This is a genomic window from Enterococcus sp. FDAARGOS_375 (assembly GCF_002393265.1).
Lineage (GTDB): Bacteria > Bacillota > Bacilli > Lactobacillales > Enterococcaceae > Enterococcus_D > Enterococcus_D innesii.
The window spans coordinates 2,467,501-2,698,186 of the sequence record NZ_CP023515.1 but is presented as its reverse complement, the minus strand read 5'-3'; the positions used below and the strand labels follow the sequence as shown (position 1 = coordinate 2,698,186).

Annotated in this window: 223 protein-coding genes, 1 tRNA gene, 1 pseudogene and 2 riboswitches (1 of these 227 cut by a window edge); of the genes and pseudogenes, 45 read left to right on the top strand and 180 right to left on the bottom strand. The window is 41.7% G+C overall.

Annotated features, from left to right (window positions below):
- Together CO692_RS14180 and CO692_RS14175 are read right to left on the bottom strand one after the other, a co-directional pair.
- Positions 1-1,955: the 5' portion of an AAA family ATPase gene (locus CO692_RS14180; RefSeq protein ID WP_096742512.1), read on the bottom strand. It extends 1,174 nt beyond the left edge of the window; 1,955 of the gene's 3,129 nt are visible here — the first part of the coding sequence; it begins with the start codon at positions 1,953-1,955; the stop codon falls past the left edge of the window.
- 2 nt (positions 1,956-1,957) lie between these two features.
- On the bottom strand, positions 1,958-3,079 hold the full coding sequence (locus CO692_RS14175) for an exonuclease SbcCD subunit D (RefSeq protein WP_096742511.1): 1,122 nt from the start codon (positions 3,077-3,079) through the stop codon (positions 1,958-1,960).
- 255 nt (positions 3,080-3,334) lie between these two features.
- On the opposite strand from CO692_RS14175, the gene anmK reads away from it, so the two are divergent.
- The 3 genes from anmK to CO692_RS14160 all read left to right on the top strand — a co-directional run bounded on the left by anmK (position 3,335) and on the right by CO692_RS14160 (position 7,021).
- Entirely contained in the window at positions 3,335-4,495 is a 1,161-nt protein-coding gene (gene anmK / locus CO692_RS14170; protein ID WP_096742510.1) for an anhydro-N-acetylmuramic acid kinase AnmK, read from the top strand.
- A 21-nt stretch (positions 4,496-4,516) separates the two neighbouring features.
- Entirely contained in the window at positions 4,517-5,812 is a 1,296-nt protein-coding gene (locus CO692_RS14165; protein ID WP_096742509.1) for a PTS sugar transporter subunit IIC, read from the top strand.
- Between the two features lie 117 nt (positions 5,813-5,929).
- Positions 5,930-7,021 carry a DUF871 domain-containing protein gene (locus CO692_RS14160; RefSeq protein ID WP_096742508.1) on the top strand — a complete coding sequence of 364 codons (1,092 nt, stop codon included), beginning with the start codon at positions 5,930-5,932 and terminating at the stop codon, positions 7,019-7,021.
- A gap of 53 nt (positions 7,022-7,074) precedes the next feature.
- On the opposite strand, the gene CO692_RS14155 is transcribed toward CO692_RS14160, so the two are convergent.
- Complete coding sequence (locus CO692_RS14155; protein WP_005229679.1) at positions 7,075-7,710, bottom strand: lysophospholipid acyltransferase family protein; 636 nt, start codon at positions 7,708-7,710, stop codon at positions 7,075-7,077.
- A gap of 137 nt (positions 7,711-7,847) precedes the next feature.
- Here CO692_RS14155 and CO692_RS14150 point away from each other — a divergent pair, with 137 nt between their 5' ends.
- Together CO692_RS14150 and CO692_RS14145 are read left to right on the top strand one after the other, a co-directional pair.
- On the top strand, positions 7,848-8,582 hold the full coding sequence (locus CO692_RS14150) for a tRNA1(Val) (adenine(37)-N6)-methyltransferase (protein WP_077452528.1): 735 nt from the start codon (positions 7,848-7,850) through the stop codon (positions 8,580-8,582).
- Entirely contained in the window at positions 8,572-8,850 is a 279-nt protein-coding gene (locus CO692_RS14145) for a GIY-YIG nuclease family protein (protein WP_077452529.1), read from the top strand. Before CO692_RS14150 ends, CO692_RS14145 begins: the two co-directional genes overlap by 11 nt.
- Before the next feature lie 82 nt (positions 8,851-8,932).
- Here the strand turns inward: CO692_RS14145 and CO692_RS14140 are convergent, their stop codons facing one another.
- Complete coding sequence (locus CO692_RS14140) at positions 8,933-9,625, bottom strand: hypothetical protein (protein ID WP_081119131.1); 693 nt, start codon at positions 9,623-9,625, stop codon at positions 8,933-8,935.
- Positions 9,626-9,856: 231 nt separating this feature from the next.
- A riboswitch (Fluoride riboswitch) is annotated at positions 9,857-9,929 on the top strand.
- Between the two features lie 90 nt (positions 9,930-10,019).
- Between CO692_RS14140 and CO692_RS14130 the strand changes: the two genes are divergently transcribed.
- A complete protein-coding gene (locus CO692_RS14130; RefSeq protein WP_086292718.1) occupies positions 10,020-11,231 on the top strand; it encodes a chloride channel protein in 1,212 nt (403 codons plus the stop codon).
- Between the two features lie 62 nt (positions 11,232-11,293).
- Here the strand turns inward: CO692_RS14130 and efp are convergent, their stop codons facing one another.
- The 17 genes from efp to parE form a co-directional block, all read right to left on the bottom strand.
- Positions 11,294-11,854 (bottom strand): elongation factor P, encoded by a 561-nt coding sequence (efp, locus tag CO692_RS14125; protein WP_005229668.1) that lies wholly within the window; start codon positions 11,852-11,854, stop codon positions 11,294-11,296.
- A gap of 74 nt (positions 11,855-11,928) precedes the next feature.
- Positions 11,929-12,867: a cation diffusion facilitator family transporter gene (locus CO692_RS14120; protein WP_086293416.1), complete on the bottom strand. Its 939-nt coding sequence runs from the start codon at positions 12,865-12,867 to the stop codon at positions 11,929-11,931.
- Between the two features lie 104 nt (positions 12,868-12,971).
- Positions 12,972-13,541, bottom strand: a complete 570-nt coding sequence (locus tag CO692_RS14115) for a DUF2179 domain-containing protein (protein WP_005236782.1) — start codon at positions 13,539-13,541, stop codon at positions 12,972-12,974.
- 349 nt (positions 13,542-13,890) lie between these two features.
- Positions 13,891-14,652 (bottom strand): hypothetical protein, encoded by a 762-nt coding sequence (locus tag CO692_RS14110; protein WP_096742507.1) that lies wholly within the window; start codon positions 14,650-14,652, stop codon positions 13,891-13,893.
- An 81-nt stretch (positions 14,653-14,733) separates the two neighbouring features.
- On the bottom strand, positions 14,734-17,187 hold the full coding sequence (locus tag CO692_RS14105; protein WP_096742506.1) for a glycogen/starch/alpha-glucan phosphorylase: 2,454 nt from the start codon (positions 17,185-17,187) through the stop codon (positions 14,734-14,736).
- A 117-nt stretch (positions 17,188-17,304) separates the two neighbouring features.
- Positions 17,305-18,738, bottom strand: coding sequence for a glycogen synthase GlgA (gene glgA / locus CO692_RS14100; RefSeq protein ID WP_086292724.1), 1,434 nt, complete (start codon positions 18,736-18,738; stop codon positions 17,305-17,307).
- Positions 18,735-19,886 carry a glucose-1-phosphate adenylyltransferase subunit GlgD gene (gene glgD / locus CO692_RS14095; protein WP_077452536.1) on the bottom strand — a complete coding sequence of 384 codons (1,152 nt, stop codon included), beginning with the start codon at positions 19,884-19,886 and terminating at the stop codon, positions 18,735-18,737. Before glgD ends, glgA begins: the two co-directional genes overlap by 4 nt.
- Positions 19,876-21,018 (bottom strand): glucose-1-phosphate adenylyltransferase, encoded by a 1,143-nt coding sequence (locus tag CO692_RS14090; RefSeq protein WP_016610807.1) that lies wholly within the window; start codon positions 21,016-21,018, stop codon positions 19,876-19,878. The genes glgD and CO692_RS14090 overlap by 11 nt, the downstream gene beginning before the upstream one ends.
- Before the next feature lie 31 nt (positions 21,019-21,049).
- Positions 21,050-22,969 carry a 1,4-alpha-glucan branching protein GlgB gene (gene glgB, locus CO692_RS14085; protein ID WP_096742505.1) on the bottom strand — a complete coding sequence of 640 codons (1,920 nt, stop codon included), beginning with the start codon at positions 22,967-22,969 and terminating at the stop codon, positions 21,050-21,052.
- A gap of 203 nt (positions 22,970-23,172) precedes the next feature.
- Positions 23,173-23,580: a hypothetical protein gene (locus tag CO692_RS14080; protein ID WP_077452679.1), complete on the bottom strand. Its 408-nt coding sequence runs from the start codon at positions 23,578-23,580 to the stop codon at positions 23,173-23,175.
- A gap of 94 nt (positions 23,581-23,674) precedes the next feature.
- Positions 23,675-24,121: a hypothetical protein gene (locus CO692_RS14075; protein WP_081119138.1), complete on the bottom strand. Its 447-nt coding sequence runs from the start codon at positions 24,119-24,121 to the stop codon at positions 23,675-23,677.
- 196 nt (positions 24,122-24,317) lie between these two features.
- The gene (locus CO692_RS14070) at positions 24,318-25,127 is read right to left on the bottom strand and encodes a DUF1803 domain-containing protein (protein WP_096742504.1); all 810 of its coding nucleotides are present in this window, start codon (positions 25,125-25,127) and stop codon (positions 24,318-24,320) included.
- Between the two features lie 88 nt (positions 25,128-25,215).
- On the bottom strand, positions 25,216-26,145 hold the full coding sequence (locus tag CO692_RS14065) for a manganese-dependent inorganic pyrophosphatase (protein ID WP_081119140.1): 930 nt from the start codon (positions 26,143-26,145) through the stop codon (positions 25,216-25,218).
- 94 nt (positions 26,146-26,239) lie between these two features.
- Entirely contained in the window at positions 26,240-26,995 is a 756-nt protein-coding gene (gene pflA, locus CO692_RS14060; RefSeq protein ID WP_010749400.1) for a pyruvate formate-lyase-activating protein, read from the bottom strand.
- A gap of 104 nt (positions 26,996-27,099) precedes the next feature.
- Positions 27,100-29,328 (bottom strand): formate C-acetyltransferase, encoded by a 2,229-nt coding sequence (gene pflB, locus CO692_RS14055; protein WP_096742503.1) that lies wholly within the window; start codon positions 29,326-29,328, stop codon positions 27,100-27,102.
- A 269-nt stretch (positions 29,329-29,597) separates the two neighbouring features.
- Complete coding sequence (gene parC / locus CO692_RS14050) at positions 29,598-32,060, bottom strand: DNA topoisomerase IV subunit A (RefSeq protein WP_096742502.1); 2,463 nt, start codon at positions 32,058-32,060, stop codon at positions 29,598-29,600.
- An 11-nt stretch (positions 32,061-32,071) separates the two neighbouring features.
- Complete coding sequence (parE, locus tag CO692_RS14045) at positions 32,072-34,099, bottom strand: DNA topoisomerase IV subunit B (RefSeq protein ID WP_096742501.1); 2,028 nt, start codon at positions 34,097-34,099, stop codon at positions 32,072-32,074.
- Positions 34,100-34,383: 284 nt separating this feature from the next.
- Here parE and plsY point away from each other — a divergent pair, with 284 nt between their 5' ends.
- Positions 34,384-35,022, top strand: coding sequence for a glycerol-3-phosphate 1-O-acyltransferase PlsY (gene plsY, locus CO692_RS14040; protein WP_074535152.1), 639 nt, complete (start codon positions 34,384-34,386; stop codon positions 35,020-35,022).
- Positions 35,023-35,073: 51 nt separating this feature from the next.
- On the opposite strand, the gene CO692_RS14035 is transcribed toward plsY, so the two are convergent.
- The 15 genes from CO692_RS14035 to CO692_RS13965 form a co-directional block, all read right to left on the bottom strand.
- A complete protein-coding gene (locus CO692_RS14035; RefSeq protein WP_077452544.1) occupies positions 35,074-35,949 on the bottom strand; it encodes an aldose 1-epimerase family protein in 876 nt (291 codons plus the stop codon).
- An 11-nt stretch (positions 35,950-35,960) separates the two neighbouring features.
- A complete protein-coding gene (gene codY / locus CO692_RS14030; protein WP_096742500.1) occupies positions 35,961-36,752 on the bottom strand; it encodes a GTP-sensing pleiotropic transcriptional regulator CodY in 792 nt (263 codons plus the stop codon).
- A 13-nt stretch (positions 36,753-36,765) separates the two neighbouring features.
- A complete protein-coding gene (gene hslU / locus CO692_RS14025) occupies positions 36,766-38,163 on the bottom strand; it encodes an ATP-dependent protease ATPase subunit HslU (RefSeq protein ID WP_005236820.1) in 1,398 nt (465 codons plus the stop codon).
- 14 nt (positions 38,164-38,177) lie between these two features.
- Entirely contained in the window at positions 38,178-38,720 is a 543-nt protein-coding gene (gene hslV / locus CO692_RS14020; protein WP_005229630.1) for an ATP-dependent protease subunit HslV, read from the bottom strand.
- Positions 38,721-38,742: 22 nt separating this feature from the next.
- The gene (gene xerC, locus CO692_RS14015; RefSeq protein ID WP_077452546.1) at positions 38,743-39,681 is read right to left on the bottom strand and encodes a tyrosine recombinase XerC; all 939 of its coding nucleotides are present in this window, start codon (positions 39,679-39,681) and stop codon (positions 38,743-38,745) included.
- 195 nt (positions 39,682-39,876) lie between these two features.
- Positions 39,877-41,313 (bottom strand): flotillin family protein, encoded by a 1,437-nt coding sequence (locus CO692_RS14010; protein ID WP_077452547.1) that lies wholly within the window; start codon positions 41,311-41,313, stop codon positions 39,877-39,879.
- 13 nt (positions 41,314-41,326) lie between these two features.
- On the bottom strand, positions 41,327-41,752 hold the full coding sequence (locus CO692_RS14005; protein WP_077452548.1) for a hypothetical protein: 426 nt from the start codon (positions 41,750-41,752) through the stop codon (positions 41,327-41,329).
- Positions 41,753-41,871: 119 nt separating this feature from the next.
- On the bottom strand, positions 41,872-43,173 hold the full coding sequence (trmFO, locus tag CO692_RS14000; protein WP_081119147.1) for an FADH(2)-oxidizing methylenetetrahydrofolate--tRNA-(uracil(54)-C(5))-methyltransferase TrmFO: 1,302 nt from the start codon (positions 43,171-43,173) through the stop codon (positions 41,872-41,874).
- A 152-nt stretch (positions 43,174-43,325) separates the two neighbouring features.
- On the bottom strand, positions 43,326-45,404 hold the full coding sequence (gene topA, locus CO692_RS13995) for a type I DNA topoisomerase (RefSeq protein ID WP_081119148.1): 2,079 nt from the start codon (positions 45,402-45,404) through the stop codon (positions 43,326-43,328).
- 142 nt (positions 45,405-45,546) lie between these two features.
- Complete coding sequence (dprA, locus tag CO692_RS13990) at positions 45,547-46,425, bottom strand: DNA-processing protein DprA (protein ID WP_096742499.1); 879 nt, start codon at positions 46,423-46,425, stop codon at positions 45,547-45,549.
- A 68-nt stretch (positions 46,426-46,493) separates the two neighbouring features.
- Positions 46,494-47,258 (bottom strand): ribonuclease HII, encoded by a 765-nt coding sequence (locus CO692_RS13985; protein WP_096742498.1) that lies wholly within the window; start codon positions 47,256-47,258, stop codon positions 46,494-46,496.
- Positions 47,242-48,108, bottom strand: a complete 867-nt coding sequence (ylqF, locus tag CO692_RS13980) for a ribosome biogenesis GTPase YlqF (protein ID WP_016613223.1) — start codon at positions 48,106-48,108, stop codon at positions 47,242-47,244. The genes CO692_RS13985 and ylqF overlap by 17 nt, the downstream gene beginning before the upstream one ends.
- Before the next feature lie 422 nt (positions 48,109-48,530).
- Entirely contained in the window at positions 48,531-49,436 is a 906-nt protein-coding gene (locus CO692_RS13975) for a class C sortase (RefSeq protein WP_096742497.1), read from the bottom strand.
- A gap of 22 nt (positions 49,437-49,458) precedes the next feature.
- Positions 49,459-51,327 carry a SpaH/EbpB family LPXTG-anchored major pilin gene (locus tag CO692_RS13970; RefSeq protein WP_096742496.1) on the bottom strand — a complete coding sequence of 623 codons (1,869 nt, stop codon included), beginning with the start codon at positions 51,325-51,327 and terminating at the stop codon, positions 49,459-49,461.
- Between the two features lie 52 nt (positions 51,328-51,379).
- Positions 51,380-54,955 (bottom strand): SpaA isopeptide-forming pilin-related protein, encoded by a 3,576-nt coding sequence (locus CO692_RS13965; protein WP_096742495.1) that lies wholly within the window; start codon positions 54,953-54,955, stop codon positions 51,380-51,382.
- 335 nt (positions 54,956-55,290) lie between these two features.
- Here CO692_RS13965 and CO692_RS13960 point away from each other — a divergent pair, with 335 nt between their 5' ends.
- On the top strand, positions 55,291-56,775 hold the full coding sequence (locus tag CO692_RS13960) for a helix-turn-helix domain-containing protein (protein WP_096742494.1): 1,485 nt from the start codon (positions 55,291-55,293) through the stop codon (positions 56,773-56,775).
- A gap of 134 nt (positions 56,776-56,909) precedes the next feature.
- On the opposite strand, the gene lepB is transcribed toward CO692_RS13960, so the two are convergent.
- The 7 genes from lepB to CO692_RS13925 form a co-directional block, all read right to left on the bottom strand.
- On the bottom strand, positions 56,910-57,458 hold the full coding sequence (gene lepB, locus CO692_RS13955; RefSeq protein ID WP_086292763.1) for a signal peptidase I: 549 nt from the start codon (positions 57,456-57,458) through the stop codon (positions 56,910-56,912).
- Positions 57,459-57,490: 32 nt separating this feature from the next.
- The gene (locus CO692_RS13950; protein WP_096742493.1) at positions 57,491-58,921 is read right to left on the bottom strand and encodes a S41 family peptidase; all 1,431 of its coding nucleotides are present in this window, start codon (positions 58,919-58,921) and stop codon (positions 57,491-57,493) included.
- A 75-nt stretch (positions 58,922-58,996) separates the two neighbouring features.
- Positions 58,997-59,218 (bottom strand): YozE family protein, encoded by a 222-nt coding sequence (locus CO692_RS13945; RefSeq protein WP_081119156.1) that lies wholly within the window; start codon positions 59,216-59,218, stop codon positions 58,997-58,999.
- Positions 59,211-59,732, bottom strand: a complete 522-nt coding sequence (gene msrA / locus CO692_RS13940; protein ID WP_081119157.1) for a peptide-methionine (S)-S-oxide reductase MsrA — start codon at positions 59,730-59,732, stop codon at positions 59,211-59,213. Before msrA ends, CO692_RS13945 begins: the two co-directional genes overlap by 8 nt.
- Positions 59,732-60,382, bottom strand: coding sequence for a YpmS family protein (locus CO692_RS13935; protein WP_096742492.1), 651 nt, complete (start codon positions 60,380-60,382; stop codon positions 59,732-59,734). The genes msrA and CO692_RS13935 overlap by 1 nt, the downstream gene beginning before the upstream one ends.
- Positions 60,379-61,365, bottom strand: a complete 987-nt coding sequence (locus CO692_RS13930; protein ID WP_096742491.1) for an SGNH/GDSL hydrolase family protein — start codon at positions 61,363-61,365, stop codon at positions 60,379-60,381. The genes CO692_RS13935 and CO692_RS13930 overlap by 4 nt, the downstream gene beginning before the upstream one ends.
- Before the next feature lie 210 nt (positions 61,366-61,575).
- Positions 61,576-62,418 (bottom strand): DegV family protein, encoded by an 843-nt coding sequence (locus CO692_RS13925; protein ID WP_144771571.1) that lies wholly within the window; start codon positions 62,416-62,418, stop codon positions 61,576-61,578.
- Positions 62,419-62,544: 126 nt separating this feature from the next.
- On the opposite strand from CO692_RS13925, the gene trhA reads away from it, so the two are divergent.
- Positions 62,545-63,198: a PAQR family membrane homeostasis protein TrhA gene (gene trhA, locus CO692_RS13920; RefSeq protein ID WP_086292773.1), complete on the top strand. Its 654-nt coding sequence runs from the start codon at positions 62,545-62,547 to the stop codon at positions 63,196-63,198.
- 61 nt (positions 63,199-63,259) lie between these two features.
- Here the strand turns inward: trhA and CO692_RS13915 are convergent, their stop codons facing one another.
- From CO692_RS13915 to CO692_RS13850, 14 genes are all read right to left on the bottom strand, one after another.
- Positions 63,260-63,748, bottom strand: coding sequence for a dihydrofolate reductase (locus CO692_RS13915; RefSeq protein ID WP_096742489.1), 489 nt, complete (start codon positions 63,746-63,748; stop codon positions 63,260-63,262).
- 5 nt (positions 63,749-63,753) lie between these two features.
- Positions 63,754-64,500, bottom strand: a complete 747-nt coding sequence (locus CO692_RS13910; RefSeq protein WP_096742488.1) for a hypothetical protein — start codon at positions 64,498-64,500, stop codon at positions 63,754-63,756.
- A gap of 43 nt (positions 64,501-64,543) precedes the next feature.
- Positions 64,544-65,491 carry a thymidylate synthase gene (locus CO692_RS13905; RefSeq protein WP_096742487.1) on the bottom strand — a complete coding sequence of 316 codons (948 nt, stop codon included), beginning with the start codon at positions 65,489-65,491 and terminating at the stop codon, positions 64,544-64,546.
- A 17-nt stretch (positions 65,492-65,508) separates the two neighbouring features.
- Complete coding sequence (locus CO692_RS13900; RefSeq protein ID WP_096742486.1) at positions 65,509-67,416, bottom strand: ABC-F family ATP-binding cassette domain-containing protein; 1,908 nt, start codon at positions 67,414-67,416, stop codon at positions 65,509-65,511.
- A gap of 202 nt (positions 67,417-67,618) precedes the next feature.
- Positions 67,619-69,655, bottom strand: coding sequence for a cation:proton antiporter (locus tag CO692_RS13895; protein ID WP_096742485.1), 2,037 nt, complete (start codon positions 69,653-69,655; stop codon positions 67,619-67,621).
- 3 nt (positions 69,656-69,658) lie between these two features.
- On the bottom strand, positions 69,659-69,940 hold the full coding sequence (locus CO692_RS13890) for a hypothetical protein (RefSeq protein WP_008379625.1): 282 nt from the start codon (positions 69,938-69,940) through the stop codon (positions 69,659-69,661).
- A gap of 190 nt (positions 69,941-70,130) precedes the next feature.
- Complete coding sequence (locus CO692_RS13885) at positions 70,131-72,251, bottom strand: peptidoglycan D,D-transpeptidase FtsI family protein (RefSeq protein ID WP_096742484.1); 2,121 nt, start codon at positions 72,249-72,251, stop codon at positions 70,131-70,133.
- Positions 72,252-72,562: 311 nt separating this feature from the next.
- The gene (locus CO692_RS13880; RefSeq protein WP_096742483.1) at positions 72,563-73,591 is read right to left on the bottom strand and encodes an LCP family protein; all 1,029 of its coding nucleotides are present in this window, start codon (positions 73,589-73,591) and stop codon (positions 72,563-72,565) included.
- Positions 73,592-73,764: 173 nt separating this feature from the next.
- The gene (locus CO692_RS13875; protein ID WP_096742482.1) at positions 73,765-74,574 is read right to left on the bottom strand and encodes an ABC transporter permease; all 810 of its coding nucleotides are present in this window, start codon (positions 74,572-74,574) and stop codon (positions 73,765-73,767) included.
- A gap of 45 nt (positions 74,575-74,619) precedes the next feature.
- Complete coding sequence (locus tag CO692_RS13870) at positions 74,620-75,675, bottom strand: ABC transporter ATP-binding protein (RefSeq protein WP_096742481.1); 1,056 nt, start codon at positions 75,673-75,675, stop codon at positions 74,620-74,622.
- 168 nt (positions 75,676-75,843) lie between these two features.
- Positions 75,844-76,245: a glycerol-3-phosphate cytidylyltransferase gene (gene tagD, locus CO692_RS13865; protein WP_086292789.1), complete on the bottom strand. Its 402-nt coding sequence runs from the start codon at positions 76,243-76,245 to the stop codon at positions 75,844-75,846.
- A 109-nt stretch (positions 76,246-76,354) separates the two neighbouring features.
- A complete protein-coding gene (locus CO692_RS13860; RefSeq protein ID WP_005229578.1) occupies positions 76,355-76,555 on the bottom strand; it encodes a cold-shock protein in 201 nt (66 codons plus the stop codon).
- 144 nt (positions 76,556-76,699) lie between these two features.
- The gene (locus CO692_RS13855; protein WP_081119170.1) at positions 76,700-77,305 is read right to left on the bottom strand and encodes a superoxide dismutase; all 606 of its coding nucleotides are present in this window, start codon (positions 77,303-77,305) and stop codon (positions 76,700-76,702) included.
- 76 nt (positions 77,306-77,381) lie between these two features.
- Positions 77,382-77,825, bottom strand: coding sequence for a GtrA family protein (locus CO692_RS13850; RefSeq protein WP_034878673.1), 444 nt, complete (start codon positions 77,823-77,825; stop codon positions 77,382-77,384).
- Between the two features lie 132 nt (positions 77,826-77,957).
- Here CO692_RS13850 and CO692_RS13845 point away from each other — a divergent pair, with 132 nt between their 5' ends.
- Both CO692_RS13845 and CO692_RS13840 read left to right on the top strand, forming a co-directional pair.
- A complete protein-coding gene (locus CO692_RS13845; RefSeq protein ID WP_077452571.1) occupies positions 77,958-78,767 on the top strand; it encodes a DUF1189 domain-containing protein in 810 nt (269 codons plus the stop codon).
- Between the two features lie 26 nt (positions 78,768-78,793).
- Positions 78,794-79,789, top strand: a complete 996-nt coding sequence (locus CO692_RS13840; protein WP_096742875.1) for a phosphoglycerate dehydrogenase — start codon at positions 78,794-78,796, stop codon at positions 79,787-79,789.
- Between the two features lie 64 nt (positions 79,790-79,853).
- On the opposite strand, the gene CO692_RS13835 is transcribed toward CO692_RS13840, so the two are convergent.
- The 17 genes from CO692_RS13835 to CO692_RS13755 form a co-directional block, all read right to left on the bottom strand.
- A complete protein-coding gene (locus CO692_RS13835) occupies positions 79,854-80,798 on the bottom strand; it encodes a glycosyltransferase family 2 protein (protein WP_170924078.1) in 945 nt (314 codons plus the stop codon).
- A gap of 58 nt (positions 80,799-80,856) precedes the next feature.
- Positions 80,857-81,156: a HesB/YadR/YfhF family protein gene (locus CO692_RS13830; protein WP_081119174.1), complete on the bottom strand. Its 300-nt coding sequence runs from the start codon at positions 81,154-81,156 to the stop codon at positions 80,857-80,859.
- An 11-nt stretch (positions 81,157-81,167) separates the two neighbouring features.
- On the bottom strand, positions 81,168-81,833 hold the full coding sequence (locus tag CO692_RS13825; RefSeq protein ID WP_005229566.1) for a potassium channel family protein: 666 nt from the start codon (positions 81,831-81,833) through the stop codon (positions 81,168-81,170).
- Between the two features lie 86 nt (positions 81,834-81,919).
- A complete protein-coding gene (locus CO692_RS13820) occupies positions 81,920-82,549 on the bottom strand; it encodes a response regulator transcription factor (protein WP_096742480.1) in 630 nt (209 codons plus the stop codon).
- A 3-nt stretch (positions 82,550-82,552) separates the two neighbouring features.
- A complete protein-coding gene (locus CO692_RS13815; protein ID WP_077452577.1) occupies positions 82,553-83,620 on the bottom strand; it encodes a sensor histidine kinase in 1,068 nt (355 codons plus the stop codon).
- On the bottom strand, positions 83,617-84,348 hold the full coding sequence (gene liaF, locus CO692_RS13810) for a cell wall-active antibiotics response protein LiaF (RefSeq protein ID WP_005229558.1): 732 nt from the start codon (positions 84,346-84,348) through the stop codon (positions 83,617-83,619). Before liaF ends, CO692_RS13815 begins: the two co-directional genes overlap by 4 nt.
- A gap of 152 nt (positions 84,349-84,500) precedes the next feature.
- Positions 84,501-84,980: a transcription elongation factor GreA gene (gene greA, locus CO692_RS13805; RefSeq protein ID WP_005229556.1), complete on the bottom strand. Its 480-nt coding sequence runs from the start codon at positions 84,978-84,980 to the stop codon at positions 84,501-84,503.
- Positions 84,981-85,095: 115 nt separating this feature from the next.
- Complete coding sequence (gene mltG / locus CO692_RS13800) at positions 85,096-86,436, bottom strand: endolytic transglycosylase MltG (RefSeq protein WP_096742479.1); 1,341 nt, start codon at positions 86,434-86,436, stop codon at positions 85,096-85,098.
- 106 nt (positions 86,437-86,542) lie between these two features.
- Positions 86,543-89,239 carry a CDP-glycerol glycerophosphotransferase family protein gene (locus CO692_RS13795; protein ID WP_096742478.1) on the bottom strand — a complete coding sequence of 899 codons (2,697 nt, stop codon included), beginning with the start codon at positions 89,237-89,239 and terminating at the stop codon, positions 86,543-86,545.
- A 29-nt stretch (positions 89,240-89,268) separates the two neighbouring features.
- On the bottom strand, positions 89,269-90,465 hold the full coding sequence (locus CO692_RS13790) for a CDP-glycerol glycerophosphotransferase family protein (RefSeq protein WP_226818151.1): 1,197 nt from the start codon (positions 90,463-90,465) through the stop codon (positions 89,269-89,271).
- On the bottom strand, positions 90,440-91,189 hold the full coding sequence (locus CO692_RS13785; RefSeq protein WP_170924076.1) for a WecB/TagA/CpsF family glycosyltransferase: 750 nt from the start codon (positions 91,187-91,189) through the stop codon (positions 90,440-90,442). The genes CO692_RS13790 and CO692_RS13785 overlap by 26 nt, the downstream gene beginning before the upstream one ends.
- Positions 91,179-92,396 (bottom strand): CDP-glycerol glycerophosphotransferase family protein, encoded by a 1,218-nt coding sequence (locus CO692_RS13780; RefSeq protein ID WP_096742477.1) that lies wholly within the window; start codon positions 92,394-92,396, stop codon positions 91,179-91,181. Before CO692_RS13780 ends, CO692_RS13785 begins: the two co-directional genes overlap by 11 nt.
- A 28-nt stretch (positions 92,397-92,424) precedes the next feature.
- Positions 92,425-94,128, bottom strand: coding sequence for a hypothetical protein (locus CO692_RS13775; protein ID WP_096742476.1), 1,704 nt, complete (start codon positions 94,126-94,128; stop codon positions 92,425-92,427).
- A 179-nt stretch (positions 94,129-94,307) separates the two neighbouring features.
- The gene (gene asnS / locus CO692_RS13770; RefSeq protein WP_096742475.1) at positions 94,308-95,606 is read right to left on the bottom strand and encodes an asparagine--tRNA ligase; all 1,299 of its coding nucleotides are present in this window, start codon (positions 95,604-95,606) and stop codon (positions 94,308-94,310) included.
- A 43-nt stretch (positions 95,607-95,649) separates the two neighbouring features.
- Entirely contained in the window at positions 95,650-96,843 is a 1,194-nt protein-coding gene (locus tag CO692_RS13765; protein ID WP_086292799.1) for a pyridoxal phosphate-dependent aminotransferase, read from the bottom strand.
- 50 nt (positions 96,844-96,893) lie between these two features.
- Positions 96,894-97,394: a DUF5590 domain-containing protein gene (locus CO692_RS13760; RefSeq protein ID WP_086292801.1), complete on the bottom strand. Its 501-nt coding sequence runs from the start codon at positions 97,392-97,394 to the stop codon at positions 96,894-96,896.
- Positions 97,395-97,442: 48 nt separating this feature from the next.
- Positions 97,443-100,199, bottom strand: a complete 2,757-nt coding sequence (locus CO692_RS13755; RefSeq protein WP_096742474.1) for a helicase C-terminal domain-containing protein — start codon at positions 100,197-100,199, stop codon at positions 97,443-97,445.
- Between the two features lie 212 nt (positions 100,200-100,411).
- Here CO692_RS13755 and CO692_RS13750 point away from each other — a divergent pair, with 212 nt between their 5' ends.
- Positions 100,412-101,182 (top strand): SDR family oxidoreductase, encoded by a 771-nt coding sequence (locus CO692_RS13750; protein ID WP_077452593.1) that lies wholly within the window; start codon positions 100,412-100,414, stop codon positions 101,180-101,182.
- Between the two features lie 98 nt (positions 101,183-101,280).
- Here CO692_RS13750 and CO692_RS13745 read toward each other — a convergent pair whose 3' ends face one another.
- From CO692_RS13745 to CO692_RS13725, 5 genes are all read right to left on the bottom strand, one after another.
- Positions 101,281-101,913 carry a YfbR-like 5'-deoxynucleotidase gene (locus CO692_RS13745; RefSeq protein ID WP_086292805.1) on the bottom strand — a complete coding sequence of 211 codons (633 nt, stop codon included), beginning with the start codon at positions 101,911-101,913 and terminating at the stop codon, positions 101,281-101,283.
- A 109-nt stretch (positions 101,914-102,022) separates the two neighbouring features.
- Complete coding sequence (locus CO692_RS13740) at positions 102,023-102,223, bottom strand: cold-shock protein (RefSeq protein ID WP_003126918.1); 201 nt, start codon at positions 102,221-102,223, stop codon at positions 102,023-102,025.
- Positions 102,224-102,501: 278 nt separating this feature from the next.
- Positions 102,502-103,626 carry a hypothetical protein gene (locus CO692_RS13735; protein ID WP_096742473.1) on the bottom strand — a complete coding sequence of 375 codons (1,125 nt, stop codon included), beginning with the start codon at positions 103,624-103,626 and terminating at the stop codon, positions 102,502-102,504.
- A gap of 107 nt (positions 103,627-103,733) precedes the next feature.
- Positions 103,734-104,429: a ThuA domain-containing protein gene (locus tag CO692_RS13730; RefSeq protein ID WP_096742472.1), complete on the bottom strand. Its 696-nt coding sequence runs from the start codon at positions 104,427-104,429 to the stop codon at positions 103,734-103,736.
- Positions 104,430-104,525: 96 nt separating this feature from the next.
- The gene (locus CO692_RS13725) at positions 104,526-105,458 is read right to left on the bottom strand and encodes a PEP phosphonomutase (RefSeq protein ID WP_086292811.1); all 933 of its coding nucleotides are present in this window, start codon (positions 105,456-105,458) and stop codon (positions 104,526-104,528) included.
- A 69-nt stretch (positions 105,459-105,527) separates the two neighbouring features.
- Here CO692_RS13725 and CO692_RS13720 point away from each other — a divergent pair.
- Both CO692_RS13720 and CO692_RS13715 read left to right on the top strand, forming a co-directional pair.
- A tRNA-Arg gene (locus tag CO692_RS13720) sits at positions 105,528-105,599 on the top strand.
- A gap of 190 nt (positions 105,600-105,789) precedes the next feature.
- A complete protein-coding gene (locus tag CO692_RS13715; protein ID WP_096742471.1) occupies positions 105,790-106,230 on the top strand; it encodes a hypothetical protein in 441 nt (146 codons plus the stop codon).
- 36 nt (positions 106,231-106,266) lie between these two features.
- On the opposite strand, the gene CO692_RS13710 is transcribed toward CO692_RS13715, so the two are convergent.
- From CO692_RS13710 to CO692_RS13665, 10 genes are all read right to left on the bottom strand, one after another.
- Positions 106,267-107,127, bottom strand: a complete 861-nt coding sequence (locus CO692_RS13710) for an N-acetylmuramoyl-L-alanine amidase (RefSeq protein WP_264291235.1) — start codon at positions 107,125-107,127, stop codon at positions 106,267-106,269.
- A 125-nt stretch (positions 107,128-107,252) separates the two neighbouring features.
- The gene (locus CO692_RS13705) at positions 107,253-107,558 is read right to left on the bottom strand and encodes a hypothetical protein (RefSeq protein WP_226818149.1); all 306 of its coding nucleotides are present in this window, start codon (positions 107,556-107,558) and stop codon (positions 107,253-107,255) included.
- A gap of 1 nt (position 107,559) precedes the next feature.
- Positions 107,560-107,871 carry a hypothetical protein gene (locus CO692_RS13700; RefSeq protein ID WP_096742468.1) on the bottom strand — a complete coding sequence of 104 codons (312 nt, stop codon included), beginning with the start codon at positions 107,869-107,871 and terminating at the stop codon, positions 107,560-107,562.
- Between the two features lie 4 nt (positions 107,872-107,875).
- A complete protein-coding gene (locus CO692_RS13695; RefSeq protein ID WP_096742467.1) occupies positions 107,876-108,235 on the bottom strand; it encodes a hypothetical protein in 360 nt (119 codons plus the stop codon).
- Between the two features lie 70 nt (positions 108,236-108,305).
- Positions 108,306-109,454, bottom strand: a complete 1,149-nt coding sequence (locus CO692_RS13690) for a hypothetical protein (RefSeq protein WP_096742466.1) — start codon at positions 109,452-109,454, stop codon at positions 108,306-108,308.
- Positions 109,455-110,390 (bottom strand): DUF1351 domain-containing protein, encoded by a 936-nt coding sequence (locus CO692_RS13685; RefSeq protein ID WP_096742465.1) that lies wholly within the window; start codon positions 110,388-110,390, stop codon positions 109,455-109,457.
- Complete coding sequence (locus tag CO692_RS13680; RefSeq protein WP_096742464.1) at positions 110,387-111,115, bottom strand: ERF family protein; 729 nt, start codon at positions 111,113-111,115, stop codon at positions 110,387-110,389. Before CO692_RS13680 ends, CO692_RS13685 begins: the two co-directional genes overlap by 4 nt.
- Positions 111,116-111,352, bottom strand: coding sequence for a hypothetical protein (locus CO692_RS13675; RefSeq protein WP_096742463.1), 237 nt, complete (start codon positions 111,350-111,352; stop codon positions 111,116-111,118).
- 144 nt (positions 111,353-111,496) lie between these two features.
- The gene (locus CO692_RS13670; RefSeq protein WP_096742462.1) at positions 111,497-111,679 is read right to left on the bottom strand and encodes a hypothetical protein; all 183 of its coding nucleotides are present in this window, start codon (positions 111,677-111,679) and stop codon (positions 111,497-111,499) included.
- 115 nt (positions 111,680-111,794) lie between these two features.
- Positions 111,795-112,226 carry a hypothetical protein gene (locus CO692_RS13665; RefSeq protein WP_096742461.1) on the bottom strand — a complete coding sequence of 144 codons (432 nt, stop codon included), beginning with the start codon at positions 112,224-112,226 and terminating at the stop codon, positions 111,795-111,797.
- 47 nt (positions 112,227-112,273) lie between these two features.
- Between CO692_RS13665 and CO692_RS13660 the strand changes: the two genes are divergently transcribed.
- Entirely contained in the window at positions 112,274-112,645 is a 372-nt protein-coding gene (locus tag CO692_RS13660) for a hypothetical protein (protein WP_096742460.1), read from the top strand.
- Between the two features lie 105 nt (positions 112,646-112,750).
- On the opposite strand, the gene CO692_RS13655 is transcribed toward CO692_RS13660, so the two are convergent.
- The 3 genes from CO692_RS13655 to CO692_RS13645 all read right to left on the bottom strand — a co-directional run bounded on the left by CO692_RS13655 (position 112,751) and on the right by CO692_RS13645 (position 114,085).
- Positions 112,751-113,443 (bottom strand): Rha family transcriptional regulator, encoded by a 693-nt coding sequence (locus CO692_RS13655; RefSeq protein ID WP_096742459.1) that lies wholly within the window; start codon positions 113,441-113,443, stop codon positions 112,751-112,753.
- 14 nt (positions 113,444-113,457) lie between these two features.
- Entirely contained in the window at positions 113,458-113,778 is a 321-nt protein-coding gene (locus tag CO692_RS13650; protein WP_096742458.1) for a DUF771 domain-containing protein, read from the bottom strand.
- Between the two features lie 97 nt (positions 113,779-113,875).
- Positions 113,876-114,085: a helix-turn-helix transcriptional regulator gene (locus CO692_RS13645; protein WP_081116257.1), complete on the bottom strand. Its 210-nt coding sequence runs from the start codon at positions 114,083-114,085 to the stop codon at positions 113,876-113,878.
- A gap of 126 nt (positions 114,086-114,211) precedes the next feature.
- Here CO692_RS13645 and CO692_RS13640 point away from each other — a divergent pair, with 126 nt between their 5' ends.
- The 3 genes from CO692_RS13640 (at position 114,212) to CO692_RS13630 (ending at position 116,245) form a co-directional block, all read left to right on the top strand.
- Positions 114,212-114,538: a helix-turn-helix domain-containing protein gene (locus tag CO692_RS13640; RefSeq protein ID WP_081116258.1), complete on the top strand. Its 327-nt coding sequence runs from the start codon at positions 114,212-114,214 to the stop codon at positions 114,536-114,538.
- 17 nt (positions 114,539-114,555) lie between these two features.
- On the top strand, positions 114,556-115,023 hold the full coding sequence (locus tag CO692_RS13635; RefSeq protein ID WP_096742457.1) for an ImmA/IrrE family metallo-endopeptidase: 468 nt from the start codon (positions 114,556-114,558) through the stop codon (positions 115,021-115,023).
- A 100-nt stretch (positions 115,024-115,123) separates the two neighbouring features.
- Entirely contained in the window at positions 115,124-116,245 is a 1,122-nt protein-coding gene (locus CO692_RS13630) for a tyrosine-type recombinase/integrase (protein ID WP_096742456.1), read from the top strand.
- 202 nt (positions 116,246-116,447) lie between these two features.
- Here the strand turns inward: CO692_RS13630 and eis are convergent, their stop codons facing one another.
- The 11 genes from eis to sfsA all read right to left on the bottom strand — a co-directional run bounded on the left by eis (position 116,448) and on the right by sfsA (position 126,781).
- A complete protein-coding gene (eis, locus tag CO692_RS13625) occupies positions 116,448-117,629 on the bottom strand; it encodes an enhanced intracellular survival protein Eis (protein WP_096742455.1) in 1,182 nt (393 codons plus the stop codon).
- A 60-nt stretch (positions 117,630-117,689) separates the two neighbouring features.
- Positions 117,690-118,103, bottom strand: coding sequence for a DUF3284 domain-containing protein (locus CO692_RS13620; RefSeq protein WP_086292815.1), 414 nt, complete (start codon positions 118,101-118,103; stop codon positions 117,690-117,692).
- Positions 118,103-118,288 (bottom strand): DUF3188 domain-containing protein, encoded by a 186-nt coding sequence (locus CO692_RS13615; protein WP_010749336.1) that lies wholly within the window; start codon positions 118,286-118,288, stop codon positions 118,103-118,105. Before CO692_RS13615 ends, CO692_RS13620 begins: the two co-directional genes overlap by 1 nt.
- Positions 118,289-118,330: 42 nt before the next feature.
- Positions 118,331-118,552: a hypothetical protein gene (locus CO692_RS13610; RefSeq protein ID WP_081118753.1), complete on the bottom strand. Its 222-nt coding sequence runs from the start codon at positions 118,550-118,552 to the stop codon at positions 118,331-118,333.
- A gap of 87 nt (positions 118,553-118,639) precedes the next feature.
- A complete protein-coding gene (locus CO692_RS13605) occupies positions 118,640-120,055 on the bottom strand; it encodes a PTS sugar transporter subunit IIC (protein WP_371179804.1) in 1,416 nt (471 codons plus the stop codon).
- Positions 120,056-120,157: 102 nt separating this feature from the next.
- Complete coding sequence (locus tag CO692_RS13600; protein WP_005229473.1) at positions 120,158-120,475, bottom strand: PTS lactose/cellobiose transporter subunit IIA; 318 nt, start codon at positions 120,473-120,475, stop codon at positions 120,158-120,160.
- Positions 120,476-120,513: 38 nt separating this feature from the next.
- Entirely contained in the window at positions 120,514-120,831 is a 318-nt protein-coding gene (locus CO692_RS13595) for a PTS sugar transporter subunit IIB (RefSeq protein ID WP_005229471.1), read from the bottom strand.
- Between the two features lie 134 nt (positions 120,832-120,965).
- Positions 120,966-123,680 carry a sigma 54-interacting transcriptional regulator gene (locus CO692_RS13590; protein WP_096742454.1) on the bottom strand — a complete coding sequence of 905 codons (2,715 nt, stop codon included), beginning with the start codon at positions 123,678-123,680 and terminating at the stop codon, positions 120,966-120,968.
- Positions 123,681-123,746: 66 nt separating this feature from the next.
- Positions 123,747-125,021 (bottom strand): DEAD/DEAH box helicase, encoded by a 1,275-nt coding sequence (locus tag CO692_RS13585; RefSeq protein ID WP_086338054.1) that lies wholly within the window; start codon positions 125,019-125,021, stop codon positions 123,747-123,749.
- A gap of 14 nt (positions 125,022-125,035) precedes the next feature.
- The gene (locus tag CO692_RS13580; RefSeq protein ID WP_096742453.1) at positions 125,036-126,037 is read right to left on the bottom strand and encodes a Gfo/Idh/MocA family protein; all 1,002 of its coding nucleotides are present in this window, start codon (positions 126,035-126,037) and stop codon (positions 125,036-125,038) included.
- Between the two features lie 18 nt (positions 126,038-126,055).
- Complete coding sequence (gene sfsA, locus CO692_RS13575; protein WP_096742452.1) at positions 126,056-126,781, bottom strand: DNA/RNA nuclease SfsA; 726 nt, start codon at positions 126,779-126,781, stop codon at positions 126,056-126,058.
- Positions 126,782-126,963: 182 nt separating this feature from the next.
- Between sfsA and CO692_RS13570 the strand changes: the two genes are divergently transcribed.
- From CO692_RS13570 to CO692_RS13565, 3 genes are all read left to right on the top strand, one after another.
- Positions 126,964-127,308, top strand: a complete 345-nt coding sequence (locus CO692_RS13570) for a DUF4828 domain-containing protein (protein WP_077452604.1) — start codon at positions 126,964-126,966, stop codon at positions 127,306-127,308.
- Between the two features lie 214 nt (positions 127,309-127,522).
- Positions 127,523-127,687, top strand: a complete 165-nt coding sequence (locus CO692_RS17740) for a hypothetical protein (RefSeq protein ID WP_170920150.1) — start codon at positions 127,523-127,525, stop codon at positions 127,685-127,687.
- 238 nt (positions 127,688-127,925) lie between these two features.
- Positions 127,926-129,260 (top strand): serine hydrolase, encoded by a 1,335-nt coding sequence (locus CO692_RS13565; RefSeq protein ID WP_081118758.1) that lies wholly within the window; start codon positions 127,926-127,928, stop codon positions 129,258-129,260.
- A gap of 57 nt (positions 129,261-129,317) precedes the next feature.
- On the opposite strand, the gene CO692_RS13560 is transcribed toward CO692_RS13565, so the two are convergent.
- Positions 129,318-129,830 (bottom strand): GyrI-like domain-containing protein, encoded by a 513-nt coding sequence (locus tag CO692_RS13560; RefSeq protein ID WP_008381124.1) that lies wholly within the window; start codon positions 129,828-129,830, stop codon positions 129,318-129,320.
- A gap of 124 nt (positions 129,831-129,954) precedes the next feature.
- On the opposite strand from CO692_RS13560, the gene CO692_RS13555 reads away from it, so the two are divergent.
- Positions 129,955-131,154 carry a YdcF family protein gene (locus tag CO692_RS13555; protein ID WP_096742451.1) on the top strand — a complete coding sequence of 400 codons (1,200 nt, stop codon included), beginning with the start codon at positions 129,955-129,957 and terminating at the stop codon, positions 131,152-131,154.
- Between the two features lie 48 nt (positions 131,155-131,202).
- On the opposite strand, the gene CO692_RS13550 is transcribed toward CO692_RS13555, so the two are convergent.
- The gene (locus tag CO692_RS13550; RefSeq protein WP_077452608.1) at positions 131,203-131,712 is read right to left on the bottom strand and encodes an HD domain-containing protein; all 510 of its coding nucleotides are present in this window, start codon (positions 131,710-131,712) and stop codon (positions 131,203-131,205) included.
- Positions 131,713-131,836: 124 nt separating this feature from the next.
- Entirely contained in the window at positions 131,837-132,598 is a 762-nt protein-coding gene (locus tag CO692_RS13545; RefSeq protein ID WP_096742450.1) for a TrmH family RNA methyltransferase, read from the bottom strand.
- A gap of 95 nt (positions 132,599-132,693) precedes the next feature.
- On the opposite strand from CO692_RS13545, the gene CO692_RS13540 reads away from it, so the two are divergent.
- The 3 genes from CO692_RS13540 (at position 132,694) to CO692_RS13530 (ending at position 135,074) form a co-directional block, all read left to right on the top strand.
- The gene (locus CO692_RS13540; protein WP_005236969.1) at positions 132,694-132,972 is read left to right on the top strand and encodes an acylphosphatase; all 279 of its coding nucleotides are present in this window, start codon (positions 132,694-132,696) and stop codon (positions 132,970-132,972) included.
- Between the two features lie 124 nt (positions 132,973-133,096).
- Positions 133,097-134,026 (top strand): membrane protein insertase YidC, encoded by a 930-nt coding sequence (yidC, locus tag CO692_RS13535; RefSeq protein ID WP_096742449.1) that lies wholly within the window; start codon positions 133,097-133,099, stop codon positions 134,024-134,026.
- A gap of 106 nt (positions 134,027-134,132) precedes the next feature.
- Complete coding sequence (locus CO692_RS13530) at positions 134,133-135,074, top strand: AEC family transporter (RefSeq protein ID WP_077452611.1); 942 nt, start codon at positions 134,133-134,135, stop codon at positions 135,072-135,074.
- A 283-nt stretch (positions 135,075-135,357) separates the two neighbouring features.
- On the opposite strand, the gene CO692_RS13525 is transcribed toward CO692_RS13530, so the two are convergent.
- From CO692_RS13525 to rpsB, 9 genes are all read right to left on the bottom strand, one after another.
- The gene (locus CO692_RS13525; RefSeq protein ID WP_096742448.1) at positions 135,358-139,707 is read right to left on the bottom strand and encodes a PolC-type DNA polymerase III; all 4,350 of its coding nucleotides are present in this window, start codon (positions 139,705-139,707) and stop codon (positions 135,358-135,360) included.
- Between the two features lie 108 nt (positions 139,708-139,815).
- A complete protein-coding gene (locus CO692_RS13520) occupies positions 139,816-141,525 on the bottom strand; it encodes a proline--tRNA ligase (RefSeq protein ID WP_081118764.1) in 1,710 nt (569 codons plus the stop codon).
- Between the two features lie 69 nt (positions 141,526-141,594).
- Entirely contained in the window at positions 141,595-142,863 is a 1,269-nt protein-coding gene (rseP, locus tag CO692_RS13515) for an RIP metalloprotease RseP (RefSeq protein ID WP_081118765.1), read from the bottom strand.
- A gap of 149 nt (positions 142,864-143,012) precedes the next feature.
- On the bottom strand, positions 143,013-143,819 hold the full coding sequence (locus CO692_RS13510; protein WP_077452615.1) for a phosphatidate cytidylyltransferase: 807 nt from the start codon (positions 143,817-143,819) through the stop codon (positions 143,013-143,015).
- On the bottom strand, positions 143,816-144,616 hold the full coding sequence (locus CO692_RS13505) for an isoprenyl transferase (RefSeq protein ID WP_096742447.1): 801 nt from the start codon (positions 144,614-144,616) through the stop codon (positions 143,816-143,818). Before CO692_RS13505 ends, CO692_RS13510 begins: the two co-directional genes overlap by 4 nt.
- A gap of 190 nt (positions 144,617-144,806) precedes the next feature.
- Positions 144,807-145,364: a ribosome recycling factor gene (gene frr, locus CO692_RS13500; RefSeq protein ID WP_077452616.1), complete on the bottom strand. Its 558-nt coding sequence runs from the start codon at positions 145,362-145,364 to the stop codon at positions 144,807-144,809.
- A gap of 1 nt (position 145,365) precedes the next feature.
- Positions 145,366-146,088 (bottom strand): UMP kinase, encoded by a 723-nt coding sequence (gene pyrH, locus CO692_RS13495; RefSeq protein ID WP_005229433.1) that lies wholly within the window; start codon positions 146,086-146,088, stop codon positions 145,366-145,368.
- Between the two features lie 147 nt (positions 146,089-146,235).
- A complete protein-coding gene (gene tsf, locus CO692_RS13490; RefSeq protein ID WP_005229432.1) occupies positions 146,236-147,117 on the bottom strand; it encodes a translation elongation factor Ts in 882 nt (293 codons plus the stop codon).
- A gap of 110 nt (positions 147,118-147,227) precedes the next feature.
- Positions 147,228-148,016 (bottom strand): 30S ribosomal protein S2, encoded by a 789-nt coding sequence (rpsB, locus tag CO692_RS13485; protein WP_005229426.1) that lies wholly within the window; start codon positions 148,014-148,016, stop codon positions 147,228-147,230.
- Between the two features lie 302 nt (positions 148,017-148,318).
- Here rpsB and CO692_RS13480 point away from each other — a divergent pair, with 302 nt between their 5' ends.
- The gene (locus CO692_RS13480; RefSeq protein WP_096742446.1) at positions 148,319-148,789 is read left to right on the top strand and encodes an arginine repressor; all 471 of its coding nucleotides are present in this window, start codon (positions 148,319-148,321) and stop codon (positions 148,787-148,789) included.
- 83 nt (positions 148,790-148,872) lie between these two features.
- On the opposite strand, the gene argS is transcribed toward CO692_RS13480, so the two are convergent.
- From argS to CO692_RS13430, 10 genes are all read right to left on the bottom strand, one after another.
- Positions 148,873-150,564 carry an arginine--tRNA ligase gene (argS, locus tag CO692_RS13475; protein ID WP_096742445.1) on the bottom strand — a complete coding sequence of 564 codons (1,692 nt, stop codon included), beginning with the start codon at positions 150,562-150,564 and terminating at the stop codon, positions 148,873-148,875.
- Between the two features lie 400 nt (positions 150,565-150,964).
- The gene (argF, locus tag CO692_RS13470) at positions 150,965-151,978 is read right to left on the bottom strand and encodes an ornithine carbamoyltransferase (RefSeq protein ID WP_077452618.1); all 1,014 of its coding nucleotides are present in this window, start codon (positions 151,976-151,978) and stop codon (positions 150,965-150,967) included.
- Between the two features lie 135 nt (positions 151,979-152,113).
- Complete coding sequence (gene tsaD / locus CO692_RS13465; RefSeq protein WP_096742444.1) at positions 152,114-153,133, bottom strand: tRNA (adenosine(37)-N6)-threonylcarbamoyltransferase complex transferase subunit TsaD; 1,020 nt, start codon at positions 153,131-153,133, stop codon at positions 152,114-152,116.
- Complete coding sequence (rimI, locus tag CO692_RS13460) at positions 153,126-153,599, bottom strand: ribosomal protein S18-alanine N-acetyltransferase (RefSeq protein ID WP_081118768.1); 474 nt, start codon at positions 153,597-153,599, stop codon at positions 153,126-153,128. The genes tsaD and rimI (CO692_RS13460) overlap by 8 nt, the downstream gene beginning before the upstream one ends.
- Positions 153,592-154,134 carry a ribosomal protein S18-alanine N-acetyltransferase gene (gene rimI / locus CO692_RS13455; protein WP_096742443.1) on the bottom strand — a complete coding sequence of 181 codons (543 nt, stop codon included), beginning with the start codon at positions 154,132-154,134 and terminating at the stop codon, positions 153,592-153,594. Before rimI (CO692_RS13455) ends, rimI (CO692_RS13460) begins: the two co-directional genes overlap by 8 nt.
- A complete protein-coding gene (gene tsaB, locus CO692_RS13450; RefSeq protein WP_096742442.1) occupies positions 154,118-154,843 on the bottom strand; it encodes a tRNA (adenosine(37)-N6)-threonylcarbamoyltransferase complex dimerization subunit type 1 TsaB in 726 nt (241 codons plus the stop codon). Before tsaB ends, rimI (CO692_RS13455) begins: the two co-directional genes overlap by 17 nt.
- A gap of 263 nt (positions 154,844-155,106) precedes the next feature.
- Positions 155,107-156,087: a LacI family DNA-binding transcriptional regulator gene (locus tag CO692_RS13445; RefSeq protein ID WP_081118770.1), complete on the bottom strand. Its 981-nt coding sequence runs from the start codon at positions 156,085-156,087 to the stop codon at positions 155,107-155,109.
- Positions 156,088-156,119: 32 nt separating this feature from the next.
- On the bottom strand, positions 156,120-157,604 hold the full coding sequence (gene galT, locus CO692_RS13440; RefSeq protein WP_096742441.1) for a UDP-glucose--hexose-1-phosphate uridylyltransferase: 1,485 nt from the start codon (positions 157,602-157,604) through the stop codon (positions 156,120-156,122).
- Positions 157,605-157,607: 3 nt separating this feature from the next.
- Positions 157,608-158,606, bottom strand: coding sequence for a UDP-glucose 4-epimerase GalE (gene galE, locus CO692_RS13435; protein ID WP_096742440.1), 999 nt, complete (start codon positions 158,604-158,606; stop codon positions 157,608-157,610).
- A 41-nt stretch (positions 158,607-158,647) separates the two neighbouring features.
- Entirely contained in the window at positions 158,648-159,805 is a 1,158-nt protein-coding gene (locus tag CO692_RS13430) for a galactokinase (protein ID WP_096742439.1), read from the bottom strand.
- Positions 159,806-159,955: 150 nt separating this feature from the next.
- Between CO692_RS13430 and CO692_RS13425 the strand changes: the two genes are divergently transcribed.
- Positions 159,956-160,123: a DUF3042 family protein gene (locus CO692_RS13425; RefSeq protein WP_017144401.1), complete on the top strand. Its 168-nt coding sequence runs from the start codon at positions 159,956-159,958 to the stop codon at positions 160,121-160,123.
- Positions 160,124-160,178: 55 nt separating this feature from the next.
- Here CO692_RS13425 and CO692_RS13420 read toward each other — a convergent pair whose 3' ends face one another.
- The 9 genes from CO692_RS13420 to CO692_RS13380 all read right to left on the bottom strand — a co-directional run bounded on the left by CO692_RS13420 (position 160,179) and on the right by CO692_RS13380 (position 166,439).
- Positions 160,179-160,535: a DUF488 domain-containing protein gene (locus CO692_RS13420; RefSeq protein ID WP_096742438.1), complete on the bottom strand. Its 357-nt coding sequence runs from the start codon at positions 160,533-160,535 to the stop codon at positions 160,179-160,181.
- A gap of 151 nt (positions 160,536-160,686) precedes the next feature.
- Complete coding sequence (locus CO692_RS13415) at positions 160,687-161,088, bottom strand: rhodanese-like domain-containing protein (protein WP_096742437.1); 402 nt, start codon at positions 161,086-161,088, stop codon at positions 160,687-160,689.
- Between the two features lie 83 nt (positions 161,089-161,171).
- Complete coding sequence (locus tag CO692_RS13410; protein WP_005229395.1) at positions 161,172-162,143, bottom strand: ROK family glucokinase; 972 nt, start codon at positions 162,141-162,143, stop codon at positions 161,172-161,174.
- Positions 162,143-162,352, bottom strand: a complete 210-nt coding sequence (locus CO692_RS13405) for a YqgQ family protein (RefSeq protein WP_005229394.1) — start codon at positions 162,350-162,352, stop codon at positions 162,143-162,145. The genes CO692_RS13410 and CO692_RS13405 overlap by 1 nt, the downstream gene beginning before the upstream one ends.
- A 30-nt stretch (positions 162,353-162,382) precedes the next feature.
- Positions 162,383-163,051, bottom strand: a complete 669-nt coding sequence (locus tag CO692_RS13400) for a rhomboid family intramembrane serine protease (protein ID WP_096742436.1) — start codon at positions 163,049-163,051, stop codon at positions 162,383-162,385.
- Between the two features lie 12 nt (positions 163,052-163,063).
- Entirely contained in the window at positions 163,064-163,603 is a 540-nt protein-coding gene (locus tag CO692_RS13395) for a 5-formyltetrahydrofolate cyclo-ligase (RefSeq protein WP_096742435.1), read from the bottom strand.
- A 90-nt stretch (positions 163,604-163,693) separates the two neighbouring features.
- Complete coding sequence (locus CO692_RS13390; RefSeq protein WP_096742434.1) at positions 163,694-164,671, bottom strand: FecCD family ABC transporter permease; 978 nt, start codon at positions 164,669-164,671, stop codon at positions 163,694-163,696.
- Positions 164,671-165,651 (bottom strand): FecCD family ABC transporter permease, encoded by a 981-nt coding sequence (locus CO692_RS13385; protein WP_096742433.1) that lies wholly within the window; start codon positions 165,649-165,651, stop codon positions 164,671-164,673. Before CO692_RS13385 ends, CO692_RS13390 begins: the two co-directional genes overlap by 1 nt.
- The gene (locus CO692_RS13380) at positions 165,648-166,439 is read right to left on the bottom strand and encodes an ABC transporter ATP-binding protein (protein ID WP_096742432.1); all 792 of its coding nucleotides are present in this window, start codon (positions 166,437-166,439) and stop codon (positions 165,648-165,650) included. The genes CO692_RS13385 and CO692_RS13380 overlap by 4 nt, the downstream gene beginning before the upstream one ends.
- Before the next feature lie 202 nt (positions 166,440-166,641).
- Here CO692_RS13380 and CO692_RS13375 point away from each other — a divergent pair, with 202 nt between their 5' ends.
- The 7 genes from CO692_RS13375 to CO692_RS13345 all read left to right on the top strand — a co-directional run bounded on the left by CO692_RS13375 (position 166,642) and on the right by CO692_RS13345 (position 171,467).
- Positions 166,642-167,601, top strand: a complete 960-nt coding sequence (locus tag CO692_RS13375; protein WP_096742431.1) for an ABC transporter substrate-binding protein — start codon at positions 166,642-166,644, stop codon at positions 167,599-167,601.
- Between the two features lie 137 nt (positions 167,602-167,738).
- A complete protein-coding gene (rpmG, locus tag CO692_RS13370) occupies positions 167,739-167,888 on the top strand; it encodes a 50S ribosomal protein L33 (RefSeq protein WP_005229384.1) in 150 nt (49 codons plus the stop codon).
- Positions 167,889-168,217: 329 nt separating this feature from the next.
- Positions 168,218-168,469, top strand: coding sequence for a hypothetical protein (locus tag CO692_RS17965; protein ID WP_074933086.1), 252 nt, complete (start codon positions 168,218-168,220; stop codon positions 168,467-168,469).
- 70 nt (positions 168,470-168,539) lie between these two features.
- Positions 168,540-168,950, top strand: coding sequence for a FosX/FosE/FosI family fosfomycin resistance hydrolase (fosX, locus tag CO692_RS13360; protein ID WP_096742430.1), 411 nt, complete (start codon positions 168,540-168,542; stop codon positions 168,948-168,950).
- 64 nt (positions 168,951-169,014) lie between these two features.
- A complete protein-coding gene (locus CO692_RS13355; protein ID WP_077452634.1) occupies positions 169,015-169,401 on the top strand; it encodes a VOC family protein in 387 nt (128 codons plus the stop codon).
- Between the two features lie 253 nt (positions 169,402-169,654).
- On the top strand, positions 169,655-171,049 hold the full coding sequence (locus tag CO692_RS13350) for a Y-family DNA polymerase (protein ID WP_077452635.1): 1,395 nt from the start codon (positions 169,655-169,657) through the stop codon (positions 171,047-171,049).
- Positions 171,050-171,191: 142 nt separating this feature from the next.
- A complete protein-coding gene (locus tag CO692_RS13345; protein ID WP_074933093.1) occupies positions 171,192-171,467 on the top strand; it encodes a hypothetical protein in 276 nt (91 codons plus the stop codon).
- A gap of 33 nt (positions 171,468-171,500) precedes the next feature.
- On the opposite strand, the gene CO692_RS13340 is transcribed toward CO692_RS13345, so the two are convergent.
- The 4 genes from CO692_RS13340 to CO692_RS13325 all read right to left on the bottom strand — a co-directional run bounded on the left by CO692_RS13340 (position 171,501) and on the right by CO692_RS13325 (position 173,954).
- Complete coding sequence (locus CO692_RS13340; RefSeq protein ID WP_008381061.1) at positions 171,501-171,959, bottom strand: hypothetical protein; 459 nt, start codon at positions 171,957-171,959, stop codon at positions 171,501-171,503.
- Between the two features lie 67 nt (positions 171,960-172,026).
- Positions 172,027-172,395 (bottom strand): thioesterase family protein, encoded by a 369-nt coding sequence (locus tag CO692_RS13335; protein WP_077452636.1) that lies wholly within the window; start codon positions 172,393-172,395, stop codon positions 172,027-172,029.
- A 7-nt stretch (positions 172,396-172,402) separates the two neighbouring features.
- Positions 172,403-173,617 carry a CCA tRNA nucleotidyltransferase gene (locus tag CO692_RS13330; protein WP_096742429.1) on the bottom strand — a complete coding sequence of 405 codons (1,215 nt, stop codon included), beginning with the start codon at positions 173,615-173,617 and terminating at the stop codon, positions 172,403-172,405.
- Positions 173,604-173,954 carry a nucleotide pyrophosphohydrolase gene (locus CO692_RS13325; RefSeq protein ID WP_016621021.1) on the bottom strand — a complete coding sequence of 117 codons (351 nt, stop codon included), beginning with the start codon at positions 173,952-173,954 and terminating at the stop codon, positions 173,604-173,606. Before CO692_RS13325 ends, CO692_RS13330 begins: the two co-directional genes overlap by 14 nt.
- Before the next feature lie 136 nt (positions 173,955-174,090).
- Between CO692_RS13325 and CO692_RS13320 the strand changes: the two genes are divergently transcribed.
- Positions 174,091-174,996, top strand: a complete 906-nt coding sequence (locus CO692_RS13320; RefSeq protein ID WP_010749295.1) for a YitT family protein — start codon at positions 174,091-174,093, stop codon at positions 174,994-174,996.
- 45 nt (positions 174,997-175,041) lie between these two features.
- Here CO692_RS13320 and CO692_RS13315 read toward each other — a convergent pair whose 3' ends face one another.
- The 15 genes from CO692_RS13315 to CO692_RS13245 form a co-directional block, all read right to left on the bottom strand.
- Positions 175,042-175,599: a YpiB family protein gene (locus CO692_RS13315; protein ID WP_077452638.1), complete on the bottom strand. Its 558-nt coding sequence runs from the start codon at positions 175,597-175,599 to the stop codon at positions 175,042-175,044.
- 9 nt (positions 175,600-175,608) lie between these two features.
- A complete protein-coding gene (locus CO692_RS13310; RefSeq protein WP_086292866.1) occupies positions 175,609-176,868 on the bottom strand; it encodes a tetratricopeptide repeat protein in 1,260 nt (419 codons plus the stop codon).
- Complete coding sequence (locus tag CO692_RS13305; protein WP_096742428.1) at positions 176,869-177,918, bottom strand: hypothetical protein; 1,050 nt, start codon at positions 177,916-177,918, stop codon at positions 176,869-176,871.
- A 168-nt stretch (positions 177,919-178,086) separates the two neighbouring features.
- Positions 178,087-179,340: a threonine ammonia-lyase IlvA gene (gene ilvA, locus CO692_RS13300; RefSeq protein ID WP_264291234.1), complete on the bottom strand. Its 1,254-nt coding sequence runs from the start codon at positions 179,338-179,340 to the stop codon at positions 178,087-178,089.
- An 11-nt stretch (positions 179,341-179,351) separates the two neighbouring features.
- Positions 179,352-180,341, bottom strand: coding sequence for a ketol-acid reductoisomerase (gene ilvC / locus CO692_RS13295; protein ID WP_077452642.1), 990 nt, complete (start codon positions 180,339-180,341; stop codon positions 179,352-179,354).
- Between the two features lie 50 nt (positions 180,342-180,391).
- Positions 180,392-180,868, bottom strand: a complete 477-nt coding sequence (ilvN, locus tag CO692_RS13290; RefSeq protein WP_077452643.1) for an acetolactate synthase small subunit — start codon at positions 180,866-180,868, stop codon at positions 180,392-180,394.
- Between the two features lie 4 nt (positions 180,869-180,872).
- Positions 180,873-182,573, bottom strand: coding sequence for a biosynthetic-type acetolactate synthase large subunit (gene ilvB, locus CO692_RS13285; protein WP_096742426.1), 1,701 nt, complete (start codon positions 182,571-182,573; stop codon positions 180,873-180,875).
- Between the two features lie 2 nt (positions 182,574-182,575).
- On the bottom strand, positions 182,576-184,264 hold the full coding sequence (gene ilvD, locus CO692_RS13280) for a dihydroxy-acid dehydratase (RefSeq protein ID WP_096742425.1): 1,689 nt from the start codon (positions 184,262-184,264) through the stop codon (positions 182,576-182,578).
- A gap of 568 nt (positions 184,265-184,832) precedes the next feature.
- Positions 184,833-185,108: an HU family DNA-binding protein gene (locus tag CO692_RS13275; protein WP_003126821.1), complete on the bottom strand. Its 276-nt coding sequence runs from the start codon at positions 185,106-185,108 to the stop codon at positions 184,833-184,835.
- 234 nt (positions 185,109-185,342) lie between these two features.
- Positions 185,343-186,653 (bottom strand): ribosome biogenesis GTPase Der, encoded by a 1,311-nt coding sequence (der, locus tag CO692_RS13270; protein WP_005237082.1) that lies wholly within the window; start codon positions 186,651-186,653, stop codon positions 185,343-185,345.
- Positions 186,654-186,816: 163 nt separating this feature from the next.
- Positions 186,817-188,031 carry a 30S ribosomal protein S1 gene (gene rpsA / locus CO692_RS13265; RefSeq protein ID WP_005229333.1) on the bottom strand — a complete coding sequence of 405 codons (1,215 nt, stop codon included), beginning with the start codon at positions 188,029-188,031 and terminating at the stop codon, positions 186,817-186,819.
- A 212-nt stretch (positions 188,032-188,243) separates the two neighbouring features.
- Positions 188,244-188,915 carry a (d)CMP kinase gene (gene cmk / locus CO692_RS13260; RefSeq protein WP_096742424.1) on the bottom strand — a complete coding sequence of 224 codons (672 nt, stop codon included), beginning with the start codon at positions 188,913-188,915 and terminating at the stop codon, positions 188,244-188,246.
- A gap of 105 nt (positions 188,916-189,020) precedes the next feature.
- Positions 189,021-189,647 (bottom strand): SAG1386/EF1546 family surface-associated protein, encoded by a 627-nt coding sequence (locus CO692_RS13255; protein ID WP_096742423.1) that lies wholly within the window; start codon positions 189,645-189,647, stop codon positions 189,021-189,023.
- Between the two features lie 72 nt (positions 189,648-189,719).
- Positions 189,720-191,102, bottom strand: a complete 1,383-nt coding sequence (locus tag CO692_RS13250) for a RecQ family ATP-dependent DNA helicase (protein WP_096742422.1) — start codon at positions 191,100-191,102, stop codon at positions 189,720-189,722.
- Positions 191,096-192,091: a helix-turn-helix domain-containing protein gene (locus CO692_RS13245; RefSeq protein WP_096742421.1), complete on the bottom strand. Its 996-nt coding sequence runs from the start codon at positions 192,089-192,091 to the stop codon at positions 191,096-191,098. Before CO692_RS13245 ends, CO692_RS13250 begins: the two co-directional genes overlap by 7 nt.
- Before the next feature lie 26 nt (positions 192,092-192,117).
- On the opposite strand from CO692_RS13245, the gene CO692_RS13240 reads away from it, so the two are divergent.
- On the top strand, positions 192,118-192,333 hold the full coding sequence (locus CO692_RS13240) for a ferredoxin (RefSeq protein ID WP_005229322.1): 216 nt from the start codon (positions 192,118-192,120) through the stop codon (positions 192,331-192,333).
- Between the two features lie 59 nt (positions 192,334-192,392).
- Here CO692_RS13240 and CO692_RS13235 read toward each other — a convergent pair whose 3' ends face one another.
- The 14 genes from CO692_RS13235 to tuf all read right to left on the bottom strand — a co-directional run bounded on the left by CO692_RS13235 (position 192,393) and on the right by tuf (position 206,464).
- The gene (locus tag CO692_RS13235) at positions 192,393-192,986 is read right to left on the bottom strand and encodes an ECF transporter S component (protein ID WP_010749232.1); all 594 of its coding nucleotides are present in this window, start codon (positions 192,984-192,986) and stop codon (positions 192,393-192,395) included.
- Between the two features lie 150 nt (positions 192,987-193,136).
- Positions 193,137-193,261, bottom strand: a riboswitch (FMN riboswitch).
- Between the two features lie 79 nt (positions 193,262-193,340).
- Positions 193,341-194,057, bottom strand: a complete 717-nt coding sequence (locus CO692_RS13230; protein ID WP_096742420.1) for a pseudouridine synthase — start codon at positions 194,055-194,057, stop codon at positions 193,341-193,343.
- A 2-nt stretch (positions 194,058-194,059) separates the two neighbouring features.
- On the bottom strand, positions 194,060-194,644 hold the full coding sequence (gene scpB, locus CO692_RS13225) for an SMC-Scp complex subunit ScpB (protein WP_005229316.1): 585 nt from the start codon (positions 194,642-194,644) through the stop codon (positions 194,060-194,062).
- The gene (locus CO692_RS13220) at positions 194,637-195,386 is read right to left on the bottom strand and encodes a segregation/condensation protein A (RefSeq protein WP_096742419.1); all 750 of its coding nucleotides are present in this window, start codon (positions 195,384-195,386) and stop codon (positions 194,637-194,639) included. Before CO692_RS13220 ends, scpB begins: the two co-directional genes overlap by 8 nt.
- 14 nt (positions 195,387-195,400) lie before the next feature.
- A complete protein-coding gene (gene xerD, locus CO692_RS13215) occupies positions 195,401-196,291 on the bottom strand; it encodes a site-specific tyrosine recombinase XerD (protein WP_096742418.1) in 891 nt (296 codons plus the stop codon).
- Positions 196,292-196,524: 233 nt separating this feature from the next.
- Complete coding sequence (locus CO692_RS13210; protein ID WP_005237105.1) at positions 196,525-196,977, bottom strand: Fur family transcriptional regulator; 453 nt, start codon at positions 196,975-196,977, stop codon at positions 196,525-196,527.
- A 109-nt stretch (positions 196,978-197,086) separates the two neighbouring features.
- Complete coding sequence (locus CO692_RS13205) at positions 197,087-197,950, bottom strand: S1 RNA-binding domain-containing protein (protein WP_096742417.1); 864 nt, start codon at positions 197,948-197,950, stop codon at positions 197,087-197,089.
- Positions 197,951-197,984: 34 nt separating this feature from the next.
- Positions 197,985-198,302, bottom strand: coding sequence for an AzlD domain-containing protein (locus tag CO692_RS13200; RefSeq protein WP_096742416.1), 318 nt, complete (start codon positions 198,300-198,302; stop codon positions 197,985-197,987).
- Positions 198,295-199,002, bottom strand: coding sequence for an AzlC family ABC transporter permease (locus CO692_RS13195; protein WP_096742415.1), 708 nt, complete (start codon positions 199,000-199,002; stop codon positions 198,295-198,297). The genes CO692_RS13200 and CO692_RS13195 overlap by 8 nt, the downstream gene beginning before the upstream one ends.
- Positions 199,003-199,121: 119 nt before the next feature.
- On the bottom strand, positions 199,122-200,999 hold the full coding sequence (locus tag CO692_RS13190) for a cell division site-positioning protein MapZ family protein (RefSeq protein WP_096742414.1): 1,878 nt from the start codon (positions 200,997-200,999) through the stop codon (positions 199,122-199,124).
- A 309-nt stretch (positions 201,000-201,308) separates the two neighbouring features.
- Positions 201,309-202,415, bottom strand: coding sequence for an RNA polymerase sigma factor RpoD (rpoD, locus tag CO692_RS13185; protein ID WP_005229298.1), 1,107 nt, complete (start codon positions 202,413-202,415; stop codon positions 201,309-201,311).
- Between the two features lie 23 nt (positions 202,416-202,438).
- Positions 202,439-204,274 carry a DNA primase gene (gene dnaG, locus CO692_RS13180; RefSeq protein ID WP_096742413.1) on the bottom strand — a complete coding sequence of 612 codons (1,836 nt, stop codon included), beginning with the start codon at positions 204,272-204,274 and terminating at the stop codon, positions 202,439-202,441.
- A gap of 157 nt (positions 204,275-204,431) precedes the next feature.
- Complete coding sequence (locus CO692_RS13175; protein ID WP_096742412.1) at positions 204,432-205,061, bottom strand: lysozyme family protein; 630 nt, start codon at positions 205,059-205,061, stop codon at positions 204,432-204,434.
- Between the two features lie 215 nt (positions 205,062-205,276).
- A complete protein-coding gene (gene tuf, locus CO692_RS13170) occupies positions 205,277-206,464 on the bottom strand; it encodes an elongation factor Tu (RefSeq protein WP_005237121.1) in 1,188 nt (395 codons plus the stop codon).
- A gap of 246 nt (positions 206,465-206,710) precedes the next feature.
- Here tuf and CO692_RS13165 point away from each other — a divergent pair, with 246 nt between their 5' ends.
- Complete coding sequence (locus tag CO692_RS13165; protein WP_081118796.1) at positions 206,711-207,070, top strand: YxeA family protein; 360 nt, start codon at positions 206,711-206,713, stop codon at positions 207,068-207,070.
- Between the two features lie 125 nt (positions 207,071-207,195).
- On the opposite strand, the gene CO692_RS13160 is transcribed toward CO692_RS13165, so the two are convergent.
- Positions 207,196-208,200 carry a nucleoid-associated protein gene (locus CO692_RS13160; protein ID WP_096742411.1) on the bottom strand — a complete coding sequence of 335 codons (1,005 nt, stop codon included), beginning with the start codon at positions 208,198-208,200 and terminating at the stop codon, positions 207,196-207,198.
- A gap of 162 nt (positions 208,201-208,362) precedes the next feature.
- On the opposite strand from CO692_RS13160, the gene CO692_RS13155 reads away from it, so the two are divergent.
- The 3 genes from CO692_RS13155 to CO692_RS13145 all read left to right on the top strand — a co-directional run bounded on the left by CO692_RS13155 (position 208,363) and on the right by CO692_RS13145 (position 210,340).
- Positions 208,363-209,208 carry an aldo/keto reductase gene (locus CO692_RS13155; protein WP_005229282.1) on the top strand — a complete coding sequence of 282 codons (846 nt, stop codon included), beginning with the start codon at positions 208,363-208,365 and terminating at the stop codon, positions 209,206-209,208.
- A 25-nt stretch (positions 209,209-209,233) separates the two neighbouring features.
- Positions 209,234-209,515: a hypothetical protein gene (locus CO692_RS13150; protein WP_096742410.1), complete on the top strand. Its 282-nt coding sequence runs from the start codon at positions 209,234-209,236 to the stop codon at positions 209,513-209,515.
- A gap of 114 nt (positions 209,516-209,629) precedes the next feature.
- On the top strand, positions 209,630-210,340 hold the full coding sequence (locus tag CO692_RS13145) for a hypothetical protein (protein WP_096742409.1): 711 nt from the start codon (positions 209,630-209,632) through the stop codon (positions 210,338-210,340).
- A gap of 38 nt (positions 210,341-210,378) precedes the next feature.
- Here CO692_RS13145 and CO692_RS13140 read toward each other — a convergent pair whose 3' ends face one another.
- Complete coding sequence (locus tag CO692_RS13140) at positions 210,379-212,853, bottom strand: hydroxymethylglutaryl-CoA reductase, degradative (RefSeq protein WP_096742408.1); 2,475 nt, start codon at positions 212,851-212,853, stop codon at positions 210,379-210,381.
- Positions 212,854-213,045: 192 nt separating this feature from the next.
- On the opposite strand from CO692_RS13140, the gene CO692_RS13135 reads away from it, so the two are divergent.
- The 4 genes from CO692_RS13135 (at position 213,046) to CO692_RS13115 (ending at position 217,439) form a co-directional block, all read left to right on the top strand.
- On the top strand, positions 213,046-214,206 hold the full coding sequence (locus CO692_RS13135) for a hydroxymethylglutaryl-CoA synthase (protein WP_096742407.1): 1,161 nt from the start codon (positions 213,046-213,048) through the stop codon (positions 214,204-214,206).
- Between the two features lie 499 nt (positions 214,207-214,705).
- A complete protein-coding gene (locus tag CO692_RS13125) occupies positions 214,706-215,683 on the top strand; it encodes an ABC transporter substrate-binding protein (RefSeq protein WP_060792353.1) in 978 nt (325 codons plus the stop codon).
- Positions 215,684-215,712: 29 nt separating this feature from the next.
- Positions 215,713-216,633 (top strand): ABC transporter permease, encoded by a 921-nt coding sequence (locus CO692_RS13120; RefSeq protein ID WP_005229245.1) that lies wholly within the window; start codon positions 215,713-215,715, stop codon positions 216,631-216,633.
- Positions 216,633-217,439: an ABC transporter ATP-binding protein gene (locus CO692_RS13115; protein ID WP_005237149.1), complete on the top strand. Its 807-nt coding sequence runs from the start codon at positions 216,633-216,635 to the stop codon at positions 217,437-217,439. Before CO692_RS13120 ends, CO692_RS13115 begins: the two co-directional genes overlap by 1 nt.
- A gap of 76 nt (positions 217,440-217,515) precedes the next feature.
- Here the strand turns inward: CO692_RS13115 and CO692_RS13110 are convergent, their stop codons facing one another.
- The 10 genes from CO692_RS13110 to arcA all read right to left on the bottom strand — a co-directional run bounded on the left by CO692_RS13110 (position 217,516) and on the right by arcA (position 227,647).
- Positions 217,516-218,160, bottom strand: a complete 645-nt coding sequence (locus CO692_RS13110) for a V-type ATP synthase subunit D (RefSeq protein ID WP_005229243.1) — start codon at positions 218,158-218,160, stop codon at positions 217,516-217,518.
- Entirely contained in the window at positions 218,160-219,548 is a 1,389-nt protein-coding gene (locus CO692_RS13105; RefSeq protein ID WP_005237151.1) for a V-type ATP synthase subunit B, read from the bottom strand. Before CO692_RS13105 ends, CO692_RS13110 begins: the two co-directional genes overlap by 1 nt.
- Positions 219,548-221,323 carry a V-type ATP synthase subunit A gene (locus CO692_RS13100; protein ID WP_081118803.1) on the bottom strand — a complete coding sequence of 592 codons (1,776 nt, stop codon included), beginning with the start codon at positions 221,321-221,323 and terminating at the stop codon, positions 219,548-219,550. The genes CO692_RS13105 and CO692_RS13100 overlap by 1 nt, the downstream gene beginning before the upstream one ends.
- Positions 221,324-221,354: 31 nt before the next feature.
- Positions 221,355-221,669, bottom strand: a complete 315-nt coding sequence (locus tag CO692_RS13095) for a V-type ATP synthase subunit F (RefSeq protein WP_005229240.1) — start codon at positions 221,667-221,669, stop codon at positions 221,355-221,357.
- A complete protein-coding gene (locus tag CO692_RS13090) occupies positions 221,662-222,663 on the bottom strand; it encodes a V-type ATP synthase subunit C (protein WP_086292902.1) in 1,002 nt (333 codons plus the stop codon). The genes CO692_RS13095 and CO692_RS13090 overlap by 8 nt, the downstream gene beginning before the upstream one ends.
- A gap of 14 nt (positions 222,664-222,677) precedes the next feature.
- A complete protein-coding gene (locus CO692_RS13085) occupies positions 222,678-223,268 on the bottom strand; it encodes a V-type ATP synthase subunit E (protein WP_086292904.1) in 591 nt (196 codons plus the stop codon).
- 15 nt (positions 223,269-223,283) lie between these two features.
- Positions 223,284-223,757, bottom strand: coding sequence for a V-type ATP synthase subunit K (locus tag CO692_RS13080; protein ID WP_005237160.1), 474 nt, complete (start codon positions 223,755-223,757; stop codon positions 223,284-223,286).
- The gene (locus CO692_RS13075) at positions 223,741-225,732 is read right to left on the bottom strand and encodes a V-type ATP synthase subunit I (RefSeq protein WP_096742405.1); all 1,992 of its coding nucleotides are present in this window, start codon (positions 225,730-225,732) and stop codon (positions 223,741-223,743) included. Before CO692_RS13075 ends, CO692_RS13080 begins: the two co-directional genes overlap by 17 nt.
- Positions 225,733-226,044, bottom strand: a complete 312-nt coding sequence (locus CO692_RS13070; RefSeq protein WP_077452671.1) for a hypothetical protein — start codon at positions 226,042-226,044, stop codon at positions 225,733-225,735. It lies immediately after the preceding gene.
- Between the two features lie 385 nt (positions 226,045-226,429).
- Positions 226,430-227,647: an arginine deiminase gene (gene arcA, locus CO692_RS13065; RefSeq protein WP_096742404.1), complete on the bottom strand. Its 1,218-nt coding sequence runs from the start codon at positions 227,645-227,647 to the stop codon at positions 226,430-226,432.
- Between the two features lie 432 nt (positions 227,648-228,079).
- Here arcA and CO692_RS13060 point away from each other — a divergent pair, with 432 nt between their 5' ends.
- Positions 228,080-230,077, top strand: coding sequence for a beta-galactosidase (locus CO692_RS13060; protein ID WP_096742403.1), 1,998 nt, complete (start codon positions 228,080-228,082; stop codon positions 230,075-230,077).
- A gap of 65 nt (positions 230,078-230,142) precedes the next feature.
- Here the strand turns inward: CO692_RS13060 and CO692_RS13055 are convergent.
- Positions 230,143-230,584: pseudogene (locus CO692_RS13055) on the bottom strand (HIT family protein).
- Between the last annotated feature and the right edge of the window lie 102 nt (positions 230,585-230,686).

Here is a 230,686-nt window from a genome sequence, read left to right as displayed (position 1 = left end):
TTGAATGTTGCTAGCTGCTCATTTACTGCCTGATGTTTCTTCTGCGCTTCTTCATAAGAAGCGGCTTTTTGTTGATTAAACGATTGACGTTTCTTTAGTTCCGCTACCGTCGTTTCCTCGGTAATCGCCTCTTGGTTTTCTATCGGCTGCAAGGCAGCAAATGCCTGTTGAACTGCAGTCCAAGCTAATTCCACTTGCATCTGCGCAGCAGCACTGGTGGCTTGCCATTCGCTGATTCGCAATGTGGCTTGCTCCTGCAGCGTTTGATTTGCCGATACTTGCTGTTGGATCTTCGTCAATTTTTCTTGTGTTTGCTCAAGTCTTTGCTCACTGGCAATGATGTCTTCGATGCGATAGGTCGTGTGCTCCTGTGTATTCGGATGATCCAAGGATCCGCAAACCGGACAGGGTTCATTTTCTTCCAGTAAAAGGCGAAGCCGAGCAATTTGCATTCGAGCATTTTGACTGGTTTCTTGTTTTAGCGTTTTTTGCAGCTCCAGCAAGGATGCTGTCAATTGCTGTTGTTCAAGGACTAACTCCGAATGAATTTGTTGCTGTTCCCCTGCTTTTTGCTCGGCTTCATGAAACAGCATTTTTGCCTGCTGCCATTTTTCTACATGAGCCTGCGTTTCTACCAATTTCACCGCTTCTGCTTGAAACCCTCGCAAGGTGTCGATTTCTTCTGCAAGATGCTGTGCTTGCGTTTTGGCACTTGCTTGCGCTTGATTTATTTTCGTTAACTCGATGGTCTGTTGTTGTGCGGCTTTTTCAAGCTGCGCCACTTCCTCTTGCTGGGCTTGTGTGCGCTGTGCTAGCGGGATCTGCTGCTGGATTCGTTGAACTTTTTGACTAGCAGCTTCCTGTTTTTTCTTGATGCCGTCAATCAACGATCGTTGGTCTTGCCAGCTTATTTGTTGCTGCTGAATTTCTTGCAGTTGCTGCTTTGTTTCGTTGATTTGCTGAGCAGCTTGCTGTGCTTCTTTCACTCGTTCTTCTTTTTGCTGCATGATTTCTTGATGTTCAAGTGCCCACACCAACTGGTTCAACTGGGCTTTTTTCTGAGCGATCTCGGTTTTTTTAGCATGCAACTCTCGGGCTTTTTCTTGTAGACCTTGCCTTTCGATCCGCGCATTTTCGATTTCTTTTGCACGGTAAAAAGCCTCTTGCGCAGCTTTCATTTCTTGCATTGTCTGGTCTTTTCTCTGCAATAACTGCTGAAGTTGAATCTGTTGTTTTTCTAAATCTTGCCCCCACAAAGTCAGACATTCCGCAACCGTTAAAACTTCCTGCTCTTCTTCCCATTCAAAACGCTCCATGATCTGCGAAGCGACTAGTTGCTGATGTTCAAGCTTTCTGCTTTGCGCTTTGACTTGTTCTTTTAGCCATTCATTAAATTGCTGGTACATTTCCGTACCAAATAGATTTCGCAAAACTCGTTCTTTCTCATTACTGCTAGCAATCAGAAAATTACGAAATTCTCCTTGCGGCAACATCATGATTTGAAAAAACTGTTTGGCATCCAGTTGCAGCAGATCCTTGATAAACGCATCAACCTCTGTCCGTTTACTGATCTGCTTTTTCTCTTTGCCATCTGCGTCAAAAATCGTCAATTGAACTTTTGCCGTTTGGTTGGTGACCCCGTCACCACGTTTTTTTGCTAACGTTTGTTCCGGTTTCCGTTGGATCTGGTAGGTAAAACGCTGATGTTCAAAAGTAAACGTGACGCTGGTCTCTTCGGTTGGTGAAGCAAACATCGAACGCATTTCTTTGCCTGAGCGCAGATTCCCCGATGTTTCACCAAATAAGGCAAATGTCATGCCATCGAAAATCGTCGTTTTTCCTGCACCCGTTTTGCCGCTGATCAAAAACAAACCGCCAGCTTGCAGCTGACTGAAATCCAATTTTTCATCGATGAATGGCCCAAAATTTTTCATTTGTAAAGACTTTGGTTGCATGACTATTCCCTCTTTTCCACGACAAATGCTTCATTTAACCCTTGTTCGATCCAATTGGTTTGTGAATCGAGCAATGAATCTCCCGTCATCTCTTGAAAGAAATGACTGATCAAGGCCTGCGGGTCGGTTTCTCGTGTCGTTAGCTGTCTTTTTTTCGTCTGTTCTCGACCATTCAACCGTTCGACAGACAAAATAAATGGATAGATCTTTCGCAACTGATTCATCATATTTGGGATCACAGCACGATCCGTCAGTAGAAAATGCCAAAACGCCTCACGATCCAGCTCACGGTAAAAAACCGGATCGATCAACTCCTCAAAGGAGGCTGTCAGTTGCTGGATATCCCTTTTTGGTGTCAGGGGAATAAATTCATTTGTGTCTTTTACAGTATCAACAAGATAGATCCCTTTTTGGTTCGTCCGTTCAGAAAGAGAAAATTTCAGCGGTGAGCCGCTGTAGCCGATTTTCGGATGTTTCAGAGCCGTATTGGCATGTAAATGGCCTAAAACCACCCGATCAAAAGGTGCAAAAGCGGTGGTCGGCACACTGTCCAATCCGCCAACTTGAATTTTCGTTTCAGAATCCGTTTGGCTAGCGCCCGCCACAAAAAAATGGGTCACTAACACTTGTTTTTTTGACGAATCAAAGTGCTTGGTCATCTCCTCAATCACTCTTTGGACACTATCTGAAATTTTCATTAACGGTTCGTCAAAAAATATCCGGGCCTCGATCGGTTCGAAATAAGGCAGTAAAAAGAATTGTGTATCGTCAAACTCAACCGGTTGTATACTTTGTTCGATGCTGGTGGACAGATAAAAACGTGTTTGTTGAAACCACTGACTGCCGGTTTCTAGCCGCGTTGGGCTATCATGGTTTCCTGAGATAGCCAATAATGGCAGTTCATTCGTTAAATTGATTTCAGCGATTTTTTCATTTAGTAATTTGACTGCATCAACAGCAGGAACAGAACGATCATAAAGATCACCTGCAATGACGATGGCATCGACCTTTTCTGTTCTTGCTAGCGCTATGATTTGATCAATGATTGCTCGTTGGTCTTCCAGCAGATCATAGCCATGTAGTTTTTTTCCGATGTGCCAATCAGCTGTATGTATAAAGCGCATTTCTTCACCTTCTTAAAAAATATCCTTCCAATCATTATACCACTTTCCCTGATAGTTAGACATCTCTCTTCCAGCGAAATTTCATTTACCACCCATTTTTGATAAAAATAGCGAACACCTAACATCATTACGTTGAAATGTTTTTCCAATTATAAATTTATATCTTGAAATATAATTACACTTCATTTACAATGAGTGTGAAATCGAATTCAACAATCGTTTTCATCACTATTTTATAAAGAAAGGAGAAACGCTATGCTTGCAATAGGACTCATGTCAGGAACCAGTTTGGATGGGATCGACGCTGCTTTAGTAAAAATCAATGGCTGCGGCACCGAAACTGCTGTACAGCTGATGGAAATGGTCACACTACCCATTGGTGAAGAATTGAAGGAACAAATAAAAACTGCTTGTGATCCGGTGGAATCAAATGTTCCCCTCATCTGCCAATTAAATACTGAATTAGGGTATCAATTTTTGAAAGCGTGTCAAATCCTCTGCCAAAAAGCTGGTATTGAAGAAAAAAGCATTGATTTTGTTGCCAGCCACGGACAAACGATCTGGCACTCCCCCGATGCTGATCCAGCGAAAAACAGCACCTTGCAAATTGGCGAACCTTCGATTATCGCTTATGGCTTACAAACGAAAGTCGTTGCCGATTTTCGAGTGATGGATATGGCTGCTGGTGGTCAAGGCGCCCCTCTTGTTCCTTATACAGACTATCTGCTCTATCAATCAGACACCAAAAATCGTTTGCTGCAAAATATTGGCGGCATCGGCAATGTTACTGTACTACCAAAAAGTGGCGGCTTAAACGAGCTGTATGCCTTTGATACAGGTCCAGGGAATATGGTCATCGATGAATTAATGGTTCAGCTATTCGGTCAGCCTTATGATGCGTTTGGTGAAACAGCCCGAGCGGGAGCAATTATACCCACCTTGCAAAAGGAATTAAGAACTCATTTTTATTTGTCCCAGCAACCGCCGAAAAGCACCGGGCGTGAGCTTTTTGGAAAACAATTCGTGCAGCAGTTATTGACCAAGTATCCCGAGGCAGCACCTGAAGACTTGGTGAGGACTTTAACCGATTTCACCGCTTTTTCCATCGCTGACAGTTACCAACGGTTCATTTTTCCTCAGTTGGGAACAAACGATATGGAAGTGATTCTCTCGGGCGGCGGTGCCCATAATCATCTGCTGATTGAGCTGATCCAAGGCTATTTACCCGAATCAGTAGCCGTTGTAACACAAGATGACATTGGCGGTTCGAACGATGCCAAAGAAGCGGTGGCTTTTGCCATCTTAGGAAATGAAACCCTTCACAGCCGTGTCAATAATGCCCCTGCAGCAACCGGGGCAGCCCAAGGCGTGATTTTAGGAAAAATCATTCCGAATCCATGGGAAGCAAAAATGTGAAACACCTTAGGAGGATAAACCATGTTAGATAAATTCACTCAATTCATCGAGCGCCATTTGGCAGGACCAATGGAAAAACTTGGCAGCCAGCGTCACTTGCGGGCGGTTCGTGACGGGATCGTCTCAACCTTGCCATTGATCATCGTCAGTTCGTTCTTTATGATTTTAGCCTTTCCACCGCTGCCTCAAAGTTGGGGCATCTATCAATTCTTGTCTAGCAATGCCACAACGATCTTATTGCCTTATCGAATGACGATGTACATTATGAGCTTGTATGCGGCATTTGGGATCGGATTCAGTCTTTCTCGCTCTTATAAGCTTGATGGTCTTTCTGGTGGGATCCTAGCTACGACCGCCTTCTTACTGACCTTCACCCCTGTCAATATCCCAGCAGAAGCCTTGGATGCTGCTGGAACGGTCGGCTTTGTCTTGCCAATGGCCAATTTAGGGAGTGCTGGTATGTTCGTGGCGATCATCACCTCGATTCTTGCCGTTGAAATCTATCGGTTAACGGACAAATCGAAATTTAAAATCACGATGCCAGAACAAGTCCCACCTGCAGTCGCTCGCTCTTTCGAAGCCTTGACCCCTACCTTAGTCATTATTTTAGGAATGGGTGCGATCACTTACTATATCGGCTTTGACTGGCACACGATCGTGGCAAAAGTCGTCGATCCTTTAGTCAGTGCCGCAGACACCTTGCCAAGCGTGCTTTTGATCACCTTCTTGACGACCTTCTTCTGGTCATTCGGGATCCATGGTGCTTCTATCGTTGGTTCACTGGCTCGTCCATTATGGTTGCAGTTATTGGAAGGAAATACGACTGCGCTTGCTTCAGGAGATATGATTCCCAATATCGCAGCCGAACCATTTTATCAATGGTTCATCTGGATTGGTGGGGCGGGTTCAACGATTGGTTTGGCTATCTTGTTAGCGTTTCGCACCAAATCGGAATTCGGTTCAAAACTAGGAAAAACAGCCTTGATTCCAGCTATTTTCAACATCAACGAACCACTGATTTTCGGTACACCGATCGTTTTGAACCCAATCTTGATCCCACCTTTCATCATTGCACCACTGATCAATGGCGTCATTGCGTGGGTCGCTACCTCAGCTGGTTTAGTCAATGCAGTTACGGTCAATGCCCCTTGGACATTGCCTGGACCCATTGGCGCTTTCTTAGCGACTGGCGGCGATTGGCGTGCGATCGTGCTGAATGTTCTTTTGATTCTTTTATCGATCCTGATCTATTACCCATTCGTAAAAATCTACGACAAAAACGAGTTGGAAAAAGAAAATCAACCAGTCGCACAATAATGTGTAAATAACGGTCGTACGAAGCACCCACCAAGACAAACAGAAGAAGCCTTCCTCACCAGCTTTTTCCAATGCCAAGAGGTGCTTCGTGCGGTTTTTTAGAAAGAAGGAAAACCATTGAAACGAGAAATTGGCCTTTCGATTTACCCCGACCATAGCGATCCTTTACTGGATCAAGACTATTTAAAAAAAGCTGCTGCCCTTGGTTACTCTCGCTTATTTATGAGTATGCTGGAAGTCAGTGAAGGCAAAGAGACCGTCAGAAAAAAATTCTCTTCGATTATCGGCTTTGCCAAGAACCTTGGCTTTGAAACGATAGTAGATATTTCGCCTGCTGTTTTCAGTGATCTGGCGATCTCTTATGACGATCTTAGCTTCTTTGCAGAATTAGGTGCGGACGGTATCCGCTTGGATCAAGGATTTGATGGCAATAAAGAAGCCCAGCTGACCTTTAATCCATTTGGCTTGGCGATTGAATTGAATATGAGTAATGATGTGAACTATTTAGAAAATATCCTTTCTTATCAAGCCAATGAACCTTTTTTATATGGCTGCCACAATTTTTATCCCCAACGAGGCACAGGCTTAACGGATGCTTTTTTCCGCAGCTGCAGCCAACGTTTTAAAAAATACGGGTTGAAAACAGCCGCCTTCATCACTAGTCAATCAGCCAAAATCGGCCCTTGGGAAGTCAATGATGGCTTGCCAACCTTAGAATCTTGTCGAGATTTACCATTGGCGCTGCAAGGGAAACTGCTTTTTGCTTCTGGGTTGATCGATACGGTGATTATTGGCAATGCCTATGCGTCGGATGCAGAGCTGAAAGCTCTGGCGGCGATCGATCGTTACAAGCTGACCTTTGGCGTTCTCGTAGACGCAGACGCCAGCGAAATCGAACGAAGAATATTAGCCGAAACCAATCATTTTCGTCGTGGTGACAGTAATGCGTTAGTCGCTCGTTCCACACAGTCACGGGTGAAGTACCGTCCCATCGAAAACCTCCCTCATACAAACCAAGAACCTTTTGCCTATGGGGACATCGTTATCGGCAATGATACCTTTGGTCAGTACAAAAACGAATTGCAGATCGTTTTGACCCCTCACCAAGACGCCCGAAAAAACAAAGTCGGCGCTATTCCCAAAGAGGAGTTGCCTTTGTTGGAATATTTGAAACCATGGACCAAATTTGCTTTCGAATTGTTGGACTAAATCGTTAGAAAAAAGCCGCTGATCACAAAAGGATCAGCGGCTTTTCTTGCGTATTAATCTTCTCTTTTGGACTCATCGATTTGATAAACAAATGACGGATCGATCGCTTGATCCAGTGTGTCAAATGCACCTTGGATGCGCCGTTCCACTTCCGCCAAGCCCTCTTTGTCCATCTTTTTGATGTCACTGATGTCAATGGGCTCCCCAAAGCGGACAGTCACTCGCTTGCGTTTAAATAAATCCTTTAACGTCAGCGGTCCTTGATAAACAGAGGGAACGATCTTGACTTTGGCCATTTTTGCGATCAACGCCATGCCACCTTTTAAAGCCGTTGCATGTCTGGTACCACTTGGAAACATGATCAAGCTAAGATCGGTTTCCTTCAAGATTTTGACTGGCGTCTTTACCGCACTCGGTCCCGGTTTGTCCCGTTTGACTGGAAAAGCATTGGCATGGATCAAAATGAACCGTAAAATCGGGTTTTTGAACAGCTCTTCTTTCGCCATAAAACTAAATTTCTTTGGCCGAGCAGCCACTGCTAGGTACAATGGATCCCACCAGGTTCGGTGAGGAGCCACTAAAATATAGTTTTCATTTTTAGGTAAAACCTCTTTGTTTTGATAACGAGCATTGCCGTTGATCAAAAATAATACTACGCGAACCACACCGCGCATAAAGCGAAAAAACATACTCATTTTCCTTTCTATTTCTCTCCTATTCAAGTATGCAAAAAAACGGTTTAAATGACAAGCATTTTTTAGCGTTTCCCATTATTCTTAATCGTAGTATAATACATTGAAATGAATTTAGAACAGGAGTATGCTTCATGTTGCAACCGAACGAACGCATCGACCAATTGTATGCCGATGACATCAAGATCATTCAAAGTTCCGAAGTTTTTTCTTTTTCATTAGATGCTGTCTTATTAGCAAATTACGCTAGAGTGCCAAAAAGAGGTGTGATCGTTGACCTTTGTGCAGGGAATGGTGCAGTCGGTTTATTTATCAGCAAAAAAACGACCGCTCATATTTATCAGGTCGAATTACAGGAACGCTTAGCGGATATGGCGCAGCGCAGTATCGAATTAAACGACTTGCAAGACCAGCTGACGGTCTATCCTATGGACTTGAAGGACCTCTTTCAAAAAATCAAACCTGATTCCGTCGATCTTTTGGTCTGCAATCCGCCTTATTTTAAAAATGTACCGACGGCGATCAAAAACCCGAATCCCTATTTAGCGATCGCACGGCACGAGATCACCACAACTTTAGATGAAGTGATCCAAACCGCAAGCAAAGCATTAAAAATGAACGGACGGTTTGCGATGGTTCATCGACCGGATCGCTTTCTTGATATTTTGGACCATATGCGTGCCCATCGAATCGCCCCAAAACGCGTCCGCTTCGTCTATCCGAAAGTAGGCAAAGAGGCAAATATTTTATTGATTGAAGGAATCAAGGATGGTAAGGCGGATGGCTTTAAAATTGATTCCCCTCTCATTACCTATGATGAAACAGGTGCCTATAGTTCAGAAGTGAAGGCGATGCTCTATGGCTGCTGAGAATCATTATTTTTATGTCTTGCGTTGCAACGATCAGTCCTTCTACGGTGGTTATACCACAGATTTGAGTCGCCGCTTATTAGAGCACAACAAAGGGATCGGGGCAAAATATACCCGTCCTGCTAGTCGCAGACCTGTGCAAATGATTCATGCAGAAAGCTTTTCCACTCGCAGTGAAGCCACTCAAGCAGAAGCCGCCTTCAAAAAATTGCCTCGCAAAAAGAAAGAGGACTACCTAATCAGTCATAGGAAAAGCAATGTTATCTGACCAAGCCAAAAAACTACCTGCGCAAGGAAGATTCCTGCTTGAGGAAACTTCCTTGCGTGACTTAGGTAGTTTTCTTTTATGGTTATTCATTCCTATTCGGTAACGCCCATTGGGTTTGACTTTTCCCGAATTCTTTCGGGATCACAGAATCAACGGATTGATACTCGAGGGTTTCTTGGGTCTTTGGAATCGTAATTGCCGTTAAATAGTTGTTGGTTTCGGAATAGAATCCAATTGTTTCAAAGGAAGGATCCGTCAAATGGTATTGAACCCCCTGCAGTTTAGCAGTTGTTTCCTCTTCCACAAATGTCGGTTGATAGCGAGCATAGTAAATCTGGGCGCCCATTTTAAAATATACGGAGTTATGCGCAGAACCAAGATATTCAATCTCCCGTTCCACCGGTATTGCTTGATAGATCCCTAAAGTTTCAATCGCTTCATTGCTTTGGATGCGCTGATAAATTGCTGTAGTATCAGATTCGTAATATTTATAGCCTAGAAACATTTTTTCGCGGTCTCGGATATTCGGTGTGATCAGCGCATTATACGTTTTGAATTCACCATACATTTGATCACCAATAAAAAAACCTAATAGACACGTAACGACTATGCCGCCAAGCAATAGCGTCACTTTCGGGTTGCGGTTTTCTCGATAAAGCAGAACCATCAGGAACCCTAATAACGCAATCAAACCAACCACCATGAGAATTGGTAGGATCACATAGTAAAAACGCTCACTTTGCAGCCATTTTTCGCTCGTCATAAATGCAATCATTTTTTCTTCCCCTTCGATTCCTCCCTGCCCACTGTTTTTCCCTTGGTCAAACAGTAGAAGGATCGTCCTTTCATCCCTTTTCTTGTCAGTGACTCTTACGACGCACAATTCACATGTAAATTCTTATGAAATTAATTTTACCATAAGTATGTATAAAAGATAAGTATTCGTTGGATTGCTTTTCACGACCAGCATCCATTGACAAAAGGAGGGTTTTATCAGATAATATTAATGCTAATCGGGAATGAATGTCTCCCTCAGTTCTTACTGAAACCGCAATTTTGCTAATGACTTCTACCACTTTTTTTAGTGTGTAGTAGTCATTTTTTATTTTCACTCGTTCATCATAGTTGCAAGAGCATTATTCCTATTTTTTTAAAGGATCGTGATAGAAATGAAGAAACAAAAAACAACGTATTTTGAACTGGTTGCAATAGGATTGCTCAGTCTGGTGATTGGGGTGCTTGCTGGAGCCGTCGATACTTTCTTTGGTAAAATCCTACTTTCCTTAAGTGCCTTTCGTGAAAGTCATTTTTTGCCCTTGATTCTCTTTTTACCAATTATCGGTATTTGCTTTACTTTCCTGTTCCAAAAGTATGGTGACCGAAGTCCTCAAGGAATGAATTTAGTGTTTTTAGTCGGATATGAAGAAGAAAAAGACATTCCGTTGCGCTTGATCCCATTTGTGATGGTGGGAACCTGGCTAACGCATTTATTTGGAGGAAGTGCCGGCAGAGAAGGGGTGGCAGTTCAATTAGGAGCCACCATTGCCAACCGTTTAGGAAAATGGCTGCGACTAGAAAAGTATGCCAGCACCCTGATCATGATTGGGATGGCTGCGGGATTTGCTGGTTTATTTGAAACCCCGATCGCTGCGACGTTCTTCGCACTGGAGGTACTTGTCATCGGTAAATTCAGTCATCATGCACTCTTACCGACTTTGCTGGCTGCTTTCACCGCTAGTACGACTTCTCAATTGTTAGGATTAGAAAAGTTTAGTTTTGCTTTGTCACCGTCCCCTGATTTGACTTTGGCTGTTTTTCTGAAATTACTTTTGATTGGCTTACTATTTGGTATTGTTGGCGGCAGTTTTGCGGGATTATTAGAAACGATGAAACGGATCATGAAACGGCGGTTTCCTCATCCTCTCTGGCGTATCGGCATCGGTTCACTCGTACTGGTTTTACTTTTTGTCCTTTTGTACCATGGTCGTTATTCAGGTTTAGGAACGAATTTGATCAGCGCCAGTTTTGCTGATCAACCCATTTATTCTTATGACTGGCTGTTTAAGTTGGTGTTAACCGTACTGACCATCAGTATTGGTTTTTTGGGTGGAGAAGTTACCCCTTTGTTTGCGATTGGCGCCTCTTTGGGCGTCGTGCTGGCACCACTCTTTGGACTGCCTATCGAACTGGTGGCAGCCCTAGGCTATGCCAGTGTCTTTGGCAGTGCTACTAGCACTTTATTTGCACCAATCTTTATCGGTGGGGAAGTTTTTGGTTTTGAAAATCTGCCCTTGTTTGTGATCGTCTGCTCCGTCGCCTACTTTGTCAGCAACTCCTATAGTATCTATCCCTTACAAAAGTCATTGGCAGATGGGAAATGATGTACTTTTGATCCCTCATCCAGAGCAAAAGAAAAAACCGCGAACAAATCGCGGTTTTTTTCTTATTTCGCACGTTTCAAGTAGGTACCTTCAGCTGTATTGATTTCTAGCATTTCGCCTTCTTCAACAAAGTCAGGAACATTGACAACTAAGCCCGTTTCCATCGTTGCTGGCTTGCCTGAACCAGTCACAGTCGCCCCTTTGATTGATGGCTGTGTTTCAACGACTTTCAAGATCACACTTGATGGTAATTGCACGCCGATTACTTCGCTGCCGAAGAATTGGATTTTTACTTCCATATTTTCAAGAATGAATTTCATTTCTTCTTCGACCACTTCAACTGGAATTTCGTATTGTTCATACGTTTCCAGATCCATGAAGAATGCTGTATCATCCATTGTGTACAAATATTGTACAGCTTTCGTATCGATATGCGCTTTTTCAAATTTTTCTTCGGGACGGAAGGTTGTATCGTAAGTCGAACCAGTCCGAACGTCTCGTAATTTCATACGCATAACCGTATTTCCCTTACCTGGTTTGTGATGGCTAGCATCTAATACTTTGATAAGTTTGCCGTCTTGAACGAATGTCATTCCAGCTCTTAAGTCACTTGCATTGATCATAATTTTGAAATCTCCTTCACTATGTGATAATCCTTGTCTATTGTATCAAAAAAAGCTGCTTTATTCTAGCTAAATCAGTGGGAAGGTCGCACAAGTTTACGGCGTTTCTCCATATAGTGAGGGTCATACTCATCTGTCTCAATATAAATATAGACTTTTTTATCTGCCATCTGGTGTCGAATCTCGGCTTCAATCTCATTAATGATCTCATAGCCGACCTCTTCTTGTTTTGCGGCAATATCAACTTTTGCCGCAATCAAAATTTCTGCTGGTCCTAAATGCACCGTTTTAACATCAATCAAGCGATCAACATCTGGCCGTTCAAATGCTCTTTTGATCACTGCTAGATCCCGTTTTGTGACACTTTCGCCAATCAGTAGACTATAAAATTCGCGGGCTAAGAAAATGGCTGCTACCATCAATAAGAGACCAATCAATAAACCACTGAAGGCATCAAAAAATGCGTTACCCGTAATCATGGTTAAAATCGTACCAAATAGTGCGATCATTAGGCCGATCATTGCACAAAAGTCTTCTGTGAAAATAATCAGAATCTCACTATGCCGACTTTCTTTCAAAAAACGATAGATTGGTTGACGTTCCACATTCAGTTCGCGGATCTCCTTGATCGCGATCCACAACGAACTTCCTTCAACGATCATCCCGAAAATCAAAATAGCGATCACCAACCAAGCGTTACCAACTTCATGGGCAGGATGCAGCAGCTTTTCTACCGCTTCCATCACACCGAGTGCGCCCCCACCAAAGAAGAGCATCATGGCAACGATCGTGCTGAAAAAATATTTCGCTCGACCTTCACCAAACTGATGCAGTTCACTTTGTCCCTTTGTTGCCCGTTTATCCCCGATCAACAAAAAGATTTGATTGCTACAATCTACGACACTATGAATGCTTTCATTCAGCATGGCCGCACTGCCACTTAGTGCATAACCGACAAACTTACTGATTGCCACCAAAATGTTTGAGATCAAGGCAGCGATGACCGCCATCATGCCATTTGCTTTCTTTTCCACACCTAACGCTTCCTCTCATCAATAAACTCCCTGCTTTATACTCAGCTATTCTTCTCGAATGAATCATGCCTGACTAAACTCCTTCAATCAACAGGTGCTTGTTTTTTTAGCTTCGCTTCTCGGCGGCTGATTTTTTTGGTCCAAAAACCGCCTGAAATATACTTGGGTTCATAACTGATGATGAATGCTCGTTCTTCCACTGCTTTGATCGTCTGATAGAGCTTTTTCTCACTTTTTCTTTGGGAGAGAATCTCTAAAATCAGTCGCGGTCCTTCTAAGCCTTCTCCATAACTTTGTGTAACTCCGTAGCCTTCTTGTCGTAAGATCTTAGGCAAACTTTTTTCCTCATCCGTATTACTAGGCAAGATCACGGTAACCATTGTGTACCCGAGAGCCAGCTTATCTTCGATTTTGATCCCGATACTGACTCCAGCGGCATAGCCTAGCGCATAGAACAAGAGATTCAGTGGGTTATCCAAACGATCCAATACCATAGATAATCCTAAAATATAGATCGTGATCTCAATCATACTCACTAATGGGGCAATCACACGATACCCTTTCATTGTCAATAAAAATCGCAATGTATTCAATGTAACATAGGCGAGATTGATAAAGAAAATCATCGCCAGCATTTGTAAATCAACTTCCATCTTTGATTCCCCCTTGTTCTTAGCATATCAAAAGGTCAGCGAAAATTAAAATATTTGAGCAGGAGTTAACTACTAAAACACTTTAATAAAATCAATCAACCACCTCCATGAATAAAAGCACCGTTTTTTTCAAAGACACTCAGAAAATGAGTACACAATTTGCGATTCACTCTCTTTCATAATCTACAAAAACCAGTTTCTCCATCGAGTGATGCAGACCTCCGACTGTCATACATTCATTTGTTACAATGACTATTCAAAAAACCAGTTAGATTTAAGCTTCTAACTGGTTTGATCCGTATTCTTTCTTTCAATTCTGGTTCCTGCTGTTTGTTTGCTTTTTGCTAAGTTACTCCGAACGAAAATAACCGTTTGCTGAGTCCTCCCGTTGATCGTCTTCAATCATTACTTGTAAAGAACGATCTAGAACGGACCGCTTCTTATCACTATTTTTTTTGTTATTGGCGCGAAACTCACTACGAGTCATGCCCACCGATTGGGGACGATTGAATTTCTTTACCGTCGGATCATTTTCTTCTTTGACTTGGTAGGCTGCTGGTTCGTTATCAAATAACAAATAACTCTCTTGTTTTTTTGCCATTGCATCCATCAGGTCGTCAGACGTAATTTCTGGTTTTTGTTCATCAGGGATTATTGAAGCTGGGATATATTTAGGAACAAAATACGAACGACCTGAGTACTCTTTTTTTGGTGATGAAGCTACTTCCGCTCGTTCTTGTTTGCTTGTGACTTGATACGAAGAGTGCTTAGCATCCTTGCCAAAAAAATTGGTTTTTCCTGTCGGCATCTGCTCTTTCACCGGACGTTTTCCATACTGAGGTAAGTTGGCACGGTGGTTGGCGAGTTCTTCTTTTTGGCGCACATTATGTCCGCGATCCCGTTGACTTGACTGCACTTTACGCTGCAAAGATTGATTTTCTTCCTTATGAGAATGACTCACGGTATCTTTGATTTCTGTTAAAATCCAATCATCTGCTTTACTGAAGGCGGGGCGATGCTCAGATTGCAGTTTCACCCCATCTGTATCATCATACGCAGGAAAACGGAAGTGTTTTCGTTTCACATCTAAATAATTTGCCACTGTACTCATCCTCTTACATGCATTTTTTTCATCATACCACAAATAAAAGAGAATTTCACGAAAGACTACACCATTTCAACCGAAGTCACTTCAACTGTTCCCCAAGGGAGGCACTGACTCCGTCAAGCTTGCCGCATTTGGTTCTTTGATATGGGCAAATAATGGATCGATCTGCCAAATATCTGCTGCATAATTTCGCACCGTTTCATCCGCTGAAAACTTCCCAGCATTCGCAATATTCATTAGACTGATTTTTTGCCAGCGATGGGTATCTTGATAAGCAATATCTACCCGATGCTGTGCATCACAATAGGCGTGGAAATCTCTTAATAAAAAGTACTCATCATTATATTTCAAAAGTGAATCAAAGATCTCGCGACCTTCTACTTGGATATTCGGGATCGTCCCATCTATAAAGGCATTGACTACCCGTTGTAATACTGGATCTGACTCATAATACGCATAGGCAGAATAATTACGCTGGGCGTAATACTGATACACTTCTTCTTCCGTTAGCCCAAAGATCGCAATGTTTTCATCACCGATCGCATCTCGAATCTCAATATTCGCACCATCTAAAGTGGCGATCGTTACTGCCCCATTCAGCATTAATTTCATATTACTTGTTCCCGATGCTTCTTTTGAAGCCAACGAAATTTGTTCACTGACATCCGCTGCTGGAATAATTTTTTCTGCCAAAGAAACGTTGTAATTTTCTAAAAAGACAACTTTGATTTTGTCATTGATGCTTTCATCATGATTGATCAGATTCGCCACTTCATTGATGACTTTGATGATTGATTTGGCATAGTGATAGCTTGGTGCTGCTTTAGCGCCAAAGATAAAGACTCTTGGATGAAACGTTGCAGTCGGATCGTCTTTGACCTCAAAGTAGAGCTTCAAGATGTGCATGAGATTTAACAATTGTCGCTTGTAGGCATGTAGTCGTTTGATTTGCACATCAAAGATTGCTGTTGGGTCAACTGTGACACCAGTCGTATGTTGAATGTAACGAGCCAGCGCTCGTTTATTGCTCATTTTTGCTTCGGCAATTTGTTGTAGAACGGTTTCGTCCTCATAATAGTTTTTGAGCAGTTGCAGGTCTAATGGATCATTGCGCCAGCTTGTACCGATGGACTGATCCAGCACTTTGGCTAATGGTTGATTGGCTAGCTGAAGCCAACGCCGTTGCGCGATGCCGTTGGTCTTATTGTTGAAACGGGCAGGATAAATAAGATAAAAGTCATGGAGTACCACTGATTTTAGTAAATCAGAATGGAGCTTGGCTACGCCATTGACACTATGGCTGCCGATGATCGCGAGATGTGCCATATGGACTTGATCATCAATAATGATTCGCGTCCGATCCAGTAAGGCTTGTGGATGAACCCCTTGCATTCCTTCGACAAAGCGCCGATCAATTTCTTTAATGATCTGATCCATTCTTGGCAAAACTTCTTCAATCATGCGCACAGGCCATTTTTCTAAAGCTTCCGCCATAATCGTATGGTTCGTATAACTCATGACTTTCACGGTGATCGACCACGCTTGTTCCCAAGCAAGACCTTCTTCATCAACTAAAATGCGCATCAATTCTGGGACGCAAAGGGCTGGGTGCGTATCATTGATGTGGATCGCTACTCGTTCACTCATCATGGCCAAAGGTAAATTCAATTTTTTATAATAACGGACGATACTTTGGATCCCTGCAGATACAAAAAAGTATTCTTGCATCAGCCGAGTCCGTTTGCCTGTCTCATTGGAATCATCAGGATACAAGACCGCTGTCAGATTTTCCAATGCTTGGCGCGATTCTAGTGTGGCATAGTGCGCCTCATCTTCTGCAGGGACCTCAACACTCCATAAGCGCAAGGTGTTGAGATGGTGATTTTGATAGCCAACCATTGCTGTATCATAAGGAACCGCCCGCCAGGTAAAGCCACCTTCATAGACTGGGGCTAATTTTCCGTCCTCTCCGGTAACGAGATAGACCTGTCCGCCGAAACGAATTGGCACCGCCTTGCTTTCTTTGCGGACTTCCCAAACATTCCCCGAACGCAACCAATCATCGGGCAATTCTACTTGATGACCGTCAATAAATTTTTGTTTAAATAATCCGTAGCGATAGCGAATCCCATTGCCATTTCCCGGCAAACCTAAAGAAGCTAATGAATCCATAAAACAAGACGCCAAGCGACCCAGGCCCCCGTTGCCTAAAGCCATGTCTTTTTCTGTTTCCGCAACATAGTCAAGTGAAACCCCTAGCTCTTCAAAAACGGCTTCTGCTTGCTCCAACAGCTGCATATTCAACAGATTGCTCTTTAACATTTTGCCGGGTAAAAATTCGATAGAAAAATAATACGCTTGTTTTTGATCCTCCAACAAGAGATTTTTTCTGGTCTGGCGCCAGTCTTCTGAATACAATTGCTTCACAACATTGGCTAGTGCCTGAAACAATTCCTGCGGCGATGCTTCATCGATCTCTATCGCAAACAGTTCGTGCACGTTGGTTTCTAGCAGTTCACGCAATCGTTCTTTTGTCATAGGGTTACACTCCTTTATGCTAACCGTTTATAAAAAAGAAGAATTCTTGCCGCCAGAATGGCTAGTCATACAACTAACCGTTCTGTTGCAGACAAGGATTCTTCTGTCTTAAAACAATCAAACTTTGATAGTATTATACAACTCAACATAAAGATCTGAGCTTTGATTCCAGCTAAAATCTTTTTTCATTGCTTGCTTGACTAAAGCGTTCCAGGTTGTCTGATCCGATTCGTACAATTCGATTCCTTGTTTCAAGGCATTCATCAAGTAGAATGGTGAAAACTCTTGAAAGCCAAAGCCGGTACCTTGTTTGGTGATCGGATTATAGGAATCTACCGTATCTTTCAAGCCACCGATTTCATGGACGACGGGTAATGTACCATAACGCATCGCGATCATCTGCGATAGTCCACATGGTTCAAAGGCGGAAGGCATCAAGAAGAGATCCGCTGCTGCGTATAACTTTTGCGCCAATGCGATATCAAAAGAAATCGCGGCGGCACATTTGTCAGGATATTTCTGCGCAAAGTAACGAAAGCCTTCTTCAAAATCATGCTCACCGGTTCCCAATAGGATAAACTGGACATCAAATTGCAAGAGGTTTTCCATTTCTTCAAGAACTAAATGGAACCCCTTTTGAGTGGTCAAACGACTGACAACGGAAATCAACGGAACCTCTTTACGAGTTGGCAAGCCAAACTGTTCTTGTAGCGCTCGCTTGTTTTTGGCTTTTCCTGATAAATCCTCGACACTGAAAGGATAGTCCAAATGAGGATCGGTTTCTGGATCGTTCATTTCATAATCAATTCCGTTTAAGATGCCGCTGAGTTTGCCGCTTTCCATACGTAAAATGACTTCAAGCCCACAGCCGAACTCAGAGGTTTTGATTTCTTCACTATAGGAAGGACTGACGGTCGTGATGCGGTCAGCATACAAGATTCCTGCCTTCATAAAGTTCAAGCAATCGTTTAAGCGCAAGGTTCCATCATCGTATCTTTCCGTACCCATCCCAAAAAGATCTGGTAATATATCGCGACTATACCACCCTTGAAACCCAATGTTATGGATCGTCAAAACGGTGCGTATGTTTTGATACGCTTGAATCCAATGATATTTTTCTTTGATCAAGAACGGAATCATCGCCGTATGGTAGTCATTGACATGAACGATGTCTGGAATAAATTCAATGCGTTCCATCATTTCGATCACGGCTAATTGGAAGAAAGCAAAGCGTTCCCCATCATCATAAAAATCATAGAGACGTTCGCGACCAAAATAATAGAGATTGTCTATGAAATAATAGGTCACAGAGCCTAGAACTAATTTTTTGATCCCACAATATTGCTTGCGCCAGCCGACCGCCACTTCAAAGGAAAAACAATCCTCCATTTGGTCTTGGTATTCGGCAGGCATTTTCGTAAAGTAAGGTAAGACGACAACTGTTTCGACGCCTTTTTTGACCAACTCTTTTGGCAATGCACCTGCAACATCCCCTAATCCGCCTGTTTTAAAAAACGGGGCGCATTCTGCTGCTGTAAACAAAACCTTCATGCGCTTGCTCCTCCGATAACATCTTCTGTCACATGAGAATTCTTCTTAATAACGATCGGCGCATCTTTGGTTCCCTGAACTTTTACACCTTCTGCGATGGTCACATTTTTATCTAAGATCGCATAAGAAACTTCCGCACCTGCTTTGATTTCGTTATTCCCGAAAATGATTGCGCCTTTGACTTTTGCCTCAGGATGGATTTTCGTACGACGGGCAACCAGTGACTGTTCGACCATACCTTCCACGATGCAACCAGAAGCAAAATGGCTGTTTTTCACCTCAGACGTCTCCGAGTAATAGGTTGGTACTTCATTCTTCAATTTGGTATAAATTTTTTGATTCGAATAAAGCAATGAAGTGAATTTGTGCACATCTAACATATCCATGTTGGTTTGATAATAAGAAGAGATGTCGTAAATATTACTTAAATAACCAGTATATTCATAAAGGCCGGTATTCTCTACAGAGATCATTTCTCTTAAAAATTGACCGAGATCCGCCGTTGCGCCAACCGTTTGGCCTTCTTTAAGAGCCGTGATCAGTCGATCCGTTTGAATAATAAAAATATCCGTACATAAATTGACTAAGGAGCCAACTTCCCCTTTTTTCGCTTGGATCGCTTCTTCTAAGTGACCTTCACTGTCAACATTAAACAACAAGTCGCTTTCAGAAACATGATCACTGCCGATACGTTTATACACCACAGTCATTTCATTGCCTTGTAGTTGATGAATTTTCAGCAATGCACGCAAATCAATGTTGCATAAGATCTTACTGCCCATAAATACAGTATGATCTGATTTGGATTTTTCCAGATAGTCAATGACATTATAGTAGTACTCTTGCCCTTCGGCTTGCTTTTTCAATGAGTCTTGGAATAAGTGGATAAAGAACCGGTTTTGTACGCCGTCCAAGTTCCACTCTTTTCCGCCACCGATATGATCGAAGACCGACTGCGTTTCTCCTTCATTGAAAATCATATAGACTTGTTTGATATTGGCATTTTCGATACTTGAAAGATTGAAATCTAGCAAGCGATATTTGCAATCAAATAACAAGGTTGATAGCGGACGATTTTCCGTTAATGGCATCAAGTCTTGGTATCGCTGTAGGTTCCCTAAAATCGCACACATTTTATTAGTTCTCATCAATCGTCACCCCTAAAATTTCAGAATAGCCGACTACGGCAATTTCGTCTGTTCCATCGATTTCTGCGTCGTCACCAATCACTGCATTTTCCCCAACGATCACTCGGTTTAATTTGACGTTTCTGCCGATCACCGCTCCTGGCATGATCACACTGTCTTTGATTGTCGAGCCTTCTTTCACTTGCACATTCTCTGATAAAATGCTGTGCTCGATCTCCCCAGCAACATAGCAGCCATCCATCACAAGCGAATTTCTTGCAGCACCGGTTTCAGTCACAAAATGTGGGGGTGCGATTGGATTTTTAGAGAACACTTGCCAGCTTTTATCACGGATATTCAACTCCATGGCTGGATCAATAAATTCCATGTTGGCTTCCCATAAGGAATCGATTGTTCCTACGTCTTTCCAATAGCCAGAGAAGCGATAGGCAAAAACGTTGTCGCCGCTTTCGAGATAAGAAGGAATGACATGTTTCCCAAAATCGACCATTTCGCCGTCTTTTGTGTAGTTACTCAATAGCATACTGCGTAGACGACTCCAATCAAATATATAGATCCCCATCGAAGCAAGATTGCTTTTTGGTTCGGCTGGTTTTTCATCAAATTCGATGATGCGGTCATTTTTATCAGTATTCATGATCCCGAAACGAGAAGCATCTTTCATCGGAACTTCGAGAACTGCAACCGTCAATGAAGCATCATTTTCTTTGTGTTTTTCCAGCATTTCTTCATAATCCATTTTATAGATATGATCGCCGGATAAAATCAAGACATATTGCGGGTCCATCTCATCGATATAGGCGATGTTTTGATAGATGGCATGGGCGGTTCCTTCAAACCATTTTTCGCCTTCTGAATTTGAATATGGCTGTAAGATGGTCACTCCGGTACTGATGCCATCCAATCCCCAGCTCGCACCATTGCCGATATGGTTGTTAAGTGCTAATGGCTGGTACTGCGTGACAACACCCACATTTTTGATTCCTGAATTGACACAATTACTCAACGTGAAATCGATGATCCGATATCTGCCACCAAATGGAACCGCTGGTTTAGCAATATTCTTTGTTAATTTCCCTAATCGAGTCCCTTGTCCCCCTGCGAGGATCATTGCTAACATCTCTGTTTTCATTTTGTTTGGTGATCTACTCACCTTTCCCCCTTTACTCTTTTTTTCGTGATTTTGTTGGTCCTTTTTTACGAGTCATTTTGATTTTTTCTGGTTTGATGATCAAAGCCCCAAGTGCAGGCAAAATTGTTTTGATTTGATAATCATATCGTTTAAAAGGGGTATGACTGGTTTGACAGTCTTGGTTATTAGCAATCCAAGTTCCGCCAAATATATCCCGTTCCGTGTTTAAAATCTCACGATATGTTCCTTCATACGGAACACCGATCGCAAAATCGTGCCGCTCCACCGGTGTTAGATTGACCACCACGATCAAGAAATCTTTTTTGGTTTTCCCTTGTCGCAAGAAAGTCAATGTCGTTTCATCTAAGTTATCTGCATCGATCACTTCCAACGATTCTTCCTGATCGTCTAGCTCCCAAAGACCTCGTTCTTCTTTGTACAATTCATTCAAGGTTTGGGTGAAGAACTGCATTTTTGCATTTAGGGAATCGTTTAGATCGACCCATTCAAGACCGTGATCGTACTTCCATTCTAAAAACTGACCCCATTCACTTCCCATAAACAATAGTTTTTTTCCTGGATGCATCATCATGTACGTATAAAGATTGCGTAATTGTGAAAACTGCTTGTAGCGGTCTCCCCACATTTTGTGCATCAAACTTTTTTTACCATGAACAACTTCATCATGCGAGAGAGGCAAAATATAATTTTCTTGCATCCGATACATAAAAGAAAAAGAAAGCAAACTTAAATGGTCTTTGCGGAAAATCGGATCCATCTCGTAAAAACGCAAGACATCGTTCATCCAGCCCATATTCCATTTATAATCAAATCCTAACGCGCCCTCTTCGACCATTCCTGTTATTTTGGTCTCAGAAGTACTTTCTTCTGCTATCATGACCACTGCTGGATGGGCTAATTTAATAACGGAATTAAGCTTCTGCAAGAAGTAATAGCCCTCAAAATTGCGATTGCCGCCTTCGTGATTGGGCTCCCAAGGTCCTTCGTCATAATCGCGGTAAATCATGTTGGAAACAGCATCCACTCGAATCCCATCGATATGATAGAACTCAATCCAAAACAAGGCGCTTGAGATCAGAAAGCTTTGGACTTGCGGTTTCCCTAGATCAAAATTGATTGCTCCCCAGCGCACATTTTTGGCTCGATTCTCGTCCATGTATTCGAAGGTTGGTGTCCCGTCATAATAAGCGAGGCTGTCGTCATTGACACAAAAATGTCCAGGTACCCAGTCAACAAAGACACCAATATTTTCTAAGTGGCATGCCTCTACAAAGTCTTGGAACTCTTCTGGTGTCCCATAATAGGAACTGAGCGCAAAATAACCTGTCAACTGATAGCCCCAAGAGGTACCTAATGGATGTTCCATCAATGGCATAAATTCAATATGGGTATAACCCATTTTTTTCACATAAGGAATAAGTTCATCTTTTAATTCAGAGAAGCGATAAGGGGTGCCGTCTTCGTGATGCTTCCACGAGCTGGCATGAACTTCATAAATATTTAGAGGTCGGTTAAATGTTTTCTGTCTTTTTTTGCGGCCTTGCCACAGTCCGTCCCGCCATTTTTTGGGAGGAATCTTGTGCAAGACTGCCGCTGTTCCTGGTCGAGCTTCAAAATGGACAGCAAAAGGGTCAATCTTTAACACTTCTCGTCCATTTGCTTGTTTGACTTTGTATTTATAAAGCTGGCCTGCTTCTACTTGATTGGTCTCAATTTCCCATACTCCAGATTCTGCCCTTTTATTCATTGGCAAAGTGTCTGTCCATTGGTTGAAATCGCCAACAAGCCAAACTTGTTGAGCCTTTGGTGCCCAAACGCGAAACACATAGCCGTTATCGACTTGATGGGCTCCTAAGAAATGTTGGACATAAAAATTTTCACCACTCAGAAAGTCTTTTTCTGCAGTCAGTTCCTGTTGTTTGGTAACCACTCTCTCATCAGTCCTCCTTCAATTCATCTTGATCGCTTATTCTGTGACCATCGATCACTGTCACGATTTTACCCTTTGAGAAAGATTCGCAAGCAAACGTTCTCTACTGCTAGCATAGCATAAAATAAATTTCTAGTAACGTAATAACCCTATGATACGAACGAATTGTTCTGGACAGAAAAAAACAGCTTGAACGTATCTGTTCAACCTGTTTCAGCTCTACTTTTTAGCTTTTGGAAAATGAAGTATGTGACTACACATAACTGAAACAAACTTACCAATACTAGGATAAAAACAACCATCATCGGAAGTGTCTCAGTTAATTCAACATATGCCAACAGTGTCCCAAATGCAGAAGAGGCGGAGCAAAAACACCAAAATCGAAACCCATAAAAACTCGTCACTACGGTATAAAGACTAATGATCCCCAATAAGAAAAGCTGAGTAAATCGGTCAAATACCGTATCGGTATAATAAATTTCACCTAACAAGACTTGGATCGTACCAAAACTAGTTGGTACTTTGTAAAGCGTCAGCAGTGCGCCGATCAGGCTGAATGCACCAATCAGAAGATGACTGCCAGCTAAGCCGATTCGAATGTTTAGTTTCACGCATCTTTCACAACCTTCAATATTTGATCCTTTTTTGAAAACAACTGTTTCTACAGTCACTTTCTTTCCCCGCTAGAGCCGAAATCATCTTCAACTATTTTGCTTGCCAAAGCTCTTTTACTTGTCCGTCAGTATACACTTTATAGGCTTTATTTACCGCCAATGATTTACCAGTGTGACCAATCAAGTAGTAATTCCCATCACAGTCAAACTCACTCTCACTTAATAGTTTATAACTCGTTACAGGACCATCAGCCATTTTCTTTGCCAAGTAACGCAGAGCATGGGCTGGATTCACTAAGTAATTTTGATTCACTAGCCAATCAATAACCACGGAAACGATTGTATTTGCCCCAAATCGTTCCTTTTGCTTCAATGCCAGAATGAGATCTCCGTCAGAAAAACGTGTTTCATCGATCCCCGCATTTGTAATTGCTTGCCGAGCAGCTTCTATTTCTGTCATCGATACGAATGTAATCATTTCTGCTTTCGTTTTATGCCCTTCCAACTGTTCAAACTCAACCGTTTTATATCCTTCCATTTTTATATCCCCTTTCAAAGTTCTGAAATCATCATATCACCAAGAAATCAAAACTCCAAACAAAACGATTGTTGTTTTTTAATTTTTATTCATCAAATTATCATTTTAAAGAAAACTAAAAAAGCTGTTAGAATGATGTCTAACAGCTTTAAAAAAATCATATAATTTTAAACAAATAACACAATTATTAGAAATATCAAATATTATTGAAAAATAAAGTGTTGTATGAACCTGTCCTTATTGCTAATTGAGCAATTACTAATCGTTGCAAGAAACTATCCTTTTCAGAAGGAGGATAACGACCGTTTTTTAGATTATCACAATTTATTTCTTCCAGCAAGAAATCTAGCTCGGAACTGACAATTTTCAATCGTTGGAGCGATTCTAGAAAAATACTTGAACGCACTTTTTTGTTTTTACGGATACGTTCAAAGATGACACTTACTTGATCTAAGTAATAGACTGGATCGACATCGCCAATCAAATCCATTAGTTCGTCATAAACCGCTAGATTTTGTAGCTGGCGATTTGCTTCAAAAAAAGCCGGTAGTGTCGGTGGCCATGGCGCTTCTGCGTAAGTGATCATCTGAAACGTCTCATGAGTCAACGAATACACGACTCCTTGCTCCACTCCTTGTAAACAACCATAAAAATATTTGTTTTCAGCACTTGTCACCGTAAAGCTTTTGATAAAATCAGCAATCTCTTGTGTTGACCAATCAAGGGCTTCTTGATAAAAACCGTCACTTTCTTGCAACTGCTTTTGATCTTCTTCAGTATAAACAGGAAAACCTAAAAAATAGCGTCGATTTTTACGGATGATCAAAGCTGATGCGATCAGGCGGTCAAGAGTTTTATCAAATGACACCTCCGGAAACTTCGCTTTTAGCTCTCGTAATGTCGGCGGTTCTTGACAGCTTAGAAGCACATGAACCAAATCATGGAATTCAGAAGATGCCACTATCGGTTGTAATGAACGATAATGGGGACTATAAAAAAATTTCACTGTGTGGACTCCTTATTCAAAAAATCATGAAAAATGCTGGCTTGATCTACCAAAACAGATCTCACCAGCATTCTGACATTTATTCAAATTATCCTTCAAAAACTGCGGTTAATTGAGGAACGATTTGTTTTTTACGAGAAACAACTCCTGGTAAGAAGGCACGATTGTTGGTTAATGTCGTGTTAAACGCTGCTTCTACTGGGGCAATTGGTTCACCAACAACTAATAGCTCAGAATTACTGTCTAAGATATCAGTAGCAACCAGCAAGAACAGATCATAGCCATTTGCTGACATTGATTCTTTCATGGCAGCTTCCAACTCTGATTGACGGTCAAAGACTTCTTTTAAATCGACCGTATTGACTTGCCCGATACGGATGTTTTTCCCGCCCATTGGGAAGCTTTTTGCATCCAAGTCCAGCAATTCTGCTGCTGATTTTGTCCCAAGGTTTGTGCCGGCTTTCAACATGTCCAATCCGTATGCTTCCAGTTCAACACCTGCTAAAACCGCTAATTCTTTTGCTGCCGCTACATCTTCATCGGTACATGTTGGCGATTTGAATAACAATGTATCGGAGATGATCGCTGAAAGCATGATTCCTGCGATCGCTTTTGGTATTTCCACTTGATTTTCTTTGTATAACTTCAAGACGATCGTACTGGTACAACCAACAGGTTCTGCACGATAGTACAGTGGGTTAGCTGTCTCAAAGTTAGCGATACGGTGATGATCGACCACTGCTAATACAGTAACATCCGCAATATCTGCTGCACTTTGTTGAAATTCGTTATGATCCACTAGCATTACTTCTTGGGTTTCCTTTGCCACTGAATCGATCACACGAGGAGCAGCCAGACCAAAGGTATCTAGTGCAAATTGTGTTTCTTCATTTGGTGTACCAAGCGCTACTGCTTCACAGTCTTTCCCGAGTTGATTTTGTAAGTTCGCAAAAGCAATCGCTGCACCAATGGCATCGGTATCAGGATTTTGATGACCGAACACTAATATTTTCGACATTTCTTCATCGCTCCTATTTCAATTGATATTCACTTTCTAATCATAGTAAAAAAACAGGAAAGAAGCAATAGCAATCTCTTCTTTCCTGTTTTTATCAACGGGTTAAGTAGCCTTTATAGTCGTCTACATGAAGCAAACGTTTGGCATTTTTCACCCGATCTTCTGTTGGTGGTTCGATGCCTTCAAGGGGATATTTCAAACCAAGCTCATCCCACTTGTATTTTCCCATCGTGTGATAAGGCAAGATCTCCACTTTATCGACATTCTTCAGTGTTTTGATAAACTCATCCAAACGGATCAAAAATTCATCATAGTCGCTTCTAAATGGAACCAGCACGTGGCGAATCCAGACAGGTTGATTGATTTCTGAAAGATAATTCGCCATATCCAAAATGTTATCATTGGATTGAGTAGTTAACTCTTTATGGGCTTTGTTATCGATATGTTTGATATCAAACAACAGCAAATCAGTCACAGTCATCAACTCTTGAAACTTACTGAAAAAAGGCTCTTCTCGTGTAAATGGTTTTCCGCAAGTATCCAATGTTGTGCTGACCCCTTCTGCTTTGGCTTTGCGAAACAGATCGATCAGAAAATCCATTTGAAGTAACGGTTCCCCACCACTGACAGTGATCCCACCTTTTTGTCCCCAGAATTCACGGTATTTCAACGCTTCTTCTAAGACGTCATCGGTCGTTCGTTCGACACCCGTGCCAATCTTCCAAGTATCTGGATTATGACAAAACTGGCAACGCATGCGGCATCCTTGCATGAATACAATAAAACGGATACCCGGTCCATCTACCGATCCAAAACTTTCTGTTGAATGTACTTGTCCTGTTACTGCCATAATGCTCTTCCTTTCTTCGAAACGACGGATGATCTTGTTCCGTCTGATACTTTCAAAACAAGAGGCGGCGGATTTTCCCGTCCGCCGCCTGAATTTGTTACTTATTACATTGCTTCGTGCATTGTACGAGCAATGACATCATCTTGTTGTTCTTTGGTCAATTTAATGAAGTTAACCGCATAACCAGAAACCCGAATCGTTAATTGTGGGTATTTTTCTGGATGAGCTTGCGCATCAAGTAATGTCTCACGGTTAAATACGTTAATATTTAAGTGGTGACCACCTTTTGCAGCATAGCCATCTAACATTGTTGCTAGATTTTCTTGTTGTGTTTCATCGTCACGACCTAATGCTTTAGGTACGATTGAGAAGGTGTTTGAAATACCATCTAATGAGTAATCATATGGCAATTTCGCAACTGATGAAAGACTTGCCAACGCTCCATGCGTATCGCGACCATGCATTGGATTTGCTCCTGGAGCAAATGGTGCACCTGCACGACGTCCATCAGGCGTGTTCCCTGTTTTCTTACCATAAACCACGTTAGAAGTGATTGTAAGGATCGATGTTGTGTGTTTTGAATCACGGTAAGTTTTGGTGCGTTTCACTTTCTTCATGAAGGCTTTCAACAAGTTGACTGCGATATCATCTACGCGGTCATCATTGTTTCCGTATTTCGGATAATCGCCTTCGATTTCGTAATCTTCAACAATGCCGTTTTCATCACGGATCGTACGAACTTTGGCATATTTGATCGCTGATAATGAGTCAACTGCAACAGAGAAACCAGCGATACCAGTAGCCATCGTACGTAGAATGTCTGTATCTTGTAGCGCCATTTCAATGCGTTCATAAGAATATTTGTCGTGCATGTAATGAATGATGTTCAATGTGTTCACATACAGATCACAAATCCAGTCCATCATTGTGTCATATTTTTCCATTACTTCGTTATAATCCAAGTATTCAGAAGTAATTGGTTGGAATTTTGGTCCAACTTGTGCTTTTGATTTTTCATCGACCCCACCGTTGATTGCATACAACAATGTTTTCGCTAAGTTGGCACGAGCACCAAAGAATTGCATTTGTTTTCCGATACGCATTGCGGATACACAACAAGCGATTCCGTAGTCATCGCCCCAATGTCCACGCATCACATCATCGTTTTCATATTGAATCGCTGATGTTTGGATTGACATTTTCGCACAAAATGTTTTGAAATTATGAGGCAAACGTGTTGACCATAAAACAGTCAAGTTTGGTTCTGGTGCTGGGCCTAAGTTTGCTAAAGTGTGTAAGAAACGGAAGCTGTTTTTCGTTACCATATGACGTCCGTCTTCACCCATACCAGCGATTGATTCAGTTACCCAAGTTGGGTCCCCAGAGAACAAGGCATTGTAATCAGGTGTCCGAGCAAATTTCACAAGACGTAGTTTCATGACAAAATGGTCAACGATTTCTTGTGCTTCTACTTCAGTGATCACACCATTCTTCAAATCGCGTTCAACATAAATATCAAGGAAAGTTGACGTACGTCCCAATGACATTGCTGCACCGTTTTGTTCTTTGATGGCTGCTAAGTAACCAAGATATAACCATTGGAATGCTTCTTTCGCCGTTTGAGCTGGTTTAGAAATATCAAATCCGTAAATGTTTCCTAATTCTTTCAATTCGCTTAACGCACGAATTTGTTCACTCAATTCTTCCCGTTGGCGGATAATGTCTTCAGACATCGTTCCGTTTCCGCAATACAATAGGTCTTGTTGTTTTTCTTTGATCAAGAAGTCCACACCGTATAATGCCACACGTCGGTAGTCACCAATGATTCGGCCACGGCCGTAAGCATCAGGAAGACCTGTGATTACACCAGAACGGCGCGCTGCTCTGATTTCAGGTGTATAAGCATCAAAAACTCCTTGGTTATGTGTTTTACGGTAGTCACGGAAAATGTGAGAGACTTCCGCATCAATTTCATAGCCATAAGATTCTGCTGCTTGTTCTGACATGCGGATGCCACCAAATGGTTGCAAGCTGCGTTTAAATGGTTTTTCCGTTTGGAAACCAACAACTGTTTCTAAGTCTTTGTCTAAGTAGCCAGGTCCATGAGAAGTGATCGTTGAAACGACTTTTGTATCCATATCCAATACGCCGCCAGCTTCACGCTCTTGCTTGTTCAGTTCCATGACTTGATCCCATAGCTTCGTCGTTGCTTCAGTAGCATCTGCTAGGAATTCATCTGTTCCGTCATAAGGTGTGTAGTTTTCTTGGATGAAGTCGCGTACGTTTACTTCTTCTTTCCAAGTTTTTCCTTTAAATCCATTCCATTGTTCCATTTGATGGACCTCCTTAAATTTTCTGTTCACTAATGTAACAGCTTTACGTGAACAGTATAACACACACCTTAATGATTGCAAGCATTTTCAAGAATTATTTTGAACAATTTAATTATTTTTAAGATGTTTATTATTAAAAACGTTGATTTATAGGTATATTTTAAATGTGAATCTTTTATTAAAGTACGTTTTTAGCAAATGTGAAAGATTAATTAAGAGGTAAAAAACAGCCATCCTGTACTGGTACAGAATGGCTGTTTTGTTATAATTTATAGTACAGAATCCTCCGCGATTGCAGGACTGATTTGTGTTTTCACTTCGTAGATTTGTCCTCCTGTTTTCTCATCCATGATAAATGAGCCGTTGGAGGTCCGATCATTGATCGGGATTTGGTTGGTGATCACTTCAAAGGCTTGTCCTTTTTGATTCGTCACTAGCAGTTGCTGATTTTCCCCACTGCCCATATAGACGACGCGATGAGGATTTTTCTTCAATTCCCGCAAGACCATCAATCCGCGCTTCGCCCGACCTAATTGGTTGATTTCTTGAGCCAACATTCGTTTTGCTGCGCCACGTTGGGTGATCAAAACGATCGGTGTATCCCCTTCTGAATAAACGAGCAACCCATTGATAAGATAATCATCCGCTTTAAGGTTCATCGCTTTGACCCCAGCTGCTTTTGGTCCCACAACCGGCACTTCATTAAGCGGGTAGCGTAAGCCAAAGGCAAGATGACTGACTAAGAATACATCCATTTCTTCCGTTTGATCCGTCAAAAAGACGTTGACCAATTCATCTGATTCATCTTTCAGCTTCATGATCGTCATCGGCCGTGTTTTATAGGTGCGCCAAGGTTCAAATTCCGTCATTCGTGTCTGTTTGATCATACCGTTTTTACTAATCAGCACGAAATTTTTCAATGGATCGATCTCTTTGTAGGCAAAGACCCCAATGATCATTTCATCTTGCGCCAGTGTCATGACTGTTTGCGAAATATGTTCTCCTAAATCTTTCCATTTTAAATCAGGTAATTCATGGACCGGTCGATAGATCGTGTTCCCTTTATTAGTAACCAACAACAGGTGATCCAACGTGTTCATTTGATTACTGTAAAGTAAAGAGTCGCCTTCTTTCATGCCGATCTCTTCTGGTTTTGAAGCACCGTAAGAACGCAAGCTGCTGCGTTTGACATAGCCGTCTCTTGTGACCGTCACGACGACTTCTTCTTGGGCGACCAAGACTTGTGTTTCGATCTTGATTTCTTGAATTTCTGCTTCGATCTCAGTCAACCGCGGCGTCGTATATTTTTTCTTGATCTCTCGCAGTTCTTTCTTGATCACTTTCAGCAATTCATTTTCTTCATTCAAAATCGTTGTCAATTCAGCGATCGTTTCTGCAAGTTCTTTTGCTTCTGCTTGCAATTGTGTAATGTCCGTATTGGTCAAGCGATACAACTGTAAGTTCACAATGGCTTCTGCTTGTTCTTCGGTAAAACCATGTTGAACCACCAGATTATTTTTGGCATCTTTTTTGTCTTTACTACCGCGAATGGTGGCGATCACTTCATCAAGGATCGATAGAGCTTTGATCAGACCATCAACGATATGCTGTCTCTTTTGGGCTTTTTGCAGTTCAAAACGACTGCGTTTTTCAATCACTTCACGGCGATGCTTGATGTAGCTTTCTAAAATCCGCTTTAATCCGACTTGCTGAGGACGCATATTGTCGATTGCCACCATGTTGAAGTTGTAGTTGATCTGCAATTCGGTATTCTTAAATAAATAATTTAAAATCCCTTGCGCATTTGCTTCTTTTTTCAGCTCGACAACGATCTGCAGTCCAGTACGATCTGTTTCATCTCGTACTTCAGCAATCCCATCAATGCGTTTATTCAAACGGATCTCATCCATTTTTTTAACTAAGTTGGCTTTATTGACCTCATACGGGATCTCATTGATGACGATTTGCTGTTTTCCGCCTTTGATGTCTTCGATCTTGGTTTTCGAACGCAGGATCACTTTGCCTTTGCCTGTTTCATAGGCTTTTTTGATTTCTTCTTTCCCTTGTAAAATGCCCCCTGTTGGAAAATCAGGGCCAGGAATGTACTTCATCAGCTGATCCAAAGAAGCTTGCGGATGGTCGATCAAATAGATCGTTCCATCGATGATTTCCCCTAAATTGTGGGTAGGGATCTCTGTTGCATAGCCAGCTGAGATCCCAGTTGAGCCATTGACTAACAGATTCGGGTATTTTGCTGGTAGAACAGTTGGTTCTTTTTCAGTATCATCAAAGTTCCAAACCAATTCGACGGTGTTTTTTTCAATATCTTTTAATAGCTCACCACTTAATTCTGAAAGCCGTGCTTCCGTATAACGCATGGCAGCTGGCGGATCACCATCCATACTCCCGTTGTTCCCGTGCATTTCAATCAAAATCTGACGTAGCTTCCAGTCTTGACTCATGCGGACCATTGCTTCATAGATACTCGAGTCCCCATGGGGGTGAAAATTCCCCATGATATTTCCGACAGATTTTGCTGATTTGCGGAAGCCTTTGTCATAGGTATTGCCGTCTTGGTTCATGGCAAATAAAATCCGCCGCTGAACCGGTTTTAACCCATCACGAATATCTGGCAATGCCCGTTCTTGAATAATGTATTTGGAATATCGACCGAAGCGATCTCCCATCACTTCTTCCAATGTCAATTCTTGTATATTGCTTTTGTGTTCCAAGAGACCACCTCCTATTCCTTAACTAACTGTTTGCTGTCTGCTTGTTCGGTATCCATTAATTTTTCATCAACTAATTCCGGTACTGTATCTTCTTTTTTATCCAAAATACTGCCATCTTCTTCTAAACTAAATTGAACATGGCTTTCGATCCACTTCCGACGAGGTTCTACTTTATCTCCCATCAATGTGGTGACGCGACGTTCTGCTTGGGCAGCATCATCGATCCGTACCCGAATCAGCGTCCGCGTTTCTGGGTCCATCGTCGTTTCCCACAATTGGTCGGCATTCATTTCTCCTAACCCTTTGTAGCGCTGTAGGAGATAGCCTTTGCCGATTTTTTGAGTCAGCTTGCTTAGTTCATCGTCCGTCCAAGCGTATTCGACCACTGCTTTTTTCCCTAACCCTTTTGACACTTTGTACAGAGGCGGCAAAGCAATGTATACTTTCCCCGCTTCGATCAAAGGTTTCATATACCGGTAGAAAAAGGTTAAAAGCAGCACTTGGATGTGCGCCCCATCGGTATCCGCATCGGTCATGATGATCACTTTATCATAGTTGCAGTCTTCAATTGAAAACTCTGGGCCAACACCGGCACCGATAGTATAGATCATCGTATTGATTTCTTCATTTTTCAAAATATCCTGCATCTTGGCTTTTTCCGTATTGATAACTTTGCCTCGCAATGGCAAGATGGCTTGGAATTTGCGGTCTCGTCCTTGCTTTGCTGAACCACCCGCAGAATCCCCCTCCACCAAATACAATTCATTTTTCTTAGGATTACGAGATTGCGCAGGTGTTAGTTTACCAGAAAGCAGTGACTCGCCTTTTTTGCGTTTCTTTCCAGTGCGGCTTTCTTCTCTCGCCTTTCTGGCAGCTTCACGGGCCTCTCTTGCCTTGATCGCTTTACGAACCAGCATTTGACTCATTTCACTGTTTTCTTGTAGATAATAGCCTAGCTGCTCACCAATCACATTGTCTACCGCATTTCTTGCTAAGGGTGTCCCTAATTTCCCTTTGGTCTGTCCTTCAAATTGCAAAAGATTTTCTGGCACGCGGATCGACAGAACTGCCGCTAACCCTTCACGGAAATCACTGCCTTCAAGGTTCTTATCTTTTTCCTTCAACAAATTCACCTTGCGGGCATACTCATTGAAAGCTTTCGTCATTGATGTCTTCATCCCCACTTCATGGGTACCACCATCTTTGGTACGTACATTATTGACAAAAGACAAGACATTTTCCGAATAGCCATCATTGTATTGAAAGGCAAGTTCTACCTCAATGGCTTCTTTCGTGCCAGAAAAATAAACCACCTGGGTCAAGGTATCTTTTTCTTCATTTAAATAATCAACAAATTCTTTGATGCCTTCCTCATATAAAAAGACTTCATGAATCGGTTCTTCCCCACGTTCGTCCGTCAGGGAGATTTTGACCCCTTTCAACAAGAACGCTGATTCTCTCAAACGTTCAGCGAGAATCTCATAGGAGAATTTGGTTGCAGAAAAGATTGTATCGTCTGGTTTGAACGTAACGATTGTTCCCGTTGGTTTACGGGTTTTGCCGATTTTTTTCAAAGTACCTGCTGGTTTCCCGCCATCTTTGAAGCTCTGTTTGTATTCGATACCGTCTCGAACGATGACCACTTCTAGCCAGCTGGATAAGGCATTTACAACACTGGCACCAACCCCATGAAGGCCGCCAGAAGTTTTGTAGCCGCCTTGGCCAAACTTTCCGCCAGCATGTAACACGGTGAAGATCACTTCAACAGTTGGGATTCCAGATGCATGTGTCCCGACCGGCATTCCCCGACCATTGTCTCGAACACTGATACTATTGTCTTTATGGATCGTAACATCGATTTCATTGCCGTATCCTGAGAGTGCCTCATCAACCGCATTATCGACGATTTCATACACTAAGTGGTGCAAGCCGCGGCTATCGGTCGAGCCGATATACATTCCTGGCCGTTTTCTTACTGCTTCGAGGCCCTCTAAGACCTGAATGGAAGCATCATTATATTCTGTGGTTTTCTTTGCCAAACCCACCGCTCCTTTAATCTTGATCAGTCCTTTTCTAATGCTGAAAGGACTGCAAAAAAAATCTTAACACAAAATACGCTTTTTTCAAGCGAACATTTTTCTAAACTATCTTATCCTTTTTCCTTTGTTTGCACAAGCTAGAGTCACAAAATGGCTCGTTTGTGTTTCACAGCTCTGAGAAAAGCTGTTTTTCTTCTTTCCCTAACCAGCGAAAGATTTTCTTATTGTTGGAAAGGCGTTTTCATGCTAAAATTGCCCTAGCCTTGCAAAGAAAGTTGGTTATTATGAATACGATTCTTTTATTTATTGTTGCTTACCTTTTAGGTTCGATCCCCTCGGGTGTTTGGATTGGCCAACTGTTTTTCAAAAAAGATATTCGCCAATTCGGCAGCGGCAATACGGGAACGACCAATACATTTCGCGTTTTAGGAAAAAAAGCCGGGATCGTTGTTTTATTGATGGATATCTTAAAAGGAACTTTGGCGACCAGCTTGCCGGTCATCTTTGGTCTCCATACCGTCAATCCGCTCTGGTTTGGGGTCTGTGCAATCTTAGGCCACACCTTCCCAATCTTTGCCAAATTTAAAGGCGGCAAAGCAGTGGCGACAAGTGCTGGGATGCTCTTAGGATACAATCCGCTCTTTTTCATTTATTCTTCATTGATTTTTGTTATCTGTCTTTATGTGACCAGTATGGTGAGTCTGACCAGTATGATCGCGGCGTGTTTGATCACTTTATCGACGATTGTTTTGCCTTTTATCGCCCCTGCGATCTTGCCTGAGCAAAATTGGCTGCTGACTTTTATCGCCATCGGCGTAACGATTTTTATCTTTATTCGCCATCGTGAAAACATCACCCGCATCAAAGACGGAACCGAAAGTCGAGTACCCTTTGGACTGAATAAGCGTCAAACGAACAAATAAGCAGAAGCTGAGAAAAGTCATTGCGCTTTTCCCAGCTTCTTTTTGCATACATTATTTAACTGTGATTGAGTACTTTGTTTCAAATACTTCTTCAGGTGGAAGTGCTTGAATCCCCAGTTTTTCTGAAAGCTCACCGGAAGCTTCCAGTGTGTCTGCGATACCGCACCATGGTTCTATACATAGAAACGGCGATTTCACTGGATACGTGGACCAAAAACCGACATACGGCATATTATTGTAGCTTAACGTGACACTATGAGGCGATTTCTCACTGCGAATCGAGTAGGAATGTAATCCTTTCGTTTCATAAACTAGCGCATCATTTGCAAACATGTCATGGGTCAAGCGTAAATCCGTATTCGTTTGACCGAGTGTGCGTTGCTCATAATCAATATAGTTGCCTTTTAACGGCAATTTCACCCGTGATTTTTTTGGAGAAAAAGAAAGATAATAGTCTTCAAAAGTCAGCCCTTTTTCAAGTGGGACGTTGAATGCAGGGTGTCCACCAATGGAGAAATAGAGTTCTTTTTGACCGCTATTCTTCACTTGGTATTTGACGACTAAACCATCACCGCCTAATTCATAACTGACATACAGCTGAAAATCAAACGGATACTTTGCTTTGGTTTCAGTCGAACTTTCTAGTAAAAACAAAGCGTAATCTGTGCGTTTTTCAACGACAGTAAACAACATGTCTCTGGCAAATCCATGACGAGGCAAATGATAACTCTTGCCCTCATGCTGATAGGTGTCCTCTTTTAAGGCACCAACGATCGGAAATAAGATCGGTGCATGCTTTCCCCAGTGGTTTGGATCAGCTTGCCAAATATATTCAAGGTCATTGCTCGTATCGACTAAACTTTGCAGCTCAGCCCCTTTTTCTGCAATTTTTGCTTGCAGATGACCGGCCGTGATGGTAACTGTCATGGTCTCATCTCCTAATATTGATGTTTCGTCAATTCCTCTTTAAAGCGACTGTTAAGCACTTTTAAATAGGTGCCTTTCATCCCCAAAGAGCGGGATTCAATAATACCGGCAGACTCTAATTTACGTAAAGCATTTACGATCACCGACCGTGTAATACCAATGCGATCAGCGATACTTGATGCGGTCAGACGACCTTCGTTGCCTTCTAATGCCTCAAAGATTGCTTGAACAGCTTTCAACTCACTATAAGAAAGGGTGTTGATCGCCATTTGAACAGCCGTTGTACTGCGAACGTCTTCTTCGATACTGCGGGATTTTTGGTACAAGAATTGCATACCCACAACTGTTGCACTGTATTCCGCTAATACCAAATCGTCATCATCAAAAGATTTATCGATTCTAGAAAGAATGATTGTTCCTAAACGTTCCCCTGCACCGTAAATCGGTACGACAGTTGTTAGTCCGTTGGGATACAACTCACGGCCTTCCACAGGAAAAGCGGTCATATCATCACTGATTGGCACATTAGCTTCTGTGGAAGTCAGGTGATCGACTAAATCTGTATAATTTTTAGGAAACTGTTTTTCAACAAACATTTTTTTGATGCGTTCGTTATTGACATCATGGTTCTCAACAAAACCTAACACACTACCGTCGATGCTAATAATATACGCATTGCTGTCTAGGATATTTCCTAAAATGACAGCCATTTTGTCGTAAGGCAAATCAGAAGCTAAATTAAAGGTGTTTTTTTGCTGCAATAATTCGTTGATTTGTCTTGTCTTTTCTAATAATGTTTTCATTGGTCCGCTCCCTTTATAAAATATACCGGCTTAAGTCTTCATCTTTTGCGATGGACGCAAGTTTTTCTTCCACATACGCTTCTGTGATCGTAATTTCACCCATTTGCATCTCAGATGCTTCAAACAATAAATCTTCAAGTAGTTTTTCTAGAATTGTATGCAAACGACGAGCACCAATATTGTCGGTATCGCGATTGACTTGATACGCGATTTCGGCAATTTTTTCGATGGCTTCCATCGTAAAGACCACTTTGACATTCTCGGTTCCTAACAAGGCGATGTATTGTTTGACTAAAGCATTGTTTGGCTCCGTTAAAATTTTAACAAAGTCTTCTTTTGTCAAGTCATCTAGTTCCACGCGAATCGGGAAACGCCCTTGCAACTCAGGGATCAGATCGCTTGGTTTTGATAGATGGAACGCGCCTGAAGCGATAAAGAGAATATGATCTGTTTGTAACGTGCCATATTTCGTATTGACTTGCGATCCTTCAACGATCGGTAAGATATCTCTTTGCACCCCTTCACGAGAAACTTCTCCTGACTGCTGTGATTTCGAAGATACCTTGTCGATTTCATCAAGAAAAATGATGCCGCTAGATTCTGCTAAACGTAACGCTTCACTGTGAATATCCGCGTCGTTGACCAGTTTAGAGGATTCTTCTTGAATCAACAATTCTCGTGCTTCTTTCACAGTTACCGTGCGCTCGATTTTCTTTTGCGGTTTCAATGCCCCTAAGGTTTCATTCAAATCGATCCCCATTTGTTCTAAGCCATTGTTCATCATTGGTGCTTGATTTTTCGGCTCATCGACTTGGATCGTCACTTCCCGGTTGTCTAAAAGCCCCTTTTCTAATTGCTCGAAAATGGCTTGACGGTTGCTGCGAATCTCATCGGTCAATTCTTCTTTTGGCTCTTCTGGTTGTTGTGCGGCGTTGAACATATTCATCATTTGTTCATAAGGATTGGTATTCTTTTTCTGTTCCTTTTTAATACCAGGAACTAAGACTTTTACTAAACGACGGTTGGCTTTTTTCTCCGCTTGGATCCGCACATTTTTATATTGTTCTTTTTTCACGATTTGGATCGCATTTTCAACGAGGTCACGTACCATCGATTCTACGTCTCGACCGACATAGCCGACTTCCGTGAATTTCGTCGCTTCTAACTTAACAAAAGGTGCATCAACGATCTTCGCTAAACGTCGCGCAATTTCCGTTTTCCCAACCCCTGTCGGTCCGATCATCAAAATATTTTTTGGTGTGACATCTTGTTGCATCTTTTCATCTAATTGTAGCCGGCGGTAGCGATTTCTCAAAGCAACAGCCACTGATTTTTTGGCGTTGGTTTGCCCAACGATGTATTCATCTAATTCTTTCACGATTTCTCGTGGTGATTTGTTTTGGTTTGTCATATCGTCATCCCTCTTTAAAACTCTTCTACAATGATATTGTGATTCGTAAAGACACAAATGTCTGCTGCGATATTCAAGGCACCTTCAGCGATTTCTTTGGCAGATAGTTCGCCGCCATAACGTTTCATCGCACGAGCTGCCGCCAAGGCATAATTTCCACCTGAACCAATGGCTAAGATCCCTTCATCTGGCGAAATGACCTCGCCTGTCCCAGAGACTAAGAGCATCTCCTTATCATTCATGACGATCAGCATCGCCTCTAGTTTTTGCATCGACTGCTGCGTCCGCCATTCTTGCGCCAATTCTACTGCAGCTCGTTGCAAATTTCCGTTGTATTCATTTAATTTTCCTTCAAATTTTTCTTCCAAGGTAAAGGCATCTGCCACACTGCCGGCAAAGCCAACGATCACTTCACCGTTGTATATTCGACGAACTTTCCGAGCGGTTCCTTTCATAACGACCTGTTCTCCCATCGTTACTTGTCCGTCACCGGCCATGGCAAACTTGCCGTCTTTTTCAACCGCACAGATGGTGGTTGAATGAAATTCTGACTTCATTTACGTTCCTCCTGTATCAATTTTACGCGCGTGGATGAAATTGGCGATAATTTTTTTGTAAACTGTCTTTGGTGACATGCGCATAGATCTGTGTCGTCGATAGATTGGCATGCCCCAACAATTCTTGAACGGTCCGCATATCGGCACCGTTGTTTAATAAATGGGTCGCAAACGTATGCCGAAGCATATGAGGATGGATTTTACTGTCTAAACTGCTTTTGCGAATGATTTGATTCAACACATACTCGATCCCTGTTGCAGTGATCCCATCACCAAGATGATTCACGAAAAGAATATCGTGTTCCTTGTTCTGCTTTTCCATCAGTTGTTTGCGTCCTGAGGAAAGATAGCGCTTGACTGCCGCTTGTGCGTAACTGCCGAAAGGAACATAACGATCTTTGTTGCCTTTTCCGTGGATCAACAATACGCCGCTTTCCCAATCGATCGCCCCCAGCGTCAGACTACTACATTCGCTGACCCGCAGACCTGAACCGTAAAGGACTTCTAACAATGCTTGATTGCGCTGTTGTAATGGCTCATCACCGGCAACACTTTGAAAGAGCGCATCCATTTCCTTTTCATAAAAAAAACGCGGCAATTTGGCGTTTTTCTTTTTTAAATGAATGTAGGCGAAAGGATTCTCTTTGACGATCTCATGCTTGGTTAGAAATTGGTAAAATGATCGCAAGCTAGCCATTTTGCGACTAATGGAATTACGACTGTACTCTCGTTCTGTCAAATAGCTTAGATAGACGCGAACATCACGGTACTCCACTGCTAATGGGTCTTCATTGCCAGACTCTTTTAAGAAGTAAAAAAAATCGCTCATATCTTCTTGATACGCTTTTTTTGTCTTTTCCGAATACCCTCTTTCAACAATAAGATAACGAAAAAACTCTTCTTGTAACTGATCTGTTTGCAAAGTAACCCCCCTTTTCATGATTCGAAATAACTTTAGCATAGACCACAAAAAAAAACAAATGAATTGTCAGAATTTAATCAATATTTCAAAGTTTAGACATAATTGTGAAAACTTTCTAAGAATCTTCGTAAGATTATTATCACTCTTCAAAAGATCCCTCAAAAAAGCCAGAAAAACGTACCAGTCCTTCTCCACAAAAGATAGAGGGACTGATACGTTTCCACTTATTTGCTTTTATTCGATTGGATCCGTTGTTGGCTGATGCGAACCATTGCTTTCAGATACAGCCTGAACTAGCTCTTTGTTTCCTTGTTTAGTGGACATCGTGTCATTGATCAACCCAACTAAGTCTAATCCGGTTGTCTCTTTGATCGTATCAAAAGTTCGCGCTAAACCAGCTTCTCCCATTGATTGAAGCCCATCGTTGCCGCCAAAGCTGACCACTTTATCGATATTGCTAAGGGGCGCATTGACTTCTTTCGCGATTTCAGGCAGCACTTTGATGAACTCCATCAAAATACCGGCTTCGTTTAGTTTGGTCAAAGCAATCGCCATCTTTTCACGGCTTTCCGCTTCGGCTTGACCGACTTTTGCGATCCGTTCCGCGTCGGCACTACCTAGTTTTTCAATTCGTTCGGCTTCTGCTTGGGCAGCTAATTTGACTTTTTCCGCTTCGGCTTGTGCTCGGGCGATTTCACGTGCTTTGTCTGCTAGAGCGTTTTGTTCAACGACATATTTATCTGCTTCGGCTTTTTTACGGACAGTTGCATTCAATTCTTTTTCCGTCAATTCCGCTTGTTTTTCTTGGATCTCAATATTTTTTTCTTGTTCGATCAACTGAACTTTCATTTGTTCGCCGACCGCGATTTGTTCTGCTTTCGCATCCGCAACTTCGCGTTCTTGTTTGTACTGCGCTTGTTTCAATGCCATATCTTTAGTCGCTTCTGCGATTTCTGTTTGGCGACGGATCTCTTCATGCTGTGCCAATTGCTCATTCTCAGCTTGCTTGATCCGCGTTTCTCTTAAGGCATTGGATTCCGCTACTTCGGCATTTTTTTTCACTTCAGCAATCTGAGGGCGTCCTAACGCATCCAAGTAGCCATTGCTGTCGCTGACATCTTTGATCGTAAACGAAACGATCTCCAACCCCATTTTTTTCAAGTCCGTAGAGGCAACTTCTTGCACTTGTTCCGCAAAATCATCCCGGTTTTTGTAGATAGCTTCTACCGTCATCGTTCCTAGAATCGCCCGTAAGTGACCTTCTAAGACTTCTTGGGCTTCATCTTCCAATTCACCTGTGGATTTACCTAAGTATTGTTCGGCGGCTGTCTTGATCGATTCGGTACTATTACCGACCTTCACAAGCACCGTCGCACTGGCTTTGATCGGTACGCCTTGTTCCGTATAAACTTCTGGTGTCCCAATCTCTAACTTGTGGGTCAATAAACTTAATTTATGAGCTTTTTGAACAATAGGAATCACAAATGTCCCACTGTTTTTTAAGATTTTGATACCTTCTTTTCCTAAGAATGATCCTGTAACGATCAACGCTTCATCGGGTTTCCCGATACGGTAACGTATCATCAAAAAGGCAACCAATAAAACAACGAGGACAATGATCCATAAAATTGGATTACTTAAAAAATCGACTGCTGATCCTGTATCCACCATAACCTAACACTTCCTATTCTATAAAATTTTTACTTTCAACCACCAACGCGATCCCTTTTTTATCAAAATCGACAATGATGACTTTGGTGCCGACTGGCAATCGAACATTGTTTTCACGATCTTCTTCTCGAAAAAACCGAGCGGGATAAACAGAACGTGCACTTTGACTCCCTATTTCCATGACTTCGCCGATTGTGTCTCCGACAATCTTTTCCGTCAGTTCGCCGATCACAAACTCATTGCGGCTAATGACATTGCTGCGGTTTTTGTCTGTGATGCGATTGTAAAGCCACATAAAGGGACCTAACAGCAAACTAAATGCAACAAAGACAACGAAAATGCCCCCGACCAAGAGGATCAGCCATCCTAAAAATTGGATCACTGTAGGAAAACGCTGTAAATAGTTTTGAATCAAATGAACCCATTCTCCGATCACCATCTTCACCACCTTCTCTCATTGTTACTGTCTATCATAAGTCACCTTGATTAAAGTTTCAAGACAAATTAAAAAAAAACCTTCTTACCAATTATTAGTAAGAAGGTGTTGACTCATCACTCTTATAGTTGTTCTTTGGCTTTTTCTAAAGCAGCTAACGCTCGATTTGCCAATGCTTCATAACGAGATTTCTTGTCTCTGATTCGCTCTGGAAGTTCTGGCAATAACCCAAAGTTTGCATTCATTGGTTGAAAGTGTTTGCCTTCAGCATGGGTGATATAATATGCCATACTACCAATTGTTGTTTCTTGCGGCATAATGATCGGTGCTTCGCCTTTTGCAAGTTTGGCCGCGTTGATGCCAGCCATCAATCCACTGGCTGCACTTTCAACATACCCTTCGACCCCTGTCATTTGACCAGCAAAAAAGAGGTCCTCACGTTTTTTCGATTGATAGGTTTGTTGTAACAACTCTGGTGAATTCATAAAACTATTCCGATGCATCACGCCGTAGCGCACAAATTCGGCCTCTTCCAAACCAGGGATCATCCGGAATACCCGCTTTTGCTCGCCCCATTTCAAATGTGTTTGAAAACCAACGATGTTGTACAGAGAAGCAGCTGCATTATCTTGCCGCAGCTGAATCACTGCGTAAGGACGCTTGCCGGTTTTCGGATCTTCCAAACCAACGGGTTTCATCGGACCAAACAACATGGTTTTCGGTCCACGGCCAGCCATAACTTCGATTGGCATACATCCTTCAAAGAATTTTTCTTTTTCGAATTCTTTCAAAGGGGCCACTTCCGCATTGACTAAAGCTTCACGAAACGCATAAAACTCCTCTTCGTTCATCGGACAATTCAGATAGGCTGCTTCGCCTTTGTCGTAGCGGGATTTCAAATAAACTTTATCCATATTGATGGTGGATTTATCGACGATCGGTGCTGCTGCGTCATAGAAATAAAATCCTTCTGATCCGTTAAAAGCTTGGATCGCTTTGGATAAAGGTTCAGAAGTCAAAGGTCCAGTTGCAATCACGGTGATCCCATCTGGAATTTCAGTGATCTCCTCTTCGATGACAGTGACTAAAGGATGTTCCTTGACACGTTTGGTGACTAACTCTGAAAAATCATCGCGATCAACAGCTAAAGCACCCCCTGCTGGAACCGCTGTTTTGTCTGCAGAGGTAATAATCACTGAATCCAAGCGACGCATCTCTTCTTTCAAAACACCGACCGCATTCGTTAAATTGTTGCCTCGTAGTGAATTCGTACAAACAAGCTCAGCAAAATTATTTGTATGATGGGCTTCTGTCGATTTCTTAGGACGCATTTCATAAAGCTTTACTGCGACACCTGCTTGCGCTGCTTGCCACGCAGCCTCGCTTCCGGCTAAACCGGCACCAATAACATTGATTTCTTTCATAGTGCTCTCCTTTTATTTCAAAAGCTCGCCTCTTCTCATAAGAAACTGCTTGTATTAATCAAAAGGACCGGCACTTTCTTTTGTCAGCCAACATCGAGGCTGACCCTTCAAAAGAATGCGCCGATTCTTTTTATAACAGAGAATCCTGTTAGTTATTTTTGCACATTTTCTTCATAGTCGCCATTGATACACACGACTTGCTTGCCGCCTTTGACTTTCTTCTCGACTAAGTAATTATCACATTTCGGACAATTACGGCCTACAGGTTTGTCCCAAGAAGTAAAGTCACAGTCGGGATAGCGGGTACATCCATAAAACAACCGATTTTTTTTCGATTTGCGTTCAACAACTTGGCCTTGGTGACAGACCGGGCACTCAACGCCGATTTCTTTGACGATTGGTTTCGTGTTGCGACAGTCAGGGAAATTGCTGCAGGCATAAAATTTTCCGTAGCGACCTAATTTGATCACCATTGGATGGCCACAAAGATCACAGTCAAAGCCTGCAGGTTCGTCTTTGATTTGGATTTTTTCGATACTTTCTTCTGCGGTCGTCAATTCTTTTTCAAATGGACGGTAGAATTGATCGACGACTTTGACCCATTCTTCTTTCCCAGCTTCAATGCTATCCAAGCTATTTTCCATTTCAGCAGTAAAATGCATATCAACGATTTGCGGGAAGAATTCCTCGATCAATGAATTGACGATCTCACCAAGTTCAGTTGGCTCAAAACGTTTTTGCGTCAATTTCACATAATAACGCCGCTGGATCGTTTCTAGCGTTGGTGCATAAGTTGAAGGACGGCCGACACCGTTCTCTTCAAGGGTTTTGATCAAGGTGGCTTCACTGTAGCGGGCAGGTGGTTGAGTGAAATGCTGTTTCGGTTCGATCGATACGGATTGGACCACATCTCCTTCAACTAACTCTGGCAAGATGTTCTCTTTGTCTTCTTTGCCATCATCGCGCCCTTCCACATAGACCTGCATAAACCCTTTAAATTTGATTTTTGAACCATTGGCAATAAAGATGACACCATTTTGATCCAAAGTAACTTTCATTGTGTCCAAAATCGCCGGTGTCATTTGACTAGCCACAAAGCGAGACCAGATCAAGCGATACAGTTTTAGTTGGTCTTTATCTAAGAATTTCTCCATGGCTTCTGGCGTACGCATCACACTGGTTGGTCTTACCGCTTCATGGGCATCCTGCGCTCCTTGTGCATTGGCGCGTTTTTTGCCACCGTGCGCTGAAAACTCTGAACCATAGGTAGTTTCAATAAATTCTGCCGCTTCGCCTTTGGCTGTGTCTGCGATTCGGGTCGAATCGGTACGCATATAGGTGATCAAACCGACGGTGCCTTGTTTACCAAGGGCGATCCCTTCATAGAGCTGCTGTGCAACCATCATGGTTTTCCGCGTTCGAAAGTTCAGTTTACGGGCTGCTTCTTGTTGCAAGCTACTGGTGGTAAAAGGTGCCGCCGGGTTGCGTTTGCGTTCTTTCTTTTCAACCTTCGTCACTTGAAAGTCTTTACCAGAAAGGCGATCAGTGACTTCTTTAATACTTTCAGCATTCGGTAATTTTTTCTTTTTGCCATCTAGGCCCCAAAAATTGGCTTTAAATTTCTTCGTGGCTTTTTTAAAGTTCCCATCGATGCTCCAGTATTCTTCAGGCACAAAATCACGGATCTCTTTTTCACGATCAATAATGATCTTAAGCGCCACCGATTGAACACGGCCAGCACTCAATCCTTTTTTCACTTTACGCCAAAGGATCGGGCTCAATGAATACCCCACCAATCGGTCTAAAATCCGTCGCGCTTGTTGGGCATCGACGAGATCTACATCGATCGTTCTTGGCTCTTTGAAAGCTGCTTTGACGGCATCTTTGGTGATCTCATTAAAGACGACTCGGTTTTTATCTTTTAAATCTAACCCTAGCAGAAAAGCTAAATGCCAAGCAATGGCTTCTCCTTCTCTATCCGGGTCACTTGCGAGGTAGACTTTCTCGGCTTTTTTTGCAGCTGAACGAAGGCTTTTGATCACATCGCCTTTGCCACGGATCGAAATGTAATGCGGCTCATAGTCATTTTCGACATCAATTCCCATTTTACTTTTAGGGAGATCACGAATATGACCGACACTTGCGACGACTTTGTAATTTCGTCCAAGGTATTTTTCAATGGTTTTCGCCTTTGCTGGCGATTCCACGATTACTAAATATTTATATGCCATATAAAGAATGGCTCCTTCCTGAATTTTTCCTACTATTATATTCTATCAATCAGTGAACCTATCGTATGCAGATGAAACATACAAATCGTAGCTTATCATAGCTTTCAAGAAAAGGTTTGTCAAGGAAGGTTGATTGGAAAAATCAAAAAAAGGCTAACTCCTGTAAAATATCTGACACACTAATCGTACATTTTGCGCCATCTTGAATCAAGTGGTGACAACCTTTTGACTGATCGGAAATCATTTCACCAGGTACTGCAAAAACTTCTCGGCCATTTTCCATTGCTAATTGTGCCGTAATCAAAGAACCGCTTCTTTCTTTAGCTTCAATCACACAGATCCCTTTTGAAATACCAGCAATGATGCGATTGCGCAAGGGAAAGTGATGTCTTTGCGGTTTAGTATCATGAGAATATTCACTCAGTACTAGATGTTCTTGACGAATCTGCTGAAATAATGGAAACGCAGAAGCAGGATAACAATGGTCCAACCCAGACGCAATCACGGCAATAGTTTTCCCACGATTTCTGATGGCTGATTCATGGGCAAAACTGTCAACACCATTTGCCAATCCACTAACGATCGTATAATTTTCCGTCACTAGCGGTGGAATCAGCTTTTCGCAAACTTTACGCGCGTAGCGAGAAGCTGTTCTTGCGCCGACAAATCCAATCATGGGCGTTTGCAGCAATTGCAGATTTCCTTCATAAAAAAGCATCAATGGTGGGTCCGCAATTTGTCTTAAAAGCATCGGATACTCCGCCGAAAAAAAGGTGAGGTAGTTTTGTTCCCCCATCTTTTGTGTGATGTGCTCTTCTGTCAATTGTTCCCATGATCGCCGAAAAACCGTCCTATGCTGTGGAAGGACGCCGATGGCAATCATCTCTTCCAACGAACAACGCATCTCTTTTGTTTCCAACCAATACCAAATAATCTTCCAGCAGCCTTGCAGACCGATTCCCTGACAGTAGTACAGTTTTATCAACTGTTTTTCAAAATCTGTTGCTTGTTGATACTTCATAAACAAAACCCTCTTTTCTTAGTGATCTTACTTATAAGATTCGCTAAAAAAAGAGGGATGGATGAAATTTATAGGTATTGTTTAACTGGGGCAAAGGTTTTTCGATGAATAGGGCAAATTCCATGGGCAGCTAACCCTTCTAAATGAACTTTGGTCCCATACCCAGCATTTTGATCAAACCCATAAAAAGGATACACATCATGAAAATCTTTCATTAAATTGTCACGATAGACTTTGGCAATGATACTTGCTGCGGCAATCGAAATGGAGCGGACATCGCCTTTGATCAGGCTTTGTTGAGGAATATCGGTCTCGATGGTCATCGCATCAATGAGCAAATGTTCCGGCTTGACCGCTAAGTCGATCAAAGCTTCTTTCATCGCCAGGCGGCTCGCTTGATAGATATTTATCCGATCAATTTCTTCAGGACTAACCACACCGATACCGACAGCAACAGCCTTGTTTTGAATTTCGATAAACAGTTCTTCTCTTTTCTTCGCAGAAAGCTGTTTTGAATCATTCAACCCCAAAATCTGGCATTCTTTAGGCAGAATCACCGCAGCTGACACCACGGGTCCTGCTAAAGGTCCGCGTCCTACTTCATCTAAACCGGCGATAAAACGGGCGCCTTGTTTAAATGCTTCGTTTTCAAAACGCATCATTTCTTCATATTTCTCCCGCAAAAGCTGCTGTTTGACTAATTGTTTCTCATATTGTTGCAACAGCTTTTGGACCCCCGCGCGTTCATCTGCTAGCAATTCCTGCAAAAATGCCGGGTCATTAAAGGTTGGATCAAATAATCGCTCTTTGATTGTCTTAATCGATTGTTTCATCTTGACTTTCCATTTCCTCCACTCGATCTAGTGTGTAACGGCCTAATTTTCCTTGCCGAATGTCAAAGACAACAAGTTCGCTTCCTCGATCATAATTGTCTTTATAGCCACGTTTTTCCGTGATCTTCATTAAAAGGTCTGGCGCTAATAACGCCTCTTCCTCCGCCTTTAATTGGTAACGATTGGCGATTCTTTCAGGATAATAACGAGCGAAAAAATCAAGTCCATACAATGCGATATCATCCAAATGGATCAGCTGGTCTTTGATCGCTCCGGTCAATGCCAGCTTCTTGCCGATCTCTGGATCTTCAAATTTTGGCCATAAGATCCCGGGCGTATCTAGCAGCTCTAGATCAGTCCCAAAACGCAGCCATTGCTGCCCTTTGGTCACACCAGGTTTATTGCCCGTCTGAGCAATTTTCTTCCCTACTAAGCGGTTCATCAAGGTTGATTTTCCGACATTCGGGATGCCGATCACCATCGCTCGAATCGCACGAGGCTTCAAGCCTCTCGCTTTGTCGCGAGCAATTTTTTCCTTCAAGACTTGCTTAGCCGTCGGGACAATGGCTTTGACGCCTTGATTGTCTTGGGCGTTGATCGCCAAGGCTAAATAGCCTTGTGCTTGGAAATAATGCTCCCATTTTTTGGTTTGAACGGGATCTGCGAGATCCGCTTTATTGATCAAGATCAAACGTGGTTTTTGCTGTAATAATTGATCCAGCATGGGGTTGCGGGATGAAATCGGCAAGCGTGCGTCCACGAGTTCAAAAACGATATCCACGAATTTTAATTTTTCACTTACTTCACGTCTGGCTTTCGCCATATGGCCTGGAAACCATTGAATGGTCATTTGAACGTTTTCCTCCTTGGTACTTCTTCGAATTGGTAAAAAGACAGTAGTGTCTAAATCCCTGCAGTATATACCTGACAAGAACGAGGACTATTTGCTCTAAAACCATCAGAGATACTAGTCACACTGGGCATTTTGCTAAAGTTGCTTTAGGACAATGTTCTTGTTCCAACCTCGTGCATAGGTAAAGCTTTCAGCGCGATTCTCATGCGTCATACGCGCTTTCTCGCTTTTTAATTTGGGGAAGTGGTTGGAAAAAGCTTGTCTACCCACTCATTCTTCCTTTTTTCTGACACCTTTACCATTAGACCGACTGCTTTTTACTACCTTTTATCTTCGTTATTGTACCATATTTCACACGACATGTTTCGTTCTGAGTAAGGTTAACAAGTCATTTTCTAGTGGATCTAGAGGAAAACCTGCTATCTTTGCTTCTTATCATTGGGAGTGATCAAATCATGCTGTTTTTTTCTTTTGATTCTGCTAATCATCAGCAGAAGTAGTAATAGTATGGTGCTTACAACTAGCAGCACCCACAAATCCTGCTGGTTTGCTTTTTTCGCGGCATTTGTTTCATTTTCTTCATTGTAAGGAACCCTTTTGCCGCGAACCAATAAACGATGGCTATTGACCATATAGGGTGTGCAGGTTAGTAAGGTGACATAATCACTGCCTTTGACAATTTTTAGTGCTTCGGTATCATCAGGGGCGACCGTTTTAATCTGATCTATTTGATACGCCAACGTATCATCAAACGTTTCGATATAAAACGCATCGCCGATCTGCAGCTTAGGCAGATCCGTAAAGAGGGTTGCACTCGTTAACCCACGGTGTCCGCACAGAACTGCATGGGTATCTTCCCCACCTATTGGATACGAAGCGCCCTCCAATAATGTTGCGCCTCTTTTTAACAACGTATCGGTGGTTTGATCAAAAATCGGGAGAGCGACATCGATTACGGGGATCTTTAAAACACCGATCGTATGTCGTTCATAGTAATCAGGGGTGTCGACTGATTCTGAGTCCTTTGTTTCTGCTGAAGCTTGCGTTTCTTTGATTCCAGGATTACTTGCCCGCTGTGCCAGTTCTTGATTCGTTTGTTCCAACCGGTTCCGCTTTTGCTGTTTTTCTATTTCACTCATTTTTTTGGCTTGGCTTTGGTAGTAACTGATCAACTGCTGATCCAAAAACGTGTTGAGTTGATTACTTACAAAAGGATAACTGATAATCAGGACTCCTATCAGCAGCAAAATACCCATTAAAACATCCAACAAAGTCACTTTTTTAGTAAGTGATCTCGCGCCATTTCTTTTCCTTTTGATCGTCATCGTGCATCTTCATCTCATTTACTTACCCTTTCCGTTTTACAAAGTAACACCCAGCTAAACCAACGATCACCACTCCGATGGCGCCCATTAAATACGTGCCGACACCACCAGTTGCCGGTAAAGTTCCTTTGCGGCGGTTAGGGACTTTTTCAGGTTCTAGCAATTGCTCTTTCGTTCCATAGGATGTTTCATGGACTTCAAAAGCGATGCGATTTGTTAGTAGCACATAATTTTTTGGTGCTTTTACTTCTTCCAAATAGTAGGTGCCAAATTTCAACCCAATGATATCAACTAATCCATCTGCACCTGTGGTAAATTTCGTCGCTTCATCCGCTGTTTGCACCCAAGATACTTGTTTGGTTCCCTCTTCGATTTTCAAGTAGTTGGCCTCATCATGGTCTTGATCCCGTACAACAAAAACTGCATCTGCCAATGCTTCGGTAGCGGTCACAGCCCCATCGACTTTTAAAAACCGTTTGCCCCCTGTCAAAACTTCCACGCTTGGAGGCGTTTGATCCGTCATGAAATCCGTTTCTACATTTGCTTCATTCGTAAAGCCATTGATAGGCATAGCCTGTTCATTTAAATACATATAATACACAAAGCGTAATTGATTTCCCGGCGTTAATTGCGGCAAAAATTCTGGATTGATAGTTACCGTAAAGCCATGCTCTTTTTCCGTTACTTGGTAATTCGTCGCGTCGATTTTCTGCTCTCCATCATACAACGCATAGCCTGTTTCTCCTTCAGCTGTATTTTCAAAAGTTAATGCTGGATCATGGGCATCGATCAATTGAAAATGTTTGTATTTGTTTTCAGCTCCTACTTTATCTTGAATACCTGATGGGATAATGACCGTTAGGTGATATTGGATTCTTTCGCCGATCTCCACGTCTTTGCCGTCTAATTGTGGTGTTGTTTTGGTAACATTTGTTGTGTCATTCTTGATTGTTAGCTCAACAGTAACGTTACTTCCTGAATCAATCGTGAAATCCTTGATCCTTTCTTCCTCGATTAAGGCGGCTTGACTTGGGGCTTTCGTTTCCTCTAATTGATAGGCGCCTGTTTCTAGTTGTGCAATCTTTAGCTGTCCTTTTTGGTTCTCACTCACATCGATACCAACGTCTCCGGCAGCATATTGTTTACCTGTTAAAAAACGGTACGCTGCTTGTTTGTCGGTCGTCCACGTATAGAGTCCATCGGCTGCACTTAAAATATATTTCTTGGTCTGTTGGTTTCCTTCTTGCTTTGAAACAACAAATTCCGCATTATTCAGTGGTTCGTTTTCCCCCGTTCCTCGCTTATTCACAAGGAGCGTTCCTTCATTTGTGACGAGATTTTTCGGATAAAGATGGATCGTGTCAAGCTCTTCTTCTCCATAAACATAAGAGCCATCTGCTTGTTGGATCATTTCATACACAGGAAAGGCGATCACCATATTCTCAGCAGAGGTAACGCCGTCTTTAGGTTCTTCCACAATGGTGTAAACAGCATCCCGATCGGCTTGTTTTTTCGGCAATTCAAAAACCAAATCACCGGCTGCATCTGTTTTCCCGTTAGCTATAGGGGAACCAGACGTCAAGGTTTGGACTTGACGCTTGGCTTCTTCAACGGATGCCCCTGCAGATCGTTTTTCATAATAGGCTGCTGTCACATCATAGACAGAAAAAGTGACATCGGCTAAGCCTTGGTATTGATCAAACTCTGCCATCTCGGTCCCACTATTTTGAATCAATGAACCTGGTAGATTGACCATTTTCTTTTTATGCAGATGAACCTGTGCCAAATTGGTCTCTGCGGATACTTGCTGATTTTTTGTTCCAAAAAAGACAAATGGCAAAAGTAAAAATAGGAGACAAACCATTTTCGTATGATTAAAAATCTTTTTCATTGTTCTTTCCTCTCTTCTAAATTTTTTTGTTTTTCTTTCGCTAATGGAAGAATTACTTTAATGAAGGCTTATCTTTGCGCTTAACGTACAAATAGCTTCCCGCTAAAAGGACTAGCAGACTTGCTGAAAGAATGACCATCCATCCATGCCAATTCCCTCCGGTTTCAGGAAGAGACACTTTCACTTGATTGGTTACGATCAATTCTATTTGATTGTTCTTTTCTCCAGAAACAAGAAGATTCGGTTGTCGTTCTTCATCGATAAAGACCTGACCATCCTCTTCAATCTTGATTTGGACAGGTGCTGTTAAACCTGCATAGCCTGCGGGTGTACCAGTTTCTTCCAAGGTATAGCTGCCGGGTGTAAGATCTTGGAAGTGAAATACCGCTAGTGCTTCTCCGTTTTCAGGCAGTTCGACAGTCCGTCCGTTTCCACTTAGCCGGAATTTTGCTCCCTCAAGTGCTTGTCCCTGTTCGTCTTGTTTATTAACCACTAAATCAAATGGTTTTAACTGATTGCCATGGGTAAGGGTCCAACAGTTGGCATCCCCATCGACGTTTTCCCCTACATACTGGATTTTTCCGTCTGTACCAACAACAAATTCATAGTCACCGGCAACCGTATCATATCCGAGCGGACCGGCTGTTTCTGAGATACGATAAGCGCCAGGCTCAAGGATCGTAAATTCAGCCATCCCAACATCATCCGACGTTTCTGAGGCAATTTCTTGATAATCCCCCGTTGCTGTTTTTTGTTGCAGAGAAAAGACAGCCCCAGCTAACAGTACTTGCTGCTCTTTTTGTACCGTGTATTTTCGAATAGCGACTGGAATTTCTGTAAAGGGATTGGTGATCTCCAGCGTAATCGTATGCTCGACCAGTGTGACGGGTTGCCCATCAATCGTCGCATGCCCTTGTGCATCGACATGAATCTGCCACTGGGTTTGCTCAGCCAAATAATGTCCCGCCGGTGCAGTGACTTCCTTTAAACGATACGTCTGACTTTTTTGCAACGCAGTATCTGCTGGCAGCCCGTACGTTCCATCCCCTTGATCCACAAGGGTCACTGTCTCCCCTGCCCCCGTCAATTCAAAAACGGCACCTGTCAACTTCACCTCTGCTACAGCGGATTTTTTGATCAGGTTTAATGCCAGGGGCACAAACGTCTTTGTGTTTTTCCATGTATAAGCGTCCACTTTTGTCGCTTCATAGCCTGACACTGTTCGTTCACTTGTGACTTGATAATCAAAAGTTTCTCCTTGGTTATTATAAAGCGGCAGTAGACGGGTTTCTTCGTAATTCGGTCCATCCTTTTCAGAAACCGCGGGAACCTTGCTTCGTTCCCAAGTTGTCTGATCTTGCGCATCGGTCTCAGTAAGTTCGAGATATCCTGTTTGCCAGCTCTCCTTGCTAGTAACCGGGCTTCTACTTATTTCAAAATAAACGGATTCTGGGCGACTTGACACATCACCATCGTATTCCTCCCAGACTTTTTTGATCGTCAACTCCTTACCAGGTGCTTTGGCAGATGGCACACCAAACAATGCCTTTTGATCGGATTGATGATTCGGATAAAACACCGTTTCACCATTCATTTGATACCAAGTATCTGGTTTAAAATCCGCTGCTTCTGTTTGAATCCGCACTTGATAATGAATTTGCAGTTCCTGTCCTTCGCCTAAATAAAGACTAGAAGCGTTGAGGGTATTGTCAGATACCGTGACCTCAGGCTGCACCGTTAGATCAGCAGAACCGACACTTTTGATGGACAAGCTATTTTCTTCGTATAAAAATGGCTGCGAAATGGGGTCAGTAATCTCTCCATCAGTGACTGTCGCCGAAATATGAAGGGCTTTTTTCTCGAGATAGTCGGCAATATCCGCTGCTTCATTGGCTGACTCATAATAAAGATGCCCCTCTTCATCTGCAGAAACCATCTGTCTCATTTTGTTCTCAACATCGGCCTTTGTATACCCAGCTGTTTGATCTCCTTGCAGTTGAATCCCCAATCCGTGAATCTCAATCCCGCGCTCTTTTAACGCCATCGCCTCACCGATCGTAGCGACAAACGTATTGTCGATCCGTTTAGAGTTACCGTATTGATCAGGTGCAAAATACCAATCGTGGATAAACGATGTATTCATGGGCTGATCTTGAGTAAGTGAAAAGGCGGTTCCATAATAACTGTCGTCTGCTTGCGTCTGCACTTTGGACACATGGTAACTGTAAGTAGGCACGCCATCTGTTAGCAAAACGATGACTTTCTTATGTCCATTTTGCGTCGATAGCATATCCCCTGCTTGGCGCAGCCCTCTTTGGGTAAAGGTCCCCCCAGCTGCAGTTTCTGGCGTCATGGTCCGGATAGTCTCTTTGACTTCCGAAAATTTTCCTAATTGGCAGATTTTGTTTTGGTAATTGCTACCATCACTGGAATAACCGACATAGCCCATGTAGACACTGTCTTGAATGCCGCTTCCTTCAATTTGATTCAAAAAGCGTTCCACACCTTTTTTTACTTCAGTGATGCGTCCCATCTCATTCATACTGCCTGACCAATCCACGACCAACACGACATCGATGGGATCGACTTGACGTTGAACATTCCCTCGTACATTTAGGTAAACATCAAATAGTCCCGGGGTATTCGTCTCTTTGGCAAATTTTCGCAGAGCGAAATCTGCTTCGTCACCTACACCACCATACTCAATATACGAGTTGGTCACATTTTCTGGATCACCATTCCAGGTAGTTACGCCATCCCAGGTTTCTCCTGCATCCTTGTTCCCCTGATGATTTAAGACGTTACTCTTTTCATCGGTTTTCCAATTCGCCGAAGGATACGTCCCGCTTTGGTCTGTCGTATAATCTGGTTCAATCGAAGCAAAAGCCTGTGAAACGGTCATTTTTTGATAAAGACGTTCTTGTTTAAACGGTTCAATGAGTGTTTCATCTTCAGAAGAACTTGTCGTCGTTCCTGTTTCCTTTGTCTCTTCCTGCGTTTCTTCGTTAAAAACACCTTTTGAGTCTTCATTCGACACTTGTCCCGAAGTTGACTCCGTGCCGGTTTCTGCAGCTTGCGAATCAGTTGAGCTGACTTCCACCCTATCTGAGGAAGCAGATTCTGTCGCAAGCGGAATATCAACTATCAATTCATCCAAAGACGCCAATTTGTGCGACTCTTGATTTTCATGATCATATTCTTCAATCTGAAGCGCCAACTTCAGTTTTTTTGTTTCATTGGGTAGTTGAAACGTTACTTCTTGTTCACAGGGTGTTTTCAAGAAGTCTTGTGTTGTTAGCCAAGACTGTGCAGATTCATCCTCAATAACAACCACCTCTTTGTTGTTCGTTTTCGTTAGCGGTTGTTCTTTCGTTTCATCCAGTGCATATAATTGCAGCCAGATGCGTTGCTGCTTGTTTTTTTGTGGTAGCTGATAACGTAAAGTAAATTGATTGCCCTCCCGTTGACCTGTCAGCTTGATCTGCTCCGTTTCGGTAATAGCGATCGTATTTTCTTCTTGTGCACTTGCTGTCCCATTTGTTTGCAAACCTGAATAAATGATAAATAATATCCCCCCTAACATACAGAAAATGAAAGAGAACCAGTGGTGTCTCTTTGCAAAAAACATAAAAAGACCTCCTTTCAAATTACAAGCTGATCATACAAAAAAGAAGAACAATACACCGCTTTTTTTCATTTTCAGAAAAATGGGAAAACTTATATTTTTATGCGTTATTTAAACAGAATTTATGCGCAAATTTTTCTGATGAAAACCTATCAGTTTATGTTATTTAAAAACTGAAGAAAATCAACAATTTTCAAATCCTTTTTGTATTTTTCTTCTTTATGAGACACTTTTTGAAAAGATTTGTCTCAGTTTTTATAAAAAAAAAGCAAAAGTTTTGAGACGTGTCTTTACACAGTTATATAAATAAGTTATTACTAAAATAAGAAGGTGATCATTTGATTGAAAAAATACTCTTAGATTCCCGAGCATTAGACAAAATCGGACTCTACGGAAAATTATTATCAATTGCTCCGGGTGAATACAACATAGAGTTCGTGAAAAATCTGACCCATTTAAGTACAACGAGATTGAAAAGTTTACTTTCCTCGATCCAAGAGGACCTGCAAAACCTTTCCCCAGTAAATCTTTCATTACATAAAAACACCCTCAGTCTCCCTAAAAATTTGATTGAATACAATCAATATCAGCAGTTTTTAGCCCAAGTAAGTATTTCTTATAAAATGTTGTTAAGTATCTTGACCAACCAAGATGAAAGCTTGCTGGCATTTTGCCAAAGAAACTATATCAGTCGTTCGACTTGTTTCCGACAAACTAAAAAGCTGCAGGATCATTTAAAGGAATTCAACATAACCTTAAATCAATCGGCCATGACGCTTACCGGTTCAGAGATGGTGATTCGCATCTTGTTGTTTAATTTTATCTGGCATATTTCTTTAGGAGATAGTTTGGCACAGGCATTTAATCAAGAGATCGAAGAGTTATTTGTTACCTATGAAGGAACAAAATACCAAAGTAAATATGAAATTGGTAAAAAAGAAGCATTACTCCATTGCAAAATTTGTCTTTTCCGGATCAAGGATGGTCACTCAACGAATCTTTATGAATTAACGAATAAGTCCTTTATTCCCAGTTGCGAAAGTCTTGATTTCTTTTCTGCTTTCTTTAAGCTCATTGATTCAGCAATAGACATTCTTGAGATCAATTCATTGTTTTTTCTTTTTTATTACTGGCCGATGCTGACTTCCGCAAACGATGTGCGTCTGCCGATCGTTGCAAATTGTTACAAGCATGAAAAACAGGAACTAAAAGAACTGATGACTGAATTTGAAGACCATTGCCAAAAATTTCTCTGCGATTTTGACTTTGATCACCAATCGTTTCTTTATATGAATACATATCTTACCTTGCTGAAATTTTGCATATTCAAGCAAAAAGTCCCTCTTTCCAATTTTTTCGAAGCAAACGTGATCAAAGATAAATACCCATTGCATACGATTTTGAAAAATACCATTCAAAGTTTTTGGCGTAAAATAGCAAATCGTAAAGGTTATGAATGGTTGAAAACCTGTTATGCCGATCTTGCCTTTTATCAAGCCTGTTTGCTTTACCCCGTTTACATCGAAAAGGAACAGAAATATAAGCTTAAAGTTGCTTTCGTCTATGTATCCAATTATTTAGTTTCAATGGAAGTTTTTAATATATGTGAGCGATTACCATTCGTTGCGATAGAGCGGATCACACTGCCAACAGAAGAACCATTTGATTTTTATATCCTGAGTGCGCCTCAGCTTTTCCCTCCATATACAACCGAAAAGAATTCGGCAATCATTGATTTTTGTCGCTATTATGACTTTGAAACAGATCTCTGTCAGAAATTATTGGCTGCTTTTAATGAAAAAATCAAAAAGTTGACGGATTAATAACAACTGGCGCACTTCGGCAAACCTAAGGAAGTCTTTTGAAAAAGATTGAAAGCTATACAAATAACCCCTTGGAATCAATCGATGAATCCAAGGGGTTATGCATTATTTGACTGTGTGTATAATTACATAGCTTAAATCAACCGAATATGGGTCAATGGATAATAAACAAAACGGGCATTGCCTAAAATAGCCTCTCCTGATATTGGTCCAAAGGAACGACTATCTTTGGAGGCACGTCGATTGTCACCAATGACAAAGTAACTATCTTTCCCTAATTTCTCAACGCCTAATAAAGATTCTAAATCAAAATCATTGGTATAAGAAGCAGACTCGTGGTCATTGCTACGGTTTTTCACTAGAAAATCTTCATCTACTGGTTCATCATCAATGTAAAGCTGATCATTGACATATTTCACTGACTCACCCGGTAAGCCAATCACCCGCTTGATATAGGTCGAACCATCCGGCAGTTGGAAAACAACGACATCAAAACGTTGGATCGGCGAAATCTTCTCAATGACCACCATGTCTCCTTGTTTTAAAGTTCCTTCCATCGAATTTCCTTCAACAGGAACTGGGATCAACAAGAATGCCCGAATCAAGAAGGCTGTTGCAAAAGCGATCAACGCATATTTCACTACTAGCCAAAAACGATCAACCCAAAGTTTTTTCGACTCCACACGTCTGCCTCCTCTCCAACTTTTCACTTAGTTTATTGTTCAGAAAGCAAGGACAGTGCTTTTAAGTATGCTGGGTCCTCTGCTTTGAGTTTCGCTGTTACTTCTTTTTCAATTGCTTGGGCCGTGTCTGCATCGACTTCCCCAGTTCCCTTTAAATCATGGTCTTCTTGGAAGGACTGCACAGCTGCGGTCGTCTCATCATTGAAGGTATCACCACTGGTTGAATACCCCAACGCTTTAAGAAACTGATTTAGATTGTTGACTGCCGTTGACGATTGGCCAGCTTTTAAAGCATGGTCCCGTGGTAATGGCGGGAAATACGCATATTCTGGATAGACCTCTTCATAATCCGGCATCACGCCTTGATCATTGACCCAATTTTCATTCGGGGTCAACCATTTCATGACCGTCATTTTTAATTCACTGTTATCCCCCAGATCCTTCACATTCTGGACAGTCCCCTTACCAAAGGTTTCCGTACCAACGACAGGAATATCCGCTGATTCTTGCAAGGCTGCAGCAAAAATTTCCGATGCGGAGGCACTGCCTCCATCGACTATAACAACGACCGGCTCTGTGACTTTGAATCCTTCGTCCAAGGTTTCACTCGCTTTGGTTTCACTGATTACCCCTTGGTTATTGGCAAATTTCACGATCGTTTGACCGTTTTCCAAAAACATACTCGCCATGATCTGGACTTGGTCTAGCAGTCCACCAGGATTTTGTCTTAAATCTAGTACAAACGACTTTGCACCGGCTTCCCTCAGTTCGGTGATGGTTTCTTTCAACTCAGCTGCCGTGTTTTCACCAAAGGAAGTAATGTCGATACGACCGATCGTTTCATCACTTTCAGCGATTTCTCCATGAACCGTTTCGATGGGGATCACATCCCGAGTAATCTCCACATCAAATGTGTCCTCTCCACGTTGAATCGTTAAGGTGACTTTCGTCCCTTTCTCACCACGAATCTTACCCACGACTTCAGATAATTCTTGACCCTGCGTATCTTCACCATCTACCTTGACGATTCGGTCATTCATTCGCAGGCCGCTTTTTTCAGCAGGCGTATTTTTTATCGGGGCTTGTGCGACTTCTGGATAGTCTTCCACGATCGACAAGGTAGCACCAATCCCTTCAAAACTGCCAGAAAGTGATTGTTCTAAGTTATCCGCATCCGATTGATTCAAATACGTTGTATAAGGATCATCTAGCGCATCAGTCATTCCCTGTAGGGCGCCTTCTATCAAGGCATCCTCATCGACTTCTTGGTAATAATTCGCGAGGATCTGGTCATATAGCGACTGGATTTTCTCCATCCCGCTGGCTTCTGTGCTCGTTTCTGTCACCGGTTGCGTCGTCTGCTGATTTTGCTGAGCCGTTTGCCATAAATAGACACCGCCTCCTGACAAAATTGCGGCACAAACGAGAGAAACGATATATCGGCTCGTCGTTAAACCTTTCATTCACAACACCTCTCTGAGAAAAAACAGCTTCGTTCTGTGGATTTTATGCAACCATACAAAACGAAGGACAGTTTTTTATTTGTTATTTTCGAGATACTCTGCCCAGATACGATCAAAAATATCCATGGACGGCAAATAATCAACGCTTAGTTCCAGATAAGAAGAAACTTCATCATAATCATCACTGTGTTTTGGAAACTGAATATCATGACTTGCATGAGTGGCAAAGATCTGAGCCTCATCTGTATGACTCGGACCTTTGACTGCCATTAAATAGCTATAAAAACTTTTACGCATGATCTTGCTCCCAATGATTTTCTAAAAAGGCTGCTCTACGAGCGTGATTGCGAGCAAAATTCTCAGGATTCTTTTTGTAATACTCTTGATGTTCTTCTTCCGCTAAATAAAAGGGTTGGGCTGGTTCGATCGTGGTCACGATCGGATCGGTAAAGCGACCGGAAGCTTGAAGTGCCTCCTTGCTGGCTTCGGCTTTTTGTCGTTGCTCTTCATTCAAATAGAAGATAGCCGGACGATAATTGTCGCCACGATCTTCAAATTGCCCAAAAGCATCCGTTGGATCTGTTTGCTGCCAATAAATCGTCAAAAGATCTTCATAACTGATTTTTTCAGGATCAAAGATGATTTCCACTGCTTCGGTATGCCCGGTTTGATGGCTTTTGACTTCTTCATAGGTTGGATTTTCGGTATGTCCTGCGGTATAGCCAGAAAAAATCGAATGCACGCCCTCTAGTTCATCAAAGGGTTGGATCATACACCAGAAGCACCCACCGGCAAAAATTGCTCGTTCCATTATTCATCCTCCGTTTCAGCTGGTAAATATAAACTCATTTGAATTTCATCATCCACAAGATTGATTTTGTTCGCTTTGATAAACAAGCCGTTTTGCATGCGGAATTGATCCAATCGAATCAAAATAATTTGTTCATCGGCATTGACATCGATCCATTCAGGAAATTTAAAACTACGTTTGATCATTTTCATCACTTCACTGGTGGGCAGATCCAAGGTGCCGATTGATAAGCTTTTGGCCTTTAATTGGACATTGCCTTCTTCCGTCACGTAAGGATCAAAATAGAGATAGAAGGTGATAGGAAATCCTAATACTTGAAACTCTCCTGTTAAGAGTGCTTCATTTCTTAGCTCAAAATTATATTTGACCTCTTGATCCTTTTGAAAATCAGATAGGTAAAAATCAATCAATTGATTGACTTGGCTTTTGTTACTGTTAACGGTCAGAACAGGACTGCCCTCCCGTTGAACAAGTTCGGCACTTTCATTTAAGCCGGTTTCCCGCTGCTGAAAAATTCTTGAAGCAAAGAAAACCGTTGTCCCTAAAAGGATACCGACCAACACTAAAAAGGCAATTTTCCAGTAGTTGAATGCTTTTTTATTCGTTGTAGCTGTTTTTTCCGGCTGCTTCGTTGATTCCCTTAATTTCATTTTGTATCCTCCTCTAGCAACCAATAGTTTTGCGTTTTGATCACTTCATCGCGAACGGCATTCGCCATCAGTTGATACCCAAGATTATTGGGATGGAAGCGATCGCCTTCATACAAAACATTGTTTGTAATGTTATTTCCAACGGCTTGCGATGAATCAGTGGTCGTTGAAGGACTACTTTGCGTTTCATCCGAAGCTGTTGTTGATGAATCAGATAAACTTTCTGAATCCGATGATTCGGCAGTTCCCTCTGATTCCCCTCCTTCGGTATCAGCAATACCGACCTCATCACTTAACCCTTTATAGAGCAAATCGTTGATAGGAATAAAAAAGGCCTTTTCTTGCTGATTGACGAACGTTTCCGTTTGCTTATTCCAGTTATCAATGATCGTTTGCATATCCGTGATTTCTGGGAAATTCAGATAAAATGGATTGTAGATGCCCAAGACATAGATTGGTGCATCACTATTCAAATCGCGAATTTGAGCAAACAAGTCTTTTAAACGTTCTTTGTAATCTTCCATCGGTTCCGTAAACGTCTCAATGCTCAAGCCGAAGAAATTGCTCTGAATCACTTTTAGTACATCGTTACCGCCGACAGTCAAGGTAATCAAATCCGCTTGACTGAGGTCTTGCCGCAAGTCTTCATCATTTTTGACTCGCTTTAAAATCTGATCACTTCTTTCACCAGCGACCCCATAATTTTTGGTTACCAAATTGTTCAAATCATAGCGGTCCTCTAAATCCCCAGCTAAAATTGGCACAAAGCCGCCACGAGCTGTCTCATCACCAACCCCTTCCGTTAATGAATCCCCAAGTGCGAGATACTCGATGGCGGATTTTTTTGAATCATTGGCCGCCAGCTTATTAACAGGGGTCAACAGTGGGTGCGCTTTGGGAACAGCAAAATGAAACAAGAAGCCCGTTCCAATGGCTATCAGTCCCACAACAAGTAAATAAGTTACTATTTTTTTCCATTTCACAGGTATTCAAACTCCTTTGTAATCTTTGCTATTTTAACAAAATTCTCATAAAATTCCTAGTCGCAATCCTTCAAACTTAAGAAAGAAAACAGCTCCCTACTCTCTGAGTAGACAAAAATCGCAGCTTCATTCTGCTTTTTCTTCTTTTCAGCTTTTCATACACCAAAAAGCGATTCGTCGTCAAACGAATCGCTGAAAGAAACATCCTTTTTATTCCGTACTGTAAGTAATCGCAAAAGCACCTTTGCCAGTGTGAGTGGCGATGATCGGTGTTGTGTGAAGCAATGGGATCTCCAAGTCAGGAAACAGTTCTGCTAGTTCTTTTTGGAAACGTTCAGTGATTTCTAATCCTTCAGCATGAGAAATACCAACTTTCGTCACTTTAGGCATATTCTTCAATTCTGCTTTTAATTCCTCAAACCATTTATTAAACGTCTTGACACCGCGTCCTTTGACGACTGGAATCAGTTCTGAATGATCAAAATCCATGATCACTTTCATGTTCAGCAAACTCGATAAAAGACCTTTGGCACGACTGATACGACCGCCTTTTACTAAGTTTTCTAACGTTGAAACGCCGATAAATAATTTCGTATGTTCACGCACCAAATCCACTTCAGGTAACACTTCTTCTAGTGTCTTACCGGCTTTAGCCAATTCAGCTGCCCGAATCACTTGAAAAGCCAGCGCTTGATCTGTTGTGTCGCTATCGATCACCGTGACTTTGGCTTTTGATAAATGACTGGCTTGACGAGCCGCTTCCACGGTTCCGCTCAGGCCTTTGGTCATATGGATCGATAAAATTTCACTGCCATCTTTGCCTAATTCATCATATAATTCTACAAAATGACCGATCGGCGGCTGGCTAGTTTTAGGTAATTCTTTGGCTTGCGCCATCATTTGCATAAATTTTTCTCCCGGTAGCGTTTCATCATCTGGATAAACGACACCATCAATCATTACAGATAAAGGCACAACATGGATAGCCAAAGCATCACGGACACTTGGTTCCATCGTACTGGAAGAATCTGTCACAATTTTAAGATTTGCCATCATATATTCACTCTCTCTTTAAATCAAGTCTTTTTTCATGGTAAAATAACCACAGACCATTTATACTAAGTATAACAGAGAGAAAATTTTTTTTCATCTAATTTCGATTCGAAAGGACGGTGCCGAATGCAGCACATGAAGTTTAGTCGCAGATATTTGATCGTCAATGAAGTATTAAATGCAGTAACCCACGGGATCGGATTAGGACTGAGTATCGCAGGACTGGTCATTCTCTTAATCAAGGGGGCAAATCTTGGGTCACCTATCCACATCGTTTCCTATGCCATATATGGGTCGATGATGATTTTGCTCTTCCTCTTTTCTACCTTATTTCACAGTTTGATTTTTACCAAAGCAAAAAAGGTCTTCCAAGTCTTTGATCATGCCTCCATTTTCTTGCTGATCGCTGGAAGCTATACTCCTTTTTGTTTGCTTAGTATCCAAGGCTGGCTTGGCTGGTCACTCTTCGTCTTGATTTGGCTACTCGCAATTAGCGGCATCGTTTATAAGTCACTGACTCTTCATAAAAAAGAGACCGTCTCTAAAATTTCCACCCTGATCTACATCATCATGGGCTGGCTATGTGTCGTCGCCTTTAAACCCCTGATCGAACATTTAGGCTATTGGGGAACATTTTTACTAGCAAGCGGTGGTGTTTCTTATACTGTGGGTGCGCTATTCTATAGTTTAAAATCCGTTCGATTCATGCATGTGGTTTGGCACTTATTCGTTATGTTAGGTGCTGGACTAATGTACTTCTCTGTCTTGTTTTATACCTAAACAGTAAGTGCGATTAAATAAAAGATTAGGGAACCTTCATTAGAAAAAGATCCCTGATCTTTTATTTTTTATGATAAAACTCGAATCGATGAGGATAATGGTTTTTTTCATCGATGATCCCATCGACCACATGATCAAGTTTCCATTGCGTCCAATCAATCTCTGGGAAATACACATCTCCGTTAAACTCCGCATCGATCACTGTACGGTACAATTGATCACAATCGTCAATCATCGCTTCAAAAACACCCGCTCCACCAGTTAAAAAAACAGGATGCTTTTGCTGCTTCACATACGTCAAAATTTCCTCACGGTCATGCATCACCAAGGCACCGTTGGCTTGATAATCTCGATCACTTGTCAAAACGATCGTCGTCCGTTGTGGCAACAATCTTTTTCCCATGCCTTCAAAGGTTTTGCGCCCCATAATGATTGTATTATTGATGGTTTGCTCTTTAAAAAATTTCAAATCATTGGGTAAATGCCACGGCAGTGTGCCATCCGCTCCGATCAACCCCTTTTGATCTTGTGCCCAAAGTGCGATCAACATAAATATTACATCCCTTCTGTATAAAATGATTCAGAAATATCCGCAGCGACTTGCAGTCGCTGCATCAGCTGAAAAGCCGATTCATGCTCAAATGGATCTTTGTTGCGCTCATCAAAGCGCAAGCCATCACAGGCTTGGTAAACAATTGTGCCGCCACTTCTTTGGACATTTCTTGGCCATTCTCCATCGTTTAAACGCGCGTTGTTGTTTTTCAGCAAGGTCGGTATCAGGGAGATCGGAAAGAGAGCACTGCCAGCTGCGACATCAATTTCTTCTATTTGAAAAAAGTCGGCGGCGATCTCGTTGATCAAGCACTCCGTTCTTTGCCACGTTTGCGGATGACTCGCAAATGCCCTTGCAGTTCGTCCTAGGATACAATACGTATTCTCTGGTAATGGCTGTTTGCTTATTGCCACAAGTTCTTCTGGGTACGTCTCTATCCACGTCACTAGGCGATCAAAATCACAAATATGCAATGAATCCAGCATTGGTAGGTTGTGCTGTGCAGCAAAAACAAGCCTTCTGCGGGCATCTGCCGCTCCTTTTGCTGGTATAAAAATGGCAGTGCACTGCTGATTTGACCGAATGGCTTCTTTTAGCTCCGGCACCGTTTCTTCGGATACGGATAGCCAAACTGCATCATAGTGCTGATCCAAGAAATCAATGACTTGCTCAATGAGCACTGCATTAATCGATCCAGCATGTCTCTGATGAAAGGTCGCCGCAAAGCCTCGTTTGTGGGTATTTTCCATTACGCCTCATTCCTTTCTTTATGAAATGAAACCAAACAACCACTTAAACTGCAATCGGCGCTTTGATCGTTGGATGCGGATCATACCCAACCAGCGTAATATCTTCCATTTCAAAATCGAAGATTGATTGTTTTTCAGGATTTAGCTGTAAGGTTGGCGCAGGACGCACTGTTCGAGTCAATTGTTCTTTCATTTGTTCCATATGATTGCTATAAAGATGAGCATCGCCTAATGTATGGACAAAATCTCCAACTTCTAGTCCAGTTTCATGAGCAATCAGGTGCGTCAATAGCGCATAACTAGCAATATTGAAGGGAACACCTAAAAAGACATCGGCACTGCGTTGATACAACTGACAGCTTAAGCGCCCATTATGAACATAAAATTGAAACATTGTGTGACAAGGCGGCAACGCCATCGTCGGTACATCTTCTGGATTCCAAGCAGAGACGATCAAACGACGAGAGTCTGGCGTTGTTTTGATCATGTCGATCACTTCTTTGATTTGATCGATAAACCCACCCGTACTTTTTTCCCAATGCCGCCATTGGTACCCATAAACATGACCCAAATCGCCGAAAGTTTCAGCGAAAGTATCATCGGCTAAGATTTTTTCACAAAACTGTTTCAACTCATGTTGGTACTGTTCATTGAAAGCTTCATCCACTAAGGAACGGCGACCAAAATCCGTCATATCAGGACCTGTATAAGCATCACTTTTAATATAGCGTTCAAACGCCCATTCATCCCAAATGTGGTTATTATGCTCTAGCAGATAACGAATGTTGGTATCTCCTTTTAGAAACCATAATAATTCACTTTTGATCAAACCAAAAGGAACTCTCTTGGTTGTCAACAATGGAAAGCCTTGGGACAGGTCAAAACGCATTTGGTGACCAAAGACACTGCGCGTTCCCGTTCCTGTACGGTCGCTTTTATCATTGCCTTCTGTTAAAATCTTTTTTCCTAGCTCTAAATATGCTTGTTCCATCGTTTTTCTCCTTTACTCTAGACAAATTCGCTCAAATATTCCCAACGATCCATTTTTTCTGCCAGTTGCGTTTCAACCTCGCTGATTTCTTGCTGTAATTTTTGGAGCTTCGTAAAGTCCGCACCTTGATGATTCATTTCTTCAGTTAAAGCGGCTGCTTTTTCTTCTAATGCCGCAATATCATCCTCAATCGTCGCCCACTCTTTTTGTTCCATATAACTCAGTTTCTTTTTGATAGGCGCTGCAGCAGTCTCCTCACTTTCAGCAGAAAGGGAATCGGATTTTGTTTCTTTTGGCTCTAGTACACTCGAACTAGCTTTATTGGTATTGGCTGCTAGGTACTCATTAATGGAACCAAAGTAGGACTTAATCCGGCCGTCTCCTTCGAAGATCAGCAATTTTTGGGCAACTTTATCTAAAAAGTAACGGTCATGGGAAACAGTGATGACTGCACCTGGAAATGTTTCCAAATAATTTTCCAAAATCGTCAAGGTATCAATATCCAAATCGTTGGTCGGTTCATCTAACAAGAGAACATTTGGCTGTCCAATCAATAGCTTGAGTAAAAATAGTCGTCGTTTTTCCCCGCCAGACAGCTTGCCGATCTTGGTGCCATGCATGGATCGCGGAAACAAAAACTGTTCCAGCATTTCTGCGACACTGACTTGGGAGCCGTCCACTTTTTGCACTTCCTCCGCTGCTTCTTGCAAATAAGCAATCATTCGCTGATCAGGGTTCATCGCTTCAATCGTTTGCGTATAATAAGCCATTTTCACCGTCACGCCCATCGTACGCTCCCCTTCTTCTAAAGGCAGGCGACCAGCTAAAATATTGAGCAACGTTGATTTACCCGCACCGTTTTCTCCTGTGATCCCTAAGCGTTCTCTTGATTGAATCAACAAATCGAAGTGAGACAAAATCGTTTTATTTTCAATCTGGAAACTCGCATCTTTTAGTTCTAGGACCTGTTTACCTAAGCGTGTCGTAGCAACATCAATGGCCACTTCGCCGTTCCGTTTTACTTGATGTAGGTTTTCTTTTAAATCATCGAAACGATCGATCCGGGCCTGTTGTTTCGTTGTACGGGCTTTTGCTCCAGTACGAATCCAAGCCAACTCATGTTTGTACAACTGCTTGCGCTTGTCTTCTTGCGTCTCCTCCACACGTTCTCGTTCTGCTCGAGCATGAAGATACGTCTCGTAATTGCCTTGATATTCATGCAACTTGCCAAAGGATAATTCGAAAATCCGATTAACGACTCGATCCAAAAAGTAGCGATCGTGGGTCACCATCAGTAACGCACCCCGATAATTCTTTAAATAGCCTTCCAACCATTGGATCGCATCATAATCTAAGTGGTTAGTCGGTTCATCCAATAACAACAGGTCTGGTTCATCGATCAATACTTGAGCCATAGCCACTCGTTTCTTTTGACCTCCAGATAACTCACTGACCTTTTTCTCTAACTCCCTGATCCCAAGCTTTTGTAAAATAATCTTGGCAGTTGTATCTGTATTCCAAGCATCAGCCTTATTCATCGCTTCTTCTGCCAACTGATAATTCCGTTGCGTTTGTTGATCCATACCATTATTTTCTAAAGCAATCAGCGCTTTTTCATAGTCACGAACAACGCGAATCAGCGGACTGGTGCCTTGAAAAACAGCATCTACAACAGATAATTCTTCTTGTAACTGATTGTCTTGAGCCAAGAAACCGATGCGATAATCTTGGGCGGCAAATACCGTTTGGCGATCGCCATCTCCGCGATCCAAACCGGCTAAGATCCGTAACAAACTTGATTTCCCCGTGCCATTGACACCGATCAAACCGATCCGATCTTTTTCATGTATCAGAAAAGAAAGCTGATCAAACAGTGTTTTTTCACCGTAAGTTTTGGTTAATTCACTTACTTTTAATTCTTTCACAGAATCCCTCCTGAGTTTTTTCTTCGCTCATTGTACCACATTTCATCAACGGAGACAATGAGAGAAAAAATTCAATTTTTGTAAAAAAGAATGCCTTCGTCAGTTTATTCCCTTGGATGATCCATGTTGATCACCTACGGGGAATAACCTGACGAAGACACTCCATAAAACGTGCATCACTTCATGCACCTTTTGAGACATATTATCGGCGGAACATTCGCTGTTTCGGCTGTTCTTCTGCTCGAGACATCGCATACGATTCTAACAGATTGACATTGCGTCGATATTCATTCGCAGAAATCGTCGATATTTTTTCAGCCACTTCATATTCATCGATCGTCTTGCGCTCGAGATAATAGCCCCAAAGGACTTTCTTGACAAAAATCGGCTCTTGCTCGATCATGATCGTTTCAATGAAATTGCTATGTTCAAACCGTTTGATGCTCATTTCTCGTTGACGAATAAAGAAATTGATCAACGAGGAATCATAGACATCTTCTAAATTGCTCAAACTGTGAAAAATGTATTCGCTGTTTTTTAAGTAGATTTTTTGTACTTCAGAAATGTCTCGTTGTTTCAAGGCATCTTTCAGTTGCTGCCGTCGCTGTAAAAACAAACGAGGATGGATCAATACACGAATAAAGCGCTGAATAAAGAAGAGCCAAAAACTAAAAAATGAGAGAATTTGTTTTGCGAGGGAATGCTGTTGCTGAGAAATAAACCGTGAATAAAAACGATAGCCATTTAGACTGACTTTCCCATTTCGATAGGCTTCATCCAAGCCATCTTGTTCGATCGACAAGATCAACCCTTGAATTTCTTGGATTTCTTGTTTTTCTGAATCTGTCAAACTATTGCGATACAATTCCCAACGGCGATTTTCATAGGAATTGATGACAGCATCAATCGCTAAGCGACCTTTATCAGAAAGCTCTTGTTTTTCTTCTGCTTCCAATTGTTCGATGACGTCTTCTAAGATCAGCAAGTGATTGAAGTCGACACTTTCGGCAGCTTCACCATCTGCCAAATAAGGCAAGACCATCACGCTGATGATCAATGTCAGCAAAATCACACAGGCGGTCAAAAACAAGAGCAAGCTCCGTTCCTGAAACGGTGTCTCATGCACCATCACCGGTAAAATAAAGATGGCTGCCAAACTGACTGTTCCCTTGACGCCACCAAAGGTCAACAAGGCGACTTGATTCATAGACACTTGTTTTTTTGATTGTAAGAACCAATAATAAAATAGTAAAAAGAGAAAACGAACGAGGAAAATCACCGTTGTGACGACTAAAATCGTGATAACTAGATGCCAGTTTGCATAGTTTTTGCTTTCCCAGATCGGTGAGAAGACTTGTGACAACTCGATCCCTAGAAAGAGAAACACTAATGCGTTCAATGTAAAGACTATGGTCGACCACGTGCTTTCCGAAATGTTCGCCAACTCTGCATCAAACAACGAGATTCGCCGTTTTCTTTGGGATTGGGCTACACCTGCCACAACGGCTGCGATAATCCCTGAGACTCCGATCATTTCTGCCAGCAAATAGGCAGCAAATGGCAAGAGTAGTTCAATCAATAAGTATACTGTGACATCTTGTGCCGAGATTTTTTCAATAAAACGTAAAATCCGGCGTTTCAGCCACACAATCAAGTAACCGATAAGTCCGCCGCCGATACTAGAGAAAAGGAGTTGGAAACCTGCGTTGGCTGCTGAAAAACTCCCGGTGGTCAAAGCTACGATAGCAAACTGTAATGCGGTAACCCCCGAAGCATCATTCAGTAAGCCCTCGCCTTCCAGAATATGCATAATATTTTTGGAAATTTTCAAACGTTTTGCTAATGAAGAGACTGCCACCGCATCAGTTGGTCCTAAAGCAGCCCCAAAAGCGAAGCAAGCAGCCAGAGGAATCGTCGGCATTAGCCAATGGAGGGTTCCGCCGACCGCAAACAGCGTCATTAACACGCCACCAAAAGCCAAAAATAGCACGATCTTGCTGTTTTTTAAGATTTCCGGAACGTCTGCCCGCTCCCCTTCACGAAATAGCAATGGACCAATGATCATTACTAAGAACATTTCTGGCTCAAAGGCGATCTCTTGGCCCATCTCTGTAAGACCTAATAAAATTCCTAAAATAATTTGAATAAAAAAGATCGGTACCGAGGGCAATATTTTGCTCGCCACATTTGATAATGTGACAAGAATTGCAATGATAATGACGAGTTCAATAAATTCCATCCATTACCCTCTTTTCTTTCTGATTGCTAATAACAGCTCAAGAAAATCTTCTTTTTTCAAAAGGATCTTATCGTTTAGAAGACCTAACTCCTTTTCGTTATTTTCAATCTCACATTGGACACGTCGTGATTCCAAGCGATATAAATCGTGTTTCATTCGTTCAAATTTTCGGAAAAGCAATGGATTTTTCCGTTGCAAATAATCCCGAATCTCCTTTTTTTCAGCTGGTGTAAATTGTCCCAACTGTTTCATTAACTCTTGTTTACTTAAACATTCCTTGTTCATAATTACGTTTTTTACCCCTTTTATCATCAGTTTATCTTTTTATTTAACGTGCAAATCAAAATTATCTCTTGACCGCTAGTATTCTAAGCCAATCATTCAAAAATAGCAAGTCTTTCTCACTAAATGTTGGTTTTCTATCAGTTTTCTTATAAAACAAAAAAACCGCAGTCTTCACTGCGATTTTTTATGCTTATTTCATATATAAGTCGTAGTAAGCATCCATGATTTCTTTGGCGATTTGAATATTTGGATGGGTATCTGTGTCGCCTTTTAATTGAGGCATTACGATCGCGATGGCAATATCCGCATCGCTGCTAGGTCCGTATGCCACGATATTCAAGTTTACTAAGCTGATCGTGTTACCGTTACTATCCACGATCGGTGTCTCGGCAGTCCCTGTTTTAGCAGACACTTCCATTTTCGCAGAGGCCAAGCCTTTGGCAGTTGCCCACGCATCCGTTCCATGAACTGCATCATAAAATCCATTTTGAACAATTTGCATTTGAGCATCTGTTAAACCAACTTCGTTCAATACCGTTGGTTCGATCTCTTCAATCAGTGAGCCAAGACCGCCAGTTTCATCATTGCCGTAAATGCCGTCGACGATGTGAGGCTGCAATCTTTTGCCACCATTAGCAACAGTTGCTGCATATTGTGCCAGTTGCAACGTCGTATAGGTATCAAACTGACCAAAAGCCAAGTCAAGGATCTTCCCACCATCACTGACCGGGTCCATGTTATCGATCGATGTGCTGATACCAGTCGCTTCTCCCGGTAAATCGATCCCAGTTTCAGTTCCCATACCAAAAGAGGCAAAAGACGAACGTAGTTTTTCATAGACATCCCCTTGACGATCCACTGTTGGAATCGAGATACCTGACTGATAATTGATGCCCATCAAACGTAAAGCGACTTGCATCATATAGGAGTTAGAAGAAACTTCCAACGCCTGCTCCGCAGAAAGGTTACGATTATTTGCCCCAGTTGGGTTGAAAATTGAGGCTTTCACATCGGAGCCAATTCTGATTGGTTGATCCAATAACACTTCATTGCCGTTTAAGACCCCATTTTCCCAGCCGGCAGCCAAAGTCCCTGCTTTGACAACGGACCCTGGTACAAAGGAATTAATGAAGGTACCAATGGCATTTTCCTGCAATTCATTTGAACCTGTGTCATGATGATAACCAGACATTGACAAAACGCCGCCGGTTTTTGGATTTAACGCCACTGCGTAAACCCCTGGAGAATATTCAGCTGCGCCAGAATCAATCAGTTCTTGGAAATTTTCTTGCAAAATTTTGTCAACTTTCGCCTGAAACTCAGCATCCAATGTTAGAACAAGGTTATCCCCTTTTGCCCCAGCAAAGGTTTCTTTCTGACTTTCAATATTATTATTGTTATCAAGGGAGATCTCGGAAATGGATTTTGTGCCTTGTAAGACTTCTTCATACTGCTGCTCTAAATAACTACGTCCAACGCGATCATTACGAGCATAGCCTTTTTCTAAAAATTCGTCTAGAACTTCTTCCGGAATTCCTTGTTCTTCACTGGTCACCGTTCCGATCAAACTAGCCAGAGAACTTCCTTCAACGATCTTTCGTGTCCAATCGGTACCGGTGGAGATTCCCGGTAAATCGACCATGTTCTCAGCAACAATAGCTAATTCACGGTCAGACACATCCGACGTCTTAATAAAGACCGTACTCAAAGATTGGGCGCTATTCATCCGCTTAAAAATCGTGGCTGCTTCTAATTCGGCATCAGAAAAATTGATTTCATCTTCTGTCACTTTCTCAACGGTTGCCGCATATTGTTCAGAAGTACCTAAAGAACGCTCTTCATCACTCAATCGGTCAGTTGCTGCTTCAAGATTGTCTTCATCTGCCAGCCAAAAATCCTTAAGATCTCGATCAGACAAGTTTTTGTCCACAGGAACTTCGATCAACTCGCTCAATTTTTTGGCCGTTTCTAACAGATCTTGAGCGGTCATTTTGTTTCCGCGGGTAAATGTGATTGCCGCATTGGCTTGATTTTCCACCAGCGCTTTTCCAGAAGCGTCATAGATCATTCCCCGTGGGGCGCTTCCTTTGACTTCCACTACAGATGAAGCTTTCAACTGCTGCTCAATATTGTCGCCATTGACGATCTGTAGATAGCCTAATTGAACGATCAAAGATACAAACAAAGCAAAAATAATAAAAAACAAAAAGTTCAATCGAAATGGAACATGAGATTTGCGATACGATTTAGCCTTTGGTTCTTCTGGCCCCTTACGTATCCCTTGGACAACTTTATCTTTCAAATTCTTCATCTCATCTATCCTTCCAATCTATAATGACTACTGTCCTATTTTACCAAAAAATTCGATTCGAAACAGAAAAAACAAAAAATATCCATTAATCCTTAGAAAAAACTATAAAAATTGGAGTCATTCCGAGTAAATGTTTCACAGTTTGATTGTTTCATTTTCATTCTTTCATGAAAAAATTGTTTTTTTAAGCTTTCTTATGTTTTTTCATTTGATGATCTCGTGAAACAAGATTCCCCCTGGTACTTTTGTGGAAAACTAAAAGCAGGAGGACTTTCGGTCACCCTGCTTTTTTAGGCTTCTAAAGATACTAGCTACTCCCCAGTTGTTGAATTTTCTTCTGAGAAGGTCAAACTGTCGTCGTATAACTGATAATTAGGCGATCCGTTAGTATATTCATCGCCTTGGGTCAAACCCTCGTTCGTCGGAAGCTGCAACTGCTCCTTTAACAAATTTTGCGTATGCAACAACTGATTCGTCCCCAATAACTGATAATACACTCCACCAATCAGTTGCCCTTCTCCTTGGAGTTGCTCTTGTTTGATGGTCGTAAAAGCAGGAATATAATTGGTACCGATGTCCATCATATCATTCCACGTAAGATCCGTCTTCGAATTCTTTTCAACCGCTTTGAGAATCTTTTGGTAATTACTGATGCCATCCAGACTCATAACTTTTTGAAGAATTTTCGTAACCACTTCTCTTTGCCGTCTTTGGCGACCGATATCCCCTTCCGGATCTTGTTTGCGCATCCTTGCATAAGCCAAACCTGTTTTCCCATCTAAGGTGATTCGCCCTTCAGGGACATGAACACCTTCTAAAGTAAAATCGATAGCATTTGTCACCTCGATACCTCCAACTGCATCGATCAGATCCCGCATCCCTTGCATATTGATCGTCACATAGTGATCAATAGGAATGTCCAAGAGATTTTCAACAGAGTCCATGGCCATAGCCTCCCCACCGAAAGCATAGGCATGATTCAGCTTATCGATCGTATTGTAACCAACGATTTGTGTGTAAATATCTCGATCAAGGCTAATGATCGTTGACTGTTTTTTTTCAGGATTGACCGTCACCACCATCATACTATCCGAGCGACCTTGCTCGGTTCGACCTAATGCCCCAGTGTCGATTCCCATCAGCAAAATGGAAAACGGATCTCGATCTTCAATGCTGATCGCCTCCTCTCGTTTGTCTGTTTTCCGATCAACAGCGTGAGAGATTTGATTAAACGTGGCATTTGTCTCTTGATAAACCTGCATCCCGTAGATCGTTACTCCAATGATTCCAACCACTAACACGATTAAAATACTTAAAATTACCTTTTGATATCTCCGCATCTTACACCTCACCAATAAAAATTCACTCATCAAATAAATTTTCCCACAAAACGCATCTTTCAGCAATCGCTATCATGAATCAACTTCATATTTAATGCTTCCGTAACTTCTTTGAAATAAACAAAAATAAGGTGTCCCCTCTAAGTTAGAGGGGACACCGCAAATAGTCTTTTTTAAATATAATCCACAAAACGAGCGCGGAACTTCATATGCAAATGACTTCCTAGAATAAGAAGCATCAAAGTTAGACACCAGAAGATAAGTGTATAAGTTGTTTTTTCCCAAACCCATGCACGGGAAAGAAAAGCATCACGAAATCCTTCGATTAGATAGTATATTGGATTCAAGTGTAGTATTTTAATTAGCCAATCTGGCAAATTACGATTATTGATATTCCAAATAGGTCCTGAAACATAGAATAATAAACGTAGAACTGATTGTAAGAAAATATGATAATCACGTATCAGTACTGTTATTGTGGCGTTCAATAAACCAAATGCAAATAAGAAAACAATCATCGCAAGAAAGTAATAAACAAATTGTAACCAATAGATACTTGGTGTCACACCAGCTATGAATAATGAACCTACCACGATTGCCACCATAGGGATGTAGGATGACAAATTACTTATAATATTGATCGATGGTAGGATACTGACTGGAAACTTCATTTTCGCTACCATTCCAACTTGTCGGTGTATACTGTTTGATGCTCCTAAAATTGATGCACTAATATAAAACCATGCTGTGATCCCAATCAACATCCAGATAATAAATGGCACCCCGTCAACATTTCCATTTTTGTTAACACCTAGACCAAATACCAAGTAATAGATACCTACTTGAATAGCGGGATTTAAAATCTGCCAAGCTAGCCCTAAATAGTGACTTTGATATGTCGCTTTATCTTCATAACGGGACATCCGAAAAATAATCCCCGCATTTTTAAATTGTTCTTTTATAACTGCAGCAATCTCTTTCACAAACTTCTTCCTTTTCTATATGAACTAAACAAAGAAACATCTTCTTTATTTGAAAACTTGACTGATTGTTTCAATAGGATTCTTAATTGCGTAAGTAATCGAACGCCCACTAAAAGAAACCAGCGAACAAAATATCGTAGCGGCTACTACCAAACCTAGGATCCCTTTAGTTAGCCAGCTCATTTTTTCCCCTAAAGGTGTACGTTTCAAGTTTTTTTGAATCATTTGGTCCGAAAGATTTTGTTGTTGCAAGAAGTGATCTTCACGGCTTTTTTCTGCTAATTTCTCCAAATTAAAGGCTTTCTGGTCTTCTTTATAATTGTCTTGATAGGCTTTTTGCTCTTTCTTTGGCTGCTTTTTGAACCAATCAATGAATTTGCGATATTCAGCCATTACTTCTTCAGTAGGACCAAACATCCGTAAATCACCATAGTGCATCCAAATCGTCCGGTCGCAAAGCTTTTCTACCTGTCCTAAAGCATGACTGACAAAAAAGATGGTTTTTCCAGCTGCTTTAAATTCCATAATTTTATCCACACATTTTTGATAAAAAGTTTCATCACCGACAGACAAAGCTTCATCAATAACTAAAATATCTGGATCATTATGAACAGCAATAGCAAAGCCTAACCGTGATTTCATCCCACTGGAATAGCTTTTAACTGGTTGATTGATAAAGTCGCCCAAATCAGCAAAGGCCACGATTTCAGGCATTTTTTCATCAATTTCTTTATTAGTCATTCCAGACATCAAGGCTTTAAGTCGAATGTTTTCTAATCCAGTCAGCTGATATTTTAATCCCGCACCGATCGCGATAATCGAGGTGTCACCATTTACTTCCATCGTACCAGATGTCGGTGGGATAATCCCACTGATCACGTTGGATAAAGTTGATTTTCCAGAACCATTGATTCCAATGATCCCAACGGATTCGCCGGCTTTCACATCAAAGCTGACCCCTTTTAAGGCCCAAAATCGAGGAACATTGCGATGATAGAACTTGAATAGTGCTTTTACTTTATCCGCTTTCTTTTTATATAAGTCGTATTCTTTCGTCACTAAAGTTGCACGGACTTTGATTTCTTTTTCCACTTTCTTCATCCATTCTCATAGAATTTCTAATTGATCGAGTCAACTCACAAAACATCATACCATATTTTGAGTTCTGAACAAATAATCAATGAAAAACTAGTAATAAAATCTTAATTTCTTGAAGTTGCGTTCAACAAAAAAAACATCTATAAAAGATGCTTTTTTATAATAGTCCTTTTAATTGGTAAGTTTCAAATCTTTTTTGATTTGAGTAGTTGATATTTCCGGAGTCCGTGCTAGATAGATCACTTCAGCATCGGTTTCTTCTTGAATAAAATCAAATTTGCCAGCCCAATCGTCTCCCATAACAAAGGTATCCACATGATATTCTTTGACATCGGAAACTTTTTGTGTCCAGCCTTCTTCAGGGATCACTAGATCCACATATCGAATCGCTTCTAATAATTGCTTTCTTTTCTCATATGAAAAGTAGCATTTTTTTTGTTTTTCGTTCCAATTAAATTCATCCGTTGATAGTGCCACGATCAAATAATCGCCTTGCTCTTTTGCACGACGCAAAAGATTGATATGTCCATAATGCAATAGATCAAATGTTCCGTAAGTGATTACTCGTTTCATTCTTATCCCTCTTCGCTTCTTAATCTTACTAATGTATTGAAGATACCAAATATGGCGAGAAATAGCAAATTAAAAAAGCTGAGGGCTTACTCAGCTTTTCCGTTCAGATTTAGACTTTGGTCACTTCCGCTGCTTGCGGTCCGCGGGCACCTTCAACGATCGTAAATTCAACTTCTTGACCTTCTTCAAGTGATTTAAAACCGTCTCCTTGAATGGCAGAAAAGTGAACAAATACATCATCGCCACCGTCAACTGTAATAAAACCAAACCCTTTTTCGTTGTTGAACCATTTTACTTTCCCATGTTCCATAGTGTGTAAAGCCTCCAATAATTATAATCCGACGATTCCGTCGCCTTTATTATAGCTGATTATGTAAGCGTTAGCAATATCAAAACGATTCTTTCTATCCACAAAAAAAGAAGCCTTTTAGCAGGCTTCTTTCTAGTAAATTGTTTAAGCTTTTGCGAAATATTCGTTTACTTTGTCCCAATTAACAACACTCCAGAAAGCATTGATGTAATCTGGACGAACATTTTTGTATTTCAAGTAATACGCATGTTCCCAAACATCTAAACCTAAAACAGGCGTTTGGCCATCCATCAATGGTGAATCTTGATTCGCTGTTGATGTGATTGCTAATTTGCCATCTTTCACGACTAACCATGCCCAACCTGAACCAAAACGTCCGGTTGCTGCAGTTTTGAATTCTTCTTTAAAGTCTTCAAAGCTGCCGAAAGCTGCGTCAATTGCCTCTTTGATGGCTCCAGTAGGTTCGCCACCAGCATTTGGGCCTAAGATTTCCCAGAAGAACGTATGGTTAGCATGGCCGCCACCATTGTTACGAACCGCTGTTTGAATATCTTCTGGCACAGAAGAAAAGTCAGCTAATAATTCTTCAACTGTTTTTTCACCTAATTCAGGATGTTTTTCAATCGCTGCGTTTAAGTTTGTTACATAAGTATTATGGTGTTTATCATGATGCAAATGCATCGTTTCTTCATCAATGTATGGTTCTAATGCATCGTATGCGTAAGGTAAATCTGGTAATGTGTAAGTCATAAAAAAATTCCTCCTCAATGATAATGTTTACATAAGTAACATTATCAGACTATCAGACTTTGTTCAAAAAATATGCTTACTTTTTCTCACTTTTTTTCGTATTGAAAATCAAAAATTTACTAAACACATAGTTTGCCAAAACAACAACAACTTGGGTGACCAGCTTGGCAACTAGATCGCCGGTTGCCAAAATTGAAATAAATAGATACATACAAAGCATATCTAAGCCTAATGATAAGACGCGAAAGAAAATGAACTTCCCAAATGCCGCCCATGACTCTTGCTTTGTCTCGGTTTTTGCTTCAAAGACCCATAACTTATTTGTAAAGTAGGCGAACAAAACAGAAGCAATCCAGGAAATCACATTCGCTGTCTGGTAATAAAAACCAAATCCTTCACGAAAAACGAGGTAGACGACAATGTTGACTACAGTCGTTAATCCACCAAAAAATAAATACGTAATCGGCTCCCACAACTTTTTTTGCTGCAAGAACTGCTTGTATTCGTTGTACTTTTGCATTCTTTTGCCTACTTTCATTTCTTTATTTATTCATTCATTCGATTATTGGTTCTTTTTTTGTGAATTCCTTGTAATTCAAAGAACCCTTCGTTACAATTACTCTAGTTATACCACAAAGGAGTTCATCAGCAAATGACTATCGTCCAACTATTTAAAATTGCTTTTTTCCGAATACCTGATTTAAAATTTGTCAAAAAAGCAGAATTTTCCAAAGTAATCGTTTTTCTATTAAGCGCCTCCGTGCTTATCGCGGTACCGATGACCATCAATGTATTAGGTGTCTTTCGCGATGTACAAGCAGACGGACAAAAAATTGGAGAATCGATCCCAGATTTTACGATCGAAAATGGCAAGCTTGCTACAGCGCCGGGTACGCAAGGTTTCATTTATCAAACCGATTCGATCATCTTTACTTTCGATCCAGATGGCAACCGTACGCCAGCAGATATTGCATCTGATGTCACTGGCTCTGTCATCGCTGTTGCCTTGTTAAAAGATCAGCTGGTCATCCGTATCCCCTCTTCTGGCTTATCGACGTCAATGTTAGATTCTAATCAATTAGAATTTGATTACAGTGAGCCTGCGCTGCGCAATCTTAACGGTCAGGCGATTCGAGAAGCGCTATCAAATCAAGCGATCCCCTGGCTAATCAAACTCATTGTCTTTTTTGTTGCATTGTATCCATCATTTGTCAGCTTGCTGATCACCTTAGTGATGGGGACCTTTATTGCAACGATCTATACAAGATTAAAACGATTCTCCTATACTTTCTTTGAAAATTTAAAGATTCTGATCGTAAGTGCTGCATTGCCTACGCTTATTAGTGTAATCGTACAACTACTATTGCCTTCCTTCGATGCAACCACCTTTATTTTGTTTGGTTCTTTATTCTTATTCACACAAGGGGTCAAACATTCTCCAAAAATTCAGTTTAAAACCTAATCTAGGCCATGTTCAATTCCTTGAACATGGTTTTTTTCTCATTCTTTGCTACACTTAAGTTAAAAGGAGGCTTGGCAATGAAAAAAATAATCTTAGCCACTCGAGAGTTTCGCGACACATACGTGAAACAAATCGAAAAAGACTATCAATTTCTTGTGTACAGAAAGGACCAAGCAATTGATTGGTCACAAGTAGAAATTACCATCGGTTGGAAGCCCGAATGGAAGGACTACCTACTAACGGAGAAAACAAATTTGAAATGGGTCCAAGCAATTTCAGCTGGCGTAGACACCTTACCCTTAAAAGAGTTTGCGAAATACGGCATTCGCTTATCTAATGGTAGCGGCATCCATGCTGAATCGATTACAGACCATCTATTGGCTCTACTATTTATGGAAAACCGCGGGATTTTCCAAGCAATCCAACAACAAAGAAAACAGCAATGGTCACCGAATACGATTCCCTATACAAAATTATCGGACCAAGAAATTTTGATCGTTGGTACGGGACAAATTGGTCAAAAGTTAGCTCAAGCATTGACCTTTTTTGGTGTAAGTCCCATTGGTATCAATACTAGCGGGCATGAGGTGGCGGGTTTTGATAAAACGTTTGCGTTATCTGACTTACACGCTTGCGCAAAAACCGCCGATTGCGTCATCAACATCCTTCCTCTGACGGAAGAAACCACTCACTTGTATGATGCAGCTTTTTTTGCCCAAATGAAACCTAGTGCTTCCTTTTATAATGTCGGCCGCGGGCCTAGTGTGGATACCACTGCATTAGCAAAAGCCTTAGAAAAGAAGCAGCTGGCATTTGCCGCACTGGATGTTTTTGAAGAAGAGCCATTGCCCGAGAATGATCCGTTATGGCTCATCGAGAACCTTTTGATAACCCCCCATATCTCAGGGCATACGCCCCATTTTCAAAAGGCATTTATGGCCATTTTCTTAACGAATCTCCAACAATTTTTGGCGAAACAAGAACTTGAAAAAAATGAGATAAACTTGGATAAAGGCTACTAACAAATTCTTTCCGCAAAAAAAGTGTACAGTTGGAGGCGAAACCTTCAGATTGTACACTTTTAATTTATCGTTGTTTTTCTTGGTCTTTTTCAGTTTCTTTCAAGAAATATAAGGGTCTATTTTTGGTTTCTAAGAAAATTTTCCCAATATATTTCCCGATGATTCCCAAACAAAGCAATTGCAAGCCGCCCACAAATAAGAAAATGCTAACCATCGATGGCCAACCAGTTGTTGGATCACCAAAGATAAAGGTTCTGATCACAATAAATACCAAAGCAATCAGAGAGCCCAAGCAAGAAAGCGCCCCAATAAACGAAGCAATGTTCAGAGGGGTATCCGAAAAGTTGACAATCCCGTCGATCGAATATTGAAATAGTTTCCAAAATGACCACGAAGTCTCACCAGCGACTCGTTCCCGGTTCTCATAGGCGATGTATTCTGTATCAAAGCCGACCCAACTGAAGATCCCTTTTGAAAAGCGATTGTATTCTGACAGCTGTAAAACGGCATCTACCATATTACGGCGCATCAAGCGAAAATCTCGGGCACCATTTACCATTTCGGTATCGGCAATTTTGTTGATAATATTATAAAAAGCATCTGAGAAAAAACTACGGATCTTCGGTTCTCCTTTGCGATCCGCCCGTCTAGTCCCCACACAATCAAGCTCTGGTTTTGCTTCCAGCATCGCAAACATTTCTGGCAGTAATGTCGGCGGGTCTTGTAGATCTGCGTCCATCACAGTGACAAAATCGCCTTTCGCCGCTTGTAAGCCTGCATAAAGTGCAGCTTCTTTGCCAAAGTTTCTCGAAAAAGATAAATAGCGAACACTTTCGGGGTGGTCACGATATAACTCTCTTAAAACAGGTAGTGTTTGATCTGAAGAGCCATCATTGACAAAAATATATTCAAAGGGCATATTTAATTGTCTCTTCACTTTTTCTGTTTCCTCAAAGAATATCGGCAAGCTCGCCTCTTCATTAAAACAAGGTACAACAATTGATAACATCGGTTTCATCTCCTAGAGCCAATCGAGTTACATCGGTCATCATTTGACCAAACTCATATTATTTTTTATCTTCACTAAAATCATACTTGGGTTCATCTAACCTTTGATCATAATCAACTGTCAGATCATAGCCTTTGAAAAACCACTCATCCGCTTCATCAATAAAAAAAAGCAAGCCGTCAATTGTTCGTTCAACGATCGGACGTTCTGGTTTATCGACTGACATCCCCACGGAAAATCCGTCATGCACTTGTGTTTTGCCATAAATTTTTCCAAAAAAACGAATCCCGCTTCCTTGGTCTACCACCAATTCTTTTTTGAACCATTGCATTGCTTCAGGACTTATTGTTAAGTTCATTTTCTTCACTCCTAATCATTCATATGTTCATCAAGTATATCTACATCATCTGTATTGCCGATCACGAGTAAATTGTCATTTTCACGCACGATCGCCTCTGCATCTGGCGAAACGATCACTTGTCCTGGTCCCCGACGAATCGCAACAACTGTCAGACCATACTTTTGTCGAAAATTCAGCTCAATCAGGGATTTATTGAAAAAGCGTGGATTGGACACACGAATTTCTGCTAGAGAAAATTCATCAGATAGTTCAATATAATCTAAGATATTTTTGGAAACTAGATTATGGGCGATGCGAATCCCCATATCACGTTCAGGATGGACGACACGGTCTGCGCCGAGTTTTTCCAGTACACGGGCATGGTATTCGTTTTGGGCTTTGGCTAAGATATTAGGAACACCCATTTCTTTAACCATCAGTGTGACCAATATACTGGCTTGAATATCTTCACCGATCGCAACGATCACATGGTCAAAGTTACGAATCCCTAGTGAACGCAAGGTCATCTCATCTTGTGCATTGCCGACCACCGCATGGGTGGCGATATTCATGTACTCATTCACCCGATCTTCATTGCTATCGATGGCCAGTACTTCTTGACCAGATTCAATCAACGTGCGACAAATACTGCCACCAAAACGGCCCAGACCGATTATTGCATAATTTTGCTTCACCACAAACGCTCCTTTTTTACCAGATCATAATTTAGTATAACAAAAACCTCCTCAACTGACCATGAGGAGGTATGATTATTAAGATTTTATTTTATCAAGCTATGTTTAAAAGCATATATCGTCGCTTGTGTACGATCTTCTACTTCTAATTTTGATAAGATATTCGATACATGTGTCTTCACTGTTTTCAGCGTAATGAAGAGTGAATCCGCAATCTCTTGGTTGCTCTTTCCTTCGGCGATCAACAGTAACACTTCTTGTTCCCGATTCGTCAAATCTTCATGCAAGATCGGTGTCCGATTCGTCAAACGATCCATCATTTTCGTGGTGACTTCGGGTTCTAAGACCCGCTCGCCTCGCTGGGTGGCACGAATGGCTTCCGCAATCTCATGAGCAGTAGACGTCTTTAACAGGTAACCGGCCGCACCTGCTTCAATTGCAGGATAGACTTTCTCGTCATCAATAAAACTAGTGACAATAATGATTTTTGCATCCGGCCAATCCTTTAAAATCAATTTCGTAGATTCGATCCCATCCATTTCATCCATCACTAAGTCCATTAAAATCACGTCTGGTCGCAGCTCCAAGGCCTTTTCATAACCTACTCGGCCATTTTCCGCTTCCCCAATCACTTCTATATCGTCTTGAATCGATAAGTAAGAAGATACCCCCAGACGAACCATTTCATGGTCATCAACTAACAACACGTTTATCATCCGTTATGCCTCCTTCAACAGTGGAACTTTGATTTCAATGCTAGTTCCTTGCTTTTTAAAACTAATAATTTTCAACGTACCACCAACGGCACTCACCCGTTCTCGGATATTCATCAAGCCATAACTGCCGGCCTTTTGATCTTGGGGATCAAAGCCAACTCCATCATCGATCACCCGCAATAACACGTTATTATCGATGCGATGCAAGTATACTTCTAACTCATCAGCTTTCGCGTGACGCAGTGTATTAGACAAGAGTTCTTGGATCACACGAAAGAGTTGATCCTCGATCGAGCTGGGCATCGTAAAGTCTTCAATATCCCAAGTTAGCAAAATTTTGATTTTTGTCTCTAATTCCTTTAACAATTGCTCGATCCCTTGCTTCAAACTCTTGCCCTCCAATGTGACAGGTCGTAGATGAAGCAAGAGCGCCCGCATTTCAGATTGCGAAGCATTGATAATGTCTGTGACCATCGCTAACTGTTTCTTTTGGCTTTCTGGAGCATCTGTTCGAATCGCTTGCTCATTCAGTGCAGACATCATCATCATGGCGGCAAACAGCTGTTGAGAAACAGAGTCGTGCAATTCACGAGCCAGACGCTGCCTTTCTGCTTCTAAAATCTCTTCTTTCGTCTGACCATCAACAAACTGCGGTTTCGCATTCAATTGCTGTAATTCCATCGACATCTGTTTCATCTTCGATTGGATACTAGCAATATCACGATCTACGTTTGCAATCAAATGGTTTTCAGACGCATGGGGGATTTTAGTTTCCAATAGAGGACTATCGATATAACCGCTGGCTAATAGTCTCAACTTTTCTTCTACTGGACCATATTGACGGTTGCGGAAAAAAGAAATCAGTAAGAAGACAGCTAAAGCAATCAATGCAGATATTACAAGCAAGTGAAAGACGATAGGAATGAAAAAAAGTTTGATTTGAAAGACTTCTATCAGCCAATTATTTTTCCCACTGGCATACAAATAGGAAAACAGCATCAAAATCATGGTAAAAAAACTTGCTAAGCCTGCATAAAACGCGATCATGCCTCTTGAAAATTTCCCGATCATACCCGAATCACCTCAACATCACCAACAAGGGTATTCGTTAAAATTTTCAAACGCCGACTATTTTCGCCATAATCAGGGCTGTAGATCGTCACTTTTTCATTTTTCAAGCTCGTTTCTTCGCCTTCAAAGATAACGGATCCAATAAAAGTACTGTGCTCTAATTTGATTGCTACGCCAGCAGGCACTAAAATACGAGTTCTGCCAAAGCCTTTTCGTACGATCACGACGTTTTCTTTCTTAGGCAATAAAGTGTTGCCTAGATCGATAAAAGTGTCTCCCGTCAAGATATCTAAATTGATATCGTCCCATTCATAGACTTGACTGCCGATCCGTTCATTACCTAACCATTGCTGCTTTTGTTTCAGTGGATGATCAGCTTTGGGTTCTTCAGTTTCAACGATAATCATTTGTTTTTTGCGCCAGAATGAATTTTTAGTTAAGTCGATTCCGGTAATCTCGACTCCTTTTAAACCAATAAATAAAATCGCAAAAATCAGCATCAGCCACAGTGCTGGACTATTTAACAAACTGATCAAAATAGCAATGGAACTTGAGACCATCAAGAAATTTTTAAAATTGCTCTTGCGCTCACTTCGGTTCACAAGGACCAAGCACGTCACACCAAGTATTAATAAAAATAATAATGGCGGATTAGATAAAATTTGCCATACCGCAAAAAGCAGTAAGAGCGCTTCAACAATAAAGAAAAAACGCCAAGGACTTTTCATTCAAGCTCCTCCTCCTAGTAATTCTACTCTATCATACCTGAAAAAAATGGTTTGTCCATCCGTCGCTGGTCCGAAAAAAGACCCTGTTTGATCAAATTCCCTAAAGGAGAATGAACAACAGGGTCAACTAGATTGATCGAGTGATCAAGCAATTAGCTTTTCTTTACTTCTGTGATTCTTACTTGCATATCTCCGCCTGGCGTTGAGATCGTCACTTCATCGTTGACTTTTTTCCCAATCAAGGCACGAGCGATTGGTGAATCATTGGAAATTTTACCAGAAAACGGATCTGCTTCAGCACTACCGACGATCATGTACTCTTCTTCGTCACCATCAGGCAACTCAACAAAAATCACTGTTTTTCCGATGGAAACTTCATCAGAGTCTACACCCTCATTATCAATGATCTCTGCAAAACGAATCATATTTTCTAAAGTAGTGATTCGGCCTTCGACAAACGCTTGTTCATCTTTAGCAGACTCATACTCTGAGTTTTCGGATAAATCGCCAAAACTGCGGGCTACCTTGATACGTTCAATGATTTCGCCGCGTTTTACCGTTTTCAATTCTTCTAATTCTTGTTCTAGCTTTTCTTTTCCTTCAAGTGTCATTGGGTAAACTTTTTCTACCATAGTTCTTTTCTCCTTTTAGTAACTTCTAATAAATCGCAAAAGGTAATCTTTTGCGATGAGTCCACAAAAGATTACCATGCTTTTTTTTAAATGTAAACTATAAACCTATGAAAATTTAATTTGAGGTATTGTTTACATATTGTTCCACTAATTGCATATGCTGTTCATAGGTTTCCGCAAAGTAAACTTCTTGGGTTTGAATGTCAGCAACGAAATAATAGTAGTTGTTCGGTGTTGGATCTAAGACCGCTTGGATCGCTGCTTCACTTGGATTGTTGAATGGTCCAGGTCCGTAGCCAGTATGCACATAGAGATTATAAGGAGAGTCAACTTGAGTGTCCTCATAAGTAACTAGCTCTTTGTGCTCACCTAACGCGTATAGAATCGAAATATCCGATTGCAGCGGCATATCAATCGCTAAACGATTGAAGAATACCTGTGCGATATTTTTACGATCTTCTAGCTTACTGCCCTCTTTTTCAACAAGTGAAGCCAAAGTAAGGACTTCTTGAACCGTCATTTCTTTTTGAGCAATTTGATCGAAATATTTTGACAAGACTGAATTTGATTTATCCACCATTTGGGTAACGACTTCTTCTAGGGTATTCCCTGTATAGTAGTCATACGTCGCTGGGAACAAGTATCCTTCTAGTCGGTAACGCACACCTTGTGCATCGCCGGCACTTGCTAAAAGCTCAGGATAGGTCTCTTTCATTTTTTCAAAGAACTCGTCACTTTCCATCAAAGCTAAGAAATCGTCTTTCGAGATATTCGTTGCTTCCGCTAGAGCATCACCGATTTGATCAACATCAAATCCTTCTGGAATCGTCACTTTTGCATCAGAGGTGACCGATCCTTCACCATTTTGCAGCATCTTTGAGATTTGATCCAATGTCATACTAGGAGAAAAATGATAATTTCCTGCTTGAAATCCAGTTAAATTATTGAATTTCGTATAATAGTTAAAAATCATACCACTTTTAATGATATTGCCTTCTTCCAATATTTCTCCAATTGCTTTGTTGGACGATCCACTAGGAATCTCAACCGCCACCGTTTCGGTATCTTCTGGATTCAACGGCTGCAATCCTGATGTTACATAACGATACATTGAAAATCCTAAAACACCACCGATGACGATCAGAGCAAGGACTACGATCAAAACGATCCGATTGACAATCCGATCTTCTTTTTTGCGTTGCTGCTTGCGCAATTGCGTTTCCCCACCTTCAGCTATGGGCACTTCTTCTGCTGCCCTACGACTTGTAGCAGCTTGCTTTGCTTGTTTATTTTTGGCCTTTCCACTTGCAGTTCGCGAACCCACCTCTTCTTGAGGTTGTTGAATAGGACGCTCGTTCAAACCATTGCTTTCTTGGGTTTGATCTGATTGAGGTTGCTTTAAAGCTCCTAATACTTCGTCTTTAAAGGACTTATCCTCTGGATGTTGTTTACTCAAAACAACTCCTCCTAACTTTCGTAATACTGGCTTGTACCATTATACACGAAAGTTAGGAGGAGTGGAATGATTTTAATATTTTTGAAATCATTAAATATAAATAACCTTATTTTACCAAGCTATTCCATACTGCAAGAGACTGTTGTTCTTGTTTTTCAAAATCATATTTCCCTAGAATGGGATAACCTTCCATATAAAAAATCCAACCTTCAATTATACTACTTACATTATTTTGTACAATTAGTGCCGGTAATTCATTTGAAGAACCATCTTTTAAGAATTGAGTGGTTGCTGGAATATCGACAGTGATAACATCTGTTCCTACGGCCAATGCTTCAAATACTACCAACCCTAAGCCTTCATACAGACTAGTAAAAATAAATGCATCACATAGTTTAAGTAAAGAATAGGGATTATCCATTCCTCCTAAAATAATAATTTTTTCTTTGATACCACTTTCTCTTACTTTTGCAATAGTCTGCTTTTTTAATGGTCCATGAGGAGCTACAATAACAAGACGTGTGTTTGGAAATTTTTTATTTACTTCTACAAAAGACTCGATTAATCGATCATGACCTTTTTGTAAATCAAATCTACCAATATTGATAAAAACTTTAATATTAGGATTTAGCAAATCATCAATTAATCGCAATTTAGTAACACCATAAATATATCCTATTTCATTTAAAGTGAAATCTATCTTCTCTCCAATACCTAGATGAACTTCAGCCGCTTTTTGAAAAGCTTTTAAAAGCTCATCAGAATTATTTTCAATATTGGGAAAAAGTCCACCTCGACTTAGTTCATGTGTTTTCACCACATTAAATATTTTACGATATCCTACATTTTCTGTCTGAGTTTTTATCCCTAAATCACTCTTTATTCTATCAGAAATATGTTCTGAGTATCCATATTGCAATGGTACATTCAAAAGAGAAGTAAAAATTGATTCGTTACTTGCATCTCTTATCTCTTTAAAACCTAAGAAATTATCCATAACATATATATTATTTAAGCTAGGATAATTCAATAACAATCTATCTTTCAATTCGGAATTAACTAAGACCAATTGATCTACATTTTCATACGTAGATCCTAAAACTTTCATATTCACATTTTTTTTTGCTTTATATTCTTCAAACATATCAGTATGATAAAATATTGTAGTTTTAACGTTTGATTTAGAAATAGCACTTGTCATAGTTGCTATTGCGCGTTCGAAACCTGTATAGTGAATAAATTGATCTATGTCAAGATTGTTGAACATACGTCGAAAATCCAGTCTATACATTTTAAAAATACTTTTTTCAATAAGTTTTTTTGCGATTTTTTTTCCAAACCACTCAGTATTTAAATAAAAATATGTTAAAATTCCTTCCAAAAAAGTGTACTGAGTTACACCGGAACTCAAAATATATGGAATCTTCAATTCAGCCAATTTATATTTATGTTCTTTTTTTACAGAACGATCTTTAACAAAAAGAATATAATTATTTTCTGATAAATCGATTGCTTCAATAGTATTAAAAAAAGCCCTACTAATTCCATTATCCCATAAAGCACCCGCGTATAAAACTATATTTTTTTTACTGTTTCTTAAAGAGTATTGATGTATTCTATCATTATTTTCTTTGTTAAACAAAAATTTAACTAATTGTTCCGTTCCTTTAATATTATCTTTACCAATGAATTTTTCTTTAAATGAAGTAATATTGCCAGAATAACTTTCTGATTCATCAACTCTACACTCTTCTATTAATTCATTTATAGTCTTTACTTGTTTAAAAGGGTAATTATCAATATCTTCATATAGGCCTCTATTTAAATAATACTCTTCTTTATCATAAGTAAATAAAACAGTCTTTTTACCGCTGCATAAAAAATCATACATAATAGAACTATAATCAGTTATTAACACATCTACAGCAGTTAAAAACTCATATGTTTCCACGTTTTCTGGAAATAACTTAACTTTTTTAAAGTTATTTAAGTCAATACTGAGTTTCTCAGCATCAAAAGGATGAAGCTTTATGAATAATCTCTCATTGTCTTTAAGTTCTCTTTCGAAAGAAGTCAATATTTCCTCTATGAAAGATACAGAAGTACCTACATCTCTATATGTAGGCATATAAAAGTATATTCTCTCATTAGAGACATCGATTTTATTACGGACATCTGATCCTTTACTATTATCAAAAAGGATACTATTTCTTGGAGAAGGTGCTACCACAATATTGGTACTTGAAATATTTTTCAAATTGTAATTCTCTGCTATCTTTTCCTTAGTGTAGTCATTACTAACTACAAGAAAGTTTGATGCCATGAAATTTTTTTGAACATTCCCAAAACCGTCAACTTCCATTGCCTTGCCTAAACATTTCAGAGGGGTTCCATGCCAAATATTAATGTAGATTTGCTCAGGTCTTTTATTAAAATAACTCCAAAATGTCGTATCATTAATTAAAAATTCAGCAGTAGCTAAATTATAGACATATTCTTTCGAATTGTATTCAATTAATTCAATATTAGTCCAATTTACTTCAACGTCGAGTAAATTTTTTATCCAGTCTTTCTTGTCTTTTTGAATCGCAATCTTTAGTTGAAAATCTTTAAAATTTTTCGAAAGATATTTTGTAAGATAATAAACATGCCCACTGAAATCTCTTCCGTGAGTAGACTCAATAAGTATAACGTTTTTATTAATCTTTTTATTTTTTATAAAATGTAAATACTGAAATTCATATTTTTTATCTATTTTTTTCTTCAAAACTTTCCTTACTTTTTTATTAAGTATTCTAACCATTGTAGTGTAACTCCTTAATTCAATTGTTCTTAAAATTCCATTATTTTTTTTACAACTGCTTCGCTACTTTTGCTCATTCTTCTACAGTACTTATCACAAAAGTTCGAATATTTTTTTGAAAATATAATTGAGTAGTTTGAGGTCATATTTATCATATATTTAAACTGCTTGTAAAAGTCCTCTTCATTTGTGGAGATAGCTCCTGGTAGTTCATTTATATAATCAATATAGAATCCACGGATTTCTCTTTCGTAATGATCTAAGTCATAAGCGTAGAATAACATCGGTTTACGAAGCTCTGCAAAATCAAACATTACAGATGAATAATCAGTGATTAAAAAATCAGAGATTAAATATAAATTATTAATATCTTCTGAGCTATTAATAAAGACCTTCTGTTCATACCCATTAATGTCAATTGAGTCTTCTACTAAGTAATGCGGCCTTAGGATTAAAACATCATCTTCATTCATCAAATCGAAAACTTTATTTAATTGGAAAGGCATCTTAAATTTGTAATTTCCCTTACTAATGTAATAGTCGTCTCTCCAAGTAGGAGCATACAGAATCACCCTGCCATTAGTTCTACCCAAAATTTTCTTTTTCAATATATTTTTAATTTCATTATTACTACCATATTTAACCAAATGATCATTCCTTGGATAACCAATTTCAAGAAACTCATTTTTAAATTGAAAAGCTTTTATAAAAATCCTTTTCGAATAATCATTCGGTGCAATCAAGAAATCCCATCTTTCTGACTCTTTTATAAAACTTTCTTTGTAAGATTCATTCGTTGTACCTGGAATAGAAACATTCTGAATGTCTAATCCTAATTTTTTTAAGGGTGTACCGTGCCAGGTTTGAAAATACACAGTCTGTTTGTTCTTTTTTAACCAAATTGGCATTCGGGCATTAAATACCCAAAAGTTAGATCTGGGAGCTAAAAATAACCATTTAATAGAAAAACGAACAACAAAGTTAATCTCAGGAAATCTCTCTTGAGCTATACTTAAATATTTTTTTTTGATTCCCCAATAAACATACCAATCGTTACAGTCTATATTGTTTATAAATTCGTTATAAATTGCATAGGGATTGTCTCCAGGGAGCTTGCCATTAAAATTTTCAAAAAGAATCGTATTTTTCTTAACGGAAAAATACGAAGCGATAAAATTAAAAAGTTTACCGTAGAGATAACTAATTATCTTTTTTATGTTTGTCAACTCCTCTATAATTCCACCACAAACTTTTAAAAAGAAAGGAGGGCAATTGAAAAATCCTTCCAATTCTAGATGGATTGCTTAGTGAACGATACATCCATTCCAAATTATATTTTATAAAAAACTGGGGTGCTCTTTTCACATGTCCACTTAAAACATCAAAACTTCCACCAACATCTTGAAAGATACTTACATTCAACTTGTTAATATTCCTAGATAGCCATTGCTCCTGTTTTGGAAAACCTAATGCAACAAATAGAAAATCAGGCTTACACTTGTTGATTTCCCTAACAATTTCTTGTTCACTTAGATTAGTATACCCATCAATTGCGCCTACTATATTAATTTTAGGATAAGTGGAGCCAATATTGGCAATAGCGTCTTTAAGGATTTCTATTCTTGCACCATAAAAGAAAACACTTTTCCCATTTACATTAGCATACTCCAATAGCTTTAACATCAAGTCAAAACCTGCAACCCTCTCCCTAATATTTCCACCTGTTAATTTTGATACTAAGACAACCCCAATACCATCAGGAATACGATGTGTACTAGTTTTTATCAAATCAATCACTTCAGGAAACCTCTTAGCCTCAATTATGATTTGAGGATTAACACTAATGATAGTCATCTTTTTCTTTTCTAACAAGTAGTACGGAAGATCACTTAAAATCATTTGATACGTAAGATTGTCTACTGGGATCCCCATAATTAACTCAGTTTTCATATTGTTTATCGATCCAATCTATTAGTTGTTTCATAGCTCTTCCATCTGCAAAAGTATTCCAAATGGAATTAAACTCTTTTAAATCTGATTTATTTTCTTTTAAAAACGAATTTTTAAGATCACTATGACTATAAGCAATTGTCCCTGTTACGTATTTTTCAAATAACTCTTGTATTCCAACCTTAGTACTATAAATTTTGTAATCATACCAAAAATAGATAATTTGCCCATTGGGATTTGCTAATGAATATTCAAAAGGAATAGATGAATAATCTGTTACTAGATAATCAACATATGGAAGGATAGATGTTAAAGACACACCTTTAGGAAGCTGAATAATCTCAGGAAAATCAGCTAATTGATCTCTTATAAAATTATCATGAGGATGCGGATGGATAATCAATTGCAAGTTCGATGGGATTTGTTTTATAAACTCTTCTAAACTAAATGATTGATCTCTTTCAGTCTCACGATATGTTGGAGCATAGAGAACCAAGGGTTTTTTTATAAAATCAAATTTTAGTTCGTTTTTGAATTGATGACTAAAATATTGATCAGTTAAAGGATACCCAAAAGGTAATATACCATAATTTTTAGCATAGCTCTTACAAAAAATCTTAGCCATCATTGGAGAACTAACTACCAAGTGAGTAAATCTATTGTATACTGCTTGATATCTTTTTTTATCAATATTCGATTTACTAGATACATAATTTGCTTCTAACCCAAATTTTTTTATAGCACCATTCGCATGCCAAAGTTGTACTACACTAACTTCTTTATCGAAGTTAAATTCAGCAAGTAAAGGAAAATAATTATCACATAAAACCATTTTACTTGAACCTAGAACAGGAATCACCTTAGTATATAAGTCGTATAAGGAATCAATCGATAAAGTTCGATTACCCTGAATAGAAAACCTTTGAGCCAGTTCAGCACAATTCTTCGTATAGCAGATAATCACTCTTCCTCTATATTTTTCTATCAATTTATCCAAAATATACTCACTTGAAGAGGGGAAACTTAATAAAAATACGATATGCTTATTTTTTTTTCGTTTTACTCTCGATAACCATTTAATTGGCAATAAGTAAATTGTCTTAGCCAAAGGTTTTATATAATTTATAATTGTAATCGCCTCTTTTACACTAACCCTTATTCTAACCGATATAAGAAAAAAAGAAAATATTTGTAACAAAACCGTCATATAGTCATTAGGATGGGTAACAATTCTTTTATGATAAATGAAAGTTATACTTTTTTATTAAGGTTACGATTATGAAAAATAGCAACACAATACAAGGAATTATTATTGTAATAGAAAAGAACCAAGGATTATTATATGATACTATAAGATTATTTTCCCCCTTAACCTGGTTCACTGTTACAACTCCTATTGTATTGACATCGAAGTCTTCATCTGAAAGAGAATTGCCATTTAAAATCAAATTTGTTCGTTTATATTTGATAATCGGAATTTTTATACTTTTGTTTGAATTGGATTTCCAAGTAACCTGTAGCTTACCATTAACCACGCTTTTTTCGAAAAAATGATTATTTTGGATGATTTCGTCCCCATAGGTCCCATATCTGCTTATTTTATCATCATTATATAAAGGAAGGTAATCTGGCGTAGACTTCTGAAAGCTCAAAAGAAGCTCCTGTTTATCTTTTGAAAAAAGTTGATTTTTCATTTTGAATTCGTCATCTTCGAAAACAAATGAGTTTACTCTAGTATTTACAGCAGTGTCACTTTGATGCCATTTAATCATTTTACTCGTATTCATATAATTTATTTGAACTAAGCTTAAACATAGTAATATAGCTAAGTAAAATGGATTTGCTATTCTCGCACCTTTATAGTATCGCATCATTATTGCCAAACCTATTAATAACAAAACTATTGAGGTTATGACGAAACGAAACGGAAATTGTATAAGCCCTAAAATAGGGTTCTCCAAGCTAGATAGAAATTTCCACGGTATAAAATTTGTTGAAAGAATAGTAAATAAAGCAACAATTGCCACTATTATTTTCAAAAAAGGTTCAAATTTATATTTCTTATTTAGTATTCCACAGAATAGAACTGCAAAAAGAACCGGAAGAAATTTAGGATACTCAACCCAATATGAACTATTGGCTGTAATCGTATTATTCTCCATATGTTCATTTAAAAAAGGCGAAACTAATCTATTGCCTAGATAAACATCTATCATATTTACCCATACATTAGTAGTTAGTAACAAAAATGAAAAAATTGATATAATTAATTCTTTCAATAGCGATTTTTTTTTATCTGTTGTCAAAAAAGAATATATAAAGAAGAAGAAATAAACCATTACTAAGAAGATTGTCGATAAAACATGGACTTGAAACATAGCACTAATTGCCACTGAGGTTCCTATAACACTTAGTTTTTTTTCTTCAATTAATTTTATCAATGGTATCATACACAGCGGAAGAATTGCAGCTGGCCAAGCTGAAAGACCTTGTTGATCTATCCAATATTGAATTGGATAAGTAGTCATAAAAAATATACTGAATCCAGCAGAAATCCAACCATTTACTTTAATTTTTTTCAAGAAAATCAGCATGGAGAAACCGGAAATAATATAAAGTATAAAGTTGGATATTATTTGATATTGAAACCACGATTTTGAAATTATTACAATAATTCCTTGGAAATATGCAAATAGTGGACCATACAAAGCGTTGATGATTCGTCCGGATTGTTGAAACCCATACATTGATATAAAGTATTGATAATTTCCATTTTTTATTTGCTCACTTACATCATAAAAGCGATTATAATGAAAGATAGCGTCAGAACCAATAATAACTCCTCGCAGATATAACTGCGGAAAAATTAAAATGAAACTGGCAAATAAAATCAAAAACATTTGTATATATAATGGATATTTTTTTAAAAAACTCAGCATTTAAAAACTCCTCACATTTTCTTTTTACCTCTATTATTATTTTGTTTCTAAAATTGATTCTTATCGTATAACCCATATAAATATATAGCTATAATGTGGGAATTTCAACCTAAAAGGCACAGTATTTTTTCAAACTAAAAAAGCTAGCACCATTTTTTTAGTACTAGCTTATGTCAACTTTAAGGATAAATCCGATTCAACAACCGTGGAAACGGAATGGATTCTCTTACGTGCTCGATTCCTGATAACCAGGTAACGGTCCGTTCTAATCCAAGACCAAAGCCGGTGTGAGGAACTGAGCCGTACTTGCGTAAGTCTAAATACCATGAATATTCGTTTTCGTCCAAGCCGTGGGCGCGGATTTGTTCTAGCAGGTATTCATGATCGATGGCACGTTCAGAACCGCCTATGATCTCGCCATAGCCTTCTGGTGCGATCATATCGGCACAGATCACGACATCTTCTCTCGTTGGATGTGGCTTCATATAGAAAGGTTTGATGGCTTTTGGATAGTTTAAGATAAAGACGGGCTGATCGAATGAATTGGCAATAAAGGTCTCATGTGGTGAGCCAAAGTCATCGCCCCATTGAATATCATCAAAGCCGTTCTTTTGTAATAATTCCACTGCATCATCGTAAGAGATTCGTGGGAATGGTAATTTGGTGTATTTTTTCAAGACTTCACGGTCACGACCTAAGACGTCTAGTGCATAGTCACAGTTATCGAGCACATTTTGCACTAAGAATGCCACGTACTGCTCTTGGACTTCCAAGCTTTTTTCCTGGTGCATAAAGGCCATTTCTGGTTCAATCATCCAAAATTCAATCAAGTGACGACGTGTCTTTGATTTTTCGGCACGGAAAGTTGGTCCAAAAGAAAAGACTTTGCCAAACGCCATAGCAGCAGCCTCCATGTACAATTGACCGGACTGAGACAAATATGCTTTTTGATCGAAATAGTTGGTTTCAAATAAATCGGTCGTTCCTTCTGGTGCTGATCCGGTTAGGATCGGTGGATCGATTTTGATAAAGCCATTCTTGTTGAAGAATTCATACGTTGCCCGAATGATTTCGTTTCGGATTTGCATGATGGCATGTTGTTTTGACGAACGCAACCATAAGTGACGATGGTCCATCAAGAAATCTGTTCCGTGTTCTTTTGGTGTAATTGGGTAATCGTGGCTTTCACCGACAACTTCTAAACCAGAAATGCCAATTTCATAGCCAAATTTTGAGCGGCTGTCTTCTCTGATTTCCCCAGTGACCAGTACGGCAGTTTCCTGATTTAGATTTTTCGCTAATTGGAAAACTTCTTCCCCTACTTCACTTTTTACAACGATTCCTTGGAAATACGCTGTTCCGTCGCGAAGTTGTAAGAAGGCGATCTTCCCACTAGAGCGTTTGTTAGCAACCCATGCTCCGATTTGAACGGTTTCGCCAACGTGTTTTTTTGCATCTAAAATTTGAATAGATTCCACTTGATTCTCTCCTATCTAATTAATAAAGGCACCATAGAGCATTTTAAGCTTTTTGGCGTTTCTTTTCAACAAAATCATGGATTCGTTTGGTAGCTTCTGCTAACGTGTCCCAGTCAGTTGCATAGCTGATCCGTAAATAATCCGGTGTGCCAAAACCAGCACCAGTCACTACTGCCACGTGGGCTTCCATTAGTAAAGCTTCTACGAAGGCATCAATGGTTTGATAGCCGCACATTGTCATGGCTTCTTTGACATTTGGGAACAAGTAAAACGCGCCTTGGGGTTTCGTCACTTTAAAACCAGGAATAGCGGCAATTAACGGATATAGTTTATTCAAGCGTTCTTCAAAGGCCTGACGCATCACTTCGATCGATTCTTGATTACCAGTCAGTGCCTCAACTGCTGCGTATTGGCTAGCAGCCGGCGGGTTGCTGGTAGCTTGGGAAGCGATATCAACCATCGCTTTGATGATTTTTGCATCGCCGACAGCAAATCCAATCCGCCACCCAGTCATAGAATAGGTTTTAGAAACGCCGTTGATCACGATGGTTTGTTTGCGGATCTCTTCTGATAAGCTAGCGATTGATGTAAAGGTATTGCCGTTATAAACCAAACGACCATAGATATCATCGGCAATGATCCAAATATTGTTTTCCACTGCCCAGTTGCCGATTGCCGTTAATTCTTCTTTTGAGTATATCGCCCCTGTTGGGTTGGCAGGCGAGTTTAAAATAATGGCTTTCGTTTGTTCTGTACGAGCGGCTTCTAATTGAGCAACAGAAACTTTAAAATCTGCTGCTTGTTTGGCTTCAACAAATACAGGTGTACCTTCTGCTAAACGGACTTGTTCCGCATAACTGACCCAGTAAGGAACTGGAATAAGTACTTCATCCTCTTCATCAAGAAGCGCTTGAAACAGTGTATAAAGGGCAAATTTCGCACCATCTGTCACGATCACTTGGTTTGAATCATAGTCAGCACCATAAAACTCTTTCATATAAGCAAGAATCGCCTGTTTTAGCTCTGGAATCCCAGCAGTTGCTGTGTAAAAACTAGCTTTGCCGCTCTCAATCGCTGCAATCGCTGCTTGGCGAATGTTCTTCGGGGTAATAAAGTCGGGCTCACCGACGGTTAGACTTAATACGTCTACACCTTGGTCTGCTAATCCTTTTGCCTTAGCAGATGCCGCTAACGTAGCGGAGGGTTCTAATTTTTCTGCTCTTTTTGAAAGTACCATGTTTATCATCCTTCCTACGATCCAAATTTCTGTCTATCATAAGCGGCTTTCTATAGTTCAGTGACCGCTTTGATTTCTTCTCCATCTTTGAAACCAATCAAATAATAGTTCAAGCGACCTTGGTCGTCTTTGGTCATGACTTCCCAAGCGGGCTCGCCTTTAAAAATACCCAATGCTGCTTTTTGGATTTGCTGCCCTTGATGGTTGTCGCGAACGAAGGCCTTGGCCTGTGCTTCCGTCAATCCATCCCCTTGATTATAAACGGAAACCTTTTCGCCGCTTTTAGGAATGATCACGACGATCTCATTGTTATTCGTATCTTTTCCAACAATGCTAAAAGATGTCTCCTCACGGGTGAACCAATAGAATTGTTCGACCTCTGCTAAATCAGTGTATCTTTCTGCTATTTCGATCGCTTCGTTTCTTGCTTGTCGCATTGGACGAGAAGAACGGAGATAGAAAATAGAAGCGAAGAGAATAACGATCAGTAAAACCGTGATCGCACTCAGCAAAATAATCACTCGCCGATGTTCTTTGTCTTTTGTTTTCACACTTCGTACTCCAATCTTAAATAAAACTCATTATATCAGATGTTTGACTCATTTTTCAAAATCAACCGCCGCTTTTTCCTCTTGCGCAAAAAAATGTTGAATATCTTCGGCAATTTCGGTTGGGCTAGCTTCAATCAGAGGCAAGTTTTTGGGTAGACCTTTGACCATCCGTTTGCCATACTTTGTTGATAACAAGCGTCGATCAAGGACGACCATCACGCCTGTATCCTCTTCAGAACGGATCAAGCGCCCCAACGCTTGGCGTAGCCGTAGAATCGCTTTAGGTAAGGCATCTTCTTTGAAAGAATCGATGCCTTCTGCTTCCAAGAAGGCATGCCGTGCTTGGACCATTGGTTGCTTAGGATTCTCAAAAGGCAAGCGAGTCACCACAGCGATCTTCAAGGCCTGACCTGGTAGGTCGACCCCTTCCCAAAAACTGCTAGTCCCTAATAAGATGCCATTTTCCGCTAATAAAAATTTCTTTAAGATTTTCTCACGGGTTCCGCCAGTTCCTTGAGCAACGATTTCTCTGCCATAATGCAGGGCTTTTTTATTCAATCGATCATAGACATTTTTCAAAGTTTCATGCGCCGTAAACAACACAAGCGCTGGTTGAGGATTGTCAAACAAAATTGGGACTAACGCTTCGACTAAATAATCCGCGTATTCGGCAGCTGATGCTTGTTGGATCGAGAGACCTTTTTTAACTACATAGAGTCGAGTTTGTTTGCTGTAGTCATAAAAAGCGGGAATCGTTTTGACTGGCACATCGGTCAAGCCGATCTGATGGGCAAAATATTCTTTGTTGCCTGGGATCTTCAATGTTCCCCCTAGATAAATGATGTGCTGATAGCGGTGATACCACGTGCTTTCCACGATCGAATGCCCTTCTAGATCAGCTAACTCAATCACAGCATTTCCTGACTGGGGATGCTTTTTTAACCAATGAACGTAACGAGGATGCCACCAAGTCAACCATGCGGTCACCGTTTGTTCCTGGGTTTCCATTTGACCAAAGAAATCAAACAAACGAGCAATCACGATTCGTTGTCTTGCATACCACCGATCATTGGTCAACTCGAATCGCTGACGTAACTGTTGTTGGATCTCATTGATTTCTTGATAGTAAAGGCTCAATTTCTGATGCAGCTTGTCTTGTGCTAACGTGCCATCATAGAGGTCGTCATGGTGCACGACTTGCAACTCTGGCGCATCGATCAATAAGGTGCGAAAATACTGCTCTTGTGTTTCGACCAAGATCGACAACGCGTTTCGATACAACGAGAACATCCGTTGTAAAAAATCATCCTCGGTAATGATTTGGGCAATTTCTTCAAATAGTCCTTCTTCATTTAGCTGTAAAAACTGTCGCTTGAAGTGCGCAGAGTCAAAGACATGTTGACTAAAGCCTTCTGCTTGCTGCGGCAACTGTTGGGCTTCATCGATCAATAAGTAATCACTCGCTGGCAAAAGCGGCTGCACTCGCCGGTTTTCCTGCATCAAAAAGGCATGGTTGACGATCAAAACATTGCTTTGCGCCATCCGCTGATATAAATGTCGGACAAAATCTTGTTCATAGAAGGGTTGATCTTTGGCTAAAAAGGCAACGCCGCGATGGCGGATGTCGGTAAATAAGGGATGATCAAGTCGAACCAAGTTCAATTCATCGAAATCCCCCGTTTCTGTTTTAGTTAGCCAAACTAAGATCCCCATTTGGTATTGCGCATATTGCTTTTGCTCTACCGGTTGATCAAGGGTCGCTTTAAAACGCTGCAAATCAATGTAATGACGATGGCTTTTGACCAAGACCGCTTGCAAAGGTTGCTGCAGTACTTGGTTTACCAAAGGAATGTCTTTGTTGATGATTTGATTTTGCAATAGAATTGATGAGGTACTAACGATCAATGGATTTTCTGGTGTCACTAGATAGGCGGCTGGAAACAAGTAACCGATGGTTTTCCCCATGCCTGTTTCTGCTTCAATGATCAGATTTTTCTCTGGCTGGGTGTAATGCGTATACACTGCATTCATCAAGCGTGCTTGTTGTTTCCGATAGACTAAGTGCTGCCCAAAGCGCTGTTCTTTTTCCGTTTTAACTTTCGGATACGTTTCTTGAAAATGCGTAGCTTCAAAAAGTGGGACGGTCTTTTTCCGCAAGACGATACCGTCGATCACTTCGAAATCTTCTGCCAACTCTGGGCCTTTTTCTTTTAAGATCCCATGGATATAGTCACTCGTTTGCATACCCATTTGACCGCTTAAAAGCGCAATTTGTTTAAGGGTCGTCCGTGGCAGTTCTCGCATGATCGCTTCGATATACAAAAATAAAGCTGCGGTCACTTCTGCATCACTATCTGCTTGATGCGGGTTATCATGACGAAAGCCAATGCTGTCTGCTAGGTCACCTAAACGAAAGCTGCTTTCTGTTGGTAAAAACACTTGCGCCAATTCCACCGTATCAATTCCGGGAAGTGATAAAGGTGGCAGCCCGCAACGCACAAATTCATTGCTTAAAAAATGATAATCAAAATAAATATTATGCGCCACAAAAATCGTGTTGCTGAGTAAGTTATAGATCGTATCAGCTACGTCTTCGAAATATGGCGCTTTGCTTACTTGTTGGTTTGTGATGTGTGTCAATCGTTGAATTTGCTTAGAAATTCTGCGGTCAGGGTTGATATCTGCGGCAAAACGATTGATGATCTTGCCATCTTGGACTAGGACACAGCCAAATTGAATAATTCGATCAACCGTCGAATCGGTTCCTGTTGTTTCAAGATCCACCACAGCGTATATGGGTTTCATTGTATTCCTCCTTGCACACTGTCTGCATTATACTACAAAATCAATGGCGATTACATCTGTTTTCCCACTAGATACAAGGGTTCTCAGGAGGTAAAACTAGAAAGCTAACCGTTCGCGTGTCCCATCTGAAAGAGTTTTTTGCTGGTCACTGATCGCTTTTTTCGACAAAAAAAGGGATCTTTTTTATAATTTACTATAAGGAGGCGAAAAAAATGAATGATTTCAAAAACAAACGAGTGATTGTAACGGGTGCTGCTTCAGGAATTGGAAAAGCAGTGGCAGAACAATTTCTAGCCCAGGGCGCACTTGTTGGGTTGATTGATCGCAATGAGAAAGAGCTGCAGGAGTTTCTTGCTGACTATGACGCACAAGCCCATTATCGAGCGGTTGACGTCACCGAAGCGGATAAGCTGCAAGAAGCAATGAGTGGTCTTGTGGAAGAACTAGGGGGACTTGATGTACTCCATGTCAATGCCGGCATCAACGGTACCTGGACACCGATCGAAGAGCTGACGGTGGCAGAATGGGATCAGACTATCAACACAAATTTACGCAGTACCTTTATTACCGTCAAAGCGGCCATTCCCTTTATGAAAACAAACGGTGGCAGCATTGTCATTACGAGTTCAGTCAATGGAAACCGCATCTTTAGCAATTTTGGTGCGACAGCTTATAGTACGTCTAAGGCAGGACAAGTTGCCTTTACAAAAATGGCTGCGCTGGAACTTTCCGGTTATAATATTCGGGTCAATGCTATCTGTCCTGGGGCGATCGCAACGAATATCGATGCCAACACAGAAATTGAAGAAGAAGTTGCTCGCGTTGAGATCCCCGTCAAATATCCAGAACGTTCTCGACCATTAAAGCAAGAAACAGGCGTGCCAGAACAAGTCGCCAACCTTGTGCTTTTTCTTTCTTCAGAGGCTGCGGGCAATATTTCTGGAACGGAAGTCTATATTGATGGAGCGGAATCTTTACTTTAATCCAACAAAAAAACGAAAAATCAAACCTGATCCCCTCACTTGTTTCATTGAAGCCCTTGAGATGAATCATTTCTTGATTTTTCGTTTTTTCGTTTTGGTTATTTTTCCACCAAAGCCGCGATTTCTTCTAAAAAGGCAGTCTTGCCATAAAAATCTGCATTTAGTAACTCTGGAAAAATGGCTTCAAAGAAATAAGTGACACACGGACGATGCTGAAACTCTTTGACGGTTAAAACGGCCTCTCGAAACATTTCTTTGTATACTTTATCTGGGTTGCTCTTTGAGATCTCTTCAAAAGATTCATACAAAAGATCGATCTTATCCGCAATTGCTAATAGCTGCCCTTCAAGGCTGTTGTCTTTGCCATCCGCTAGGCGTCTGCGATACGTTGCTTGAAAGCTTCCTGGAATTTCTTCTTCGATGAAGGCATCGGTCATTTTTTCTTCAACGGTTGATAACATTGCCCGCAATTCTTTGTTCGCATATTTGACCGGCGTTTTGATATCACCGATGAAACGTTCCGTGTAATCATGGTTCAAGGCTTTTTCATAAAGAATTTGCCAGTTGACTTGATTTCCCGCTTGTTCTTCGATATCGGCTAAGGTCTGGGCAATCATGGTTACTCGAAACGAATGAGCGGCCACGCTGTGCTCGGTAAACTTAAAAAATCCAGGTGCTCGTTGGATTTTTTCTAAATTAGCCAATCCAAGAATAAATTCATTCAATCCCATCAGTTTGCCTCCTTTTTTTCTAAGAGTATAACAACTACTTTCTCCGCAAGCAAATATCACGCGCACAAAAAAAAGAGCAGCTAAGCTGCTCTTAAAAGGCATTCACAAATTACGCTTTGTTAACGTTAGTCGCTTGAGGGCCACGTTGTCCGTCTTCGATATCGAAAGTCACTGCTTGACCTTCTTCTAAAGTTTTGAAGCCTTCGCCTTGGATAGCTGAGAAATGAACGAATACATCGTTACCGTTTTCTGCAGTGATGAATCCAAAACCTTTGTCTGAGTTAAACCATTTCACTGTACCTGTTTCCATAATAAAAATCCTCCTTGTGTTTATACACATATTTTGCAATTACTTGTATAAGGTGAAAATGTGGAAGATGTTTAAGATGAAACAAGCTACCATAATTTACCGTAACAAAAACTACACTTTGTATTATAGCACATTATCTTCTTTATGACTAATAGAAAATCAAAAAAAATGAAAACGCCTTTATTTTTTTATAATTCGCAAAAAGACTGCTGCACTAAAGATCTGCAACAGTCTTTCCTTTTTTGGAAACGTTTTATTTACGAAGGACGCAACTGCGTTTAGTAGCGCAAAATCGCAGTCAAACTTTTTTCTCCTGGGGCATCTTTTTGTTCCAAAATAGATACCTCGCCGCCGTTTTCTAAAACATCGATTGCCAGCGTATTTAACACTTGGCGACGATCGTATTCCGTGTCAGGATCTTCTCCAAACCCATCGGCGAGATTGGAAGTCGCTACAAACAGATTGGCGATCCTGCCTTCTTTAGCTGCAGGTACGATATCAACCAATTGGTCAATAAATTTCCGATCCAACAGCTTGCCGTATTCCCCAACTTCTTTTTGTGTCAACTCCGCAATCAGCTTTTGCGTACACGTTTGGATCTCTTTCAAAGATAACGATGCTGGTGAAGAGGAAATGCTTGGTTCTGCTTTGAAAAAGTTCGTTTTTGCCACTTTTTTAAACAGCGTTTGATTTTCTGGTAAAGCAAAAAGATACATTGGTAAATGCTCTTCGTTTGAAAAGTCATTCTTAAAAAATGCATCAACTGCTTGGTAGTAGTTGACGTGATCGATCTCGACTTCTTCATCTTTGGCACTAAAGCCGTGATAAGCGACGCCTTCTCCTCCTGAGTTAGGGCCACCTTGGGCACTGTAATTAAAGTTGCCGCCGCCAGTGATTTCTTCCCCCAGCGCTTTTTCGATCGTTGTCGGTGCCTCTTCTGGCAACTCGACTTCACACACTTGATTATTTTCAACTTGATAGACTTGCATTGAATCGCGATTCAACGCTAAGAGATAAAATGGGTAATTAAATTGTGCGTTTTTGATGACAGCTAATACATACGGGGTTTCCCCTACGTAATATTGATCATCCACACGAATACTTAACCGATGAACTAGTACATCTTCTGGTGTGATAATCACCGCCACACTCGTTGTACTGTTGCGCCAAAATGATTGATCTGCAAGCAGTTCATCAATTTTCGTTTGAAAAAGATCCCAAGAATGATCTGGGTATTTTTTTTCAAAGCGGCGCTTCGCATCTTTGGCAAAGTTCTTAAATTTGATTTGATCCTTTTCGACATTCTGGTGGCCGACATGCGTATTGAGCATGATCGTGACAAATGGTCCTTTGATTCCGTCAGATATTACCTGCGATAAAAAACTTTTTCCAAATTTTCCCATTCCACATTACCTCCTGCTTAATCAAATACAAATAAAGTGTACCATGCTTATTTTCTTCCATAAAGTAAAACGATTGCATGCGTTTATTTCCTCATTCGTTTTTCTGATTACTCACTATACTGGCTATTTTTCAGCGGATCTGTCAATGTATTTCTGGTGGCCCATAGAAAGCCTCGTTTGGTCCAAGTCTGAATGGTCGGCTCTTTCAGCTCTTTTAGACTGTGTCCAACGGATTGGAAAAAGACTCTGCCCTTGCCCCACTTTTTGATCCACATCATTGGCAGTATGACTTCTTGGTTAGCTGCATTCGGATGATCTTTAGCGGCAAATGTTGAGGTAGCTAATACAGTGACGGCTGGATCAACCAGGCAATAGTATTGCTCCGTCGTCAACTGAGGGATCGATTGCGTATTTGCCGTAATATAGTGATCTGTCGTAAGATCGATGCTATAGGTCGTTTCCAATCCGCCAGGATGTGCCAAAAAACAGCCGCCAGTCAGAAACAACCAGCCTTTACTGGCTTGAAAAGCCGAGGCAAAGCCGCCATGAACCCCTGCTAATCCCAATCCTTCTGCTACAGCCTGAGTGACATTTTGCAGCGGCTCATCAGGCAATTCTCCTCGCGTCCAATTCATGATCAACAGATCCAGCCTTTTTAATTCTTCTTTATGATAGAGAGGTTCAAAATCTGAGGCGAGTGTCACCTGATATCCTTCTGACTCCAGCAACGTTTGGTAAAACTGACTGGTCTCTTTTGGGGCGTGTCCTTCCCAACCTCCGTAAATGATCAATGCTTGTTTCATTTTGTGTTCCCTCCTTTCTTTCTAACTTAGCGAAAAAAACGCAAAAAGCGAAGCAGAACGATTCTCCGTTTTCCTTCACTAGTAATTTTTTCTGATTTAACGGTTGATTGAACGCCCGACACGATTGATCGTATGGCGCATACCTCTAATTGCAACCGATGTTTCAAAAATATTTTCAGTCGGTGCCATGCCGCCATAACCGGCATCACCGATATGCTGCAGGTCGACCCCACAAGTTTTGTTGATAATGGCTAATTGTCGCAACGTTTCCGGACGCGCACTCTCTTGACTCGTTCCGATCGCTGACATCGTCAATAAGTCATATTGTTTGGCAATTTGAACAGCTTCAAGCAGATCCTTTTCTAGAAAGCCTTGAATCGAGCCAACGGAAGGCAGTAACAAAATATCTGCCCCAGCTTCAGCGTAAGAAATGATGGCTTCTCGATCAACCACAGGTTCATCTGAGCCGGCACTGTGCATTTTTCCAGCGATGATCAACCCAGAGAAATGTTCTTTTGCCAATTTTACTGCTTTAGCGATTTCTCGGTTGGTCACACCTGTTCCAGGATTGCCTGTAAAGCAGAGAAAGTCCACCCCGAGTTCTTGGGCTTTTTTGATGGTGTCAACCGAACTTGTTCGGCCTTGACTGATGCTGATCTTTTCACTCATCATCTCCGTCGTAGCTGGGATCGGCTCAAGATTGATGCCGACAGGTCGTCCAATCAGTTGTTTTAGTTGAGGAATCGGGTTTTCAATCGGTTGTGTAGGATCAAGCAGCTGCTCCAATGTGATACCAGGCATCCCAAAAATAGCTGGACGATAACAATCAAAGCCATTCAACAAAATCAAGTCAGCCCCAAAAGCTGCCGCGACTTCTGCGTTGGTGATATCGCCAGCTTGCGGTATGGTTTGAACCACCGTTTCACAGACGATCACTCGTCCTTCGCTCGCTTTAATGGATTGCTTTAATTCTTGCGCCGACATTTCTTTGATTTCACTATAGTTTGCACTTATCAATCGTTTGACCATGTTTTTCTTCCTTTCTTTTCCTTCTCATCTTGCGAGAAACACGAATAACAGGTAAAATATAGCTATTGTGTTCCCTTAGTTAAATGGATATAACAAGTCCCTCCTAAGGATTAGTTGCTGGTTCGATTCCGGCAGGGAACGTTTAATATATACTTAAATCCCTTATATTATAAGGGATATTTTTATTTTGTGCCAAACATGTGCCAAATATTTTTCTTTGTATCGAATACCATCTATATAATAGTAGCAAACTAATTATACACAAAAATATATGTAAGAATAATTTTTTCTGATACAATGAAGCTATAAAATTAATGAAAAGAGGGTCAAAATGAAAAAGTTAGCAGTTGGTTTATTATTATCAATTCTATTCTTAGGCGCTTGTGGCAGTACTTCTTCAACAGAGGATTCAAGAAGCTATAGCGAATCAAACTCAGAGGTCAAAGATACAAATGACGAAGAAAAATCTGAAGCTTCAATTATCGTTGAAAAGGTTTTGAAAGAACACTATATGATCGATAATTTTGAAGTTAACTTCACCGACGATTCGTTTAAAGTATATCGAATGCCTGATGACAAAAATACCGAAACAGGCGAAGAATATAAGAATGTTTATAGCGCAATAGGGAACTTCACGTATCAGGATAAAATTTATAATTTTGACATGGTTTACTCATTTACAGATAAAGATAGCTACAAAGTATTATATTTCAATACGCCATTGGATGAAGCAAAAAATACAATCGACACCCCGCTTGAGAGCGACAAATAAAAAAGCCCCCTACTCAACCGAGTAAGGGGTATTTGTTTACCACGGAAGCTTGTTGTTGTTCAATGCTACTTGTAATGCTTTGACCATGTTAGAAGTCGGGCTGATAACTCCATCAACCGTTGTCTTCAAGGCTCGCTGCATAGCTTTAATCATTTCTGTTCCGCACAGTCCATCGATCGCACCTTTGTATAAACCTTTTGCTTTCAATCGTTTCTGCCATGTACGAATCAGCGTTGATCCTTTGAGTGTATTATCAAATTGTGCGGCATAAAGGTTCTTGTTGCACGCTTGCCGATACTGATGGCTGATTTCGTCATCTGGTGTGATACCTTCGTATTGCATTGCTTTATTGGCAGTACTTGGACCAAACATGCCATCTTCTTGGATTTTATTGGTACTTGGTTTTACAGAAGGTGTGCTAGGTTTAGCTGCTGAATTAGAACCGCTAGTCTTGCCAAACACCGCATCTTTGAACCGTTCTAGCTCACTTGGTTTTGCTACCCATGGAGCTGGGCAGTTCTTGCCAGTAACATCAAAGTGGCGCCAAATCTTCTCTCTCGTAATATGAGGATAAATGGCGATCAATTCTTTGACAGCCTTCACAGCATTTTGGAATGTCTTTTCCGTAATGTTTCCATTCTTGTCTAGGCACATTTCAACACCGATTGTTGAATAGTTGGCGTTACCAATCTTAGAATACAACGGACGATAGCGTGACCCATCTGCATTGTATTTGCTAATTTCGTTGGCGTGATACGCAACTTCATTTAAGGGAATAATACAGAGTGCTTCAATGTCGTCTATAAACAGTTGAGCAGAAGCATAGTTTCCTTTTAGATTATTAAAATAGTTCTTGTGATTACGTGCGGTACCACCTTTATTGGCAGTGTAATGCATGATGATACCATCGATACCGTTATTCCTGATACCTGGTCTTGAGTACTCATTAATATTGATATATTCGTATTTGATGAAACTCATTTATATCATCCTTTCTAAATCAAAAAAGAGCAGCCAATTGGCTACTCCTTCTTTTGTGTAAACTCTTGTCCGTCACCATAATCGGGTTCCGATTTGTTGCCTTTAATAAATCCAGCGCCTAAGTCATAGAAACCGCCTGCGGCTAAACCTGACAAGAATCCTGCCCAACCAAACACAATCAGTTGATCTGGTACCATTGTTGCGGCGTAAACAACCCCAACCGCAGTTCCTAGCAAAATATTGATTACTGGCAATAACTTATTGTTTGGGATCATTTGTTTCACTAACCCTGTTACCGCCATAACCACACCTACAATTACTGTTGCGGCTGTTAAAATATGTTCCATGTTAAATTCCACCTTTCAAAATTGCATTTTCATTTTTCAACTCTTCATTCTCGTCTTCTAACTCTTCAACCAGTTTTTGGTAGTAAGCAATTTCCTTCTCGTATTTGTTTTTGATATCAGAAATTTCAGCTTCGAGTTTATCGACTTTCTTCTCTAACTTATCTACCATCTCCTGATACTTTCTGTAGAGAACATCGGCATTTTCAGTATTAGTCTTTTCGAGACTTGCTTTGTTAGAATATTTAGTTCCTAGATAGGTGATATACCCACCGCCAAGAGCCACAATGATCGTAGTCAAGTTGATGTCTCCCACAGTATCAGTCCTCCTTGATGGCAATTCCCATTGCAAGGAATGCCATTGCCAAGGATAAAATGCCGATAGTATTTGGTGGTGCAGATAAAACAAAAGACACTCCGAAGAGTGTCCAAAAGAATGTAAGCAATACTAGCACTGTATGCTTTAATTTCTTGTTATTGATCACAATGCCTAAGATTTTGAGAAAACCTAAGATCATAAACACTGCACTGATCGCTCGATAGTCGAACAGTTCGTCAACCAACTGATATACTCTGTACTCTTGTAAGATTGCAGGGTGCAAAAGCAACTGCAATCCATATAAAACCGACACGATACTGAGAACTAAACTATCCCATTTGAGGATAATTATATTTTTCATACGTCACCCACTTTTTTAAAATAAATGTCATGTCATCGCTATGCATTTTTTAACCATTAGTATTCAAAGTTTACAAAGAAGTTGTATAAACAGGTGTCCAGTCAGTCCCAACCACATGGCTATTACCCGTGGTTAACCTTGACCACCCTATCAAAACTTTACCACTAGATACACTAGGGGAAACATTCCTAATGAATTGGCCTTTTCTATACATACCTGTAGTTGGTACAGAGCTACTCGTTAGTCCGTTTTGTAGGTGCAATATATTTCCGAAAGTTGATGAATTAGCGTCGAAGTCCTCAGTGACAATCAATCCATTATTATCCATACCATTAACAGTTCTTATCCCCGCCGAATTCACTGGGTTATAATAATAAATATTGTCGCTTATAATACTTTGTGTCGTTCCGTGAATAACCTTACACATATTTTTAAAAGTGTTACTCTTAACGATCAGTCCGTCGGCTGAATTAACAGCTAAAGCTGTAGGCTGGAAATCTGCATTCAACCAAGTTCCATCTTTATTGCTGGCTCTAGCAGATGTCTCATAGAAAGGGTCCATGTCGAAAACGTTATTGATTATTCTCATATCATAATTTCCTTTGTAGGCTTCTGAGTCCAACCCTACTCCCTGATTCATCCTCGTGAACGTGTTACCTAATATTTCGATTTTTCTAGAAAATGAATTATATATGAAGAATACTCCCTTATCCATGTTATAGAATATATTATTAGATACTAGCAGATCAGATATAGTTCCCACCATCATTCCTGATCCTTTCATTGTGGTATTAATAGCCGGATCTTTCCAACCGCTAGAAGTGAATGCTTGTCCATAACCCCAATCGCTATACTTGTTAACATTAGGCAGCACTTTTGAGAACACATTTCCATCGATTACAATTCTATGGCCCCCAGTATTTACGCTTTGACTTGATTTAGAAGCTGCCCAATAGTCATTGTAAGACTTCCCTTCTAATATGAGGTCTCTAAGCGTTCTAACTTGCGTTCCCCAATGGGAATTCAAGTAAATGAAGGTGTCAAGAGCTCCTCCTCCAAACAAGCTAATATTTATTACGTCAGTGGAATGGCAACAGTTTTTTTGACAAATTTTATAAGGTGCAGAACTTCTTTCCGTATTTAGTTCATCTTTGAGTTCGAGCGTTAGGTGATCGCCTTCAACTTTTGTTATTTTTGCTAGATACGAAAGGTTGTTCATTTACATCACTTCCACTTTGATTCCTTCGTTGGTGATAAACTTGTTTAATGCAGTTAGTTGTTCATGCGTTCCTGTTAGGCGCAATTCAACTGTTCTAAACTCTTCAATTTCTTGGCGCTGCAGGTCTGGTGATTCCTCTAAAATCTCACCTGTTTCTTGATCGATAACAGTATTATCAACTTGCTTCTCTTTGAGTTCTTTCATAGCTTGTTCATATTCAGCTTGCGCTTGCTGCTCCTTGAGTTCACGCTCTTCTCGTTCGCGTTTAGCAGTCACAGTAGCATCAATTTGCTTCATCAAGTCAGTAGCGAACAATCCATTCTCGATTTGCGCTACCCACGATTCTGGCTCAAGTCCTACTGCTTTAGCATAGTTGCCAATGATAGCTTTATCATTTTCAATTCGTTTGTTTTCTGCAGCAATTTGTTTCATTTGGAATGTGATTTCTTCGAGAGTTTTTTTATTCAACTCACCTTTAGTAGTGAAATTGCCTTTATTTAGCCATGCTGGTTTAATTTCCAAAGCGTATGGATCAATCTCATAATTTGGTGCAATTTCTTCGATCGTTGCTTTCAGTTTTTCAAATCGTTTGTCCTTTTCAGACTCTTCAAAAGAAGAAATACTTTCGTTGATGCCGTCGCTAACAAGTTTGATTTGATTCGTATAACCATTGATCTTAGTTTCAAAATCTTTTAAAGGCTTGCTGTATTCTTTCTTAACCGCTTTGCGTTGGTCGTCCAGCAGCTTGGCAATTTTATTCAGATCTGCTTTAGCTTGCTTCGCTTCTGGAATATTGTCGTCAGTGAAAATTAAAGTTCCATAACGAGCGATAGTCGCATCCACCAACTCTTTCAGCTTGGCTTCATTGTTGATCGTGATTTGGCTTGGCGTGAAATCTACGTTAAATTCAAGTTGAGTAGTTAAATCGGTCGTCATTGCGCATTCCCCCAATTGATATCATTTTGCTTTTGTTCAGCGGACTTGCTTTCTTGTGAGTTCTTTTCATAGCTCTGCTTCCACTTAATGAGTTGAGCCATAGCGCTACTGAATAGATTTACTGGCAATTGATCAAGAGAAGGAACCTTTGCTGCTTCAGCCAACTTATTTTGGATTATCGATAGTTCAGCCCCTGCTAATTCAGCGACTTTTCTAGCTTCGTCTTTCAAAGCAGCCAGCTGTTTTCCGTCAATCAGCTTAGGCGGCTGGATAGATTCTTGTTTTCTTTGGAATGAATCTGGATCGTCTTTGTCTGTCGCAATGTTGAAAAACTTCAGTAAGAAATACTTTTCGCCGTAGGTTAAGGCTTTACCTACTCCCTTTTCCCCAGCAATATCAACACCTTGTGCATACCAAGCGCTATCGACAAAGTCATTTTTGTCATCAATATTCTGCCAGCGCATATTCATTTCTAATTCGGTGAAATAAGTTGCTCGTTCTTTCTGATTTTCTTCACTTCCGATTAGCTCCACTCGTTCATTTAGTTTGTGATTAGTAATGGAAGGAATTAGCAAAAGCCCAGCATCGTTGATAGCACTGTGCAACGCCCCTAACACATCACTAGACCCCACATATTGGAATTGATTACCAGATTTCTCTTTCTTCAGATAAGAAATCGACTTTCTGACTTCTGCTAAACGCTGATAAACATTTTTATCGCTCAACTACAACGCCTCCTTCAAATTCTCAATCACTTGCTCTAATCCCTGAATCAGTTCTTCTCGACCAAATTCAGCTGATTCTTCGATAGTTTCAAATTGTGTACGGATAACTTCGTTGTCGCTGTCCTGATAAACGCCTACTCGATCGTTCTTCTTATCAATATCGAAAACGATTGATCCATAAGGTTTGTATCCGTCAATTAGATGAATACGCCCGATTGTGTCAATAGCTATTCTCATGGTATAATCTCCTTAGATGATTTTTGTTAAGACTCTATGCTTGCTGGCCGGAGTCTTTTTTTGTGTCCATTTTTGCTTGTGCTTCATAGTAAATTTCTTTCCAGTCAAGTGTGCGATAGTATAGATCAAGCACTTCCGCTCTAGTCATTTCTTCACCGTCCTTGATCGTAATTCAAATACTGCTTCGTCATAGATCATTAGCAGTAACATTGCGACACAAGGGAATCCGATGACTAGCCACGTTGGTGGTTCTGATGAAAGCAATGCTCCCAATGCAAAGATGACAAGGATAAATGTTGTGCGTCTGATCCAGTAAATTTTATTCATGCTGACTCCTCCTTGAAGTATCGATCGATTAAAGCGAGCGCTTCTTCTTTTGTTGATACGGTGTGCTGTATTGTCAATCCACTATCTTCCTCAACTGATATAGTGATTCTTTTAATCATTTCCCCAGCTCCCCTACTTTTTGATCCGTATACTGCCGTAACTCGCTCACACGCTGTTCTAACTGCTCCTTGTCGTTTTGTACTGTGGATAGTTGTTGACGCAAGCTATCGGCTTCCTGTTGCTTTGTAGCGATCTCCTGTTGCTTTTGTTCGATCTCCCGTTGCTTGGCTTCAATTTCCTTCTGCTTGTCCGATTTGATTTGCTCAATTTCGGCTTTCAGCTGCTCCTGTGTGAGAATGTTGTTGGATAGCTGTGATTCGAGTTCTGACACACGTTGCGACTTCGTTTGTCCGTATTGTAGGACTGTGTTGAAGTTTGCCTTGATCGTGTCCAAGTCCTGAAATGCGTTACTTGCTGCATAGCCGATAACTCCGCTACCTAGTGCTAGTCCGATTATTGCTGTTGTTTTTGCTAGTTTGTTTTTCAATGTGATTGCTCCTTTGGTATAATTGTTTAAAAACTGGTGGTGTTGGCATGAATGAACGTTTATCAAAAAATGAATTAGAAATTTTAAAATATTTATCATCACGTCAAGGATTTTATGAATCAGCTATGTCTCTTACAACTGTTGAAAGTCTTGCAATAAAATTTCAAATAGATTCATTTGAATTAAGAGATTGCATCAAACATTTAACAGAAATTAGATTCATAGAAGAAAAAACTGAAAAAAACGAAAATGATGAAGTAAAGAAGTATTATGCTCCCACTACACAAGGTAAGAATTATCTTGAATTCTTAGAAACAGATCATCAAGAAAAATTAAAGTGGAGCATACAAGTTCCAATCGCTGTTGCTGTTGTAACCACTCTTCTGGTAAATTTAATTACTTACTTATTTCAAAAGTAGCTGGAAAATAAGATTTATAATTAATGAACTGATAACAGATACCACTATGACTTTTGCCTTATCTTTTTTATTCACCCTAGCCCCTCCTTCCGCGTGGGGTTATTTTTAATCCAGTAGATCCATTTGACGGACGATCGTTTTTGTTGCTGTGCTTGGTTCCCAATCTGTGATGTAATCAAGTACCTTCTGGAAGTGTTTCTGCCGTAGCTGAGTTCTTGTACTCACACCTGTGATTTTCTTGACGCCTGAGTTGATGTCCTTGTGTAGCTCTCCTCGTTGGCTATTTGTGACTTTCCCGAAACCTCGTGCAACTTCTGCAACTCGCTGATTGATGCGGCGTGTGATGTAGCTGTAGTCGCCTGCACTTAGGACTGTGTTTTCTTCAAGATCAGTGACACGTTTCTCGACTTTGGCAACTTTCTCCTTTGTGCCTTTTTGAAATTCAAACATGAGTTCCAGCGCTTCTTCTGGTGTTTCTGGAATCTTAAGCGCTTGCTCCTTGATGTGTGATTCCATTTCGTTGAATCGTTCGATATAACTTAAGGCGAATTGTGTTCCCTTAGCTCCTGTCATTCTTGTTGCGTATAACTCGCAGCCTTTTTTCGTTAGTAGATAGTTTGGTAGGCTTCTGCCTGTTGAATCTTCATAAGTTGATTCGATGAATAAATCACTCGCCACACTTTTGTGGTCAGTCAGATGTTCAATTATCTTAGCAATATCTCTTAAAACTTGGTCATGCCGTCTGCCTACCATCACTGCTACTTCGTTGCTCGTCAATGTTCTTTCGATTGCTTGCATCTGTGTTCCTCCTTTTATTTAAGAATTTCTCCGAAGTTTTCTTCTAAAAATTCTAATGTTTTTGATTTCAAAAAAAGATACTTGTCGTTGCCCTCCCCTGGGTAATACACAAACCCTTCAGATGATTTTGAAATGTCGATTCTATTTCTATATCTAGGATTTTTTAAAACTTTCTGACTAAACCAATCATATTTTCTATTTATGCGATCAAGCACTTCTTTTAGCGTCATCCACCGACCTAAACTATCCGCTTGAAGCAACTCCTCGTACTCAACCTTAGAAATGATCACATAATCTTCAGGTACAGGTATCTTTGCTTCCAAAAATTGTTGCACGGGATCACTCTCCTATCATTAATTACATATTTAAAAAATAAAGTAATTATCACTTGCGTAATTGTTAATTACGTTTTATAATAAAAAAAGAAAGTTGTTAGTTCGAAAAATCATTTTCCCATAACTTTTCGAATGATGTTTCAAGCAATAAAGTTAGGTTGATCGCTAATTTAAAGCTTGGATCTACTCTGTTGGCTTCAATATTTCTGATGGTCGTTTCTGTTACACCAGACATTTCAGCTAATTTGCGCTGAGTGAGAGATTTAGATTTACGTGCCTCTTTAAAAGGCAATCTAGGGTTACACATTTTATCACCTCTATTCATATCAAATTTACGTAACTGCCAATTACACTTTTGATTATAAATGGTAAATGATAATTACGCAACCCTTTTCTTTATTTTTTCTTTAAAAATAACTAAGAGGAGATTATTATGAGTACATTTGCATTGAGATTAAAGGAATTAAGATCGAATAAAAAAATGTCACAAAAAGAACTTGCTGACTTTTTAGGGATGAAAAGAGAGAATATATCTAATTATGAACGAGGAACCGTAACTAAAATCCCTAGTGATGTATTAGAGAAACTTTCATCGCTTTTCGGCGTGTCGGTTGATTATTTATTGGGTAGAGAAGACTTTGAGAGAAAATTAGGTGCCCACGGAGAGCTTTTAGCCGCTCATATTGACGATGATGTTTCGGAAGAAGATATGGATGATATTTTAAGATATATAGAATTCAGAAAGAATAATCCTTTATAAGATAAGCAGGTGGAATGATGCAGGTTTATGAGGAATTAATGGCGAGTTATCCATATCTAGATTTCAAGTTTGACCCCCTAATGCCAGAAAAACACAAAGGTTTGATTATGGGCGAAACTGTTTATATAAATCCAAATCAGGAATATAAAGAATTAAATGTTACTGTGGCTGAAGAAATTGCGCACTACTTAACTGGATCAGGGAATATAATCGCACAAGATTCAATCGAGAAACGTAAGCAAGAGCGATTAGCGAGAGATATAGGCGCTGCAATACTAGTAACACCTAAAGATATAATTGATTGCTTTGAAACTGGATGTAAAAGCGTTTGGGAATGTGCAGAACATTTGAACATTACTGATCAGGCATTCAAAGATGCTGTGAAGTTCTATGCTAGGAAGTTTAGAGGGATTATGACAGAAGATAATCATATTATTATTTTTAGAGAAGACGGAACTGTAAGTGTATTTAAATCAGTTCAATAAAAAAGCACGCTCCACTTTCGACGGGAGAGCGCGCAAAAACAAATAAACAGTAGGCTTATTTGGTCATGCCTATTGTATCAAAGTTGAGGAGTTGAATCAATTGGCAGTAAGAAAGCGTGGCAAATCATGGCAATTTGAAATATCATATAAAAAAGCTACTGGTGAATATAGCAAAATAAGAAAAGGTGGCTTTAAAACTAAATCCGAAGCCAAGGAATCCGAAATAGAAATGTCTTACAACTTAGGACGAGGATATCAGGCTGACAAAAATAGCCTTACACTATATGATTTTTTCAAGAACTGGATAGAATTGTATAAAGAAAATTATGTATCTGAAATAACTTACAAGAAATATTTAAACACATTGAGTGCTATAAAAGAATTGTTTCCTTATACCACATTATCAAGCCTAGATAAAGCAAACTATCAAAAATCGTTAAATAATTACGCTAAAACACATGCCAGATCTACAACTGCTAAATTAAACAATCATATAAAATCAGCGCTAGATGATGCGGTAGAACAAGGATTAATTCTCAGGAATCCCACTTATAACGTAGTGATTAAAGGACTTCCTAGCAAGCCTACAGAGAATAAATACCTTAACTACGACGAGTTTCAGGCACTAATGCAACTCTTAGAGACTCGAATAAATCCCACCTATGCATCCCCATTCTTGCTTTTCTTTGCTGGGGCAACAGGTATGCGATTAGCTGAACTCATGGGATTAACATGGTCTGATATTGATTTTGATAATGGAATAGTAGATGTTAATAAGACGTGGCTTTATAAGTTAAACAAATTCGGACCAACTAAAAATCCATCATCGATAAGAAAAATTCCGATCGACAACAAAACATTATCTATTCTAAAAAAATATAAAAGCGATCAGGAGCAACTTATTAGTAACATCGGTATTGATAATCCTAATAATTTTATTTTTTTTAATATTAAGAATGGCCCGGTCTCACAAAACGCTGTAACAAAACAGTTACGAGTAAGGTTAAAAGAACTTGGTATAGATAAGCCACTTAGCATACACGGATTGCGCCATACACATGCTTCGGTGCTTTTATATAAAGGAGTAAACATACTATCAGTTTCAAAAAGATTAGGACATGCTGATATCAACACAACTATGAAAACATATTTGCATACAATAAAAGAGTTAGAAGAAAAGGATAATACCGCTATTAAAAACATCATGGAAAATATCTACTAACTATGTGCCAAATTCGTGCCAAATTTTCCCGATTGCTATCCGTTTCTAGCTAACTGATTATTATTATTAAAAGCAAAACGTCCCCCGCCGACCACAGTCGAATGCTGTAATCGTTGGCAGGGAACGTTTTTTGAAGAAAAAGATTCCTTATTTTTAAGGAATCTTTTTTTGTTAGAAAGTGAATGCGTCTGTGTCGATTGGCTTAGAAATAATCTTCCAGAATCGGCTTTCCGTCTGGTAAGTTTTCCTGAATCATCACTGCAGCTTCCTTCTCCGTTTCCATTTGCTGGAAAAAGACCAAAGAGTCGAGGGATTGTGCCTGCATGAACAGCTGCACAAAACGCTGAATCGACAAGGTTGCTTTTGGCAGCTTGGTAGCCGTCGTTTTCGTGACCTGATGCTGAGCGTTTTCGATTGTCACTTCATAACAGCCATTATTCCATGGGGCATATTCATCCCCTTGAATTTCTATGGCAAAACCGCCGGCTTTTTTCAATGTGAATGGATAACTTTTTAGAAACCCTTCCACATCGATGACGCGCGCCATCATGTCCGGGCGCACTTGGTAGTGAGCCAATGGTTTGGCCGCGTTTGCTTGTAGGACTTCCCCATCAAACCCTGGTCGATAGTTAATCTGTGCTACTGAATCTGCATGAGAGACGATAAACCGATTAAATCCTTGATACGCATCAGCGGTCAAATAGCCCCACTCTTGAATATCGAAACGTCCCCCATCGATAAAGTAAATCAAGTAGCCTTCAGGGACCCCTGCTTCATTGCGATAAATCGCAAACGTATACGGTCGGCGCAAAACAAACTTGATTTCTTCCCACCAGGGTTGGCGAATCAGCCCGCCTTTTTGATGGCGCGGCAATTGATGATAAATCTCGTGAATGATCGGCTGTGCTTCCTCCCAATTCATGCGTTGAATCGTTCCATTCACTTTCTTGTTATCGGGCCATTGATGCGCATCGACTTCATAAACCGTCCGTTCAAAAGTGTACTCATACCCATATCTACGATAAAACGCAAAGGAGAAAGGTGACAGATAGGAAAGAACGATTTTTTGTTCATAGCAATCTTTAATGATTTGTTTCATGATCCGATCGATCCGACCTTGGCTGCGATACTCTGGATACGAAGCCACAAAACCGATCCCTGCCATTGGATAGGTCGTTCCATGAAAATTCACATCAAAAATCGTTGCCATGATTTGGCTCGCTAATTTTCCATCCCCATCGTAGGAACCATAATTCCAAGAATTTTCCGCAAGCTTACGATAGCGCTTGATATTTGTTTCATTCAATTCCCACTGAAAGGCATAAGAAACCAAGTCCAGTACTTCTTGCGAACCAAATTCGGTCATTTTTTTGACATCTGTCATTGCTTCATCTCCTCTACTTAAAAACACGCAAGAAACGCAAAAAAGGCGTCAGTCGACCCCTTAATATGCTTCTTCCATCATACTCAACATTTTTTTAAACTGCTTGCGTTTGAAATATCCTAGAATCGTGCCTAAGAGCATGTCATTTAATTGCTGCATGAAGCCATGTGATTTCATGGTTTCCGTATAAATGACTTTGCTACTCTTTCCATCAAGTGGCGTTACTTCATAGCGAGCGACAAATTCATTTTTTGTCGTTTCTGTTTTGAATTGATAAACTTGATTTTCAATGATTTCTTCGATTTCGATCTTCGCACGACTCGTAGTAGAAAATTCCTTTACATATTGAAATCCTGCCAGTTGCTTTCTAGAAAGTGTTTTTCCAGTTGCTTTTCGTATGTCAAAGATAACAGAATCCATAATTTGATCGTAAAAGACATTTGCTGGAATCGATAAATCTTTTTCAATTCTCATTAAGACTTCCTCCTATCTGACTCTTCGGCTTTCTTCTTTCCTTTCATGAACAGAAGACTGCCAGAAATAAGCAAGAAAATACCTGTTGTAAAACTGAATATATCTAACTGCTGATTACTTGGATTCATACTGTATAGGACTACGAGTAGACCGATACTACATATAAACAAGCCGTTTTTTATCATTTTCAATCATCCTATCTATTCGTTGATCCACAGAGAACCTACTCAAACACTAACTGCTTGAAAGTATAAAACAGAACCCCAAGGCTGTGCTTTGATCAATTCTTTTGCTTTTTTTGCCGCCGCTTCTGAATCGGAAGCTGTCGTAGTAAAAATAAGTTTAATTCCTTGTTTTTCTTTGAATGTAAAAGACATTCCATCTTCGTTATATCCTTCAAGTAATTCTTTGATGGCATCTTGCTGCATTGCACTTGCTATTGAAATCATATTCTTTTCCTCCTAAATAATCAATAATAAAAGGAGGAACTGCTTTACTTCAAGCGAAGCCATAGCAGTTCCTCACAATCTACAGGTCTATTCGCCTAGTTTTGGATCAATTTTATTTGCTGAAATAACGAATGGCGCCCAAATGAAGAATGTAACGACCATACATACCAACGTTACGATTGGGGCACGCCAGTCAGCTCCTGTTGCCAAGAATGATAGCAACATTGGTGGAACGACCCACGTTACTTGTTGTGAAACAGGTGCTACTAAACCAAAGTACGTTGCTAACCAACCGATTGAAGTGGCTACTAGCGGAGCAATAATGAACGGAATAAACATGATCGCATTCAATACGATTGGCAGACCGAACATTACCGGCTCATTAATATTAAACACACCAGGTCCGATTGACAATTTTGCAACAGTTAGATAATCCGCACGTTTTGATAGGATCAAAATAGCAATCAGCAATACAATTGTACCGCCTGAACCGCCAAACCAAGCAAATGAGTCAAAGGATCCGCGTACCCACATATATGCCTTGCCATCTTCGATTGCGGCAAGAACCGCGTTTGTACCGGTTTGTCCTTCATATCCTTTTTGGAAAATATCGATATTGATCAACTGCGCTTGTCCCCAAATACCTTCTAAAACTGGAGCTAGTACGTTTGGACCATGGATTCCGAAGAACCAGAAAATTTGAACAAAAACAGTTACGATCAGTACTGCACCAAGCCCTTGAGACAAGCCTAGGAATGGTTCTGCAATATATTTTTGGACAAGATCAATAATTAATTGTCCATCAGTCAGTTTACCGACAATAAAGTTAATAATAGCAATGACATATAAGGCAATTGTTGCCGGCAAAATCGCAGCGAACGCTTTCGATACTGCTGGCGGTACTGAATCAGGCATTTTGATAGTAATATCAGCTAACATCAATTTACAGAAAATAATAACTGAAATAGCCCCCATGATCATTACGGTAAAATAAGCGTTTCCGTTTAGATGATCGAGTTTCAACCAACCCCATCCACCTGCTGTAATTGCATCTGCTGTTGCAGACCATCCGGAAGTTGCTGACCCAGCATTGATTTCATCCATCAAAGCTGTTGGAACAGCTGTCGCCACAGAAGTGCTGTATGAAAAAGCAATTCCTTGAATCAGTGTCGCTACTCCAACGATCCCACCTGCGAGATCATTCACTCGATAAGCACGAGCCAGATTATATCCCCAAGAAAAGGCAAATACTAAACCAGCAACAGCCAATGTACCATTCCATACGAAGCCATTGATACTAATAATTTCACGAATAACTGGAATGGTACTGGCATCATAACTCGGCCAAAATTGCGGTGGTAAGTCACGAATGATTGCGTTGATCATTACTGCGATCGAACCAGCCATAGTAGCAGGCATTGTTCCAATAAAGGCATCACGTAATGCAACTAAGTGCTTCTGGGCTCCAATTTTTGCAGCTACAGGGAGAATGTACTTCTCCATCCAACTTGTTAATCCATCCATTCTTAATTCCTCCTATAAGTTCTATTCGTCAAAGAAGATTTTTTGATTCATCGACAATAACTACTTCTATCCGTTCAAAGATTATTCGTTATTTAGACGTCGATAGACATCAATGATTTCTTTCGCTAAATCGGTAAATGCGATTGACGTCATTAGGTGATCTTGTGAATGCACAGTCAACAATGTCACAGTCATATGATTGCCTTGCGCTTCTTGTGTCAACAATCCTGTTTGCGAATGATGCGCTTCCACAAGAGATGCTTCAGCATCTTTGATTTTTTGGTCAGCTAATTCGAAGTCCCCTTCTTTTGCTGCCGCGATTGCTTCCATTGCGTCACTTTTTGCATTACCACCATACATGATCAATCCCATAATGGCTTCCAAATTTTGCTCATCCATCTTTAAAAATCCTCCTTACACTTCGATCCTAAAAAATCTTAGTTCATTAATGTTTCTGCTTGTTGCAATACTTTTTCGCCGTTCATCATGCCATAGTCTGCCATGTTGATCACGTCCAAAGGAATGCCTTTTGGTGCTAATTTTTGTTCAAATTGTGATTTCATGAAACGTACTTGTGGTCCTAACAATAGAACATCGACTGGTTTTGACTCCAAATGTTGGTCGGCTTCTGAAGCTGAAACAGCAAAGATATCTGCTTCCATTCCTTTAGCTTCGGCTGCTTTTTGCATTTTTGTCACCAATAGACTGGTACTCATTCCTGCTGAACAAACTAGCATAATCGTTTTTTTCGCCATCGCGTATCTGCTCCTTTCTGTTGTAAGTTACACTTTACTATAAAGCAAAAAGCGTGCCAAAAAAAAATAAGTTCAGACCTTTATCTATCAATGGTCTGAACCAATTTCTTATTTACACACTCACGTTTTTTCCGTTACACACTAAGATTGTGTGCGGATTCATCATAATTTTTGATTTTGTTTTCTAAAAACATTTGAGTTAAATAGGCGATCTCATCTTCAGAAAATTTGATTTGGTAATTTTTTTCAATTTGTAATAAATGGGTTCGTAAAACATCCATTTCGATTCGGTACCGTTTTTGGAAAGTAGTCAGGTTGGCGAAAGTACGGGAAGGTTCCTTCTTCAATAAACTTTCTACCAAAAAGGCTAAATGAATGACTAATCCTGCATCGACGGTTGGTTCTACAATCACATGCAATTGATTTTGAATCTGATGAACGATGCGTTGCAGGCTCTCGATCAGATGATAGACGGACCCAACATGAGTTATCGTATTTTCCAATGAACGCACGATCTTTTCAATCGGGACTTCATCTGAAGCGATTCGTTTTAGCACATTCAAGCGATTGTCATCAAAAACATCATAGGCGGAGAAAAACGGAATGTTTTGATAATCGATCTCGACGGTGCCAGCAATGGCTTTGATCTCATATTCTTCTAGCAAGCCGTCAATATGTTTTTTGAAGGTTTCTTTTTCAATAAACTGCATTTGGATGATCTCGACTTTTGACTGATCAACGACGGGATAAATTCGTTGATAAAGTTTGGCAGCGACACCTTCCCCAGTAAAGCAAGTAACGATGACTGCCTTTTTATTTCCTTTTGCTTCACGAACCGTACGGAACTGTTCTTGTACGATGGTTTCAAAAGAACGCTGAATGTTTTGGTAGACGTCTTCTAAACTGCGCCCACTCTCTGCCATCCGCAAGGCTTCTAAAACAATCATCGTACTGACCATCGAAATAGCTTTCGTACGAATCCCCGTCTCTTCGGAAATCAAATTCGCAAAGGAATTGAGGGAGCCCATATCGGTTAAAAGCAATAAGCCATTGCTCATCTTCTCTTTGTTTTCATTGATATAATTCAACAGCTGGTCATACATTTGCCCGACTTCCATATCCAAAGACATATTCATTGCCTTGCCATGGTCGGTCTCCAGCAGCTCTTGGGCTGTCTCCAACATACTGCTGGCAGTTGCCTTGCCATGCATCAAGACAATGATCTCGATTTTTTCAAGGGGCAAAGGCGAAGGTTGTTTGACTTGAATCGCTAAAAACATACTGATAAAGCCAATTTCATCAAATGGGATCTCGACATGACGTTCTTCTTCAATGATCGTCGATAAATCCATTGCCACTTGAAATTCGGATTTTAAGTTTTTTCTAACCGTGTTCAAATCCGGATGAACGATCATATGTCCCTCTTTAACACGTTCCAGCGTACTTTGCAAATGCAACGCAAAGGCAAAACGGGCTTTTTCACTATAAGTTCGATCTAACCTCTGTCCTGCCAAGTCATAAAGAACATTTGTCAGTTTCCAAATGTCTTCTGGAATCAATTCTTTATGAACAGGGTTTTGGATCAATTCTTCGACATATTTTTCAAAGTAGGCATCCACATCCTTAGAGATCAAGTTTTCTAAATCGACATTGGCTACGCCCGTTTCAATCAGTGAGCTGACTTTTTCTTCGATCTCGTTGTAAACTTGCATATTCCGTTGCGGATCACGAGACCAGACAACATCTGGGTCACCGGGTTCGAAACTCAGAAAGTCGCCTTTGCCATCTAAAAACCGATCCAAGCGTTCTGACATTTCTTTGATCTTCAACAAGCCTTTTTGAACTTGCAAGGAGCAATCGCCTTTTCGAATCAGCAGGTGTTTTTTTCCATAGGTCCGATAATGTAAGAATGCCTTCGCACAGACGAGTTTCAGGTCGCGCTTGATTTGACCGATGTTGCCTTCTGCATCATAGAGCATAAAGGCCAATATCGCATCTCGCTCGACATCGATCCGCTGATTTAGACGAGTCGCCTCTTGCTTGATAAACAAGGAAATGATTTCATACCGTTCATCTAGGGAACGACTTTCCACATTTGGCAAAGTAATAGCCATGGGAATTCGCCGATTGAAGGTCGTCAAAAAGGTTTCTGATGATTCCGTGGTAGCACCGATGATCTGCACAGCGGCTTCATGAACTTGGTTGCTTTCCCCTAATGGGCGGTAGATCCCTTTATCAATGAAGGTAAAGAGCATTTCTTGGCCTTCTGGCGGCAGTCGATGGATCTCATCCAAAAACAATATACCGCCATCGGCTTTTGCCATCAGTCCTGGACTATCTTCTGCAGCACCTGTGTAGGCGCCTTTTTTGATGCCAAAGATATGTCCAAACAATAATTGCGGATTTTGTGCATAATCCGCACAATTAAAGGACACGAAAGGAGCATCTTTTTCTAACATATTTGATTCAACCGCAAAGTGATACATACATTCAGCAAATAATGATTTACCCGTACCTGTCTCTCCAAAAATGATGGTATGAAGTCCTCTAGGCGGATATAAAATCGCTGCTTTGGCTTGCTGGATACTTACTTTTAAAGAAGCTTGAACCCCAACAAGACTTTCAAAACTCACTTCAGAGGAAACATCCACATGCACCGTTTCTTCTAATGGCTCATAAATGACGGGACGGCCGGAACGTTTGCCGATTTTCTTTTCTTTATAAAGCTCACTGAGATAACGGCTTGCATTGCTGCGATCGATTTGTAAGATTTTAGCGACATCAACTGCGGTCAACCCTTGCTTATGCAGTTCGATCGTTTGAAAAATCTCTTCTTTTCGCGAATTCATTCGATAGCCTCCTCATTTTTTTACACACTAATAATAAACAACGTTAATGGTAACACAAAAAGACGCTCAATGGCGTCTTTTTCCTTTGTCTTTTTGCTTTTTCGTCTTTTTCTTGCTCTTTTTGACAGGAGTGTGTAATTTTTCTGGCGTTTTCTTGGAAATTTTCTGCACACTTGCTGTTTTCGTTTCTTTCTTGCTTTCTTTTTCGACAACAGGTGCTTCTGTGTGTAACTGTCCCCCATGCAGATAAACTTCTTTGAGTTCTATGGACAACTGATTCGCGATTTTTTTCAAATCCTTCAACGAATGGTCTTGAACGATCGTGACGACGGTTCCTTCTTTGCCCATTCTCCCAACGCGTCCTGCGCGGTGTAAATAGGATTCTTTTTCTAAAGGGACTTCTGTATTGATCACGTAAGGCAAATCCACGACATCTAAGCCGCGAGAGGCGACATCGGTCGTCAATAGTTCCACTAGTTTTCCTTGACGAAAGCTCTCTAATGCACCTTTTCGTGCAAGTTTGTTTTGATCAGATGCCAGAGAGGCCACCGGCAAGCCATGAAACAATAGCTTTTCTTCCGCATTCCCCATTGTGCTTAATTCATTGAAGAAAACCAAGGCTTGAAAGTTTGGTAAATGAGCAAAGCGTCTTAAAGCATCCACGATTCGTCGTTGCGGATAGTTCAAATAGTAATGATGGATGACGCCTTTGCTCTGATCTTCTTGGGTAACATCAATGATCAGCGGCTCTTTTGACACGAATGGTCGAATCTCATCGATCACTTCGTTCGCGGTTGCTGAAAAGAAACTACGCTGGATTTGTTTTGGTAATGTTTGATTGATCTTGGCTGCCAGGGTGAAGGCACCCTCTTTCAATAATTGGTCAACCTCATCCAATACCAACGATTGCAGCTGCTGGGTCTTGATTTTTTTGGCTTTGATCAACTCTAACACACGGCCTGGGGTACCGATCAAGACCTCGGGTTTGTCTTTTAGTTTTTCCACTTGGCGTTTTGTACTTGCGCCGCCAATTAGCGGCAGAACGGTCAAACCAATGGCTTGGGCCCATTCCCGTGCTACTTCTGTGACTTGCATCGCTAATTCTTGTGAAGAAGTCAAAATCAACAGCTGATTGCCTTGCTTTTTTTCAACCTTCGTTAACAATGGCAAGAGATACGCCAACGTTTTACCTGAACCGGTCGGTGAGATTCCTATGACAGACGCGCCGTCTTTTAAAGGACCAAAGGTTTTTTCTTGGATCAAGGACGGTGCGTGATAACCTGCCGCTTGCCATTTTTCCTGCCAGACGTCTGGCAATTGTGTCAATTCAAATACTGTCATAAATGTTCCATTCCTTATTTTTTATCTGCATCAAAAATGATGTCGGCCTGCTTACGCATCAAAGAGACGGTTTCATTGACACTGCGGGCAAGTTCCACCCATTCCTCATAGCGTTGTCCTTGTTTCGGATCATCTTTGTTTTCAATGATGTCTGCAAAGTCTTGCGCTTCTTCGATCATCGGATTGTCTAAAGCAGCGACTGCTAATGGATGCGTTTGTTTTGTTTGGCGTTCATAAAATGCTGCTTCTTCAATAGCATTGACGGCATTCAAATCTAATGTCCCGTCTTCAAAATAAATTTCTGATCGTAACTCTGAATCAGCGATTTTGCCTGTTTGGATCGTGACATCAAAATCAGCATAGCGTAGCACAGCAGTCCCGATACCATCTACACCGGTCGGTAATTTGCGCGCAAAATAATGAACGTCCTGCGGTTTACCAAACCAAGCGACCGCCGCATATACTGGATACACACCCAAGTCGGCTAAAGCTCCGCCAGAAAAATGTGGAGAAAAGATATTTGGTTCCTCCCCAGCTAGTACAGCGTCATAACGAGACGAGTATTTCATATAAGAAAAGTTCGCCCCAAGAATGGCACCGCGTGTCGGTAAGAATTCGGCTACGGTTGAAAAACTCGCTTCATGAATGTTGCGAGCTGCTTCAAAGAATAAAACCTGTTGTTGGTTTGCTAGGTCAATGATCTCCGCCATTTCCTCTGGTGTCGAAAAGGCTGGCTTTTCCACAATGACATTTTTTCCTGCCAAAATACCTTGCTTGGCTTGTTCAAAGTGCAAACTATTCGGAGACGCGATGTAAACCGTGTCCATATGAGCTAAGCCAAAAAAAGTGTCCAGATCGGTCGCATACTCGATGTCTCCATATTTTTCTCCAAAGCGTTGTGCCGTTGCTAACTTTCTTGAGTATACGGCTACCAATTGATACCGTTTGGTTTCGTGGGCTGCTTGTACAAATTGATCGGTGATCCAATTTGTGCCGATAATCCCTAAATGAATCATGTGTTTTCCTTCTTTCTTCTATAGATTGGGGTCGTCAAATTCGACGTTCAAATCAAAAGGGATCGGTTCTTTGACCGCGATCATCCCTTGGTTTACCTGGCAATTATAAGCAAACACTTCGACACCTTTGCTTTGCGCTTCAGCGATCTTATCGGCCAGATCCGGCTGCATCTGTCGATGGATCGTGGCGCTTTGCACCACTTCAAATTGGATCATGAACAAAATCGCCGCATAATAGCCTGCTTCTTTGGCATGGATCAATTCATTGACGTGTTTCAAGCCGCGAATCGTTGGCGCATCTGGGAAGGCGCCGATTTGCTTGTTTTCAAGTGTCATTCCCTTGATTTCCAAAAAGCCTTTTTCTTGTTCATCTGTTTCAAAATAAAGATCGAATTTTGATGTCCCATAGACAACTTCCCTTCGCAAAAGCGAGATTCTCCCTTTGATATTCGGCAACTGGATCGTACCATCCAAGAGGCCTTCATAGCCTAATCGATTCGGTACTTGACTATCAATATTGATCCATTGGTCTTGTTTCTTGACTGAGATCAAGTCGTAATTGGTTTTGCGTTTCGGATTGTCCCAATATTGCAGGGTAACAAGCGCACCTTTGTGCAAGAGCTCTTTTCCTCGTCCGGTATTTTTTACATGGACGATTACTTCTTGATCGTCAACGAGACATCGGGCAATGAACCGGTTGTCTCGCACGAGAAATGTGGCTAAAAGGGTATTCGGATAATTCATTTTCTCACCTGCTCTTTTGAATCATAGCATATTTTGATAAAAACTTCTAAACTTCAAACTAAAGTACCATGCTTTTTTACCTTCTCATGGTATACTTATGGCAATTATTTTCTAGTGCGAAAAAGTGGACACCTGTCCACAAGGCGCAACTTGATGAATCGTAAATGATAGGACGTGTATAAATGAAGAAAAGGTCTATTTTGATTGGTTTATCTCTTGCAACGGGCGTGGTCAGCTCTTTGCTGCTGCGAAAAGAAAAACAAAAAAATGAGAATCGCCAGAATTTCATTGGTAATTGGCGTTTTACTTCCAAGACAAAAGAAGATGTCACGTTAGAAATAGCCAATGACTATTCATTGACCATCGAAGGCAAGCCTTTGACTGCTTCCATCGTTGAATTGACTCCGACGCGGTTAGTTTTACTGGACACATTTGGCTATCATTTAGTTCTTGAACAAAAAGGCTCCGTCATTACTTTATATGATGAAGCAGAAGATTGCCACTATTCTTTGACAAAAATCATCTAAGATCGCTGAGAAAGCCAAGTTCATGTTTTCTTCACATTTTCTTCGGTCAATTCTCAGACTTTTTATCAGCATTTCTTGGCAATCCATGCTATCATTAACTTAACAAGTGGTTGAACAAGGTGTTCCGTTGAGTGATGTTTGATCGTTCATAGATTAAGGTGTAGGTTCGATTCCTACCTTCCACATTTATTTTAAATAGAAAGAAGGGATTTTTATGTTAACGACCTTTATTTCACTCTTTTCCATCTTTGCTTTAGCTGCATTGTTAGCTGGGACATTCTTTTTAGCAAAATTGGCCATGCAACAAGAAACGAAGGCGGTGAAAGTTCCCGTCAGAGCCCAAAACCAAAACCCGAGAATCCATTCCAATCGTCGCTAAGGGAAATAGTTTGACCCTATGTCAATTCAAAAAACTTGCCTTCTATATAATATAGGAAGGCAAGTTTTTTTGCTGGTATTTACAGTAAACAACCTTAGTCACGTAACGTCTCAGTTTGTCTACTGAAGGATCGGTCTTACGCAATTAAATGCTAAGTTTTCTCTTAGAGTATTGCAACGGTGGATACTCTTTGTTAAAATTTTTGCTTAGATACAACTTTAAAGGAGCTACTACATATATGCAGAAAATAACCAAGTTCGGGTATTCCTTCGTTGCTGCTTTGGCAATCCTCTTTGCTGCCGCCGGCTTACCCCTCGTTTCGTATGCTGATGATACAGCTATGAGCGCCGAAGAGATCCAAGATTTTTCAGTCGATGCAAAAGCCGCTTACTCTATTGATTTTGACACAGGCAAAGTGTTGTATGATCAAGATGGTGAGACTGCCATGGGCATCGCCTCCATTACCAAGATCATCAGTCTCTACCTCGTAGCTGAGCAAGTAGAACAAGGAACCATCGCTTGGGATGATCCTGTCCCTATTTCAGATTATGCCGCGAATCTCAGCGTGTCGCCAAACTTATCGAATGTCCCTTTGCATCAAGACGTCACTTATACGGTGAAGGATCTGTATGATGCCAGCTATATCCAATCTGCAAATGCTGCAATCGTCGCACTCGCGGAACTGATTGCTGGGTCTGAAAGTGCCTTTGTTGATCAAATGCAAGAAAAAGTGCAATCATGGGGTATCACCGACGCAAAGATCGTCAATGCTTCTGGCTTGAACAATACTTATTTAGGAGACAATATCTATCCCGGGTCAACTTCCACTGACGAAAACGAACTGTCCGCAAAAGATGTCGCCCTGATTGCTCGTCATTTGCTGCAAGACTTTCCAGACGTTTTAGAAGTAACGAGTCTTTCTACCAAACAATTTGGTGAAGGTTCCTATTCGCCTGTCGAGATGGTCAATTGGAACTGGATGCTTCCAGGTTTTACGAATACGAAAGATGGTGTTGATGGTCTTAAGACTGGTACGACAGATATGGCAGGGGCATGCTTTGTCGGAACCGCCGTCAAGGATGGTCAACGAATTATCACCGTCGTGCTAAACGTCAATGGTCATGCGGAAAATCCAAGCGTACGCTTTATCGAAACAGGTCGGTTGATGGACTACTCCTTCGACGCTTGGGAACAAGTAGAAATTTTACCAGAAAATGCACAGTTAGAAGATACACAGACGGTGGCAGTTAAAGATGGGAAAGAATTGAGTGTTCCCGTTGCCTTAAATCAAGGTTTGACCTTATGGGTACGTGGGGATATGGATGCAACAGCCTTTGAAACAACCATTGACTTTAATGAGCATTATCGTGATTCTGCCTTGCAAGCGCCATTGACTGAGGGTACAGAAGTCGGTACTGTAAGTGCTTCGATTCCAGCTGATACGCTTGGTTATATTGATGATTCTGATCATGACGAAACTGCAGGATTAGTTACAACACAAACGGTGGAAAAAGCCAACATCTTTGTTCGTGCTTGGCGCGGTGTGTCTAACTTTTTCGAGAATCTTTTTTAATCCAAACCATAGAAAAAATCTGTCCTGAGCAAAGATTGCTTCACGGACAGATTTTTTTTATTCTACCGTTTCCACCGTTGCTGCTGCCAAAGGCTCAACAGGGAAAAACAATTCAACTTCCCCTTCTTTAAAATGAGGAAGATATCTTTCTTGGATCGCTGCTGACAAGTGGACGTTGTTTTCTGGTAAAACTTCCATCAACATTTTTTCAGTCATCATGGTCAAGTTTTTTTCATCCGTTTTGACAACGAGATAGGTCATTGCGGGCATTTCCCAACGGACCCAACCGACTGGAGGAAAATTTTCTGTATGGACTTGAACGCCTGCCAAATAACGGCCGGTTTCTTGCCAAGGCTCTAACCAATTGGTGCCATCACTCATTAAGCCCCAAAATTCCAGTTCTTCTGCCTTTTGATCGCTCACTAGAAATTCGATCTCTTCAAAATCCTTTGTTGCAAGTTCCCATAGCGCTGGTACCCAAGAAGCTCCTTCTTCCGCTAATCCCTTGCCTTCTTTTCCGATCACATAAAAAGCGGGCCGTTCAACGCGAATCACTTCACCTAATTGCATGTTCCTTCCTCCTTCTTTTCTTCATTTTAGCGAATTGCAAGAAATTCAGCAACTTTGACCTTAGCAACAAGCAATTTTTGTCATTTTTCAGTATACTAGGTGTATCGTTAAAGGAGTGAAAAACATGGATTTTACGCAATTGCTGATTTTTGCTATCAGCTATTTGACGGGTGTGATCGTCGTTCAAAAATGGCGCAAGAAAAAAGATGAGCCAGATATTTTCTTTTTTGAGTGCTGTTGGACGATTTTAGCCCTGCTGATTTATTTAGCCGTCTCAGAATTACGGACAGGCAGTTTCTTTATTCTAATACCAGTCGCCTTCGCTGGCCTTTTTTTATTTTCTTATCGGCGCAACAAGCACCGACTCGTAAATGGCTTGCTCTTTAATTTGTTTGTCTTAGCATTTGGTGGCTACTTAGTCATCAATCTATACCGAACACAAGATATTCTTGTAGGTGGTCTATTGGCTGTTTTACTAGCGATTTTCCTTGCTGTATTATTATTCGGATTGGCCATCCTCGTGGTCTTTCTTTACTGGAATTCCATTATTGTTTTACGAAGAGAATCGCGATCGATCGCCAATCTATTGACCCTGATCTTAGCGGTAGTTTTGACCGTTTTATTATTTTCAGATCCCCTTTTGCACTTTTTCCCGGATTGGATCCGAACCTTATTCGGCGTGGTTCCCCTAAGTCTGATGTATCTATTTGTGGTCTTTTTGAACTTTTTATCGATTTCAGTCATTTATCAGTTCAATCATCCTCGTTACAATCAAGATTTTATCATCGTCTTAGGAGCAGGTCTTTTGAATGGAACCACGGTCTCCCCTTTATTGGCCAAGCGTATCAATAAAGCAATCTCGTTCTACGAAGCGCAATTTAAAGCGAAAAAAACGGCTCCTCGGTTACTGATGTCAGGCGGCCAAGGAAGCGATGAAAAGCTGCCAGAAGCTGTCGCGATGAAAGAATATGCAGTTGCGCAAGGAGTGCCCGAAGGAGAGATTTTAGTAGAAACAAATTCCACGACTACTTATGAAAACATGAAGTTTTCGAAAGAAATCATGGATTCCTTAAAGCCAAATGGCTACAAAGTAATTTTTTCCTCCAACAATTACCATATTTTTCGTGCCGGTCTCTATGCAGATCAAGCACAACTTAAAGCAGATGGTATCGGAGCACCTACCGCCTTTTACTATTTACCCAATGCCTTCTTACGAGAATTCGTAGCGATCCTTTTTATGCACAAAAGACGACACTTAACGGTATTGATCACCTTGCTGATCCTTTATGTAGGTGCAGCGATCCTCCAACTTATTTTTGGCTAAGCAAACAAAAAAAGTTCTTTGAACCGGCTGGTTCGAAGAACTTTTTTCTTATTGCATCGTACGATGTTTCTTCCAGAAACGTTGTTGCCATTTTTCTTTCATACTTTCTGTAAGTGGTTCTGATGCTTCTTTGATCGCACAATATTTGTCAACCATTGTAACAATATAGCTTTCTTTATAACGTGGCGGCGCAATCGTTGCTCCCCACATATGTTTCAAGATGATATCTTTTTCTAGATCACTTAGTTCAGTGATTTTTTCAGCATTTTTTACTGCAATTCGTGGATGCATATACGCATGGGTACCCTCATCAAACTTTGTGGTACGCCAGTCATAGTAGAATAAATCATGAAGGAGTCCTGCACGAGCTGTTGCACGAGCATCGCCGCCCCATTTCTTGGCCAATTTGTAACTATAATAAGAGACGCTGATCGAATGTTCCAAACGTGTGGAGTTCATATGCTGCACAAAGTTGGCTAATTTTTTTACAGCTTCTGTTTCTAACAGGTCAGCCACGTAAGACATATATTCGCTATCTTCTTGCCATTTTTCTGTCATAAATTTTTGTCTGCCACCTTTTTTTGATCTGCTTGATTGTTACAAGACAAAGTATAGCACCTATTCATCGAAGATTCTAGGTGAGGTGCAACAGATTCAAACAGTTTAACAGTTCCTTAAAAATCTAACTGACAGCAAAATACATCAAAATCCCGGCTGCGATGGCGACATTCAATGATTCTGCCTGACCATAGATGGGAATATACACATTTTTGTCAGTCAAAGCCAACAGTTCTGGGTGAACCCCTTGTCCCTCGTTACCTAAAATGAAGGCAGCTGTTTGTTCTTTAGGAAGCTCGGTATAAGGAACGGCTTCTTTATTTAATTCGGTGCCATAAATCGCCACGCCAGCTGAGCGTAGCTGTTGGAGAAATGGCGGGATCGTTCCTTCTAAAATTGGTAAGTGATAGTTGCTACCTTGCATACTGCGCAAGACTTTTGTGCTGTAAAGATCTGCTGTTCCTTCACCGAGAAATACCCCGCTGAACCCAGCAGCATCTGCTGTTCGAATCATGGTGCCAACGTTCCCGGGATCTTGCACATTATCTAAAATCAACCAGTTGCCCGTCAGTGTCTGTAAGTCTTGCTCTTGCTTTTCCACCACGGCAAAAATTCCTTGTGGAGTTGGTAAATCAGAAAGCATCGCTGCGATCTCCTCTGTGATCAAATAGCTTTCTTCCTGATAATCATCGAGCTGCCCGTTGGCTTCGCTTAACCCTCGCGGTGTTACCAACAACGCTTTGATTGGTACTTTGGCCTGCAGCGCTTCTTGCACTAAATGCCAGCCATCGATCAAATACGTATTGGTCTGTGTACGGTGTTTTTTTTGTGTTAGTTTTTTGATTTCCTTGATAAAGGTATTTTTTTTCGATTGAATTTCTTTCATGTAGTCACCTCGATTTATTATAGCATGAGTCAATCGATCTAACTTGTTCTTTTACTGAAAAAACGCTATCATTATAAGCAGAGGAGGGATTGTCCATGAAGAAACTACGAATCCATGTTCAAGGGCGTGTCCAAGGTGTCGGCTTTCGTTATACCACGAAAATGCTTGCCGATCAGTTGGGGGTCACAGGATCTGTAAAAAATGAGGCAGATGGTTCTGTTTCGATTGAAGCGATGGGAGATGAAAAAATCATCGATGCCTTTGTTGCCGGAGTGAAAGATTCTCCTTCTCCCGCTGGGAAAGTGAACCAAATCGACATCCAACCAGACGATACCATTAAAGAACGTACTAGCTTTGACGTAGTCTATTATTGATAATTGAATGTTTTCTAAGTCGAAAGATTGATTTTTCAATGAATTTCTCTTTGTACATTGAAATAGTCGGTCTTTTTTAGTATAGTTATTTTTGTCTAAATTTATTGTGAAGAGGAAGAATAGAATGTCTAAAATGAATAAATGGCTGCTTTCATCAGGATTATTTGGCCTGTTATTAGCATTATCAGGCTGTGTCAGTACCAATGCTGATGGTACGCCGAAAGAAACAGGAATGATTTATCGCTTTTTGGTGAAACCATTAGGTGATATGATCACGATGCTCGTTGAAAACTTCAACTGGTCTTACGGCTGGGCGATCATCGCCGTAACGATCGTTGTCCGTGTCATTATCTTACCATTAGGGATCCATCAGTCTCGAAAAACGATGGTTCAAAGTGAAAAAATGCAGTTTCTGAAACCCCAAGTGGATATTGCGCAAGCCAATTTGAAAAAAGCAACCACTCGGGAAGAACAAATGCAAGCGCAAGCGGAGATGCAAAAAATTTACTCTGAAAACAACGTCAGTATGTTTGGCGGTATCGGATGTCTCCCTTTGCTGATTCAGATGCCGATCTTCTCTGCTCTTTATTTCACTGCTCGTTACACACAAGGAATCCAAAACTCTGAATTCTTTGGCGTATCTTTAGGCGACCCAAGCATTCTCTTTGTGGCGATTGCTGGTCTTTCATACTTGGCACAAGGATATATCTCAACCATCGGGATTCCTGAAGAACAGAAAAAAACGATGAAAACCATGTTGATCGTTTCTCCATTGATGATCGTTTTCATGTCCATGAGTGCACCAGCTGGTGTGACACTTTACTGGGTAGTTGGTGGGGTCTTCAGTTGTATCCAAACGTTTATCACGAATGTCATCATGAAACCAAAAATTCGTGCCCAAGTCGAAGCGGAAATGAAAGCCAATCCGCCTAAATCGGTAGTTACCCCTCGTAAAGACGTAACGCCTGAAAAAACAGAAGCTGTCAAAAAAGCGTTGAACACGACAAAACCTCATGGAAAAGGTCGTAACGCTGGCAAGCAGCAACGGAAGTAATTCTTGACCAAATCGCTCATTGGGCGGTTTGGTTTTTTGTTGTTTTCAAATGGGAATCAGTTGCTTCTTCTATTGCCTTTCGCTATAGTAAATGAGAGGTGAGCGTATGTTTCAAGCATATATCAATATTTTTGTCATTTTCAGTCTCATGTTTATCGGTTATTGGTTGTCTTACAAACAATGGTTTTCTAATCGAACCGCCGATACGTTTTCAAAATTGGTATTGAATGTCTCATTACCAGCCAATATGTTTTTGACGATCATTAAAAACTTTACGAAAGACGAGTTTCTCTCATTAGTTTCCGGGATGATCATCCCTTTGCTTTCCATGATGATCACTTACTTCGCCGGTTATTTATGGCGCCGTTTCGCCCAAGTTGAAACCAAACACCAAGGGGCATTTTCCGCCATGTTTACCTTTTCCAATACGATCTTCATCGGCTTACCGATCAATTTAGCCATTTTTGGTGAAAAAGCCGTTCCTTATGTGTTGTTGTACTATATTGTAAATACGACATTATTTTGGACCATCGGTATTTTTGAGTTAGCAAAAGACAATCCTGATTTTGGTGAAGCCCGGATTTCCTTTCATCCATTGGTCATGCTAAAAAAGATTTTTTCACCAGCCTTGATTGGTTTCATCATCGGTTTGATCTGGATGCTGTTCACCTTACCGCTGCCCTCATTTGTTGATGGCCTTGGAAGCTACCTAGCAGATTTAACGACGCCCCTATCAATGTTTATTATCGGGATCATTGTCTACTTTGGCGGGCTCAAGAACTTGCGAATGACCAAAGACATTGCCGGTGTCTTGTTTGGTCGGTTCGTTCTTTCGCCCCTAGTCGTGTGGTTGTTAAGCAGAATCATCCCTGTTCCTGAATTGATGCTTTCTGTATTTATTATTCAAGCCTCTATGCCCGTCCAAAACTCTGTCCCGATTCTTGTACGAAACTACCAAGGGGACGAAGAATTTGCAACTTCATGTTTAGGGTATTCCGTCTTACTGTACATGGTGTATTTGCCTGTTTTGCTTTTTTTCTTTTTTTAGCTATTTAACGAACTTTGTCGAAAAATACTCGTTACCAAAGACATTCGCTTCTTTCGGTAACGAGTATTTTTCTCCTCTTTGTAAGCCAATGGTTCGATTGATTCGCTATCCAAGCGGCACCCCCCTTATGATTTCTCACTATAAAGCCACGATCCTTTTGATTTTCGCAAGATTGTGACTGCTTAGGTTGCCCTCACAAACAAGACAAAAAAGCACATCATGCAGAAACTAGCTATACTAGATGCTACGATGATGTGCTTTTTTTAAGTGAACAGCTGTTGACTTATAACATATCGAACAACGACAACTGATTTTCATCTGGTAGATCTTTAAGAACACCATTATCCGTCATGTATTCAATCAAGGTCTTAGAAACTTTCCCGCGATTGGCGAGGTCTTCTTTCGATAAGAAGGGACCGTCTTTTCGTGCTTCCACGATTTGTTTCGCTACGTTTATTCCCAAACTCGGCACTGCTCGAAACGGTGCGATCAATTTTTTCCCGTCGATCACGAAGTTTTCCGCATCCGATTTATACAGATCGATCATTCCAAATTCATAACCGCGCTCTAACATTTCATTGGCTAACTCCAGAACCGTTAACAGATTCTTTTCTTTCGTTGACGCATCCAATCCTTTGTCAGTGATTTCTTGCATCCGTTCTTTTACGGCGTCTTTTCCTTTTGACATGGCAATCAAATCAAAATCATCCGCCCGGACAGAGAAATAAGCACAGTAATAGAGAATTGGGAAGTACACTTTAAAGTAAGCCACCCGCAACGCCATCAAAACATACGCCGCCGCATGGGCTTTCGGGAACATGTACTTGATCTTCGAACAAGAATCGATATACCATTCAGGGACATTGTTCTCCCGCATCGCTTGCAAGTAAGTGTCCCGCAAGTCGTCAGGGATCTTGTTCCATTGGCCTTTACGAACCGTCTCCATGATTTTAAAGGCCATCCCGTCATCTAAGCCGGCATGGATCAAATACACCATGATGTCATCCCGACAGCCGATTACTTCTGCTAGACTAGCGTCTCCGCGACGAATCAGTTCTTCGGCATTGCCCAACCATACATCGGTACCATGGGAAAGACCAGAGATCTGCAAGAGCTCTGCAAAGGTCGATGGATGGGTTTGATCCAACATCCCTCGCACAAATCGGGTACCAAATTCTGGGATGCCTAATGTACCTGTTTTTGAGTAGATCTGCTCTTCAGTCACACCTAGCACATCCGTACCACCAAAAATACGCATCACTTCCGGATCATCCGTGGGGATCGTTTTAGGATCGATTCCTGATAAATCCTGTAGCATCCGAATCACCGTTGGGTCATCGTGTCCCAGGATATCCAGTTTTAAAATATTGTCATGAATCGAATGGAAATCAAAGTGGGTCGTTTTCCATTCTGAATTTTGATCATCTGCTGGGTATTGAATCGGGGTGAAATCATAGACATCCATATAGTCTGGAATAACGATAATCCCCCCCGGATGCTGACCAGTCGTCCGTTTGACGCCAGTGGCGCCTTTTGCCAGACGATCGACTTCGGCTGCACGATAATGAAGATTATGATCGCGCTCAAAGCCTTTTACGAACCCAAAGGCTGTTTTGTCCGCTACGGTACCGATCGTTCCGGCACGATAGACATACTCTTCACCGAAGAGCACTTTCGTATAGTTATGGGCTTCTGGCTGATATTCCCCAGAGAAGTTCAAATCGATATCGGGGACTTTATCGCCATGGAAACCAAGGAAGGTTTCAAAAGGAATATCATGGCCATCTTTGTTCAGACGGGTGCCGCATTTTGGACATTTTTTCTCTGGCATATCATAACCAGAACCATACGAGCCGTCTTCGTAAAACTCAGAATACTGGCAATCGGGACAATAATAATGCGGGGCTAATGGATTGACCTCAGTGATCCCAGTCATCGTTGCGACAAAACTAGAACCGACTGATCCCCGTGACCCTACTAAGTAGCCGTCTTCATTGCTTTTATGAACCAGTTTTTGTGAGATCAAATAGATCACGGAAAACCCATTCCCAATGATCGAATCAAGCTCTTTTTTCAAACGTTTTTCCACAATTTCTGGTAATGGGTCACCGTATAGCTCTTTGGCACGGTTGTAACTTAAGTCGGTGATCTCTTGTTCAGATCCAGGAATCTTTGGTGTATACAAATCATCTTTTACCGGAATGACTTTTTCACAGAGATCAGCGATTTTATTCGGGTTCGTCACTACAATTTCTTTCGCTACTTCTGGACCTAAAAACTGAAAAGCGGTCAGCATCTCATCGGTTGTTCGGAAATGTACATCCGGTAAACTATGTCGATTCAAGGGATTGGCGCCCCCCATCGAATTAATCAAGACCTTACGATAAATGGCATCTTCTTCGTTCAGGTAGTGGGCATTCCCAGTAGCAACAACGATTTTCCCTAACTCTTCCCCCATCTTTACCAGATTCCGAATGATGTCTTCTAGGTCTTTTTCGCTTTTCACGAGCTCCGTTTCCAGAAGATGGGCATAAACTGCTTTGGGCATGACTTCGATATAGTCATAAAACTTCGCAAGTTCCCGCGCTGCATCGACCCCTTTTTGCATCATTGCGACAAAGACTTCTCCTTTATCACAAGCGGTTCCGACTAACAATCCTTCCCGCAATTTCACCAATTCTGAGCGCGGAATCCGCGGAACTTTATCATGGAAGTACTTCACATTCGACATCGAGATCAGCTTGAATAAATTCTTCAATCCCGCCTGTGTTCGGGCTAAGATCGTGGCATGGAAAGGCCGAGCTGCTTTATAGGAGTTCTCGCCCCCAACGTGTCGGTTCAAATCTTCGTGCAGCAGCATGTCATGTTTTTCCATCGCTTCTTTGACAAAGATCCACGCTAAATGACCGGTTGCCTCGGCATCGTAGATCGCTCGGTGATGTTGCTCCAAACTAACGCCGAATTTTTTGGAAAGGACACCTAAACCGAATCGCTTAAACTCAGGATACAAATAACGAGCGAGTTCCAATGTATCAATGACGGGATTTTCTGCTTCTGGAATACCGTATTTTCGATAACTTGTATTTAAGAAGCCCATATCAAATGACGCATTGTGGGCAACTAGAATGGCTCCTTCAGAAAACTCACGGAACAAACGTAAGACCTCTTCTTCCGATTTTGACCCCCGAACCATTTCATCGGTGATCCCCGTCAATTCTACGGTCGTTCGTGATAAAGGATGGCCAGGATCGATGAATTCATCAAAGGAACCTTCCACGTTGCCTTTATGCATCCGCACAGCGGCCAATTCAATGATGGTGTCGTACACTGCAGACAATCCGGTGGTCTCCACGTCAAACACGATATACGTAGCATCAGTCAGTGGGACAGGCTGCGGATTATAGGCAACCGCTACCCCGTCATCCACGATATTGGCTTCCACACCGTAAAGAATTTTTACCCCGGCTTTTTCTCCGGCGTGATGGGCATCAGGAAACCCTTGTGCTCCACCATGATCGGTGATCGCAATCGCCTTATGGCCCCACTTGCCAGCTTGAGCGACAAAGTCTGCCACATTATTGGTTGCATCCATCGTACTCATATTGGAATGCAGGTGAAGTTCGACCCGTTTTTCGCCTTCAGGTGCATAATCTTTGCGGGCCTCGTGTTTGACTTCCAGCAAATCTTGCGCATTCATAACGAGATCTCGCATGAAGGTATCTTCTTGAACACTACCACGCACTTTGACCCAACTACCTTTAGCAATGGCATCAAAGACTTGTTCATCTTTTTCATTGTTGGAGAATTTTTTCACACTAAACGACGACGTATAGTCGGTGATTTTCAAAATCAAAATCTTCCGTTTTGAACGCAATTCGCGGACTTCTTTATCAAAGACATGCCCTTGGATCGTAACTCGGCGTTCTTCCTCGATGATATTGATCATCGGTGTCACAGGTTCATCAGCAGGAATATTACGTCCCAAGGCGATTGGTCCGTCAAATTCGACTGTTTTGACTTCTTTTTTGCGTTGCTCGTGAGCCATTAAGTTCTCAGCGGCTTGCAATTGGAAGGCTGCCGTTTGTTCTTCTTTTCGTGCTTCAAGTTCTTTCAAGGCTGCCTCAGCCTGTTCTTTGTCTAGCTGTGGCAAGATCCGAAATTTTTGAAACCCGAAAGTCCCATAATTTTCCTCGATAATCGGTAAGTACTGTTGCTGCAAAATCGTGATGACCGCATCATTGTTGACGGGTAAAATCACCTTGTTCTCTTGAATCATAGGCATTTGATTTTTAATCACTTGATGAACTAATGGCCGATCGCAATTTTGATTGGCTAACGCTAATGGCCAGTATTCTTGAATGAACTGCTCATCAAAGGAACCGTCTTGAGCTTCAATGACAATGCGAACTTCCGCAATCTCTTTAAATGCCAATTCAATATGTTGTTTAAAGGACTGATACACCATCACCGGCAATAAACGTTCGAATTGGAAATAAAATGTCCAGGCTTTTGATTGTCGATGCACGGTTACTTGTCTGATTTGGGCAGTCTGCATCAATGGATGCTGCCGAAGATTTGGGGCAGCTGCAATTTGGTCTAATAATATCTCAAAGGTCTCTCTTTCTTTTGACAATTGAAGATCCTCCTTTTCTCAGTACTCATTAGTATACCTCTTTTTGTCTTCACTTTCATTAAAAAATCGAGAAAGGATTTCCTTTCTCGATCTACCATTTGTTTCGATTTATTCTTGGTTGGCTAACAAAATCGTTAGGGTCGAAGCGACTTCTTCTTTCCTCACTTCAACGGTTGCGCCAGTATGCTTGATTTTGATCTCCACGATGCCTTCTACGGCTTTTTTACCGATGGTCAAGCGAATCGGACAACCAATCAAATCGGCATCTGCAAATTTGACCCCTGCACGTTCATTGCGGTCATCCACCAATACTTGATAGCCAACTTGGTTCATCATTTCTTCTACTTCTTCACTTAAGGCATTTTGATAGCTATCTTCAATCGACGTTTGGATGATATGCACATCAAATGGGGCAATTTCTTGGGGCCAATCGATCCCAAACTCATTGCCATATTGTTCGACGATCGTTGAAAGCAACCGAGAAACCCCCAAACCATAACAGCCCATGATGATTGGTTGTTCATCGCCATTTTCATCGACAACCGTCGCTTCTTGCGCCTCGCTGTACTTGGTTCCTAACTTGAAGATATGCCCAACTTCGATTCCTCGCGTAAAGGTTAAGGTCCCTTTTCCATCTGGGGAAGGATCGCCTTCTTGAACCAATCGAAAATCGGCAAAGGCTAGTGGTTGAAAATCACGGCCTACATTTGCATTAAGAAAATAGCTCTGTTTTTCTGCCGCTGGTACGATCAGATTCGCCATATCTTGGACATGCTGATCGGCATACAATTGGATCGAATCAGCAAGCTCAATGGGGCTGCGAAGTTGTGCGTCACTGGTCAGATACGACTCGGCTTCTTCAGCAGTCAAGATCTTCACTTGATCAGCGGCTAAAAAATGCTTGATCTTTGTTTCATTAAGACTGTGATCGCCTCGAAGCAATACCATAATGACTTGCTCGTCAACGAGTAGCAAAAATACTTGAACGATTTTTTGCAAATCCGTTTCGTATGTTTTCGCCAGTTCCTCTAACGATAGAGACTCTTCATGAACGACTTTTTGTAACTCTAAATAGGTCTCATGAGATTTTTTAGCGATATACTGACTAGTTGCTAGTTTCCAATTGGCGACATAGTCGCTTTCAGTCGAATAACAGATCAGCTCTTCGCCGATTCCAGACAATGCCAAAAACTCTTTTGAATCTCGGCCACCCATCAAGCCATTATCCCCGACCACTGTCCGATATTCGATCCCACAGCGTTTCAAAATCGCATGGTAAGCCATTTCGTAGCGATTATAGGTTTGATCTAAGCTGGCTTCATCGGCGTGAAAAGAATAGCCATCTTGCATGATAAATTCACGGCTGCGAATCAATCCAAAACGCGGCCGCTGTTCGTCCCGATATTTCGTTTGGATCTGATACAAGCTCAAGGGTAGCCGCTTATAAGACGTGATCTCGTTTTTGATCAATGTCGTGAACGGCTCTTCGTGAGTAGGTCCTAAAACGATCTCTCGTTCGTTTCGATCTGTCAACCGATACAAAGACTCACCATACAATGAGGCCCGTCCAGACTCCTTCCATGGTTCATACGGAAGCAAAGAAGGCATCGCCATCTCTACGGCATCGATTTGTGCCAGTTCCTCACGAATGACCCGCTTGATCTTTTCTAACACCCTTTGTGCTAATGGCAAGTAGACATAGATGCCTGCAGCCACTTGTCGAATATACCCGGCCCTAACTAACAGTTGATGACTTAACGTCTCCGCATCGCTGGGGGTTTCCCGCAATGTCGGAATCAAACATTTTGACTGTTTCATTTTTTTCTCCTTTGCTACAAAAAATCATGTTCACCCGATCAACAATTGATTTGCTTGTGCGTCTTATTTTTAAAAGAAGAAACGTTGGATATCATTCCAGGTAACGAGAACCATCAGCAGCATCAAAAACCCAAACCCAATCAGGGTAATGATGCCTTCTTTTTCTTGACTGATTGGCTTGCCTCGCACACCTTCTAAAATATTTAAAACCAGTTTCCCGCCATCTAATCCAGGAATCGGCAGTAAATTAAAGATCCCCAAGTTGATGGAAATCATCGCCATCATGGCGATCACCGTTGTGACACCTTGCGATGCGGCTTGAGAAGACAGTTGGAAAATCGCTACCGGTCCGCCCAATTTATTGATATCTGGTTGGGCGATCAAGTTGCCGACTGCTCTAAAAATCACCAATGAATTGTCAATGGTCGTTTGCAAGCCGCCAAGTAAGATGTCTCCGATGCCAGTTTTTAACGAAGCCGTGATCCCTAGGAAACCAATCGTAGTCTCCCCAGATTCTTGACTCGCAGGAGTTGCCGTCAAATCAAGTGTTTCTGCTCCTCGTTTAACTTCTAGAGCAATCTGAGTATCTGGATACTTTTGGATCTCTGTCGTCAATTCTGACCAGTTGGATACATCGACACCTTCAACTGCTAAGATTTCGTCGCCATTTTGCAGTCCGGCTTCAGCTGCCGGGGTTCCTGCTTCGATTCCTGTCACGATGGTTGCATCTTGGTTCGCGACACCACCTTGCGCAAACACCAACCCAGTGAATAAAACCAAGGATAAAATAAAGTTATTCATCGGTCCGGCAAAATTCGTCAGCATTCGTTGCCAAAGCTTTGCGGACTGGAATTGAACGTCTTTTGGTGCGATCCGAACTTCAACGCCATCTTCATGAATAATCGTTGCGTCATGATCCACAGCGTACGTAACTGCTTCTTGTTCATTGCCGTTGATGAAGCCAGTGATCGTCAACTTCTCCTCCAAGTCAAAGTCGGTCACTTCCATGGGGATCGCTTGCGGCAATTGGATCTTTTTGCTCGTATTGATTTTGATGACTTTGCCAGTTGCATCTTGAACCAAGGAGACTGGCATACCAGGCGTTAATTCGGTTTCATCTTCGCCCCAGCCTGCCATTTGGACATACCCGCCTAATGGTAGCATCCGAATCGTGTAGGTCGTCCCATCTTTCGCTTGATGCGCGAACAATTTAGGCCCCATACCGATGGCAAACTCTCTTACTAAAATACCTGCCCGTTTTGCAAAGAAGTAGTGTCCGAATTCGTGAATCACTACCACCACGGAAAAGATAATGATAAATACAAGTATCGTTTTCATGCTCGTTCCTCTCTTTCACAGCATCCCTCTCATTCAGGGCAGCCTTTCCTTATTTTATCACACCGGTTCCCGTTGAGGAACTCACATTCCCGTTGTAACAAGAATTTAAAAAAAGAAGCGCAAGCCAAGCCTGCACTTCTAACTATTTTTTAAAAGACACCGAATAAATACATGATTGGAAACACAAACAGCATGCTGTCGAAGCGATCTAAGATTCCCCCGTGACCTGGCAGGATATTCCCTGAATCCTTTACGCCATAATGACGTTTGATCGCCGATTCCACTAAATCACCAAATTGCCCAGCGATCGAAAAGAGGACCGTCAATAAAATCATCATGGCACTACCGTGTCCAAAATAATCTTTCCCAGGAAATGCTAATAGATACAAACCAGCTACGACCACCGCAGCGGCAATCCCGCCTAGGGCCCCTTCGATGGTTTTATTAGGAGAAATCTCCGGCCATAATTTTCGTTGACCGTAACGTCGTCCCACCATGTATGCCCCAATATCCGTTGCCCACACGATAAAGAGACCGAAAACTAAAACGACTAAGCCATCCGTTGCTGACCGTGCCGTCAAAAAACGTTCAAACCCGACACCGGTATATAAGCTAACGATCACCGGAAAGCCAGCTTCATCGATGGTATACGTATTTTTCGAAATAACCGCGATCCCTAGTAACAAAAGAACGATCAGATAAAACAAGGCACTTTTATCTGTCCCCTCTGGCAAAAAGAAAAACCAGCGTTCTTGAGGCAAAACTAAGATTACCGCTCCGAGGATTGAAAGAATTCCTTCAAAACTGAAAATAGCTAATCCTTTCATCCGAAATAATTCATAAACACCAATTCCTGCCATTGCTGCTGCCAGCAATTCGACGGCAATGCCGCCAATATAAATAATTGGCAGGAAAAAGGCTAATGCGACGACCGCAGTGATTACACGTTGTCTCACTCTTCTTCCTCCTTCGTTTTCAAACCGCCAAAACGCCGGTTTCGTTGTTGAAAGCTCCCAATCGCGTCCTCTAATAACGCAGAATCGAAATCAGGCCAGAGCGCTTTTGTAAAGAATAACTCGCTGTATGCAATCTGCCATAATAAGAAATTACTGATACGTTCCTCACCACTCGTGCGAATCACCAATTCAGGATCACGTAACGCGTTTGGTAAAAAACCAGTCATCAAATGCGTCCCCAGCATGTCTTCCGTGAGCTCTGGTAGGGCTTCGCCGGAAGCTGAGAGTTCTTCATAAAGTGCTTGGACAGCTGTCAAAATTTCCGCGCGGCTGCCGTAGTTTAAAGCAAAATTCAAGATCATCCCGGTGTTATCTTTGGTTTGGTCGATCGCTCGCTTGACCGCTTCTTGTGTATGCGCGGGTAAAGAATCCGTGAACCCCATCACTTTGACTTGAACATTTTCTTTGATCAGCTCAGGAACAAAGGTGTCGAAAAAGTCGACGGGCAGTTGCATCAAAAAGTCTACTTCCTCGTTCGGCCGTTTCCAATTTTCTGTCGAAAATGCATAAAGCGTCAATACCTTCACACCTAAGTGTGAAGCATGTTTCGTGATTTTCTTTACCGTCTCCATGCCTTCTTTGTGGCCAGCTACTCTTGGCAAGCGCCGATTTTGCGCCCATCTGCCGTTGCCATCCATAATGATCGCGATGTGTTGGGGAATCGGCAGTGATGGATCCAATTCATGTTCAGCCGCTTCTTTGATATATTTGTCTTTTTGTGGAAAAAAACGCAGCATCGTATTCGCTCCTCTTCCAATTCTTGAAATTCATCTTTTACATTATAACAATAATCAGATTTCTTGCCTATGAAAACCAAGAAAAGATTTCTATATTAAGAAAAAACAAAAAAACAGCTGTCATATTCAAGTAAATGAGCTACTTTCGCCCATAAAAAAGAGCCGCTGAAGCGACTCTTCGTCATTCTTTTTAAACTTCAAGTAATTCTTGTTCTTTTTCAGCTGCGATGGCATCGATTTCTTTGATGCTGTTATCTGTAGCAGTCTGCACTTCTTTTTCAGATTCCCGCAAATCATCTTCTGTGATGTCGCCAGCTTTTTCTTGTTTCTTGTAAGCTTCCATGGCATCCCGACGAATGTTACGGACGGCGATTTTCGCATTTTCAGCTTCTTTTTTCACATCTTTTGCTAATTCTTTACGGCGTTCTTCCGTTAATTGAGGAATCACCAAACGAATGACCGTTCCATCATTGGCAGGTGTAATCCCCACATCACTTTGCATGATAGCTTTTTCTACTTCTTGGATCATTGTTTTGTCAAAAGGTGTGATCATCAAAATTCTTGCTTCTGGAATCGTAATTGAAGCCATTTGGTTCAAGGGTGTTGGTACACCATAATAAGTAACCATTACGCGGTCTAAGATGCTCGCGTTCGCGCGGCCAGCACGGATTTGTCCTAATTCCCGCTGCAAGTTTTCTGCTGCTTTTTTCATTTTGTCTTTTGCTTCTGTTAAAATTTTGTCAGCCATGTTATTTCCCCCTTACTGTCGTTCCAATATGTTCACCTAAAATGGCGCGGCGAATGTTTCCATGCTCATTCAAGTTGAATACGACTAATGGAATATCGTTGTCCATACTTAATGAACTTGCGGTTGAATCCATTACTTGCAATCCTTTAGAAATGACTTCTAAATGAGTCAATTCTTCAAATTTCACAGCACTTTGATCCGTTTTAGGATCTGCTGAGTAGACGCCATCAACATTGTTTTTTGCCATCAAAATGACATCGGCGTTGATTTCAGCTGCCCGTAAGGCTGCGGTCGTATCAGTTGAGAAATAAGGGTTTCCGGTTCCGCCGGCAAAAATGACGACCCGCCCTTTTTCTAAGTGACGTTCTGCTCTGCGACGAATATAAGGCTCTGCGATTTGACGCATTTCGATCGAAGTTTGGACACGCGTTGGTACACCAGCGTTTTCTAGTGTATCTTGTAATGCTAAAGCATTCATCACAGTCGCTAACATGCCCATATAATCAGCTTGGGCTCTTTCCATCCCCATTTGCGCGCCGATTTGTCCACGCCAAATGTTCCCGCCGCCGACCACGATTGCCATCTGTACACCTAATTCGTGGACTTCCTTGATCTCTTTAACGATCTCTTGGATCGTCGGTGGTTTGATCCCAAAGCCTTCGTCACCCGCTAATGCTTCACCACTTAATTTTAATACAACACGTTGATATTTTGGTTTGCCCATCATGATTCCTCCGTACATTCTCCAATACTATTGTAGCATATTGGTGCTCTTTCGTTGAAAATTATCTACACTATTTCTTCAAAAACCGTTTTTGCTTAAAAAAAGGGAGCGCACTTCCATGCGTTCCCATCTGTTCGAGGAACAGAATTATTTTTTCACTTGGCTCATTACTTCTTCAACGAAGTTGTCTTCGCGTTTTTCGATACCTTCGCCGACTTCAAAGCGGACAAAAGATTTCACAGTTGCGCCTTTTGATGCAACATATTTTTCAACTGTCATATCTGGGTCTTTAACGAATGGTTGGTCAACCAAAGCGATTTCTGCTTTAAATTTCTTCAAGCGTCCTTCAACCATTTTTTCAACGATGTTCGCTGGTTTGCCTTCGTTCAATGCTTGTTCTGTCAAGACTTGTTTTTCATGATCCAATTCTTCTTGAGAGATTTGTGCTTCGTTCACGTAGCGAGGGTTGATCGCTGCAACGTGCATCGCAACATCTTTCGCAACTGATTCGTCAGTTGTTCCTTCAAGAACAGTCAATACAGCAATACGTCCGCCCATGTGTAGGTAACCGCCGAAAGCAGCATTGTCATCTTTTTCAACAACTTCAAAACGACGGAAGCTGATTTTTTCTCCGATTACTTGTGTTGCTTCGATCAACGCAGCATCCATTGTGCCTTTAGAAGTTTCTAATTTTAAAGCAGCATCCATATCAGCTGGTTTGTTCGCTGCGATTACTTCAGCGATTTCTTTTACTAAGTCTTGGAACATTTCGTTTTTAGAAACGAAGTCAGTTTCTGAGTTCACTTCAACGATTGCTGCTGTGTTGCCGTTGATCGCTACAGATGCTAATCCTTCAGCAGCAATACGGTCGTTTTTCTTCGCAGCTTTTGCCATACCTTTTTCACGTAATAAGTCTACGGCTTTTTCGATGTCGCCTTCTACTTCAACTAATGCACGTTTTGCGTCCATCATTCCTACACCAGTCATATCGCGTAATTCTTTTACTAATTTAGCTGTTACTTCTGCCATTTTTTGTTTCCTCCTAAATGTTTTTAAACAAGATTGCTTGTCTTTAAAAAAAGCTGTTTCAAAGGAGAGTGAGGCTTGGCGCCTAGCCTTTGAAACAGCTCCATCATTTATTATTCAGCTGATGCGTTGTCGCCTTCGACAACATCAACGATTTCTTCGATTGAAGTTGCGTTTTCTGTTGATTCAGCAGCAAAATCTTCTTCTGCTACTTGGTCTTCGCCTTGGTTACCTTCGATGAAAGCATCTGCCATTTTCGCAGTGATCAATTTAACGGCACGAATAGCGTCATCGTTTGATGGGATAACAACATCGATTTCGTCTGGATCACAGTTTGTATCGACCATCGCTACGATCGGGATATTCAATTTGCGTGCTTCTTGGATCGCGATACGTTCTTTACGTGGGTCAACAACGTACATTACATCTGGAATTCTTGGCATATCAGCGATACCGCCTAAGAATTTTTCAAGACGTTCGCGCTCTTTGTTCAAGCCAACGACTTCTTTTTTAGGAAGAACAGCAAATGTGCCATCTTCTTCCATTTTGTTGATTTGTTTCAAACGAGCAACACGTTTTTGGATTGTTTCCCAGTTTGTCAAAGTTCCACCTAACCAACGATGGTTAACATAGTATTGACCTGAACGGATTGCTTCTTCTTTGATTGCTTCTTGTGCTTGTTTTTTAGTACCTACGAACAATGCAACGCCGCCTTCTTCAGCAACATTTTTCATGTAGTCGTAAGCTGCGTCTACTAATTTCACTGTTTTTTGCAAATCAATGATGTAGATGCCGTTTCTTTCTGTGAAGATATATTTCTTCATTTTTGGGTTCCAGCGACGAGTTTGGTGACCAAAGTGTACGCCGGCTTCTAGTAATTGTTTCATTGAGATTACTGCCATGTTGTGTTTCCTCCAATTTGGTTTTTTGTTTTCCTCTCTTGCTCTTTTACTCTTTGAAGAACTGAATCGATCAGCACCGCTTCGCAGATGGAACAAGATGTGGGATTGACGTGAAAAACTCACGCCTTAAACAGTATACAGTAGCCAAAAAAGAAATGCAACTGATTCAAATGAAAAACTACGATTCGTGGTTCGGCTTTTTTTTTAACGTTCTAATTCTTTTCTTATTATATCTAGGTTTTTTCGGTGTTATCTGCTATGATAAGGCTGACTTAATCAATCATGCTTAAAGGAGTTTACCTATGCGAAAAGCTGATCGCCATTTACTTATTAGACAAATCATTACTGAACATACTGTACGCACGCAAGAAGAATTATTGCAGCAATTGGAAGTCCAAGGAGTCTCCGCCACGCAAGCGACCATTTCTCGCGATATTCGTGATTTGAAAATCGTGAAAGTACCTGATGAGTCAGGTCAGACAAAGTTTGTCATTTTTCAAGGAATGCAAGCTTCTGAGGATGAAAAAGAAGAAGAGCAGCGCTTGATACAGATGATCGAAGACATTGTCACTAAAGTAGATCGTGTGCAATTCATGACCTTGATCCATACCGTTGCGGACAATGCGCCTTTGCTTTCGGCAGCGATCGATGAAGTGACCATGCCAGAAAAAGTTTGCTCGTTGGCGGGTTTTGATACAGTAGCGGTGATTTCCCGCAGCGACGAAGACGCTGAAACTTTTTATCAATTTATCAGAAACCACGCGGTCTTATAAAACACTGAACAAATGTGCCCTATCTGTATTTTCACTACAAAAAGAGCTGTGCCCTTGTCGAAGCAAGGGGCACAGCTTTTTTGTTACATTTTGTCAGGTGCATGTAAACCAAGCAACCGTAAATCTTCTTTTAATAAGGTCGTTACTGCATAAACCAGAGCCAGACGTGCGTCTTTTTCCGCATCCTCAGCTAAGATTTTCACATTGGCATAATACTTATTAAAGGCCTGTGCCAATTTAATGGCATGTTTGGCAATGACGGATGGTTCATATTTTTCCGCCGCTTGCATGACCGTTTCTGGGTAGCGTTGGATCAATTTGATAACTTCCCAGCTCTCAGCGTCTGCCAATGCCAGACTGCTGACAGCAGCGGGATCAAAGTTGGCTTTTTCAAGAATGCTCATGGCACGGGCATGAGAGTATTGCACGTAAGGACCGGTCTCTCCTTCAAAACGGACAACTTCTTCTAGCGTAAAGTCGAAATTATTCAAACGGTCATTTTTCAAATCGTGGAAAACGACTGCCCCGACACCAACTTGTTTTGCTACTTCTTCTTTGTTTTCAAGGGTTGGGTTCTTTTCAGTGATTTGTTCTTTTGCTGAATCGATCGCTTCATTCAATACTTCTTCTAAAAGAACGATCTTGCCTTTTCTTGTAGACAGTTTTTTCCCATCTTTGGTGATCAACCCAAATGGTACGTGGGTCATATCATCTGCCCACTCAAAGCCCATTTCCTTCAAAACAGCTTTTAATTGTTTGAAGTGATAACTTTGTTCATTCCCTACCACGTACAATGATTTTGCAAAGTTGTAGGTCCGTTTGCGGTACAATGCGGCAGCCATGTCCCGTGTGATGTAAAGAGTCGCACCATCGGATTTGCGGATCAAGGCTGGATTTAAGTCATAGGCAGCCAAATCAACGATTTCTGCCCCTTGGTCTTCTTTCAGCAAGTGTTTTTCTTCTAATAATTCCACGACTTCTGTCATTTTATCATTATAGAAAGCTTCGCCATTCAATGAATCAAAGGAAACTTCCAACATATCGTAGATTTTATTGAATTCTTTTAATGATTCATCACGGAACCATTGCCATAAATCCATTGCTTCTTGGTCACCATCTTCTAGTTTCTTGAACCAAGCTCTCGCATCATCTTCTAATTGCTTATCTGTCTCGGCTGCTTCATGAAAATCAACATATAAACGTAACAGTTCGTTGATTGGTTCCGCTTTGACCGCTTCTTCTGACCCCCATTTTTTATAGGCAACGATCAGTTTCCCAAATTGTGTGCCCCAGTCGCCTAAATGATTGATGCGAATTGGCTGATAACCGATTTTTTCTAAAATAAAGCCGATCGAGTTACCAATCACAGTGGAACGCAAATGCCCCATTGAGATGGGTTTGGCAATATTTGGTGAAGACATATCGATCGGTACTGCTTGCTGATTGCCGATGGTTTGATCGCCAAAATGATTTTTTTCTTTGAGAACCAGCTCTAAGACATGGGCAGAAATTGCTTTTTTATCCATAAAGAAGTTTAAATACGGACCGACCACTTCAATTTTTTCAAAAGACGCTTGATCGATTTTTTCTGCTAAGTCTGCGGCTATTTGCTGCGGCGCTTTCCGATAGACTTTTGCTAGCGAGAAGGCTGGGAATGCCACATCCCCATGGTCGGCTGACTTTGGATTTTCCAGTAATTGCTGAACTTGTTCAATCGATAGATCTTCTTTTACTACTTGATGGATCGCTTGTGCGACGATTTCTTTGTTATTCATAGTATCCCTCCTATAATGACTGAGCCCATGTATTGATGAAACGTTGTTTGAAGCAAGCAAACAGCTGTATGTTTTTCATGCAAGAAATGATTGATAAAAACAAAAAAGCCTCTAGCGCATAACATGCACTAGAGACGAGATTTCCCGCGGTACCACTCTGATTGTCCTTTTCGGACCCACTTTTTTCTGATAACGGCAGAATTCCGTTTGCTTGGCAAATTCTCACAAGTGCGTTTCACAATCTGATCAATTCGGCTTCCACCACCCCGAACTCGCTAACTGATACTCGAATCGCTACTTCTCTTGTTTCATCAAATCAAGGCTATTTACTTCCCAGAAAGTATAGCAAAGAAATGTTTGTTTGGCTAGCGAGATTTTGGCATTTTCAAAAAAAATTATTTTATACTTTAGGAATAAATAGATCTCCGGCAGTCACTGCCATGATTGCTTTGATTGAGTGCAAACGATTTTCGGCTTGATCAAATTGACGGGCATACTTACTGCGAAAGACCTCATCAGTGACTTCCATCTCAGAAATTCCATACGCCTGCGCTGCTTTTTTGCCATACGTGGTCTGATCATCATGAAAAGCCGGCAAACAGTGCATAAAAATCACTTGATCATTTTGGGTTTTTTTCATCAACGATTGGTTTACTTGATACGGCAGCAGCTGTTCGATCCGTTCTTGGAATTTTTCTTCTTCACCCATTGATACCCAAACATCGGTATACACGACATCGGCGCCTAGAACACCTTGATCCACATCATCAGTCACCAAAATCTTTGCCCCAGATTCCTTGGCATAGGCTTGTGCCTGTGCGATGATGGTTGCTTCTGGCTGCAAGGCCTTTGGGGTGACGACATGAATATTGACCCCTAAAATCGCACTAGTCACTAACAAAGAATTGGCGACATTGTTGCGCCCATCCCCACAGTATGCGATGGTCAAGCCAGTCAGCTCACCAAAGTTTTCTTGAATAGTCAAAAAATCAGCGATCATTTGTGTTGGATGCCATTCATCCGTTAAGCCATTCCAAACAGGTACGCCTGAATAGTTGGCCAGATCTTCGACAACCTGCTGACTAAAGCCGCGAAACTCGATCCCGTCAAACATGCGGCCGAATACTTTGGCGGTATCTTCAACGGATTCTTTAGTCCCCAACTGAATATCATTGGCCCCTAAAAATTCCGGATGCGCCCCCAGATCCACCGCTGCAACCGTAAAGGCTGCTCGCGTCCGTGTCGAATTCTTTTCAAACAAAAGTGCAATGTTTTTGCCATCTAAATAACGATGTGGTTGATTGTTGGCCTTCATCCCTTTCAAGTGCTGGGAAAAATCAATCAAATATTGTAGTTCTTCTTTAGTAAAATCCTTTTCTGCTAAAAAACTGCGTCCTTTAAAAACCGATGTCATTGCATACCCGCCCCTCCATTAATTAATAAATATACACAATAATATCAAATAATGAAATAAAATACAACGAAATCTTCTGTTTGCTCATAAATGAAACAAAAAAACACCTAAGAACGGATCTTAGGTGCTATCATCTTAAGAAATCGGATGGGCAAAGCTGACACTTGGATCAGCATTCAATGAAAGGTCTGCTAAGCGCTGCTTTTTCAACGCAACATGGGCATAGGCACCAATCATGGCCGCATTATCTCCGCAAAGACGCAATGGTGGAATCAACAATTCCACTTCCGGCAATTCCTGCATCGCTTCTTGTAAAGCGTCACGCAACCCTTGATTCGCGGCGACCCCGCCAGCGACGATCAGCTGGTTTACTGGATAGGCTTGGCATGCCCGCAACGTTTTATGAACCAATACTTCGACAACGCTGGCTTGGAAACTAGCTGCTAGATTTTCTACTGACAAAGCTTCCTCTCTTTGCTGTGCATTATGCACAAAATTGATAAAAGAACTCTTCAAGCCACTGAAACTAAAATCAAAATTATCTTCTTGTATCATTGCTCGAGGAAAGTGATACGTATCACTGCCTAGATGCGCAAGGCGATCAATTTCTTTTCCACTAGGATAAGGCAAACCCAGAACACGACCGACTTTGTCATAGGCTTCTCCAGCGGCATCATCTCTCGTTTCACCGATGATCTCAAAAGAGCTATCTTCTGCCATATACACCAATTCGGTGTGGCCACCGCTGACCAATAATGCCATTAAAGGAAAAACCAATGGCTTCACTAGACGAGCTGCATAAATATGTCCTGCCATGTGATTGACCGGAATCAGTGGTAAGCTGTGGGCCCAGGCAAAGGCTTTCGCTGCAGAAAGTCCAATCAATAATGCCCCAACCAACCCTGGACCATAGGTGACAGCAACAGCTGATAATTCCTCAGGTTGTGTGTCGGCCTGTGTCAATGCTTCCTCGATGCATAAAGTAATCTGTTCAACATGGTGACGACTAGCGACTTCTGGTACGACACCGCCGAAGCGCTGGTGGCTCTTGATCTGCGAAGCAACAATGTTACTTAAAATGGTGTCACCGTTTTTAATCACTGCCACACTTGTTTCATCACAACTGCTTTCAATGGCTAAAATCAACTCATTCATTTGATTTTTGTCCGCCTACTTTCTTTTCCATAATCAACGCATCCTCTTCAGGATGACTGTAATATTTTTTTCTACGACCGATGACTGTATAACCCATACGTAAATAAAGAGCTTGTGCTTGCAAATTCGACACGCGCACTTCAAGATAGATTCGCCGACCATCAGTTTGTTCCACGATCGTTTCCATTCGTTTCAACAATTCTTTCGCCAAACCTTGCCCTTGATATGCTGGTAAAACCGCTACATTAAACAGCTCTGCTTCATCCAGCACTTGCTGAAAACAGAGAAACCCAATCAGCTCTTGATTAGTTTTTCCATAACGGAACAAATAGCGACTGTTGCTGTTTTGCAAATCTTGTTGAAATTGCTGTAGATTCCAAGGCGAGCCAAAGGGATAGCTCTGATCTGCCAATGACCAAAGCATTTGCGGTGTCGGGATCGTTTGATCTGCTTGTTCGTTAGTCATTTAAAAATTTCACCATATCCAATGCGTCTTCATTGCCTTCGGTGTAGTACGCCGTTTTGATCGCCTGTGAAACAAACCCGAGGGTCCGATACAAACGTTGCGCATCACGATTGCCCAGGCGAACTTCTAATGTCAAACGGTCGCATTTGTTTTTCCTTGCATAACGTTCGATTTCTCCTAGCAAGAAAGAACCGATCCCTTTTCCTTGATAATCAGGAATGATCGCGATATTGGTGACATGGGCATCAGCGCCTAAAATCCGCACCCCGATAAACCCAATCATCCGCTCATTATGCAAGATGCCCAAATAAAGATGTTTGACCCGTGAATAAAGCTCTGACAAAAAGGCGCTCTTGGTCCAAGGCAGTTCCCCAGCATACACGAGACGCTCCACCTGCAGCAGCTCTTTAATGTCATCACCGACTAATTCACGAACAACGTACGTTTCCCCTCGTATCTCTTTTTTACGCTCTGGGTATTGAATCTGACGGAAAAGAGCCAGCTTTCCCGTCATCGTTTTAAATTTTTTCAACATAGGCATCCACTCCCGGTTCATGCGAGGCTAACCATTTTTCTTCGGCTTCAACTAATTTTAAATAGTCCGGTACAAAATCATGGATCGAAGCTACCGGCGCTTCTTCTTTCGCAATAGCAGCTAAAACCACGCCATTCGGGTAATTCCATAACGACACTTGATTGATATGGGCTGTCGGCAGTTCCGCCTCGATCATGTCTTTAAATTTGACGGTATCGGCGCCGACAAATAGGACTTCTTGACTATCGACTGCTTTTAGCTGGATCAATAACTCAGACAGTGAGATATGCTGGTCTTTGATCCTTGTTTCTAAGGTCCCATTATGCCATTGGTAGGCACCTGCGTAGACATTTTGACGGCGAGCGTCAAACAACGGAACGATCACTTGAGATACGCCCACGCAATTGGCAGCGACTGTTTTCAAACTAGAAACACCAATCAGCGGGATGTTCAATGTTTGTGCCAGCGTTTTTGCTGTTGTGACACCGATTCGCAAACCTGTATACGAACCAGGACCTTTCGCAACAACGATTTGCTCCAGCTCTTTAGGTGCCATTCCCACCGCTTGTATCAATCCATCAATGGCAGGCATCAATGCTGTGCTGTGGTTTTTGATCGCCATCGTCTGGCTTTGTCCCAACACTTCTTGACCATCGACCACCGCAACCGCCAGTGTCTGGTTTGAGGTATCAATCGCTAATGTTTTCATCTATCTTCTCCCCATTCAAAAAACTCTCTCATATTCTACCATATTCTAATCAAATGCCCAACCAAGTCTCCAAAAAGATACCTGCGTTTAGAAAAAAAGCAATAGGACAACAATACCCGAACCTTTGAAAAAAGCAAGCGCGGCTGCAGCTGCAAACCGACGAGGCTGTTTAAAGGTTCGGGTAAGGCGATATGCATTTTTTTGTTATTCCATTAAAACTCAGTTGCGTGTGTAACGACATCCTTCGTTGATTCAACTGGTTGCTAGGAAGATTGGCGCGTAATCAGTTCCGTTGCGATCGTAACTTTGCGAGGAACGGGTGCTGCATTCGTAATTATATCCAGCAAGGTCGTTACTGCCAACTCTCCCAGCCATTCCGTATGAACTTTGATGGTTGACAGAGTCGGAAAGACGTACTTTGCAACACTGACATCATTGAAGCCAATAATTGCAATCTCATCAGGAATCTTGATGTTTTTTTCTTGCAAAGCACGCATAGCGCCAATCGCTAAGGCATCACTGGAAGCAAATAGAGCACTTGGCAACTCTTTGTTTTGCTGCAAATACTCTTTCATCGCCTCATAACCGCCCTCTACTGTAAAGGGTGCGCTGAGATGATATTGCGGGTGGTGCAACTTCAACCGGCGGAGCCGTTCCTCAAAAATCCGGCGCCGAGGGTCTTCGATTTCTTGGTGATGATCCTTGGTAAACTCAACGCCTGATAACAAACCGATCCTTTGGTGGCCTTTTGCAATAAAGTCATCGATCACTAAATCCACCGCTTGTTGAAAGTCCACCACCAGAGAATTGACGCCCTGGGACAATGCGTCAAAATCGACCATCAACAAATTGGATTGGCTTTTTTTCAATTGTCGAATCTGGTGATCATCGAATTTTCCTAGTGCAATCGTTCCATCGACGGCGGTATCAGTCAATCCTTCATAAGGTTCTTTCAGCAACCGAATCCCTAATTCTTCGGTTTTATTTTCAATCCCGATACGGATCGCTAAGTAGTAAAGATCAGCTAATTCTTCCTCGGTATCAAACCATTGGATCAAGCGCATACTACTGGTTTCCGGCTGACTCTTCTTTTTATGTTTTGTGTAATTGAGTGCTTCTGCGGCTTTAAAAATTTTCTCTTTGGTTTCAGAGCTGACCGATAATTCTGAATCGTAATTCAGCACCCGTGATACAGTGGCTGGCGAGACGCCAGCCTGTTGTGCAATATCTTTGATCGTTGCCATCTTCCAGCCTCCTTTTTTTGCGGGGAACTTTTTTATAAAGTAGCTATAAAGCGAGCAAAGGCCGCTTGTCCTGTCTGGTCTCGTTTGAAGACGCCTGCATGCGTCAATACTTGTGTAAAGACTTCCCCTAATGCATTACGTAAAATCTGCGACACGTTTTCGGCATTGCATTCTGGGTGCTGGGCTTTGATCGCATCTGCCCAAGGAATATGGTATGCCGCGATCTGATTGGGCTGATCCAATAGATAAGCAGTCACTTCTTCTAGTTCCGGAGCTAAACGCGGTGGGAGAACTGCCAAGCCCATGACTTCAATCAATCCGATATTTTCTTTTTTGATATGCTGCACTTCTTGATGCGGATGAAAAATGCCGTCAGGATGTTCTTCGGAAACATTATTATCCCGCAAGACTAAGTCCATTTCAAACAGCTCTCCTTGCTTGCGTGCGATCGGTGTCACCGTATGATGAGGCGTTCCATCTTCTGAAAAGGCATTGATCGAAACACTTGGATCTGAGTACTGTTGCCATTGGGCTAACACATATTGGCAAGCGGCGGCTAATTTTTGTTTGTTTTTCGCTTGTAGTCGTATCACCGACATTGGCCACTTCACGATCCCCGCAGCGACATCAGGAAAACCAGTCAAAGAAAAGTGTTGCTCGATCGGCGCTTTTGCCATGGCAAACGTGTGCCGTCCCCCTTGATAATGGTCATGAGACAAGATCGAACCCCCAACGATCGGCAGATCGGCATTGGACCCGACAAAATAATGCGGCATCACTTCAATGATCTGCAACAAGCGAGCGAAGGTTTGCAAATTGATTTTCATAGGACGATGATCTAAAGAGAGAAAAATCGAATGCTCATTGTAATAGGCGTATGGGGAATATTGAAAGCCCCATGCTTCATTATCCAAATTCATGCGAATGATCCGATGGTTGGTCCGTGCTGGATAATTGACTCGTCCTTGGTAGCCTTCATTTTCCAAACACAACATACAATTCGGATAATCTACAGAAGCAGCAGCTCCTTCTTTCGCTATTTGCTTGGGATCTTTTTCAGGTTTTGATAAATTGATCGTGATCTCGATCTCCCCATATTCGGTATCAACTGGGAACACGATATTCTTTGCGATGGCCCGAGTCTTGATGTAATCATTTTGACGGCACAGCTCAAAGAAATAATCCGTCGCTTCTTTAGGATCATTGGCATAATGCTGCGCAAAAAAAGCATTGACTACTGAAGGCGGTGGCGTCAAAAAGTCCATCAACTGTGCTTCAAAGATTTCTCTTTCTGCGTGAGAATCGCCAATTTGCTGATTGCTTAAAGCGCATGCCACCAGCTCGTCCATCAAATCAATGGAGGACCGATCGACAGAACGAATTTCGCTGGGCTCAAAAACAGCTTCCCCGATCATGGCTAGTACTCGGTTTTGCAAATAAATACGATCCATTTCCATCCAGCCGCCAGCCTTGATTGCTAAAGTGACGAAATCGCTGATTGTTTGGCTGATCGTCATTGGTTATTCCTCCTGCCCTTGATACCCATTTGGATGGCTGACATGCCAATTCCAAGCAGTCTCGATGATTGCTTCGACGTCGGTATAGACTGGTTTCCAGCCTAAAACCTTTCGTGCTTTTTCACTCGATGCCACTAAGGTACTTGGATCACCGGCACGGCGCGGCGCCACTCTGGCTGGGATCTCTTTTTTCGTTACATTGCGGGCAGCTTCCACCATTTCTTTCACAGAGTACCCATGATTGCTGCCTAGATTGAAGACATTGCTCTCATTGCCTTTTTGTAAATATTCTAATGCCAGCAGGTGAGCAGCGATCAGATCTTCAACATGGACATAATCGCGGACACAAGTACCATCTGGAGTATCGTAATCCTCCCCAAAAATCGCTACCTCTTTGCGTTGTCCTAAAGCAGCTTGCAAGATGATCGGTACTAAGTGTGTTTCTGGATCATGGTCTTCACCGATCGAAGCATCCGACTTCGCGCCAGCCACATTGAAATAACGCAATGCGACATACTTCATTCCATAGGCTTCATCGCACCAACGCATCATTTTTTCCATGATCAACTTGCTTTCGCCATATGGATTTTTAGGATTTGTCGGGGTTTCTTCCGTGATTGGACTATGGTCAGGTTCCCCATAAGTTGCTGCTGTAGAGGAAAAGACGATATGTTTCACTTGATGTTCCTTCATCACTTCTAAGAGGACCTGCATCCCATACACATTATTGTTGAAATACTTCAATGGTTTTTCTACGGATTCTCCCACCAAAGAGCTGGCAGCAAAGTGAATCACGCCATCGATCGTTTCTTTTTCAAATACCGATTGTAAAAATGCTTTGTCGCGAATATCTCCTTCATAAAAGGTTGCTGCTGGATGGATCGCTTTGCGATGTCCTGTCAGCAAATTGTCAACGACAACGACTTGTTTTCCTTGTCCGATCAATTGATCGACTGCATGAGAACCGATATAGCCGGCTCCTCCTAATACTAAAATCGCCATATTTTCAGCCTTCTTTCTTCATTCCTTCATCGTTTCTTATTCTACAGATTTCGTGCACCATCATCAATACTTGCTTGATAAATGTCGGTTGCGTAGCCGATTTCTGCTAAATAGGTTGCTTTGACGGACGCTTCAAAATCAGCCCATTCACTTGCTTTGACCAATGCGATCCCGCAGCCGCCAAAGCCCGCACCAGTCATCCGCGCACCTAAAACAGCAGGATGTGCTTGAGCAGCTGCGACTAATGTATCTAGTTCACGCCCTGTCACTTCATAATCATCCCGCAATGAAGCATGCGAAGCATTTAACAACTGGCCGAATTCTTCAAGATCACCAGCAGTCAAAGCGGCTTTTGCTTTTAATGTCCGTTGGTTTTCCGTCACTGCATGTTTCGCCCGTTTGATCAAAAGTGGATCATCGATCAATGCTGTATTTGCAAAAAAGGTTGCTTCGTCTAATGCGCCCAATGAATCAATGGCTAATGATTTTTGCAAACGAGCTAATGCTTCTTCACATTCTGCACGTCGTTCATTGTATTTAGAATCAGCCAATTCGCGGCGCTTATTGGTATTCATGATCGCTACGACATAATCGCCAAATGCCGCTGGTACGACTTCATAATTTAAAGTGTTCGTATCTAAAAGCAATGCATGGTCTTTTTGTCCCATTCCGATCGCAAATTGATCCATGATCCCTGAGTTAACGCCAATAAACTCATTTTCGACTTTTTTGCCGATTTTAACTAAGTCCAAGGTCGTCAGGGTTAAATCAAAGAGATCTTTTAGACAAACTCCCGTCAGCAATTCAATCGATGCAGAGGAAGAAAGACCTGCGCCATTGGGAATGTTGCCATAAAAAGCGATGTCAAAGCCACGATCGATCCCTTGCCCCGCTTCTTTTAGGAAACGAACGACCCCTTTTGGATAGTTTGTCCAATCATCTTCTTTTCGGTAATCCAGCTCATCTAACGAAAAGGAAATTACGCCTTTTTCTGGAAAGTTTTCTGAATAGAGTTGGATCAACTGGTCTTCACGTTTTCGTGCTACTGCATACGTCCCTAATGTGATTGCCGCGGGGAAAACATAACCGCCATTGTAATCTGTGTGTTCACCGATCAAGTTGATTCTCCCTGGCGCAAAATACATGCCTGTGCCTGCTGTTCCAAATTTATCAATAAAGATCTGTTGCAATTGCTCCATTTTTTTCACTCCCACTTTCTTTTTAGTAAACTTATTGTAAAATATTTACTAAATTATTTCAAGCGTTTTCAATACCAAAAGTGATTTTTTTTGATATTTTTTCCGTTTTCATTCATAATGAACCTATAACTAAAGGCGAGGTGTTTAATGATGAAACGATTTCTTTCAGGATTTTTAGTAGGAACAGTCGCAACGGTTGCTGCAGCTGCAAGTGTTGTTATGACGGTCAAGAAACAAGTGATTGATCCAATTGATGAACAACAAGCGGATCATGATGAAAAACGGAAACGTGCGATGCGTAAAAGCGTTGCCCGTTAATCATTTGCTACAAAAGAGCCGTCAGCCTTCAATAGGCTGGCGGCTCTTTTAGGTATCATTCTTCCTTCTCCAGTAAGTCCTGCAAAATCACGGCTTGATTTTGTTCTTCATTTTTCGCTCCGTATAGTAAGGTCACGGTCTCTTGTTCAGCAACCAACGTTTTTAACTGTGCCAAGGCATCTTTAGCGGGCGTTTTCTCTAATTCTTGTAGATAGCGGTCTTTAAACGCATCAAAACGTTCAGGATCATGCCCAAACCATTTGCGCAATTCAGTACTTGGTGCGACTGCTTTGAGCCATAGATCGACCTGAGCTGTCTCCTTTTTCATTCCTCTAGGCCAGATGCGATCCACCAATACCCGATAGCCATCTGTCGTTTCCGCCGCTTCATAAATTCTTTTTCGCTTGATCAATGCACACTCTCCTTACTGATAGACCTAAGTTCTATAAATAAAGGCAAAAGCCCACAATGTAACTTGAATAATGCCTCACTTGAAACACTCCGTTTGGTGTTTCGTCGCTCATTCAAATTTACTTGTGTTCTTTTGCCTTGAGTTCTCTGTTTTATAAACTATTTTTCTTTTTTGTCTTGCCGCTCCAGCCTTCATACCCTTCTTTTAGGATATAGACATTGGTAAAGCCTTCTTTGCGTAATTTATTTGCTGCCCGAATGCTCAACGATTTACGCGTGTCATATAAGTAGATCGGTTGATCTTTACGAAATGCGCTGAAGGAATTCGTCAAAACAGTAAAGGGAATATTACGCGCCCCTAAAATATGTCCACTGTCAAACTCATTTTTTTCCCGAACATCGATCACTTGGGCTTTCTTCATTCCTGCTTTGAATTCATCTTCTGAGATGATCGTTGCTGAACGGCGTCCCATGATTTGAAAATACGCCCAGTTCAAAGCGAATGCTAAGATGATTAATCCCAAAACCAAGTTTAGCCACATAATTGGTGTCATTTCTTCTATTCCTCTCTATTGTAACAATCATTCTTTTTTTGATGTATGCTGCTTGAATGTATCATTGCCTAGCAGCTTGGCATCTATGCTTTTGCTGCAAATTGCAAAGCTAATGATGCTGCCCCGATCACACCGGCGTCATTCCCAAGTTCTGCCAATTTGATTTCGGTACTTTCCGTTACCTGTGGGAAGGTAAACTGAGCAAAGTAGGCAGCAACCCGTTCACGTAAAAATTCACCGGCTGCTGATACGCCTCCACCTAAAACGATACTTGATGGATTTAATGTGTTTCCTAGGTTTCCGCATGCCAACCCAAGGTAGAAGCACACTTTATCAACGACCATCAAGCCAAATGGATCGTTTGCTTGAGCTGCTTCAAAAATATCTTTACTTGAAACATCTTCCCCATTGTCCAGCTGTTGTTTCAATGCCGAGTCGCCAGCATATTCTTCTGCTAGCTGTCGAGCAACTCGCACAACACCCGTCGCACTAGAAACCGTTTCTAAACAACCACGTTTGCCGCAAGTACATTCAAATCCTTCAGGATCAACAGTGATATGACCGATTTCTCCGGCACAACCAGCAACCCCATGAAGCAATTGCCCTTCCATGATGATACCGCCGCCAACACCTGTACCTAGTGTGATAAAGATGACATCAGGATTGTTATCCCCTGCCCCTTTCCAACGCTCACCTAAAGCTGCTACATTGGCATCGTTATCGATGGCAAACGGGATTTTTGTGCCTTTTTCAATCAGTTCTTTGACTGGCTGAAGTGTTTTCCAGTTCAGATTGTAGGCACCGATGACGGTTCCTTTGTCACGGTCGACACTTCCTGGTGTCCCCATACCAATACCAATAAATGCTTCCGGCTGTAAGCCATATAATTCTAGGCGATGATTGATCGATGCCACGATTTCTGGCACGATATGTGAGCCTTCATCAAGAATATTGGTGTCAATACTCCATTTTTGCTGAATCTCGCCTTCGCTCGTTAAAATAGCGAATTTCACAGTTGTTCCGCCTAAATCAATTCCGATGATTTTTTTGTCCATCACTTGTTTTCCTCCCGGCTTTCTTCAATTCGATGCTCCCGCGTAAGAATTCGCCGGGCAGTCAGATATACATCCCGATCTATCAAGCGACTGTCATAAAAGTTCTTCAGCTCGATTTGCATCAGTTCTATATCGTAGATCCGCTTGCCGACATATACGTAAACACCAAATTGTTTCAGTAATTGTTGTACGTCATATAACGTTTCCATTTAACCACTTCCTGCTTATTATACAAGTAATTAATATTTTTTAAAACCATATATCACAAAAATAGCCAATAAGAAAACAAAGAGTACGCCAGAGAGGATTCTGGTGTGGATCGAATATTTTCCGTAGTTCTTTGGCAATGCCAAAAGATTCCCTAACAATAACCCACCGAGGATCCCCCCAATGTGTCCCCACATATCGATCGTTTGATCAAACACCCCAAAAACTAGGTTCAATCCAACGAATAAGGCAAATTGCCGTACCATTGCTTGGATACGGTAATCATTTCTAAAATGCCAACCTAAGATCAAAAATGCCCCGAAAAGCCCGAATAATGAAGTACTAGCGCCTGCTGATTGAATCCCTATTTGGTTGAATGCGAAACTCATGGTATTGCCCATGATGCCGCTTAGTAAATACAAGGCAAAAAAGCGGCTATGACCATAGATGGCTTCTACTTGCTGCCCCATATAATACAGAATCACAGAATTGATCGCAAAATGAGCCAAACCGAAATGTAGAAAGATTGGGGTAACGAAACGCCAATATTCATTTAAATAGACGACAAACGGACCAAACATCACCCCGCCTGATTGAATAGAGGGACTAAAATAACCTAAGATAAACACAATTGTTTGGATAGCTAAAAATAGATACGTGAAGACCGGCTGATTCAGCCATCTTTTCATTTGAGAATTCATTGACGTGCTCCTTTACGTGCGAATAAGCGAATCCGTATAGATTTTATCGATTGGGATGTCGAATACATCTGGTGTCCATTGATCGTTGAATTGTTCTCCGAAAACCAAAGAAACGGTCTTGCCATCAAAAGCTGATAAGAAACGATCATAATAGCCACCGCCAAAGCCGATGCGATAGCCTGTTTTCGAAAAAGCCAAACCCGGAACAATCAGCAAATCCAAGTGATGGGCTTCTTGCTCACTGATCGGCTCTTCAACCCCAAATGCCGACGTTTCATAACGCGTTGTCGGCTCCACATGATAAAACTGCAATTTTTTTTGTTGTGCTTTCGGCACTGCGATTCGTTTGTTTTGTTCAAATCCTTTAGCAAAAATAGCCGCTGTATCAAATTCAAATGGCAACGAACGGATCACACCTACTGACTCAGCCGTTTGCCAAATCTGAGAAGAAAACAGCAACTGCAAAATCACCGTTTCTTTCTGCTGCTTTTGCTTGATCGGCATTTTTTTTAATGTTTGGATCATGTGCTCTCTAATGACTGGTTTTTCCATTGGATCACTCCTCTCAGAAATAGTACCAAAAACTGTGTCCAAATAGCAAACTAGAATCGCAGATTTCTTGGCAAGATCATGACTTTTTGCTTATCGCCCCTTGCGTCGGATCAGTAAGTAGACAAAGTACGGTGCCCCTACGATAGAAATGATGATACCAGCTGGGATCTCACCGCTTGTCAATAGTAAACGGCCGATCGTATCACTGACTAAGACTAGCAGACTGCCGATCATTCCGGCTAAGAAAAAGGCACTGCGAGATTCTCTGCCGATGAGCCCCTTGGCGATATGAGGCGCTAATAAGCCAACAAAGGCTAAATTACCGGTATAGCCAACCGTACTGGCAGCCAAACCAACCGCGATCACTAAAAACCACTTCCGCAAACGGGTCAAAGAAACCCCTAAGCTAATTGCCTGCTCCTCGCCAAAGCCAAGTAAATTAAGCCTTGGTACGGTCCAGAACGCTGCGGCAGACAATACGATGACCCAAGGAAGCAGACTGGTGATTTGCTGCCAAGAAGTTCCCCAAATCGAACCTGAAAGCCATGCTGCTACAAAGCGATAGCGATCTTTTGATAATTCCACCGTAAAAAGTAAGGTAGCCGCCGCCAACCCTGCATTGACAGCGATTCCCGCCAGCAGCACTCGCTCCATCGACAACAATTGGCGGTGCTTATAGGCAATCAAATAGACCAGTAATGCAGCTAATAAACCACCGATGATCCCAACAAAAGGCAAAAGCTGCGATCCTTGGGTATAAAACCCTAAGTAGATCATTACAAAGAGACCCGCGCCATTGTTGATTCCTACGATACTTGCATCAGCCAGCTCATTTCTCGTCACCCCTTGCAAGACAAATCCAGAAAAACCAAAGGCACCGCCGGCGATCAATGCCAGACAAGCCCGTGGCAGTCGAAACTCAGTAAACGTCAGTACTTGACTTGAAGACGCCGTTCCTTGAAAGATTGCGCCTAATGTTTGAAAGGATAAGATTGTTTTTCCTACCATGACACTTCCTAAAAAAGCGGCCATCACCAGTAGAAAAAAAACAAAGAGTGTTTTTTTCATCAGTCTTCCCTCCGTATCTTGACCAATAGAAAAGGCACACCGATCAACGCCATCAGTATCCCAAATGGCGTCTCAAAAGGGGGATTGATCAAGCGACCTGCCAAATCAGCGGCCATCACTAGAGTCCCGCCTCCGATGATCGTCAAAGGCAAAATCAGTTGATAGTTTTTACCCACCATTCCTCGCACGACATGAGGAACCATTAAGCCGACAAAACTGACCGGTCCAACAAGCGAAACCGCCATTCCCGCCAAAACTACGACTAACAGTAAGGCAGATGCCCGAATCAGATGCGGATGCTTCCCTAATGAAATAACGGTGTCATCTCCTAGCGCTAACAGATTGAGGGCTTTTCCTAGACGTAGCACAAAAACGATGGCTATCAGATAGATGGGTCCCACAAAACGCAGTTGTTGCCAAGTCACATTCGCCGCACCACCGATAAACCAAAAGGCTAGCTCTTGGTTTAAATCAAATTGCAATGACAGAGTTTGACTAATGGCTGAGAAAAAAGAACTTAATGCCACACCAGCCAAAATCAGTCCCGTGGGCGACATGCCTAGTTTGGCGTATCTGGTCAGTAAAAAAAGCAGCCCAGTTGCCGCAAACGCACCAAAAAAGGAAAACAGCGCCGCTTGACTCGGTTGCACACTAGGAAAGAGGATAAATGCGATCGCTAGTCCCAAGGCAGCCCCACTATTGACACCTAAAAGACCACCGTCTGCCAAGGGATTTCTCGTAATCCCCTGCATGATGGCTCCTGTAACAGCAAAACAGCTTCCTACTAGAAAAGCAGCCAAAACACGCGGCAACCGAATATTGCACAAGACTTGATGCAGCTGATTCTCATAATCAAAAGCAAAGACAGCATCCCTAATCGTTTCAAAAGAAAGGTCGGCCGCTCCTTGAGTGATCGCTAAAAAGAAACAGATAATAAAGCAGCCGCTAAAAAGCAGCAGCAACCAAGGAAATTTTTTCATGCTTGCGCTCCTAACTCATAGGTCAAGACCAACGGCTTTGTACTATTAGGAAAGGTACCTAACACGGCATCGATTTCAAACAAACGTTGTAGCCATTCTTTGGTCAGCACTGTTTCCGGTGTACCGGAAACCAACAGCCCTCCACCTTTTAATGCGTAAATATAATCAGAAAAACGTGACGCATGATTCAGGTCATGAATCGACATAATGATCGTTTTTCCGTAGGTTTTATTGATTTGCTGTAATAAGAGCAAAATTTCTAATTGATGCGCAGGATCTAAAAAAGTCGTTGGTTCATCTAAAATCACGATATCCGTATCTTGCGCCAGTGCCATGGCAATCCATACGCGCTGTTTTTGTCCCCCTGACAGCGTACTGATCGTTTCATCTGCCAGTGCCGTCAAACCCGTTGCCTGCAAGGACCAGTCAATCGCTGCAAGATCTTGTTCCGATAGACTATTCAGTCCTTTTTGATAGGGAAAACGACCGTAAGAAACGATTTCGCGAATCGTCAAGCCAATCGATGAGTCGCTAACTTGAGAAAGCAGCGCAATCTTTTTCGCTACTTCTTTGGTTTTAATGTTCTGGAGGTTTTGGGTATCTAATAGGACCTCACCAGACAAAGGCTGTAAAATTCGGGCGAGTGCCTTTAAAAATGTCGATTTTCCACTGCCATTCGGACCAATCAAGCCGATGATTTTTCCTTCTGGTATCTCGATTGTTAGATTTTGCACAATTTTTTGTTTTTGATAGCCGACACTTAAGTCAACTGTTCGTAATTTCGCCATATTCGTCCCCAAAATAATTGATTGATAATGCTTATCAATTATGAATGTAATCCTGCTATTCGTCAATAGTTCTAAAAAAAGGAAATAAAAAAATATGATTGACAAACGAGGGATTCTTCGTGATAATAGCTATCAGCAAATGAGAACTATTCTCAATTAAAGCAATAAGTGCTCAACATGTAACAAAGGAGGAAGTGTTTTTATGAAACAATGGTCAAAAAGAAGTACTTGGCTTACCCTACTAGCTGCCTGCTCCCTTACCCTACTGGGTGCTTGCGGCACGAATAATGACTCAACGGATAGCAGTGGATCAGCCACTACTTCTTCAGAAATAGCAACAACCTTTACCGATGCGATGGGAAATGAAGTCACTGTTCCCGAAAACCCACAGCGGGTGATTGGTAGTTATTTGGAAGATTATTTGGTTGCTTTAGGGGTAACACCGGTTGCTCAATGGACCGTTGGCAATGACAGTGATCAAGCATACTTGCAAGACAAACTAGCAGATGTGCCAAGAATCAATTATGATCTGCCCTATGAAGATGTCTTGAGCTTTGAACCAGACCTGCTACTGATGGACAGCAGTTCCATGGTGGAAGGTGACAAATATGAACAATACAGCAAGATCGCGCCGACCTATGTGGTCACAAATGGCGAAGACGTGACCTGGCGTGAACGTCTGACAGATATTGCAAAGGTCTTACACAAAGAAGAGCAAGTTGCCCAAGTAGAAGCCGATTATGATGACTTAGTCGCTACTACCAAAGAAGCTTATGCTGATCAAATCAAAGGCAAGTCGATCGCTGTTTTATGGGTGGTCAATAATTCCGTCTTCATGGTTTCAGAAACAAAATCAAGTGGTCAGCTACTTTATCACGAACTCGGTTTTGAAGTTCCCACACTGGTTTCAGAAATCAGTGAAAGTGCCACTGCTGACTGGTCTGCCGTTTCTCTGGAAAAATTGGCAGAATTGGATGCCGATTACTTGATTTTAGTGAATAGTGATAAAGGCGCTGATTTTTTCAGCGAACAAGTCTGGCAAAATCTTGATGCAGTCAAAAACAATCATTTATGGGAATTCGGTCCTGAATCAAGCTGGCTCTACAATGGTCCGATCGCCTATACCAAAATGATCGAAGATATCCAGAGCAAATTGGACTAATGGGTTTCAAGAAATTCGTCAAGTAAAACTACTTAACAAATTTCAGGAAAAAGCTAGCATTCCCACACGAAACATGCTATTATATTTTAGTCTGAGAGATTTCTTAGAGGATTCTTGTATCGTTAGGGGGGAAAATCATGCGCGTAAACATCACATTAGAGTGCACTTCTTGTAAAGAACGCAACTACTTATCAAACAAAAACAAACGTAACAATCCTGATCGTTTGGAAAAGAAAAAATATTGCCCACGTGAAAGAAAAGTTACTTTACACCGCGAAACAAAATAATACTATTTAAGAAGTTCGCAAACGCTGATAACCAAGGCGTTTGCGAACTTCTTTTTTTCAGACATTTTGCAATGATAGCTGCTGCATTTTTATTTCCCTCTTTACACAACCACTCCCCTATTTTCACTTATTTGCTTTGAACTTTTGAACCAACTTTTTCTTTGAAGCGACGTATAAATAAATTTTAATGTATAATGAAAAAAAGAAACTAATGTTCAACAAAGGCGGCACATAGAACGTGAACCAGCTTTTTCTTCTAGCTGTCCTTTCAATATACTTTGAGTACCAGTCAACGCTTTCAAGCTATACTGCCTATAGGAGGTGAACCCATGCTTGGCAATTTTACGTATCTACCTAGTAACTATCGTCTGTTTTATGGCGCTTTTCTTTTTGCTCTTATTGGAAATATGCTTTTCATTTTTATCAAACACCCTGCTTGGACCTTTAGCCTACCGACGGTGATTGTCCTCTTCTTAATAAATGTCTTCTTTTGGACCAAATACAAGAAGAAACTTATTCCTTGCGCAACAGATGCACTGTTTTATGTTCTGCTCTTCCTCTTGGTATTTCACAATCACTAACACAATGCTTATTTTGATACTGATTGTTTCTCTTTCCCCTATTTCGTCATAACAAAGGAGTGTTGATGCGATGGAGATTTCCCATATCACGTTGATCGTACAGAATTTAGCAAAGACGACAACGATGCTGGAAACATTGTTTGAAGCAGAGGAAATTTATGATAGCCGAGACCAGTCTCATTCTTACTTCCCAGAAAAATTCTTTTTAATCGATGGCTTATGGCTTGCTGTTATGGAGGATGCCTCCCAGAAGCTGCCGAAAACGTATAACCATATTGCCTTTAAAATCGATCAAGCTCAAATCGATTCCTTGATTACGCGCATCCAAGGACTAGGATTGAAGATCGAAAAAGATCGTTCCCGCATCAAAGGCGAAGGTGCTTCTATTTATTTTTACGACGATGACAACCATTTGTTTGAACTGGATACTGGTACGTTGGCTGAACGATTGCACCATTACCGTCTGACAGAAATTAAGTAATCTTCATTGCTCGCAACTGCATGGACTGTTATGTAAAGAATTCCCACATGAAAGGAAGAAAAAAATGAAACTAGATATGGTCGGTATTATCACAAAGAACATGGAACAGGCACTGGCTTTTTATCAAGTACTTGGCTTTACGCCATTAGGTCAGCACTCAGAAGATTATATGGAATTAGCAAATGATGGTGTTCGCATCTCCTTGAATAGTCGCAAAATGGTTGCCGGGATCTACGGACATCCACCAATGACTGTGGGTGATACGATTGAATTAGCCTTTTTATGTGATTCCCCTGAAGAAGTTGATGCCCTTCATGCAAAAGTCGTAGCTGCCGGGTATCAGTCTTTCAAAGAACCCTGGTCTGCCTTTTGGGGGCAACGCTATGCCATCGTCAAAGATATAGACGGCAATCTCTTAAGTTTGTTTGCAACGCTACCTGCCGAAAATTGATCCATAAAGCGACAGTCGATCCAATGGATCGGCTGTTTTTTAATCATTCCGGCGGGTAAAAAGACAAAATCCCGTTTTAATGTCCAATCGAATTCTGACAATCTGAATCGAATGTATTTCTTATAAACCAACGTTTTTCCTCAGTTAGAAACGAAAATAATATCTCTATAAAAAAACAAATCCACTCATCCGCTCCTGTTCGCTTGACAAAAAAGAACAAACGTTCGTATAATTTCGGTAAGGAGTGATAAAAATGGGTGGTTTTAATTATGCGCTCGAGCCAAAACGCGATATCTTATTTATCGATGTTAAAAGTTTTTATGCTTCTGTCGAATGCATCTCGCGCGGATTAGACCCTATCCAAGCGATGCTGGTCGTCATGTCTCATTCTGACAATACTGGAAATGGCTTAATCTTAGCGGCTTCCCCCAAGGCAAAATCGGCATTAGGAATCTCAAACGTGACTCGCAATGACAATCTGCCGACGCATCCCGATTTATACAAAGCATCGCCACGTATGAGTTTTTATATCAAAGAAAATACCAAAGTCAATAATGTCTTTCGCAAATATGTTGGACAAGACGACTTACTGATCTATTCAATTGACGAAACGATGATGGATCTGACCCGTACACTGGATCTTTTCATTCCCGATAAAACCATTTCTCGCGAAGAAAAACGATGGCTGATTGCCCAGCAAATTCAAAAAGACATTTACGAAACAACGAAATTGTATGTCACCATCGGTATTGGCGACAACCCTTTGTTAGCAAAATTGGCTTTGGATAACGAATCCAAACACAACCGTTCCTTGATTGCCGAATGGACCTACGAAGATGTACCGACAAAAGTTTGGCAAATCGCCCCTATGACGGAGTTTTGGGGAATCGGCCGACGCACAGAAAAACGACTTCACTTGATGGGGATTGAAACGATCGAACAATTGGCTCATGCCAGTCCTGATCTTTTGCGTAGCCGCATGGGGATCATTGGTGAGCAGCTCTACCATCACGCTCACGGCATTGATCGCACGATTTTAGCTGAACCGACACCGCAGGTCATGGAAAAAAGTTATGGCAACAGTCAGGTCCTGCACCGCAATTATTACTTGCAAGAAGAAATTGAGATCGTCATCAAGGAAATGGCGGAGCAAGTTGCCGCCCGAATTCGCCGCCATCATTGTCAGACCGCTTGTATCAATGTTTACATCGGCGTAGCCTTTGGGGAAACTGCCTCTGGTTTTTCCCGGCAAATGAAGATCCCACCAACCGACAATACCCGCAAGCTTGTTGCTCATTGTCTGTTTCTCTTTCGAAAATTTTATACCGGGCAAGTCGTTCGCCACATTGGTATTACCTATTCAAAATTGGTTTATACAGAAAATGTTCAGTTGGATCTTTTTGAGCAAGCAGAAACGCAGTTGCGCCAACGTAAATTAGATTTGATCATCGATAAGATTCGTGAAAAATACGGCTTCACTTCGATCGTTCACGCCACAAGCCGGATGGAAGGTGCTCGTGCCATTGCCCGTAGCAAATTAGTTGGTGGTCATGCTGGTGGTCTAGATGGGATTGCCAACATAGGACCTGTCCATCAGCAAACGGAGAAAGAATCGATAGCTAATGGTTCGCAAACGACAGTTACATAAATTTGTTTCTTTCTTTTGTGATCACAATTCTTAAGATAACATTAACAAATGGTCTATTTTTTAAAGATTTATGTAATTTCGATTCATTCATCTCCCCCTTTGTTCCTTTCTAAGGTACTTTAATAGCAAGGAGTGTGAGCAGATGAAAATTGACAAAATCGAATACAAACGAGTCATCAATGGTGCAGGACACCTTGAGTACGATTTGCTGCAATATGTAGAAAAGAATCGGGCGACTGCTGCACAAAACCTGAAACAGTCTGAGATCGATTACCTTCTGGAAAAAGACATTCAGCATCGGATCATTCAACATGCTCGTAAAAGTTTTTTTGGCGATACGATCGTTTTAAAAGATGAATATGCCGAAGATTATCTTTTATTAAAAAAGTATACGGATATGTTCCAAGAATCATTCTAAAAAAACGCAGAACCAGCTGGTTCTGCGTTTTTCTTATTCTTCGAAATGTTCTTGATAAACGTCATCAACCGTTTGATTTGGGTCGATCACGATATACAGACTCTTCGTTTTTTCACTGATTTTTGTTGATTGGTATACATTATCCAATCCTTCCGTATCTTTGTCCTTGTATGGGAAATACACAAGATCCGGTGTACCGTTACGGTAAAGAATTTCCATCCGTTCAATATCTTCATATTTCAACGCACGAGCAAACATCCCTAATTCAAGTCCGCCTAAGTTGATGTCATGTGTTGCCACATGATCGCCTTCTTGGAAGATTTCAATTTTGAACCCAGCACATGGATGAATCTCAACAAATTCACTTCCGTGGATACGGCCAAAACTGGTCGTGATTTGTTTGATCCACAAGTCACCGATGTAACGGCGCTCGATCGTCCATGTTTCTCCATTACGGAAATAAAATTTTAAAGCTTTCATTTCTCTAGCCATGACAAAACGCTCCTTTTTATTAATAATACATTTTAATTCTAACACATAGTCGCTACTGGGACACAAATTAACTTTGGTTTTCGTTGACTTTTTTCATAAACCGAGAGATTTCCACCGCCGCTCGTTGATGAGTCCCTTTGGCAATGAGTTGTTGAGACCCATCGGTCACCTGATAATCAAACTGGAATCCTTGTTCTTTTTCCCATTGGACAAAAACAGTGATTGTTGCTCCGACTGGGGAAGGTTTTAAATGATCGATCGAAAACTTTGTACCCACGGTAGTAAACCCTTTATCTAAAGTAGGCTCAAGTGCTTCCCAACAGGTGTTTTCCACCATTGCTACCAGTCGAGGGGTTGCTAAAACTGCCAAGCCCCCAGAACCCATAACAGCCGCAGTGTCTTGAAGGTCAACGAGAAAGTCTTTTTTACTTTCCATTCTTCAGTTATCCCTCCTTCGCTAAATATGCTTGGGCAAATGCCAACAGTGCTTCTTTCTCATTAGGAACTTTCCGTGTGATGACTGCAGCTTCGGCAGCAGCCAAGACTTCTTTAAGCCACGGCCCAGAAGAACGATCAACTGTCTGCAGCAAATCGCGTCCATTGATCGCCAGCTCCTTCAAAGAATGGATCGGTAGTTGCTGATACCGCTGACTGATTTTTGCTGGATCATTGGGCAGCTTGTCATAACGCAATAATCCCTCGGCTAAATAGGTCGCTTCGAGACCGAACTGATACAACAGCAGATCGTTCCATTCGCCGTTTCGACGCATTAGCAGTGCTTGATAGACCGTTTGTACTTGGCGGATGCAGTCATTGGAACATTTCCAAGCTTTTAAAAAGCTGCGGACTGCCTCTGGCGCTAAACCGATTTGGTCAATGAGCAAAACCCAAGCAGCCGTTTCGGTTTCTAAAGGAATCGCGGGCAAGTCTGCCATCCGCAACAACGCTTCGCCATATTCCCGTAAGCCTGGGCAGTAGATATAGCATTCGGTTTCTACTAATGCCTGTAATGCTTGATTACGATGATTGCCTAACAGTAATTTGACGAATTCAATCATGATCCGTTCAACAGAGATTTTTCCTAACAAGGCATGATTCGCATGGATAGCAGCCAACGTTTCTTTTTCCAAAACAAAGCCTAATTGGCTGACAAAACGTAGCCCCCGCATCATTCGCAGCGCATCCTCATGAAACCGTTCCTGTGGGTGACCCACTGCTCGTAAAATTTGATTTTCGATATCTGCAAGTCCATCGAAAAGATCAATGATGACCCCATCTTCTTGAAGTGCCAATGCATTGATGGTAAAATCCCGCCGCTTTAGATCTTCTTTCAAGGAACGGACAAAATCGACTTTGTCAGGTCTACGATAATCCTGATAGGCGGCTTCGGTTCGAAACGTGGTGATCTCATATTGCGCCTGCTCCCACAAGACCAGCACCGTCCCATGCTCGATACCAATGTCAATGGTTCGAGGAAAAAGCGCCTTGATCTCGGCTGGAAATGCACTGGTAGCAATATCGACATCATGGATCGGCTGGCCTAAGATCGTATCCCGCACGCTGCCGCCAACGAAGTAGGCTTCATAGCCTGCGGCTTCGATTTTTTTTAGGAGTGGTGCAGCTTCTGCAAATTCTTTTGGTAGTTTAGTCAGCTTCATGTACTTTCCCATCTTTTCTTTCAAAACGATACGCATCCCGCTGATTGAATTTTGCCATATTTTCCTCAAACACTTCAGTCAGGTCGATGTCTAGTGAATTAGCCATGATCATCGTCACAAAGAGTACATCACCGAGTTCTTCTGCCACGGTCTTTTCAACTTCATCGCTTTTTTTATTTTTTTCCCCGTAATAGTGATTCACTTCTCGCGCCAATTCGCCAACTTCTTCGGTCAAACGAGCCATTTGGGCGAGGGGGCTGAAATAGCCAGTTTTAAATTGTTGAATATAGGCATCGACTTCTTCTTGCATCGATGCCAAAGAACGTTTTTCTGTCATCTTCTTCACCCTTTCTCGTTTATCTTACCAAAAGAATGGCTGCCTGCCTAGATAGAGCCCCCTCAGGATTTGTTGTACATTCAATGATTTCGTGCTACATTGATACTTGTGGAAGTTGAATAACGGAGGAAACAGGATGCGGGCATTTTTTTCATGGCGAACGATTCGCGACATTGTTTTGATTATTTTCGGTACGAGTATTTATGGCTTCGGTCTAGTCTATCTAAATATCCCAAATGACTTAGCAGAAGGCGGTGTGACAGGGATTACCTTGATCCTGCGAGCCTTATGGGGCATCAATCCTGCCATTAGTACGTTGATCTTAAATATTCCGATCATTTTGATCGGTGGCAAAATTCTTGGTCGACGCTCGTTAGTGTATACGATTTTAGGAACCTTTGGTTTGTCTTTTTGGTTGGCCTTTTGGCAGAGTGTTCCCCTGTTGATCGATCTACAGCACGATCTACTGATCGTCGCACTCTTAGCCGGTTTGATTGCAGGAATCGGTAGTGGGATCGTCTACAAAGTTGGTGGAACAACAGGTGGCGTCGATGTATTGGCACGTATTTTAGAGAAAAACTTTGGGGTGACGATCGGGCGTTCGCTTTTGATCTTTGATGTGTTCGTCCTGTTGCTTTCTTTGACCTATATAGATTTGAATCGCATGATGTATACGTTGATTTTTTCTTATGTCTTCACGCGTGTGATCGATTCGATCCTAGACGGCGGTTATTCAGCGAAAGGAATCTTAGTGATCAGCAATCACAGCGAAGAGATGGCTCCTGTTTTAATGGATGAATTAGAACGCGGTGTCACGTTTTTACAGGGCGAAGGGGCTTACTCAAGAGTATCGAAACAAATCATATATATGGTGGTCAGTGGACGGGAGATTTCTGAAGTCAAGCGCATCGTTCATGACTTTGATCCGCAAGCGTTTGTTTCGGTCATCAATGTCCATGAAGTCGAAGGCGAAGGCTTTACCTACTTAAGGCCTAAGTCGCGGTTCTTACAGCGCAAAACCGCTGTTTCTAAAACAAAATAATGACATAAAAAAAGCAGCCCCGATTAAAGGACTGCTTTTTGCTTGTTAACGGCTTTCTTCTTTTTGCTGGAGCAAGTGCCGATTTACTTCATCGGAAAGTTCTAAGAAGGCATCACGATCCCCGTTTTCCAATGCTCGATCGATCTGCCGATACAAGGTATCGATTTTGGTTTTTGCTTCTTCTTTTTCAAGGTACTGGGTAACATGTTGGGTCATTTCTTGATCCAAGTGGTCGTTCCACCGTTCATAGGGATTGTCTTCCAGAACAGCTAAATATAGGGATTGCGACCAAGAATCTGGGAAGAGACATTCAAGATACAACGGTTGTTTCCAATTCATGCGAATCTCATGAAAAATCTGATCAATGTCATAAAAGGTCTGTCCCTCGATACTCAAGACAAAGGGTTCGCCTCCAATTTCCGTACTGCGGACACTTAACCCTCGTTTGGCTGCAGCGGCCCCTTCTACAAAATGAACATTGGTCAAGATCGCTTCATGATTCGCCAGATAGTTCAACACCCAAGAGACTTCACGACGACTGAAGGAAACGGTCGAAACTAACCAATTAAGAAACTTTTTCTTTTCTTGTACATTGACGTTCATTTCTCTCACCTATCTTTCTAATAAGTCCTCCACGATCGACTGTACTTCTAAATCACCTGGCTCGTGTGCCAAATAATGTTGCAGCAAATGAAGTGCTTCAGACAAACGTCCTTCTTCACGTAAGAAAATGCCGTATTCCTTCATAAACGCTGGTTCATGATGCAAATCAGCATTGGCTGCTTCGTAATATTTTGCTGCTTTGTCAAAATCTTCTAACGCATTGAAGGCTTGCGCCAGATTCCATAGAGCGTGAGGCTGTTCATTGTCTTCCATTCGTTCGATCGCCAAGATTGCTTCTTGCCAGCGCTCTTCGTTCAAGTATAAATTACTTAAGGTCAGCAACGTATCCTCTTCTTTTTCACCAGTTTCCAGTGCTTTAAGTAAAAATGATTCGGCTGCTTCACTGTCATGAAGTCGGTAAGCATTCTCGGCAGCAAAATGATAGAAATCTACTTGGTATGGATCTTCATGAATTCCTTCCTCGATCACACGTTGCGCTTCTTCCAGCTGCTCTTCTTCTTGCAATGCTTCAGCCAAATAGAGATACAAGGCCCGGTATTGGGGATTCATGACCCGCAACTGCTGCAAGTAGCGTATCGCTTGTTCATTTTCCTTCAGCTGCAAATAGACTAAAGCTGTTTGAAAGAGACGCTCATCCGTCTGTTCGTCTTCTAAGCTTGCTTCAAAGTATTCTAATGCCTCTTCAAACTTACCTGCCATACTCAATGAAGTCCCAGTCCGTTCAACGATTGAGATTCCTGAAATATCCGTAATTTCTTCTTCCAACAATCCTTGATAAAGGTCAACAGCTTCTTGATAGCGATCCGTTGAAAAAGCTAACTCAGCTAAGGCAAAGCGAATCAAGGGTTCCTCTGGCACAAGGCTTTGCGCTTCTTTTAATTTGGCTTCACTGACTTCCGGGATACCGATCAGTTGATAGAGATCCGCACTCAACAACAAGGCTTGCAGATACGCTTCACTCGTTGGTGGTATTTGATCGATATAGGTGAAGGCTGTTTCGATCTGGTCTTCTTCCATCGCAATTTCTGCTAAAGGAAGCAGCAAAGCTTCATTTTCAGGGTGCCGCTGCTGCAGGGTTTCAAATAACGTTTTTGCCTCTTCTAAAAAACCGATCTGCAATAATTCATCGCCCAAAGCGCCGAGTGTTTCATCATCATCTTTTTGCAGTGCTTCGGTAAAATTCAATTGTGCTTCAGCCAACTCTTCTGCGGCTAGTGCTTTTAACATTTTTTCACTATAAGTTTCCATCTAGACCCCTCGAATCTCATTGATTAATCGCTGATAAGTCTCCATCGTCTGGACAAGATCTTTTTCCTCGATTTCTGTTCTGCCCCCTATTGTACCAACTTTTGCCAAAAATAACAGTTTTTTTTCTTTTTGCTGCAATTCTAGTACATGGCTGAAATACTCGCTTAAGGAAAAAGATTCGGGCAATTCGATAGGAAAGCCTAATCGGGCAAGCCATTGGCAAAACACCGGCAGATCGACAGTCAACTGTTGCTGCTGGACTGTCCAAATAAAATGAAACAAAAAGCCAAAGAACAATTTCATCGCATCAGACAGCAAGTGACCATTTTCCGTTCGATAAGCAGCATCGGCAAAGAGTTGCCCAAACTCCTCCAATTCGCCGCCCGACTGCTGATACAATTGGATCAGCTGATTGGTATATGCTGCCAATGAGTGTCTCATTAACGCCTGATGACTGGGATACGTTCGATAAAGCTCTTTTAAAAAATCGCTATCGGCAAGCACGCCACCACGGATCAGGGTCAAAAAGTCCACCAGTTTCCCATCGATCTGCTTTTCGGCAATCGTCTGATCGAAAATAACAAATTGTGGTGTGTTAGGGTTTTGCAACATCGGGATATCTGGCTTTTTCACAACGATCGCTGTTTCTTTGACACTTTTAGCTAAAGCCCGCAAGGAGACGGGAATCAGCCAAAGCTTTGTCGTTAGAACCGAAGTCGCATGGATAAAACTGCTCAGTGCCAATACACCTTCATTCCCAAATCCGACGATCAACAAGGACTCTTGCTTAGAAAAGCGACCGAAGAAATCCATTGCGGCCTTAAATTCGCTAAAGTTGTTGCAATACATTTGGTTGGTACAAATATACCAATTGACCTCGCGCGGCAAAAACAAGCGGGTTACTTTTTCTGAAAAGCGGTCATAATAACGCTGATTCGTCAAAATGATCACCTGTTGCGGATCGATCGACTGTTCTTTCATGACCGATGCCAGTGTTTCACCGTAAGAAATCTGAGTTTCTTGCTCATTTCTGTAAAAAACAGCTTCCATCGGCTCACTCCTTTGTTGCTACTACTTACTATTATAGCAAGAAGCCGCTGAAACACCTACTAAATCGCTAACCATTAGGAAGTATTTTTCGCCGATTTGTCCCATGTTTCTATGCCAAAAAACAAAAAACATGATTTCCTGTTATTACAAAGGAAACCATGTTTTTTTCTAAACCAAAAGCGAGTAAAGTGATTGATTTTGCTGAAGGTTGATATAGTTTTGGTCAAACTGTTCAATTCGTGACAGTAATGCGGGTAGATCTTTTTTGTGTTTCAACAAGATTCCCAGCATTACTGGTCCTGTTCCACGATTGATTTTTTTCGTATATTCAAACCTCGTGATATCATCATCAGGCCCTAATACATGGCTAACAAATTCCTTCAACGCACCGGGACGTTGCGGGAAGTTGACGATAAAATAATGTTTCAATCCTTGATAAATCAGTGATTTCTCTTCGATCTCAGCCATGCGGGAACTATCATTGTTGCCGCCACTCACAATACAGACGACTGTTTTGCCTTTGATTTGCTCTTTGATCAGATCCAAAGCTGCCACACTCAAGGCACCAGCTGGTTCAGCGACGATCGCTTGTTTGCTGTATAATTCTAAAATCGTTTGGCAGATTGCACCTTCTTCCACCGTTACCAATTGATCCACGTAGCGTTTGGCATGGGCATAGGTTTGAGCTCCGACTTGTTTGACTGCCGCACCATCCACAAAGGTTTCAATATGCTCTAAAGCCACTGGTCCTTGGTGATCAAAGGCTGCTTGCATCGAGGCTGCCCCTACAGGTTCTGCTCCAACAACTTTTATCTTCGGTTGCTTTTCTTTCAAATAGGCTGCGGTTCCGCTGATCAAGCCACCACCGCCAATGGCAGCTACCACCAAATCGATCGTTACTTGTTTCTTTTCAGCATCAGCTAACATTTCCACGGCTACTGTTCCTTGTCCTGCGATAATATTGGGATCATCAAAAGGAGCAATGAAAGCCATTTGTTCTTCTTTGGCAAATTGTTTGGCAGCCTGCGCCGCCGCATCAAAGGTATCTCCCACCAATTCGATCTTGACGTAGTCACCGCCGAAAAAGAGCACTTGCGCGATTTTTTGTTGCGGGGTCGTTGTCGGCATGAAAATGACCGCATGGATCTGCTGTTCTTGACAGGTATAAGCAACGCCTTGGGCATGGTTCCCGGCACTGGCACAGACGACGCCACGACGAGTCAGTTCAGGATCTGCCTGGGTGATCGCATAGTAGGCACCTCGTAATTTGAAGGAGCGGACTTTTTGCAAGTCCTCTCGTTTCAATAAAACCGTCGCTTGGTATTTTTCAGATAAAAAGCGATCATATTGCAGCGGTGTATGACTAACTGCTCCCCGTAGTCGCTCGTAGGCTTTTTCAATTGCAGAAACTGTCACCAACAAACGCGCCACCTCTAATCTTTCGCAACAAACGGCATCATTTTCCGTAATTCGCTACCGACTTTTTCAATTTGATGGTTGCCGTTTTCTTCACGCATTTTATGGAATTCAGGGAAGCCATTTTGATTATCCTCAATGAATCCTTTCGCGAATTGACCATTTTGGATATCTGTCAATACGGCTTTCATGTTCTCTTTGGCTTGCGCGGTGATCACCCGTGCACCGGAAACGTAATCGCCATACTCTGCCGTATTTGAGATCGAATGGCGCATTTTTTTGAAGCCTCCTTCATAAATCAAGTCAACGATCAGTTTCAATTCATGACAAACTTCAAAGTACGCCAATTCCGGTTGGTACCCGGCTTCTACCAATGTTTCAAAGCCAGCTTCGATCATACTGGTCAAACCGCCACAAAGTACGGCTTGTTCCCCAAAAAGATCGGTTTCGGTCTCTTCTTTAAAGGTGGTTTCCAAAACACCGACCCGTGTGGCACCAATGCCTTTTGCATAAGATAAAGCTGTCGCTTGTGCGTTACCAGTTGCATCTTGATAGACTGCAAACAAGGCTGGCACCGCAAACCCTTCGGTAAAGGTTCGGCGCACCAAGTGGCCCGGTCCTTTAGGCGCAACTAGAAACACATCCACCTCTTTTGGCGGCGCGATCACATCAAAATGAATATTGAAACCATGCGCAAATGCCAATGCGTTACCGGCAGAAAGATTCGGTTCGATCTCATTTTTATACAACGATCCTTGGATCTCATCGGGTGCCAAGATCATGACTACGTCCGCTTTTTGTGTGGCTTCGGCTACTGGAAAGACCTCGAACCCGTCGTTTCTTGCAGCTTCTGCTGACTTTCCTTCACGAATGCCGATAAAGACTTCATGGCCTGTGTCCCGTAAATTTTGCGCATGGGCGTGCCCTTGAGAGCCATAGCCGATGATCGCAATCTTCTTGTCTCCTAGATTATCTGTAACTTCCTCGTTGTAATATACTTTTACCATACTTGTTTCCTCCGAATTCTTTCTTTATTTTAAGCAATTCAAAATTGCACTTACCCTCTTGTAAAACCCGTGACCCCTGTTCGTGCCAACTGTTTGATCCCGTAGGGACGCAAAACTTCGATGCATGCTTCTACCTTTTTTGTATCGCCGGCAACTTGCACAACGATCGTTTTCAGTGCGACATCGACAATGTGCGCTCGAAACGGATCGATCACTGCTTGGATCTCCGAGCGGCTGGTAGTTGGTGCATTGACTTTGATCAGCACCAGCTCCCGTTCGATATGAGGAATTTCTGTGATATCAGAAACCTTCAAGACATCGATCTGTTTGTTCAGATGCTTAGTCACTTGTTCTGTTTCTGCCAAATCGTTCACGTTGACAATGATCGTCATTCGTGAAAATTCTGGCCGTTCCGTTGTGCCGACAGAGATACTCTCGATATTGACCTGTCGGCGGTTTAAGACACTCGTGATGCGGCTCAAAACACCTGCTTCATTATGAACGATTGCTGCTAATACCCGTTTCATCTCCTTAGACCCCCATCATTTCATGATTGGCTTTCCCCGGTGGAATCATCGGCAGCACGTGCTCTGAGGGCGAGACCATTACTTCGATCAGCTGCGGTCCTGATTGATAAAAAGCTGCTGCCAATTGATCTGCCAGTTGCTCTGGGGCATCGATCCGACAGCCTTCGATGCCGTAAGCTTGTGCCAGTTTAACAAAATCAGGTTGTTGTGCAAAAACAGAGGCAGAGCGTCGTTTGCCATGAAAGGTTTCTTGCCATTGACGGACCATTCCTAACGAACGATTGTTCAACAAAACAAATTTGACATTCAAGCCATACTCATTCAAAATCGCAAATTCTTGGTTCGTCATTTGAAATCCACCATCGCCAACAAACACCACGACCATTTTTTCTGGATGAGCAAATTGGACACCAATTCCCGCAGGGATCCCATAGCCCATCGTGCCCAGTCCGCCACTGGTAATCAATTGTTTAGGAAAGCGAAACGGATAATACTGCGCGACCCACATTTGATGTTGCCCAACATCGGTAATGACGTAAGCCTCTCCTTTGGTCAAACGTCCTACTTCTTCGATGACCTTTTGCGGTTTGATTTCTTGTGTCTGGGTGCGATCATAGCGATAAGGTTTTTCCTTTTTCCGTTTTTGGCATAGATCCAACCAGTCAGACCATGTTCCTCTTGTTGGCTTATAGCGCAGCATTTGTTGCAAAGCAGCCTTGGCATCGCCAACGATTGGGATCTTAGTTTCTACGATCTTGCCGATCTCTACTGGGTCGATATCGATATGAGCAACGATCGCCTGCTTGCCGAACTGACTGCCGGCCGTTGCTAAACGATCATCGAAGCGAGAGCCGATATTGATAATCAAATCGGCTTCCGATAAAGCCATGTTCGCCGCATAGGTGCCATGCATACCGCCCATGCCCAAGAAAAATTGATGATCACTTGGCAGCAAGCCTAAGCCGAGCAACGTTGTGACTGTCGGCAACTTGTACTTGGCAATAAATGCATTTAGTTCAGCCGCAGCTTCGGCAGCGATCACGCCTGCACCCGCCAGTACCACTGGTCGCTGTGCTTTTTCGAGAACTTGCATCAATTTTTCGATTTGCAGACGAGATGGCTCTGCAGTCGGTTGATAGCTTTTCCTTGTGATCGGCAACGAGCAGGTTTCGGCGGTTTCTTGTAGGGTAATATCTTTCGGAAGGTCGATGACAACTGGTCCCTTACGACCAGTTGAAGCGATGTGAAAGGCTTCAGCGATTACTTTCGGCAATTCATCGACACAGCGGACTTGGTAGTTGTGTTTCGTGATCGGCAACGTGATACCTAGAATATCCGCTTCTTGAAAAGCGTCTTTGCCAATTCCTGGTACCGCCACTTGCCCGGTGATAACCACCAACGGTACGGAATCACTCATGGCATCGGCAATGCCCGTAACAACATTTGTAGCACCTGGTCCGCTAGTCACTAAAACGACCCCCACATTGCCAGTAGCTTTGGCATAGCCTTCAGCGGCGTGAATTGCCCCTTGCTCGTGACGCGTCAAAATATTCGGAATCGCTGCATCATATAATTGATCATATAACGGCAGGACGGCGCCACCCGGATAGCCAAAGATCATCTCGACGCCTTGCTCTTGTAAGCTGTCCACTAACACTTGCGCGCCAGTCCTTAGATGCGATGCTTGATACTCGATATTTTCCATTGCTACTCCTCCTCATCAGGTACTCGCATAATCCCGCCCGTATTCGCAGAGGTCACTAAAGCGGTATAACGTGCAAGCCAGCCTTTCTTCACTTTCGAACGAAACTTTGGTCGTTCTTGCGCACGCGTGGCAAGTTCTTCTTCTGAAACTTGCAGATTTAGCGTCCGATTTGGCAAATCAATTATGATTTCATCACCGTCGTTGACTAGCCCTAGTGGGCCCCCGGCTGCAGCTTCTGGCGAAATATGGCCAACCGCGATTCCTCGGGTCGCTCCTGAAAAGCGGCCATCGGTGATCAAGGCGACATCTTTGCCTAACCCACGACCAACGATACTTGAGGTAGGCGCCAGCATTTCTGGCATACCTGGTCCTCCTTTTGGACCCTCATAGCGGATCACTACAACATGTCCTTTTTGTACGGTATGGTTGTCGATGGCAGCAACTGCTTCATCATGAGAATCAAAACAGATCGCTTTCCCTTTGAATACTTGGACACTTGGATCGACCCCACCGACCTTGATGACACTGCCTTCTGGGGCGATATTGCCGTACAAGATCGATAGACCGCCCACAGGACTATACGGGTTTTCTTTGGGATGAATGACTTCTTCGTTGTGGATCTTCGCTTCAGCGACATTTTCTCGTAACGTCTTCCCGGTAACAGTCGGTCGATCGGGATGAATCGCTCCCTCGATATCACAAAGCTCCCTTATGATTGCCGAAACGCCGCCAGCTTCATGGACATCGTGCATCGAATAGGCTGATGATGGCGCGATTTTTGAGAGATAAGGCACTCTTTTAGCGATTTCATTGACCCGTCTTAAGTCATAGTCGATCTCTGCTTCATTGGCGATCGCTAAGGTATGCAGCACTGTGTTGGTGGAACCCCCCATCGCCATGTCTAAAGCGAAGGCATCATCAATAGCTTCTTTGGTCACGATGTCGCGAGGCTTGACTTGTTTTTCAACAAGATCCATCAACTTAAAGGCGGCTTGTCTAACTAGTTCTCGTCGCTCTTGAGACACAGCGAGGATCGTGCCATTGCCTGGCATTGCCAATCCTAAGATTTCTAAGAGGCAATTCATCGAGTTGGCAGTAAACATCCCTGCGCAGGAGCCGCAAGTCGGACAGGCATTTTGTTCCATAAACTCAAAATCTTCTTTTGTCATATTCCCCGTCTTGTACGTCCCAACGGCTTCAAACATGGAAGATAAGGTTATTTGATGTCCCCGTGGATCAATACCGGCTTTCATCGGACCGCCGGAACAAAAGATTCCTGGTACGTTGGTCCGCATCGCTGCTAAGATCATGCCAGGAGTGATCTTGTCACAATTTGGGATATAAAATACGCCGTCAAACCAGTGGGCATTGATGACAGTTTCTGCAGAATCAGCGATCAATTCTCGGCTAGGTAGCGAATAACGCATGCCAATATGTCCCATCGCAATGCCATCATCCACGCCGATCGTATTGAACTCAAAAGGGATGCCACCAGCTTCACGAATCGCTTCTTTAGCGATATCTGCTAACTCCCGTAAATGCACATGTCCGGGTACGATATCGATATAGGAATTACATATCGCAATAAATGGCTTGTTCATATCATGGATATTTTTAACTTGTCCTGTGGCATAGAGCAGACTCCTAGCTGGCGCTGCATCGATCCCTTTTTTAATTTGATCACTTCTCACACTCATCATCTCCTGCATTTTGGAATAAAAAAAAGCATCCCGGTTATAAAAAACTGGGATGCTTTGCCAGAATCCCATTTTACTTACGCAAATAGGACTCAAACAAACGGATAATTTTTGCTTCCGTGTTCTAAGTCCTGGTATCAATAATAATGACTAATAAATATTGATTAAAATTGCGCATAGAAAATGGCTCCTTCATTAGAAATAGTAACGTTCTTGTAATTGTTTACCAATATACCCTTTGGAAAAACACTTGTCAACGAATTTTCTGAATTTTTTTTCAATAATGACAATTCTATCAAGCCCATTCTAACATTGGATGTCATTTAATCGGTTTCCCCTTTTCATTAAGATCTCTTTTGTATCAAGGGTGATTATATCCAAAAGTGAGTAAGCATTGGCGCTAAGTGTTTTTTTTAGATCAAAAGAAAAACAAATAATTATTTTGAATTTTCTGACAATAAAATGTGATTGCTTGCTTTCCGGATGACAACCGCATGGCAACAACCAATATTTAAGCAAAAGAAAAAACCCTTGATTACTCAAGGGTTTCTACAAGACTCAATTATTTCACTGCGTCTTTAAGAGCTTTACCTGGTTTGAATGCAGGTACTTTGCTAGCAGGGATCTTGATTTCTTCACCAGTTTGTGGGTTGCGTCCTTTGCGTTCTGCACGAGAACGAACTTCAAAGTTACCAAAGCCGATCAATTGAACTTTTTCACCGTTAGCTAAAGCGTCTTGAATTGTTGAGAATACAGCGTCTACTGCTGCAGTTGCGTCTTTCTTAGTTAAGTCAGTAGCTGCTGCAACTTTTTCGATTAATTCTGCTTTATTTGCCATGGATGGTTTCACCTCCTGATATTTTTTTTGATGTCATGCATCAACAAAAATCTTGAGTGGTCCAAGGTTTTTGTCAAATATTGATTACCATCAATATTCTGATATAACGTTATCATAAGAACCTTGTAATATCAAGGATTTTAACGTTTTTAGGGGGGTTTTTTTTGGTTTTTTCCCATTTTTCTAGAAAAGGACAGATTTCTTTGTAAAAAGAAACAAAGTATGATAAAATCTCTATTTTCTTCTGCGAGGAATGATCCGAATCGGCGTTCCTTCAAAAGTGAAAGCCTTGCGGATTTGATTTTCTAAGAAACGTGCATAAGAGAAATGCATCAGTTCTTCTTCGTTGACAAAAATAACAAAAGTTGGCGGTTTGACAGCCACTTGCGTCGCATAAAAAATCTTCAAACGTTTGCCTTTGTCTGTTGGTGTTGGGTTGATCGCCACCGCATCCATAATGACGTCATTCAACAACGCAGATGGAATACGCATATTTTGATTCATGCTGACTTCTTCGATCAATTGTGGCAACTTGTTCAAGCGCTGTTTCGTCACTGCGGAAACGAAAATGATTGGTGCGTAATCCAAATATTGGAACTCATCTCTGATCTCTTCTTCAAAATCACGCATCGTATTCGTTTCTTTTTTCAATGTATCCCATTTATTGACAACAATAATGATTCCACGGCCTGCCTCATGGGCATAGCCAGCGATCCGTTTGTCTTGCTCGCGAATTCCTTCTTCGGCGTTCAAGACCATCAAGACGACGTCTGAGCGTTCAATGGCCCGCATTGCTCGCATGACACTGTATTTTTCAGTAGATTCGTAGACCTTCCCTTTTTTACGCATGCCGGCGGTATCGATCATGGTAAATTCTTGACCGCTTTCGCTAGTAAAATGGGTATCGATCGCATCACGAGTCGTTCCTTCGATATCTGAAACGATCACTCGCTCTTCTCCAAGAATCGCATTGATCAAAGAGGATTTCCCGACGTTTGGTCGACCGATCAAACTAAACTTGATGATGGAATCGTCTTCTTCTTCCGCTTCATTGGTGAAGTGTTTGACTGCTTCATCAAGAACATCACCGATCCCTAATCCATGACTTCCTGAGATCGGGTATGGATCGCCCAGACCTAAACCATAGAATTCATAGATATCGTTACGCATCTCGGGATTATCAACTTTGTTGACCGCTAAAATCACGGGTTTGTTGCTTTTGTATAACAAACGAGCCACAAGCTCGTCCGCATCTGTTACTCCTTCACGAGCACTCGTAATAAAAACAATGACATCTGCTTCATCGATGGCGATTTCTGCTTGATGCTTGATTTGATCCATAAACGGCTCATCACTTAAATCGATCCCACCTGTATCGATTACGCTAAACTCACGGCCTAGCCATTCGCCAGTGGCATAAATACGATCTCTGGTCACTCCTGGAGTATCCTCAACGATCGAAATTCGTTCTCCAGCTATCCGGTTGAAAATGGTCGATTTCCCCACATTCGGACGTCCAACGATCGCTATTGTTGGATTTGACATTTTTTACCCTCCATTTAAAAAAGCAGTCCTTGTACGCTGCTTCTTGTATTCAATCTTACTTAGTTTACCTAAAGCCATGGAAAGTTGCAAGCTTTCCCAGCAAACAAAAAATCAGCTTATAACAAATTCAAACATCGAATCGTTATAAGCTGATGGCATACAATTACTCTTCGTCGCTGTCTTTTAAGGCATCGCCTAAGATATCACCCATGGTAAACCCGGTTGATTCTTCTGGCAATTGATAATCATCCTCTGAAACTTCTTGTGTTTCATTGGTGTTTTCGGCTTTTTCTAATGCTTTGATACTTAATGCGATTCGGTGTTCTGAAGGGTTCACTTCGAGCACTTTCACTTGCACTTCATCGCCTTCTTGTAAGACTTCATGTGGTGTCGCAATGTGTTTATGGGAGATTTGTGAAATATGGATCAGCCCTTCAACACCTGGGAAGACTTCCACAAACGCACCGAAGCTTGTCAAACGTTTAACAGTCCCAGTTAAGACACTGCCAACAGCCGCTTGTTCTTCGATATTGGTCCAAGGTCCAGGCAATGTGTCTTTGATTGAAAGAGACACACGTTCTTTGTCTGCATCAACAGATAAGATACGGACGTTGACGGTATCGCCAACAGACAAAACGTCACTCGGTTTGCCCACATGCCCATGTGAAATTTCAGAGACATGGACAAGTCCATCGATGCCGCCTAGGTCTACGAAGGCACCAAAATCAGTCAAACGAGCTACTTTTCCTTCTACTTCTTGTCCTTCATATAAATCAGCTAATAACGCTTCTTTTTGTTTTGCTTTTTCTGCTTCAACAACAGCTTTATGAGAAAGGATCAAGCGGTTTTCAGAAGGCTCGATCTCAACGATTTTAAAGGTCAATGTTTTCCCTTTGTAATCTTCAAAATCCGCAACAAAATGATCTTCGACCATTGATGCCGGAACAAAACCACGAACACCTACATCAACCACTAACCCGCCTTTAACGACGTTGGTGACTGGTGCTTCGATGATTTTTCCTTCTTGGAAATCTTTTTCGATATCTTCCCAAACTTTTTTCGCATCTAAGCGACGTTTAGAAAGGAGATAGCTGCCGTTTTCTTTGTCTTTACCAATTGCTGAAATCACAACTAATTCTAAGACATCCCCTACTTTGACTGCTTCGTTGATGTCTTCAACAGGTAAAGTCGATAATTCTTTTGCAGGAACAACGCCTTCAACGCCGGCGCCTTCGATCCCTACGATCGCTTGTTTATCCTCAATGGCCAATACCTCGCCTTTAACGATATCTCCAACTTTTACTTCTTGGAAATTGTCTAAAGCGGCTTCCATTGATTCATTTCCACTCTCAACCTGATTATTTTCAAATTCTGTCATCTCTCATGTCCTCCTAACCAACAATTCTGCAATAATTGCACTACATCTTTTAGTTTAAAATAGAATGAAAAAAAAATAAAGCGATTTCTCTTATTTTCCTAAAAAACTACGGTTTATTCGTTGAAAAAGTCTTTTCACGTCTGTTTTCTTGCTTGCTTTCATCTTTTTCGTAGGAAAAATAAAAAAACAATGGGGAACACCCACTGTTTTCGTTAGTTGATCTTTTCTTGGATCGTTTTTTTGATTGCTTCTACGACTTGCTCGATCGTTAAACCGGAGGTGTCGATTCGAACGGCATCTGTTGCTTGTTTCAGAGGCGAGACTTCCCGATGGGAATCCAAATAATCTCTTTGCTGGATCTCTTCTTTCAAGGTCTCATAATCGGTACCGATCCCTTTTTGCTGATTTTCTTTGAAACGGCGCTGTGCCCGTTCTTCCACACTTGCTACCAGAAAAATCTTGACTTCTGCTTGTGGTAAAACCGCCGTACCAATATCGCGGCCATCCATCACGACACCGCCATCTTTAGCGATCATCTGCTGTTGTTGGACTAGTTTTTCGCGAATCGCAGGGTATGCCGACACCTTCGAAACTGCGTTGGTTACTTCTGGCTGACGGATCGCTTCTGTGACTTGCTCTCCTCCTGCAAAGACCTCTTGACCGTGTTCAGTTGGTTCAAAAGTGATGGGGTATTGATCGATCAAAGCAGCGATCGCCGTTTCATCCTCTAGTGAACAGCCGCTTTTTAAAGCCAAATACGTGATGCTGCGATACATGGCACCGGTATCTGTATAAATAAACCCTAAATCATTGGCGATGATTTTTGCCACTGTGCTTTTTCCCGATGACGCAGGACCATCAATAGCGATGTTGATTTTTTTCATTTTTCTTACTCCTCGTTTCCCAACGATGTGTATTCCTTCATCGTTTCTGCTTATCGTTCACCTTGGCTTCTTCCTACCAAGAAAAAAAACCGCCAAAGCGGTTTTTTATTTAATTCGTAATGTGTCGCCAGGGTATAGCATGTAGTTGTTTGGATCAATCCCATTTAATTGATATAGGGTTTCAACTGAGATGCCTGTACGGGCTGCCACTTGTTCAGGACCTTCACCTGCTTGCACCGTCGTATATTCCTCGGTACCAGTCGCTCCTTGCCCTTGATTATTTTGCGTAGTGTCTTGCCCTGCATTGTTTTCTTGTTGAGCCGGCTCACTACTACTTGATGGCGTCGTTGAAGCTGGTGCAGAACTGCTACTGCTTGATGAAGAACTTGATTCACTTGTTGACGAACTCGTTTCCCTTGTCGATTCAGTAGTGGATGATTCCGATGTTGATGACTCGGTTGTCGAAGATTCTGTCGTACTTTCTACTGTACTGCTCGAACTTGCTGCGGTCGGGGCATCACTGTTATGATTCAACACCCAAATACCGGCACCAACCGGAATTGCCACGATCAAGAAAAGCAAAACTAAAACGATCGTCAAAAAGAGTGAATTCCCACGCTTTTGTTTTCTTTGTTGGGATCTTGATGCAGAATCATCGTATTCTGTATCATAGATTGGTTGTTCCCACGGTTCTTGATTTTCTGAATTGTAGTCATTGTCTTTCTTGCTCACTCGTATTCCCTCCTAGTTTCCTTCCGATGTATTATACCATAGGTAAATAAAAACTGTCCTGCAAAATACGATTCAATTTATATCTTTAAAAATTTTTATTAAACGTTCTTGCCAATGAAGGATGACTTTTTTTTCTAAAAGCTCTTCTTCTACTGCCAATTCGATCCCGTCATTGTCGCAACAATAAGGATTCTGTTGCACTTTTTCTCCAAAATGCGCCAATAAAAACTGACGGCGGCAACCGGTAAAATGAATATAAGCCAACATTTTTTGTAATTGTTCTTGCTTTTGCTGTTCGTTTTGTTTTAGCGTTTCCAGCCAAAACGCAGCCCCCAACTCCTTCATCTTCTGCTGCCATTTTTCTTGCAGCGGTGTCAAGGGTTCTTTCTTCTTTTCCTGAGCCATTCGTTCTAAAGCACGGCGTTCTTCTTTGTTTTCTCGCTGAAAGAAGTAGTGGATCTGCTCATCGTGTTCTTGATAAAGCAAGATCGCACTGCTTCGTTTGCCATCGCGACCTGCTCGCCCAATTTCCTGACTATAGTTTTCCAGCGAATCAGGCAAGTCATAGTGAATCACAAAACGAATATCTTCTTTATTGATCCCCATCCCAAACGCATTGGTTGCGACGAGCAATTTTAGTTTATTCTGAGAAAACTGCTGCTGCAACGTTTTTCTTTGATCACTCGCTAAACCACCATGATAATAACCTACCGAATAGCGCTGACGCAGTTTATTATAGACTTCTTCGACTTTGCTTCTTGTGGAACAGTAGATGATCCCAGCCCCGCCTAAGCGGCTGAGATAGTCTGCTAATGCCGCATCTTTGTCTGTTGTTTGCTCTACGAACAAGCCGATATTGCTGCGGTTCATCGAATAACGGTAGACATTGGCATTCTTTGCTAACAACACTTGCCGAATATCTGCTTCCACTTGCGCCGTAGCAGTAGCCGTCAATGCTAATGTGACGGGTGTCTTCAAACGTTTTTTTACTTCACCAAGCTGCAAGTACTCTGGTCGAAAATCAATGCCCCATTGCGAAACACAATGAGCTTCATCCACCACGAACATAGCGATCTTAACTTGTTCGAGTTGTTGCAAAATGGCTTCTTGCACGATCATTTCTGGACTTAAAAACAAAAATTTGTACTTCTGCAAGTGCTGCATCACATAGTGACGATCGGCAAGGTCCAGTTGACTATTAAATGCAATCGCGCGTTTTTCCCCTTGCTTTTGTAAGCCATAGACTTGATCTTCCATTAAAGAAACAAGCGGTGAGATAATGATCACGATGCCATCTATGAGGTACCCTGGCAGCTGATAACAGAGACTTTTGCCATTCCCGGTAGGCAGAATCGCTAACGTATCTTGCTGCGCTAAAACACTTTCGATGACTTCTTTTTGTCCTTGACGAAATGTTTTGAAGCCAAAGTACTGATTCAGTGCGTTTTCTAACATCGAATCCCCCGTTTCTGAGCAATCTGTAACAAACGGATCGTCAAAAAATCTGTCGCCAGAAGTTCCTGTAATTCTTGATAGCTGTTTTTCCAAGAAGTTGCTGGCAGCTTATTCAGCAACGCTGTATCAAAGCGCTGATACGGAAATGTCGGATCAAGCAGTGCCCATTCAATCAAATGATCATTAACGGTTCCTCGTTTGATCCTTCTTTTTTCCATGATCTGCTCAACAGAAGCTCCTTGCAAGAATAATGCACGACTTTCCAGCATACTTTGATTCAGATTCCTATTTAGAAAAGGCGATAATCCTTGAAACAGTACCATCTGCGGCTCTTTTTCGACCAGGGCTAAAAATTGATGGATCGCAGCTCCTACATAAAGATTGTCCCAAGGCTTACCTTGTACAGATTCTGGCAAAAGTTGGAAAAACGCCTGCCCAAGAAGATCAGGACCAGATAAGGTGCCCGCTAAAAAATCTGCAACTTCTGCGGGAAGCTGGTCAAAAACTGCCGAAAGTTCTCGATGAGTGATCTTTTTGATTTCAGGGTATTGATGGATCAGTTGACGCACAGGTTCTGTATATAAGGGCGTGTTCTCAACAGGAATATACTGATTGGTCACCCCTTGATATGCAGCTGCTTGAACCAGCAATCGGACAAAACGCCAAGCCTCCTCCGTCGTTCGTCCATACCGAAAATAATCCATCTGATGCAACAACATTTCTCTGGACTGCTCATAATTTGCAACGGTCCTTTTGAGCAGCAGACCATCTGAATCTCGACTTAGAGCCCCTCGTTGGATCAAGTCAGCGAGCGTCTGTTGATACGCTTTCTCATTCAACTGGGGCAACGATTGAAAGAGACCTAAGCGATCATAAAAAAAGGCATAACTCAAGACAGAGCTAGTACGCTTACCAATGAGAATTTGATAAAGTGTTGATGGGCGCAGCTTGTCAGTATCAGAAAACAGCGCTAAAATAAAAGAATCCATATTTCCCCTCCAGAAAGGACTAAAAAATGTCACAACGCTGTAAAATTATTCCTGAGCGCTGCATTGCTTGTGGCCTATGTGCGATCTATGCCCCCGAGATCTTCGATTATGATGAAGACGGGATCGTTTTATTTGCCCAAGAACCAAATGCTCGGCAACAGTTTATCATAGAAGACCAACAAGAAAAAGTCAAAACTGCTTATCGCAAATGCCCTACCCGTGCGATTATCATGGAAAAATAAAAAAAGCCGACTTGCCATTGACAGACCTTTCGTCTGCAACAGCAAGTCGGCTCATTTTTTTATTTTCCTATAGCAGAATGATGGGGCTGCTTACGAGCCAACCATGGCAGCAGTTTGGCGTGAAGTGCTAAAAAGACGGCACTGACGATTGCGCCTTTGACCAAATTGAAAGGTAAGATCCCGATCGCCACATATTGCGGCAAAGACATTCCTAAAAATTGATCGGCTGTGACCCCGAAAAAGCGCAGGTAAAGCGGTGTGATCACAAATAGGTTCGCCACACTCATAAAAATCGTTACCGACAAGATACCGCTGATGACACCAACCATTTTGTTTTTGGTGTGAATACCTTTGCGGAAAAAGTAGTACATTGGCAAAGTAAAGGCACATGATGCTAAAAAGCTTGCCGTATCCCCCACCATATCAGCAGGTGAAAAACCAGATAAGAACAAATGCAGCACCGAACGAATGAAAGCAGTCAATACCCCGCTCCAAGGACCAAATAAAAACATCATGATCATCACGGGAATATCACTAAAATCGATCTTTAAAAAGCTGAATGCTGGGAAAATCGGAAAAGCGATAAATTGCAAAATTGTTCCCATAGCAGCACACATGGCGATCGTCACCATTTTTCTTGTTTTGTTGTTCATCAGTATAAATCCTCCTAAGTTCAGGATTCCTCTTCAAACGAACCTATTAAATTTCCTCGGCTTTCTTGTCGGCGCCAGACAAAAAATGCCCTCTTTTTTCCACAGGGAAAAAAGAGGGCATTCGAAATAGCCATAAGCAAATCAAATACGCTCTATCTTCTTTATCCAGACTGTACTGTCGGTATCGGAATTTCACCGATTCAGCTATTTCCGAAGAAATAGGTCGTGGACTATAACCACCGGTCGGGAATTGCACCCTGCCCCTGAAGACGAACCTTTATTCTATTTATTACATGTTCTATTATACACAAAATCTAAAAATTAACAATAGTTACGTTTTCAGATACTTTTCAACTATTTTGCACTATTTTTCAGCTGACTGACTTCTTTCTTCGACAATTCTCGATATTCCCCTGGACGAAGACCTTTCAGATCTAACGGACCATAGTTTTCCCGTTTTAGTTTTTGCACAGGCAAACCAACTGCTTTTAGCATGTTTTTGACTTGATGGTTGCGACCTTCGTGAATCGTCAATTGCACAATACTAGATTGCGCTGTTTGGTCTGTCGATAAGATTTCAAAGCGAGCAGATGCCGTCTTACGGCCTTCGATCCGAATCCCTTTTGTCAATGGGAGCAGCTGCTTTTTATCCGCAATGCCTTTGACCTTGGCAACATACACTTTGTCGACTTCGTGTTTTGGATGCATCAGTGTCTGTGATAATTCCCCATCATTTGTCAGGAGCAGTAAACCGGAGGTATCATAGTCCAAGCGTCCGACTGGATACACTCGTTCAGGCACTTCAGCAAAATAATCCAAAACGACTTTGCGCTTTTTATCATCCGTAACAGCTGAGATCACGCCACGAGGTTTGTAGAACAAATAATAGACGTGTTGTTCTTGTTCGATCGGTATGCCATCGACTTCAACGACGTCTTTTGAACTGACTTGGACCCCTAATTCTTTGATTACTTGTCCATTAACTCGCACTCGGCCTTCGGTTATCAATCCTTCAGCTTTTCTTCTTGAGGTGATGCCGGCATGGGCAATCACTTTTTGCAAACGTTCCATCTTCATTCTCCTTCTGTTTCTGCTTGTTTGTAGCGGTCGTAAAAAAGATCAAACGGTGCATCTTCTTCAAGTTCATCTTCCATTGATTGGATGTCAGGCAATTCAGCCAAACTTTTTAAGCCAAAATAATCCATAAAGTATTCCGTCGTACCGTATAAGATCGCTCGTCCTGGTCCGTCCACGCGGCCCTTTTCTTCAATCAGCCGTTTTGCCACCAGTTTTTGAACCGAGCCGCTGGATTGGACGCCGCGAATCTCTTCTACTTCCATCCGAGTGATCGGTTGCTTGTAAGCAATGATCGACAAAGTTTCCAAAGCCGCTTGCGACAATGAACTGCCCATCGGTGATTCGGCATATTTCTTCAATAAAGGGGCAAATTGTTTCTTAGTGGTTAAGATAAAATGATTGCCGACTTCTAGAATGTGCAACGCAGTATGTTCATTTTCTTCATATTGCTGATTTAATTCCTGCAAATGCTGATAGACACTGGCAGTATTACTTTTGACTAAATAACTTAGTTCTTCAAGTCCGATCCCCTCATCACCGACGACGAATAAGATCGCTTCTAATTCACTATATTTACTCATCTTCTTTACCTGTTGGATAGAGCAGAATCGACGCATAATTGTCTGTTTGCTCTACTCGAATCGTTCCTTTTTTCATTAATTCTAATAGTGCCATAAAGGTTACCACAACTTCTGTTTTATTGTAAGAGGTAAAAAACGAATCGAAGCTGCGGCCTTTTTTGGCACTGACATGCTGCATCTCCAACTGAATCACCGCCATCTTTTCATCGATGGTGCTTTCATCAGGAGAAATCTTGGTTTCTAGTACTTGGCGATTTTTCTTTTTCTCGACCATTTTTTGAAAAGCCAAAAAGAGATCGATCGTGTTGAATTGATTGGCTCTTAATTGATCTTCTTCCTCTTTGTATTCATCGACATCCATTGGATCTTTCGTGTAATACAAACTGCGCTCTTCCGCTTTTTCTGAAAGCTGTTCGGCTGCGTACTTAAATTTCCGGTATTCTAGCAGTTGTGCCACCAGCATATCCCGCGGATCTTCTTCGTACTCTTCGACTTCAGCAATCAATTCTTGTTTAGGCAATAGCATCTGGCTTTTGATCGCCATCAAAGTCGCCGCCATAACTAAATATTCTCCAGCGACTTCTAATTCTAAAATTTTCATGGCATGGATGTACTGCATGTATTGTTCGGTGATGGTAGCAACTGGAATATCATAAACATCGATCTCCAGTTTTTTGATCAAATGAAGCAGCAAATCCAGCGGTCCTTCAAAGACAGCCAATTTTATTTTGATTTCTTCCATTCCATCCTCGATTTCTAGGCGCGCGGAAAGTGCTGCTTGTACACTTCCGTCATCCGTTTCTTCGTTATATGCGTGTAAATCTGAGTGGTCGAGATATCTGCGTGTCCTAGCAACTCTTGAACCGTTCGCAGATCTGCCCCGTTTTCTAATAGATGGGTCGCAAAGCTATGGCGCAACGTATGGGGAGTCACATTCTTGGTGATCCCAGCTTGTCGAACCAAGGCTTTTAAATTTTTCCAGATCCCTTGACGAGACAGTTGCGTGCCGTGGTTGTTCACAAACAGATGGCTTTCATCTGGCGTTTTTCTCGTCAAATACGGACGCGCATCGCTGAGATAGGTTTCGATCCATTGAATCGCTAGATCCCCTAATGGAACGATCCGTTCTTTGTCGCCTTTCCCGGTTGTTTGCAGCAACCCCATACTTAAATGCAAATCGTTTAATTTCAAACCGATCAACTCGCTGACACGTAAGCCCGTTGCATACATCACTTCCAAAATCGCTCGGTCACGGATGCCCAACACCGCTCGCGTATCCGGTGTTTCGATCAACCGCTCCACTTCTTGTAAACTCAAGGTATCAGGCAGCTTCTGCTGTTTTTTCGGTGAATCAATATGCTGCATTGGATCATGATCGGTAAACCGTTCTTGACGCAAAAATTGATGGAATCTTCGCAAACTAGAGACCATCCGAATCACGGTCGCCGAGGATTTTCCCGCTTCTTGCAGACTTTGCAAAAAAGACAAAACGATTACTCGGTCGACCTGCTGCCACTGAGTGACTTGTTTTTTTTGTAAAAACGCAAGATACTGTTGCAGATCTCGTTGGTAGCTGGCACGGGTATTTTGGGATAGCCCGCGCTCAATGGTCAAATAATGAAGATAATCAATGATTTGTTCGTTCATGGGGCTCCCTCTACTTTCAGCTTTTTTATCATATCAAATTCTGGCTCGTTAAGATAGTAGCTTGCCAATAAAAAAGAGGCACCTACCCATATCGTTTGCCCAAGGAAACACCCGAATCATAGCAGATTTTTCGGTTTCTTTCAAATTGGAAAAAATAGCGCTCTTCCTATTGGAAACCATCTGACTATCATTCGGGTGATAACAAACGTTTATTTAAAATTGCCAAAGTACAATTACTCGGCTTTGCTTTGGCATTTTTGGCAGACACCATGAAATGTCAACCGATGATCCTTTACTAAAAAATGGTACTTTTGTTCAACGATCTCTTCGACACTGCCCAGCAAATCCTCTTCAACCTCTTCAATATTGCCGCATTCCAAACACAACAAGTGATGATGAAAGTGTTTGGCACCTTCTTTGCGTAGATCATAGCGAGCGACACCGTCATTAAAGCTGACTTTATCGACGATTTTCAAATCCGTTAAGATCTCCAACGTTCGATAGACGGTTGCCAAGCCAATCTCAGAATTTTTTTTTCGCACAAAAAAGAAAATCTCTTCGGCGGATAAATGGTCTTTCTCATTTTCTAATAAGACCAATAACGTCGCTTCTCGCTGAGGAGTTAATTTAAACCCCGACTCGTGCAATTGTTTCTTGGTCTTTTTTAACGCTGCTGTTGTGTTCATAGTTGCCTCCGTATGCCGTTAATTTATAACGATTCTAATCTGAGTGAGAATCACTCAAGACAAACATTGTAATCATTATAAATTAGAACGATAAAAGAAACAAGTATTCTCAATTAGGTTTTTTGATAAGAATCGTAAAGCCGTCTTTTTGCTCAATCAAACGCTGTTTCATTAAGGTTCCTAATGCCCGTTTAAATTGGCCTTTACTAATACCAAATGTTTGTAAAATCTCTTCCGGTGCTGATTTGTCGGTGAAAGGAATTTTGTTCTCAGGTGCTCGTTCTAAAAAGGTTAGAACCATGGCGGCATCATTTGAGATCGCTTCGTGGGCTCTTGGTTTCAATGAAAGGTTCAAGACACCATCTGGACGAATCCCAATCACTCGCCCTTTGACCACTTCCCCAAGGCGCGGCTCTTGATACCGTTCTGATGGATGGACGAAGCCAATATAAAAATCATCCGTCAGCAAGTAAGTACCCGCTAACTTCAAACGGTACACGGTACCTGTAACATCTTGATTCTTCATTTGCTCCGTACCATTTTTGCTCAATGCCTTAAAAATTTTCTCATCTGCTAATGAAGCCCAAATACGCTCTTTGTCATCGACCCGCAAGCTGACCATCAAGCGGTCCCCTTTTTTAGGCCAAAGTTCCCGCATCGTTGGCAATTCATCTAATGAAACCACCATATCTTTGTCTTTTAAACCGATATCGACGAAGACACCTAGATCGCGACGGCTTCCTGTGACTGTACCAAAGGCATAATTCCCTTTGCGGCTTTTTGGAATGTTCGTAGTGAGCACATTTTCTTGCTTTTGATTTTGATAGCCAAACCCTTCGACTGCTTCACCTAAATGATGCTCGCCTTCTTCCTTGGCTAGTCGGAAGGTAACCCCGCCTTTTTGAACAAAATAATTTTGTTCATTTTCATCAATGATCAATCCGCTAAATACGGATGCTAATAAGTCTTTCATCTATTCTCTCCTTCTTCATAAAAACTGCCCGTTGCTATAAAAAGAAACGCAGCAGTGCCATAGCAATAACGCCTGTAAGAACGATCTTCATCAAATCTTTGGTATAATACCCCACCAACAATGCTGGGATACAGGCAACAGCTTCTTTGACTTTCAAGAGGGGAAATTGCCCTTCACGAAAGATCAACAAATTTTGCACCAACAATGCCGCCAAAATACACAAAGGTAAGTAACTCAAAAAGATGGTGAAGGACTCCGGAAAGACCAGCTTTTTAGAAAATAAAAAAGGAACGATCCGCGGAATCCATGTAACCAACCCACATGCTAGCATTAGTATAACAAAATTAGTCATGATGTGTCACCGTCCCAACCAAACAACCTGCCAAGGTCGCCGCAATTACCGCAATCTCAGCTGTCGAAAAACGCATAAATAAAATCAATGTCCCCACAACTGCCCCTAGTACTAAGAGGGTTTGCTGGGTTTTCTTCTTAAGCGGTCGCTCTACTTGAAATAAAAAAAGACCAACAAACATGGCTACCAAGGCAAAATCTAAGCCTAACGCTTCCGGATCTGGAATAAACGAGCCTAATAATCCGCCTAAGAAGGTTGCGAAGATCCAACTCAAATAAGCCATCACGTTCAACCCGTGGGTCCATTTCGCTGTGATTGGTTTGTCTTGTTGCAGTGCTGTCGTCAAAACACCATAAGATTCATCGGTCAAAAGCGTCCCAATCCCAATAGCAGAAAGCAAAGGTGTCTTTTTAAAATAGGAAGCTACTGACAAGCTCATTAAAAAGTGTCGTAAATTAACTAAAAAAACTGTTGCGACGATCGTCATGAAGGGTGCTTGAATCGCTAGTAACGCGCAAATGATAAATTGGGCACTGCCAGCATAGACAATAATAGACATTAAAATAATTTCTAAAATAGACAACCCAACGCCTTTTCCCACAACCCCCAGCGCAAAACCAATGCCCAGATACCCAAGAATCGTTGGTATACAAGCAATGACTCCATCTTCAAAACGATCATATCTTTCCATTTTCTGCACAAAAAACCCCTCCTTGTTTGAACGATTATCTTTCATCATATCGAAAACAGGGAGGGGAAACAAGAGTTTTTCACATGTGCATGTAATTACTCTGAAAGTTTGCTAGTGACTCAGGGGATTTAGCGAACGGTGTGATCGTTCCCATTGCCTCTGAAATAGCCGGTTTTGGCGTTTACCGTAAATAAGTATAGTGGGAAGGCTGAATCGTCCGTTCCTTTGAGCAAGCTACCTTGGGCATTTGTCGCATAAAAATTGTAATAGCCTTCACCATTGACGATTCGTACACGTTCAAAAGTATAGCCGCCTTCCACCACATAACCACGGGCAATCGCTGTGGCGATGATTTTTTCTTGGACGCCATCCGCCCACACCCAAGCACTATTGTTCACATCATCCAAATCACTTTGACGAGCTGGAATGATTGGTTGATTGTTAGTATTTGTTGGCGTATTTGGCGAAAGGACATACTCTTCTTCAGAAGTACTTTGCGCTGGTGCCGCAGCGCTTGAAGAACCACCGCTTGAAGCTGAAGAGTTGTTCTCAGAAGCTGCTGCTTGTTCGGCTTGTTGTTGCGCCGCTGCTTGTTGAGTAGCTGTTTCACGCTTCGTCAAGGCAGTATCGACTTTACGCAGTTCAGTCGTAAGACTTTCCACCAATGAATCGATTGACAAAGCTTGGACTTTTTTCATTAAAGCATTGTAGTTCTCGCGGGTGACACTTGCCGGAGCTTCCCCATCACCACTTAAAGCCACCATGCTCTTCACTGCATTTTGAACTTCCTCGATCGCGCTGAACTCTTTTTGTCCCATGTCGATGGCTTGATTGATCAACTCATCAAAGGCATCCCCGTTCTCACGCTTCGACATTGTGACAGCAGCAGCTTCTTTCAAGGGGACTTCTTCCAACTGATCTCCCACAACGGCAGGACTGCTGAAATAGCTGTTGATCTCTGTTAAAGCCGCTAGTTTGTCAGCGATCGTCTCTGCTTCTTGCGACAAGGCATCGTATCGTTCGTGGTCTTGAAAATCTGCCAACTGATTCGTCACAGCCGCCAACTGTTCTGCTGTTTTGTCGCTTTTAATGAACACACGCTCATCATCTGTATAAAAATCATTCAGCTCATTTTCGATCTGATCTAACGTGCGGTTCTCTTGCGCCAGTTGCGTTTGTCGGGCAGTTTCTTGTTGCTGTTGTTGATAGTAATACGCCCAACCACCACCTGCTGCCACTAATAGACAAGCCACTGTAATGTAGAGTGCTTTACGAGGGCTCTTCTTGTTTTCGGTAGAAACAGGTGTTTTTTCTTCAGCAGTCGCCTTTTGCGGTGTTTCCTCCGCTACGGTGACTGGTTCAGGAATTGGATCGATGACTGGCTCTGGCTGCTTCCCAGCTTCTTCAATAACTGGCTCCATCACTGCTTCCTCTTCACTTGCCGGCAGAGATTCCTCGCTGGCTTGCACCTGACTTTCCGCTTCAGCAGAGGACAGATCAACAGCGGCTTCTTCTGCTTCCAAAGCTGCAGCTGCCTTGGCTTCTTCATCAAGTTTGTGCTGCCGGATATAAGCAGCCAAAATCTCAGAGTCATGCTGATCATCCGTATTTAATGCATCGGTCTCATTTACTTCTTCGCTGGCTGATGTTGCTTGGTCTTCTTTAGACCCAGAGTTTTCCGCCGTTTCTGGTTCTTTTTTGGACTCTGATTCAAGTGCTACTTTTTGCTCATCGGGAAGGGCCTCCTGCTGCGCAAGGTCGATCGTTTCTTCATTCAAGGACGGCCGATCACCTAAATGCTCCTCCATTTTTCCGATCGGAACATTTTTAAAGTCAGACCAGCGAATATCATCGTTTTTATTTTGTAGCTCTTCTGGCGTAACGGAAGAGTCAGATGCTGGTTCCTGTTGGTTCTCCTTTGCTTGCTTCCATTGAAACCCGCAATTGGGACAAACGGATGTTTCTTCTATTGCTTGAAATCCACATTCAGGACATGTCTTCTTCATTGATTCAAACTGACTCCTTTTGTTTTTTGCAATTCCTTTTTATGGAGCAGTAACCTACCAGATCAAACGCTTGATGCGCCCACTGCTCCCTATTTCAAAGACCGACAAATAATAGGTCTTTTTCGCATTTCTTTTTAATTACTCAATTATGCAGATGCACAAAATTAAATTTATCACATTCTAAGCAATTAGCCAACACTTGCTTGGTTACGTTTTTATTAAGTTCTTTACTGATCCTGTGAAGAGATGACAGAACGAGAACAAAAAAGACTTTCCAAAGAGGACCTTTGGAAAGTCGATAAACCTTGATTATTCTAAGAAATCTTTCAATTGTTTTGAACGAGATGGATGGCGTAGTTTCCGTAACGCTTTTGCTTCGATCTGACGAATCCGTTCTCTCGTTACCCCAAAGACTTTGCCGACTTCTTCTAATGTCCGAGTACGACCATCATCGATTCCGAAACGCAAGCGTAGCACGTTTTCTTCACGGTCAGTCAACGTATCCAGTACATCTTCTAATTGTTCTTTCAAAAGCTCATAAGCCGCATGCTCTGCTGGACTTGTGGCATCTTGGTCTTCAATAAAATCACCTAGATGAGAATCATCTTCTTCACCGATCGGTGTTTCTAATGAAACAGGTTCTTGAGCGATCTTCAAGATTTCACGAACTTTTTCCGTCGGCAGATCCATTTCTGCACCGATTTCTTCCGGTGTCGGTTCGCGTCCTAAGTCTTGCAATAATTGCCGTTGGATACGAATCAATTTGTTGATGGTTTCTACCATATGCACTGGGATCCGAATGGTGCGGGCTTGGTCAGCGATGGCACGGGTGATTGCTTGACGGATCCACCAGGTCGCATACGTCGAGAATTTGAACCCTTTGCGGTAGTCGAATTTCTCAACGGCTTTCATCAAACCCATGTTTCCTTCTTGGATCAAATCAAGGAATTGCATTCCTCGACCTACATAACGTTTGGCAATACTAACGACCAAACGTAGGTTGGCTTCTGCCAAACGCTGTTTTGCTTCTTGGTCGCCTTCTTCGATTTTCAGTGCAAGAGCCACTTCTTCTTCTGCGGTCAATAGTGGCACCCGACCGATTTCTTTCAAGTACATCCGAACGGGATCATTGATTTTCACACCAGTCGGTGCAGACAGATCTTCTTGAGGTTGGGTTTCTTGTCGTTTTTCATTACTCTTTAAACTATGGACTGAAGGCTCTCCGTTTTCATCCACGACACTGATGCCTGAATCCTCCAGTTTTTGAATTAGTTTGTCCATTGCATCAGCATCCAAAGTATACGGCGTTGCTAAACGATTCGTAATGTCATCGTAAACAACTTGCCCCTTTGTTTTGTTTTCTCGGATGTATTCGGCAACTGCTTTGTCATACGTTTTTTTTGTTTCTTCTGCCATGAAAGAAAGCCCCTTTCAGTTCGCTATTTAGCTTGTTTCAACCGTTTGGTCAAATCAATGATTTCGATCGCTAGTTCAAGTTCTAATTGCTGGTTTCCTTTTTGTCTTGCTTCTTGCTGCTGGATTCGTTTTTGATTGATTTCTTCAGCAATGCCCGACTTTTGAAAGACCTGCAGAATGTCCTGAAATTCTTGTTCAGTCCCTTCCTCAGAAGCTTTAAGATCTGCAATATCGATCACCATTTTTTTCATTGAATCTTCTTTTAAAAAATCTAAGAACTTTGCTAAAACAAAGTGTTCTTCTGTTTCCATATACGCATCAAACAGCAGATAAAGCTGTTGGTAACGATCATGGATAAAGGATATGCCACTCGCTCGAAAGCGATGATTTAATGTACTGTCATGAAACAAACGGTACAATAATAATTCTTGTGCTTTTTCTACCTGTGTTTTGGGCTGCTGCCGCGTTGGCGGCGTAAAGACCACAGGATTATCTGCTGGCGGTGGTGGCGCTGCATCTTGCATCGGCCGCTGTTCTTGCCGATTTTGCTTGAGTTGCTGCTGCAGGGTTTCACGACTCAAATTGAACTCTGTAGACAGCTGGGTCAAATAACGGTCTTGCTCCAACAAAGAATCCACACGCTGCAATTCATTTAACACAACTTGGACATAGTCCAATTGTTCTTTCTCATTGGCTAAATTTCGATTCGTCCGATGATAATCCATTTTGAATGCAAAAACCGTTTCTTTGCCGTGGACAGCTAATTTATAAAAAGCTTCTGTCCCATATTTGCGCAAATACTCATCTGGGTCCATCCGTTCCGGTACTCGAACCACCGATAGTTTCAAACGGCTATTGTTTTGCAAAAGATCGATCCCACGGTTCGTTGCTTCAACCCCTGCACTATCTCCATCGTAACAAAGAATCACTTCTTGTGCCACTCGTTCGATATGGGCGATCTGCTGATTGGTTAAGCTGGTCCCCATTGAGGCGATCCCATTTTCGATTCCTGCCTGCCAAGCGGCGATCACATCCATAAATCCTTCAAATAAATACACTTGGCCATCTTTGCGCATCGCACGGCGTGCTTTGTCAAAGTTGAAGAGAACCTCGCGCTTGTTGAAAAGGATCGTTTCAGGACTATTTAAATATTTCGGCTGGTCTTGATCACCAACTTTTTCGCTTGCCAGCCAACGACCAGAAAAACCAATCGTTTTTCCTTGAGGATTACGAATCGGAAACATGATTCGTTGGTAAAAGCGATCCGCCAATGAACCATCGTTTCGTTGAACAAAGAGCCCTGTATCAGGAAAAAATTCAGCTTTGGCTTGTTCATTCAAAAAGACTTTCTCCAAAAACGAGCGTTCGTTCGGCGCAAAACCAATATTGAATTCTTCAATCAATGCCATCGTCAATCCGCGATCCAACAAATAATCAAGCGCTTCTTGTCCAGCAGCCGTATTCACCAACATGTGATGATAGACCTCGGCGGCTTTTTCATGCAGCGCAATCAGTTGACTCGTTTGTGAGGTCGCCTCATTGATACCTTCTGACTGTTGATATTGCGGATCAAGAGGAATATCGTTCATTTCTGCTACTTTGACGACTGCTTCAGGAAAACTGATGCCATCAAGCTCTTGTAAAAAACCGTAAACATTTCCCCCACGACCACAACCAAAACAATGAAAAATTTGTTTGTCTTCTGCAACGGAAAAAGAAGGTGATTTTTCATTATGAAAGGGACACAAACCAAAATAATTCTTTCCGGATTTCTTTAACTGGACATACTGTCCCACGATATCAACAATATTGCTGCGTTCGCGAATATCGTCAATGATCGTTTGAGGAATTCGTGCCATCCACTCACCTCCATTTGGTAAGTATTCATCGTTTACTAGGTAAAAAAACGCACTAATAGGTATCAGTGCGAAGAATAATTAGACAGAATCACTCATAATGATTTTACCATATTCTATTTGTATTTCAAGCTTTTTTGCTTGCGTTGTTTCTTGACGATCAAGAAAAAAACCGCGCCGTAACGTCGATTTTCCACCGGTTCATTTTTATTAGATCCGCATAGAACATATTGCCGCCATTGTGATACAAATGACCGCCATTATAAAAGACCGATTGGATGCCCCAATAACGATAGGTTTGTTCTGTATCATTGCCTAACAACGGGGATAAAACCTCTCTGGAGTATGTTTCAGCTAATTCTAAGGTGTTCACGCCACCCCGTTCAGCGACATAATCAATATAATCTGTCCCAAAATTATAAGCCTGGACTGCGGTCCAAAGATCACAATTCATTTGCTCTGCTTTTTCGATCAACTCGGCTAAATAAGAAACCCCTTGTTCGATGCTTTGTTCTGGCGTATCAAATTGATTTTGTTTTCCATATACACTTTCAGAACTTTGCATCGGGTCATTGCCTTGTCCTTTTGACTCCGTCAGCATGATACTCATTGCTAAAGACTGATATTCAGAGATGTCGTGGGCTTGTGTCTGCTGTGCGATTTCCTCTTCATACGCATAGACAGCTTTCAATGCCGTGTAATTCCGATAGCCCCAAACCCCTGCTCCGATCAGCAGCAGCAAGAGCACAATCTTCAGTACAAATCCTAGGAAACGTCGAATTTTTCTCATCAAATACATCCCATCTTTTCTAAGTCAGAATCTATCGTACTATGAAATGAACAGGCTGACTAGAATTTTTTCTCTCCTAAAAAATCCTTAATAAAATCACAAGATTATTTAGAAAAAAACAAGCAATCCTAAGCTGATGGAGGGATTGTTGATGGTTTGACATGAAAAAGGAAACAGTGCTCCTTCAGATAAAGGAAGCACTGTTTCACTGATTTTTATTTTTCGATCGTGGTCACGATACCAGAACCAACTGTTCGTCCACCTTCTCGAATGGAGAAGGTCGTTCCATTTTCCACAGCGATTGGATGGATCAATTCCACATCGATCGTTACGTTGTCACCAGGCATAACCATTTCCGTTCCTTCTGGTAAAACGATATTCCCAGTTACGTCGGTTGTACGGAAGTAAAATTGTGGGCGATAGTTATTAAAGAATGGGGTATGGCGACCGCCTTCTTCCTTTGTCAACACATAGACTTCTGCTTGGAATTTCGTATGTGGTGTGATGGAACCTGGTTTTGCTAACACTTGTCCCCGTTCAATTTCATCACGGGTGATTCCCCGTAATAATACCCCTACATTATCACCAGCTTCGCCAAAGTCCATCGTTTTACGGAACATTTCTACTCCTGTTACGACTGCTTTTTGTGTTTCAGGTTTGATTCCGACGATTTCTACTTCATCACCGACTTTTACTGTTCCGCGATCGATCCGACCAGAAGCAACGGTTCCCCGTCCAGTAATTGAAAAGACATCTTCGATTGGCAACAATAATGGTTTGTCAGTATCTCGTTCAGGTGTTGGGATATATTCATCTACCGTATCCATCAGCGTTAAGATCGCTGCTTCTGCTTCTGGATCACCTTCCAAGGCTTTTAAAGCAGAGCCTTTGATCACAGGAATGTCATCACCTGGAAAATCATATTCAGTCAGCAATTCTCTGACTTCCATTTCAACTAAATCGATCAACTCATCATCATCGACAAGGTCCGTTTTATTCAAAAAGACGATCAAATGTTTCACACCTACTTGACGAGAAAGCAAAATATGTTCCCGTGTTTGTGGCATTGGGCCATCTGTCGCTGATACGACCAAGATTGCGCCGTCCATTTGGGCAGCCCCTGTAATCATATTTTTCACATAGTCCGCATGTCCTGGTGCATCGATATGGGCATAGTGCCGTTTTTCTGTTTCATATTCTACATGGGCAGTATTGATAGTGATACCACGTTCGCGTTCCTCAGGAGCCGCGTCGATACTTGCGTAATCTTGCGGATTGGCAAGCCCTTTTTTCCCAAGAACTGTGGTAATAGCAGCAGTCAAGGTTGTTTTCCCATGGTCAACGTGTCCAATTGTTCCGATGTTGACATGGGGTTTGCTACGATCATAATGTTGTTTTGCCATATTGTTTCCCTCCTAGAGAAAGTTGAGTCGCTGTTTGACTCGAATCATATTTTTGCGATTTACGCTTCCAAATTCATAAGCCTCAACTTATTTTTTGTAAGTTTAAATCTACTCTTATTATAGGTCAAAATTAGTCAAAGTCAAGTCAGAGGTCTCAGCTCCCAATCCCTAAGAATTTCTTTGCTTTTTAGCGATCTATTGGACGTAGGACAATTTTTATGAATAATAGAAGATGAGGTGAGAGATGTGAAGAAAATCATGGCAGCGCTGGTTTTTACAGCAATTTTCCTTGGGGGCTGTTTTGCTACTTATCATTATTACTATGGTGGAAATGACTACTATACAGTCATCACGGATGCCGGCGAGCACGATACAGAAATTAGTGATAACGGGGTTGCCGAAGATGTCTACCGTTACACACAAGACGCTTACAGTTCCTCTGGAGAAGTCAAAAGGGTCAAAATGAATGAGCACCGTTCCGCTCCTTTAAGAGAAGGTGCCTATTTAAAATTATTGGTCAATCCTAATAAAGGTGTTCTGAGCTGGGAAGAAGTTTCTGAAGAAGACGTTCCTAAAGCCGCCCTTGAGAAACTGGCCGCTCAATAATTGCTGATATTGATCAAAGATATCCAGAAAAAAGCAGAGACTCCTCATTTCTTAAAGAGGAATCTCTGCTTTTTTTGTTGTTCTATGTTGTTAGCTCCGTATCATCCCCACAGAAGCCCCTTCTCCTACATCCGATTAATTACTTCTTCTACATTTTTGATCGTTACAGAAATCGTTCCGTCTGGGTTATTGATAAATTCAATCAAATTTGGATCTCGGTAGACATCCAAAGGAACGATCAATTCGATCCCGTTAGATAATTTCAGTTTTTGTTTCCCAAATTTTTTCTCCGAAATCTCACGGACATCCCGCATCATTGGCGCCTGATTGACGAATCCTTTTTCAGCCACTTCTTCTTGAAAAGAAAGCTGAGCGGTAATATTGTCTTTAAAGACTTTTTGCGCTACTTCGCTGACATCGATATGACCAGATTCTTCGATCGTGTCGTAGACCGCTTCTTTTAAATCGGCAACAACGTTATAGGTAGGTGTTTCAAACTTCTGCCCAATTTTTTCCGCCACTTTTTTGATGACTTTGACGTTTTCTTCTAACGAAGGAATCGGTTCGGCATCAATGACTTTCGTTGAAAAGTAAGTATATTTTTCCCCTGAAAAGCTATATTTCTTTTCAATCAGTTCAAAATCTAAGCTCTCCACATCAATTGTGATCCCTTCATCGGCCTTTTGGGTTTTACCTGCTAGTAGGGCACGATGCAAAATCAAATTGTTTTCAATCCCAGCTTCCCCATTATCAATAAAATGCGTATAGCCGTCTTGATAATTGACCTTCAAAAATGCCAACTGCATTCTTGTATCAAATTCATACAAGACGACAAAGGCATCCGCACTTGGTGCATCTTCACTTTCCTTGTAGGCTTCATACCACCGTTGGACGATCGCTTCACTGGCTGCGACAAAATCATCCGGTGCTTGTTTGACCAGTTGAGCGATCGTTGATGTTTCGAGTAAACGCCCTGTTTTGGTTTGAGGTGTTGCAAGTTTCTGTATTTTTTTCGTCAAATAATCACGAATGTATTCCGTTGTTAAATCAAGTTCAACTTGTGAAAAAACCGGATCGCCTGTTTGACGGTCAATAATGTGTAAAATCGCATGTTTCAAATAAATATCCATTGGTTACGCTCCTTATCCATTTGTCTAGTGTACAAAAAAAATAGGCGAACTGACAAGAGTCAAACGTCATTTTTCTTGTTGGACACTTCCTTTTTGAAAGATGCATTCATTGGAAAATCCGTCTTCGTCTGCTAAACTAAAGGTATCACAGAAAACGGAGGAATGAACATGAACAGCTATACGTTATCAAACAATGTGACCATCCCTGAGCTAGGCTTTGGCACATGGCAAACACCAGACGGCGACGTTGCCGTAGCATCAGTCAAAAAAGCACTGGAAGTAGGTTACCGCCATATTGATACAGCACAAGGCTATAAAAATGAAGCCAGTGTTGGTCAAGCGATCAAAGAAAGCGGCATTCCCCGCGAAGAACTTTTCTTGACTACAAAATTGTGGAATGCAAACCATTCCTATGATCTTGTGATGTCTTCTTTTGAAGAGTCCTTAGAAAAACTACAAACAGACTATATCGATCTTTTCTTAATCCATTGGCCAAACCCAGTAGCCTTTCGTGACAACTGGCAAACAGCGAATGCAGAAACATGGCGCGCTTTTGAAGAATTGTATCAAGCAGGCAAAATCAAAGCGATCGGCGTCAGCAACTTCTTACCACATCATTTTGAAGAATTGAAAAAAACAGCGACCATCTTCCCAATGGTCAATCAGATTTTCCTTGCACCTGGCGAGTTACAAGAAGAAGTCGTGACCTATTGCCAAGAACACGATGTATTGCTTGAAGCATATAGCCCATTAGGTACCGGGAAGATATTTGATGTACCAGAAATGAAAGCATTAGCTGAAAAGCATCAAAAATCAATCGCTCAAGTTGCATTACGCTGGTCTTTACAACATGGTTTCTTGCCATTACCAAAATCAGTCACACCAAGTCGGATCGAAGAAAACATCCATGTCTTTGATTTTGAGCTATCTGAAGAAGACATGAAAACGATCGATCAATTAGATGGCGTCGTTGGGAAAGCGACCAATCCAGATACGACAGGGTTTTAATTTTACTCTCTATAAGGAGAAGCCTATGAAGACAACTGATTTGATTCACCTCTCCCCTGCTGTTCAAAAAGCCTTACATGCTGATTTTGTTTTTCTCGTTTGGCCAGACAAAGTCCAACACTTTCCAGCACGTCAATGGACGACCAGCGACTATCAGCAGATGCTGGCTGAGAAACTTACTGGGGAACCACGCTTTTTTCTTTGGGAAAACTACTTAGTCGCAACTGGAGAAAATGACCTTTTGGTCCTGATGCCCAAGTACCATCAAATCAATGATCTAGTAGAAACACCAGCGCCGCTTTTTTAGCAGCGTTGGTGTTTTTTCAGGAAGTATATAATTTTTTTTGTATTTTTTCATGAGAATCACTGTTCTTTTCTGCAAATTTTCCTTATAATCGATAGTGATCGAGAGGAGAAGATTATGAAAAAGAAACAATTAGCAAAATTGAAACAACAATTCCGCCCGTCTTATGAAACAGCTCGACAACAGTTGTTTACAGCGATCGAGCGCAAAACAGCAGATAAGTTCGACCTTCCTACAACTGTTTATATCAATCCTAAAAATCACGAGGAATTATTGATTGAATTGTTGAAGGAAACACCAAAAGAACAAAAAATCGCTGTTCCTTTAGATGAGAACTTCAAAATCGTCGTGAAACGAATCCAACGCTTAGAAGCTGGCTTACTTGATCGTTTCAGCGATAACTTAGTCGATGAAATCGCCGCCTACTGGTTGCCGACCAATACACAAGTAAGTGCGACACCTGCTTCCGCTCCTGTCACAGAAACAGCAGAAGTGAAGGAAGAATCAACACCAACCGAAACGGCTGCACCAACTAAAGAAGTAGAAAAATCAGCGGAATCAACGGCTGATGATTCTGACGAAGCCATGACTTTTTCAGCATTTGCCGAAAAAATCGCAGCATTCCCTAAATTTTCTGCAAAACAATCTTCAGGAGAAACGATCGTAATCGAAGCTTCCCCGAAAGAAGATCGTGTTCTAGCAACAATTTCTGAAACAGAAAGTGATACTTTTACTATCGAAACCGCGCTAGAACGCAAATACAAAGTAAAATTAGAAGTCATCCCATTGATCGAGGCGTATGCCCACACGGCGATTTCTAAACGATAAACAAAAGGTTCTCTAGGAATTTCCCTAGAGAACCTTTTTTAGTTGCGTATTTCTGTTAAAAATTTACGGGCTTGCTCTTGATTCATTTGACTCGCCGCTCGCAGCTTAGCTGCCAGCTGCTCGATCTCGTTTCCTTTTGCCCCAACTGAAATAGCTAATGAACGGGCTTGCATGCTCATATGGCCTTGCTGAATCCCTTCTGAAACCAATGCCCGCAAAGCTGCCAGATTCTGAACCAACCCGACACTTGCCGCCAGCGAAGCTAACTCACTCGCCGTTTCAACACCAGTCAGTGCCAACGCCGCTTGGGCTTTCGGCAATACTTTCGTCGCCCCCCCGACCGTGGCGATCGCCAACGGCAGTGTAATACTGCCGATCAGTCGGTCTTCAGCGATTTTCCAAGAAGTTAAGCCTTGCACCCGACCGTTACGTGCGGCATACCCATGACAAGCAGCGGAAAGTGCGCGGTTATCATTACCGGTAGCCAAAATCAGTGCTTCGACACCATTCATGATCCCTTTGTTATGGGTAGTCGCTCGATACGGATCAATCTTAGCGAAATCAGCAGCATGAACGATTTTTGTTGCGACTTGTCTGCCATTTCCGGTCTTGCTCAGTTTATCAAAAGGTACGGAGCAAGTGGCTGTCACTAACGATTCCGTAGCAAGATTACTTAAAATACTAAAGAGAATTTCTTCTTCTGGGAACCACTTCCGAAAGAGGTCGGCTACTCCTTCTAAAATCGAATTAATGATGTTGGCGCCCATGGCATCTTTGACATCAACCAACAAATCGACTGAGACATAGGCTGTTGCTAATTCAGATTCTGTTGGGGAGAAGTTCCGACCAGTCACTCGTCGCAGTCCTCCGCCGCGTTTTACGATCGAGGGATATGCCTCGTTCGCCACTGAAAAAATCGTCGCTTGCTCTGTATTGACTTTTGCCAAAATGGCATCTGGGTCTTGAACAGCCATAAAGACGATCTGTCCTCGAAGCAAACGTTCTTGGCTAGTTGTTGTAATGGGACCAGCCATTTTGGCACCGTTGCTCATCGCTGCAACCACAGAGGGTTCTTCTGTGGCTAACGGGACATTGTATAACTTGCCATTCACCTGCAGATTCACCCCCACGCCTAAGGGGATTTCCACTTCACTGATCTGGTTTTCGATCAAGTGATTTGCGGTTTCCTTGTCTAATGCCATTTCTTGAAAAACCAAGGATTCGGTTGCCGCGATCGCCCCTTGTGCTTCGAGAAAGGCTAGCCGTTCGTTAGGCGTAAGGGCGTAGAACTTTTTTTTTTCTGTTTTTTCTGATGCTGACTCCTCATGAAAATCAGTTTGACTTGCTGCGACCAAAGGGTTTTCTAACAGCATCGCTAGCCCTAACCCACCACCGACACATAAAGAGGCGATCCCATAGCGCTCTTGGGTGTCTTTTAGCTGATAAGCGACCGTCGTTGCGATCCGAGCGCCAGTCGCGCCAATCGCATGGCCAAGAGAGATGCCCCCGCCGTAACGGTTGACTTTCTTGGGATCCAAACCAAGTTCACGTTCTACTACAATTGAGGAAGCTGCAAAGGCTTCATTGATTTCAAAAATACCGATCTCTTCAATCGACAGTGCTTGCTTTTTCAGCAAAGTATCGATTGCTTTGATTGGTGAGATTCCCATGATCTCTGGAGCAAAGCCAACTTCAACGATCTCTTTGATCACTGCCAGATAAGGAATCTGATGCTCCTCACAGTAGCTTTTTGAGGCGATCAAGACCATGGCAGCCCCATCATTGATGGTTGAGGCATTCCCAGCAGTCACCGTACCGTCCTTTTTGAAAACCGTTTTAAGTTCAGCTAATTTTTCGACCGTCGTAGCGGCGCGAATGCCTTCATCCTGTAAAACGGTCCCTGACTTTTCAGTCAAAGGTACGATCTCTTGCTCAAATTTCTTTTCTGCTTGTGCCTTGGCAGCTTTCATTTGGGAGTGGTAGGCAAATTCATCTTGTTCTTGTCGCGTGATGCCGTATCTTTCTGCAACAGTTTCAGCCGTTAAGCCCATCGGTTTGCTGCTAAAAGCATCCGTTAAGCCATCATGCATCATTGTTGATATTGGGGCTGAATACTGATCTTCTGCCTTGTTATAATAACTGAAAAGCGGCGCATTCGTCATACTTTCAATCCCACCAGTCAAAACGACAGATGCCTTGTTTAACTGAATTTGCTCCATGCCCATTAGAATCGCTTTCATTCCCGAACCGCAAACTTCGTTGATCGTTGAGGCTGGGATATCTGAAGAAAGTCCACTTTGCAGGGAAACTTGACGGCTTGGATTTTGACCACTGCCTGCTTGTAGGACATTTCCGATAATCACTTGTGCGATATGTTCTTTTGCTTGTTGGTTTCTTGCCAACAAGGCTTTTGCAGCAACTGTTCCTAATTCTACTGCTGAATATTCTTTTAATGACCCATGGTATTTGCCAATTGGCGTTCTTAGTGCGTCGATAATGACAACTTCTTCCACGTACGTCACCTCCTCTTGAAATATATCATTAAATCCTCCAAAAAAGAATACCCCACATCAGCTTGCTGCGCCCTTTTCTACTTTCTTTAATAAAGTTTAAATTCTAATCAATTCTTTTTCATTTTTTTCAAAAAATATGATACCTTAGAACGTGTAGCCTACTAAGTACGTAGAACATAAAGGAGCGACGGAATGAACGTTGGTATTGATAAAATAAATTTTTATGTCCCCCCCTATTTTATAGATATGGTTGATCTAGCTCACGCCCGAGAGGTCGACCCAAATAAATTTACGATCGGGATCGGTCAAGATCAAATGGCGGTCAATAAAAAAACACAAGATATCGTCACCTTTGCCATGCATGCGGCAAAAGATATCCTCACAAAAGAAGATTTACAAGCAATTGATATGGTGATCGTCGGCACAGAATCCGGCATCGATGAATCAAAAGCTTCGGCAGTGGTTTTGCATCGCCTATTAGGTATCCAACCATTTGCCCGCTCCTTTGAAATCAAAGAAGCGTGTTATGGCGCAACAGCAGGCTTACAGTTTGCTAAAGCCCACGTACAAGCCAATCCAAAAAGCAAAGTATTGGTGGTGGCTTCAGACATCGCCCGTTATGGCTTAGCTTCCGGTGGAGAGCCAACTCAAGGCGTAGGTGCAGTTGCCATGTTGATCTCTGCAGATCCAGCGATTTTGCAGTTGGATAACGATAACTTGATGTTGACACAAGACATTTATGATTTTTGGCGTCCCGTTGGCCATCAATATCCAATGGTAGATGGCCACTTGTCAAATGCCGTTTATATCGATTCCTTCAAACAAGTTTGGCAAGCCCATTGCGAAAAAAATCAACGTACAGCAAAAGATTACGCTGCATTGAGCTTCCATATTCCTTATACAAAAATGGGAAAAAAAGCCTTATTGGCTGTTTTTGCTGAAGAAGAAGAAACGCAACAAGAACGCCTGATGGCTCGCTATGAGGAATCGATCGTTTACAGCCGTCGTACCGGCAACTTGTATACGGGTTCATTGTACCTAGGCTTGATCTCTTTATTGGAAAATTCCTCCAGCTTGCAAGCCAATGATCGGATAGGACTGTTTAGTTACGGCTCAGGAGCGGTTGCTGAATTTTTCAGCGGCATATTGGTACCTGGCTATGAAAAACAGTTAGCACAAGCGGCCCACCAAGCGTTACTCAATGACCGGCAAAAACTAACGATCGCTGAATACGAAGCGATGTTCAATGAGACCATCGATATTGATCAAGATCAATCCTTTGAGGATGATCTGCTTTACAGTATTCGTGAAATCAAAAATACCATTCGTTATTATAAAGAAGAAAACGAGTGATCCTAAGAAAAACTTTGTTTATTTTCAAGCAAAAAAAGCTTGATAGAACAAAGTTTTTTCTTTTGTTCAATAAAATTGAAACAAATCTGCATTTTCAGTCTTTTTTCAGATTGTTATTCAAATATTTTCAGATAATTCAGGAAAAACATTTGACAGTCTGTTTTTTTTTGTCTATACTAAAATCAATTCAAGTTTGGAGGAACATTTATGTTAAAAACAACCGTATCCCCACAACTGAATATCTTTTACTTTAGCTACTTTAGATAGTTTGTATTCATATCACATTATGGATGCAAACCCCAAAACAAGTTTTGTTTGTATCTATGATGGCTAAAGCATTTTAACTTGAACTTGCAGCCATGTAGAAAATCTTCTAAATGGTTGCCAATATACGTTCACGCTTAGTATAGGATCGAATCCATTTAGACGATTGTCTGAATGGATTTTTTTGTTCAGGTAAACCCCAATAAAAAAAGAAACGTTTATAGGAGGAGTTACAATGAAAATGAAAAAATGGATCACAACTGGGTTACTTACGGCTTCCTTGCTGGCATTAGCAGCTTGTGGCGAATCAAACAATGCTTCGGAGGAAAACGATGGAACAAAAACAGTCGGTGTTTTACAACTCGTGGAACACGGCTCCTTGAATGCCGCCTATGAAGGGTTCAAAGAAGGCTTAGCAGAAGCGGGCTACACAGAAGGTGAAAACCTAACGATTGAATACCAAAATGCGCAAAACAGTCAAGACAATTTAAAAAGTATGAGCGAACGCCTAGTGAATGCCTCACCAGATCTTTTATTAGGCATTGCCACTCCTGCTGCTGTATCTTTAGCAAATGAAACCACCGACACCCCAATCGTAGTTACCGCAGTCACTGACTTAGTTGGAGCGAAATTGGCCGATTCAAATGAAGAACCTGGTCGCAACATCACCGGTACTTCAGACATGGTACCGATTGAGCAACAGATCAACTTGCTGTTAAGCATCGTGCCTGATGCCAAAACGATCGGCATTATGTATAACGCAGGTGAAGCCAATTCAAAAATCCAAGCTGACTTGGCAGAAGAAGCCTTAAAAGCTGCGGGCGTTGATGTAAAAGTATTGACCGCCAATACAACCAATGATGTGCAACAAGTAACCACCAGCCTTGCAAAAGATGTTGACGGCATTTATGTTCCAACAGATAATACCTTTGCCTCTGCTGCTGCAATCGTCGGCGAAGTTGCCAAAGAAACCAAAACACCGATCGTCGCTGGTTCCGTAGAACAAGTCGATGATGGTGCCCTAGCAACTTACGGTATTGATTATAAATCCCTTGGCATTCAAACAGGGAAACTAGCAGCGAAGATTTTGGATGGCGATGCAGAGCCAGCAACGACACCCGTTGAAACAGCGGATAATTTAGAGTTAGTCGTCAACGAAGAGATGGCTGCTGCTTTAGGGATTGACCCTGCCAGCATCACTGCACCAGAATAACCATACTAACTTAGATTTGAGGAAATCATATGAATTTAGTCGACACATTCTTGCTCTTACTACAATCTGCCACCTCTCAAGGGATCCTTTGGGCATTGCTGGCGATTGGTGTATTTTTAACCTTTCGTATTTTAGATATCGCTGATTTAACTGCAGAAGGGAGTTTCCCCTTAGGTGCTGGGATCGCAGCAATCAGTATTACGAATGGTCTCTCGCCTATTTTAGCGAGTCTGATGGGCTTTGGCGGCGGCATGGTAGCCGGCTTAGTATCTGGTCTGCTGCACACAAAACTAAAAATCCCTGCCTTATTGGCGGGGATCATCACGATGACTGGACTGTATTCCATCACAAATCGTGTGATGGGTGCTCCCAACATCGCCTTGCTGGGACAAGACACGGTCTTCACCCAATTTCAAGCTATGGGACTGACCAAAAACAATGCCGTGATTCTTGCAGGCTTTCTCTTCGCGGCAATCGTCATTTTGTGCTTGTTCCTCTTTTTCCGTACAGAGATCGGCTTAGCATTGCGAGCGACGGGCGACAATTTAGCTATGAGCGAGGCCAACGGTATCAACACCGATAACATGAAGATCATCGGTTACATGATCTCTAACGGCTGTATTGCCCTCTCAGGTGCTCTTTTAGCCCAAAACAACGGTTTTGCTGACCTAAACTCCGGAATCGGTACGATCGTCATCGGCTTGGCATCGATCATTATTGCAGAAGTTTTATTTGCCAATAAATCTTTGCTGTTACGGTTGATCACCATCGTGATCGGAGCGATCGTTTATCGCTTTATCCTAGCCGTCGTTTTCGAGTTCAATGTCGAAGCCAATGATATCAAACTGGCATCCGCAATCGTCTTAGTCATCTGCCTCTCGTTACCGCAGCTTCGTTCAAAACTAGGACTTAAAAAGATGCTGCCAAAAACCAAAGGAGGCCAATCCTAATGACTTCAGTCTTAACAATCGAAAATCTACACCAAACCTTTGAAAAAGGAACGATCAATGAGAACCATGTCTTGCGAGGCATTGACCTGACGATGAATGCCGGGGATTTTATTACGATCATCGGTGGCAATGGTGCCGGAAAATCGACCCTTTTAAACAGTATTGCAGGAACGATCCCAACAGAACAAGGAAAAATTACCTTAGATGGAAAAGACATCACCCGTTTATCCGTTACGAAACGTTCAAAGGATATAAGCCGAGTCTTTCAAGATCCACGTATGGGGACAGCCGTTCGTTTGACTGTTGAAGAAAACTTAGCACTGGCTTACAAACGTGGCCAAGTCCGAGGGTTTGCGACAGGCGTCAAAGCGAAAAACCGCGCGTTTTTCCAAGAGAAATTAGCCAGCCTAAACTTAGGCTTAGAAAATCGTCTTTCTGCCGAGATCGGTTTGTTATCAGGCGGACAGCGTCAAGCGATTACCCTCTTGATGGCGACATTGCAACAACCTAAATTGATTTTATTAGATGAACATACCGCTGCCCTAGATCCAAAAACCTCGTTGACTGTCATGGCATTGACCGATCAATTGATTCGTTCACAACAGTTGACGGCCTTTATGGTTACTCATGATATGGAAGATGCCATTCGCTATGGCAATCGCCTGATCATGCTTCATCAAGGCAAGATCGTCGTGGACATTGCCGGTGAGCAAAAGCAACATTTAACCGTCCCTGAATTGATGGAAATGTTCCATCAAAATAGCGGTGCTGAATTAAAAGATGACCAACTGCTCCTACGCTCTTAACAAGCAAAAAGACACGTAGAAAGGAATCCCCTTCTACGTGTCTTTTTTTGATTTTTCCAAGTGATTTGCAAAAGCCTCACTTTGCTTCATTTTCCGCAATGATATCTGTGACCTTCATCAAGCGGGTCAATGTTGCTCGTTCGTCTTCTGCCAGATTGCTTTCGATGTATTGAATGGTTTCCGTCAGTTTGGGAATCGTCATATACTCTAACGCATTGACTCTTCGTCTCGTCCGCTCGATCTCATTGGCCATCAGTTGACAGGTTTTCTCGATCTCTGCCAATTGCAGCATTACTGGCAGCATTTGGTCGAGATGAGACAATGAGAGATCCAGCTCACTGGTGGTACTTACAAAACCATAGGAAAAGTCATCATCAGAGCTTTCTTCTTCGTAAACAGGATTTAACACTGGCACATCCATATTCATGATGGTCCGACTTTGTACATCTAGGGTCACTTTATTTAAAGGGATCATAAATGCTTCTTGCAAAACGACATCGGGAATACTACTAGAAGCCAGCACATACTCTTCCATCCCTGCTTGCAGCGCAGTTTCCATTTTTTTACGAAGTTCCTGGTTTTTCTTTACTAGCTGAATGAATTGGCGCACCAGCTCATCTTGCTTGTCTTTCAATAATTTGTGACCACGGGTTGCCGTCGTCAGCCGTTTTTTCAAACGACTTAGTTCCATCCGCGTCGGATTGACATTTAAGATCGCCATTAAGAACTCACATCCTCGTCCGTTGGGTAATAGGCGTCGATAAATTCTTCTTTGATACGGCTCAACTCTTGTTTTGGCAAGGTAGCTAATAGCTTCCAGCCTAAATCTAACGTTTCTTCAATCGTCCGGTTGGTCTCAAATCCCTGGTTGACATACTCTTTTTCGAAAAGATCAGCAAAACGCGCGTACTTTTTATCAAGATCAGACAAGGCAGACTCTCCTAAAACGATCGATAACTCTTTGGCAGCTTTCCCATCGGAATAGGCGGCATAAATTTGATTCATCGTTGCCGCATGATCGGCACGGGTCTTACCTTCTCCCGTTCCTTTGTCCTTCAACCGGGAAAGACTTGGCAAAATATCCACTGGCGGGTTGATATTGCGTTTGTAAAGGTCCCGCGACAAAATGATTTGTCCTTCCGTGATATAGCCGGTCAAATCAGGAATTGGGTGGGTTTTATCGCCATCAGGCATCGTTAAGATTGGAATCTGTGTGACCGAGCCTTCTTTGCCCATCAAACGTCCTGCACGTTCATACAGCGTCGCTAAATTGGTGTACAGATACCCTGGGTAGCCACGACGTCCTGGAACTTCTCGGCGAGCAGCGGAGATTTCTCGCAATGCTTCGCAATAGTTCGTCATATCGGTCATGATCACTAAAACGTGCATGCCTTTTTCAAAAGCCAGATATTCTGCTGCGGTCAATGCCATCTTAGGGGTAGCGATCCGTTCGATTGCCGGGTCATTGGCAAGGTTCATAAACAAAACAGAACGGTCTAACGCACCGGTTTTACGAAATTCATCTACGAAAAATTCTGCTTCTTCAAATGGAATTCCGATAGCTGCAAAGACGATCGCGAAATTACCTTCTTGGCTGGGTACGGTTGCTTGTCGCGCAATTTGAGCAGCGATCTCTTTATGAGGCAAACCGGAGGCGGAAAAGATTGGTAGTTTTTGTCCACGAACTAGGGTATTTAAATGATCGATAGTTGAGATTCCCGTTTGGATAAATTCATCCGGGAAGTCCCGTGCCATTGGATTGATAGCTTCACCATTTACATCGATGCGTTTTTCTGGCAAGATTCTTGGACCGTTGTCTTTGGGTTTTCCTAAACCATCAAAAACTCGACCCATCATATCTAGAGAAACCCCCAAAGTCAAACCAGTTCCTAGAAATCTTGCTTTACTTTCTTCGGCACTCAAGTTGCTAGTACCTTCAAAGACTTGGACAACGGCATTGTCATCACTGACTTCCAGTACTTGTCCTTGACGGATCTCACCCGTGTCCATGCGGACTTCGACGAGTTCATCAAATTTAACGCCTCTGACGTTCTCAACCACCATTAAAGGGCCGGCGATTTCGGAAACTGTACGATATTCTTTTAACATCAATGAACACCTCCAGTTTCAATGATTCGTTGTAACATTTCTTTGATGTCATGCTTGATCGTATCCAAGCGGGTCAATTCTTCTTCAGGAATGTATTTGCTGCGGGCGATGCGCTCACGCAGATCAACCGTTCCTTTGGTGATCTCATCTAAGTAAGCACCTAGCTGCAGTGCACGTTGCGCTTGTTCATTAAAGTAAAGAATATTCTCTAACATTTTGAACTGCTTATTACGAGATGTATACGTGTCAACGTCATCAAAGGCGTTTTGCTGCAAGTAATCTTGTCTCAAAGAACGGGCTGTCATCATCGTCAAACGGTCTCTTTGAGAAAGAGAATCCATCCCTACCAATTGAACGATCTCTTCTAAACGGCTTTCTTCTTGGAGAATCGCCATTGATTCATTGACTAGCTCCGACCAGCGATCGCCTAATAATTGATCTAAATAAGAATTGATTTGATCTTCATAAAGGGAATAGGAATTCATCCAGTTGATGGAGGGAAAATGCCGTTTTTGCGCCAGCATGCTATCCAATGCCCAGAAAACTTTCACGATTCGTAAGGTATTTTGGGTGACTGGTTCTGAGATGTCTCCACCAGCAGGTGAAACCGCGCCAATTGCGGTAATGCTTCCTTCCCGAGGCTGCGTGCCTAATGAATGGAAACGCCCTGCTCGCTCATAGTATTCCGCAATTCGACTTCCAAGATAAGCCGGATAACCTTCATCTCCGGGAATCTCTTGCAATCGGCCACTCATTTCCCGCAGCGCTTCTGCCCAACGTGATGTTGAGTCTGCCATGATGGCCACACTATAGCCCATGTCACGGTAATATTCTGCAATCGTGATTCCTGTATAGATTGAGGCTTCCCGAGCAGCAACTGGCATATTCGACGTATTGGCGATCAAGACCGTTCGTTCCATGATCGACTTGCCGGTATTTGGGTCGATCAGTTCAGGAAATTCATTCATAACATCCCGCATTTCATTGCCTCGCTCGCCGCAGCCGACATAGACAACGATATCCACATCTGACCATTTAGCAATTTGGTGCTGAACAACTGTTTTTCCGGCACCAAATGGTCCGGGAACGGCAGCTGAGCCGCCTTTTGCTACTGGAAAATAGGTGTCGATGACTCGCTGTCCAGTGACCAGCGGTTCGCCTGGATTTAATTTAGCAGTAACGGGACGTGGTTGACGAACTGGCCATTTCTGAACCATCGTCAAGGATTTTTCCCCCTCAATGGTTTCTAAAACACAGATCACTTCAGTAATAGCAAAATTCCCTACCATGATTTCTTTGACGGTTCCTTCATAGTTTGGTGGAACCATGATTTTATGCTCGATCACCGACGTTTCTTGTACTGAACCTAAAATGTCGCCGCCCTGTACGGTATCACCGACTTGTACTTGAGGGACAAAGGTCCATTTCTTTTGGCGATTCAGTGGATCGATGGTGACCCCTCGTTCCAAAAAATCACTTTCTGTTTGCGACATAAACGTATCTAATGGTCGTTGGATCCCATCAAACATCTGAGTCAACAAACCTGGTGCTAGTTCGACAGACAATGGTGCGCCTGTCGTTTCCACGGGTTCGCCTGGTCCGATTCCCGCTGTTTCTTCGTATACTTGGATCGAAACCAGCCCTTTTTTGATCTCAATGATCTCACCGATAAGGCCCTTGTCACTGACTTTGCAGATTTCATGGATTTTTGCGCCACTCAATCCTGAGGCGGTGACCAGTGGTCCCGATACTTTTTCAATTGTGCCAAATGCCACATTTATTCCTCCTAGCTGGCTGACTTGTCTGTTATGAATCTAAAATATTCATTCCTACCGCTTTTTCCACATTTTGCTGAATGCGTGCCATACCGATTCCTAGACTACCTGTACTACTTGGGATCGGAATGATTGCTGGTGTCGGTACTTCTTCATAGCGGCGAACGATCGGTTCTAATTGTTCGATCAGTCGCTCAGTCAAAAAGATCACCCCATAGGCTTCAGCCATTTCTTCTAGTTGTTGGGCGGCTTCATCCAAATCGCTGACTGGAAAGATGTCGATCCCCAGCCCTTTGAAAGGCAAGATCGAGTTCTTACCACCCATCATTGCTATTTTTTTATGCATAACTATCACGCACCCGACTTCTTAAAATCTCTTCCGGCACCTTATTGATTTTCCCAATCAAGAGAATTCGCAAGTTCTTGCTTTCAATTTCCTTGGCGTACAAGTACCCTGCCAATGCTGAAGGGCCAAAAGGAACAATTTTATGTTCTTTGAGCTTCGCCATCAGAAAATTGTCTTTGCGTATATCAAAGGTATTCAAGGTCTTCTTCTCTACCAACTCTTCATAGCTGTGATTGATCAGTTCTTTATAAGGAGTTCCTTGCAAATATGCCACAAATGCCTCAAGGGAAGTCGTGATCTCAGCTAACAGTTCTTTTGCAGGTAGGTTCCCATGATCGGCTAAAACTGCGCTGATAAAGCCGCGCTTGCGTTTCATCGCGTAACTGCGCAACGTTGTTGAAATGTTGAAGATATCGATCTGTCGACGAATCAAGCTTTGCAGCAGATCGTCGTCGTATTCTTTGCCAATCGTCCACAATTGTTCCCAATAATGGTTATCAAAGATGATATCGATCGATTGGACCTCATGGTAGTTCTCAATATAAGAGAAGACTTCTTCCACACAATCAACCATCTCTTTGGCAACAAGATTGCTTTTTCTGGTCTTGACCAGATCCTTAAGGACGGAAAGCGGCTGGGTGCCGATTGGGACAAGGTATTCAGAAAAATCTTCCTGCATATACGCCGCTTTTACCAAGACTTTCAGATTTTGATAGTCATATTTCAAAGCAAAGAAATCAACGATCGCTTTTTCCGGTGTCAGCTGATACATCGTGTCGTATACCCGTTTCAACTCCGCCATCAACACATCTTCAAAGTCGTGTACACGATCATCCTCGTTGATGAAGTCACCATAAACCGTTTCTTGCAACATACTGTAGATTTCCTCTGCGCTAGCAGCCGAGAGCATCCGCTCATAGCGGCTGCGATCGAATAATTGCGATTCATACGTCCGAATTCTCGTATTTAAGGTATTGTATTTGATGTCATTCATCTGTTTGCACCTGCTTACTGTTCAAAAATCAATTGCAGTAACGTATTGCTTAACTCTTCTTTGTTGGCTTCTAGCAGCGCATCAAAAGTAAAATTCAACTCAATCGCTTCTTGTCGCAACAAAAAGCCGCCCTTACGAGGGATCGTTTTATTTACCAGTTTCAGCTGAACCTCTGGAACCGATGCTTGCAACTTAGTAAGGAGTTCCTCATCTACTAAATGGCGGGTCTTCTCACCTAAAAGCAACTCAACCTCACCAGTTAACCGTGCATTCGCCAAGCCTTTAGCGATAAACGCATAAAATGCTGCTTGATCCATTGTATTTAAACGAGTCAGAGCCTCAGAAAACAGCTCATCTAAGACAGACTGCTTTGCTGCCAAGACCTTGTTTCTTGATTGAATATGCACATCTGAGATTTCCAAATACATCGCCGCACGTTTTTCTTTTTCGTAGAAAGCTAGTCGTTCGTTCAGCTCTTTTTCTAATTGCGTTCGCTTTAAGTTTTCTTGATTTTCACTTTCTTTTTTTGCTTCTTTGATTTGCAACTGGTATTTCTTTTCCGCATCAGCGGTTATTTTGTCAGTTAAACGTGTAATATCAGACATTCACTTTCCCTCCTCTTAATTCAAGACAAGCAAGAAGGAAATTACGAACCCTAAAATACAATACGTTTCCATCATCGCTACTAAGATAATTCCTTTGGTCACATGTTCTGGTTTTTTGGCTAAAATCTGCATCGCAGCACTTGCGGCACGTCCTTGCCATTTTCCGGCTACGATTGCTGTTAATGCGATTGGCAGTGAAGCAATAAACAAGTACAATCCGCGATCGAATGAGAGCGAACCGCTGATCTGACCAAAGATCATAAAGGAAATTACGAACCCGTATAATCCCTGAGTACTAGACAGCAATTCCAAGATCAACGCTTGCCCGAATTTCTCTGGCTGCTCAGAGATCAAGCCTGACGCTGCTTCACTGGTCATCCCAACACCGATCGTTGATCCGATACCGCCGCAAATCGTTGCGGTCGCCACACCTAAAGCTGCAAAAACAATTCCACCATTTTCGTAAAAGAAACTAATCCAATTTTCCATTATTGTCCTCCTGTAACTTCTCTTCTGAGATGATCTCTACATAGTTTTCATTTGATTTGAAGGGGTCAAAAGCACGACCGCCCCCCGTAAAGAATTTTCCAAAATACTCTAAATACTGCAAACGGATACCATGAACATACGCACTAAGGTAACTTAAGAAAATATTTAGGCCATGCAATGCCACAAATAATAAGATACCAACGGTAAAACGGGCTGCCGGCGGTAGGTAGCTGATGATCAAATTGAAGGCTGAGGCGATACTTCCGCCGGCAACCCCTAACGCCATCAGACGGGTGTAACTGATCAAGTCACCAACATAATTGGTCACATCCATCAATCCGTACAATCCAGAACCGATTTTTCCAGCTAAGGTCTTTCCTTCTAAACTGCCTCCGATCGCCACTGCTAAAAGACTGGCAGCGATCATCACGATCCCAATCGTTTGCAACGGTGTATCAGGGAAAAGCAGCATTCCTGCGGCAACAAAAACCACACTGATCAAAAAGACGATCCACGAACCGGCTTGGAACATCGCAGCCAGTTTCTGGTCTTTTTTCTTCCATAAAATATAAAATTTCAGCGCCAATCCAAACATGATCTGAATGTACCCAAAGATCACGGATAAGACTAAGATCTGATTGACATCATCCTGGGCAGACAACAGTTGGAATGAGAATTCAAATCCGAAGAAGTTGCCATAGATCAAGCCCCAGATAATCGTAGGGATCGAGCACAACTGAAAGAGGGTCAAATTTTGTTCCAGCCCTTTGCTGAGGTGAAACAGCTTTTTCCCCAGGAATGTCGCCAGAAACAAGAGCAACCCATAGCCAAAATCGGCAACCATCATCCCGAATGCCACCATATAAAAAGGCGCCATAAATGGTGTCGGATCTAACTCATCATATTGCGGCAAGCTGTACATCCGAACAAGTCCTTCAAAAGGTTTGATCCAACGTGCGTTTTCTAATAAAATCGGCACATCAGCGATCTCTTTTTCCGTCACTTCTTGGTATTCGAGGTAATAGTTATCCGTGGTTCCTTTTTTGATACGTTTTTCTAATTCGGCCGCCCCATCAACAGGAACCCAGCCAGAAATCGAGACCGCATGAGTTGAACGTAAAAGCATTTTATTGCTTTTTAAGCGGGTGATCGCTCCATCTAAATACTCGGCAACGATCCGCAACGTTTCTTGCTCGTTTGTCATTGCGCGAAGAGCGGCTTTGATCTCTTTTTCTTCATCAATTAGACGTTGGGATTTTTCTTTCATCGTTTGCAGATCTTCTTCTGGAATGCCCTCATAAGGGTAGATGTATTGCTCAAAGGCTGCTTTCTTTAGAAGAGTAGTTACTTTTTCTTTTACATCTTTATGGAAAAGCACCAACAAGTAAGTTGTCGTTTGTGATTGATAAATGGTTTCGACATAGACAAGTGGCAGCTTTTCACTGTTGGTCGTAAAGTCAGCCATTTCAGAAGTAGGAATCGATCCTAACATGCCACCTGATTTTTTTAATTCTTTTAAAACAGCCGGCCGTTCTTTGAAGTACTTCCAGATCGACAGCTCTGCTTCTTGTGCTAATACATCGCGTTTTTCTTGATCAATCAAGCGAAGACGTTTGTCTTGTTTACGAAGGGTTTGGCATAATTCTTGCCAAGGATAGGTGTGGGCTGTTTCAGCCAATTCTTGAAGGGTATATTTTTTGATTGGTTGCCGCAGTTGTGCCAGCATTCCTTTTTTGGGTACATATTCTTCTAAAAAATTTAAGCTCCAGTTGACTTGACCAAACTGGTTCTCCATTTCTTCTTCAGACTGTTCCTCGCGAACCGGTGCCAAAACACCCGTCGTTTCTTCAGAATCATAATATTTTTCCGAAGAAAGCAGTTCTACGCCTTGAAAGTCTTGCAGCTGCTCTAAAACAGCTTCTTTCTGATCGTAAAAGGTCAACAGACTGAACTTTTGCATTTTTGCAATTGCCATTTATGTCACAACCTTATTTATTATTATTGCTAATGCTTCTTCTTTTAACTCATTAGGGATCGTTCTTAGTGTTTCTACTTCTGCTTTCGTTTTAGCCATGAGCGGTTCTTTTGATTGTACCAACTCAGCTGCGATTTTTTGATTGATTGCTTCTTTTTGTTGGGCCTCTTTTTCTGCCAACTCTTTTTTAAACGCCTTCAACCGTTCTTCGCGTGCTTGTGCCAAATGTTTTTTTTCTGCTTCTGCTTCTTTATTTTTATTTTCCGCAAATTGCTCTGCTTCTTGTAATAATCGAATGGCATCTACTGTCATTTTCTCACCTGCTTTCACTTTTTTTCCGCAAAAAAAACCACTACAAATCAAGCATATGGCATTCGCTGATCGTAGGGTGTCAAAAATCAATAAGTGGCAAATACCTTCACCTATTTCCGTTTTCTAATATAACCGTAACATAAATCTAGCGATAGAACAAGGTTCCTAGCGTTTTTTTATAGTCTTTACATACAAAAGTCACAAAAATTACACATTTTCACAAAAAGAAATCCTTTTCAATTTAAAGTGGGTTAAATGAGGACAAAAAAGGAAGATTAGAAATAGAATTCCGTTTCAAATCTTCCTTTTATTTTTTTCTCTTCCATTTCTTAACTTTCATAATTTCAAAGCAAGTTGCCGTATTTTTAAATAACAAAGAACTATCCTACTCACGAATAAACGGCATACTCATACAGCGGGGACCCCCACGTCCGCGAACCAATTCGCTGCCTGAGATCTCATTCAACTTAACGCCAGCCTCTTTTAACAGCCGGTTGGTAATGGTGTTGCGGTCATAGACCACGACCTCCCCTGGGGCGATCGCCAGTGTATTGGAGCCATCATTCCATTGCTCTCTAGCTGCTGCTGCCAAATCGTCGCCACCACAGCGGATCAGGAGCACTTCAGGCAGATCTAAATAACGACAAAGAATATTTTCCAATGTATCTTTTTCCTCAAATACCCGAACACTGTCCTTGTGTTTAGTGATTGAATACAGCGAAAGTTCTCCCTCGATTTCTGGATGAATCGTGAACTTATCATGATCCACCATCGTAAAGACCGTATCTAAATGCATAAATTTTCGTTCCTCGCCGATATTAAAGGCCAAGATATGTTCAAAACTCGGTTCTGTGGCAAAAATCGTTTCGGCAATTTTTTCGATTGAGGCAACTTCGGTTCGTTGAGAAATCCCGATCGCCACGATTTTATCAGATAAAATCAGCTGATCGCCGCCTTCCATCCGCGTCGTTTCGTCCCGATGATACAAAAAGTTCGTCTCATTGCGGGCAAACATCGGGTGTTGCGTGAAAATTTGTTTTCCGTAGAGGGTTTCCCGTCTTCTCGTTGCAGAATACATTCGATTCAAGGAAACACTATGACCAATCGTTGCAAAAGGATCTCGTGTGAAGTACAAGTTAGGCATTGGATCAATCAAGAAAGGATATTCTGTTTCAACGATTGCCGTTAAGTTACTGGCTTTTGAAATTTCTACCTCACTTTTTTTCAAGCCCGCCATCGTATGATCGATAAAGGCGCGATTATCTTCGATCGAAAGGAAAAAATTGCGTACTTCGTTGCGAATCTCTTCATCAAGGATCGTAGTTTCATTTAAATAGTCTTCTAAAAAGGCCTCTTTGGCACCAGTTGTTGTCAATGTTTCAGCAGCTAGATCCTCCAAATAAAGAACTTCCACTCCTCTGTTTCTTAACGTCTCGGCAAAAAAATCATGCTCTTTTTGCGCTTGGTCTAGAAAAGGAATATCATCGAACAACAAGCGATCAAGATAATCCGGCATCAAGTTTTCCAATTCTGCTCCTGGACGATGCAAAAGCACCCGCTTTAAAGGGGCAATCTCAGAAAAGATTTGTATTGGCTGGTTCATGGACGTGTCTCTCCTTTTTCGCATTTTTTGTAGAATAACTTATGTCATTCCTTTTTCATGACTTCTCATCACATAATTATTCATTTCTTTGTATCATAGTGTTCTTCTGCTAATGTTTAAAAGTTTTTTAGATCTGTTGGTTATAAACATGCAATTTTTTATAAAGAAACGATCAATAAAAAAACAACTAATTAGAGAGATAAAGTTTAGATGTTTTAATTTACCGCCTTTTTCAATTGTATATTTTTGTTAAAAAAACAGCAAGACAAAAGAACTGTTGGCCGATAGACGCTGCTCTGAAAAAGGATTGAACTATCTTTGTTTTTTTGGATCATTTCATGTTTGTTTAATGATAACGCTATCAAAAGCATGATTGTTTGATATGATTCAAGTAGCTTGTTACTAGCGAAACGTCTATAAAGGAGCGATTTGATGAAAACGCAACGTCATCTTTACTATGGTGCCGACTACAATCCTGAACAATGGTCTAAAGAAGTCATTCTTGAAGATATGCGTTTAATGAAAGAAGCAGGTGTGAACTATATGAGTATCAATATTTTTGGCTGGGTCAATCTACAACCAGATGAATCCACCTATGATTTTGACTTTCTGGACTGGTTGATGGATCTTTTATATAAAAACAATGTCATGATCGACCTAGCCAATGGTACAGCTTCTCCACCGGCTTGGCTTGTTCAAAAACATCCTGAGATGCTGCCTGTGACCATTCATGGCAATCGACTGGTTCATGGGGCGCGCCAGCACTACTGTCCGACTTCCCCTATCTATCGTCAATATGCCGCCGATTTGTCTGAAGCAGTCGCAAAACGTTATGCTAATCATCCAGGGCTGGTCATGTGGCATATCAATAATGAATATACCTGTCACATCCACGAGTGTTATTGCGATCATTGTCGGAAAAGATTTCAGACATGGTTAGCAGAGAAGTATCAGACGATCGCTGGATTGAATGATGCTTGGTCAACCAAGTTTTGGAGTCAATCCTATGGCAGCTGGGGGGAAATTTTTTTACCTGAGGCAATGCCAACCTTCAAAAATCCTGCGCAGCAATTAGACTATCGTCGGTTTCTTTCCGACATGAATCTGGAACTTTATCAACTCGAAAAGGCGGCGATTGCAAAATATTCGCAAGGCATCCCTTATATGACCAATCTTATGGGCTTACACAAATACGTGGATGGATTTAAATGGGCCCCTGAAATGGATGTGGTCAGTTGGAATTCGTATCCGAATCCCTTTGAAAAAATTCCTTACCCGCAATTTCTTGCTAACGATTTAACCCGCAGCTTGAAGAAAAAGCCTTTCTTGATCATGGAGCAAGCCACCAGCGCCGTTAATTGGCGGCAAATTAATGGGGCAAAAACACCCAACCAGTTGCGTCTTTGGAGTTATGAAGCGCTCGCTCATGGCGCTGATGGTATCATGTTCTTCCAATGGCGACAGTCTCGTGGCGGTGCGGAAAAATTCCATAGTGCGATGGTGTCTCACGGAGATCCTCAGTCAAGCCGTATCTTTCGTGAATGTGCACAATTAGGCAACGAATTTTCGCAACTGTCGGAAATCGTTGGGACGCGCTTCTTGGCTGATGTCGCGGTTGTCTTCGACTGGGAAAATTGGTGGGCGCTGGAATTGGATGCCAAACCAAGCACCTTAAAGTACATTCATCAGTTACGCAGCCTGTATGCCGCGCTAAGGGAGTTAAATCTGAGCGTAGACTTTGTCCATCCTTCCGAATCCCTAGACGGCTATCCTTTAGTGATCGCTCCGAATCTCTATTCAGCACCCGAAGCCTTCGGCAAGAAGATCCATGATTACGTGCAACAAGGCGGCATCTTCTTGACGAATTTCTTTAGTGGGATCGTCAATGAATATGACCAAGTCTATCTTGGGGGCTATCCAGGACTGTTTAGAGACACCTTAGGGATCATTGTAGAAGAGTTTTACCCAATGAAAGCCGCTTCCTACCATCAGATTGACTTTCAAGGTCGTCGGTACGACAATTCCCTCTGGGAGGAAGTTATCCATCTAAATGGTGCTGAAGCTTTAGCAACCTTCCAATCCGGTTTTTTATCCGATAAGCCGGCCATTACTATGAATCAAATCGATGATGGGTATGCGTATTACCTGGGAACAGAATTGTCTCTTGATGGGGTGACCACATTTTTAGCGACCATTTTAGAAAAACACAAAATAACGACTCATGCCCAGCACTTCTTGGCTGCTCCTACTGGAGTCTCTGTTACCTGCCGCAAAGGTGATGGCTATACACTCGTCTTTCTCTTAAACCACACCGAGCAGACAACAGAAGTGAAGCTGAAAGCCGCTGGAGTAGACCTTCTTACCAAAGAAACCAAACAATTGGCAGTTCTGAAACCAAAAGAAGTCGCAGTTCTTAAGTATATTGATTGATCTAAGGAAAGAACCTCCATGAAGCGATCGCTTCATGGAGGTTCTTTTTATAGTCGTTACTAGATTCAAGAAGATTCATTAGACAAACGATAGGCATTTTCTAAACAAGAGGCTATCTTTTGTCTTAGCTTTCCATCTCTTTTTTCTGAATAGTGATACTCTGGATTACTCCAATGGGATTTGTCATACAGCCAAACAGGCATTTTTTTCGCTTCGTCGGTTTCCCATTCATAACGAGGAAAAAGATGTGCATGAAGAAAGTTATCGGTATTTCCTAATAGTTCATAATTGATTCTTAATGGAGAACAAGCCTGTATTATAGCATCTCCTAAAAGAGTCATATCAGTTAAGAAAACCTGTCGCTCATTTAAATCTAGATCATTTAAAGAAGCCACCTCTCTTTTAGGTAATAATACACAATATCCAGGAAGAAATTGGACATCGCCATAAACAGCAAAACTGCTTCAATTTGATCCCCCCTCTTTCCTGTTCCTTGCAGCTATTCATGTAAAAACTATAAAAGATTAAGGGAAGGCTTTCAATAGTAACAAAACAAAAAAAATCTTTGCTATATGAGTTGTCCTCCAAAATCGTATTTGTAGACTTTTA

Bases quoted from the DNA above. Each gene is read 5' to 3' on its own strand.
- CO692_RS14175 (WP_096742511.1), bottom strand. From the start codon at position 3,079: ATGCGCTTTATACATACAGCTGATTGGCACATCGGAAAAAAACTACAT.
- anmK (WP_096742510.1), top strand. From the start codon at position 3,335: ATGCTTGCAATAGGACTCATGTCAGGAACCAGTTTGGATGGGATCGAC.
- CO692_RS14165 (WP_096742509.1), top strand. From the start codon at position 4,517: ATGTTAGATAAATTCACTCAATTCATCGAGCGCCATTTGGCAGGACCA.
- CO692_RS14155 (WP_005229679.1), bottom strand. From the start codon at position 7,710: ATGTTTTTTCGCTTTATGCGCGGTGTGGTTCGCGTAGTATTATTTTTG.
- CO692_RS14150 (WP_077452528.1), top strand. From the start codon at position 7,848: ATGTTGCAACCGAACGAACGCATCGACCAATTGTATGCCGATGACATC.
- CO692_RS14145 (WP_077452529.1), top strand. From the start codon at position 8,572: ATGGCTGCTGAGAATCATTATTTTTATGTCTTGCGTTGCAACGATCAG.
- CO692_RS14140 (WP_081119131.1), bottom strand. From the start codon at position 9,625: ATGATTGCATTTATGACGAGCGAAAAATGGCTGCAAAGTGAGCGTTTT.
- CO692_RS14130 (WP_086292718.1), top strand. From the start codon at position 10,020: ATGAAGAAACAAAAAACAACGTATTTTGAACTGGTTGCAATAGGATTG.
- efp (WP_005229668.1), bottom strand. From the start codon at position 11,854: ATGATCAATGCAAGTGACTTAAGAGCTGGAATGACATTCGTTCAAGAC.
- CO692_RS14120 (WP_086293416.1), bottom strand. From the start codon at position 12,867: ATGATGGCGGTCATCGCTGCCTTGATCTCAAACATTTTGGTGGCAATC.
- CO692_RS14115 (WP_005236782.1), bottom strand. From the start codon at position 13,541: ATGGAAGTTGATTTACAAATGCTGGCGATGATTTTCTTTATCAATCTC.
- CO692_RS14110 (WP_096742507.1), bottom strand. From the start codon at position 14,652: ATGAGTACAGTGGCAAATTATTTAGATGTGAAACGAAAACACTTCCGT.
- CO692_RS14105 (WP_096742506.1), bottom strand. From the start codon at position 17,187: ATGACAAAAGAACGATTGCGTGAACTGCTAGAAACCAACGTGCACGAA.
- glgA (WP_086292724.1), bottom strand. From the start codon at position 18,738: ATGAAGGTTTTGTTTACAGCAGCAGAATGCGCCCCGTTTTTTAAAACA.
- glgD (WP_077452536.1), bottom strand. From the start codon at position 19,886: ATGAGAACTAATAAAATGTGTGCGATTTTAGGGAACCTACAGCGATAC.
- CO692_RS14090 (WP_016610807.1), bottom strand. From the start codon at position 21,018: ATGAAAACAGAGATGTTAGCAATGATCCTCGCAGGGGGACAAGGGACT.
- CO692_RS14075 (WP_081119138.1), bottom strand. From the start codon at position 24,121: ATGGAAGGATATAAAACGGTTGAGTTTGAACAGTTGGAAGGGCATAAA.
- CO692_RS14065 (WP_081119140.1), bottom strand. From the start codon at position 26,145: ATGTCGAAAATATTAGTGTTCGGTCATCAAAATCCTGATACCGATGCC.
- pflA (WP_010749400.1), bottom strand. From the start codon at position 26,995: ATGGCAGTAACAGGACAAGTACATTCAACAGAAAGTTTTGGATCGGTA.
- pflB (WP_096742503.1), bottom strand. From the start codon at position 29,328: ATGGAACAATGGAATGGATTTAAAGGAAAAACTTGGAAAGAAGAAGTA.
- plsY (WP_074535152.1), top strand. From the start codon at position 34,384: ATGAATACGATTCTTTTATTTATTGTTGCTTACCTTTTAGGTTCGATC.
- CO692_RS14035 (WP_077452544.1), bottom strand. From the start codon at position 35,949: ATGACAGTTACCATCACGGCCGGTCATCTGCAAGCAAAAATTGCAGAA.
- codY (WP_096742500.1), bottom strand. From the start codon at position 36,752: ATGAAAACATTATTAGAAAAGACAAGACAAATCAACGAATTATTGCAG.
- hslU (WP_005236820.1), bottom strand. From the start codon at position 38,163: ATGACAAACCAAAACAAATCACCACGAGAAATCGTGAAAGAATTAGAT.
- hslV (WP_005229630.1), bottom strand. From the start codon at position 38,720: ATGAAGTCAGAATTTCATTCAACCACCATCTGTGCGGTTGAAAAAGAC.
- xerC (WP_077452546.1), bottom strand. From the start codon at position 39,681: ATGCTAAAGTTATTTCGAATCATGAAAAGGGGGGTTACTTTGCAAACA.
- CO692_RS14010 (WP_077452547.1), bottom strand. From the start codon at position 41,313: ATGGTGGATACAGGATCAGCAGTCGATTTTTTAAGTAATCCAATTTTA.
- CO692_RS14005 (WP_077452548.1), bottom strand. From the start codon at position 41,752: ATGGTGATCGGAGAATGGGTTCATTTGATTCAAAACTATTTACAGCGT.
- trmFO (WP_081119147.1), bottom strand. From the start codon at position 43,173: ATGAAAGAAATCAATGTTATTGGTGCCGGTTTAGCCGGAAGCGAGGCT.
- topA (WP_081119148.1), bottom strand. From the start codon at position 45,404: ATGGCATATAAATATTTAGTAATCGTGGAATCGCCAGCAAAGGCGAAA.
- dprA (WP_096742499.1), bottom strand. From the start codon at position 46,425: ATGAAGTATCAACAAGCAACAGATTTTGAAAAACAGTTGATAAAACTG.
- CO692_RS13985 (WP_096742498.1), bottom strand. From the start codon at position 47,258: ATGAAACAATCGATTAAGACAATCAAAGAGCGATTATTTGATCCAACC.
- ylqF (WP_016613223.1), bottom strand. From the start codon at position 48,108: ATGACCATTCAATGGTTTCCAGGCCATATGGCGAAAGCCAGACGTGAA.
- CO692_RS13975 (WP_096742497.1), bottom strand. From the start codon at position 49,436: ATGACGATCAAAAGGAAAAGAAATGGCGCGAGATCACTTACTAAAAAA.
- CO692_RS13970 (WP_096742496.1), bottom strand. From the start codon at position 51,327: ATGAAAAAGATTTTTAATCATACGAAAATGGTTTGTCTCCTATTTTTA.
- CO692_RS13965 (WP_096742495.1), bottom strand. From the start codon at position 54,955: ATGTTTTTTGCAAAGAGACACCACTGGTTCTCTTTCATTTTCTGTATG.
- CO692_RS13950 (WP_096742493.1), bottom strand. From the start codon at position 58,921: ATGAAAGGTTTAACGACGAGCCGATATATCGTTTCTCTCGTTTGTGCC.
- CO692_RS13945 (WP_081119156.1), bottom strand. From the start codon at position 59,218: ATGCGTAAAAGTTTTTATAGCTATTTAATGGCAGTCAAAGGTCCGAGT.
- msrA (WP_081119157.1), bottom strand. From the start codon at position 59,732: ATGGAACGAGCAATTTTTGCCGGTGGGTGCTTCTGGTGTATGATCCAA.
- CO692_RS13935 (WP_096742492.1), bottom strand. From the start codon at position 60,382: ATGAAATTAAGGGAATCAACGAAGCAGCCGGAAAAAACAGCTACAACG.
- CO692_RS13925 (WP_144771571.1), bottom strand. From the start codon at position 62,418: ATGGCAAATCTTAAAATTGTGACAGATTCTTCCAGTACGATGGAACCA.
- trhA (WP_086292773.1), top strand. From the start codon at position 62,545: ATGCAGCACATGAAGTTTAGTCGCAGATATTTGATCGTCAATGAAGTA.
- CO692_RS13915 (WP_096742489.1), bottom strand. From the start codon at position 63,748: ATGTTGATCGCACTTTGGGCACAAGATCAAAAGGGGTTGATCGGAGCG.
- CO692_RS13910 (WP_096742488.1), bottom strand. From the start codon at position 64,500: ATGGAAAATACCCACAAACGAGGCTTTGCGGCGACCTTTCATCAGAGA.
- CO692_RS13905 (WP_096742487.1), bottom strand. From the start codon at position 65,491: ATGGAACAAGCATATTTAGAGCTAGGAAAAAAGATTTTAACAGAAGGC.
- CO692_RS13895 (WP_096742485.1), bottom strand. From the start codon at position 69,655: ATGGAATTTATTGAACTCGTCATTATCATTGCAATTCTTGTCACATTA.
- CO692_RS13890 (WP_008379625.1), bottom strand. From the start codon at position 69,940: ATGAACAAGGAATGTTTAAGTAAACAAGAGTTAATGAAACAGTTGGGA.
- CO692_RS13885 (WP_096742484.1), bottom strand. From the start codon at position 72,251: ATGAAGAATTTGAAAGATAAAGTTGTCCAAGGGATACGTAAGGGGCCA.
- CO692_RS13880 (WP_096742483.1), bottom strand. From the start codon at position 73,591: ATGCGGAGATATCAAAAGGTAATTTTAAGTATTTTAATCGTGTTAGTG.
- CO692_RS13870 (WP_096742481.1), bottom strand. From the start codon at position 75,675: ATGAAGAAAGTGGAAAAAGAAATCAAAGTCCGTGCAACTTTAGTGACG.
- tagD (WP_086292789.1), bottom strand. From the start codon at position 76,245: ATGAAACGAGTAATCACTTACGGAACATTTGATCTATTGCATTATGGA.
- CO692_RS13860 (WP_005229578.1), bottom strand. From the start codon at position 76,555: ATGGAACATGGGAAAGTAAAATGGTTCAACAACGAAAAAGGGTTTGGT.
- CO692_RS13855 (WP_081119170.1), bottom strand. From the start codon at position 77,305: ATGACTTACACATTACCAGATTTACCTTACGCATACGATGCATTAGAA.
- CO692_RS13850 (WP_034878673.1), bottom strand. From the start codon at position 77,825: ATGCAAAAGTACAACGAATACAAGCAGTTCTTGCAGCAAAAAAAGTTG.
- CO692_RS13845 (WP_077452571.1), top strand. From the start codon at position 77,958: ATGACTATCGTCCAACTATTTAAAATTGCTTTTTTCCGAATACCTGAT.
- CO692_RS13840 (WP_096742875.1), top strand. From the start codon at position 78,794: ATGGTTTTTTTCTCATTCTTTGCTACACTTAAGTTAAAAGGAGGCTTG.
- CO692_RS13835 (WP_170924078.1), bottom strand. From the start codon at position 80,798: ATGTTATCAATTGTTGTACCTTGTTTTAATGAAGAGGCGAGCTTGCCG.
- CO692_RS13830 (WP_081119174.1), bottom strand. From the start codon at position 81,156: ATGAACTTAACAATAAGTCCTGAAGCAATGCAATGGTTCAAAAAAGAA.
- CO692_RS13820 (WP_096742480.1), bottom strand. From the start codon at position 82,549: ATGATAAACGTGTTGTTAGTTGATGACCATGAAATGGTTCGTCTGGGG.
- CO692_RS13815 (WP_077452577.1), bottom strand. From the start codon at position 83,620: ATGATCGGGAAATTTTCAAGAGGCATGATCGCGTTTTATGCAGGCTTA.
- liaF (WP_005229558.1), bottom strand. From the start codon at position 84,348: ATGAAAAGTCCTTGGCGTTTTTTCTTTATTGTTGAAGCGCTCTTACTG.
- greA (WP_005229556.1), bottom strand. From the start codon at position 84,980: ATGGTAGAAAAAGTTTACCCAATGACACTTGAAGGAAAAGAAAAGCTA.
- CO692_RS13795 (WP_096742478.1), bottom strand. From the start codon at position 89,239: ATGGTTAGAATACTTAATAAAAAAGTAAGGAAAGTTTTGAAGAAAAAA.
- CO692_RS13785 (WP_170924076.1), bottom strand. From the start codon at position 91,189: ATGAAAACTGAGTTAATTATGGGGATCCCAGTAGACAATCTTACGTAT.
- CO692_RS13780 (WP_096742477.1), bottom strand. From the start codon at position 92,396: ATGACGGTTTTGTTACAAATATTTTCTTTTTTTCTTATATCGGTTAGA.
- CO692_RS13775 (WP_096742476.1), bottom strand. From the start codon at position 94,128: ATGCTGAGTTTTTTAAAAAAATATCCATTATATATACAAATGTTTTTG.
- CO692_RS13765 (WP_086292799.1), bottom strand. From the start codon at position 96,843: ATGGTACTTTCAAAAAGAGCAGAAAAATTAGAACCCTCCGCTACGTTA.
- CO692_RS13755 (WP_096742474.1), bottom strand. From the start codon at position 100,199: ATGAAACCCATATACGCTGTGGTGGATCTTGAAACAACAGGAACCGAT.
- CO692_RS13750 (WP_077452593.1), top strand. From the start codon at position 100,412: ATGAATGATTTCAAAAACAAACGAGTGATTGTAACGGGTGCTGCTTCA.
- CO692_RS13745 (WP_086292805.1), bottom strand. From the start codon at position 101,913: ATGGGATTGAATGAATTTATTCTTGGATTGGCTAATTTAGAAAAAATC.
- CO692_RS13740 (WP_003126918.1), bottom strand. From the start codon at position 102,223: ATGGAAACAGGTACAGTGAAATGGTTTAACTCAGACAAAGGTTTTGGA.
- CO692_RS13735 (WP_096742473.1), bottom strand. From the start codon at position 103,626: ATGGGAAAATTTGGAAAAAGTTTTTTATCGCAGGTAATATCTGACGGA.
- CO692_RS13730 (WP_096742472.1), bottom strand. From the start codon at position 104,429: ATGAAACAAGCATTGATCATTTACGGAGGTTGGGAAGGACACGCCCCA.
- CO692_RS13725 (WP_086292811.1), bottom strand. From the start codon at position 105,458: ATGGTCAAACGATTGATAAGTGCAAACTATAGTGAAATCAAAGAAATG.
- CO692_RS13715 (WP_096742471.1), top strand. From the start codon at position 105,790: ATGAAAAAGTTAGCAGTTGGTTTATTATTATCAATTCTATTCTTAGGC.
- CO692_RS13710 (WP_264291235.1), bottom strand. From the start codon at position 107,127: ATGCATTACACTGCCAATAAAGGTGGTACCGCACGTAATCACAAGAAC.
- CO692_RS13705 (WP_226818149.1), bottom strand. From the start codon at position 107,558: ATGGAACATATTTTAACAGCCGCAACAGTAATTGTAGGTGTGGTTATG.
- CO692_RS13695 (WP_096742467.1), bottom strand. From the start codon at position 108,235: ATGAAAAATATAATTATCCTCAAATGGGATAGTTTAGTTCTCAGTATC.
- CO692_RS13690 (WP_096742466.1), bottom strand. From the start codon at position 109,454: ATGAACAACCTTTCGTATCTAGCAAAAATAACAAAAGTTGAAGGCGAT.
- CO692_RS13685 (WP_096742465.1), bottom strand. From the start codon at position 110,390: ATGACGACCGATTTAACTACTCAACTTGAATTTAACGTAGATTTCACG.
- CO692_RS13675 (WP_096742463.1), bottom strand. From the start codon at position 111,352: ATGAGAATAGCTATTGACACAATCGGGCGTATTCATCTAATTGACGGA.
- CO692_RS13670 (WP_096742462.1), bottom strand. From the start codon at position 111,679: ATGAATAAAATTTACTGGATCAGACGCACAACATTTATCCTTGTCATC.
- CO692_RS13660 (WP_096742460.1), top strand. From the start codon at position 112,274: ATGAATGAACGTTTATCAAAAAATGAATTAGAAATTTTAAAATATTTA.
- CO692_RS13655 (WP_096742459.1), bottom strand. From the start codon at position 113,443: ATGCAAGCAATCGAAAGAACATTGACGAGCAACGAAGTAGCAGTGATG.
- CO692_RS13645 (WP_081116257.1), bottom strand. From the start codon at position 114,085: ATGTGTAACCCTAGATTGCCTTTTAAAGAGGCACGTAAATCTAAATCT.
- CO692_RS13640 (WP_081116258.1), top strand. From the start codon at position 114,212: ATGAGTACATTTGCATTGAGATTAAAGGAATTAAGATCGAATAAAAAA.
- CO692_RS13635 (WP_096742457.1), top strand. From the start codon at position 114,556: ATGCAGGTTTATGAGGAATTAATGGCGAGTTATCCATATCTAGATTTC.
- eis (WP_096742455.1), bottom strand. From the start codon at position 117,629: ATGACAGATGTCAAAAAAATGACCGAATTTGGTTCGCAAGAAGTACTG.
- CO692_RS13620 (WP_086292815.1), bottom strand. From the start codon at position 118,103: ATGAGAATTGAAAAAGATTTATCGATTCCAGCAAATGTCTTTTACGAT.
- CO692_RS13615 (WP_010749336.1), bottom strand. From the start codon at position 118,288: ATGATAAAAAACGGCTTGTTTATATGTAGTATCGGTCTACTCGTAGTC.
- CO692_RS13610 (WP_081118753.1), bottom strand. From the start codon at position 118,552: ATGATTTCAATAGCAAGTGCAATGCAGCAAGATGCCATCAAAGAATTA.
- CO692_RS13605 (WP_371179804.1), bottom strand. From the start codon at position 120,055: ATGGAGAAGTACATTCTCCCTGTAGCTGCAAAAATTGGAGCCCAGAAG.
- CO692_RS13600 (WP_005229473.1), bottom strand. From the start codon at position 120,475: ATGGATGAGCAAAATTTGGAAGCCATTATGGGATTGATCATGTATGGT.
- CO692_RS13595 (WP_005229471.1), bottom strand. From the start codon at position 120,831: ATGGCGAAAAAAACGATTATGCTAGTTTGTTCAGCAGGAATGAGTACC.
- CO692_RS13590 (WP_096742454.1), bottom strand. From the start codon at position 123,680: ATGAATTCGCGAAAAGAAGAGATTTTTCAAACGATCGAACTGCATAAG.
- CO692_RS13585 (WP_086338054.1), bottom strand. From the start codon at position 125,021: ATGACAGTATTTGAATTGACACAATTGCCAGACGTCTGGCAGGAAAAA.
- CO692_RS13580 (WP_096742453.1), bottom strand. From the start codon at position 126,037: ATGATTCATTTAGGGATTATCGGCACAAATTGGATCACCGATCAATTT.
- sfsA (WP_096742452.1), bottom strand. From the start codon at position 126,781: ATGAATTATCCGAATACCCTTTTAGCCACATTTCTCGTGCGAGACAAC.
- CO692_RS13570 (WP_077452604.1), top strand. From the start codon at position 126,964: ATGAAGAAAAGGTCTATTTTGATTGGTTTATCTCTTGCAACGGGCGTG.
- CO692_RS17740 (WP_170920150.1), top strand. From the start codon at position 127,523: ATGTTAACGACCTTTATTTCACTCTTTTCCATCTTTGCTTTAGCTGCA.
- CO692_RS13565 (WP_081118758.1), top strand. From the start codon at position 127,926: ATGCAGAAAATAACCAAGTTCGGGTATTCCTTCGTTGCTGCTTTGGCA.
- CO692_RS13560 (WP_008381124.1), bottom strand. From the start codon at position 129,830: ATGCAATTAGGTGAAGTGATTCGCGTTGAACGGCCCGCTTTTTATGTG.
- CO692_RS13555 (WP_096742451.1), top strand. From the start codon at position 129,955: ATGGATTTTACGCAATTGCTGATTTTTGCTATCAGCTATTTGACGGGT.
- CO692_RS13550 (WP_077452608.1), bottom strand. From the start codon at position 131,712: ATGACAGAAAAATGGCAAGAAGATAGCGAATATATGTCTTACGTGGCT.
- CO692_RS13545 (WP_096742450.1), bottom strand. From the start codon at position 132,598: ATGAAAGAAATTCAATCGAAAAAAAATACCTTTATCAAGGAAATCAAA.
- CO692_RS13540 (WP_005236969.1), top strand. From the start codon at position 132,694: ATGAAGAAACTACGAATCCATGTTCAAGGGCGTGTCCAAGGTGTCGGC.
- yidC (WP_096742449.1), top strand. From the start codon at position 133,097: ATGTCTAAAATGAATAAATGGCTGCTTTCATCAGGATTATTTGGCCTG.
- CO692_RS13530 (WP_077452611.1), top strand. From the start codon at position 134,133: ATGTTTCAAGCATATATCAATATTTTTGTCATTTTCAGTCTCATGTTT.
- CO692_RS13520 (WP_081118764.1), bottom strand. From the start codon at position 141,525: ATGAAACAGTCAAAATGTTTGATTCCGACATTGCGGGAAACCCCCAGC.
- rseP (WP_081118765.1), bottom strand. From the start codon at position 142,863: ATGAAAACGATACTTGTATTTATCATTATCTTTTCCGTGGTGGTAGTG.
- CO692_RS13505 (WP_096742447.1), bottom strand. From the start codon at position 144,616: ATGCTGCGTTTTTTTCCACAAAAAGACAAATATATCAAAGAAGCGGCT.
- frr (WP_077452616.1), bottom strand. From the start codon at position 145,364: ATGGCTGACAAAATTTTAACAGAAGCAAAAGACAAAATGAAAAAAGCA.
- pyrH (WP_005229433.1), bottom strand. From the start codon at position 146,088: ATGGGCAAACCAAAATATCAACGTGTTGTATTAAAATTAAGTGGTGAA.
- tsf (WP_005229432.1), bottom strand. From the start codon at position 147,117: ATGGCAGAAGTAACAGCTAAATTAGTAAAAGAATTACGCGATATGACT.
- rpsB (WP_005229426.1), bottom strand. From the start codon at position 148,016: ATGGCAGTAATCTCAATGAAACAATTACTAGAAGCCGGCGTACACTTT.
- CO692_RS13480 (WP_096742446.1), top strand. From the start codon at position 148,319: ATGCGAAAAGCTGATCGCCATTTACTTATTAGACAAATCATTACTGAA.
- argS (WP_096742445.1), bottom strand. From the start codon at position 150,564: ATGAATAACAAAGAAATCGTCGCACAAGCGATCCATCAAGTAGTAAAA.
- argF (WP_077452618.1), bottom strand. From the start codon at position 151,978: ATGACATCGGTTTTTAAAGGACGCAGTTTTTTAGCAGAAAAGGATTTT.
- tsaD (WP_096742444.1), bottom strand. From the start codon at position 153,133: ATGAATGAGTTGATTTTAGCCATTGAAAGCAGTTGTGATGAAACAAGT.
- rimI (WP_081118768.1), bottom strand. From the start codon at position 153,599: ATGACTAACGAACAAGCAGATCAAACGATCCCGACACCGCAAATGCTT.
- rimI (WP_096742443.1), bottom strand. From the start codon at position 154,134: ATGTTGAAAAAATTTAAAACGATGACGGGAAAGCTGGCTCTTTTCCGT.
- tsaB (WP_096742442.1), bottom strand. From the start codon at position 154,843: ATGAAAACATTAGCGATTGATACCTCAAACCAGACACTGGCGGTTGCG.
- CO692_RS13445 (WP_081118770.1), bottom strand. From the start codon at position 156,087: ATGGCAACGATCAAAGATATTGCACAACAGGCTGGCGTCTCGCCAGCC.
- galT (WP_096742441.1), bottom strand. From the start codon at position 157,604: ATGACGATCAGCCAAACAATCAGCGATTTCGTCACTTTAGCAATCAAG.
- galE (WP_096742440.1), bottom strand. From the start codon at position 158,606: ATGGCGATTTTAGTATTAGGAGGAGCCGGCTATATCGGTTCTCATGCA.
- CO692_RS13430 (WP_096742439.1), bottom strand. From the start codon at position 159,805: ATGGAGCAATTGCAACAGATCTTTATTGATAAATTTGGAACAGCAGGC.
- CO692_RS13425 (WP_017144401.1), top strand. From the start codon at position 159,956: ATGAAACGATTTCTTTCAGGATTTTTAGTAGGAACAGTCGCAACGGTT.
- CO692_RS13415 (WP_096742437.1), bottom strand. From the start codon at position 161,088: ATGACACCAATTATGTGGCTAAACTTGGTTTTGGGATTAATCATCTTA.
- CO692_RS13410 (WP_005229395.1), bottom strand. From the start codon at position 162,143: ATGGACAAAAAAATCATCGGAATTGATTTAGGCGGAACAACTGTGAAA.
- CO692_RS13405 (WP_005229394.1), bottom strand. From the start codon at position 162,352: ATGGAAACGTTATATGACGTACAACAATTACTGAAACAATTTGGTGTT.
- CO692_RS13400 (WP_096742436.1), bottom strand. From the start codon at position 163,051: ATGAATTCTCAAATGAAAAGATGGCTGAATCAGCCGGTCTTCACGTAT.
- CO692_RS13395 (WP_096742435.1), bottom strand. From the start codon at position 163,603: ATGGAAAAACCAGTCATTAGAGAGCACATGATCCAAACATTAAAAAAA.
- CO692_RS13390 (WP_096742434.1), bottom strand. From the start codon at position 164,671: ATGAAAAAAACACTCTTTGTTTTTTTTCTACTGGTGATGGCCGCTTTT.
- CO692_RS13385 (WP_096742433.1), bottom strand. From the start codon at position 165,651: ATGAAAAAATTTCCTTGGTTGCTGCTGCTTTTTAGCGGCTGCTTTATT.
- CO692_RS13380 (WP_096742432.1), bottom strand. From the start codon at position 166,439: ATGGCGAAATTACGAACAGTTGACTTAAGTGTCGGCTATCAAAAACAA.
- CO692_RS13375 (WP_096742431.1), top strand. From the start codon at position 166,642: ATGAAACAATGGTCAAAAAGAAGTACTTGGCTTACCCTACTAGCTGCC.
- rpmG (WP_005229384.1), top strand. From the start codon at position 167,739: ATGCGCGTAAACATCACATTAGAGTGCACTTCTTGTAAAGAACGCAAC.
- CO692_RS17965 (WP_074933086.1), top strand. From the start codon at position 168,218: ATGCTTGGCAATTTTACGTATCTACCTAGTAACTATCGTCTGTTTTAT.
- fosX (WP_096742430.1), top strand. From the start codon at position 168,540: ATGGAGATTTCCCATATCACGTTGATCGTACAGAATTTAGCAAAGACG.
- CO692_RS13355 (WP_077452634.1), top strand. From the start codon at position 169,015: ATGAAACTAGATATGGTCGGTATTATCACAAAGAACATGGAACAGGCA.
- CO692_RS13350 (WP_077452635.1), top strand. From the start codon at position 169,655: ATGGGTGGTTTTAATTATGCGCTCGAGCCAAAACGCGATATCTTATTT.
- CO692_RS13345 (WP_074933093.1), top strand. From the start codon at position 171,192: ATGAAAATTGACAAAATCGAATACAAACGAGTCATCAATGGTGCAGGA.
- CO692_RS13340 (WP_008381061.1), bottom strand. From the start codon at position 171,959: ATGGCTAGAGAAATGAAAGCTTTAAAATTTTATTTCCGTAATGGAGAA.
- CO692_RS13335 (WP_077452636.1), bottom strand. From the start codon at position 172,395: ATGGAAAGTAAAAAAGACTTTCTCGTTGACCTTCAAGACACTGCGGCT.
- CO692_RS13330 (WP_096742429.1), bottom strand. From the start codon at position 173,617: ATGAAGCTGACTAAACTACCAAAAGAATTTGCAGAAGCTGCACCACTC.
- CO692_RS13325 (WP_016621021.1), bottom strand. From the start codon at position 173,954: ATGACAGAAAAACGTTCTTTGGCATCGATGCAAGAAGAAGTCGATGCC.
- CO692_RS13320 (WP_010749295.1), top strand. From the start codon at position 174,091: ATGCGGGCATTTTTTTCATGGCGAACGATTCGCGACATTGTTTTGATT.
- CO692_RS13315 (WP_077452638.1), bottom strand. From the start codon at position 175,599: ATGAACGTCAATGTACAAGAAAAGAAAAAGTTTCTTAATTGGTTAGTT.
- CO692_RS13310 (WP_086292866.1), bottom strand. From the start codon at position 176,868: ATGGAAACTTATAGTGAAAAAATGTTAAAAGCACTAGCCGCAGAAGAG.
- CO692_RS13305 (WP_096742428.1), bottom strand. From the start codon at position 177,918: ATGGAAGCTGTTTTTTACAGAAATGAGCAAGAAACTCAGATTTCTTAC.
- ilvC (WP_077452642.1), bottom strand. From the start codon at position 180,341: ATGGTAAAAGTATATTACAACGAGGAAGTTACAGATAATCTAGGAGAC.
- ilvN (WP_077452643.1), bottom strand. From the start codon at position 180,868: ATGAAACGGGTATTAGCAGCAATCGTTCATAATGAAGCAGGTGTTTTG.
- ilvB (WP_096742426.1), bottom strand. From the start codon at position 182,573: ATGGAAAATATCGAGTATCAAGCATCGCATCTAAGGACTGGCGCGCAA.
- CO692_RS13275 (WP_003126821.1), bottom strand. From the start codon at position 185,108: ATGGCAAATAAAGCAGAATTAATCGAAAAAGTTGCAGCAGCTACTGAC.
- der (WP_005237082.1), bottom strand. From the start codon at position 186,653: ATGTCAAATCCAACAATAGCGATCGTTGGACGTCCGAATGTGGGGAAA.
- rpsA (WP_005229333.1), bottom strand. From the start codon at position 188,031: ATGACAGAATTTGAAAATAATCAGGTTGAGAGTGGAAATGAATCAATG.
- cmk (WP_096742424.1), bottom strand. From the start codon at position 188,915: ATGAAAAAAATCAACATCGCTATTGATGGTCCTGCGTCATCGGGAAAA.
- CO692_RS13250 (WP_096742422.1), bottom strand. From the start codon at position 191,102: ATGTTAGAAAACGCACTGAATCAGTACTTTGGCTTCAAAACATTTCGT.
- CO692_RS13245 (WP_096742421.1), bottom strand. From the start codon at position 192,091: ATGGATTCTTTTATTTTAGCGCTGTTTTCTGATACTGACAAGCTGCGC.
- CO692_RS13240 (WP_005229322.1), top strand. From the start codon at position 192,118: ATGTCACAACGCTGTAAAATTATTCCTGAGCGCTGCATTGCTTGTGGC.
- CO692_RS13235 (WP_010749232.1), bottom strand. From the start codon at position 192,986: ATGAACAACAAAACAAGAAAAATGGTGACGATCGCCATGTGTGCTGCT.
- CO692_RS13230 (WP_096742420.1), bottom strand. From the start codon at position 194,057: ATGGAACGTTTGCAAAAAGTGATTGCCCATGCCGGCATCACCTCAAGA.
- scpB (WP_005229316.1), bottom strand. From the start codon at position 194,644: ATGAGTAAATATAGTGAATTAGAAGCGATCTTATTCGTCGTCGGTGAT.
- CO692_RS13220 (WP_096742419.1), bottom strand. From the start codon at position 195,386: ATGGAAGAAATCAAAATAAAATTGGCTGTCTTTGAAGGACCGCTGGAT.
- xerD (WP_096742418.1), bottom strand. From the start codon at position 196,291: ATGAACGAACAAATCATTGATTATCTTCATTATTTGACCATTGAGCGC.
- CO692_RS13210 (WP_005237105.1), bottom strand. From the start codon at position 196,977: ATGAACACAACAGCAGCGTTAAAAAAGACCAAGAAACAATTGCACGAG.
- CO692_RS13205 (WP_096742417.1), bottom strand. From the start codon at position 197,950: ATGAAAGACTTATTAGCATCCGTATTTAGCGGATTGATCATTGATGAA.
- CO692_RS13200 (WP_096742416.1), bottom strand. From the start codon at position 198,302: ATGACTAATTTTGTTATACTAATGCTAGCATGTGGGTTGGTTACATGG.
- CO692_RS13190 (WP_096742414.1), bottom strand. From the start codon at position 200,999: ATGAAGAAGACATGTCCTGAATGTGGATTTCAAGCAATAGAAGAAACA.
- rpoD (WP_005229298.1), bottom strand. From the start codon at position 202,415: ATGGCAGAAGAAACAAAAAAAACGTATGACAAAGCAGTTGCCGAATAC.
- dnaG (WP_096742413.1), bottom strand. From the start codon at position 204,274: ATGGCACGAATTCCTCAAACGATCATTGACGATATTCGCGAACGCAGC.
- CO692_RS13175 (WP_096742412.1), bottom strand. From the start codon at position 205,061: ATGAGAAAAATTCGACGTTTCCTAGGATTTGTACTGAAGATTGTGCTC.
- tuf (WP_005237121.1), bottom strand. From the start codon at position 206,464: ATGGCAAAACAACATTATGATCGTAGCAAACCCCATGTCAACATCGGA.
- CO692_RS13160 (WP_096742411.1), bottom strand. From the start codon at position 208,200: ATGGATATTTATTTGAAACATGCGATTTTACACATTATTGACCGTCAA.
- CO692_RS13155 (WP_005229282.1), top strand. From the start codon at position 208,363: ATGAACATGAACAGCTATACGTTATCAAACAATGTGACCATCCCTGAG.
- CO692_RS13150 (WP_096742410.1), top strand. From the start codon at position 209,234: ATGAAGACAACTGATTTGATTCACCTCTCCCCTGCTGTTCAAAAAGCC.
- CO692_RS13145 (WP_096742409.1), top strand. From the start codon at position 209,630: ATGAAAAAGAAACAATTAGCAAAATTGAAACAACAATTCCGCCCGTCT.
- CO692_RS13135 (WP_096742407.1), top strand. From the start codon at position 213,046: ATGAACGTTGGTATTGATAAAATAAATTTTTATGTCCCCCCCTATTTT.
- CO692_RS13125 (WP_060792353.1), top strand. From the start codon at position 214,706: ATGAAAATGAAAAAATGGATCACAACTGGGTTACTTACGGCTTCCTTG.
- CO692_RS13120 (WP_005229245.1), top strand. From the start codon at position 215,713: ATGAATTTAGTCGACACATTCTTGCTCTTACTACAATCTGCCACCTCT.
- CO692_RS13115 (WP_005237149.1), top strand. From the start codon at position 216,633: ATGACTTCAGTCTTAACAATCGAAAATCTACACCAAACCTTTGAAAAA.
- CO692_RS13110 (WP_005229243.1), bottom strand. From the start codon at position 218,160: ATGGCGATCTTAAATGTCAATCCGACGCGGATGGAACTAAGTCGTTTG.
- CO692_RS13105 (WP_005237151.1), bottom strand. From the start codon at position 219,548: ATGTTAAAAGAATATCGTACAGTTTCCGAAATCGCCGGCCCTTTAATG.
- CO692_RS13095 (WP_005229240.1), bottom strand. From the start codon at position 221,669: ATGCATAAAAAAATAGCAATGATGGGTGGTAAGAACTCGATCTTGCCT.
- CO692_RS13090 (WP_086292902.1), bottom strand. From the start codon at position 222,663: ATGAATGACATCAAATACAATACCTTAAATACGAGAATTCGGACGTAT.
- CO692_RS13085 (WP_086292904.1), bottom strand. From the start codon at position 223,268: ATGTCTGATATTACACGTTTAACTGACAAAATAACCGCTGATGCGGAA.
- CO692_RS13080 (WP_005237160.1), bottom strand. From the start codon at position 223,757: ATGGAAAATTGGATTAGTTTCTTTTACGAAAATGGTGGAATTGTTTTT.
- CO692_RS13075 (WP_096742405.1), bottom strand. From the start codon at position 225,732: ATGGCAATTGCAAAAATGCAAAAGTTCAGTCTGTTGACCTTTTACGAT.
- CO692_RS13070 (WP_077452671.1), bottom strand. From the start codon at position 226,044: ATGACAGTAGATGCCATTCGATTATTACAAGAAGCAGAGCAATTTGCG.
- arcA (WP_096742404.1), bottom strand. From the start codon at position 227,647: ATGAACCAGCCAATACAAATCTTTTCTGAGATTGCCCCTTTAAAGCGG.
- CO692_RS13060 (WP_096742403.1), top strand. From the start codon at position 228,080: ATGAAAACGCAACGTCATCTTTACTATGGTGCCGACTACAATCCTGAA.